Source organism: Ornithinimicrobium ciconiae, assembly GCF_007197575.1.
In the GTDB taxonomy this organism is placed as follows: Bacteria; Actinomycetota; Actinomycetes; order Actinomycetales; family Dermatophilaceae; genus Ornithinicoccus; species Ornithinicoccus ciconiae.
Genome location: NZ_CP041616.1, coordinates 3,087,396 through 3,313,377, shown reverse-complemented (window position 1 = coordinate 3,313,377; position 225,982 = coordinate 3,087,396). Strand labels below are relative to the sequence as shown.

Annotated in this window: 222 protein-coding genes, 6 tRNA genes and 2 pseudogenes (2 of these 230 only partly in view); 106 read left to right on the top strand and 124 right to left on the bottom strand. The window is 68.8% G+C overall.

Annotated elements, in window-relative coordinates; genetic code table 11:
* On the bottom strand, positions 1–722 hold the 5' portion of the coding sequence (locus FNH13_RS15315; RefSeq protein WP_143784220.1) for a transketolase. 187 nt of this gene lie to the left of the window's left edge; only the first 722 of its 909 coding nucleotides appear in the window; its start codon is at positions 720–722; its stop codon lies beyond the left edge, outside the window.
* Positions 723–899: 177 nt separating this feature from the next.
* On the opposite strand from FNH13_RS15315, the gene FNH13_RS15310 reads away from it, so the two are divergent.
* The 3 genes from FNH13_RS15310 (at position 900) to FNH13_RS15300 (ending at position 4,029) form a co-directional block, all read left to right on the top strand.
* Complete coding sequence (locus FNH13_RS15310) at positions 900–2,849, top strand: bifunctional aldolase/short-chain dehydrogenase (RefSeq protein ID WP_143784219.1); 1,950 nt, start codon at positions 900–902, stop codon at positions 2,847–2,849.
* A 139-nt stretch (positions 2,850–2,988) separates the two neighbouring features.
* Complete coding sequence (locus FNH13_RS15305; RefSeq protein ID WP_143784218.1) at positions 2,989–3,423, top strand: helix-turn-helix domain-containing protein; 435 nt, start codon at positions 2,989–2,991, stop codon at positions 3,421–3,423.
* 21 nt (positions 3,424–3,444) lie between these two features.
* The gene (locus tag FNH13_RS15300) at positions 3,445–4,029 is read left to right on the top strand and encodes a PIN domain-containing protein (protein ID WP_202878800.1); all 585 of its coding nucleotides are present in this window, start codon (positions 3,445–3,447) and stop codon (positions 4,027–4,029) included.
* On the opposite strand, the gene FNH13_RS15295 is transcribed toward FNH13_RS15300, so the two are convergent.
* The 9 genes from FNH13_RS15295 to FNH13_RS15255 form a co-directional block, all read right to left on the bottom strand.
* The gene (locus FNH13_RS15295) at positions 3,989–5,569 is read right to left on the bottom strand and encodes a hypothetical protein (RefSeq protein WP_143784217.1); all 1,581 of its coding nucleotides are present in this window, start codon (positions 5,567–5,569) and stop codon (positions 3,989–3,991) included. The two genes, FNH13_RS15300 and FNH13_RS15295, sit on opposite strands and share 41 nt — an antisense overlap.
* The gene (locus tag FNH13_RS15290) at positions 5,527–6,015 is read right to left on the bottom strand and encodes a 2OG-Fe(II) oxygenase (protein ID WP_143784216.1); all 489 of its coding nucleotides are present in this window, start codon (positions 6,013–6,015) and stop codon (positions 5,527–5,529) included. The genes FNH13_RS15295 and FNH13_RS15290 overlap by 43 nt, the downstream gene beginning before the upstream one ends.
* 62 nt (positions 6,016–6,077) lie before the next feature.
* Positions 6,078–6,317 (bottom strand): hypothetical protein, encoded by a 240-nt coding sequence (locus FNH13_RS15285; RefSeq protein ID WP_143784215.1) that lies wholly within the window; start codon positions 6,315–6,317, stop codon positions 6,078–6,080.
* 75 nt (positions 6,318–6,392) lie between these two features.
* On the bottom strand, positions 6,393–7,901 hold the full coding sequence (locus FNH13_RS15280) for a PucR family transcriptional regulator (protein ID WP_143784214.1): 1,509 nt from the start codon (positions 7,899–7,901) through the stop codon (positions 6,393–6,395).
* A complete protein-coding gene (locus tag FNH13_RS15275; RefSeq protein WP_143784213.1) occupies positions 7,898–8,938 on the bottom strand; it encodes a DUF917 domain-containing protein in 1,041 nt (346 codons plus the stop codon). Before FNH13_RS15275 ends, FNH13_RS15280 begins: the two co-directional genes overlap by 4 nt.
* Before the next feature lie 9 nt (positions 8,939–8,947).
* Complete coding sequence (locus FNH13_RS15270) at positions 8,948–10,072, bottom strand: DUF917 domain-containing protein (RefSeq protein WP_143784212.1); 1,125 nt, start codon at positions 10,070–10,072, stop codon at positions 8,948–8,950.
* A complete protein-coding gene (locus tag FNH13_RS15265) occupies positions 10,069–11,166 on the bottom strand; it encodes a DUF917 domain-containing protein (protein WP_143784211.1) in 1,098 nt (365 codons plus the stop codon). The genes FNH13_RS15270 and FNH13_RS15265 overlap by 4 nt, the downstream gene beginning before the upstream one ends.
* A 1-nt stretch (position 11,167) precedes the next feature.
* Positions 11,168–12,715, bottom strand: coding sequence for a hydantoinase/oxoprolinase N-terminal domain-containing protein (locus FNH13_RS15260; RefSeq protein WP_143784210.1), 1,548 nt, complete (start codon positions 12,713–12,715; stop codon positions 11,168–11,170).
* 29 nt (positions 12,716–12,744) lie between these two features.
* Positions 12,745–14,076 (bottom strand): purine-cytosine permease family protein, encoded by a 1,332-nt coding sequence (locus tag FNH13_RS15255; RefSeq protein WP_143784209.1) that lies wholly within the window; start codon positions 14,074–14,076, stop codon positions 12,745–12,747.
* A 156-nt stretch (positions 14,077–14,232) separates the two neighbouring features.
* On the opposite strand from FNH13_RS15255, the gene FNH13_RS15250 reads away from it, so the two are divergent.
* On the top strand, positions 14,233–15,123 hold the full coding sequence (locus tag FNH13_RS15250) for an ROK family protein (RefSeq protein WP_165700144.1): 891 nt from the start codon (positions 14,233–14,235) through the stop codon (positions 15,121–15,123).
* A 77-nt stretch (positions 15,124–15,200) separates the two neighbouring features.
* Here the strand turns inward: FNH13_RS15250 and FNH13_RS15245 are convergent, their stop codons facing one another.
* The 5 genes and pseudogenes from FNH13_RS15245 to FNH13_RS15225 all read right to left on the bottom strand — a co-directional run bounded on the left by FNH13_RS15245 (position 15,201) and on the right by FNH13_RS15225 (position 20,479).
* Positions 15,201–16,115, bottom strand: a complete 915-nt coding sequence (locus FNH13_RS15245) for a ribokinase (protein ID WP_143784207.1) — start codon at positions 16,113–16,115, stop codon at positions 15,201–15,203.
* 16 nt (positions 16,116–16,131) lie between these two features.
* Positions 16,132–17,102, bottom strand: a pseudogene (gene uriH, locus FNH13_RS15240) (uridine-preferring nucleoside hydrolase UriH).
* A complete protein-coding gene (gene uriT, locus FNH13_RS15235) occupies positions 17,095–18,564 on the bottom strand; it encodes a uridine transporter UriT (RefSeq protein ID WP_143784206.1) in 1,470 nt (489 codons plus the stop codon). The pseudogene uriH and the gene uriT overlap by 8 nt, the downstream one beginning before the upstream one ends.
* A 75-nt stretch (positions 18,565–18,639) precedes the next feature.
* Positions 18,640–19,551, bottom strand: coding sequence for a carbohydrate kinase family protein (locus FNH13_RS15230; RefSeq protein WP_143784205.1), 912 nt, complete (start codon positions 19,549–19,551; stop codon positions 18,640–18,642).
* Between the two features lies 1 nt (position 19,552).
* Entirely contained in the window at positions 19,553–20,479 is a 927-nt protein-coding gene (locus FNH13_RS15225; RefSeq protein WP_143784204.1) for a pseudouridine-5'-phosphate glycosidase, read from the bottom strand.
* Between the two features lie 98 nt (positions 20,480–20,577).
* On the opposite strand from FNH13_RS15225, the gene FNH13_RS15220 reads away from it, so the two are divergent.
* Positions 20,578–21,507 (top strand): LysR family transcriptional regulator, encoded by a 930-nt coding sequence (locus tag FNH13_RS15220; protein WP_143784203.1) that lies wholly within the window; start codon positions 20,578–20,580, stop codon positions 21,505–21,507.
* A 42-nt stretch (positions 21,508–21,549) separates the two neighbouring features.
* Here FNH13_RS15220 and FNH13_RS15215 read toward each other — a convergent pair whose 3' ends face one another.
* Together FNH13_RS15215 and FNH13_RS15210 are read right to left on the bottom strand one after the other, a co-directional pair.
* A complete protein-coding gene (locus FNH13_RS15215; protein ID WP_143784202.1) occupies positions 21,550–22,119 on the bottom strand; it encodes an LLM class flavin-dependent oxidoreductase in 570 nt (189 codons plus the stop codon).
* Positions 22,120–22,207: 88 nt separating this feature from the next.
* Positions 22,208–22,819, bottom strand: a complete 612-nt coding sequence (locus tag FNH13_RS15210) for a TetR/AcrR family transcriptional regulator (protein ID WP_143784201.1) — start codon at positions 22,817–22,819, stop codon at positions 22,208–22,210.
* Positions 22,820–22,933: 114 nt separating this feature from the next.
* Here FNH13_RS15210 and FNH13_RS15205 point away from each other — a divergent pair, with 114 nt between their 5' ends.
* The 4 genes and pseudogenes from FNH13_RS15205 to FNH13_RS15190 form a co-directional block, all read left to right on the top strand.
* A complete protein-coding gene (locus tag FNH13_RS15205; protein WP_143784200.1) occupies positions 22,934–24,115 on the top strand; it encodes an acyl-CoA dehydrogenase family protein in 1,182 nt (393 codons plus the stop codon).
* Positions 24,116–24,248: 133 nt separating this feature from the next.
* Positions 24,249–24,656: a hypothetical protein gene (locus tag FNH13_RS15200; RefSeq protein WP_143784199.1), complete on the top strand. Its 408-nt coding sequence runs from the start codon at positions 24,249–24,251 to the stop codon at positions 24,654–24,656.
* Between the two features lie 505 nt (positions 24,657–25,161).
* Positions 25,162–26,451, top strand: coding sequence for a CHAP domain-containing protein (locus tag FNH13_RS15195; protein ID WP_165700143.1), 1,290 nt, complete (start codon positions 25,162–25,164; stop codon positions 26,449–26,451).
* 420 nt (positions 26,452–26,871) lie between these two features.
* A pseudogene (locus FNH13_RS15190) lies at positions 26,872–27,033 on the top strand (acyl-CoA dehydrogenase family protein); the annotation flags it as partial.
* Between the two features lie 71 nt (positions 27,034–27,104).
* Here FNH13_RS15190 and FNH13_RS15185 read toward each other — a convergent pair.
* The 4 genes from FNH13_RS15185 to FNH13_RS15170 form a co-directional block, all read right to left on the bottom strand.
* Entirely contained in the window at positions 27,105–28,262 is a 1,158-nt protein-coding gene (locus FNH13_RS15185; protein WP_143784197.1) for a CaiB/BaiF CoA transferase family protein, read from the bottom strand.
* Entirely contained in the window at positions 28,259–28,606 is a 348-nt protein-coding gene (locus FNH13_RS15180) for a DUF4387 domain-containing protein (RefSeq protein ID WP_143784196.1), read from the bottom strand. Before FNH13_RS15180 ends, FNH13_RS15185 begins: the two co-directional genes overlap by 4 nt.
* Before the next feature lie 22 nt (positions 28,607–28,628).
* On the bottom strand, positions 28,629–30,017 hold the full coding sequence (locus FNH13_RS15175) for an acyclic terpene utilization AtuA family protein (protein WP_143784195.1): 1,389 nt from the start codon (positions 30,015–30,017) through the stop codon (positions 28,629–28,631).
* 68 nt (positions 30,018–30,085) lie between these two features.
* Complete coding sequence (locus FNH13_RS15170) at positions 30,086–30,856, bottom strand: GntR family transcriptional regulator (protein ID WP_143784194.1); 771 nt, start codon at positions 30,854–30,856, stop codon at positions 30,086–30,088.
* 206 nt (positions 30,857–31,062) lie between these two features.
* On the opposite strand from FNH13_RS15170, the gene FNH13_RS19340 reads away from it, so the two are divergent.
* From FNH13_RS19340 to FNH13_RS15140, 6 genes are all read left to right on the top strand, one after another.
* Positions 31,063–32,052 carry an ABC transporter ATP-binding protein gene (locus tag FNH13_RS19340; protein ID WP_202878799.1) on the top strand — a complete coding sequence of 330 codons (990 nt, stop codon included), beginning with the start codon at positions 31,063–31,065 and terminating at the stop codon, positions 32,050–32,052.
* Positions 32,049–32,867 carry an ATP-binding cassette domain-containing protein gene (locus tag FNH13_RS19335; RefSeq protein ID WP_143784192.1) on the top strand — a complete coding sequence of 273 codons (819 nt, stop codon included), beginning with the start codon at positions 32,049–32,051 and terminating at the stop codon, positions 32,865–32,867. The genes FNH13_RS19340 and FNH13_RS19335 overlap by 4 nt, the downstream gene beginning before the upstream one ends.
* 7 nt (positions 32,868–32,874) lie before the next feature.
* Positions 32,875–34,443 carry an ABC transporter substrate-binding protein gene (locus tag FNH13_RS15155; protein WP_143784191.1) on the top strand — a complete coding sequence of 523 codons (1,569 nt, stop codon included), beginning with the start codon at positions 32,875–32,877 and terminating at the stop codon, positions 34,441–34,443.
* Positions 34,444–34,505: 62 nt separating this feature from the next.
* The gene (locus tag FNH13_RS15150) at positions 34,506–35,525 is read left to right on the top strand and encodes an ABC transporter permease (RefSeq protein ID WP_143784190.1); all 1,020 of its coding nucleotides are present in this window, start codon (positions 34,506–34,508) and stop codon (positions 35,523–35,525) included.
* Positions 35,522–36,388, top strand: coding sequence for an ABC transporter permease (locus tag FNH13_RS15145; protein WP_202878798.1), 867 nt, complete (start codon positions 35,522–35,524; stop codon positions 36,386–36,388). The genes FNH13_RS15150 and FNH13_RS15145 overlap by 4 nt, the downstream gene beginning before the upstream one ends.
* 47 nt (positions 36,389–36,435) lie before the next feature.
* Entirely contained in the window at positions 36,436–37,557 is a 1,122-nt protein-coding gene (locus FNH13_RS15140) for a C45 family autoproteolytic acyltransferase/hydolase (protein WP_143784189.1), read from the top strand.
* 57 nt (positions 37,558–37,614) lie between these two features.
* Here the strand turns inward: FNH13_RS15140 and FNH13_RS15135 are convergent, their stop codons facing one another.
* Entirely contained in the window at positions 37,615–38,214 is a 600-nt protein-coding gene (locus FNH13_RS15135; RefSeq protein ID WP_143784188.1) for a hypothetical protein, read from the bottom strand.
* 217 nt (positions 38,215–38,431) lie between these two features.
* Here FNH13_RS15135 and FNH13_RS15130 point away from each other — a divergent pair, with 217 nt between their 5' ends.
* Together FNH13_RS15130 and FNH13_RS15125 are read left to right on the top strand one after the other, a co-directional pair.
* On the top strand, positions 38,432–39,361 hold the full coding sequence (locus FNH13_RS15130) for a hypothetical protein (RefSeq protein ID WP_143784187.1): 930 nt from the start codon (positions 38,432–38,434) through the stop codon (positions 39,359–39,361).
* 114 nt (positions 39,362–39,475) lie between these two features.
* On the top strand, positions 39,476–39,826 hold the full coding sequence (locus tag FNH13_RS15125) for a hypothetical protein (RefSeq protein ID WP_143784186.1): 351 nt from the start codon (positions 39,476–39,478) through the stop codon (positions 39,824–39,826).
* A 107-nt stretch (positions 39,827–39,933) separates the two neighbouring features.
* Here FNH13_RS15125 and FNH13_RS15120 read toward each other — a convergent pair whose 3' ends face one another.
* The 4 genes from FNH13_RS15120 to FNH13_RS15105 form a co-directional block, all read right to left on the bottom strand.
* Positions 39,934–41,181 (bottom strand): ComEC/Rec2 family competence protein, encoded by a 1,248-nt coding sequence (locus FNH13_RS15120; RefSeq protein ID WP_143784185.1) that lies wholly within the window; start codon positions 41,179–41,181, stop codon positions 39,934–39,936.
* 2 nt (positions 41,182–41,183) lie between these two features.
* On the bottom strand, positions 41,184–43,127 hold the full coding sequence (locus tag FNH13_RS15115; RefSeq protein ID WP_143784184.1) for a M14 family metallopeptidase: 1,944 nt from the start codon (positions 43,125–43,127) through the stop codon (positions 41,184–41,186).
* Between the two features lie 221 nt (positions 43,128–43,348).
* Positions 43,349–44,263, bottom strand: coding sequence for a ribokinase (locus FNH13_RS15110; protein WP_143784183.1), 915 nt, complete (start codon positions 44,261–44,263; stop codon positions 43,349–43,351).
* Positions 44,264–44,323: 60 nt separating this feature from the next.
* Complete coding sequence (locus tag FNH13_RS15105) at positions 44,324–45,514, bottom strand: hypothetical protein (protein ID WP_143784182.1); 1,191 nt, start codon at positions 45,512–45,514, stop codon at positions 44,324–44,326.
* A gap of 114 nt (positions 45,515–45,628) precedes the next feature.
* On the opposite strand from FNH13_RS15105, the gene FNH13_RS15100 reads away from it, so the two are divergent.
* Together FNH13_RS15100 and FNH13_RS15095 are read left to right on the top strand one after the other, a co-directional pair.
* Entirely contained in the window at positions 45,629–46,570 is a 942-nt protein-coding gene (locus tag FNH13_RS15100) for an MBL fold metallo-hydrolase (protein WP_202878797.1), read from the top strand.
* Positions 46,571–46,655: 85 nt separating this feature from the next.
* Positions 46,656–48,557: an FAD-dependent monooxygenase gene (locus FNH13_RS15095; protein WP_143784181.1), complete on the top strand. Its 1,902-nt coding sequence runs from the start codon at positions 46,656–46,658 to the stop codon at positions 48,555–48,557.
* A gap of 14 nt (positions 48,558–48,571) precedes the next feature.
* On the opposite strand, the gene FNH13_RS15090 is transcribed toward FNH13_RS15095, so the two are convergent.
* From FNH13_RS15090 to FNH13_RS15060, 7 genes are all read right to left on the bottom strand, one after another.
* On the bottom strand, positions 48,572–49,375 hold the full coding sequence (locus FNH13_RS15090) for an HpcH/HpaI aldolase family protein (protein WP_143784180.1): 804 nt from the start codon (positions 49,373–49,375) through the stop codon (positions 48,572–48,574).
* Positions 49,360–50,145 carry a 2-oxo-hept-4-ene-1,7-dioate hydratase gene (hpaH, locus tag FNH13_RS15085; protein WP_143784179.1) on the bottom strand — a complete coding sequence of 262 codons (786 nt, stop codon included), beginning with the start codon at positions 50,143–50,145 and terminating at the stop codon, positions 49,360–49,362. Before hpaH ends, FNH13_RS15090 begins: the two co-directional genes overlap by 16 nt.
* A gap of 140 nt (positions 50,146–50,285) precedes the next feature.
* A complete protein-coding gene (gene hpaD / locus FNH13_RS15080; protein ID WP_143784178.1) occupies positions 50,286–51,428 on the bottom strand; it encodes a 3,4-dihydroxyphenylacetate 2,3-dioxygenase in 1,143 nt (380 codons plus the stop codon).
* Between the two features lies 1 nt (position 51,429).
* Positions 51,430–52,953 (bottom strand): 5-carboxymethyl-2-hydroxymuconate semialdehyde dehydrogenase, encoded by a 1,524-nt coding sequence (gene hpaE, locus FNH13_RS15075; RefSeq protein WP_143784177.1) that lies wholly within the window; start codon positions 52,951–52,953, stop codon positions 51,430–51,432.
* Entirely contained in the window at positions 52,950–53,660 is a 711-nt protein-coding gene (locus tag FNH13_RS15070; protein WP_143784176.1) for a GntR family transcriptional regulator, read from the bottom strand. The genes hpaE and FNH13_RS15070 overlap by 4 nt, the downstream gene beginning before the upstream one ends.
* A gap of 10 nt (positions 53,661–53,670) precedes the next feature.
* A complete protein-coding gene (locus FNH13_RS15065; RefSeq protein WP_143784175.1) occupies positions 53,671–55,278 on the bottom strand; it encodes a fumarylacetoacetate hydrolase family protein in 1,608 nt (535 codons plus the stop codon).
* Positions 55,279–55,336: 58 nt separating this feature from the next.
* Positions 55,337–56,590 (bottom strand): glucose-1-phosphate adenylyltransferase family protein, encoded by a 1,254-nt coding sequence (locus tag FNH13_RS15060; protein ID WP_202878796.1) that lies wholly within the window; start codon positions 56,588–56,590, stop codon positions 55,337–55,339.
* An 80-nt stretch (positions 56,591–56,670) separates the two neighbouring features.
* On the opposite strand from FNH13_RS15060, the gene rph reads away from it, so the two are divergent.
* The 3 genes from rph to FNH13_RS15045 all read left to right on the top strand — a co-directional run bounded on the left by rph (position 56,671) and on the right by FNH13_RS15045 (position 58,745).
* Entirely contained in the window at positions 56,671–57,480 is an 810-nt protein-coding gene (rph, locus tag FNH13_RS15055; protein WP_143784174.1) for a ribonuclease PH, read from the top strand.
* A gap of 93 nt (positions 57,481–57,573) precedes the next feature.
* Positions 57,574–58,212: an RdgB/HAM1 family non-canonical purine NTP pyrophosphatase gene (rdgB, locus tag FNH13_RS15050; protein ID WP_143784173.1), complete on the top strand. Its 639-nt coding sequence runs from the start codon at positions 57,574–57,576 to the stop codon at positions 58,210–58,212.
* A 110-nt stretch (positions 58,213–58,322) separates the two neighbouring features.
* Entirely contained in the window at positions 58,323–58,745 is a 423-nt protein-coding gene (locus FNH13_RS15045) for a CBS domain-containing protein (protein WP_143784172.1), read from the top strand.
* Positions 58,746–58,834: 89 nt separating this feature from the next.
* Here the strand turns inward: FNH13_RS15045 and FNH13_RS15040 are convergent, their stop codons facing one another.
* The 3 genes from FNH13_RS15040 to FNH13_RS15030 form a co-directional block, all read right to left on the bottom strand.
* Entirely contained in the window at positions 58,835–59,263 is a 429-nt protein-coding gene (locus FNH13_RS15040; RefSeq protein ID WP_143784171.1) for a helix-turn-helix domain-containing protein, read from the bottom strand.
* A complete protein-coding gene (locus tag FNH13_RS15035) occupies positions 59,260–59,961 on the bottom strand; it encodes a hypothetical protein (RefSeq protein WP_165700142.1) in 702 nt (233 codons plus the stop codon). Before FNH13_RS15035 ends, FNH13_RS15040 begins: the two co-directional genes overlap by 4 nt.
* A gap of 103 nt (positions 59,962–60,064) precedes the next feature.
* Positions 60,065–60,340 carry a hypothetical protein gene (locus FNH13_RS15030; protein ID WP_143784170.1) on the bottom strand — a complete coding sequence of 92 codons (276 nt, stop codon included), beginning with the start codon at positions 60,338–60,340 and terminating at the stop codon, positions 60,065–60,067.
* Positions 60,341–60,450: 110 nt separating this feature from the next.
* On the opposite strand from FNH13_RS15030, the gene FNH13_RS15025 reads away from it, so the two are divergent.
* Positions 60,451–61,404 carry an NAD(P)-dependent alcohol dehydrogenase gene (locus FNH13_RS15025; RefSeq protein WP_143784169.1) on the top strand — a complete coding sequence of 318 codons (954 nt, stop codon included), beginning with the start codon at positions 60,451–60,453 and terminating at the stop codon, positions 61,402–61,404.
* Between the two features lie 33 nt (positions 61,405–61,437).
* Here the strand turns inward: FNH13_RS15025 and FNH13_RS15020 are convergent, their stop codons facing one another.
* Both FNH13_RS15020 and FNH13_RS15015 read right to left on the bottom strand, forming a co-directional pair.
* Positions 61,438–62,511 carry a DUF2330 domain-containing protein gene (locus FNH13_RS15020; RefSeq protein WP_165700141.1) on the bottom strand — a complete coding sequence of 358 codons (1,074 nt, stop codon included), beginning with the start codon at positions 62,509–62,511 and terminating at the stop codon, positions 61,438–61,440.
* A 70-nt stretch (positions 62,512–62,581) separates the two neighbouring features.
* A complete protein-coding gene (locus FNH13_RS15015; RefSeq protein ID WP_165700140.1) occupies positions 62,582–63,721 on the bottom strand; it encodes a DUF4352 domain-containing protein in 1,140 nt (379 codons plus the stop codon).
* A gap of 251 nt (positions 63,722–63,972) precedes the next feature.
* Between FNH13_RS15015 and FNH13_RS19765 the strand changes: the two genes are divergently transcribed.
* From FNH13_RS19765 to FNH13_RS14985, 7 genes are all read left to right on the top strand, one after another.
* Positions 63,973–64,107 (top strand): hypothetical protein, encoded by a 135-nt coding sequence (locus tag FNH13_RS19765; RefSeq protein ID WP_267873003.1) that lies wholly within the window; start codon positions 63,973–63,975, stop codon positions 64,105–64,107.
* On the top strand, positions 64,091–65,263 hold the full coding sequence (locus FNH13_RS15010) for a N(5)-(carboxyethyl)ornithine synthase (RefSeq protein ID WP_165700139.1): 1,173 nt from the start codon (positions 64,091–64,093) through the stop codon (positions 65,261–65,263). Before FNH13_RS19765 ends, FNH13_RS15010 begins: the two co-directional genes overlap by 17 nt.
* A gap of 272 nt (positions 65,264–65,535) precedes the next feature.
* On the top strand, positions 65,536–66,609 hold the full coding sequence (gene thrC, locus FNH13_RS15005) for a threonine synthase (RefSeq protein ID WP_143784166.1): 1,074 nt from the start codon (positions 65,536–65,538) through the stop codon (positions 66,607–66,609).
* Positions 66,609–67,553 (top strand): homoserine kinase, encoded by a 945-nt coding sequence (locus FNH13_RS15000; protein WP_143784165.1) that lies wholly within the window; start codon positions 66,609–66,611, stop codon positions 67,551–67,553. The genes thrC and FNH13_RS15000 overlap by 1 nt, the downstream gene beginning before the upstream one ends.
* Positions 67,554–67,687: 134 nt before the next feature.
* On the top strand, positions 67,688–68,455 hold the full coding sequence (locus FNH13_RS14995) for a TetR family transcriptional regulator (protein WP_165700138.1): 768 nt from the start codon (positions 67,688–67,690) through the stop codon (positions 68,453–68,455).
* Entirely contained in the window at positions 68,452–69,381 is a 930-nt protein-coding gene (locus FNH13_RS14990; protein ID WP_143784163.1) for an ABC transporter ATP-binding protein, read from the top strand. The genes FNH13_RS14995 and FNH13_RS14990 overlap by 4 nt, the downstream gene beginning before the upstream one ends.
* The gene (locus tag FNH13_RS14985) at positions 69,378–71,030 is read left to right on the top strand and encodes an ABC transporter permease (protein ID WP_143784162.1); all 1,653 of its coding nucleotides are present in this window, start codon (positions 69,378–69,380) and stop codon (positions 71,028–71,030) included. Before FNH13_RS14990 ends, FNH13_RS14985 begins: the two co-directional genes overlap by 4 nt.
* Positions 71,031–71,083: 53 nt before the next feature.
* Here FNH13_RS14985 and FNH13_RS14980 read toward each other — a convergent pair whose 3' ends face one another.
* The 6 genes from FNH13_RS14980 to FNH13_RS14955 form a co-directional block, all read right to left on the bottom strand.
* A complete protein-coding gene (locus FNH13_RS14980) occupies positions 71,084–74,473 on the bottom strand; it encodes a DEAD/DEAH box helicase (RefSeq protein ID WP_143784161.1) in 3,390 nt (1,129 codons plus the stop codon).
* Positions 74,474–74,593: 120 nt separating this feature from the next.
* Complete coding sequence (locus FNH13_RS14975; RefSeq protein ID WP_143784160.1) at positions 74,594–75,457, bottom strand: SDR family NAD(P)-dependent oxidoreductase; 864 nt, start codon at positions 75,455–75,457, stop codon at positions 74,594–74,596.
* Entirely contained in the window at positions 75,454–77,565 is a 2,112-nt protein-coding gene (locus FNH13_RS14970) for a dehydrogenase (protein WP_143784159.1), read from the bottom strand. Before FNH13_RS14970 ends, FNH13_RS14975 begins: the two co-directional genes overlap by 4 nt.
* On the bottom strand, positions 77,558–79,042 hold the full coding sequence (locus tag FNH13_RS14965) for a wax ester/triacylglycerol synthase domain-containing protein (protein WP_143784158.1): 1,485 nt from the start codon (positions 79,040–79,042) through the stop codon (positions 77,558–77,560). The genes FNH13_RS14970 and FNH13_RS14965 overlap by 8 nt, the downstream gene beginning before the upstream one ends.
* 94 nt (positions 79,043–79,136) lie before the next feature.
* Entirely contained in the window at positions 79,137–80,090 is a 954-nt protein-coding gene (locus FNH13_RS14960; protein WP_143784157.1) for an Lsr2 family DNA-binding protein, read from the bottom strand.
* Between the two features lie 64 nt (positions 80,091–80,154).
* On the bottom strand, positions 80,155–81,939 hold the full coding sequence (locus FNH13_RS14955; protein ID WP_143784156.1) for a gamma-glutamyltransferase family protein: 1,785 nt from the start codon (positions 81,937–81,939) through the stop codon (positions 80,155–80,157).
* Between the two features lie 288 nt (positions 81,940–82,227).
* On the opposite strand from FNH13_RS14955, the gene FNH13_RS14950 reads away from it, so the two are divergent.
* A complete protein-coding gene (locus FNH13_RS14950; RefSeq protein WP_165700137.1) occupies positions 82,228–83,091 on the top strand; it encodes a hypothetical protein in 864 nt (287 codons plus the stop codon).
* A gap of 58 nt (positions 83,092–83,149) precedes the next feature.
* Here FNH13_RS14950 and FNH13_RS14945 read toward each other — a convergent pair whose 3' ends face one another.
* Entirely contained in the window at positions 83,150–83,518 is a 369-nt protein-coding gene (locus FNH13_RS14945) for a GntR family transcriptional regulator (RefSeq protein WP_143784154.1), read from the bottom strand.
* On the bottom strand, positions 83,518–84,453 hold the full coding sequence (locus tag FNH13_RS14940) for a hypothetical protein (RefSeq protein WP_143784153.1): 936 nt from the start codon (positions 84,451–84,453) through the stop codon (positions 83,518–83,520). The genes FNH13_RS14945 and FNH13_RS14940 overlap by 1 nt, the downstream gene beginning before the upstream one ends.
* A 211-nt stretch (positions 84,454–84,664) precedes the next feature.
* Between FNH13_RS14940 and FNH13_RS14935 the strand changes: the two genes are divergently transcribed.
* The 7 genes from FNH13_RS14935 to FNH13_RS14905 all read left to right on the top strand — a co-directional run bounded on the left by FNH13_RS14935 (position 84,665) and on the right by FNH13_RS14905 (position 92,802).
* On the top strand, positions 84,665–86,092 hold the full coding sequence (locus tag FNH13_RS14935) for a DUF3375 domain-containing protein (RefSeq protein WP_143784152.1): 1,428 nt from the start codon (positions 84,665–84,667) through the stop codon (positions 86,090–86,092).
* A complete protein-coding gene (locus tag FNH13_RS14930; RefSeq protein WP_202878795.1) occupies positions 86,089–86,679 on the top strand; it encodes a DUF4194 domain-containing protein in 591 nt (196 codons plus the stop codon). The genes FNH13_RS14935 and FNH13_RS14930 overlap by 4 nt, the downstream gene beginning before the upstream one ends.
* Positions 86,680–86,699: 20 nt before the next feature.
* Entirely contained in the window at positions 86,700–90,122 is a 3,423-nt protein-coding gene (locus FNH13_RS14925) for an ATP-binding protein (protein WP_143784151.1), read from the top strand.
* A gap of 35 nt (positions 90,123–90,157) precedes the next feature.
* Complete coding sequence (locus FNH13_RS14920; RefSeq protein ID WP_202878794.1) at positions 90,158–91,315, top strand: Wadjet anti-phage system protein JetD domain-containing protein; 1,158 nt, start codon at positions 90,158–90,160, stop codon at positions 91,313–91,315.
* Between the two features lie 168 nt (positions 91,316–91,483).
* Positions 91,484–91,741: a type II toxin-antitoxin system Phd/YefM family antitoxin gene (locus FNH13_RS14915; protein WP_143784149.1), complete on the top strand. Its 258-nt coding sequence runs from the start codon at positions 91,484–91,486 to the stop codon at positions 91,739–91,741.
* Between the two features lie 4 nt (positions 91,742–91,745).
* Complete coding sequence (locus FNH13_RS14910) at positions 91,746–92,003, top strand: Txe/YoeB family addiction module toxin (protein WP_143784148.1); 258 nt, start codon at positions 91,746–91,748, stop codon at positions 92,001–92,003.
* A gap of 172 nt (positions 92,004–92,175) precedes the next feature.
* The gene (locus tag FNH13_RS14905; RefSeq protein ID WP_143784147.1) at positions 92,176–92,802 is read left to right on the top strand and encodes a YceI family protein; all 627 of its coding nucleotides are present in this window, start codon (positions 92,176–92,178) and stop codon (positions 92,800–92,802) included.
* 350 nt (positions 92,803–93,152) lie between these two features.
* On the opposite strand, the gene FNH13_RS14900 is transcribed toward FNH13_RS14905, so the two are convergent.
* The 3 genes from FNH13_RS14900 to FNH13_RS14890 all read right to left on the bottom strand — a co-directional run bounded on the left by FNH13_RS14900 (position 93,153) and on the right by FNH13_RS14890 (position 94,256).
* Positions 93,153–93,419 (bottom strand): HepT-like ribonuclease domain-containing protein, encoded by a 267-nt coding sequence (locus FNH13_RS14900; RefSeq protein ID WP_228266434.1) that lies wholly within the window; start codon positions 93,417–93,419, stop codon positions 93,153–93,155.
* Between the two features lie 253 nt (positions 93,420–93,672).
* Positions 93,673–94,062 carry a type II toxin-antitoxin system death-on-curing family toxin gene (locus FNH13_RS14895; protein WP_143784145.1) on the bottom strand — a complete coding sequence of 130 codons (390 nt, stop codon included), beginning with the start codon at positions 94,060–94,062 and terminating at the stop codon, positions 93,673–93,675.
* Positions 94,059–94,256, bottom strand: coding sequence for a ribbon-helix-helix protein, CopG family (locus FNH13_RS14890; protein ID WP_143784144.1), 198 nt, complete (start codon positions 94,254–94,256; stop codon positions 94,059–94,061). Before FNH13_RS14890 ends, FNH13_RS14895 begins: the two co-directional genes overlap by 4 nt.
* 288 nt (positions 94,257–94,544) lie before the next feature.
* On the opposite strand from FNH13_RS14890, the gene FNH13_RS14885 reads away from it, so the two are divergent.
* Positions 94,545–94,994, top strand: coding sequence for a hypothetical protein (locus FNH13_RS14885; RefSeq protein ID WP_143784143.1), 450 nt, complete (start codon positions 94,545–94,547; stop codon positions 94,992–94,994).
* A gap of 260 nt (positions 94,995–95,254) precedes the next feature.
* Here FNH13_RS14885 and FNH13_RS14880 read toward each other — a convergent pair whose 3' ends face one another.
* On the bottom strand, positions 95,255–95,827 hold the full coding sequence (locus FNH13_RS14880; RefSeq protein WP_143785163.1) for a DUF6036 family nucleotidyltransferase: 573 nt from the start codon (positions 95,825–95,827) through the stop codon (positions 95,255–95,257).
* Positions 95,827–96,345 carry a helix-turn-helix domain-containing protein gene (locus FNH13_RS14875; RefSeq protein WP_228266433.1) on the bottom strand — a complete coding sequence of 173 codons (519 nt, stop codon included), beginning with the start codon at positions 96,343–96,345 and terminating at the stop codon, positions 95,827–95,829. The genes FNH13_RS14880 and FNH13_RS14875 overlap by 1 nt, the downstream gene beginning before the upstream one ends.
* Positions 96,346–97,084: 739 nt before the next feature.
* Between FNH13_RS14875 and FNH13_RS14870 the strand changes: the two genes are divergently transcribed.
* The 3 genes from FNH13_RS14870 (at position 97,085) to FNH13_RS14860 (ending at position 98,639) form a co-directional block, all read left to right on the top strand.
* Positions 97,085–97,471, top strand: a complete 387-nt coding sequence (locus tag FNH13_RS14870) for a hypothetical protein (RefSeq protein ID WP_143784141.1) — start codon at positions 97,085–97,087, stop codon at positions 97,469–97,471.
* Between the two features lie 241 nt (positions 97,472–97,712).
* Entirely contained in the window at positions 97,713–97,988 is a 276-nt protein-coding gene (locus FNH13_RS14865; RefSeq protein WP_143784140.1) for a hypothetical protein, read from the top strand.
* Positions 97,989–98,177: 189 nt separating this feature from the next.
* A complete protein-coding gene (locus tag FNH13_RS14860) occupies positions 98,178–98,639 on the top strand; it encodes an AAA family ATPase (RefSeq protein ID WP_143784139.1) in 462 nt (153 codons plus the stop codon).
* Positions 98,640–98,728: 89 nt separating this feature from the next.
* On the opposite strand, the gene FNH13_RS14855 is transcribed toward FNH13_RS14860, so the two are convergent.
* Both FNH13_RS14855 and FNH13_RS14850 read right to left on the bottom strand, forming a co-directional pair.
* Positions 98,729–99,214, bottom strand: coding sequence for a GNAT family N-acetyltransferase (locus FNH13_RS14855; protein WP_143784138.1), 486 nt, complete (start codon positions 99,212–99,214; stop codon positions 98,729–98,731).
* A gap of 142 nt (positions 99,215–99,356) precedes the next feature.
* On the bottom strand, positions 99,357–99,638 hold the full coding sequence (locus tag FNH13_RS14850) for a hypothetical protein (RefSeq protein WP_143784137.1): 282 nt from the start codon (positions 99,636–99,638) through the stop codon (positions 99,357–99,359).
* Positions 99,639–99,705: 67 nt separating this feature from the next.
* Between FNH13_RS14850 and FNH13_RS14845 the strand changes: the two genes are divergently transcribed.
* Positions 99,706–100,122 carry a hypothetical protein gene (locus tag FNH13_RS14845; protein ID WP_143784136.1) on the top strand — a complete coding sequence of 139 codons (417 nt, stop codon included), beginning with the start codon at positions 99,706–99,708 and terminating at the stop codon, positions 100,120–100,122.
* Positions 100,123–100,213: 91 nt separating this feature from the next.
* Here FNH13_RS14845 and FNH13_RS20000 read toward each other — a convergent pair whose 3' ends face one another.
* The 3 genes from FNH13_RS20000 to FNH13_RS14830 all read right to left on the bottom strand — a co-directional run bounded on the left by FNH13_RS20000 (position 100,214) and on the right by FNH13_RS14830 (position 102,654).
* On the bottom strand, positions 100,214–100,594 hold the full coding sequence (locus tag FNH13_RS20000; protein ID WP_143784135.1) for a VanZ family protein: 381 nt from the start codon (positions 100,592–100,594) through the stop codon (positions 100,214–100,216).
* A 235-nt stretch (positions 100,595–100,829) separates the two neighbouring features.
* On the bottom strand, positions 100,830–101,678 hold the full coding sequence (locus FNH13_RS14835; RefSeq protein ID WP_143784134.1) for a TIGR02391 family protein: 849 nt from the start codon (positions 101,676–101,678) through the stop codon (positions 100,830–100,832).
* 574 nt (positions 101,679–102,252) lie between these two features.
* Positions 102,253–102,654, bottom strand: coding sequence for a hypothetical protein (locus FNH13_RS14830; RefSeq protein ID WP_143784133.1), 402 nt, complete (start codon positions 102,652–102,654; stop codon positions 102,253–102,255).
* 492 nt (positions 102,655–103,146) lie between these two features.
* On the opposite strand from FNH13_RS14830, the gene FNH13_RS14825 reads away from it, so the two are divergent.
* From FNH13_RS14825 to FNH13_RS14815, 3 genes are all read left to right on the top strand, one after another.
* On the top strand, positions 103,147–103,563 hold the full coding sequence (locus FNH13_RS14825; protein ID WP_143784132.1) for a hypothetical protein: 417 nt from the start codon (positions 103,147–103,149) through the stop codon (positions 103,561–103,563).
* Positions 103,564–103,747: 184 nt separating this feature from the next.
* Entirely contained in the window at positions 103,748–104,170 is a 423-nt protein-coding gene (locus tag FNH13_RS14820) for an ArsR/SmtB family transcription factor (RefSeq protein WP_143785162.1), read from the top strand.
* On the top strand, positions 104,167–106,158 hold the full coding sequence (locus tag FNH13_RS14815) for a heavy metal translocating P-type ATPase (protein ID WP_143784131.1): 1,992 nt from the start codon (positions 104,167–104,169) through the stop codon (positions 106,156–106,158). The genes FNH13_RS14820 and FNH13_RS14815 overlap by 4 nt, the downstream gene beginning before the upstream one ends.
* A 184-nt stretch (positions 106,159–106,342) precedes the next feature.
* Here the strand turns inward: FNH13_RS14815 and FNH13_RS14810 are convergent, their stop codons facing one another.
* Positions 106,343–106,927 carry a hypothetical protein gene (locus FNH13_RS14810; RefSeq protein ID WP_143784130.1) on the bottom strand — a complete coding sequence of 195 codons (585 nt, stop codon included), beginning with the start codon at positions 106,925–106,927 and terminating at the stop codon, positions 106,343–106,345.
* Between the two features lie 688 nt (positions 106,928–107,615).
* On the opposite strand from FNH13_RS14810, the gene FNH13_RS14805 reads away from it, so the two are divergent.
* Positions 107,616–108,413 (top strand): hypothetical protein, encoded by a 798-nt coding sequence (locus FNH13_RS14805; protein ID WP_143784129.1) that lies wholly within the window; start codon positions 107,616–107,618, stop codon positions 108,411–108,413.
* A gap of 296 nt (positions 108,414–108,709) precedes the next feature.
* Positions 108,710–108,925, top strand: a complete 216-nt coding sequence (locus FNH13_RS14800; protein ID WP_143784128.1) for a hypothetical protein — start codon at positions 108,710–108,712, stop codon at positions 108,923–108,925.
* Between the two features lie 50 nt (positions 108,926–108,975).
* On the opposite strand, the gene FNH13_RS14795 is transcribed toward FNH13_RS14800, so the two are convergent.
* The 12 genes from FNH13_RS14795 to FNH13_RS14740 all read right to left on the bottom strand — a co-directional run bounded on the left by FNH13_RS14795 (position 108,976) and on the right by FNH13_RS14740 (position 121,402).
* Positions 108,976–109,227, bottom strand: a complete 252-nt coding sequence (locus FNH13_RS14795) for a hypothetical protein (protein WP_143784127.1) — start codon at positions 109,225–109,227, stop codon at positions 108,976–108,978.
* A 78-nt stretch (positions 109,228–109,305) separates the two neighbouring features.
* Positions 109,306–109,788 carry a nucleotidyltransferase domain-containing protein gene (locus FNH13_RS14790; protein WP_029202545.1) on the bottom strand — a complete coding sequence of 161 codons (483 nt, stop codon included), beginning with the start codon at positions 109,786–109,788 and terminating at the stop codon, positions 109,306–109,308.
* Positions 109,789–109,936: 148 nt separating this feature from the next.
* Positions 109,937–110,146, bottom strand: a complete 210-nt coding sequence (locus FNH13_RS14785; RefSeq protein WP_228266432.1) for a hypothetical protein — start codon at positions 110,144–110,146, stop codon at positions 109,937–109,939.
* Between the two features lie 310 nt (positions 110,147–110,456).
* Positions 110,457–111,539: a hypothetical protein gene (locus tag FNH13_RS14780; RefSeq protein WP_143784125.1), complete on the bottom strand. Its 1,083-nt coding sequence runs from the start codon at positions 111,537–111,539 to the stop codon at positions 110,457–110,459.
* Complete coding sequence (locus tag FNH13_RS14775) at positions 111,536–112,063, bottom strand: SigE family RNA polymerase sigma factor (protein ID WP_143784124.1); 528 nt, start codon at positions 112,061–112,063, stop codon at positions 111,536–111,538. Before FNH13_RS14775 ends, FNH13_RS14780 begins: the two co-directional genes overlap by 4 nt.
* A gap of 478 nt (positions 112,064–112,541) precedes the next feature.
* Complete coding sequence (locus tag FNH13_RS14770) at positions 112,542–113,888, bottom strand: aminotransferase class III-fold pyridoxal phosphate-dependent enzyme (RefSeq protein ID WP_143784123.1); 1,347 nt, start codon at positions 113,886–113,888, stop codon at positions 112,542–112,544.
* A gap of 29 nt (positions 113,889–113,917) precedes the next feature.
* The gene (locus FNH13_RS14765) at positions 113,918–115,120 is read right to left on the bottom strand and encodes a M20 metallopeptidase family protein (protein WP_143784122.1); all 1,203 of its coding nucleotides are present in this window, start codon (positions 115,118–115,120) and stop codon (positions 113,918–113,920) included.
* Positions 115,117–116,241: an amidohydrolase family protein gene (locus FNH13_RS14760; protein ID WP_143784121.1), complete on the bottom strand. Its 1,125-nt coding sequence runs from the start codon at positions 116,239–116,241 to the stop codon at positions 115,117–115,119. Before FNH13_RS14760 ends, FNH13_RS14765 begins: the two co-directional genes overlap by 4 nt.
* Positions 116,225–117,520: a glutamine synthetase family protein gene (locus FNH13_RS14755; protein ID WP_143784120.1), complete on the bottom strand. Its 1,296-nt coding sequence runs from the start codon at positions 117,518–117,520 to the stop codon at positions 116,225–116,227. Before FNH13_RS14755 ends, FNH13_RS14760 begins: the two co-directional genes overlap by 17 nt.
* 49 nt (positions 117,521–117,569) lie before the next feature.
* A complete protein-coding gene (locus tag FNH13_RS14750; RefSeq protein ID WP_143784119.1) occupies positions 117,570–119,036 on the bottom strand; it encodes an APC family permease in 1,467 nt (488 codons plus the stop codon).
* Positions 119,037–119,126: 90 nt separating this feature from the next.
* Positions 119,127–120,032 (bottom strand): MurR/RpiR family transcriptional regulator, encoded by a 906-nt coding sequence (locus FNH13_RS14745; RefSeq protein WP_143784118.1) that lies wholly within the window; start codon positions 120,030–120,032, stop codon positions 119,127–119,129.
* 77 nt (positions 120,033–120,109) lie between these two features.
* On the bottom strand, positions 120,110–121,402 hold the full coding sequence (locus FNH13_RS14740; RefSeq protein ID WP_143784117.1) for an Nramp family divalent metal transporter: 1,293 nt from the start codon (positions 121,400–121,402) through the stop codon (positions 120,110–120,112).
* A gap of 162 nt (positions 121,403–121,564) precedes the next feature.
* Here FNH13_RS14740 and FNH13_RS14735 point away from each other — a divergent pair, with 162 nt between their 5' ends.
* The 3 genes from FNH13_RS14735 to FNH13_RS14725 all read left to right on the top strand — a co-directional run bounded on the left by FNH13_RS14735 (position 121,565) and on the right by FNH13_RS14725 (position 123,876).
* Positions 121,565–122,191, top strand: coding sequence for a LysE family translocator (locus tag FNH13_RS14735; RefSeq protein WP_143784116.1), 627 nt, complete (start codon positions 121,565–121,567; stop codon positions 122,189–122,191).
* Between the two features lie 174 nt (positions 122,192–122,365).
* Positions 122,366–122,794: a hypothetical protein gene (locus FNH13_RS14730; RefSeq protein WP_143784115.1), complete on the top strand. Its 429-nt coding sequence runs from the start codon at positions 122,366–122,368 to the stop codon at positions 122,792–122,794.
* Entirely contained in the window at positions 122,728–123,876 is a 1,149-nt protein-coding gene (locus FNH13_RS14725) for an HNH endonuclease signature motif containing protein (RefSeq protein ID WP_165700136.1), read from the top strand. Before FNH13_RS14730 ends, FNH13_RS14725 begins: the two co-directional genes overlap by 67 nt.
* Before the next feature lie 124 nt (positions 123,877–124,000).
* On the opposite strand, the gene FNH13_RS14720 is transcribed toward FNH13_RS14725, so the two are convergent.
* Positions 124,001–124,639: a hypothetical protein gene (locus tag FNH13_RS14720; protein WP_143784113.1), complete on the bottom strand. Its 639-nt coding sequence runs from the start codon at positions 124,637–124,639 to the stop codon at positions 124,001–124,003.
* A gap of 59 nt (positions 124,640–124,698) precedes the next feature.
* Between FNH13_RS14720 and FNH13_RS14715 the strand changes: the two genes are divergently transcribed.
* Positions 124,699–125,163, top strand: a complete 465-nt coding sequence (locus tag FNH13_RS14715; RefSeq protein ID WP_143784112.1) for an OsmC family protein — start codon at positions 124,699–124,701, stop codon at positions 125,161–125,163.
* A gap of 5 nt (positions 125,164–125,168) precedes the next feature.
* On the opposite strand, the gene FNH13_RS14710 is transcribed toward FNH13_RS14715, so the two are convergent.
* Together FNH13_RS14710 and bcp are read right to left on the bottom strand one after the other, a co-directional pair.
* Positions 125,169–125,250, bottom strand: a tRNA-Leu gene (locus FNH13_RS14710).
* A gap of 75 nt (positions 125,251–125,325) precedes the next feature.
* The gene (bcp, locus tag FNH13_RS14705) at positions 125,326–125,796 is read right to left on the bottom strand and encodes a thioredoxin-dependent thiol peroxidase (RefSeq protein WP_143784111.1); all 471 of its coding nucleotides are present in this window, start codon (positions 125,794–125,796) and stop codon (positions 125,326–125,328) included.
* A gap of 77 nt (positions 125,797–125,873) precedes the next feature.
* On the opposite strand from bcp, the gene FNH13_RS14700 reads away from it, so the two are divergent.
* Together FNH13_RS14700 and corA are read left to right on the top strand one after the other, a co-directional pair.
* A complete protein-coding gene (locus FNH13_RS14700; protein WP_143784110.1) occupies positions 125,874–126,155 on the top strand; it encodes a DUF3618 domain-containing protein in 282 nt (93 codons plus the stop codon).
* Complete coding sequence (corA, locus tag FNH13_RS14695) at positions 126,106–127,137, top strand: magnesium/cobalt transporter CorA (protein ID WP_321169201.1); 1,032 nt, start codon at positions 126,106–126,108, stop codon at positions 127,135–127,137. The genes FNH13_RS14700 and corA overlap by 50 nt, the downstream gene beginning before the upstream one ends.
* 4 nt (positions 127,138–127,141) lie before the next feature.
* Here corA and argS read toward each other — a convergent pair whose 3' ends face one another.
* A complete protein-coding gene (gene argS, locus FNH13_RS14690) occupies positions 127,142–128,875 on the bottom strand; it encodes an arginine--tRNA ligase (protein ID WP_143784108.1) in 1,734 nt (577 codons plus the stop codon).
* Positions 128,876–128,930: 55 nt separating this feature from the next.
* Between argS and FNH13_RS14685 the strand changes: the two genes are divergently transcribed.
* Genes FNH13_RS14685 through FNH13_RS14665 form a run of 5 tightly spaced genes read left to right on the top strand, consistent with a single transcriptional unit; the run spans position 128,931 to position 131,766 of the window.
* Entirely contained in the window at positions 128,931–129,344 is a 414-nt protein-coding gene (locus tag FNH13_RS14685; RefSeq protein WP_228266431.1) for a helix-turn-helix domain-containing protein, read from the top strand.
* Positions 129,345–129,372: 28 nt separating this feature from the next.
* Positions 129,373–129,822 (top strand): VOC family protein, encoded by a 450-nt coding sequence (locus tag FNH13_RS14680; protein WP_143784106.1) that lies wholly within the window; start codon positions 129,373–129,375, stop codon positions 129,820–129,822.
* A 49-nt stretch (positions 129,823–129,871) separates the two neighbouring features.
* Positions 129,872–130,612, top strand: coding sequence for a hypothetical protein (locus FNH13_RS19330; protein ID WP_202878793.1), 741 nt, complete (start codon positions 129,872–129,874; stop codon positions 130,610–130,612).
* Between the two features lie 53 nt (positions 130,613–130,665).
* On the top strand, positions 130,666–131,406 hold the full coding sequence (locus tag FNH13_RS14670) for a class I SAM-dependent DNA methyltransferase (RefSeq protein ID WP_143784105.1): 741 nt from the start codon (positions 130,666–130,668) through the stop codon (positions 131,404–131,406).
* 45 nt (positions 131,407–131,451) lie between these two features.
* Entirely contained in the window at positions 131,452–131,766 is a 315-nt protein-coding gene (locus tag FNH13_RS14665; protein WP_143784104.1) for a hypothetical protein, read from the top strand.
* A 2-nt stretch (positions 131,767–131,768) separates the two neighbouring features.
* Here the strand turns inward: FNH13_RS14665 and FNH13_RS14660 are convergent, their stop codons facing one another.
* From FNH13_RS14660 to tdh, 5 genes are all read right to left on the bottom strand, one after another.
* Positions 131,769–132,989 (bottom strand): MFS transporter, encoded by a 1,221-nt coding sequence (locus FNH13_RS14660; protein WP_143784103.1) that lies wholly within the window; start codon positions 132,987–132,989, stop codon positions 131,769–131,771.
* Positions 132,986–133,528 (bottom strand): sugar O-acetyltransferase, encoded by a 543-nt coding sequence (locus FNH13_RS14655; RefSeq protein ID WP_143785161.1) that lies wholly within the window; start codon positions 133,526–133,528, stop codon positions 132,986–132,988. Before FNH13_RS14655 ends, FNH13_RS14660 begins: the two co-directional genes overlap by 4 nt.
* Positions 133,529–133,582: 54 nt before the next feature.
* Entirely contained in the window at positions 133,583–134,392 is an 810-nt protein-coding gene (locus FNH13_RS14650) for an SGNH/GDSL hydrolase family protein (RefSeq protein ID WP_143784102.1), read from the bottom strand.
* Positions 134,393–134,553: 161 nt separating this feature from the next.
* Positions 134,554–135,744 carry a glycine C-acetyltransferase gene (locus FNH13_RS14645; RefSeq protein WP_143784101.1) on the bottom strand — a complete coding sequence of 397 codons (1,191 nt, stop codon included), beginning with the start codon at positions 135,742–135,744 and terminating at the stop codon, positions 134,554–134,556.
* A 6-nt stretch (positions 135,745–135,750) separates the two neighbouring features.
* On the bottom strand, positions 135,751–136,806 hold the full coding sequence (gene tdh / locus FNH13_RS14640; protein ID WP_143784100.1) for an L-threonine 3-dehydrogenase: 1,056 nt from the start codon (positions 136,804–136,806) through the stop codon (positions 135,751–135,753).
* A gap of 113 nt (positions 136,807–136,919) precedes the next feature.
* Between tdh and FNH13_RS14635 the strand changes: the two genes are divergently transcribed.
* Positions 136,920–136,995, top strand: a tRNA-Lys gene (locus FNH13_RS14635).
* A gap of 246 nt (positions 136,996–137,241) precedes the next feature.
* Positions 137,242–138,213 (top strand): YihY/virulence factor BrkB family protein, encoded by a 972-nt coding sequence (locus FNH13_RS14630; RefSeq protein ID WP_165700135.1) that lies wholly within the window; start codon positions 137,242–137,244, stop codon positions 138,211–138,213.
* 99 nt (positions 138,214–138,312) lie between these two features.
* On the opposite strand, the gene FNH13_RS14625 is transcribed toward FNH13_RS14630, so the two are convergent.
* From FNH13_RS14625 to FNH13_RS14595, 7 genes are all read right to left on the bottom strand, one after another.
* Positions 138,313–139,548: a cation:proton antiporter gene (locus FNH13_RS14625; RefSeq protein ID WP_143784098.1), complete on the bottom strand. Its 1,236-nt coding sequence runs from the start codon at positions 139,546–139,548 to the stop codon at positions 138,313–138,315.
* A gap of 104 nt (positions 139,549–139,652) precedes the next feature.
* Positions 139,653–140,123 carry a two pore domain potassium channel family protein gene (locus tag FNH13_RS14620; RefSeq protein WP_165700134.1) on the bottom strand — a complete coding sequence of 157 codons (471 nt, stop codon included), beginning with the start codon at positions 140,121–140,123 and terminating at the stop codon, positions 139,653–139,655.
* Positions 140,124–140,131: 8 nt separating this feature from the next.
* The gene (locus FNH13_RS14615; RefSeq protein WP_165700133.1) at positions 140,132–140,893 is read right to left on the bottom strand and encodes an AI-2E family transporter; all 762 of its coding nucleotides are present in this window, start codon (positions 140,891–140,893) and stop codon (positions 140,132–140,134) included.
* A 317-nt stretch (positions 140,894–141,210) separates the two neighbouring features.
* A complete protein-coding gene (locus FNH13_RS14610) occupies positions 141,211–142,335 on the bottom strand; it encodes a chloride channel protein (RefSeq protein WP_407669983.1) in 1,125 nt (374 codons plus the stop codon).
* 2 nt (positions 142,336–142,337) lie between these two features.
* Positions 142,338–142,538 carry a hypothetical protein gene (locus tag FNH13_RS14605; protein WP_143784094.1) on the bottom strand — a complete coding sequence of 67 codons (201 nt, stop codon included), beginning with the start codon at positions 142,536–142,538 and terminating at the stop codon, positions 142,338–142,340.
* Between the two features lie 31 nt (positions 142,539–142,569).
* Entirely contained in the window at positions 142,570–142,962 is a 393-nt protein-coding gene (locus FNH13_RS14600) for an SHOCT domain-containing protein (RefSeq protein WP_165700131.1), read from the bottom strand.
* 121 nt (positions 142,963–143,083) lie between these two features.
* Positions 143,084–143,344: a hypothetical protein gene (locus FNH13_RS14595; RefSeq protein ID WP_143784092.1), complete on the bottom strand. Its 261-nt coding sequence runs from the start codon at positions 143,342–143,344 to the stop codon at positions 143,084–143,086.
* Positions 143,345–143,485: 141 nt separating this feature from the next.
* Between FNH13_RS14595 and FNH13_RS14590 the strand changes: the two genes are divergently transcribed.
* Entirely contained in the window at positions 143,486–143,947 is a 462-nt protein-coding gene (locus FNH13_RS14590) for a DUF2231 domain-containing protein (RefSeq protein WP_143784091.1), read from the top strand.
* Between the two features lie 86 nt (positions 143,948–144,033).
* On the opposite strand, the gene FNH13_RS14585 is transcribed toward FNH13_RS14590, so the two are convergent.
* Together FNH13_RS14585 and orn are read right to left on the bottom strand one after the other, a co-directional pair.
* Positions 144,034–144,106 (bottom strand) — tRNA-His (locus tag FNH13_RS14585).
* 155 nt (positions 144,107–144,261) lie between these two features.
* Positions 144,262–144,891, bottom strand: a complete 630-nt coding sequence (gene orn, locus FNH13_RS14580; protein WP_228266428.1) for an oligoribonuclease — start codon at positions 144,889–144,891, stop codon at positions 144,262–144,264.
* Positions 144,892–144,931: 40 nt separating this feature from the next.
* Between orn and FNH13_RS14575 the strand changes: the two genes are divergently transcribed.
* A complete protein-coding gene (locus FNH13_RS14575; RefSeq protein ID WP_165700130.1) occupies positions 144,932–146,251 on the top strand; it encodes a PrsW family intramembrane metalloprotease in 1,320 nt (439 codons plus the stop codon).
* A gap of 68 nt (positions 146,252–146,319) precedes the next feature.
* Here the strand turns inward: FNH13_RS14575 and tyrA are convergent, their stop codons facing one another.
* The gene (gene tyrA, locus FNH13_RS14570; protein WP_143784088.1) at positions 146,320–147,465 is read right to left on the bottom strand and encodes a bifunctional chorismate mutase/prephenate dehydrogenase; all 1,146 of its coding nucleotides are present in this window, start codon (positions 147,463–147,465) and stop codon (positions 146,320–146,322) included.
* Positions 147,466–147,574: 109 nt separating this feature from the next.
* Between tyrA and FNH13_RS14565 the strand changes: the two genes are divergently transcribed.
* The 6 genes from FNH13_RS14565 (at position 147,575) to FNH13_RS14540 (ending at position 154,733) form a co-directional block, all read left to right on the top strand.
* Positions 147,575–147,647 (top strand) — tRNA-Arg (locus FNH13_RS14565).
* 111 nt (positions 147,648–147,758) lie between these two features.
* Entirely contained in the window at positions 147,759–149,465 is a 1,707-nt protein-coding gene (locus FNH13_RS14560; protein WP_407669903.1) for a dynamin family protein, read from the top strand.
* Positions 149,462–151,087, top strand: a complete 1,626-nt coding sequence (locus FNH13_RS14555) for a GTPase (RefSeq protein ID WP_143784087.1) — start codon at positions 149,462–149,464, stop codon at positions 151,085–151,087. Before FNH13_RS14560 ends, FNH13_RS14555 begins: the two co-directional genes overlap by 4 nt.
* A gap of 325 nt (positions 151,088–151,412) precedes the next feature.
* Complete coding sequence (locus FNH13_RS14550; RefSeq protein WP_143784086.1) at positions 151,413–151,940, top strand: single-stranded DNA-binding protein; 528 nt, start codon at positions 151,413–151,415, stop codon at positions 151,938–151,940.
* 109 nt (positions 151,941–152,049) lie between these two features.
* Positions 152,050–153,732: an energy-dependent translational throttle protein EttA gene (gene ettA, locus FNH13_RS14545; RefSeq protein WP_143784085.1), complete on the top strand. Its 1,683-nt coding sequence runs from the start codon at positions 152,050–152,052 to the stop codon at positions 153,730–153,732.
* A gap of 116 nt (positions 153,733–153,848) precedes the next feature.
* The gene (locus FNH13_RS14540; RefSeq protein WP_202878792.1) at positions 153,849–154,733 is read left to right on the top strand and encodes a pseudouridine synthase; all 885 of its coding nucleotides are present in this window, start codon (positions 153,849–153,851) and stop codon (positions 154,731–154,733) included.
* On the opposite strand, the gene FNH13_RS14535 is transcribed toward FNH13_RS14540, so the two are convergent.
* Positions 154,727–155,965, bottom strand: coding sequence for an arginine deiminase (locus FNH13_RS14535; RefSeq protein WP_143784083.1), 1,239 nt, complete (start codon positions 155,963–155,965; stop codon positions 154,727–154,729). The genes FNH13_RS14540 and FNH13_RS14535 overlap by 7 nt on opposite strands.
* A gap of 213 nt (positions 155,966–156,178) precedes the next feature.
* On the opposite strand from FNH13_RS14535, the gene FNH13_RS14530 reads away from it, so the two are divergent.
* From FNH13_RS14530 to FNH13_RS14515, 4 genes are all read left to right on the top strand, one after another.
* Positions 156,179–157,363: a zinc-dependent alcohol dehydrogenase gene (locus FNH13_RS14530; RefSeq protein ID WP_143784082.1), complete on the top strand. Its 1,185-nt coding sequence runs from the start codon at positions 156,179–156,181 to the stop codon at positions 157,361–157,363.
* Positions 157,360–158,034, top strand: a complete 675-nt coding sequence (locus FNH13_RS14525) for a phosphodiesterase (protein ID WP_143784081.1) — start codon at positions 157,360–157,362, stop codon at positions 158,032–158,034. The genes FNH13_RS14530 and FNH13_RS14525 overlap by 4 nt, the downstream gene beginning before the upstream one ends.
* Positions 158,031–158,561 (top strand): pyridoxamine 5'-phosphate oxidase family protein, encoded by a 531-nt coding sequence (locus tag FNH13_RS14520; RefSeq protein ID WP_143784080.1) that lies wholly within the window; start codon positions 158,031–158,033, stop codon positions 158,559–158,561. The genes FNH13_RS14525 and FNH13_RS14520 overlap by 4 nt, the downstream gene beginning before the upstream one ends.
* Positions 158,562–158,625: 64 nt before the next feature.
* The gene (locus FNH13_RS14515) at positions 158,626–159,528 is read left to right on the top strand and encodes an LLM class F420-dependent oxidoreductase (RefSeq protein ID WP_143784079.1); all 903 of its coding nucleotides are present in this window, start codon (positions 158,626–158,628) and stop codon (positions 159,526–159,528) included.
* A 46-nt stretch (positions 159,529–159,574) separates the two neighbouring features.
* Here the strand turns inward: FNH13_RS14515 and FNH13_RS14510 are convergent, their stop codons facing one another.
* On the bottom strand, positions 159,575–160,513 hold the full coding sequence (locus FNH13_RS14510; protein WP_228266427.1) for an acyl-CoA thioesterase: 939 nt from the start codon (positions 160,511–160,513) through the stop codon (positions 159,575–159,577).
* 48 nt (positions 160,514–160,561) lie between these two features.
* On the opposite strand from FNH13_RS14510, the gene FNH13_RS14505 reads away from it, so the two are divergent.
* Both FNH13_RS14505 and FNH13_RS14500 read left to right on the top strand, forming a co-directional pair.
* Positions 160,562–161,041 carry an acyl-CoA thioesterase gene (locus tag FNH13_RS14505; protein ID WP_143784077.1) on the top strand — a complete coding sequence of 160 codons (480 nt, stop codon included), beginning with the start codon at positions 160,562–160,564 and terminating at the stop codon, positions 161,039–161,041.
* Positions 161,031–161,726 carry a hypothetical protein gene (locus tag FNH13_RS14500; protein ID WP_228266426.1) on the top strand — a complete coding sequence of 232 codons (696 nt, stop codon included), beginning with the start codon at positions 161,031–161,033 and terminating at the stop codon, positions 161,724–161,726. Before FNH13_RS14505 ends, FNH13_RS14500 begins: the two co-directional genes overlap by 11 nt.
* A gap of 106 nt (positions 161,727–161,832) precedes the next feature.
* Here FNH13_RS14500 and FNH13_RS14495 read toward each other — a convergent pair whose 3' ends face one another.
* The gene (locus tag FNH13_RS14495) at positions 161,833–162,432 is read right to left on the bottom strand and encodes an ArsR/SmtB family transcription factor (RefSeq protein ID WP_228266425.1); all 600 of its coding nucleotides are present in this window, start codon (positions 162,430–162,432) and stop codon (positions 161,833–161,835) included.
* 154 nt (positions 162,433–162,586) lie between these two features.
* On the opposite strand from FNH13_RS14495, the gene FNH13_RS14490 reads away from it, so the two are divergent.
* A complete protein-coding gene (locus tag FNH13_RS14490) occupies positions 162,587–163,891 on the top strand; it encodes a hemolysin family protein (protein ID WP_143784076.1) in 1,305 nt (434 codons plus the stop codon).
* Between the two features lie 12 nt (positions 163,892–163,903).
* Here FNH13_RS14490 and FNH13_RS14485 read toward each other — a convergent pair whose 3' ends face one another.
* From FNH13_RS14485 to FNH13_RS14475, 3 genes are read right to left on the bottom strand one after another with little or no spacing between them, the layout of a single operon-like run.
* Entirely contained in the window at positions 163,904–165,676 is a 1,773-nt protein-coding gene (locus FNH13_RS14485; RefSeq protein WP_143784075.1) for a glycoside hydrolase family 13 protein, read from the bottom strand.
* A 60-nt stretch (positions 165,677–165,736) separates the two neighbouring features.
* Positions 165,737–166,555 (bottom strand): ABC transporter permease, encoded by an 819-nt coding sequence (locus FNH13_RS14480; RefSeq protein WP_143784074.1) that lies wholly within the window; start codon positions 166,553–166,555, stop codon positions 165,737–165,739.
* Complete coding sequence (locus FNH13_RS14475; RefSeq protein ID WP_228266423.1) at positions 166,552–167,469, bottom strand: ATP-binding cassette domain-containing protein; 918 nt, start codon at positions 167,467–167,469, stop codon at positions 166,552–166,554. Before FNH13_RS14475 ends, FNH13_RS14480 begins: the two co-directional genes overlap by 4 nt.
* Before the next feature lie 95 nt (positions 167,470–167,564).
* On the opposite strand from FNH13_RS14475, the gene FNH13_RS14470 reads away from it, so the two are divergent.
* The gene (locus FNH13_RS14470) at positions 167,565–168,323 is read left to right on the top strand and encodes a TetR/AcrR family transcriptional regulator (protein ID WP_143784072.1); all 759 of its coding nucleotides are present in this window, start codon (positions 167,565–167,567) and stop codon (positions 168,321–168,323) included.
* A gap of 32 nt (positions 168,324–168,355) precedes the next feature.
* Here the strand turns inward: FNH13_RS14470 and FNH13_RS14465 are convergent, their stop codons facing one another.
* From FNH13_RS14465 to FNH13_RS14420, 10 genes are all read right to left on the bottom strand, one after another.
* Positions 168,356–169,555: a DUF2786 domain-containing protein gene (locus FNH13_RS14465; RefSeq protein WP_143784071.1), complete on the bottom strand. Its 1,200-nt coding sequence runs from the start codon at positions 169,553–169,555 to the stop codon at positions 168,356–168,358.
* 108 nt (positions 169,556–169,663) lie between these two features.
* Positions 169,664–170,236, bottom strand: coding sequence for a GNAT family N-acetyltransferase (locus FNH13_RS14460; protein ID WP_202878791.1), 573 nt, complete (start codon positions 170,234–170,236; stop codon positions 169,664–169,666).
* Between the two features lie 78 nt (positions 170,237–170,314).
* Entirely contained in the window at positions 170,315–172,249 is a 1,935-nt protein-coding gene (locus tag FNH13_RS14455; protein WP_143784070.1) for a hypothetical protein, read from the bottom strand.
* Positions 172,246–172,839: a SigE family RNA polymerase sigma factor gene (locus FNH13_RS14450; protein ID WP_143784069.1), complete on the bottom strand. Its 594-nt coding sequence runs from the start codon at positions 172,837–172,839 to the stop codon at positions 172,246–172,248. The genes FNH13_RS14455 and FNH13_RS14450 overlap by 4 nt, the downstream gene beginning before the upstream one ends.
* The gene (locus FNH13_RS14445) at positions 172,811–173,815 is read right to left on the bottom strand and encodes an alpha/beta fold hydrolase (RefSeq protein ID WP_228266422.1); all 1,005 of its coding nucleotides are present in this window, start codon (positions 173,813–173,815) and stop codon (positions 172,811–172,813) included. Before FNH13_RS14445 ends, FNH13_RS14450 begins: the two co-directional genes overlap by 29 nt.
* Positions 173,816–173,904: 89 nt before the next feature.
* Positions 173,905–174,306, bottom strand: coding sequence for a globin (locus tag FNH13_RS14440; protein WP_143784067.1), 402 nt, complete (start codon positions 174,304–174,306; stop codon positions 173,905–173,907).
* 63 nt (positions 174,307–174,369) lie between these two features.
* The gene (locus FNH13_RS14435; RefSeq protein WP_202878790.1) at positions 174,370–175,062 is read right to left on the bottom strand and encodes a DUF6226 family protein; all 693 of its coding nucleotides are present in this window, start codon (positions 175,060–175,062) and stop codon (positions 174,370–174,372) included.
* A gap of 31 nt (positions 175,063–175,093) precedes the next feature.
* Positions 175,094–176,311 (bottom strand): MFS transporter, encoded by a 1,218-nt coding sequence (locus FNH13_RS14430; protein WP_143784066.1) that lies wholly within the window; start codon positions 176,309–176,311, stop codon positions 175,094–175,096.
* A complete protein-coding gene (locus FNH13_RS14425) occupies positions 176,308–176,880 on the bottom strand; it encodes an ArsR/SmtB family transcription factor (protein ID WP_202878789.1) in 573 nt (190 codons plus the stop codon). The genes FNH13_RS14430 and FNH13_RS14425 overlap by 4 nt, the downstream gene beginning before the upstream one ends.
* A gap of 155 nt (positions 176,881–177,035) precedes the next feature.
* Complete coding sequence (locus FNH13_RS14420; protein ID WP_321169200.1) at positions 177,036–177,905, bottom strand: mechanosensitive ion channel family protein; 870 nt, start codon at positions 177,903–177,905, stop codon at positions 177,036–177,038.
* Between the two features lie 107 nt (positions 177,906–178,012).
* On the opposite strand from FNH13_RS14420, the gene malQ reads away from it, so the two are divergent.
* Positions 178,013–180,166: a 4-alpha-glucanotransferase gene (gene malQ / locus FNH13_RS14415; protein ID WP_143784063.1), complete on the top strand. Its 2,154-nt coding sequence runs from the start codon at positions 178,013–178,015 to the stop codon at positions 180,164–180,166.
* A gap of 173 nt (positions 180,167–180,339) precedes the next feature.
* On the opposite strand, the gene pepN is transcribed toward malQ, so the two are convergent.
* A complete protein-coding gene (pepN, locus tag FNH13_RS14410) occupies positions 180,340–182,931 on the bottom strand; it encodes an aminopeptidase N (RefSeq protein ID WP_143784062.1) in 2,592 nt (863 codons plus the stop codon).
* Positions 182,932–183,000: 69 nt separating this feature from the next.
* Between pepN and FNH13_RS14405 the strand changes: the two genes are divergently transcribed.
* Entirely contained in the window at positions 183,001–183,642 is a 642-nt protein-coding gene (locus FNH13_RS14405) for a mycothiol-dependent nitroreductase Rv2466c family protein (protein WP_143784061.1), read from the top strand.
* Between the two features lie 10 nt (positions 183,643–183,652).
* Positions 183,653–184,123, top strand: coding sequence for a ribose-5-phosphate isomerase (locus FNH13_RS14400; protein WP_143784060.1), 471 nt, complete (start codon positions 183,653–183,655; stop codon positions 184,121–184,123).
* A 77-nt stretch (positions 184,124–184,200) separates the two neighbouring features.
* On the opposite strand, the gene FNH13_RS14395 is transcribed toward FNH13_RS14400, so the two are convergent.
* The 3 genes from FNH13_RS14395 to FNH13_RS14385 all read right to left on the bottom strand — a co-directional run bounded on the left by FNH13_RS14395 (position 184,201) and on the right by FNH13_RS14385 (position 185,718).
* The gene (locus FNH13_RS14395; RefSeq protein ID WP_143784059.1) at positions 184,201–184,512 is read right to left on the bottom strand and encodes an antitoxin; all 312 of its coding nucleotides are present in this window, start codon (positions 184,510–184,512) and stop codon (positions 184,201–184,203) included.
* Between the two features lie 200 nt (positions 184,513–184,712).
* On the bottom strand, positions 184,713–184,967 hold the full coding sequence (locus FNH13_RS14390) for an antitoxin (protein ID WP_143784058.1): 255 nt from the start codon (positions 184,965–184,967) through the stop codon (positions 184,713–184,715).
* A 106-nt stretch (positions 184,968–185,073) separates the two neighbouring features.
* Positions 185,074–185,718 carry an SIMPL domain-containing protein gene (locus tag FNH13_RS14385; protein ID WP_143784057.1) on the bottom strand — a complete coding sequence of 215 codons (645 nt, stop codon included), beginning with the start codon at positions 185,716–185,718 and terminating at the stop codon, positions 185,074–185,076.
* Between the two features lie 138 nt (positions 185,719–185,856).
* Here FNH13_RS14385 and FNH13_RS14380 point away from each other — a divergent pair, with 138 nt between their 5' ends.
* Entirely contained in the window at positions 185,857–186,390 is a 534-nt protein-coding gene (locus FNH13_RS14380; RefSeq protein WP_143784056.1) for a peptidase, read from the top strand.
* A 63-nt stretch (positions 186,391–186,453) separates the two neighbouring features.
* On the opposite strand, the gene FNH13_RS14375 is transcribed toward FNH13_RS14380, so the two are convergent.
* Positions 186,454–186,527 (bottom strand) — tRNA-Gly (locus FNH13_RS14375).
* A gap of 91 nt (positions 186,528–186,618) precedes the next feature.
* Here FNH13_RS14375 and FNH13_RS14370 point away from each other — a divergent pair.
* From FNH13_RS14370 to FNH13_RS14350, 4 genes are all read left to right on the top strand, one after another.
* Positions 186,619–186,692: transfer RNA gene (locus tag FNH13_RS14370), tRNA-Pro, on the top strand.
* Positions 186,693–186,846: 154 nt separating this feature from the next.
* The gene (gene tig, locus FNH13_RS14365; RefSeq protein ID WP_165700129.1) at positions 186,847–188,307 is read left to right on the top strand and encodes a trigger factor; all 1,461 of its coding nucleotides are present in this window, start codon (positions 186,847–186,849) and stop codon (positions 188,305–188,307) included.
* A 181-nt stretch (positions 188,308–188,488) separates the two neighbouring features.
* Complete coding sequence (locus FNH13_RS14355; protein ID WP_143785155.1) at positions 188,489–189,106, top strand: ATP-dependent Clp protease proteolytic subunit; 618 nt, start codon at positions 188,489–188,491, stop codon at positions 189,104–189,106.
* Positions 189,107–189,138: 32 nt separating this feature from the next.
* Positions 189,139–189,801: an ATP-dependent Clp protease proteolytic subunit gene (locus FNH13_RS14350; protein WP_143784054.1), complete on the top strand. Its 663-nt coding sequence runs from the start codon at positions 189,139–189,141 to the stop codon at positions 189,799–189,801.
* Positions 189,802–189,848: 47 nt separating this feature from the next.
* Here the strand turns inward: FNH13_RS14350 and FNH13_RS14345 are convergent, their stop codons facing one another.
* Positions 189,849–190,175 (bottom strand): TetR-like C-terminal domain-containing protein, encoded by a 327-nt coding sequence (locus FNH13_RS14345; protein ID WP_228266421.1) that lies wholly within the window; start codon positions 190,173–190,175, stop codon positions 189,849–189,851.
* Complete coding sequence (locus tag FNH13_RS14340; RefSeq protein WP_228266420.1) at positions 190,084–190,482, bottom strand: TetR/AcrR family transcriptional regulator; 399 nt, start codon at positions 190,480–190,482, stop codon at positions 190,084–190,086. The genes FNH13_RS14345 and FNH13_RS14340 overlap by 92 nt, the downstream gene beginning before the upstream one ends.
* Between FNH13_RS14340 and FNH13_RS19610 the strand changes: the two genes are divergently transcribed.
* The 6 genes from FNH13_RS19610 to clpX all read left to right on the top strand — a co-directional run bounded on the left by FNH13_RS19610 (position 190,366) and on the right by clpX (position 195,655).
* Positions 190,366–190,707, top strand: coding sequence for a hypothetical protein (locus FNH13_RS19610; protein WP_228266419.1), 342 nt, complete (start codon positions 190,366–190,368; stop codon positions 190,705–190,707). The two genes, FNH13_RS14340 and FNH13_RS19610, sit on opposite strands and share 117 nt — an antisense overlap.
* A 278-nt stretch (positions 190,708–190,985) precedes the next feature.
* On the top strand, positions 190,986–191,957 hold the full coding sequence (locus FNH13_RS14330) for a transporter substrate-binding domain-containing protein (protein ID WP_143784050.1): 972 nt from the start codon (positions 190,986–190,988) through the stop codon (positions 191,955–191,957).
* Positions 191,958–191,968: 11 nt separating this feature from the next.
* Positions 191,969–192,775 carry an amino acid ABC transporter permease gene (locus tag FNH13_RS14325; RefSeq protein ID WP_143784049.1) on the top strand — a complete coding sequence of 269 codons (807 nt, stop codon included), beginning with the start codon at positions 191,969–191,971 and terminating at the stop codon, positions 192,773–192,775.
* The gene (locus tag FNH13_RS14320) at positions 192,775–193,413 is read left to right on the top strand and encodes an amino acid ABC transporter permease (RefSeq protein WP_143784048.1); all 639 of its coding nucleotides are present in this window, start codon (positions 192,775–192,777) and stop codon (positions 193,411–193,413) included. The genes FNH13_RS14325 and FNH13_RS14320 overlap by 1 nt, the downstream gene beginning before the upstream one ends.
* Entirely contained in the window at positions 193,403–194,215 is an 813-nt protein-coding gene (gene ehuA / locus FNH13_RS14315) for an ectoine/hydroxyectoine ABC transporter ATP-binding protein EhuA (protein ID WP_143784047.1), read from the top strand. Before FNH13_RS14320 ends, ehuA begins: the two co-directional genes overlap by 11 nt.
* A 168-nt stretch (positions 194,216–194,383) precedes the next feature.
* Positions 194,384–195,655 carry an ATP-dependent Clp protease ATP-binding subunit ClpX gene (gene clpX / locus FNH13_RS14310; RefSeq protein WP_143784046.1) on the top strand — a complete coding sequence of 424 codons (1,272 nt, stop codon included), beginning with the start codon at positions 194,384–194,386 and terminating at the stop codon, positions 195,653–195,655.
* 111 nt (positions 195,656–195,766) lie between these two features.
* Here clpX and FNH13_RS14305 read toward each other — a convergent pair whose 3' ends face one another.
* The 7 genes from FNH13_RS14305 to valS form a co-directional block, all read right to left on the bottom strand.
* Positions 195,767–196,321, bottom strand: a complete 555-nt coding sequence (locus FNH13_RS14305) for a hypothetical protein (protein WP_143784045.1) — start codon at positions 196,319–196,321, stop codon at positions 195,767–195,769.
* Between the two features lie 154 nt (positions 196,322–196,475).
* On the bottom strand, positions 196,476–197,027 hold the full coding sequence (locus FNH13_RS14300) for a hypothetical protein (RefSeq protein ID WP_143784044.1): 552 nt from the start codon (positions 197,025–197,027) through the stop codon (positions 196,476–196,478).
* Positions 197,024–198,355 (bottom strand): DUF58 domain-containing protein, encoded by a 1,332-nt coding sequence (locus FNH13_RS14295; RefSeq protein WP_143784043.1) that lies wholly within the window; start codon positions 198,353–198,355, stop codon positions 197,024–197,026. The genes FNH13_RS14300 and FNH13_RS14295 overlap by 4 nt, the downstream gene beginning before the upstream one ends.
* Positions 198,352–199,401, bottom strand: a complete 1,050-nt coding sequence (locus tag FNH13_RS14290; RefSeq protein ID WP_143784042.1) for an AAA family ATPase — start codon at positions 199,399–199,401, stop codon at positions 198,352–198,354. Before FNH13_RS14290 ends, FNH13_RS14295 begins: the two co-directional genes overlap by 4 nt.
* Positions 199,398–199,931 (bottom strand): hypothetical protein, encoded by a 534-nt coding sequence (locus FNH13_RS14285; RefSeq protein WP_143784041.1) that lies wholly within the window; start codon positions 199,929–199,931, stop codon positions 199,398–199,400. Before FNH13_RS14285 ends, FNH13_RS14290 begins: the two co-directional genes overlap by 4 nt.
* A gap of 17 nt (positions 199,932–199,948) precedes the next feature.
* Complete coding sequence (locus FNH13_RS14280) at positions 199,949–200,725, bottom strand: DUF4129 domain-containing protein (RefSeq protein WP_143784040.1); 777 nt, start codon at positions 200,723–200,725, stop codon at positions 199,949–199,951.
* 221 nt (positions 200,726–200,946) lie between these two features.
* A complete protein-coding gene (gene valS, locus FNH13_RS14275) occupies positions 200,947–203,658 on the bottom strand; it encodes a valine--tRNA ligase (protein WP_143784039.1) in 2,712 nt (903 codons plus the stop codon).
* A 127-nt stretch (positions 203,659–203,785) separates the two neighbouring features.
* On the opposite strand from valS, the gene FNH13_RS14270 reads away from it, so the two are divergent.
* Entirely contained in the window at positions 203,786–205,333 is a 1,548-nt protein-coding gene (locus tag FNH13_RS14270) for an alanine/glycine:cation symporter family protein (protein WP_143784038.1), read from the top strand.
* Positions 205,334–205,434: 101 nt separating this feature from the next.
* Here the strand turns inward: FNH13_RS14270 and FNH13_RS14265 are convergent, their stop codons facing one another.
* Positions 205,435–205,785 (bottom strand): YciI family protein, encoded by a 351-nt coding sequence (locus FNH13_RS14265; RefSeq protein WP_143784037.1) that lies wholly within the window; start codon positions 205,783–205,785, stop codon positions 205,435–205,437.
* A 181-nt stretch (positions 205,786–205,966) separates the two neighbouring features.
* Here FNH13_RS14265 and FNH13_RS14260 point away from each other — a divergent pair, with 181 nt between their 5' ends.
* Positions 205,967–206,641: a GntR family transcriptional regulator gene (locus FNH13_RS14260; protein WP_165700127.1), complete on the top strand. Its 675-nt coding sequence runs from the start codon at positions 205,967–205,969 to the stop codon at positions 206,639–206,641.
* Positions 206,642–206,684: 43 nt separating this feature from the next.
* On the opposite strand, the gene FNH13_RS14255 is transcribed toward FNH13_RS14260, so the two are convergent.
* Positions 206,685–207,692, bottom strand: coding sequence for an NADP-dependent oxidoreductase (locus tag FNH13_RS14255; RefSeq protein WP_143784035.1), 1,008 nt, complete (start codon positions 207,690–207,692; stop codon positions 206,685–206,687).
* 186 nt (positions 207,693–207,878) lie between these two features.
* On the opposite strand from FNH13_RS14255, the gene FNH13_RS19325 reads away from it, so the two are divergent.
* The 7 genes from FNH13_RS19325 to FNH13_RS14225 all read left to right on the top strand — a co-directional run bounded on the left by FNH13_RS19325 (position 207,879) and on the right by FNH13_RS14225 (position 213,212).
* Entirely contained in the window at positions 207,879–208,322 is a 444-nt protein-coding gene (locus tag FNH13_RS19325) for a VOC family protein (protein ID WP_202878788.1), read from the top strand.
* Positions 208,323–208,328: 6 nt separating this feature from the next.
* Positions 208,329–208,577, top strand: a complete 249-nt coding sequence (locus FNH13_RS19320) for a hypothetical protein (RefSeq protein ID WP_202878787.1) — start codon at positions 208,329–208,331, stop codon at positions 208,575–208,577.
* Positions 208,578–208,626: 49 nt separating this feature from the next.
* Complete coding sequence (locus FNH13_RS14245; protein WP_143784034.1) at positions 208,627–209,490, top strand: fumarylacetoacetate hydrolase family protein; 864 nt, start codon at positions 208,627–208,629, stop codon at positions 209,488–209,490.
* Between the two features lie 147 nt (positions 209,491–209,637).
* Positions 209,638–210,573, top strand: coding sequence for a BKACE family enzyme (locus FNH13_RS14240; RefSeq protein WP_143784033.1), 936 nt, complete (start codon positions 209,638–209,640; stop codon positions 210,571–210,573).
* Between the two features lie 57 nt (positions 210,574–210,630).
* Positions 210,631–212,220, top strand: coding sequence for a bifunctional 3-(3-hydroxy-phenyl)propionate/3-hydroxycinnamic acid hydroxylase MhpA (mhpA, locus tag FNH13_RS14235; RefSeq protein ID WP_143784032.1), 1,590 nt, complete (start codon positions 210,631–210,633; stop codon positions 212,218–212,220).
* Between the two features lie 2 nt (positions 212,221–212,222).
* Positions 212,223–212,645 carry a nuclear transport factor 2 family protein gene (locus FNH13_RS14230; protein ID WP_165700126.1) on the top strand — a complete coding sequence of 141 codons (423 nt, stop codon included), beginning with the start codon at positions 212,223–212,225 and terminating at the stop codon, positions 212,643–212,645.
* Positions 212,646–212,780: 135 nt separating this feature from the next.
* A complete protein-coding gene (locus FNH13_RS14225) occupies positions 212,781–213,212 on the top strand; it encodes an MBL fold metallo-hydrolase (protein WP_143784030.1) in 432 nt (143 codons plus the stop codon).
* Between the two features lie 329 nt (positions 213,213–213,541).
* Here the strand turns inward: FNH13_RS14225 and FNH13_RS14220 are convergent, their stop codons facing one another.
* Both FNH13_RS14220 and FNH13_RS19130 read right to left on the bottom strand, forming a co-directional pair.
* The gene (locus FNH13_RS14220; protein ID WP_143784029.1) at positions 213,542–214,885 is read right to left on the bottom strand and encodes an FAD-binding oxidoreductase; all 1,344 of its coding nucleotides are present in this window, start codon (positions 214,883–214,885) and stop codon (positions 213,542–213,544) included.
* A 400-nt stretch (positions 214,886–215,285) separates the two neighbouring features.
* Positions 215,286–215,447, bottom strand: coding sequence for a hypothetical protein (locus tag FNH13_RS19130; protein ID WP_165700125.1), 162 nt, complete (start codon positions 215,445–215,447; stop codon positions 215,286–215,288).
* Positions 215,448–216,040: 593 nt separating this feature from the next.
* Here FNH13_RS19130 and ileS point away from each other — a divergent pair.
* The 4 genes from ileS to FNH13_RS14200 are packed head-to-tail and all read left to right on the top strand — an operon-like array spanning position 216,041 to position 222,262.
* Positions 216,041–219,442 (top strand): isoleucine--tRNA ligase, encoded by a 3,402-nt coding sequence (gene ileS, locus FNH13_RS14215; protein ID WP_143784028.1) that lies wholly within the window; start codon positions 216,041–216,043, stop codon positions 219,440–219,442.
* Positions 219,439–220,869, top strand: coding sequence for a bifunctional folylpolyglutamate synthase/dihydrofolate synthase (locus FNH13_RS14210; RefSeq protein ID WP_143784027.1), 1,431 nt, complete (start codon positions 219,439–219,441; stop codon positions 220,867–220,869). Before ileS ends, FNH13_RS14210 begins: the two co-directional genes overlap by 4 nt.
* Positions 220,866–221,432, top strand: a complete 567-nt coding sequence (locus tag FNH13_RS14205) for a DUF4233 domain-containing protein (protein ID WP_143784026.1) — start codon at positions 220,866–220,868, stop codon at positions 221,430–221,432. The genes FNH13_RS14210 and FNH13_RS14205 overlap by 4 nt, the downstream gene beginning before the upstream one ends.
* A complete protein-coding gene (locus FNH13_RS14200) occupies positions 221,432–222,262 on the top strand; it encodes an undecaprenyl-diphosphate phosphatase (protein ID WP_143784025.1) in 831 nt (276 codons plus the stop codon). Before FNH13_RS14205 ends, FNH13_RS14200 begins: the two co-directional genes overlap by 1 nt.
* 25 nt (positions 222,263–222,287) lie before the next feature.
* Here the strand turns inward: FNH13_RS14200 and FNH13_RS14195 are convergent, their stop codons facing one another.
* Entirely contained in the window at positions 222,288–222,713 is a 426-nt protein-coding gene (locus FNH13_RS14195) for an MmcQ/YjbR family DNA-binding protein (RefSeq protein ID WP_143784024.1), read from the bottom strand.
* Positions 222,714–222,895: 182 nt separating this feature from the next.
* On the opposite strand from FNH13_RS14195, the gene ndk reads away from it, so the two are divergent.
* Positions 222,896–223,327, top strand: a complete 432-nt coding sequence (ndk, locus tag FNH13_RS14190) for a nucleoside-diphosphate kinase (protein WP_228266418.1) — start codon at positions 222,896–222,898, stop codon at positions 223,325–223,327.
* Between the two features lie 15 nt (positions 223,328–223,342).
* On the opposite strand, the gene FNH13_RS14185 is transcribed toward ndk, so the two are convergent.
* Positions 223,343–225,409 carry an MDR family MFS transporter gene (locus FNH13_RS14185; RefSeq protein ID WP_143784022.1) on the bottom strand — a complete coding sequence of 689 codons (2,067 nt, stop codon included), beginning with the start codon at positions 225,407–225,409 and terminating at the stop codon, positions 223,343–223,345.
* Positions 225,410–225,601: 192 nt separating this feature from the next.
* Between FNH13_RS14185 and FNH13_RS14180 the strand changes: the two genes are divergently transcribed.
* A protein-coding gene (locus tag FNH13_RS14180; protein ID WP_143784021.1) for a 6-phosphofructokinase crosses the window boundary here: on the top strand, positions 225,602–225,982 show its 5' end (the start). The gene runs 768 nt beyond the window's last position; 381 of the gene's 1,149 nt are visible here — the first part of the coding sequence; its start codon is at positions 225,602–225,604; its stop codon lies off the right edge, out of view.

Genomic DNA, 225,982 nt, shown 5'->3' with positions numbered 1-225,982 from the left:
GCCGTGAGGTCATGGCCGTCGACCACATCGACGCTCGCGCCGAAGGCCCGCAACCGGTCTGCGAGCGGCTCGATGCGCATCACGTCCTCCATCGGGCCGTCGCACTGGGCCTGGTTGACGTCGACGATCACCCGCACCCCGGTCACCTGGTGGTGGGCCAGGGCCTGCACGGCCTCCCAGGTCTGCCCCTCTTGGAACTCGCCGTCGGACAGGAAGACCCAGGTGCGGCCGGTGTGGCCCTTGAGTTTGCGGGCCAGCGCGATCCCGCCGGCCTGCGACAGCGCCTGGGACAGGGACCCCGTGGTGGTCTCGAAGCCGGGGGAGTGCTCGGCGCCGATCATCTCGACCGTGCTGCCGTCGGCGTTGAACTGCTCCAGGGCGTGCTCGGCCAGGCGGCCGGTCTCGATGAGGGCGGCATAGACCACGAGCGCGTAGTGCGCCGGGGAGACGATGAACCGGTCCGCCTCGGGGGAGGGCGGGCCGTGCACGACCGCACCGGTCACGGACTGTATGCCGGGGGCTGGGACCTGAGTGAAGGCCGGGGGCTCGTAGGGCGCATCGACCTGCGCCAGCCTGATCGCGCCGCCGTAGCAGGCAGCGAGGAGCTCGGCGGCCGAGCACGCCTGGCTCATGTAGCCCCCGTTGTTCCTGATGCTGTGCTCAAGCACCCTGCGGCGGATGCCGTGGGCGATCTGCGCCATCCGATCGAGGTCTGGCTCCATTGCACTCACTCCTTGACGTGCGGGCGCTCGCGTGCGCGGCCGGCCGGGATGTCTGACAACTCCGGACGCAGCCTACGTGGTGATGGTCGTGCTCCGGAAGGGGTCAGGTGGAGGTTCTCGATGCTAGGTTGTCAGACAACTGGCTCACTGTGACGACCTGTGTAGGAGTGCTGTCCGATGGAAAACCGGCTGAGTCCCCACGCGCTGGAGCTGCTCGACGACCTGGTGGAGTCCTCCCGCGCCCTGGGTGCCGACCCCTCGCTCGTGCTGCACGGCGGCGGCAACACGTCGGTGAAGGCAACCTGGCGCGACGTCACCGGTGACGAGCTCGAGGTGCTGTTCATCAAGGGCAGCGGCCATGACCTGGCCACCATCGGGCGTGACGGCTTCGCTCCGCTGCGCCTCGAGCGCCTCCGCCAGTTGCTGCCGCCGGTGAAGATGGGCGACGTGGAGCTCGGCAACGAGTTGCGTGCAGCCTCCTTCGATGCCTCCGCGCCGAACCCGTCCGTCGAGACGCTGGTGCACGCGCTGGTGCCGCACGCGGCGGTGCTGCACTCGCACGCCGACGCCATCCTGGCCGTCACCAACACCGAGGGCGGCAAGGCCAGGACCGAAGCGCTCTACGGCGACAAGGTCGTCATCGTCGACTACGTCATGCCCGGCCCCGACCTGGGCGAGGCGTGCTTCGCCGCCTGGGCCGAGCAGGCCCACGAGGGGACCGAGGGCATCGTGGTGCTGAACCACGGGCTGTTCGCGGTGGGTGACACGCCCAGCGAGGCGCTGGCCCGGCACGAGGAGATGATCGCCGAGGCCCGCGAGCTGCTCGGCGAGGTGCCGGAGCGCACGGCCCACGCGATGCAGGACGCGGTGGACGTCGTGGCGCTCGCGGAGCTGCGCGCCCGGATCAGCGCAGCCGCCGGCAAGCCTCTGGTGGCGCGGCACCGCGCCGACGCCCAGGTCAGCGCCTTCCTCACCGACCCGGTGCTGCGCGAGTCGACGCAGCAGGGACCGATGACGCCCGACCACGTGCTCTACACCAAGCGCACTCCACTGCGGGGCAGGGACGTTGCGGGGTTCGCCTCGGCATACCGGGACTATTTCGCTGCCCACAAGGACCGGCGCGGTGTCGAGCTCACCATGCTGGACCCGGCGCCGCGGATCGTGCTGGACGACGAGCTGGGCATGCTCTCGTTCGGGCGGACCGCCAAGGAGGCGGGCATCGCCGAGGACATCTACTCGCACACGCTGGACACGATCGAGCTGGCGCAGGGGCAGGGCGGCTATGTGGCGCTGCCGGCCGGTGACATCTTCGACCTGGAGTACTGGGTGATGGAGCAGCTGAAACTGCAGCGCGCCGGGAAGCCGCGGCCGCTGGAAGGCCAGGTCGCCGTGGTGACCGGCGCCGCCTCGGGCATCGGGCGGGCGTGCGCTCAGGAGCTGATGGCCGCCGGCGCGGCGGTCGCCGGCTGGGACCTCGCGGACGGGACCGCGGACACCTTCACCGACCCAGCCTGGCTGGGACTGACGGTGGACGTGACCGACGAGGAGCAGGTCCGCACGGCGCTCGCCGGCACGGTCGAGCGGTTCGGTGGCGTGGACATCGTCGTGGTGTCCGCCGGGATCTTCCCGCAGAGCCAGGACATCGCCGACCTGACCGCGGACCAGTGGCGCAAGACGATGGCGGTCAACGTGGACGCCGTGGCGACGCTGTTCACCGCCGTGCACCCACTGCTGCGGCTCGCGCCGTCCGGTGGTCGCGTGGCGGTCGTGGCCTCCAAGAACGTGCCCGCTCCCGGCAAGGGCGCCGCTGCCTACTCGACGTCGAAGGCCGCCCTGACCCAGCTCTGCCGGGTGGCGGCGCTGGAGTGGGCCCCGGACGGGATCCGGGTCAACCTGGTGCACCCCGACGCCGTCTTCGACACCGGGCTGTGGACCCCGGAGCTGCTGGCCAGCCGGGCCGAGCACTACGGGATGTCCGTCGAGGACTACAAGCGCCGCAACCTGCTGCGCACCGAGGTGACCAGCGCCGACGTCGCCCGCGGCGTGCGCGCCCTGGTGGACGAGACCTTCGCGCGCACGACCGGCGCGCAGGTCGCCGTCGACGGCGGCAGCGAGCGCACCGTCTGACCCGCGCGCACCAGCCCACCCACCGGACGCCGCGCTGCGAACCGCTGAGGTTGGTGGCCCACTGGACAGAGCTACTTGCAGATATAAGTGAAGACGTTCTACACTTGCATCTGAAGCAACCTGTGGAGGTGAACGAGTCATGAGCTCGACCATGCTGAATGGCGACCGTGTGCTGACCAGTGGGCACGAGGCTGCTCTCGCTGAAGACGCCGTCGCTGCGTTGCGGGGGCCGTCGGGTTCGTTGAGCATCGAGTGTGGCGATGGGAAGCGCGAGCCGCTTCCTCCTGAGCTGGGACGGATTCTCCAGCATGTGCTCGATGTCATGTCCACGGGAGGAACTGTGACGATCTCGGCGATCCCAGAGGAGCTCACCACGACAACGGCTGCCTCGATCCTGCACATGTCTCGTCCGACTCTGATGGCGCTCATCCGAGACGGTGACCTTCCTGCTCACAAGGTGGGATCACACCACCGGCTCAAGTCTTCCGATGTGTTTGCTTTCCGCAAAGCCCGTCGTGAGCGGGAGCGGGCAGCGTTTGAGGCACTGAGGGAAATGGATGACAGCGACGTCTGACGTCTCGGTTAGTCTCCCGGCATGGGAGGGCTACCGGTAATGCGCGTCCTGGTCGACGCCAACGTGTTCTATTCGAGAACTGTGCGGGATTGGCTCGGCCTCATGTACACCACGCCCGAGGTCGAGCCGTTCCTCGTGTGCTGGACCGAGGACATCATGGCGGAACTCTTGTATCACCTGCGCAAGAACCACCCTGGGTGGAATGGTGGTCGGATCGTCGCCGTTCGGGACCAGATCTGTGGCACGTTCGAAGCCGGGCGCGTTCGCGACTACGCAGGAACGAACGAAAGTGTGCGGGATCCCGGTGACGCACACGTTGCTGCTGCGGCAATTGCCTGCGGTGCCGACATGTTGCTGACGTTCGATGTGGATGACTTCGTCAGTTCCGATGAACTTCCGTATGAAGTGTGGACGCCGGATGACTTCTTCGTGCTCGTCAACGAGTCATCACCGAGCTTGATCGCGAGTTGTGTGGAGAAGCAGATCCAGTATTGGAGCCGCAAGCGGGAAGACGTTGACTTGGTCGAAATGTTGCAGCGTGCTCACTGCCCCAAGTTCGCCGATGTCATTCTGGGACACCTGCGTGACATCGCCCACCAGCGGTAACGCTCACTCTGGAGCGGTGCATGCTCACGCCTGGTGGGCACCTTTCTCGATAAGCCGGCGAACTATGGCGGCTCTTCCCGGCGCGGTGTCGCGCGGCCTGCTCGCGGGAGAAGAGTTCGTCGGTCTTCGTCAGGACGAGTGTGTAGGGCCGTCCCCTGCGACGCGTGAGGTGTCGCACCGGCAGGGTGGCCTCGTCGATCCAGTGGTGCACCGACTGGCGACGCGGTGCCGCCAACGGCCACTCCAGAGTGCGCTGTGTTGCCGAGGCGAGGAATCTGGCGAGTTTGTCCGCGTCCTCCCCACCGGTGCTGGTCCAAGGGATCGACCAGTCATCCGACTCCCGCTGGGGGCGGGCGAGGACCTCGGTGAGCAAGTCGTGCAGGTGCGTGAAGAGCGCGCGCATCGCCGTGTTCGACGGAGGCTCGTGCGAGCGGACGGCCGACACCAGCAGCGGCAGGACGCGGTCGCCCGCCGCCTTCAGGTGCCCGACGACTGCCGTGCCCCTCTGTTGGTCGACGACAGCGAGGACTGCCGCCACCGCTGGGCCGAGAAGATCGAGATCCTTGTCTCGCTGAGCCACCCGCCTGTCCTGCAGAGCAGAGTCGACCGCAGCCACGGCCCACTCGGACATCCACAAACCAAGCCAGCTGACCACCTGGCGGCCATCGACGGACGCGAGCTCACGGCATACCGCTCGCAGGTGGGTCTCGACCCAGGTGCGGCGATCTTCGCGGATCAGCCGGAAACCCCCGTCCAACTGTGCGCGCAGGGCGGTCCACCACTGGCTGGGATAGATCATGGCCAACTCAGCGAGCTGCGCGGCGTGCTCGACATCCAGCATGTGCACGTCGAAGGGCGACAGCACCGCCAGCGCCCGCTCGCCGTCCTCGATTCCCGCCGCCACCAGGAGGGCGGGGGTGAGCAGAGCCGCCGGCGCGGTGCGTCCCCAAGCCGACGCGAGCCCGTCCGCCTCGCGGCGTGCCCGCTCCTGCTCACCCTTGGCCAGCGAGGCCAGGATTGCCTCCAGCGCCCACCCCGGGCTGGCCTCGGCGCGAACAGCGAAGCCCTGATGCGACGGCCAGATGACCAGGGCGGCCCGGCGATACCACCGGTCCACGGTGTTGCCGTAGTTGCCCATGTACCCCTCGAACTCGGAGGCATAGGGCGTGAGGTCGTTGGACGGGGTGACCGCGACGACCTCGTCCCCGCCGAGCGGCAGGGTGACTTCGCCAGTGTTGCCCGGGTCGGCCCACCAGGTCAACGCGACGCTGTTGTCAAGGAGCGAGGTCACGTCGTGGACGTCCTGGTCAGGCTCGTCGTAGTCGTCCTCGTCCTCGTCGTCATAACCCCCAGCCCAGCTCTCATAGGAGTCGAACCCGGCCTCCCACGTCTCCTGGATCTCGGTCTGGGCCAGGATGGCCTCACAGTCGGCGGCCTTGGCCGCGGCGATCAGCAACCCCGCCCGCCGCGCATCCTCGCCCTTGAGCTTGCCGGCGCTCAGTCCGCGGCGGCTGTATTCGTGGTCGAGCAGGAAGGCCAAGCGGTGGGTGTCTCGCTCTTGTCGGAGTATGGCGAGGTGATGGCGGTGCTGAAGTGTGCCCGCAGCAGCGCCGTTGCCTGCTCCACCGGACCGTCGAGCGTGACGTCCGAGACGCCCTCTTGCAGGACGTTGAAGGTCAGCGTGATCCGGTGACCGGTGCGCACCGGCAACACCTCGTGGTGGCGGTCTGGATAGAACACCACGAGAGACAGCTCCTCGCGGGACGCGGCATACTCCTGGGCTCCATCCCGACCGTGGACGACGAGCTCGCCGCCGGTGTGCTTGGAGGGGAGCGCAAGCACCAGCGTGGCCACCATGTCGTCGTGCCTCTCCGAGTCCTGGTGCGCGGCGAAGAACTGGCCCTTGCCATAGACCAGCATCGAGTGCAGCTCGACCCGCAGGCGCGTCGGATGCTGTATGCCGATCGCGGCACCCAGGTGCGCCAAAGCACCTTCGAGGTTGGCTCGCAGCGGTCGCCTCCGAGGGTGACCTGCTCGGGTGTGATCTCTCAGGTGTCGCACACCGATGGGTCGTGCAGGGTCTGCTCGCCCTTGCCGAAGCGCGCGGGTCGAGCCATGGCCACGAGCTTCTTGATGTCTACCGGGCGGACCGGTAGGTGGAACTCGCCGACGCCATCCACCCGGAGGTCGAGCACCAAAGCCGGGATCTGCACCGTGGCACTGTCGGATGTGGTCGCCGCGCTGCCGGCGAGCAGTTGCGCCAAGCGGTCCTTTGCGGTGTGGTCCACCTTTGGGTCACCGTCCTGCGATGGGGTCATTTTCGGCCTCGGTCATGGGTGTCAGCAGGTTGTCAACAGAGCCGGTCAGTCCACACCATGTCGCTCCACGGCTCGGGTGGCGAGCTGCAATGCCAGGCGGGTCTCGGGGTCTTTCAGGTCGGCTCCGAGCAGGGTCTGGATCCGGCGCATCCGCGTGGTCACGGTGTTGCGGTGCAGACCGAGCCGGTGGCCCGTCGCGACGATGGAGGACTCCTCGTCCAGATAGACGGCCAGCGTCTCGCGCTCGTGCTCACTCAGCGGTGACAGCAGCGAGCTGGCCGCCCGAGCGAGGGTGTCACCGGTGGTTCCGGCCAGGAGCAGCTGGCCGAGGCCGAGACGATCAACGTGCACGAACCAGCCGGCCCGTTCACGGTCACTGGCCAGCCGGGCGGCATCTCGCGCTTCGCCGAGGGTGACGGTCAGCCCGAGCGGCCCCTGCTGGACCGACCCGACACCGGTGGCGACGCGGAAGCTGGCCAGGGCCGCCTGGTGCAACTCGAGCAGGTCCTGGGCGACTCGGGAGACCTGGTGGGGTGTGGGCGCGTCGGTGAAGCTGACCCAGCCGGTGACGCCGCCGCCGCGGGTGGTCGCGCGGGAGTCCAGTGGAATGGTGGCCAGGTGGGCGTTGACCACCTGCAGGAGTTCGAACGGGTCGAGACGGCCTCGGCCGAGCACGCGGAACCCGATGTGGTGGCCGCTGGTCCGCCAACCCCGGGCGCGCATCCGGCGCTCGGTCTCGGCGTCTGCGGCACCTCCTGCCTCGAGGAAGTCACCGAGCAGGCCCGAGGAACGGGACACCTCGCTGACGGCCTCGACCTCGTCCACCAGCAGGCGTGCCGCGACCATCGGCATGACCATCTCCACGGCGGTGGACAGCGCGGTGCGCTGGGCCCTACCGGTGTCCCGGCTGTGCAGCACGATCCGCAGGTCCGTGCGGCTGCGGCTCTGCACCGGCACGGACGCCGCGAACCCGTCCCCGGTGACGGCCACGTCGAGCCAAGCGCTGAACGTCATGCTGGTCAGCAGCGACTCTGGGAGCGGCTCCCCGGCCGTGCTCAGCACCCCGTCAGTGCCCACGAGTGCGATGCCGTGACCCACGTTGGCCGCCACGTTGTGCAGGAGGTCCTCCATGCCGACGGCCTGGTACTCGATGGACTGGGCGACCCTGCGCACCACCGACAGTGCCAGCACGTTGGGTGCCTCGACCAGCTCCCAGGCGGCTCGGGCAGTGCGGATGGGCTGCTGGGCCAGCAGCACCACGAGGTCAAGGGTGCGGGCCAAGGGCTCGATCGAGGTGGTGAGGGCGCCGGACACGATCAGACCGGTGAAGCCCCGGTCCCGCACGCGCCGCAACAGGGCATCGACCTGCCAGGACGCGGTCGGCATCGGGGAGAGCAGGATCGCCAGGGCCTGGTCGACCTGAGCGGGGAGGTCCCCCTCGCGGCTCTCGACCACGGTGGTGGACCAACTGCGCTCTCCTCCTGCCAGCACGACCAGGCCGCCCGTGCCAGGGTGCTCTTGGAGGCTGGTGAGGCTCAGCCCTGGCTGGCTCATAGGCGCCATGCGGACAGGCCCTCCAGACCCCAGTGGGCGGGACCGGCGACGGCAGCCCGCCGCGCGTCCTGCCACCACCAGGGCGACGCGGGCAAGGTCAGCACAATGAGGTCCCGCGCCAGGGTGCACTCGTGCACCTGCAGCGGTGCGCGGGTCGTCGCGTCGAGGGTGACCACCAGCGTCGGAGAAGTGGCGACCACCTCGCCGTTGAGCAGGGCAGCGATGTGCTCCGACCGGGACACCAGGCGCAGCACGTCGCCGTCAGACGTGCGCAGCTGCGCTGAGGTCACGTCGGCCCGGCGCGGCTCCTGCCGCACCTCCATCACGCGACCCACTCCCAGCAGCCGGCCCCCCAACTCTGCAGCCAGCGCGGCCGGGCCCCGGTCGACGGCTGCGGTGAGAGAGCGCCCCAGCGTCAGCGCGCGGGCCGTGCTGCCCCTGATGGCGTGGGTGGCCAGGTCGCCCACGGTGAAGCCGCCGATGACCAGGCCGGCCCAGCCGCCGTGCGACTCCAGGGCGGAGCGCAGCACCCGCTCGACGTCCGAAGGGCGGGCGCCGTGCAGGAGAGCCACGCCGCCGGAGCCGGTCGGGACGCACGCCACGAGGCCCGGCACCTGGTCGATGAGCAGCGACAGCTGGTCCAGGCCGGGCAGGGCGCGGCCCATGCAGTCGGCGTCGACCACCTGGTGGGTGTCGGCCAGGTGCAGCGCGGTGAGGGCGTTGAGGCCGGCCGCCTCCAGGGTGCACACCGCGGTGGCTGGCGAGCCCAACCAGCGCCCCACGGCGGCGATCGCCTCGGCGAACGACGCCTCGTCGGGCAGCCGTTCCTCCAGCAGCAGGGTCGAGCCGACATAGCTGACCGCGATGCACGGGGTCGCCGGGTCCAGCTCCGTCACGTCGTGGACGGTCACCGGCCAGGACGTGCCTCGCTGCGCCATGATCAGTCCCACGTGGGGAGAGCCGCCTCCTCCGGATCCGAGCACGGCTCCGCCCAGCGCCAGGGCGGGCAGGTCGGCTCGGTCCAGGAGCAGGGGCACCCCGCCAGACTAGTTCGCGTTGGTCGCGATCTCCGGTGCCGGCACGAGGTCCTCCACGGGCACGAACTCCTCGGTCAGTCCGAAGGCGGTCGGGCCGAAGGCTGCCAGCGCGTCGGGGGTGCGCATCAGGTCGGGGGTGGAGATGCCCAGCACCCGCACCCGCTGGCCGTAGCGCAGGCCCTCGGTGGTGATCGGCTCGGCCGACTCGCTCTCGGTGACACAGATCAGGTCCGGGACGATGGCCACCAGCTCGCCGTTGCGCAGGGCGATCAGGTTCTCGTTCTGGAACCGGATCTCCAGCTGCTCATCGCCGCCGCCGACGGGGGCGATGCGGGCGACGCCCTTGGCGAAGCCCTCGGTCGTGCGTCGGTCGACGTCGACGACCTTGCCCTCGAAGAGCGTGCGCACGTGGCAGTAGAGCGTGCTGGCCAGCGTGTCCTGGATCGCCTCGAACGGGGACCGGTGCTCCTCGCGCGCCTCTCGGATGGCCCGGCCCAGGGCCAGCGCCATCGACAGGGTCCGGGGCACCGCGGTGCGCCGGACGTCGGCGCCGGTCATGGCGTACTCCGCTATGTGGCCGACGCCGCCGAGGCGGATGGTGACGGCGCGGGCCAGCCACTCCATCTGCCGGTCGTCGTCGCCGGTGTCGATGATGACGCGCTCGCCGCGCTCGCCGGCCAGGGCGAGAGGGGAGCCGTGCACGCCGTAGACGGCGAAGGTCTCCATGGACAGCTCGGGGAAGGCGCGGCCCATGCCGTCGGCGTCCACGACCGGCAGGCCGGTCTCCGCGGCCACGATCAGCGGGATCATCGAGTTGATGCCGCCGCACTCGATCGGCATCGTCGCGTCGGCCCGACGGTCCAGGTGCTCCTCCAGTATGCGCAGGGCTAGGGTGGGCTCGGTGCCGGCCGGGATCTTCTCCACCATGACTGTGGGAGCACCCATCTGTGCCGTGGGGATGACGAAGAGATCGTCGGCCAGTTCGTCGGGGTCCAGGACAGTGATCGAGCCGTCGCCCAGCACCCGCTCTACGAGCATCTTGCCGATGTAGGGGTCGCCCCCGCCGCCGGTGCCGAGCAGTGTCGCGCCCCGCGCGAGGTCGGCCAGGTCCTCCCGGGTGATCTGCCAGGTCATGTCACATCCTCCTCTGTCGGGTGATCGGGTGAGCCGTCGAACCGGTGACCTGGCACGGCATACCCGAAGTAGGCCGGCCCGACCATCTGCAGGGCCTGCGCGGTGTGCCACCGCGGGTCCGAGGGTGCCGCGATGATCCGGACCCGTTGCCCGTAGTGCAGACCCTCGGTGGTGATCGGTTCGCCGGAGTCGTGCTCGAGGACCATGATCAGGTCCGGTGTCGTGGCCAGCACCGTGGCGCCGCTCTGGGCCACCAGGTGCTCGTTCTGGAAGGAGAGCTCGAGGGTCTCGTTCGTGCCCTCGATCCGGGACCGCCCACGGGCGAAGCCGGCGGTCGTGGAGCGCTGGACGTCGACGACCTTGCCCGCGAACAGCTCGCGGCCGCCGAGCACGTCGACCACCGAGGCGACCGGGTCCTGGTTGGCTCCCCGCGACTCCGTGATGGCCCGCCCGACCTGCACCGCCCGGGTCACGGAGTCCTCCACCATGGTGGTGCGCGCCTGCGCGCCGCGCTGTGGGAACAGCGCGATCATGATCGTGCACCCCATCTCGACGCAGGCGACCCGGGCGATGCGCTCGGCCCAGCTGTTGTCGACGGTCTGGAGCACCCCGACGTTGCCCTTCTCGTCGGCGAACGATACCGGCGAGGCAGCGATGCCGGAGAGGGTGGGCAGCACCATCTGCAGCTCCGGGAAGGCCCGTCCCATGGCGTCGGCATCCACCAGTGGCAGCCCGAGGGCCGCCGCTGCGGCCACCGGGAGGGTGGAGTTGACGCCTCCGATCTCAGCACAGACGATGTGGGTGATCGGCCCGTCGGGCAGGGCCGTCTCGACGGCACGCACGGCCGCTCTGACCTCGTCCAGGCTGGGCAGCTTCTCGACCATCACGGTTGGTGCGCCCATCATCGCCACCATGACGACCATCGCGTTATCGGGGAGCTTGTTCAGGGGCACGACGTCAACCGGGCCGTGGGCGATGATCGCCTGCTCGGCGAGCAGGGCACCCACATGCGGGTCGCCGCCTCCACCCGTGCCGAGCACGGCGGCACCCCGCGCGAGGTCGCGGACGTCGTCAGCGGTAAGGGTCCACGACATCTCAGGCCCCCATGTCCAGGTCTCCGACTGCCTTGACCCGGATGCGCGTGGCGTTGCCGGGCAGGTAGGGAATCGGCACCTCGTCGAAGTCGACGATCTGCACGCTCGAGGGGCTCGCCCCGGCCGCGATGGCCTTGTCCACGGCCTCCTGACGGGCCTCGTCGAGGATCGCGTCGCGGCGCGAGGGCTCCACCGCGAAGACCTTGTCGATCTCGCCGCCGACCTGCGCGATAGAGGCACCGATCGCGTTGGCCACGGCGTAGTTCTCGGGGCGGTGGATGGCGCCGAAAATGGGGATCTCGTCGGGCAGCAGGATCGAACCGCCGCCGACGGCCACGACGGGGATCGGCTCGGCGGACGTGCGCATCCGGTCGACCGCCTCGGCGATACGTCTCGCGAGGCCGCTGAGGGCGCGGTCCACCAGAGCCGGGTCGACATCGGCAACAAGCGAGCGGTCGCCGATGTCGGCGCGGCCCGCGGCCACCGCGAGGTCGGTCGCGGTCAGCTGTGACCCGCCGAACACCCGGGCCTGTGAGGTCAGCTGGTAGCCCACCGACTCGGGGCCGACCACGGCGGTGTCGCTGGCCACGTGGCTGCCACCGCCGATGCCGATGGACAGGACGTCGGGCATGCGGAAGTTGGTGCGGATGCCCGCGACCCGCACCTCGGTGGTGTTCTCTCGGGGGAAGCCGTTGACCAGCAGACCGATGTCGCTGGTGGTGCCGCCGATGTCGATGACCGCGCACGACTCCAGGCCGCTGGTCGCTGCGGCGCCGCGCATGGAGTTCGTCGGCCCCGAGGCGAAGGTGGCGACCGGGTACCGGCGGACGTACTCCTCGTCCATCAGCGTGCCGTCGTTCTGGCTGAGGAAGATCGGGGCGTCGATCCCGTGGGCGCGCACGGCGGCGTGGAGCCCGTCGACGATGTTGGTGGCCATCTCGCGCAGCGCGGCGTTGATGATGGTGGCGTTCTCACGCTCCAGCAGGCCGATCCGGCCGATCTCGTGCGAGAGCGAGATCGCCACGTCCGGGCCCAGCTCCGCACTGATGATCCCGGCGGCCTCGACCTCCAGATCGTGGTTGACGGGGCTGAAGACCGAGGAGATCGCGACCGACCGTATGCCGTGGCTCGCCATGTCTGCGGCGTGCCGGCGCAGCTCGTCGTGGTCGATGGGGGAGATGGGCCGCCCGTCGAACTCGTAGCCGCCGTGGGCCAGGTAGGCCCGGCCCTGGATGGCCGCGCTCAGCCGCTCCGGCCAGTCCACCAGGGGCGGAAGCGCCCGGGTGGCGGGGAGGCCGAGTCGAAGAGCTGCCGTGGGGGCGAGCCTGCGGGCCTCGACCAGGCCGTTGATGAAGTGCGTCGTGCCGATCATGACCGCCTTGACGGTCGACCCCTCGAACTGGCGTTGCTCGCGCAGCCGCTCGATCGCGCTGATGATGCCGCTGGTGACATCGTCGCTGGTGGCCTGCTTGACGGTGGCCAGCACCTGGGTGCCCTCCATCAGCACCGCGTCCGTGTTGGTGCCTCCGACATCGATTCCGATGTGCATGGTCTGTCTCCTCGGGTCTGTGGTCAGGGTCAGTTCGGCTGGGGTGCGAGGTCGGAGGTCTGTGGTGACCGGGTCCGGGCCACGCCCACTCCACGGACCAGACCAAGGCGCCCCGCCACGACATACAGCACGAACGACAGGACCAGCGAGGTGATGCTCGGGATCCCCCAGTCGAGGAAGTAGCCGACCAGTGAGGAGACCAGCCAGATCACCAGGGTGGCCGGGACGACGCGGGGCGCGGTCTCGGGCAGGGTCACGGTGGCCCGGGTGGCGTCCAGCTCGCCCCGCCAGGTCTTCACGACGAAGTACTCCGCGATCATGATGCCCGCGATGGGCGGGAAGGCCGCCCCCAGCACGATGAGGAACTCCGTGAAGTGCCCCAGGATCCCCACCGCGGCCAGGACCGAGCCGACGACGCCGAGCACGATAGTGGTGGTCACCCGGTGCAGGTCGCGACCGAAGGCCGTAGAGATGAAGTTCACCAGGCCCAGGGCGGAGGAGTAGAGGTTCCAGTCGTTGATCTTGAGGGTGCCGGTAACGACGATCAGCAGACCCACTAGCCCGACCGAGGAGGTGATGATGGCCACGATGTTGCCGGTCCCCGCTGCGTGGGCCAGCAGCACGCCTGCCAGGCCGATGACGAACTCGCCGAGGGTGACACCGACGACCGTCTGCTTGACGACGTCCTTGGCGGAGCGGTTGAAGCGGGTCATGTCGGCCGTGATGATGGCCCCGACGATGAGCCCACCGGCGACGATGGCGGTGCCGGCAGATAGGGAGAGGGGTTCACCGGGCGGCGGTGAGGTCAGGAGGTCGCCGATGCTGTGGCGGCTGAGTTCGGTGATGATCGACCAGCCGACCAGCACCAGGAAGAGCGGGACGGTGACATTGGCCAGCCACTGCATGCCGCCGAACCCGAACGCGACGATGGCCGTCACGGCGAGCCCGAACAGCAGGCACCAGGCCCAGATCGGCATGACCCCGGGCAGGAGCGAGTCGAGGGACTCCGCGGAGATGGCCGACTGGATGCCGAACCAACCGATCAGGCTGATGCCGATCGCGAGCCCGACCAGCGACGCGCCGACCTCACCGAAGCCCGTCCAGCGGGCCAGCAGTGCAGTGTTGAGGCCCTCCCTCTGACCCACGATGCCGACGATGCACATGATTACCTCGAGGATGAGGGACCCGAACAGGAACGCGAGGACCGCGTTGCCAAAGGTCATCCCGTAGCCGAGGGTGGCCCCGAGCAGGAACTGGGAGAGGGCACTGACCTGCCCGAACCGCTGCACGGCGATCCCGAACCAGTGACGCTGTGCCGCTGGGGCGACCCTGGACAGGGCGAAGTCGTCTGCATGAGCCATCGTGGCGTTCCTTCCGGAGGGGTTGACCTACGAAACGTACGGCGGCCTGGTTGGCGGGACAATAGGCGAGGTGCTGAAATTCATGGGCCTGAGTGGGCACATTGCCCTGATGGTCGAGGACGACACGCGAGAGCAGGGATAGACGGCGACGGCGCGGTGCGGGAGCAAGGTGCAGACCGGCACGTCGCCGTCGCGGCCGGTGACCTCACCGGCAGGGTGCTGGCCGAGGAGCGGGTGGCGTGCGAGCCGGACGGCTACGCCTCGGACCTGGCCCTGGCGTCCTCGATCTGGGAACGGATCAACCCCGGCGTCGGGCCGCTGCGCCACGTCGGCCTTGGCCTGCCCGCGCCCGTGGTCAACAACGTCGTCAGGTCTGCAGCGATCTTCCCGGGCTGGGAGGGCGTGGACGCCGCCGAGGCGACTGCGGAGGTCTTCGATGCCCCCGCCCAGGTCGAGAACGATGCCAACCTGGGCGCCCTGGCCGAGCACCGGGAGGGTCAGGCCCGCGGGCACAGCGCGGCGGTGTTCGTCAAGATCGCCAGTGGCGTCGGCGCCGGGATCATCATCAACAACGAGCTGTTCCACGGGGTCGACGGCACGGCCGGAGAGATCGGCCACCTCACGGTGGACGAGCAGGGGCCGATGTGTCGCTGCGGCAGCCGCGGGTGCCTGGAGACCTACACCTCCAGCGAGCACCTGCTACGCCTGCTGGGCTCCCAGCTGCCCGGGGCCACGTTCCGCGAGGTTGTCGTGGCCGCGGGGGAGGGCAACCTCGCCGCACGGCGGGTGATCGAGGATGCCGGGCTGCGCCTTGGTTGGGCCCTGGCGACCGTCCTCAACCTGCTCAACCCGGGCGTCGTCATCCTCGGCGGGGCGGCCGCCCAGGCCGGTGACCTGCTGCTCGAACCGACCCGTTCCGGGCTGCGCCGGCACGCCCTCGACTCCGTCGCCGAGACGCCGATCGTGGCCAGTGAGCTGGGTGGCCGGGCCGGCCTGGTCGGTGCGGTGCACCTCGCGGCCGAGCGCACCGACCTGGTGACCTCGTAGGCGGGGGTGTCGCCGGAGCACGTGAGCCAGCGAGAGACTCATGGCACGCATGGGTGGCCGGGGATGCCGAGAGCGACTTACGGCAGCTCGGCGTCCGCCTGCGGGTATGACGGCTGCGCACCCGGGTGCTGCACGGCATAGGCCCCGACGCGCACCGCATGCCGGACGGCCGCCACCAGGTCGTCACCCTCGATCAGCCGGGCGGCGAGCGCGCCGGTGAAGGCGTCACCGGCGCCGGTGCTGTCCACGGCACTGACGCGGGGGCTCGGCACACGGGTCACCTCGTCGGGACCCGCCGCCACGACCGCACCCTCGGCGCCGAGGGTGATCACCACCGACGCTGTCCCGGCCCCGCAGAGGGCCTGGGCCGTCGCCGCGGGATCGTCGCCCTGCGACGTCAGCCCGAGCTCGTCCGCGGCCAGCTCGGCCTCGTGCTCGTTGAGCACCAGCGGGTCGGCAGCGGTCAGCACGTCGTGGTCCAGCGCCATCCACGGCGCGACGTTGAGCACCACGCGGCGGCCGGCCTCCCGGGCTGCCCGGACGGCGGCCTCCGTGGTCTCCCGCGGCACCTCGCCCTGCATCAGCAGCAGGTCGCCCGCGCCCATCTGGCCGACCGCGGCGGTCGCCTGCTCGACGCTGACCTGGGCGTTGGCTCCCGGGACGACCACGATGGTGTTCTCCCCGGCCTCGGAGACGGTGATGATGGCCAGCCCGGTCGGGGAGTCCGGCGCCGTGACCACGGAGCCGAGGTCGACCCCCGCCTCACGCAGGCCGGCGAGCGCGAGCTGCGCGTCGGGGTCCTCGCCCACGGCGCCGACGAAGGTGACGTCGGCGCCCTGCAGCGCGGCGGCCAGGGCCTGGTTAGCGCCCTTGCCGCCCGCCGAGCGCTGCCCGCCCCGACCGATCAGCGTCTCGCCCGGGGAGGGGTGGCGCGGGACCGTGGCGAAGAGGTCGACATTGGCCGAGCCGATGACCAGCAGTCGCGCACCCATCGGTCCTCCTCGTGCCTCACGTGCCCTGCTTCTCCGGTGCGTCCTGCTCACTCAGCACCCTGATCGCCTCGACCACCAGCGCCCAGAAGGCGGCGTGGTCCAAGGTGGTCGCGACCTGGTGCCGACAGTCCTCGGCGGCGGGGCTGCGGAAGTCCGCGACCGTCATACCGACGGTGTGCTCACCACGCAGCTCCACGGTGAGCGGCACCTTCTGGGTCGCCACGATAGCCGGGTCGATGAGGTAGGCGATCGTGCAGGCGTCGTGGACCGGCGGGTCGATGAAGCCCTGGTGCTCCCGGTAGGCCTTGCGGAAGAAGGCCATCAGCCCGAGGAAGAACTCGCCCAGCGGCGAGTCGATGGCCCGCACCTGCTCCTCCACCTCCGGGGTGGCCAGTGCCTGGTGGGTCAGGTCGAGCCCGACCATGGTGAGCGGCCACGCCTCGTCGAAGACGATGTGCGCCGCCTCGGGGTCGACCCAGATGTTGAACTCGGCGACCGCCGTCCAGTGCCCTCGTGGTAGCCACCGCCCATCACGACCACCTCGCGCGCCCGCTCCACAATGCGCGGCTCGAGCCGGGCGGCCAGCGCCACGTTGGTCAGCGGCCCGGTGGCCACCAGGGTGACCGTGCCGGGCTCGGCCGCCATCACCGTGTCGACGATGAAGCGCACCCCGTGCAGGTCCTCCACCGGCCGCGTCGGCTCGGGCAGCTCGACGCCGTCCAGGCCCGAGTCGCCGTGGATGTCCGGGGCGATCTCCACGCGACGGACCAGCGGGCGGGCCGCGCCGGCATACACCGGCACGTCGTCGCGGCCGCAGGCCACGAGCACGCTCTGGGCGTTGCGGGTGATCTTCTCCAGCGTCTGGTTGCCGCCGACCGTGGTGATGCCGAGCAGCTCGATGGCCGGGTTGGCCAGCGCGAGCATCATGGCGACGGCATCGTCGTGGCCGGGGTCGCAATCGAGGATGATCTGGCGTGGTTCAGACATGGTCCTGCTCCTGACTGGTGGTGAGGGGGTCGGACTCCGGGGCGTGGCCGGTCACCACGTCGTCGTCCTGGGGGTGCGGGATGAGGGTGGACATCCCGAGGGCCAGCAGCAGGAGCACAGCACCGGCGAGTATGCCGAAGCGATAGCCCGCGGCCGCGTCCAGCTGGTTGGTGAAATAGGTGTTGATGGCGAAGAGGAGGGCGAAGCTCAGCCCGGCGCCCAGGTTGAAGGCACCGGAGTTCATGCCCGGCAGGTAGCCCTGGTTGTCCTTGGGGCTAAGCACGATGCCCAGGCCGTTGAGCATGATGTTGCAGACTCCGGCGTAGGTGACACCGATGAAGACCGAGACGGTCAGCAGCACCAGCGGGGTCGGGTTGGTGGTGAGGAAGGCCGCGGCGACGAGGCCGACGGTGGTCAGCACCAGGCCGCCCTGCAGCACCCACTTGTAGCCGAAGCGCGCCGCCAGCTGCCCTGCGATCGGGCCCATGATCAGGCCGGCGAGGGCATAGGGGGTCAGCGTCCACCAGGACACCTCTCCGGCGGAGATGTTGCCCAGGGCCGGGTCCTGCGCGAGGTTGGGGATCAGGCCGTTCATCACGGCGAAGACACCGGTCATCGTCAGCAGGGTCGTGGACAGCAGCGCCCAGGTGCGGCGCTCCTTTAGGTAGGTGGTGGTCACCAGCGGGTCCGGGACCCGGGTCTCGATCTGCCAGAAGACCACGAACGAGACGGCCGCCAGCACGAACAGGCCCAGCACCAGGAGCCAGTTGGCGTCGGCCAGCTTGCCGGCCTCGTCGAGGGCGAAGTAGAGCGAGCCGAGCACGACGACCAGGGCGCCCACGCCCTTCCAGTCCATCTTGGTGCCCTGCGAGCTGCGTGACTCGATGGTGCCCGCGGCGATCGCGAAGACGGCCAGGACGGCGATCAGGGCCATCACCCAGAAGACCGAGCGGAAGCCGAAGTTCTCGGCGAGCCAGCCGCCGAGCAGGGCGTCGACGCCGGCGATGCCGCCGTTGACGGCGGTGAGGATGGCCATGAGCTTGGCGTAGCGACGGGGGTCGGGCACCTGCACGCGCAGCATGATCAGTGCCATGGGCACGATCGGGCCGGAGATGCCTTGGACGACCCGCCCCAGACCGAGCACGCCGACGTTGGGCGCGAGGGCGGCGATGACGCTGCCCAGGGCCGTGAGCAGCAGCATGCCGATCATGAGTCGCTTGCGACCGATGAGGTCACCCCAGCGTGGCAGGAAGAGGGAGAACAGGGCGGCGGAGGCGAAGAAGGCGGTCTGGGACAGGCCGATCTGCGCGGAGGTGGTGTTGAGCTCGCGCTCCATGGTGGCCAGCACCGGGGAGAGCATCGAGGCGTTGAGCTGGAAGGCAAAGATGGCCGCGAGCAAGGCGGCGACGAGGGCGGGGATGCTCCCGGTCGTCCTGCGTGGCGACGATGACACAGTGGACATGCGGTTCTCCTGAGGCGCGGATTTCAGGGTCGCCGACAGGGCCGGAGCCGCGCGGGCTCCGGCTGTCGGGTGGGATCAGGCCGGGTCGAGCAGGGAGGGGGCTTCGTCCCCCTCGGACGCGCCGGCGTGCGCCAGCACGCGACGGGCGAGCGCGTGGGCTGCCTCGACGGCGGCGACCAGGTCCGGCTCGGGGCCGGGGTCGTGCAGTATGGCGGTGAGGAACCCTGCGTTGAAGGCGTCACCTGCGCCGGTGAGGTCGCGCACGACCTCGGCCGGCACGACCGGGACGGTGGCCAGGACGTCGCAGCCGCGCATCACGCGGGTTGAGTCCTTGCCGGCTCGGGCCAGCAGCAAGCCGTCGAGGCGCTCGAGCAGCGGGCCGGGGCCGTCCTCGGTGGCCAGGCCGAGCATCGCGGTCTCGTCCTGGTTGGCCGAGATGTAGTCCGGCTCGAGCTCGACCATCAGGTCCACGAAGGCGTCCTGGCCGTAGAGGTCGATCATGCCCGTCGAGGACACGTCGAAGGAGAGCTGGCCGCCGGCAGCCTTGACGGTCCGGGCGGCCTCGATGACGCTGGAGGCGGTGGGCTCGTTCTGCAGGGAGTAGCCGGTGATGTGCAGGATCCGCAGATCCTCCAGCCACGCGGGGTCGACCGGCTCGAGCATCCCCGAGGCGCCGCGGGAGGGGAACATGTTGCGCTCCCCGCCCTCGTCGATGAGGACGACGATCATGCCGGTGTCCCCGCGCCGCTGCAGTTGCACGTCGACGCCGTGGCCGGCGAGCTCGCGCTCGACGACGTGACCGCCGAGGTCGTCACCGACGCACCCGATGAAGCGGGTGGGGTAGCGGTGAGCGGCGAAGGCCGCGACGTTGGCGGCAGAGCCGCCCCTCGTCATACTGATCTGCGACTTGGTGTCCGTGGCCGGTCGGACCTCTTCCTCGGTCCACACCACAACGTCCTGGACGACGTCGCCTATGACGCCGAGCATGTCACTTGCTCCCGTTGCTGGCTTCCAGCGCGACGGCGATCTCAGCAGCCACGCGGGCGTTATTGCGGTAGAGGGCGACGTTGGCGTTGAGGCTGGCGTCACCGGTGGCCTGGCGGATGAACTCCAGCAGGAACGGGGTGACCTGCTGGCCCTTGACGCCCTGCTCCTCCAAGGCGGCCCAGGCCTGCTCGACCACGCCGTCCAGCAGGCTAGGGTCGAGCTGCTCGTCAACGGGGACCGGGTTGCCGACCAGCAGTGCGGTGGCCAGCTCCATCTGCCGCTGGGCGTGGTAGATGGTCGCGGCGTCCGCGGCGGACTCGATGCGGTGCGAGACGGTGAAGCCGGACTCGGCGACGTAGAAGCCGGGGTAGGCATTGGTCTGGTAGCCGACGATCGGCACGCTGAGGCTCTCGAAGCGCTCGAGCGTGGCGTGGATGTTGAGGACTGCCTTGGCGCCGGAGCTGACCAGGACGATCGGGTTCTGGGCCAGCGCGAGCAGGTCGGCTGACTCATCGAAGTTGGTCTCGGCGCCGTGGTGCACGCCGCCCAGGCCGCCGGTGGCGAAGACCTTGATGCCGGAGCGGTGGGCCAGGAAGGAGGTGGCCGCGATGGTGGTGCCGGCATTCTTGCGGTTCACCGCGCCGATGGCCAGCTCACGGATGCTCGACTTGATCACGTCGTCGTCGTTGCTCAGCTCGACGACCTGGTCCTTGGTCAGCCCGACAGTAGGGACGCCGCCGACCACACCGATCGTGGCGGGCACGGCACCGGCGTCGCGGACGATCTGCTCGGCCTCCTCCGCCACCTCGATGTTGCGCGGCCGGGGCAGGCCGTGGGTGAAGATGGTCGACTCCAGGGCGACCACCGGGCGACCGTCGTTGACGGCCTCGATGACCTCGGGTGCGACGGTGATGAAGCCGGTGCTCATGTGTCCTCCTTGACGTGGGTGTTGCTCTTTCTTCCACGGTAGGAGTGGCAGGAGGGTGGAACCAGACCCACTTCCAGATCGTGTCATAGAGTCTATCTATGAGGGTTCCGGTGGACTTCTCGCTGCGGCAGCTGCGGGTTTTCCGCGCCCTCGCGCTGACCGAGCACTTCGGGCGCGCGGCCGAGCTGCTGGACCTGTCGCAGCCCACGGTGAGTGCCGACATACGATCCCTGGAGCGCGCGCTGCGGCTCCAGCTCTTCGTGCGCTCCCGGGCGGGCACTGCGCTCACCGACGAGGGGGCGGCGCTGCTGCCGCTGGCGGAGCGGATCCTGACCGACGCAGGGGAGTTCGCCGAGCAGGCCGAGAGACTCGGCCAGAACTCCCACACGGTGCGCCTGGCGGCCACGCCCAGCCTGATCAACCACCTCGTGCCCGCCCTGCTGCAGGAGCTGGACGACCGGCCGGCGCGGGTGCAGGTGGAGGTCGTCGAGGTGGCCACCGGTGAGGTAGAGCGGACCCTGGCCGCGGGGGAGGCGGACCTCGGGGTGGGGCACTTCGTGGAGCACTCCGGGCACACCCGCCAGGCGCGCATCGCGCGGGACGAGGTGTGCGTGCTCACCGCCCACGGCGACCTCGACCCGACGGAGCCGGTCGACCTGTCCGCCCTGGCCGACCGTCGGTTGCTGATCTGGCCGCGGCGCCAGCACGACGACTACTTCGACCACCTGGTGCAGGCCTGCCGCGAGCGGGGCCTCGACCCGGAGATCATCGAGTCCGCCGGCGCGGTGTCGGGGGCACAGTCCTACCAACTGCGCAACGGCACGGCCTTCTCCCTGGTCCCGTTTGACTTCGCCCGCGAGGCCTCCGCGACGCTGTCCTATGCGCCGCTGGACCCGCCTCTGTTCATCCCGCTGCAGGCCATATGGCGGCTGCCGGTCGCCAACGGGGTGGGCGAGGTGGTCTCGACCCTGCGGGACGTCCGGCGCGGCCGGGCGGCCGCGCGGTCTGGTCGCTCAGCGAGGCGTTGAGGTCGGCCACGGACTGGTCGCCGCTGCAGTCGTTGCGGATCATCACCAGGGTGGTGGACCGCGCCGGATCGCGGTGAGGTTCTCCTCAACAGACTGCTGCGCTGAGATCACGCCGGTGGCCAGCCAGGTGATGCCGAGCTCGCGGTAGCGGTCGACGCGCTCGGCCGTGGTGGCGGTGCCGTCCACGTGGAGGAAGATGTCGTCGGGCTCGTCCGCGAGCTCTCGGTAGTAGGTGACCAGATCGTGGAGGTCCTGTCCCTCCGGGTCCGGGTCGACGACCGGCATCAGGCCGTCCCACCTGGCGCCACGTCGCACCGGTTTGCGGTTGGGCCAGAACCCGGCCACGAGGATGGGGATATGCGGGCGCTGCGCGGGGGTGGGCAGCAGGGCGACGTCGTCGACGTCGTAGAACTCCCCGTGGAAGGTGACCCGCTCACCGCTCCAGAAGCGCGAGATCAGCTCCAGTGCCTCGTCGTAGCGACGGCTCACCCGCCGGGCGTCCCACTCCTCACCGAACAGGTCATACTCCGCGCGCCGGCCCAGCCCGACACCGAGGATCACGCGGCCGTGGGACAGCTGGTCCAGCGTGGCCAGGTCGCGCGCGATGAGCACGTCCCACGGGAAGACGCCGTCCCACCCGGACTCCTCGGCGCAGACGGCCTACTCGACCACCCTCCGTCTAGGTCGCCGCACCGTCCAACTAGGGCCCGGGACGCAGGCCCTGGACCAGCGAGGTGATGCAGAGCTCGAACGCGTCATGGTCGATGCGGGCAGCCTCGGCGCGCAGGCGGTGCGCCTGGTCAAGGTGAGGGAAGCGTCCGTCATACAGAGCAGGGTCGTCGGAGAACCCCGCCGCGAACGGTGTGACGGCCGCACCGATGACCACGAACTTCACCGCGCCAGAGATCTCGGTGGCCCGCCGCGGTCGCCAGCCGGTGCTGACGAGCCCGGCATGGACGCGGTCGGCCATCGCCAGGAACTGTTCCCGGTGCTGGGCGCCGGACGCGACCAGTGGCGCCACGGCCGGGTGGGCGGCCAGGGCGGCTCGGTAGGACCGGGCCCAGCGGAGCAGTCCCTCCTCCCAACCCTGGTCGAAGCCGCTCGTGTCCACGTCGGCGATGACCAGGTCGACGACGTCGTCCAGGACCTGCTCGCGCGTGGCGTAGTGCGAGTACAGCGACGGGGCACTCACCCCGAGTGAGCCGGCCAGGCGGCGCATCGAGAACCTCTCCAGTCCGTCGGTGTCGATCAGCGCCAGCGCGGCATCGCGGATCCGCTGCCGGCTCAGCAGAGGGGTGGCGGGTCTGGCCATGGTCGGCTCCTGACGGGGCGGGCGGGCCGCTCGGCCCCTGGCAGACAGCACCTTACAGTGTTAGGCTGCTACCTAACACTGTTAGACTCGTCAAGCCTCGATGGAGAACCCGCCATGGCCCAGCCCAAGCCCGCCACCCACCCGCTCGCCCTGTTCGGCACCGACCTGCTCATCTCCGAGGAGGACCGCGCGATCCGCGACACCGTGCGCCGCTTCGTCGAGGACCGCATCCGGCCCGAGATCGCCGACTGGTATGAGGCCGGGACCGTGCCGGTGCGTGAGCTCGCCCCCGAGCTCGGCAGGCTCGGAGTGCTGGGGATGCACCTGGAGGGCTACGGCTGCGCCGGCACCAGCGCCACGGCATACGGCCTGGCGTGCCTGGAGCTGGAGGCGGGCGACTCCGGTCTGCGGTCCCTGGTCAGCGTGCAGGGCTCCCTGGCAATGTTTGCGATCTGGCAGCACGGCTCCGAGGAGCAGAAGCAGGAGTGGCTGCCGCGGATGGCGGCCGGCGAGGCCATCGGATGCTTCGGTCTCACCGAGCCCGACTTCGGGTCCAACCCGGCGGGGATGCGCACCCGCGCCACCCGCTCGGGCGACGACTGGGTCCTGACCGGCAACAAGATGTGGATCACCAACGGCTCGGTCGCCGACGTGGCCGTGGTGTGGGCCCAGACCGAGGACGGCGTCCGCGGCTTCGTCGTCCCTACCGACACACCCGGCTTCTCCGCCCCCGAGATCACCAAGAAGCTCTCGCTGCGCGCCTCGATCACCAGCGAGCTCGTCCTGGACAACGTCCGGCTGCCCGCCTCGGCGATGCTGCCCGGGGCCAAGGGCCTCTCCGGTCCGCTGTCCTGCCTCAACGAGGCCCGCTTCGGCATCATCTTCGGCTCGCTGGGCGCCGCCCGTGACTGCCTGGAGACCGCGATCCAGTATGCCGGGGAGCGCGAGATCTTCGACAAGCCCCTGTCGGCCTACCAGCTCACCCAGGCCAAGCTGGCCGACATGACCCTCGAGCTCGGCAAGGGCATGCTCCTGGCACTGCACCTGGGACGACTCAAGGACGAGGGCAAGCTGTCCTCCGACCAGGTGAGCCTGGGCAAGCTCAACAACGTCCGCGAGGCCATCGCCATCGCCCGCGAGACGCGCTCCATCCTCGGTGCCGCCGGCATCACGCTGGAGTATCCCGTCCTGCGCCACGCCAACAACCTGGAGTCGGTGCTGACCTACGAGGGGACCTCGGAGGTCCACCAGCTCGTCATCGGTCAGGCGCTCACCGGCCAGGCCGCCTTCCGCTGACCGACCGCACACGAGACCGGCGCCCAGGTGATCCTGGGCGCCGGTCTTCGTTGCTGAGCCTGCGTGGACTACTCGTCCAGCCAGTGCGCGTCCTGGTGCGCGCCGTGGCGGCGGGATCAGGGGAGTTCTGCCCGTGGTGCACTGGCGGTGCCACCGAGCCCGTGGTCACGGCGACCGCGGGCTCGGTGTCTGGCAGGCGGTCCTCGCGGCTGGAGTCACCTTCGCGGACGAGACCGACCACGGCTGGGACCGCACCCCCGAGCTGGACCGACTCGCCGACGGCACCGCCGGGCTGATCTTCTTGGCGATCACCGTCGTCGCGCTCGTCCTGGCGGCGCGTCCGGTGCAAAGGACTGGTCTGCTGGGCTGGCTCCGCGCCGCGCTCACCGTGACCGGAGTTCTTCTCCTGAGGGCGGCCGGCGGAGTCTTCGAGGCCCGCAGGAGGACGACGTGTTCAGCCTGGCCTACCTCGGTCTGCTGTGGGCTGTCGGTGATCTGCTGGCCGGTCGCCGGCGTCACGGATGGCGCGGGCTGGCGATGATTGTACTTGTGGGTGCGGTCTATACCGGTGCGGCCTCAGGGTGGCTCGCGCTGACCTGACCGACCAGGTGCGCGGTACCCGTGAGGACGATCGGTTTGTCGTGAGGTTGATCGAGACAGGCCGTGGTCACACCGGTGAGCGCCACAACGTAGGCGCATGCATCTTCACGTTCCTCTCGTGTTGATCCACTGTGGGTCGTTCGTGCGCGACGTAAGGGCGACAACGCTGCTCTAACCTTGCGCGTGACACCGACTTGACGCCACCCGTGCTTCTCTGAAATGACTTTAGACCTGGTCATGCTGGCTGCGCGTGCCGAGCCCTTGTCATGCTTTTCTCCAGACCAAGCAGACGAGAGGGAAACCCAGTGGCAAGAAGAACAAATCCGACAGTGACCAGACGTGCGGTTCTCGGTGGGGCGCTTGCTGCGCCGATGTTGGCCCTCGCGACCGCTACCTGGGGGGCTGGTACAGGGGATGACTACCCAGCAGACCTCAAGAATAAGCCGATGAACACGGTGATCGATCCGTGGGCCTTCTACAACAGGAACTGCACATCCTTCGCCGCGTGGCGCCTCAACCAGCAGGGGGGTCGCACCAAGGCGCCGTGGTCCTTCCTTAATAACATGGTGGGTCCCAACGGAAAGTCGGTCCACTTTGGCAATGCCATCGAGTGGAAGGCAGCGGCACAGAAGGGTGGCTGGAAGGTCGACAGCACACCTGCTGTGGGAGCGGTGGCGTGGTGGGGAGCCGAGGTGGGCGCCTACGGTCACGTTGCAATCGTCACAAAAGTGAATGGGGACGGGAGCGCCCTCGTCGAGGAATACAACTACGGTTTTGCTGGCACATACCGCAAAGACCGGGTCGTCCGTGCGTCGAGCTATCTTCACGTCAAGGACGAGGTGACGCTGAAGAACTTTGAGTCAGCACCCACACCTTCTGTGAGCGGGTCATTCGTCGTCGACTCGACGATCACCGCTGTTCCTGGGACATGGAAGCCAACCGCAACCTTGAAGTATCAGTGGAAGCGTGACGGCGCGAATATCAGCGGGGCGACCAAGCAGAACTACAAGCTTGCGCAGTCGGACATAGGCAAGAAGGTCTCTGTGTCGGTCACCGGCAGCCGAAGTGGCTACAAGACCACCACGAAGACGTCCGCAGCCAAGGTTGTTACCGCGGCTACCCTTCCTGGTCCGCACCCGGTTCCAACGATCTCTGGCAGTGCAAAGCACGGCAGCACTCTGACGGCGCAGCCAGGCGCTTGGGCGGTCGGGGTGTCCCTGAAGTACCAGTGGAAGCGCGGTGGATCCACGATCAGCGGCGCGACAGCCAAGACCTACAAACTCGTGGAAGCAGACATCGGGAAGCGACTGACCGTGACGGTGACTGGCTCCAAGTTGGGGCACAAGAGTGTCGCCAAGACATCCGCTGCGACCGCGGTCATCGCCTCACCGCTCGGGAGCACGCTCAAGACGGGGAAGAGACTGACGAGTAACCAGGCGCTCTACTCCAGCAACGGCAACTACCGCCTGCGTCAGCAGACCGACGGCAACCTGGTGCTCACAAACCTGTCGAGTAAGAAGCCGATCTGGGCCACGAACAAGTTCGCATCTGGCATGACTACCCGGATGCAGACCGATGGCAACCTTGTGCAGTACAACGCCAGCAACAAGGCTGTGTGGGCGAGCAATACCAACGGGAAGAAGGCGAACCGCCTGGTTGTGCAGAACGACGGGAACGTCGTGCTCTACACCGCCGCTAATAAGGCTGTGTGGGCGACCAACACCGTGGGTAAGTAAGTTCCCCAACGCCGTCCTCGAGCGCCGTCCCCGCTGCAACTATCGTCGGCGCTCGAGGCGGTGGTCCGACGGGGCACCGCGACGCTAGGGCCAAGAACGCAGCCCGCGGACAAGGTCAGATACCCAGCTCGAACGTGTCGTGTTCGATACGGTCGGCTCTGCGCTCTCCCTGCGTGCCTGGTCCAGGTGCGCGAAGCGTCCCGCATTGGTCGAAGCCACTGGTGCCCACGTCGGCGATGACCAGGTTGACCACGGCGCCGCGGATCGGCTCCCGGCTCAGCAGGGGAGTCGAGGGTCTGGCCATGCTCGGCTTCGGGGTCCCCGCTTCGATGGAGAACCCGCCATGGCTCAGTCCAAGTTGCCCACCCACCCGCTCGCCCTATTGGCACCGACTTCACCTCTGAGGAGGACCGCGCGATCCGCGAGACGCGCACCATCCTCGGTGCCGCCGGCATCACCCTGGAGTATCCGGTCCTGCGCCACGCCAACAACCTGGAGTCGGTGCTGACCTACGAGGGAACCTCCGAGGTCCACCAGCTCGTCATCGGTCAGGTGCTCACCGGTCAGGCTGCCTTCCGCTGACCTGCCGCACACGAGACCGGCGCCCAGGGGATCCTGGGCGCCGGTCTTCGTCTGTTCGTGGTCTGCGTGGACTACTCGTCCAGCCAGTGCGCGTCCTGGTGCTCACCCAGGTCAGGCGGCGGGGCGACATAACGCGCAGGGGAGCGCGACAGGGAGATCGGGTTGGCGACCTGACGGCTCTCCCGTCCCTGGCCCCCCACCGGCACCACGGGACGCAGGCCCAGCTCCTCGGCCAGCCCCAGTGCCTCCCCGATGGTCTGGACCGGACCGGCCGGCACCCCCGCTGCCCGCAGGGCCTCACTCCAGTCCGCGGCGGATCGGGTGGACAGGAGCGACTCGAGCGTGCCGCGCAGCTCCTCCCGGTGCGCCACCCGTTCGCTGTTGCTGCGGAAGCGTTCGTCCTCGATGAGGTGCGGAGCCCCGAGGGTGTCTGCGAGGCGGTGAAACTGGCGGTCGTTGCCGACGGCCAGGACGATCTCGCCCTCCCCGGTCGCGAAGGTCTCATAGGGCGCGATCGAGGGATGGGCGTTGCCCGTGCGCTGCGGTGAGACCCCGGTGGCCGCTGCGGCCGAGGACTGGTTGACCAGGCCGGACAGGATCGAGGAGAACAGGTTGACCTCGACGCGCTGCCCCCGGCCGGACCGGGTCCGCTCCAGCAGGGCGGCCTGCATGCCGGCGAGCGCGTGCAGACCGGTCACCACGTCCACGAGTGCCACGCCGACCTTGCTGGCCGGACCCTCGACCGGTCCGGTGACGCTCATCAGGCCACCCATGGCCTGGACGAGCAGGTCATAGCCCGGCATGGCGGCTCCGAGCCCACTGCCGAAGCCGGTGATGGCGCAGGTGATGACCCGCGGGTTCGCCGCCGCCAGGGACTCGTGGTCCAGCCCGAAACGCTCCATCACCCCGGGGCGGAAGTTGTCCACGACGACGTCAGCAGTCGTGGCCAGGTGCCGGGCGCGGGCCAGGTCCTCCGGGTCGGTCAGGTCCAGCACGACCGAGCGCTTGTTGCGGTTCGCCGCGGCGAAGTAGGTCGGTCGACCGGAGTCGTCAACGGGAGGCGACCAGCGCCGGGTGTCGTCGCCGGCCGGTGGCTCGATCTTGATGACGTCCGCCCCCAGGTCGGCCATGAGCATGGTCGCGTAGGGACCGGCCAGGACGCGGGAGAAATCGGCGACCCGTATGCCGGCGAGCGCGCCGGCATACGGGTCGTGGGGGTCCTCGGTCACGCTGACTGCGGACCGCTGGTCGGGACCGGGACCGGGACCGAGAGCAGCGGCGGGTACTGCTGGCACCCGAAGACGTCGCGCTCGCCCGGGCCGCCGCTGGAGGCCAGGCGCTTCAGGGTGAACTTGATCGCGAACGCGGGGTCAAACTCGACGAAGTCGGTGATCCGGTCGTCACTGATGCCGAAGAGCTCCCCGACGGTCTGTCGCGTCACCGCCTGGCTCTGGCGGACGTGGTCGTAGGTGTCCTGGTCGGCAAAGATGATGTCGAACGTGATGCGGTCCGTGCCGGCGTTCTTGCTGCGGACGGTCTTGGCCAGCTCGCCGAGCGTCGTGTGTTCGGTCATGGTGATCTCCTTGGAAGTGGTCTCAGGCCTGAGGCTGCAGGACAGTGGCGCTGACGTCAACGACGTGCAGGTCGAACAGCGACATTGGGTCGTCCACGGGGACGATGTGGTTCATCGTCCAGCGATAGGACGCGCTGGCCGGCAGGACCTCGTCGGTGAGGAAGGCCGCGGTGCCGGCGGTGCCCTTCACCTCGGGGAGGCGGGCGTAGAACAACTGGCGCGTGGCATAGAGGGTGACAGCCTCGGCCAGCTCAGCGGTCTCGGCGACACCCTCGATGGCGATGCCGAGCTCGTGGCTGGTGATCTCCTTGACCGGCTCGAGGTCACCCATCACGCCATTCTTGCCATAGACGGTGAAGGACAGGTGGTAGTCGACGTCGTTGAACTCGTCGGCGACCTGCCCCTTCGACAGCTCGATCACCTTGTCGATGTTGGCGATCGTGTAGGGGTCGCGGATGCCGGCGAAGCCCAGGTACTTCTCACCGACCCAGCCAGAACCCTCGATCTTGACCGTCACCTTGCCCTCGACAGGCACCACACGTTGGCCCGTCACCCGGGTGGTCCGCTCGTCGAACTGCTCATAGACACAGTCGGTCATGTCCAGCATGCCGCCCGCGAAGTACTCGAAGTAGGGGGTGGACCGCTCATACATGGCGTGGCCCGCGACGCTGGCGACGGTGCAGCGCTGCCAGGGGGCCATCGCGGTGACCTTGACGTCGTCGTGGGTGATCGTGGCGATCACCGACTCCTTGGCGCCGTAGGGCTCCGCACAGAAGGAGGCGCACTCCAGGACCTTGCCGGCGTAGTAGGCGTGGTTCTCGGGGAAGCCCTCGAAGATCGCCGGGGCGGCGAAGACTGCACAGTCGCTCGCACGTCCACCGATGATCACATCGGCACCCAGCTCGAGGGCCTTGATGAAGGGATGGACCCCAGCCACCGCGACGGAGCGGGTGGTGGCGTCGATGTCCTCCAGCGTCAGCGCGTCCCGGTCGTCCAGACCCGCGATGGTCACGCCGGAGTTGTGGAGGTCTCGCAGGGTGGAGGTCTCCACCTCGGAGTAGAAGTAGGCGATCTTGAAGGGCGGCAGCTGGTGCTCGGCCGCCAGCTCCTTGATCATCCGGACGAAGAGGTCGACCCGGCTGTTGCTGCCGCAGTCGCCGGCGGAGCCGATGAGCATCGGCACGTCCTGCTCGCGGGCGGCGAGCAGCATCAGCTCGAGGTCGTGGCGCTGCCAGCGCTCCATGCTGACGGAGCGGTCGGCCCCGAGGGCCGTGGCCCCGATGTCGTCACTGCCGGAGTCGGCGCAGTAGTAGTCCGGACGTGTTTCGACGGCGAGGCGAAAGCTCTCCTCCTTGGTGGGAGCGAAACCGAGGTGCCCGTTGGGGCTGACGATGCGTAGCTGTTCCTTCACGGAACGACTCCTGACGGAAGCGTGGTCTGGTGGTTATAACCAGATATACCAACAATTCCGTCGCCGGGTCAAGAGCCGAGCCCGTTCGAGACCGAGAGGCGGCGCTTCACCGCAAACTTGTAGCGGTCTGCGCGGTAGTAGGCCCGGCGGAACTCCAGCGGTCCCTGGTCGTCGGACGCGACCGACTCGATCGCCAGGATCGCGACGCCGTCCGGCACCTCCAGGCGCTTGACCAGATCGGGCGTGGCCAGCACCGCGTCGATCGTCTGGCTCAGCATCGTCGGAACGCGGTCGACCGATGCGTGCCCATAGAGGTCGAGCGTGGAGAAGGCGCGGCCCTCGGCCTTCATCTCGTGGGCCAGTCGCGTCATCTCCCGGCCCAGGGTTGGGGCGAAGTAACTGTCGTAGTAGACGACCGGGGTGGAGTCGCCGCGACCCAGCAGGCGCAGGTAGTGCACCGGTGTTGCCGGGTCGGTCCGAAGGGTCCCGGCCAGGGTTAAGTCGCTGATCAGGGTGCCTGAGCCGAGAATCTCGGTGCTGGCCACGTAGTCCTGTGCGGCGAGGGTGTGCTCGAAGCTGCGCACTGCCGACAGGTCCTGCTCCACGCGCTCGTGCGAGCCCACGAAGGTGCCGACTCCACGCCGCTGCTCGACCAGTCCCTCGGCCGCTGCGAGACGGACCGCGTGCCGCACCGTGATGCGGCTGACGCCCAACAGGTCGGCCAGCTGCCGCTCGGAGGGGACCTGCTGGCCGCGGGCCCACTCGCCGTCTTTGATGCGGCGCCGGATCTCGGCGAGCACCTGGTGATAGAGCGGACTCGTGTTTGTGGGAGTCGCCATGGCCCCGTCCTCAGTGTCGATGGTCGCCCCGCGTTGTGTGGTCGGCGTCACACGGGCGCTGGTGAGGTCCACAGCATAGGGGAGGGCTGGTCCTGAGGGGCGGATCTGGGAGAAACCCTTGTAACGGCGGGAGAGCTTTGCTACTTTAGCGCCACCCGGTTATACCCAGAATGATACCGGGCGGCCCACTCCATCGAGGAGGATTCGTGGACCAAGTGATCCCAGGCAGGGCGGAGGGCGCTTCGACTCCGCTGCTGCAGGTGCGTGATCTCACCGTGCGGCTGGGACCGGTCGCTGCCGTCAGCGGCCTGTCCTTCGACGTCCACCGCGGTGAGTTCCTCGGGATCGTGGGGGAGTCCGGGTCAGGCAAGAGCGTGACAGCCAAGGCCATCCTGGGCCTGCTTCCCAAGAGCGCGGAGATCTCCGGCAGCGTGCGGCTCGAGGGCGAGGAGCTGCTCGGTGCCTCGAGCGAGACCATGCGCCGGATCCGCGGTGACCGGATCGGGTTGGTCTTCCAGGACGCTCTCGCCGCGCTGGACCCGGTCTACACGATCGGGGACCAGCTGGTCGAGGCGCTCCGGGCCCACAACGACGTGTCCAAAAAGGTCGCTCGCAAGCGGGCCGCGGACCTGCTGGGTGAGGTGGGCATCCCCAAGCCGGTCGAGCGACTGGACTCCTATCCGCACCAGCTGTCCGGTGGGCAGCGGCAGCGCATCATCATCGCCGCCGCGCTGATCGCCGAGCCCGACCTGATCATCGCCGACGAGCCGACGACCGCCCTGGACGTCACAGTGCAGAAGCAGGTCCTGGACCTGCTGGCCGAGGTCTGCCAGCGACGCGAGGCTGCCGTCATGCTGGTCACCCACGACCTGGGTGTGGTCGCGCAGACCTGTGACCGGGTGGCCACCTTCTATGGCGGACTCCTCGTCGAGGAGGCTGACGTCTTCACCCTCTTCGACAACCCGCGCCACCCCTACACCCGCGCCCTGCTGCGCTCGGTGCCGCGGCTCGGGGAGGACTCCCCGTTCGAGGCCATCCCCGGCTCGCCGGCCCAGATCTACATCAGCCTCACCGCCTGCCCCTTCGCGCCTCGGTGCGAGCACGCCCAGCCGGTGTGCACCGCAGGTGTCCCCCCTGAGTTCTGGGAGGGCACCCACCGGCACCGGTGTGTCGTCGCGGGAAGGGGAGAGCTATGACACCCAAGCTGCGGGTGCAGGACCTGGTCAAGACGTTCACGTCCGGCAGGGCGCTGCTCGGCACCGCCGAGCGGTCCGTGGCGGTCGACGGGATCTCCTTCGACGTCACGACGGGCTCCTCGTTCGGGATCGTGGGCGAGTCCGGCTCCGGCAAGTCGACCACCGCCCGGATCGTCGCCTCCCTGCTCGACGCGGACGCGGGAAGCGTCCAACTGGATGGGCGCGAGATGCTCAGCCTGGGCAGGAGAGACCTCCTGGCGGTCCGACGCACGGTGCAGATGGTCTTTCAGGACCCATTTGCCTCCCTCAACCCCCGGTGGAAGGTCGGCAACCTGGTCGGCGAGGGCCTGCGGATCCATCACCGCATGAGCCGAGAGGCGCACCGTGCCCGGGTGCAGGAGCTGCTCGAGATGTGCGGGCTGCCCGCGAGCGCGGCAACCCGGTTCCCGCACGAGTTCTCCGGTGGCCAGCGACAGCGCATCGGCATCGCCCGGGCGCTCGCGGTCGAGCCGGACGTGCTGATCCTGGACGAGCCGGTGTCAGCGCTCGACGTGTCCATCCAGGCACAGATCCTCACCCTGCTCACGCGGCTGCAGTCCGAGCTGGGACTGACCTTTCTCTTCATCGCCCACGACCTCGCCATCGTCGAACGCTTCTGCGACGACGTGGCGGTCATGCAGAACGGGCGGATCGTCGAGCAGGGCAACCCGGTCGAGCTGTATCGCGACCCCCAGCACCACTACACGAAGACTCTTTTGGGCGCTATTCCCATCCCCGACCCCCGGCGCCGGGACAACAACTCACCTCGGAGGTGACCGCACGATGAAGAACTCACGGCACTCACAGATGCGATGGCTGGCACTGGTGCCCCTCGCCGGTCTGGTACTCACCGCCTGCTCTGGCGGCGGCGACACCTACGGCGACGGGGACGGCGACGGCGCAGCGGATGGAGGCGACAGCACCGCCCCGGCCGCCTCCTCCAGCCAGCTGGTGATCGCGCAGAGCTCGGACATCTTGACGATGGACCCGCACATGCACCGCAACCGGCCCACCCAGAACGTCATCCACACGGTCTTTGAGTCACTCGTCAACCAAGACACCGACCTCAAGCCGGTCCCCGAGCTCGCGACGGAGTGGGAGCAGGTGGACGACCTGACGTGGCGCTTCCACCTCCGAGAGGGCGTCACCTTCCACAACGGGGAAGCCTTCGACGCCGAGGACGTGAAGTTCAGCATCGAGCGGATCCTGGACCCGGAGCAGGCGTCCCCCAGGGCCTCCATGCTCGCGGTCATCGACAGCGTCGAGGTCGAGGACGAGCACACCGTCCTCATCACGACCACGGACCCGGCGCCCACGCTGCTGTCCGGGCTGGCCGTCAACGAGATCGTCCCCTCGGAGTACACGGCCGAGGTCGGCGACGAGGAGTTCGCCGCAGCCCCGGTCGGCACCGGCCCGTTCACCTTCGACAGCTGGTCACCGAACGAGGCCGTGAACCTCAGCGCCAACGAGGACTACTGGGACGGTGCACCCGGGGTCGGCACCTTGATCTTCCGACCCATCCCCGAGGTCTCCTCCCGGATGGCGGCCCTGCAGTCCGGCGACGTGCAGATCGCTGCGGAGATCCCGCCGGACCTCACCGGGGAGCTCGGTGGGGGCACGGAGGCGGTCAGCGTGCCCGGCACCCGGGTCTTCTTCCTGGCGATGAACGTGACCAAGGCCCCGTTCGACCAGAAGGACGTGCGGGTCGCCGCCAACCAGGCGGTCGACAAGCAGACCCTCGTTGACGCTCTCTATGAGGGACGTGCCCGAGTGCTCAACCAGCCGGCGTTCCCGGAGATGATCGGCTACTCCGACGACGTCCAGGGCATTGACTTCGATGCCGAGGCCGCGGCCCAGGTCCTGGGCTCGACCACCGAGACCGTGCAGATCGACTCCACCGAAGCCACCCGCACCCTCGCCGAGGCGGTGGCCGGCCAGTTGCAGGCTGCTGGCCTCAACGCCGAGGTGAACGTCCTGGAGGACCAGGCGTTCACGGACCAGGTCGAGTCAGGTGCCAGCACGGCATACCTCTCCTCCTGGGGTGTGGCCGAGGGTGACGCGGACGTCATCATGGCCCGTCACTTCTGGAGCCCCTCGCGTGAGGATGCCTTCTACACCGGCTACACCAACGACGAGCTGGACGTGCTGATCAGCGACGCGCGCTCCACCGTCGACCAGGCAGAGCGCGAGGACCTCTATGCGCAGGCCATGCAGATCGTCATGGACGACGTGCCGTGGGTCCCGCTGCTGAACCCGGAGGAGATCTATGGCGTCTCGACCCAGGTGCAGGGTTGGGAGCCGTCACCCATCGGCCGGTTCAACGTCGCTGACGTGACGTTGGGCTCGCGCTGACCCTGTAGCAGTCCAGCACCAGACCAGCCCCGGCTGGGCTGGCCCGACACCGAGGGAGCTCCATGCTTGCCTTCATCGTGCGACGACTCTGGCAGACCGTCCTCGTCCTCTTTGGCGTCTCGATCATCACCTTCTCGCTGATCCACCTCACCCCTGGTGATGCCGTGGACGTGATGTTTGCCGGTGAGAACGTCAGCGCCGACCAGCGCGAGGTCTACCGTCAGCAGTTGGGGCTCGACCAGCCGTTGATTCAGCAGTACTTCAACTACATGGCTGGTGCGGTGCAGGGCGACCTTGGCACCTCGGTCCGCCGGGGCACCCCGGTGGCGGGCATCATCGCCTCCACCGTGCCGGCGACCGTCGAGCTGACGTTCGCGGCGCTAGTGGTGGCCATCGTCATCGCCGTCCCGGTCGCAGTCGTGTCTGCCCTCCGCCAGGGCAGCCTCTGGGACCGGGGCGGCAGTGTCTTGGCATTGTTCGGGATCTCGATGCCGAGCTTCTGGCTGGGCATCATGCTGATCCTGATCTTCTCGGTCGGGTTCCATTGGTTCCCGGCCAGCGGACGGATCGCGGCCGGGAGCGGGATGTCGCAGATCACGGGGTTCGTCCTGGTGGACGCGGTGCTCCAGGGCAACTGGGAGGGCATCAAGTCGGGTCTGCTGCACCTTGCTCTGCCAGCCATCACCCTGGGCACCGCGATCACGGCAACCCTGTCGCGGGTCCTGCGGTCCGGTCTGCTCGAGGTGAAGGGGCAGGACTATGTGGACGCGCTGCGGGCCCGCGGACTGCGCTTCGCCACCGTCCTGCGCCACATGCTGCGCAACGCGCTGCCGGCGACAGTCATCGTCATGGGCGTGCGCATCGGATCCCTCCTGGGCGGCGCCATCGTCGTCGAGGTCGTCTTCGGCTGGCCCGGCCTGGGCCGCCTCGTTGTTGACGCGATCCAGAACCGCGACTTCCCCCTGGTCCAGGGCGCGGTCCTGGTGCTCGCCGTGCTCTTCGTGCTGGTCAACCTCATCACGGACATCGTGCAGGCCTGGCTTGATCCGCGCATCAAACTGACGGGAGGTGGTTCACGATGAACGGCATCCAGAAGCTGTATCGGTTCTTCGGCAGCTCCACGTTCACCATGGTGGCGTTGGCGGTGCTCGTCACCTTCGTGATCGTCGGGGTGCTCGCCCCGTGGATATCCCCGTACGACCCCAACGCCCAGAACCTGGCCAACAGGTTGCAGCCGCCGCTGTCCGAGGGCCACCTGCTGGGCACCGACGGCCTGGGCAGGGACGTGCTCTCACGCCTGATCCACGGCAGCCGGATCTCGCTGATCGTCGGCTTCAGCGCCGTGCTGCTGTCCGCCGTCTTTGGAGTCATCGTCGGACTCGTCAGCGGCTATGTGGGTGGCTGGGTGGACAGTCTGCTCATGCGCATCGTCGACGCGTGGCTGGCCTTCCCGTTCCTGCTGCTGGCGATCGCCATCGTCGCGGTCCTCGGACGCGGCATCGACAACATCGTCATCGCCCTGGTCATCACCGGCTGGGTGCTCTATGCCCGCCTGGTCCGGGGGGAGACCCTGTCGCTGCGTGAGCGGGAGTTTGTGCTCTCTGCGCGCGGGCTGGGGGCCAGCCCCATGGCGATCATGATGAAGCACATCCTGCCCAACTGCCTGGCGCCCATCATGGTGGTCGCGACCCTGGAGGTCGGCGTGGTCATCGTGACCGAGGCGTCGTTGTCCTTCCTGGGCCTGGGTGCCTCGGCCTCGGAGCCGAGCTGGGGCGGCATGCTGGCCGACGGACGCGCCTATCTCACGCGCGCCTGGTGGTTGGCCACCCTGCCCGGCCTCGCCATCTTTGTCATCGTCCTGGCGGTCAACGTGCTGGGCGACGCACTCCGTGACGCGCTCGACCCGCGTCACGAGAAGATCCGCTCCGAGGAGATTCCCGCCTGATCGGGTCGCCGCCGCCACGAGTTCACGAGCAGAGGGAGAGGTCCAGGATGAAGCCGTTGATCATCGACATCGAGGGCGCCGGTCGGGAGGTCGGACGACAGCACGCCCAGGGCGCGATCGGCCTGCGCGAGGAGGTCGCCGCGTGGGTCGGGTCCGCTGTTGAGGCCCACCCGCTGAGTAGTGCGACGGTGCGAGGTCGGTTGGATGAGGTCGTCCGTTCCTGGGAGCAGCTCACGCCGGCAACGCTGGACCAGGTCGCCGGCATGGCCGAGGTCTATGACCTGTCCGTCGATGACCTGCTCGTGGCTGTGCTCGGCACCTACCTTCGCAGCCGAGATCGGGCGCACGGACCGGCAGAGGGGTGCACCACCTTCGCCACCACGGGTGAGTCGCCGCTGCTGGTCAAGAACCGGGACAACGATGGCGCTTATCTCCATCTGCAGACCGTGCTGCGCGTCCGGCCACCTCAGGGACACCCGTGGTTGGCGCTGTCCACTGCCGGAGCACCTGGGGTCCACTCGTCCGGGATGAACGATGTCGGCCTGTGCGTGGTGGACACCCACGTCCCCTCCAGCGATGTCGGACCCGGCGTGCCACGGTTCTCCTCGATGATGCACCTGCTCGAGCAGTGCTCGACGACTGGCGAGGCTGTCGACTATCTGCTCGCCACGCCCCAGATGGGCCTGGGCAACCTCACCTTGCTGGACGCCCAGGGGGCGGCTGCAGTGGTGGAGTGTGGCTACAACAGCACCGTGGTGGCCATGGCGACCGGTGGTCCGGACGAGTCCCCGACCGGTGGTCCGGATGAGTCCCCGGCGGGTGGTGTGCTGGCCACCAACCACCACATCACGCCGGTGCTCGCCGGCTGCCTGCTGGAGCCGCCAGAGGGCACACCAGCGGCCAATTCACGGGCCAGGCGCGACGTCGTCGAGACGTTCCTGACCTGCCCTGGCGCCACCACGGACCTGGCCGCCGTGAAGGAGCTCGTCGCCTCCCACGTCGGTGACGACGGCACGGGGAACGCCCCTGGCTCGGTGTGTCAGCACGGCCCGGATCTGAAGTCCGAGACGATCGCCACGACGATCTATGACCCTGTGGGCCGTCACCTTGACCTCTGCCTCGGCCGTCCCTGCACCGACCCCTACGTGCGGATCGCTGTCACGGGCTGAGTCCCAACGCACGACCCGGCGCCGACGTGGGGGACGTGAGTGCCTGCGGCGAGAGGCTCACTCCTGGGCCAGGTACTCCCGCCGATAGGCCTGAGCGGCGAGGGCCAGCTCGTCATACTCGTCGGGAGCGTGCCCCTGGCTCTGCCGGATCAGCCATCGTGTCTCGCACAGCAACTCGAGCCCGCCCTCGCTGAAGGAGCCAGTTTGGTCATCGAAGGCGAGCCCGCGGTTGACCCAGCCCAGCGCCCGTAGTAGCTCGTCGTGGTCGCGCCACAGGTCGCCCATGAACGCATAGGTGCTCGGGCTGTGGGGTCGGCTGCGCCGCAGGTCGCCGTCGAGCGCCAGCGCCTCGTCGTTGCGGTCCTGCTTGAGATAGAGGGAGATCAGGTGGCACCTAGGGTCCAGTTCCGCGCCGCCAGACTCGTGGGTGGCAAGAGCACGGTTGAGGCACTCCTCGGCCGCCTCGTCGTCCTTGAGCATCGCGAAGCGCTCGCCAGCCAGGGTCAGCAAGTGACCGGTCGTCAGCTCGCTGTCGGGGTGGGGACTCTCGGCCCAGGTGCGCAACTGCTCGGCCAGCTCCCGCTGGGCCTGACGGGAGGACCCGGCGTGGTCAAGGTCCAGCGTCATGTAGTCGTCCATGCTGAGTGGTTCCTGCATGGGGACGAGCCTAGGCGTCGCGGGGTGAGCGCTCCGCGGTGGCCTCGGGGGTGGGGCGCCACGGAGCAGGCCAAGCGATCAGGCACGTGTTGGTGCGCGTGTGGGCAGAAGCCTTGTCGTTGCTGAGGGAGCAGACAGATACTGAGTGGACACTCAGACCCTGGGTTCGGTGCAGTGCCGGGCGCCACGGCCATGAAGCCGCGACGAGGAGTCTTCCGTGTCCTTCGAGGAACCGATCCACGCAGTGAGTGATCGACTCCCGCGGCGCGTGAACAACGCCACTCCAGAGCGCCGAACGGCGACCGCATCAGAGGCACTCGCAGATTCGGGTGACCGGCTGCCATCCTGGGTGACGAGGCAGGACGTGTCTCACCTGCAACACGCGGTGGGGAACCGGGCGGTCAGTGGGCTGATCATGCAGCGAGAGGTTCTTCCTGGCCGGCGAAAGCGACGCAGGAAGGCCGAGGACGACGAGCTGGCCGAGATGGACAGAGCAAACGCGGACTGGGAAGCGGAACGAGACGAAGAGGAGGTCGACCCAACCGTCAATCCCTTTGCGGCGCTCGCCGGACTCGAATCTGATATTGAGCCAGCGCGGGTCACTCCTCGGAAAGCGGTACGTGAGCCCGAAAAGCCGAAGGGGCCGACGCTCGAGATGTTTCAGGCCGCCGGAGACAGCGTCCCACAACTGCAAGCTATCGCGTTCGGCGACATTCCAGCAGATGTGGCGAAGGAGATGCGGCGCCAGTGGCGTATGGCGTGGGGCAAGGTGGGAGGTCGGAAGTTCACCACCGTGGACGAACTCAAGCGGGCGGCGGAGAAATCGCTGGGTGTGAGGCAAGACGCGGAGGAGAGCCAGTCCATCTATAGCGGAAGCGGTGGTGCACTGAACGTTAGGGCCCTCAAGGGAATTGGCTCCAAGAAAGCCCAAAAGGAAAGGGCGGAATTTGACGCTGGCACGGGCGCCACGTGGCACATCCACTACGGTGAACACGTGAAGTACGGATCTATGGGTGAAACCCGGATTAATTTCGGAGGGAAGACGAAGGCAGCCGTCCTCCAAGAGCTTAAGGAGAGGGCCGCACCCGTCGCAGACAAGTCTAACTTGCAACAGTGCAGAACCTGGATCAACAAGAACCTGAGGTGAACCCTCTTGGCCGAGCTCCGGATTGGCAGATCTTCGAGGAGCAGGCCTGCGTGTCGGCATACTGACTCCCCGCTCGGTGTGCGTGGTCGGCTCCGGCACGGCACGCTGGAGGGCATGGCCACCTATGGCGTCAACAAGGCAGGGGTCGCGCGGTGCCGTGAGCTGATCGCGGCGCGGCAGTACGTCCTGGACAGTGAATGGAACGAGGTGCAGCCCGACGCGGAGGCACAGAACGCCTACCTCGAGCGGCACACCTGGCAGGAGTATGCCGGCTGGCACCTTGGTCTCACCGAGGGCGCGGGAGAGGAGACGAAGGCACGCTATGCCTTCGGGTACGGCGACTTCCGGCGGGTGCACCGCTCCGCGTTGATCGCCTGTGTCTTCCGGGCCGCCCAGTGGCGTCACAAGGAGGTTGAGCTGGCCGCACACGACTTGTTACAGGAGCTGGACCGCACGAGTGGTTGAGGCAGGGCGGCGGTCCTGCTTGAGATAGAGGGATCAGGTGGCATCTGGGGGTTCAGTTCCGTGCCGCCAGACTCGACTCCGTGGCGGCTTCTAGGGGTCTGAGAACGCTAGAGGTAACTGACACCGGCTTCTGTCCAGCGTGAGGCCTCACGCTCCGTCACGACGACCACATGGTTGCCGTTCGAGGACACCTCCATGAGGACCTTGCGGCCCGGGTGCCCATAGGTGTTGTAGGTGCCGACGCTCGCCGAACACACCGGCCGATGATCACCGAAAGCGGCCAGCAGGCTGGGGTGGCAGTCACTGTCTGAGCCGTGGTGGGGCAGCGCGAGACTGCCGACGCGGGCGAGACGCGCACCGAAGTGCTTCACGGCTTCTTGGCAGCGTGTCACTCCCATGGACTGGTCGCCCGTGCCGAGCCAGCCTGGGTGGATGCCCCACGCGCAGAGTTCGCCGCGCTCGACCACGGGCCGGGTTCGGTGAGTGCGGCCGCGTGAGCGCACCTCGGTCGCCGGGCCGCTGTAGACCAGAAGGCTCGTGAGGTTCACGTCCGGATAGGTCTTGCTGTAGGCCGCCTCCAACTCCTGCTCGTGTTGTGTCACGAGATCACGGACGCCCGTTGGGTCGTCGAGTTGGGTGTCGAGGGCGGCACGGCTGATGCCCAGCTCCTTGGCAAGCGCGTCCAGGAAGGCGTCCTTCTTGCGCAGGGCAAACGTCGTGGCCATGGTGTCCCACTCCCAGAGCGGGACTGTGGTGTGCCCATCGGAGCCCTCCAGGACCGAGCGTGTGCCCGGTCGGAGTTCCACATCGTTGGAGAGGTCTTCTGACGCAGTGCCGGGCGGGGGGTCTTCAGGCACCGGCGGGTCGAACTGTCCCTCGGTCGGATCCTCGTCCGGGTCCGCAAGGGATGGCTCGACCCCAATGATCTCGACGCCGTCCGCGATGTCGCGGATCGCGGAGGCGGGATCGGCGATGACGTCTCGATACCAGTCGGTGATCTCCAGCGCTGTTGCTAGGGCTTGGGCGAAGACCAGGAGACGCTCGGCGATGGGCACGAGGGGGATCACAGCCGTCTCGAGATGGGCCCCCTGGAGCAGAGAGGGGAGTCCGTTGATGTGGTCGGCGTGGTAGTGCGAGACAAAGAGCAGGTCGATCTCATCCCCGTGTCGCTCTCGGAAAACCGCGATCTCGCGCGTGAGTGAGTCAGGGATCCTGCCGGTCAACTGCCCGGGGGCCAACGCCCCACAGTCGTAGACATAGAGCACTCGCCGATCACCGACCTGGACGTCGCCAGAGTGGAAGAATCCCTGGCCCCCAGCCCACTGGGTGCGTGTGTAATGAACTGCTGTCGCCACGATTAGAGAATCCCAGCGAGCACGCCTGCCAACTTCTCCCGGGCTGCCAACGTCCCGCGGATGCCATAGGACGGATAGATCACCAGCGGCTCGGCCTTGGTGGCTCGGGCGTCCTGCACGAGCAGGTTGCCGGTGGAGCCGAGGTCCTCACAGGTGCCATCGGCATACAGGCAGGTGGGATAGCCGGCCGAGGTGAGAGCGGAGTCGAGGGTCTCGGCCAAGTCGGTCGGCGGCACGGTGCCGGAGGTGAGGGGGACCTCGTTGCCGTCGCGAGTGGCGCCGAGCACCTGCAGGGAGGTCTCGCCCTTGTCGACGGCCTGCATCGCGACCCGACGCAGCGCGCTCTCCGAGGCGGTCGTCGGGTTGGCGGGCTCATAGGTGTCGGCGTCTGCGCGGTTGGCGGTCCGGTGCGCCCCCGCGACCAGCAGGTTCTGGGCGTCGTCAGCAGCGAAGAACTGTGCGGCGAGCCGCTCGGAGAAGGTTGCTGACACCGGATAGGCCGCGATCACCGTGGTCGCGGACGAGGCGTCAGGGGAGTGGACGAAGAAACCCCACCCACGCGCATACCGCCCGGTGCCGTCGGGGTCCTCGGCCAGAGCGAGGTGCTCCCGCCCGGTTCCCGGGTCCGTCACGCGCAGCACGCTGTAGTCGTAGGGCGCGACCAGGTCTGCTGCGTCGACAACCTTGCCCTTGTCCAGCAGGTCGAACGCGTTGCCCAGGTCGCACGCCTGCTCGGTTGTCGGCCTGTCGTAGGCATCGCTCCCGGTGGCGACCACCCGGGTCGCGTGGGTCGTCACCAGGTCATAGACGCTCTCGTCGACGTCCAGCACCTCGCCGGTGCCGCGGACACCGTGGCTGGCAGGGCAGGACCGGGGCAGCTTGGGCTGCTCGGGCCCGACCTGGAGTCCCTGCTCGGGGATGGCGTCGGCCAGCACCGGGTCGACGTCGTGCACCGAGCCGTCTGCCACCGCGGTCGTCACCGTCATCAGCGCGTCATAGGCCTCGTTGATCCGCGGCTGCAGGTCCCGCACCCCACCGTCGGAGCGCTGCTCGAAGAGCACGGTCGCTGCGCCGTGCCAGCCATAAGCATTGCGGGCGGTCAGCAGGTCGCCGGAGCCGAGCGGATACTGGGAGACCACCCCGCGCGGGTCAGCCTCGACCGAGTCGGCCATCAGCACCGACACCTGCTTGGCATAGGCCACAGCTGCCTCACGCTCGGGGGTGAGGTCCTCGGAGTTGATGACCGGCCAGGCGATGCTCGCCGTGATCGGAGCCTCGTCGCCATCGACATAACTGAGCTGCCCGTGCAGGTCCAGCACCAGCTCCGGCTGCACCTGGTCAAAGACCTCACGCACCGCCACCGTCTCGGGTGCGGGCACGTCCTGGGTCGGGATGCGCGGGTCGTGCCAACGGTTGGGGTCGATGCCTCGTCCCGGCGTGCAGTCGCGGATCTCGGGGTCGCACTCGGGGTCGACGTTCTGCCGCCAACTGCGGGCCGCCCCGTCCGGGTTGACCCGCGGCATGACCCAGATCGTCAGCTCGTCACGGATCGTGCGCAGTGCCGGGCTGTTACCTGTGGCGAGCGTGTGCAGATAGTCCAGCGCTGCCTCACTGCCGTGCGGCTCGTTGCCGTGCTGCTGCGCGATCACCAGCACGGTCCGTGGTCCGTGGCCGACACCAGCGAGCCACACGCTCCGACCCTCGTTGGACGTGCCGGCGTGCTCCAGCTGGACGCCGTGCCGGTCACGCAGCCTGATCAGCTCCTTGACCATGTCCTCGTATGACGTGAGGCCCGTGGTCGGGACCCCGTCAGTCGCGTTGGTGGTCGCCACCGAGGCCGGTGGTGAGGCAGTCGCCGACGGGACCGGAGCACCGGCCCCCCAGGCGACCAGCCCCCACAAGAGGGTGAGGACAACGAGCAGTGTGGGACGGGCGCGCAGCGGCATGGCAGGTCACTTCCAGGTGGACGTCGGCGTCGCTGGTCATCTTGGCACGCCACGCGATGTCAGGAGAGTCGTGATCTCAGACCAGTCCAGCAGTCGGTCTCGTCCCTGCGAGCCCCTAACATTCCCTATCAGTGGGACATATCTTCCATGTATGCGAACTCCGGGACCTGCGCTATCGGACAGCTTGGCTTCTTCTGACCCGACTGGGCACCTGACCCAGGTCAGGGCAGCTCAGCGTCCAGCTCCGGGTAGGACGGCTGAGCACCCTGGTGCTGCACGGCAAAGGCGCCGACCCGGACGGCGTGGCCGACGGCTGTCGTCAGGTCGTCACCCTCGAGGAGGCGTGCCGCCAGTGCGCCGGTGAAGGCGTCACCGGCGCCCGTGCTGTCGATAGCGGTCACCGTGGGGCTCGGCACCTGGGTGGTGGGCGAGTCCTGCGAGGCAGCGACGGCACCCTCGGCACCCAGCGTGATCACCACAGAGGGCGTCCCCGCGACGCGCAGGGCCGTGGCCGCAGCCTCCGGGCTGTCACCGTCCGGGGAGAGCCCGAGCTCGGCGAGCGCCAGTTGAGCCTCGTGCTCGTTGAGCACCAGGGGATCGGCGGCGGTCAGCACGTCGTGGTCGAGTGCCATCCACGGCGCGACGTTGAGCACGACGCGCCGGTCGGCGTCCCGGGCTGCGCGTGCGGCGGCCTCCATGGTCGCGCGCGGGACCTCGCCCTGCATGAGCAGCAGGTCGCCCTCGCCCATGCCGGCGACGGCGGTCGTGGCCGCCTCGACCCCGACGTGGGCGTTGGCTCCGGGGATGACCACGATCGTGTTCTCCCCGTCCTGCGAGACGGTGATGATCGCCAGCCCGGTCGGGGACTCCGGGACGGTGACAACAGAGTCCAGATCGACACCGGCCGCGCGCATCCCGGCCAGGGCGAGCTCGGCGTCTGCGTCCTCACCGACCGCTCCGACGAAGGTCACGTCTGCTCCCTGCAGGGCGGCGGCCAGGGCCTGGTTGGCTCCCTTGCCGCCCGCGGCGCGCTGCCCGCCGGTGCCCAGCAGCGTCTCGCCGGGGGAGGGGTGGCGCGGCACCGTCGCGAGCAGGTCGACATTGGTCGAGCCGATGACCAGCAGCCGTGCCCCCATCAGCCCTCCTTAGTGTTCGTGTCCGCAGTGCCGTGCCCACTGTGCCTCAGTGCTCGCGGCTCAGTCCCAGAGCTCGGTGAAGGTGTCCGTCCGCGGACCCGTGAACTGCACACCAGCCCGGGACACCGAGAATCCTGCGCCCGAGTCGGTCCGGCTGCAGTGCATGCCGTCCTCCGCGCTGCGGCAGCGCACGGCGTCCAGCGCGAGCGTCGTCCCGTAGGGAACGGCGGCCGTCGCGCGCTCCTGTCCACCCAACTCCGACACGGCGGGCTCCCACCCGGTGTCCTCAAACCAGGATGTGTACGACGTCGAGACCTCGGGAAACACGAAGGCGCCGCCCGTGCAGATCCACCCTGTCTCCGCGCCCGCGCCGACGGCCAGGAGTGAGGTGTGCTCGCAGTGGTCGTCGGGCACCTGGCTGGTGTCCATCTCCGGCGGGAAGTAGCACGCCGCCCAGCCTCCGTTGGCGCCGTTCATCGTGCAGTCGATAGAACCGCTGGGGGACGTGAAGTGCACCTCGTCGTAGGAGGACACGTCCAGCGCGTTGCCGGAGCCGGCCGCGTCACCGGAGCCGTTGCTCGCCGCCTCCTCGCCCTCGTGGAGCTGCAGGGTCTCACCGTCCCGGGTCCACAGTAGGCTTCCCGCCTCACCGACATTGCAGGACCCAAACTCCAGGCTCAGCTCGTCGCCCCCGTCCCAGGTTGTGCCGGTCGTGCACACGTGCACCTGGAGGGCGAAGCCGGTCATCGAGGAGACTTCCGCTTCGGCCACGGCGACTCCTGACCCGTGGTCCAGCGTGAAGATGCCCGCGTTGACAAAGAGCGGGAAGCCCTCGCTGTCCGAGCTCGTCGACACCATCGCCACCCGGTGGGGGTTGGTGGGATCGACTTTCACGTCCACGATGACGGTCGTCTCTGCCACCCCATCAGTGAAGCTCAGGTCCTCCAGGTCAGAGCCGGAGTAGGCCCGCATCCGGTAGGTCGTGTTCTCCCAGTCCGTCTGTGCGGTGGGCTGCGCCTCGGTGGTTGCTGCGACCTCATCCTCGGCGGCCGACTCGTCCTCGGGCGGCTCGGGCGCGGCCGTCGCCGTGGTGGCCTCGTGATCGGCCACTGCCTCGGTGGCGGTCCCGACGGGGTCGGAGCGGCGGGCCTCTGGACCCGGTGAACTGTCCGGGTCGCCCCCACCGCAGGCCGTCAGCGAGGCAGCGCCCAGGACCAGCACCAGCAGAAAACGCCTGACACTCACGATCATGCGGCGGACAGTAGCAGCCGTATGTCGCGCTCGCGGTGGCTCGCGTCGAGGGCAAGAAAGTCCCTTGCGCTGCGGTTTGCGCGGCCCGCATACTGACTCATACACCGCCGGAGAGTGAGTGACGCCGTGCCGGACTTCAGTCAGGGACCGATCACCCCGGACCTGGCCGTGGAGTGGATCCACGGCTCACGGTCGAAGCAGCCCAACGCAGATCCGCCGCTGCAGGTGCACCACTGCGACGAGCACACCATCATCCTGCGACAGAGCATGAGCGTCAGCTTTGAGGCGCCCTTCCTGTTCCTGCTCTTTGGCAACGAGCGCGCTCTGCTGCTGGACACCGGCGCCACGCAGGAGCCGGCCGACTTCCCGTTGCGCGACACCGTCGACGCGCTGATCGCCGCCTGGCTGGCCGACCACCCCCAGGACGACTACGAACTGATGGTTGCGCACAGCCACTCGCACGGGGACCACATCGCTGGGGACGAGCAGTTCACCGACCGACCGCACACCACGGTGGTCGGCACGGAACTGGAGGAGGTCCAGGCGTTCTTCGGTTTCACCGAGTGGCCGACCCAGGTCGTCACCCTCGACCTGGGCGGGCGGGTGCTCGAGCTGACCGGCACCCCGGGTCATCACCCCACCTCCGTGGCGGTCTTCGACCCCTGGACCGGCTTCCTGCTCACCGGGGACACGGTCTATCCGGGGCGGCTCTATGCCGCCGACAGGGCGCGGTTCGGGACCAGCGTGGAGCACCTGGTGCAGTTCGCCGAGGCGCGCCCGGTCAGCCACGTGATGGGTGCCCACATCGAGATGTCCCGCACCCCCAGGCGGGACTACCCGATGGGCGCGACCTATCAGCCCGACGAGCCGCCCCTGCAGATGAGCATGGACCAACTGCGCGCGGTCCGTGATGCCGCCCGGTCGGCCGCCAAGCCCGGTCTGCACGTGCACGACGACTTCATCATCGCCAGCGGCATGGGCCCCCGGACCGTGGTGCCCTTGCTGCTGCGGGCCTACGCGCAGCGGGCTCGCGCATTGCTGCCACATCGTATTTGATCGAGTCCGGTCGAAGATAAGGTGAACCACGTCCGTTCACCGACGCAGACCTCGACGACGATGTCCGAGGGAGGACCCGATCACGATGCAGTTCCACCACCATGGCTATGTCTCCGGCGACCCGCGGGTCCTGCCCGCAGCCGGCACCGGCATCGACCGGCCCGTCGAGCTCCCCGCCGAGGTCGACGTGCTCGTCGTGGGCAGCGGACCGGCCGGCATGTTGCTCGCGGCCCAGATGTCGCACTTCCCCCACCTCACCACGCGGGTGATCGAGCGCCGCTCCGGGCGGCTGACGCACGGGCAGGCCGACGGCATCCAGCCGCGCAGCGTGGAGACCTTCCAGGCGTTCGGCTTCGCGGAGGAGATCATCGCCGAGGCCTACAACATCGGCTGGATGAACTTCTGGGGCCCGGACCCCGACAACCCGCAGGACATCATCCGCACCGCGCGGACCGCGGACTATGCCCAGGACATCGGCGAGTTCCCGCATCTGATCGTCAACCAGGCCCGGGTCCTGGACTACTTCGCCCAGGCAGCCGTGCGGGCCCCCGGCCGGATCACGCCGGACTACGGCTGGGAGTTCGTCGACCTGCAGGTCACCGAGGGCGAGCACCCCGTCCAGGTCACCTTGCGTCGGACCGCGGACGACGCGGCGGGCAGCGACGCCGCCGTCACCGGCGAGGAGCGTGTCATCGCCGCCAAGTATGTCGTGGGGTGCGATGGTGCGCGCAGCAGGGTGCGCGACTCGATCGGCTGCGCCCACGTCGGCGACATCGCCAAGCACGCCTGGGGCGTGATGGACGTGCTGGTCAACACCGACTTCCCGGACTGGCGGATCAAGTGCGCGATCAACGCCGAGGCGGGCAACATCCTGCACATTCCCCGCGAGGGCGGCTACCTGGCTCGGATGTATATCGACCTCGGCGCAGTCCCCGAGGACGACAACCACCGGGTGCGCCAGACCCCGCTGGAGGCGGTGGTCACCAAGGCCAACGAGATCCTGCACCCCTACTCCATCGACGTCAAGGAGGTGGGCTGGCACAGCGTCTATGAGGTGGGGCACCGGGTCACCGACCGGTTCGACGACGTGCCGGTCGGCGAGCACCGCGCCCCGCGGGTCTTCCTCACCGGCGACGCCTGCCACACGCACAGCGCCAAGGCAGGCCAGGGGATGAACGTCTCCATGCAGGACGGCTTCAACATCGGCTGGAAGCTCGGCGCCGTGCTCTCGGGGCTGAGTGATGCGTCGCTGCTGAGCACCTACACCGCGGAGCGCCGGCCGGTGGCCCAGCAACTCATCGACTTCGACCGGGAGTGGTCGTCCCTGATGGCCCGCAAGCCCGAGGAGATCGAGGACCCCACCGAGCTGGCGACCTATTACCTCGGCACCGCCGAGTTCCCCTCCGGCTTCATGACGCAGTATGCCCCCTCGATGATCGTCGGCACCGACGAGCACCAGGGCCTGGCCGAGGGATTCCCGATCGGCAAGCGCTTCAAGTCGGCCCAGGTCGTGCTGGCCGGCGACGGCAACACCCTGCACCTGGGTCACCACGCGAGCGCTGACGGTCGCTGGCGCATCTATGCCTTCGCCGACGCGCGCGCTGCCGGAGAAGCCTCGGCCCTGACCGACTGGGCACAGTGGCTGGCGACCTCGCCGCAGTCACCCGTGCTGCGGCATACCCCCGCCGGTGCTGACATGGACGCCGTCTTTGACGTCAAGGTGGTCTATCAGCAGGGCTTCGAGCAGGTCGAGCTCGCCCGGGTGCCGGGCACGTTCCGTCCGCAGACCGGACCGCTCGGGCTGACCGACTGGGAGAAGGTCTTTGCCGCCCTCCCCGCGTCGGACATCTTCGAGGAGCGGGGGATCTCGCGCGACGGCGCCGTCGTCGTGGTGCGCCCGGACCAGTATGTCGCGCACGTCCTGCCGCTGACGGCCACCGACGAGCTCAGCGCCTTCTTCGCCCAGCACATGCTCGCCCAGCGCTGAGCGGTCGGGAAGTCCTAGTAGGAGTCCCGCTCGAGCTGTCCACCGGCAGGCACCCAGCGCTGGGCGAGGGCCTCTGAACCGCGCGCCAGCAGCGCCACGTCCGCCCCCACGAGGATGAACCGGGCCCCGGCGTCGAGATAGTCCTGGGCGACCTGCGGGTCGAAGGCGTTGACCCCGACGTGCTTGCCCGCGCCACGGACGGCCTCGAAGGTGCGCAGCACGGCGGCGACCACGTCCGGGTGGGCCTGCTGACCCAGCAGTCCCATGCTGGCGGACAGGTCAGACGGGCCGACGAACACCGCGTCCACCCCGTCGACGCCGGCGATCTGCTCGGCGGCCTCCACCCCCGCCATCGTCTCGATCTGCACGACCAGGGACACGTGCTCGTCGGCGTCCTGCAGATAACCGTCGACCCGGTTCCAGCGTGCCGACCGGGCCAGGGCCGAGCCGACACCACGGCGTCCACGGGGCGGATAGCGCATCGCCTCGACCGCGGCCCGGGCCTCCTCGACGGAGGAGACCATCGGCACCAGCAGGGTCTGCGCGCCCAGGTCCAGCACCTGCTTGATGACCACCGGGTCGTTGGTCGGGACCCGCACCACCGACGTCACGGGATAGGCCGCGATCGCCTGGAGCTGGGTCAGCACCGACTCCAGGCCGTTGGGGGAGTGCTCCATGTCGACCAGCACCCAGTCCAGCCCGGCCCCGGCGCAGATCTCCGCGACGAGCGGGGAGCCGGAGCAGACCCACATCCCCGCCAACGGCCGGTCGGTGGCGCGGTGCAGGTGCTCGCGCAGCGTCATCACACGAACCGGCATGAGATCGTCCCCAGATCGTTGAAGTCCGCCAGGATGGAGTCGCCGGGCTCGACCCACATCGGCCGGGTGAAGGACCCGGCCAGCACGATGTCACCGGCGTGTAGCTGGTCGTCGTGGGAGGCGAGTTTGCGGGCCAGCCAGGCCACCCCGGTGGCGGGGTGGTTGAGCACCGCGGCGGCCACTCCGGTCTCCTCGATCGTCTCGTTGCGATAGAGCAGCGCCGAGACCCAGCGCAGGTCCACGTCGTGCGGGCGGACCGGGTTGCCGCCATAGACCATCCCGCCCATCGCCGCGTTGTCGCTGATCGTGTCGACGATGGTGCGCCCCTCCATCTCGATCCGGGAGGAGAGGATCTCCAGGGCGGGCACGACATACTCCGTGGCGCGCAGCACGTCGAAGACGCTCACGTCCGCCCCGGCGAGGTCGTCGGAGAGCACGAAGGCCAGCTCGACCTCGATCCGCACGTTGGAGAACTGCTGGTGCTCGATCACCGAGCCGTTCTCAAAGACCATGTCGTCAAAGATCGCGCCATAGTCCGGCTCGCTGATGCCGGTCGCGGCCTGCATGACCTTGCTGGTCAGGCCGATCTTGCGGCCGACGAGCCGGCGCCCCGCGGACTCGCCACGACGACGCCACTGCGCCTGCACGGCATACGAGTCCTCGATCGTCATCTCCGGGTGACGTGCCGTCAGCCGCGGGACCATGGTGCAGTCCCGCTCGGCCTGGGCCAGCTCGTCGGCGATCGCAGCGATCTGCTCTGGTGACAACATCGCGGTCCTTCTCCTCTGGTGGTGCGTCGATCCCGGCTGGGCACGCTTCTGGTGGTGCGTCGATCCCGGCTGGGCACGCTTCTGGTGGTGGGGGCACGGAAATAGCCGTCGCACTGACCCGATAAGCGTGCCCAGGTTGGTCAGAGCTGGTGGCCGAGCTTGTACTCGCCCTGCTTCCAGCTGGGCATGTCGTGGTCCTTGCCCTCGTGACCCTCGCGGGTGTAGGAGAAGCCGTCGGCGCCGATCGTGACCTCCAGCTCGGAGTCGTCGGTGCGCGAGGTCAGCGGCTGGGGGTTGCCGTCGAGGTCCAGGACGAGGGAGGCCTCGGTGTACCACGAGGGCACCACCGGGTTGCCCCACCAGTCGCGGCGCTGGTTGTCGTGCACGTCCCAGCTGACCAGCGGGTTGTCCGGATCACCGGTGTAGTAGTCCTGCGTGTAGATCTCGACCCGGTGCCCGTCCGGGTCGCGCAGATAGAGGTAGAAGGCGTTGGAGACGCCGTGGCGTCCCGGGCCGCGCTCGATGTGGTTGGACAGCCGCAGCGCACCGAGCTTGTCGCAGATCGCGATGATGTTGTGCTTCTCGTGGGTGGCGAAGGCCACGTGGTGCATCCGGGGCCCGTCGCCGCCGGTCATCGCGGTGTCGTGGACCGTCGGCTTGCGACGCATCCACGCGGCATACACCGTGCCCTCGGCGTCGCGGATGTCCTCGGTCACCCGGAAGCCGAGGTCCTCGACATAGCCGATCGCGCGCGGCACGTCCGGGGTGACCTGGTTGAAGTGGTCCAGGCGGACCAAGGCTCCTGGGATGTGCAGGTCGTAGCGCCAGGCCAGCCGCTCCACGTGCTTGACGTCGTAGAAGAACTCGTAGGGGAAGCCGAGCGGGTCCTCCACCCGCACCGAGTCCCCATAGCCCTTGCTGAAGCCCTCGGGGCGACGCTCCACCCGGCAGCCGAGCTCGGTGTAGAAGGCCACCGCCCGGTCCAGGTCCTCGGGGCTGCGCACCCGGTAGGAGAACGCGGCCACCGCAGCCACCGGTCCCTGGCGCAGGACCAGGTTGTGGTGGATGAACTCCTCGAAGGAGCGCAGATAGACCGTCTGCTCGTCCTCCTCGGTGATCACCAGACCGAGCACGTCGTGGTAGAACGCCCGGGAGGCCGCGAGGTCGGTGACCACGAGCTCCATCGAGGCGCACCGCAGGATGTCCGGCGGGGGTGCGGTCGGGGTCGGGATCGCGTTGGCCGGGCGCGCGGGGCTGGGCTCCGGCTGTGCGGGGGTGGTCATGTCAGCGTCCTTCCTGCTTGCCGAAGGTGGGGTTGTGCACTGTGCCGAGCGTGATGTGCACGGCCTGCTGGTCGGTGTAGAAGTCGATGGAGCGGTAACCGCCCTCGTGCCCCAGGCCAGAGGCCTTGACGCCGCCGAACGGGGTGCGCAGGTCACGCACGTTGTTGGAGTTGAGCCACACCATGCCCGCCTCGATGGCCTGGGAGAAGTTGTGGGCCCGCTTGAGGTCGTTGGTCCACAGGTAGGCGGCGAGGCCGTACTTGACGCCGTTGGCGAGCTCGAGGGCCTCCTCGTCGGTGTCGAACGGGGTGATCGCCACCACGGGACCGAAGATCTCCTCCTGGAAGATGCGGGCGTCGGCGGCGACGTCGGCGAAGACCGTGGGGGAGACGAAGTTGCCGGACTCGAAACCCTCGGGGCGGCCGCCGCCGGCGACCAGACGCCCCTCGGTCTTGCCGATCTCGATATAGCTCATCACCTTGTCGAAGTGCTCGGGGTGGACCAGGGCTCCGACCTCGGTGGTCTCCTCGTGGGGATAGCCGACCCGCACCCGGGCGGCCTGCGCGGCATACTTCTCGACGAATTCGTCATAGACGGAGCGCTCGACCAGGATCCGGGAGCCAGCGGTGCAACGCTCGCCGTTGAGGGAGAAGACGCCGAAGATCGTGGCGTCGACGGCCGCGTCGAGGTCGGCGTCGGCGAAGACGATGGCCGGGCTCTTGCCGCCCAGCTCCATCGACAGACCCTTGAGGAAGGGAGCCGCGTTGGCGAAGATGAGCGCGCCGGTGCTGGACTCACCGGTGAACGAGATCAGCGGCACGTCGGGGTGCTTGACCAGGGCGTCGCCGGCGTCCTCCCCGAAGCCGTTGACCAGGTTGAAGACGCCCTGAGGCAGTCCGGCCTCCTCGAAGATGCCGGCCCACAGCGAGGCCGACAGCGGGGTGAACTCCGCCGGCTTGAGCACCACGGTGTTGCCGGTGGCCAGGGCGGGGCCGAGCTTCCAGGACTCGAGCATGAAGGGGGTGTTCCAGGGGGTGATCAGCCCGGCCACCCCGATCGGTTTGCGGTTGACGTAGTTGATCTGCCGACCGGGCACCTTGTAGGTGTCATCGGACTGGGCGACGATCAGGTCGGCGAAGAACCGGAAGTTCTCGGCTGCGCGCCGGGCCTGCCCGAGAGCCTGGGAGATCGGCAGGCCGGAGTCGTAGGACTCCAGCTGTGCCAGGCGCTGGTCCTGGGACTCGACGAGGTCGGCGATCCGGTGCAGGATGCGGGAGCGCTCGCGCGGCAGCATGCGGGGCCACGGCCCCTCGCGGAAGGCGCGCTGGGCCGCCTCGACCGCGAGGTCGATGTCTGCCTTCTTGCCGGCGGCGGCCTGGACGTAGGTCTGGTTGGTGACCGGGTCGAGGACGTCGAAGGTGGTGCCGTCGACGGAGTCGACGAACTGCCCGTCGATGTAGTGCTGGATCCGTTCTGGCAGGTCGGCGGGTGCGCGGTGCTCGGTCACGGGGCTCAGGTCGGTCATCGGGAATCTCCAGTGTGCGTCAGGGCGTCAAACAGTTCTGGGCTGGTCTCAGGGTGCTCGATGGACAGATAGGCGTGCAGGGTGCCCATCCGGTGACGGCGGGCGGCGTCCTCGATCTGGACGGCAGGGGCCGAGGTCTCGATCAGCTGGATGATCTCCTCGTGCTCCAGGGCCGAGTCGGTGGCCCGCTGGGGGACAAAGCTAAAGGTTGAGTCCCGCAGATAGCTCAGCTTGGCCCACTCCGCCTCGACGAGCTCGAGCAGTCGCGGGTTGGGGCACCGGTGGATCAGGATGGCGTGCAGCTGGCGGTTGAGCGCAGTGAACTCGTGCGGGTCGCGGACCGCGAGCTCCTCGGTCAGCTGGTCGTTGATCTGGCGTGCCCTGGTGAGGTCCTCCGGCGTGGTCGTCCCGGCCGACAATGCTGTGGCGGCTGCCTCAAGGAGGCCGAGGGTCTGCATCGTGTCGCCATATTCCGACGGCTCGATCATCGCCACGCGCGCGCCCACATTGCGCTCGAAGGTCACCAGGCCCTCTGCCTCGAGCTGGCGGATGGCCTCCCGCACCGGCACCACGGACATCTCGAGTTGCTCGGCGATCGATCCCAGCACGAGCCGGTAACCGGGAGCGAACTCGTGTGCCAGGATCCGTTCGCGGATCCAGGCCAGGGCGCGCTGCGACTTGCTGAGCGACTCGGTGTCGGGCGTCATCGTCGTGGCCTCAGCTCGGGCTGCCGGGCTGTTCGGTGTTGGGCTTCTCGTTGTTGGCCTGCTTGGTGTCCCGCTGCTCGGTGTTGGCCTGCTCGGTGTTGGCCTGCTCGGTGTTGGCCTGCTCGGTGTTGGCCTGCTCGGTCTCGTAGCGCTCGCGCCACTCCTTGTTCATCGGGAAGAGACCATCGAGGCGCTCACCCTCGGCGATCCGCTCCGCGACCCAGGCGTCCTCCCGCTCCTTGGCCAGGGCTGCGTCGACGATCTCCTCGACGATGGTCGGCGGGATCACGATGGCACCGTCGGTGTCGGCCACGATGATGTCACCGGGCTGGACCGTGGCGCCGCCACAGCTGATCGTGAGGTCGTGGTCCCAGGGGACGTGTCGGCGGCCGAGCACGGCCGGGTGGGGGCGTGCGCCGTAGACAGGGATGCCGACCGCGGCCACGGCGTCGTAGTCGCGCACGGCACCGTCGGTGATGATCCCGGCCGCGCCGTTGGCCCTGGCCCGGATGGCCAGGACGTCCCCGAGTGTCCCGGCGCCGGTCTCTCCCCGGGCCTCGATGACGATGACTTCGCCCTCGCCGACCGCGTCGAATACCCGCTTCTGGGCGTTGTAGCCACCGCCGTGACTCGTGAACAGGTCTTCGCGGTTGGGCACGAAGCGCAGGGTCTTGGCTGTGCCGATGATCTTGCCGGAGCCGGGCAGCGGCCTGGGGCCGTCGATCGAGACGTTGTTGAGTCCGCGCCCGCGCAGCAGCTGGGACATGGTGGCGACCGGGCACTGCTCGAGTTTGGCGCGCAGATCCGGGGTGAGCACGGACGCGTGAGCACTTGTGCTCTGGCCTGAGTCGTCCGCGAGGCCAGCTGCTTCTGCCGAACCCCAGGCGGCGATGCGCTGGTCGTCGTCCACCGCGGGCAGGGAGCCCAGGGCCTCGTCGTAGCCGCCGCCCTGTGCCGCGGCCACCGAAGTTTGCAGGCGTCCAGAGCTCTGCCCCGTCGGGGCATCGACCTCGACCTCGACGAGGTCGCCCGGTGCCACCACGGAGGAGCCAGCTGGGGTGCCGGCCAGGATCACGTCGCCGGTCTCGAGGGTGAAGTGCTGTGACAGGTCGGCCACGAGCTGGGCCAGCGGGAAGATCAGTCTGGAGGTGTTGTCGTCCTGGACGAGCGAGCCGTTGACCCAGGTGCGCAGCCGCAGGTCGGTGGGATCGACCTCGCGGGCGTTGATCAGCTGGGCACCGATGGGGGTGTAACCGTCCCCACCCTTGGACCGCACGTTGGAGCCCTTGTCGTTGGCGCGCAGGTCATAGAGGCCAAAGTCGTTGGACGCGGTCACCCACTCGACGTGGGTCCAGGCCTCGTCCAGTCCGACCCGTCGGGCGGGGGTGCCGATTACCAGCGCGATCTCGCCCTCGAACGCGAGAAGCTCGGTGCCCACCGGCCGGACGATCGCGGCGCCGGAGGGAGCCACAGAACTGGAGGGCTTGAAGAAGTAGGAGGGCGCTGCGGGTCGACGCCCGCGCTGGTCGGCACGTGAGGCATAACTCAGGTGCACCGCGATGATCTTGCCTGGCCGAGTGGGGAGTCCGGCGAACCGGGGATCTGCTGAGGTGCTCATGAGCCTCCTTGCCCTGGGCGACGCCCAAATCGTATATTATTTGAGGAGTGCTGGCAACCTAGTCGGCCGTGGCTCCGGGGTCGAGCCGGGCGCCGGCGCTCAGGGTCGCACCCCGGCTGACCTGGGAGTCCTTGCCGACGAGGGTGATGGCCTCGTCGGTCAGCCGCGTGCCGGTGGGGGCGGCACCCACGACCGCGTCCCGCCCGATCCGCACTCCGGTGTCGATGATCGCCGTGCGCACCACGGCCCCAGCCTCGACGAGCGTCTCACCGAACAGCACGCTGTCCTCGATGACGGCCCCGGCCTGGACCTCGACGTCGGGTCCGAGAACCGAGCGGTGGACCTGGCCGCGCACCCTGGCGCCGGGGGAGACCATGGCGTCGCGGACCACTGCCGCCTCCCCGAACCAGGCCGCCGGGGCGTCGGTGGCCCCTGACCGGATGGGACGGTCGGCGTGCTGGAAGACATCCACCCGACCGGCCAACAGGTCGCGGTGCGCCTGCAGATAAGCCTCGGGCCGGCCGAGGTCCTTCCAATATCCCGGTAGCGGCTCGGCATACACCTGGCCGCGCTCGATCAGGGCGGGCAGCAGGTGCTCGGCAAAGTCACCCAGCCCCGTGTCGTCCCCGTCGCTGTCGTCGATCGTCTGCAACTGGTGGTGCAGCCGCTCCAGCTCACTCACCAGCACGTCCGGGTCATAGAGGAAGATCTCCGAGGCGACCGTGCCGCTGCTGGTCGACGACGGCTTGGGGTCCACGCCGCGCACCCGCCCATCGGGCGCCGCGTGCACCACCACCTGGTGGGTGGCCTCCTGCACCCCGACCTCGGCGGTGAGCAGGGTGCACTCGGCCCCACGCTCGAGGTGCCGGGCGATGACCGGGCGTAGGTCGAGGTTGAACAGGTGATCGGCGGACAGGACGAGCAGGACGTCCGCGCCGAAGGTCCTGATGTCGTCCCGCACCCGATACAGCCCGTCGGCGTTGCCGCGGCTGAAGCCCTCCTCGTCTGGCGAACCCGACCCTTCCTCCGGAGTCAGCCGCCGGAAGCCCCCGCGGGAGCGGTCCAGGTCCCAGGGGCGGCCGCCGGCCAGATAGGTGTCCAAGGAGCTGGACTGGAACTGCACGCTGACCCACACGTCCGAGATGCCGCTCGCGGCGAGCACCGAGAGCGGGAAGTCGATCAGTCGATAGGTGCCCGCCACCGGCATGGCCGGCTTGGCCCGCTCCTGGGTGAGCACCTCCATCCGGCTGCCCGCCCCGCCGGCCTGCACCACGGCCAGGGTGCGCAGGGTCGCGGGCAGGGTTTCGGACACCTGCCGATGCTAGTGCCGGGGAGCAGCGCCGACCAGTGGGGCGGGAGTCCGGTGGGCTTTCCGGCGCCTATCCTGGGAGCATGACGAACGCAGCGGACGGACCCCGCCACGACGGACGCCAACCCGACCAGCTCCGGGAGATCCGGATCACCCGCGGCTGGCTGGACCACGCCGAGGGCAGTGTGCTGATCGAGTTCGGCAAGACGCGGGTGCTCTGCGTCGCCTCATTTAGTGAGGGAGTGCCGCGCTGGCGCAAGGGCAGCGGGCTGGGATGGGCGACCGCGGAGTATGCAATGCTGCCGCGCGCCACGCACACCCGCAGCGACCGCGAGTCGGTCAAGGGCCGGATCGGCGGACGCACTCACGAGATCTCCCGGTTGATCGGCCGCAGCCTGCGCGCGGTGATCGACCTCGGCGAGCTGGGGGAAAACACCATTCAGCTCGACTGTGACGTGCTGCAGGCCGACGGCGGCACCCGCACCGCCGCGATCACCGGGGCGTATGTCGCCCTGGTCGACGCCGTGGAGCGGGGCCGTGCCCTGGGGCTGATCAAGGAGGGCGCCGAACCCCTCACCGGCTCGGTCGCCGCCGTGAGCGTCGGCGTCGTCAACGGGGAGCCGGTGCTGGACCTGGACTATGTGGAGGACTCCAGCGCCGACACCGACATGAACGTCGTGATGACCGGCGACGGGCGCTTCATCGAGGTGCAGGGCACCGCCGAGGGGGTGCCCTTCGAGCGCGAGCTGCTGGAGGCTCTGTTGGATCAGGCAGCCGAGGGCTGTGCCGAGCTCACGGCTCGTCAGGCTGCGTCCCTGGGCGGGGACGACATCGGGGGCGTCGATGCCCGCGAGGCCGGGATCGACGAGGACCAGGGCCCACCGACCCGGTGAGCGTGCGGTCGACAGCCGCACCGAGCGCACGGTGTTGCGCTCCCAGAGGTGACCGAGCGCACCGGTGGTGACCGGTCGACATACTCTGGCCTCATGACTGAGGGATCCAGCCAGCGGACCGACAACCGCATCGTCCTGGCCACCCGCAACGCGCACAAGGTCGAGGAGTTGCGCGACATCCTGGCCGACGTGCTCGCACAGACCGGCCGCGAGTTGGTGGCGGTCACCGATTTCCCGGATGTGGAGGATGTCGTCGAGTCGGGCGTGACCTTCGCCGCGAACGCGACCCTCAAGGCCGAGGCGGTCTCTGCCGCCACCGGCCTGCCGGCGCTGGCTGACGACTCCGGACTGGCGGTCGACGTGCTCGGCGGGAGCCCGGGTGTGTTCTCTGCTCGCTGGTCCGGCGTGGGGGGAGCCGACAAGGACCGCGCCAATAACGAGCTCCTGCTGGCCCAGTTGGGGGATGTGCCCGACGAGCACCGCGCAGCCGGGTTTGTCTGTGCCGCAGCGCTGTCGGTGCGTGGGCAGGAGACGATCGTGCGCGAGGGGAGGGTGCGAGGTGTGCTCGGCCACGAGCTGCGCGGGACCAACGGCTTTGGATATGACCCCCTGCTGGTGATGCCCGACGGGCGCACGCTCGCGGAGCACTCTGCGGAGGAGAAGCACGCCATCAGCCACCGTGGAGAGGCGTTCCGGGCGCTCGCCCAGGACATCGTGAGCGCCCTGGGCTGAGCGGGCGCAGACGCATTGCGTCCGGGCGGAACGCCGAAATCACGCTGAACCTCGGACGGACAGCGGAGTCGGACACTGGTGGCGCAGCACAGGGCGCGGTAACGTCACATATGCGCGTCTCTGACATCCTCCGCAAAAAGGGCGACTCGGTCGTCACCCTGCCCTCCAGCACCACTGTGGCTGAGCTCTTGGAGGCTCTCGACGACCACCACATCGGCGCCGTCGTCGTGGTCGATGACGGCGCGGTCGTGGGGATCGTCTCCGAGCGTGACGTGATCCGCCATCTGCACGCCGGGCGGGACCAGTCCAGCGGCCTGTCGGAGATCATGACCCGGGAGGTGCACTCCGTGACGACCCGGGACGATCTCAACGAGCTCGCGGCCACCATGACGGAACGGCGCATCCGACATCTCCCGGTCATCGACGACGGCGCCCTCAAGGGCATCATCTCGATCGGCGACGTGGTCAAGGCCCGGCTCGTCGCACTCGAGGCCGAGCGCGACCATCTGGAGGGCTACCTGCGCCGCTCCTAGTGATCAGGCTCGGACCTGGCGTTAGGTGTTGAGGACCAGGGCCAGCAGTCCGAGGGTCGGGCGGCCGTTCCGCGTCGGCTAGGAGCCCGTCATAGACCCGCCGACACGCGCGCCATGCGCACGAGCAGCGCTGCCGACGGGGTGACCTTGCCGGTGCGATAGGTCGACAGCCGCGGCCGCGACGTGCCGATCGCCCGGGCGAACTGCTCCAGTGTCAGGCCGGAGGCACGCACCAGCTCGCGCACCTGCTCGGCGACCTGTGCGCGCTCAGCCTCCTCTGCTGCCGCGCGTGCTGCGGTGATCCGCCTCCGGAAGAGGCCGACGACACCCGGCTCTTCGGCATACTCCAGATAGTCCTCGACCTGGCGCGCCACGGGCCCCCACGGGTCTTGGCCGATCTCGCGGGTCAGCACGGCCCAGTCCCCGATGGTCCCTCGCTCGATCGCCGTCGTGATGGCCTCGTAGGGCCAGTCGCGCACCTCAGCGGGCACGTCGACGTTGCGGAATCGCACGGTCACAGGTCCCCCTCGGACAGCCGCAACAACTCGTCGGCGAGCGCGCGGCTAGCGCTGACGACCTCGGTCCAGTCCTGCCACCGCTGACTCAGGCCCTTGTATGCCGTCAGCTGGCTGATCACCCGGTGGTCCCGGGGGGCGGGCTCGGCGAGGCGCTGCACGAGGATCGTGAGGACGGAGTCAGCCTGCTCGGACCGGTCGAGGTAGTAGCTGTCAATCTGCTGAAGAACGGCACCGGCAGCCTCGAGGCCGAGCCGCTCAGTCAGTGCCACCACATCGAGATAGTCGCGGACCTGGTTGCGCTGGACCACGAGATAGGCCTTGACGCGCAGGATCTCCTCGAGAGTCGGGACGCGCAGCCTCCCGGCGTCCGGGATCTCGACCTCGGTCACCTCCAACGGTCGAGTTCGCCGCAGCTGTCGCAGGCCCGCCTCGATGCCGCCGAGTGAGCCCATGATCGTCCACGGCGGACGGCTGGCACGAGTGCTGGTCGCCCACCCCTCGGTCGCCTCGACGGCCTCGAGCACCTGCTCGTATCTCTCCTCGAGATCAGTGAGCACGTGGTCGTGGTCGAAGGAGTCACGGTGCCCGGCATAGAAGGCGGCCGCGCTCCCGCCAACCAGGACGGCCTCGGGCACGACCTCCTGCAGCCGCGCAGCAGACGCGAGCACTTGAGCCAGAAGCGGGGTCAGCGAACCCATGGGCAAAGTGTATCGGAAATGATACGTCTGATGGAACTGGACGATAGCTTAACCGCCACCACTGGGATCACCCTCCCCGAGTAGCGTGCGCACCATGGCCAGGTCAACCTCCGAGGCTGACCTGCTCGGGGGTGATCTCCCAGGTGTCGCGCACCGACGGGTCGTGCAGGGTCTGCTCACCCTTGCCGAAGTGCGCTGGTCGGGCCACGGCGACGAGCTTCTTGACGTCGGCTGGCCGGGCCGGCAGGCGGACCTCTCCGACGCCGTCCACCCCGAGCTGGAGGGCGGTGGCGGTGATCTGCACGGTGGCACTGTCGGACGTGGCCGCCCCGCTGTCGGTGAGCAATCGCGTCAAGCGGTCCCTTGCCGTCTGCGCCATCTGCACTCCTCCAGATCGTGGGCGGTCCTCGATCTGCGTGGAACGGTATCGAATCCCTGCGATGCTGACTGCAGCGTCCCCCGATCGAGCACCGGATGGAGACAGCCACGATGAGAGCCGCTGTGTATGACGAGTACGGGCTTCCGGACGTCGTGCGGGTCGAGGAGCTGCCCGAGCCGGAACCGGGGGAGGGGCAGGTCGTCGTGGAGGTGGCCGCCACCTCGATCAACCTGTCCGACTGGGAGTGCCTGCGCGGTCGGCCCCTCTATGCGCGGATCGGTGGGCTGCGCACTCCAGCGCAGCGGACGCTCGGCTCGGACATCGCCGGACGGGTGGCGGCGGTCGGTCTAGGCGTCACCGGGTTCGCCGTGGGCGACGAGGTCTATGGCGACAATCTGGCGCTCAAGGGCGGTTTCGCCGAGTTCGCCGTGGCGCCGGCGTCAGCCCTGGCCCACAAGCCCGAGGCGTTGAGCTTTGTCCAGGCCTCCGCGCTCCCTCAGGCGGCGGCGATCGCCACCCAGGGCACCACGCGTGTTCAGTCCGGACAGCGAGTGCTCATCAACGGCGCAGGTGGTGGCAGCGGGTCGTTCGCCATCCAACTCGCCAAACAGGCCGGGGCACACGTGACCGGTGTCGACAACGCCCGCAAACTGGACTTCATGCGCTCCCTCGGCGCCGACGAGGCGGTCGACTACGAGCAGGAGGACTTCAGCAGGCTCCCGTCCTTCGACCACGTGCTGGACCTCGTGGCGCACCGCTCGGTCTTCGCCTACCGGCGGGCGTTGGCCCCGCGAGGTCGCTATCGCTGCGTGGGCGGCTCGGTCCCCACGCTGCTGCGCGTGCTCACCGTCGGTGCCCTGGTCGGCGCCCTGTCCGGACGCAGCATCGGTGTGCTCGAAGTGAAGGAGGGGCCAGAGCACTTCCAGCCGCTCGCCGAGCAGTGTGCCGCTGGCGCGGTGCAGATCCACATCGACCGCACCTTCGGTCTCGACGACATCGCCGCAGCACTCACCCACGTCGGTGCGGGGCGCGCACTCGGCAAGGTCGTCGTCTGCCCCCGGTGAGGGCGGTGGCTCCGATGGCATCGGCGCGGGTCTTCAGTTGGTCGCGGACCGGCGGCGGAGGACGATCAGCACCACGAGCCCGCCGAGCAGGACGACCAGCCCGCCGCCGCCGAGCGTGGCCTGCTGCGGGGACATCAGGTAGGTGTCGACGTAGGTGACCCGCTGGAAAGGCTCGTTGTCGGCGGCCGAGGCGAAGCGGAAGTCGGAGACGATGCTGGCCTCGGGGTTGCCGAAGTACTGGTCGATGGCGGTGACGTAGGGCGCCCGCTCCAGCAGCGCCTGCAGGGCGGGGGAGTCGACGTGGGTTGGGTCGGGCTCGCCGGCGAAGATGAGCCGGGCCGAGGTGCCGTTCGCGGCCGTGTCGTCGGTCCGCTCCACCTTGTGCTCGGCCACGACGTAGGTCCTGGTGTCCTGTGGCCACGCGGCGGCCGACGACATCCGCATCGGATAGACGAACTCGTCGCTGTCGAAGCTCACGGTCAGCGGCGGCAGGTCGCCGTTGAGGGTCTTGCCCTCCAGAGTCAGTTTCACGGCAACGAAAGCCCAGCGCTCGTCGATGTAGGGCTCGATCACCTCGGCGAGGGCGTCCTTCATGACATAACCGTGCTCGTCGAGCCAGTCGGTGAGGGCCCCGGGGTCATCAGCCGTGAGGACGGTGGCCTCCAGCGGGCCCAGGTCGGTGACGCTGAGGACCTGCACCCGGCTGCCCTCGACGCTGCCCGGGGGCTCGGCACCGCCGGCCGCACTGTCGAGGTCGTCCCCGATGAGGTGGCGGCGCTCCTCGACGCGGGGCTGGCTGATCTCGGCGAGGTCGTCGAACATCTCCTCCTCGCCCAGCTCGACCTCGGCCGGGTTCGGCGTCGGCAGCAGCAGTCCAGCCTCGGTGGCGTTCCCCCGTGCGCCGAGCTGCAGGTGGATGGTCTGCCGGTCACCGTCGTGGTGCAGCACCACAACCTCGCGGTCGACCGACGTTCCGTTCCCGCCGTCGGGGGAGACCATGCCCCCGCACGCGCAGGCCATCGCCGACGGCGCCGACAGCGTGATCGCGGCAGCCGCCACCCCCGCTGCTGCCGCCCGTGCCCACCAGGTGCTCGTTCGTGTCCCCATGTCTGCCTCCCGTGCACAGGATATGGCGGTCAGACGCCGGTGGGCGCCACTCGGCTCCCTGGGGCGTGGACTACTTCTGCGACTCCCAGACGGTGCGACTGTCGCTGTTGAAGGAGAGGAAGTCATCCACGCGGATCCGGGGAGCATCGAGTGCCTCCACCGGCACATCGAAGCAGACGTCGAAGTCGGCCGTGCCGCCGGTGGTGAGCGTGGGGACATCCATCACGGAGTTGGGGGTGACGCCCCAGCAGCTGCTCGAGTCATAGATCCGGGCGTCTGAGCCGGCGAGCTCGACGTTCAGGTCGAGCCAGGGGTCACCCTCGTCGTCACCGGTGTAGGTGACCTCCATGGAGACCAGCACGTACTGCCCCTCCGGGTCGTCGTTGAACTCATTGGCCTGCTGCACCACATCGTTGGCGTCGAGCAGCACGTCGCTCACCGCGACCGTGTAGTCACCGACCTCTGCCTCCGTGCCGAGGGGAAGGGCATCAGCGCCTCCCGCGGCCGGGGGCGGTGTGTCGTCCTCAGGGTCCTCCGTCTGCGTGCCCTCCCGGGACGGGTCCCAGATCACCCGGGTGTCGGAGAACGAGAAGGACTCCTCGACCCGGACCCGGGGGTCCTCGAGTGCCTCCACCGGCACGTCGAAGCAGACGTCGAAGTCGGCCGTGCCGCCGGTGGTGAGCGTGGGGACATCCATCAGGGAGTTGGGGGTGACGGCCCAGCAGCTGCTCGAGTCATAGATCCGGGCGTCTGAGCCGGCGAGCTCGACGTTCAGGTCGAGCCAAGGATTGCCCTCATCGTCACCGGTGTAGGTGACCTCCATGGAGACCAGCACGTACTGCCCCTCCGGGTCGTCGTTGAACTCGTTGGCCTGCTGCACAACATCGTTGGCATCGAGCAGCACCTCCGTCACGGCGACCTTGTAGTCACCGACCTGCGCAGTGTCCCCCAGGCCCAGCTCACCCGAGACCTCCTCTGGAGCCTCCTCGTCCTCCGGCTCGTCTTCTGGGGCGTCGCCCTCAGCCTCGGCACCGGTCGTCTCCTCGTCAGAGACCTCCTCCACCTCGACCGTCGCCGTGGAATCCGATGTCTCCCCGTCGGTGGCTGCCTCGGCCCGGGCGTCGGGAGTCACCACCTCCGGGGCCTGCGACCCACAGGCCGAGAGCACGAGGACGGAAGTGGCGGCGACTGCGAGGAGCGAAGCGCGCATCGGGACACCTCTTTCGATCAAGGGGTCAGGTTTGCCGTGAGCAGGGGAAACCTTGACTTGGTGAAGGCATGCTAGTCCACCGCTGGGAGGTGTCGGCGGCACTGATAGCGCCTGCCCAACACCGCACATCGCACGGGTGAGCGCCCTTGACTGACCCCCCGCAGGAGAGCACGCGTGGACCCTCGTCTGCCAGGCAGGGCGTATGGTCAAGGTAGCGGGACCCTTCGGGTCTCCCAATAAAGGGGCTTCACATGTCCGACAAGTCACCACGCAACTCGCTGTCCAAGAAGTCCGGCAATTCCATCAAGGAAAAGCGGGCCGAGAAGAGGGCCAAGGAAACCGAGTCGACCGGGATCGAGACTGCGCTGCATGGCAAAAAGCGCTGAGCCCAGCCCGCTGCTCACCCTCGGAGTGATGGCTCACTCCCGCAAGGAGAACGAGCACCGTCTCCCGATCCACCCCGAGCACGTCCACCAGATCCCCGCGGAGCTGGCGGCCCAGATCTTTGTCGAGGAGGGCTACGGCCTGCCGTTCGGTGTCTCGGACGAGACGCTGGCCGGCGCTCTCGGCGGGGTCCGCACCCGCGCCGAGCTCATCGCCGAGTGCGACGTGATCCTGTTGCCCAAGGTGCAGGCCGAGGACCTCGCGGAGCTGCGCGACGGGCAGATCGTCTGGGGGTGGCCGCACTGTGTCCAGGACCAGGTGCTGACCCAGGAGGCGATCGACCGTCGGTTGACGCTCATCGCGTTCGAGGCGATGAACCACTGGGCTCGCGACGGCAGTTTCCTGCTCCACGTGTTCCACCTCAACAACGAGCTGGCCGGTTATAGCTCGGTGCTGCATGCTCTCGCCCTGGCGGGCACGACGGGCACCTACGGTCGCAAGTTGCGTGCGGTCGTGATCGGGTTTGGTGCGACGGCCCGTGGTGCGGTGACAGCCCTGAGCGCGCAGGGGATCGACGACGTCCGGGTGCTCACGGCCCGCAAGGTCGCCGCCGTCGCGTCACCAATCCACTCGGTGCAGATCGTGCACCTCGACCACGATGACGACGACCCGACGCAGACGCGGGTCGTGACGAACGAGGGCCGGATCCCGCTGTCGACCTATCTGGCCGACAACGACATCGTCGTCAACTGTGTCCTGCAGGACACGGCCGCGCCGTGGACGTTCCTGCACGAGCAGGACCTCGGCGCGTTCCGGCCGGGCAGCCTTATCGTCGACGTCTCGTGCGATGAGGGCATGGGGTTCAGCTGGGCCCGGCCGACCTCGTTCGAGGACCCGACGTTCGTCGTGGGCGACAACATCACCTACTACGCCGTCGACCACACACCGTCCTATCTCTGGCAGTCGGCAACGTGGGTCAACAGCGAGGCGCTGCTGCCGCACCTGCGCACCGTGCTGTCTGGGCCGCAGGGGTGGGCAGCCGAGACGACGATCGACCGGGCCATCGAGATCCAGGACGGCGTGATCCGCAACCCCGACATCCTCGCGTTCCAGGGCCGCGAAGCGGCCTACCCGCACACGGTCAGACCGCGCACCTAGATCGGGAGTCCAGTCGGTGACCTGCTCGAGCGGGTCCACTGCCGTGACCTCGATGACGCCCATGCCGGTGCGCATCATGGTGCCGTCTCGTCAGGGGCCTGCCGCCTGTCGCCTGTCGGCGAGCCATTCCCATCCGGCAGAAATGTTCCTGCGGGAGCAGGCGGCATACGACACCTTCTCCATGACCTTCGTCGCCGGCGCCTCGCCAGCCCCCGGTATCCTCGGCGAGACTCTGCCAACCCGGCTGACGGCATATCCCCGAAAGGTCCTCCATGGCACACCAGTGGCGCGGCGTCATCGCCGAGTATGCCGACCGACTGCCCGCGTCGATCACGGGCACCGTCGTCACGCTGCGCGAGGGCGGGACGCCCCTGATCCCGGCCGAGCACCTCTCGGAGCGGGTGGGCGCGCAGGTGCACCTGAAGTATGAGGGGCTCAATCCCACCGGCTCGTTCAAGGACCGCGGGATGACGGCCGCGATCTCCGAGGCGGCCGGGCGCGGCGCCAAGGCTGTGATCTGCGCGAGCACCGGCAACACGAGCGCGTCGGCGGCGGCCTACGCCGCCAAGGCCGGTATGACGTGCGGCGTGCTGGTCCCCGACGGCAAGATCGCGATGGGCAAGCTCTCGCAGGCGATCGCGCACGGTGCGACGCTGCTGCAGGTGGACGGCAACTTCGACGACTGCCTGACCCTGGCGCGCAAGCTGGCCGAGGCCTATCCGGTCGAGCTGGTCAACTCGGTCAACCCGGCGCGCATCGAGGGGCAGAAGACGGCCGCCTTCGAGGTGGTGGACGCACTCGGCGACGCCCCCGACATCCACTGCCTCCCGGTGGGCAATGCCGGCAACATCACCGCCTACTGGAAGGGCTATGGCGAGTATGCCGCCGACGGCTCGGCCTCCCACCGCCCGACGATGTGGGGCTTCCAGGCCGCCGGTGCCGCCCCGATCGTGCTGGGCCACCCGATCGACGAGCCGGAGACCATCGCGACGGCGATCCGGATCGGCAACCCGGCCAGCTGGGAGCAGGCCGAGGCCGCCCGCGATGAGTCCGGCGGCATCATCGACAAGGTCAGTGACGAGGAGATCCTGGTCGCGCACCGGCTGCTGTCCGCGCGGGAGGGCGTCTTTGTCGAGCCGGCCTCGGCTGCCTCGGTCGCGGGACTGCTGAAGATGGCCCAGGCCGGTCTGGTCCCGCTCGACTCGACCGTCGTGTGCACCGTCACCGGGCACGGGCTGAAGGACCCGCAGTGGGCGCTGCGCACGCTCGACGGCTCCGAGATCGAGCCGTCCCGTGTGTCGGTCGACGCGGTCACCGCAGCCCGAGCGCTGGGTCTCGACGACTGATGCTGGAGGCGGGAGACCGGGTCGCGGTCAGCGTCCCGGCGAGCTCAGCAAATCTCGGACCAGGCTTCGACGCCGTCGGCCTGGGGCTGGAGCTGCGCGATGCGTATGCCGTGCGCGTCACCTCCACTCCCGGTCTGGTCGTCCGGCTGGAGGGGGAGGGTGCCGACGAGCTGCCCACCGATGAGACCCATCTGGTCGCGCGGGCGCTGCGCACGGCGCTGGAGGTCTGCGGAGTCGACTGGCTTGAGGGCTTGGGCGAGCAGCGGCTGGGGTTGGAGCTGGAGTGCCGCAACACGATCCCCATGTCGGCCGGTCTGGGGTCGTCGGCGGCAGCGCTGGTGGGTGGGCTCGGGCTGGGCTTTGCGCTGGTCCGGGGTGGGCTGCTCACGGAGGATGACCTGTTGCTGGTCAACACCCACGCTGGCATCGCCGAGGGACACCCGGACAACTCCTCGGCCTCGGTGTATGGCGGGATGACCGTCTCGTGGATGCCCTCACCCACCACGGTCCGCACCGCGCAGCTCTGCGTGCACGAGGGCATCGAGCCGCTCGCGCTGCTGCCCGCCTCGACCCGGCTCTCCACGAGCACCGCCCGGGGGGTGCTGCCACCGGTGGTCTCCCGCGCCGACGCCATCGGGCAGGCCGCCAAGGCGGCGCTGCTGACCCACGCCATGACGACCGACCCCTCGCTGCTGCTGGACGCCACCGAGGATCGGCTCCACCAGGAGCAGCGACGTGGTGTCTATCCGGAGTCGATGGGTGTGGTCGATGAGCTGCGCTCACTCGGGCACGCCGCGGTGATCTCCGGTGCGGGTCCGGCTGTGCTGGTGCTCGCCCGCGCCGAGGTGGCTGACGCCGTCGTCACCGAGGTGCGCTCGTGGGGGAGGACCTGGCGGGTGCTGCGGCCTGGCGTTGCCGCCGAGGGCGTGCGGGTCGAGCGCTGACCTTCCAGCAGCGAGGGTCGAGCGCTGAGCTCGCCCGCGTGGCAGTGGCCTCCCGCAGCTTGACTGACCGCATGGTCAGTCGTAGCGTGGCATCCTGACTGAACAGTCAGTCAGTCATTGGCAGGAGGTGCGGCGTGGACTCATCCGAGCGGTCCGAACCGACGGAAAGCGACAGCCGTAGCGGTGCGGAGCGGATCATCGAGGCGGCCATCGACCTCTTCGGCCGGGGTGGCGAGCACGGCACCAGCCTGCGTGCGATCGCGCAGCAGGCCGGGGTCTCCCAGGCGCTGGTGGTGCACCACTTCGGCTCCAAGCAGGGACTGCTCAGGGCGTGCGACCATCACGTGGCGACGGTGACCAAGGCCAACAAGGAGACGACGTTGGCCGGCGGGCCGCAGCTGGACCCGTTCCAGACCTTGCGGCAGCTCGAGCGGAGCCAGCCCCTGCTGCGCTACCTGGCGCGGGCGCTGACGGAGGGCGGCGAGCGCACCCATGATCTTGTGGACGAGTTCGTGGCCGACGCTCAGGACTACATGCGGCACGCCGAGGAGGCCGGCTACGTCAAGCCCAGTGCCACACCCCGTGAACGGACCATCGTGCTGGTGATCTGGTCGATGGGTGCACTGGCCATGCACGAGCACGTCCGCCGCCTGCTCGGCGTTGACTTCCTGGCCGATGACGCGCCACCGGAGAGCCTTGGCCCCTATCTGCGTCCCCTGCTGGAGCTCTTCACGCAGGGGCTCATGCAGGAGGGGGCCTTCGACCAGATGGCCGAGATGTTCGAGGTGCCCGAGTCGATCGCTCACGGGTCCGCCCCAGACCATGAGCACCCAGAGCAGCAGCAGTCAGGCAGTGAAACCCCGAGCACACGAGCACAGAGAGGGAAGGGTGAGTCAGCGTGAGCGAGACATCGGTGATCTCCATCCAGGGCCTCGTCAAGACGTTCGGCAGCACGCGAGCGCTTGACGGACTGGACCTGCAGGTGGAGCAGGGCGAGGTGCACGGCTTCCTCGGGCCCAACGGCGCGGGCAAGTCGACCGCCATACGGGTCCTGCTGGGCCTGCTGCGCGGTGACGGCGGATCGGTCCGGCTCTTTGACGGCGACCCGTGGGAGGACGCGGTGCGACTGCACCGCCGACTGGCCTACGTGCCCGGTGACGTCGAGCTGTGGCCCAACCTGACCGGCGGCGAGGCGATCGACCTGCTGGCCCGGTTGCGGGGCAGTGCGGACCGCGGTCGTCGCGACGAGCTGTGTGAGCGCTTCGACCTGGACCCGACCAAGAAGGCCCGCACCTACTCCAAGGGCAACCGACAGAAGGTCGCACTGATCTCCGCGCTGACCTCTGACGTCGACCTGCTGCTGCTCGATGAGCCCACCGCGGGTCTCGACCCGCTCATGGAGGTCGTCTTCCAACAGACCATCCGCGAGGCCAAGGCCGCCGGGCGCACCGTGCTGCTGTCCAGCCACATCCTGGCGCAGGTCGAGGTGCTCGCCGACCGGATCTCGATCATCCGCCAGGGCAAGATCGTGGAGACCGGCTCCCTGGCAGGCCTGCGGCACATGACCCGCACGACGGTGGTCGTCGACACGGACCACCCCGCCGACGCGCTGGCTCGCCTCGACGGCGTGCACGAGCTGACGGTGCGCGAGGACGGTCAGGTCAGCTTCCAGGTCGACGGCGACCGCGTCAGCGAGCTGGTCCGGGCGATGGCACCGCTGGGCGTCCGGGCCCTGGTCGCGCATCCGCCCACCCTCGAGCAGCTCCTCATGCGACACTACGGCGACGAGCTGGAGGCGGCGTCGCCAGAGAAGGCCGGTGTGTCATGACGGCGCTGGATGCCGCACCCACGCGGGGACGGAGCGGCGCGCGCTCCATCGGTCCTGTGACGGGGACCGGCACACTGGTCCGGTTCCACCTGCGACGGGACCGGATCAAGCTCCCGGCCTGGGTGGGTGGGCTCGGGCTGTTCGTGATCTACATCGGCAGCGCCTTGCCCCAGATCGCGCCGACCGAGGACGACCTGGTCACCATCGTGCCGCTGTTCAACCAACCGGTGGGCCGGATGTTCACCAGCCCCGCCTTCGGGATGGACGCGCCCACCTACGACCGCTTCTTCGCGGCCGGTTATGCGCCCTACCTCTACGTCCTGGCGGCGCTGATGAGCATCATGCTGGTCACCCGACACACCCGGGCGGAGGAGCAGACCGGTCGCTCCGAGCTGGTCCGGGCCAATGTCACCGGACGGTATGCCGAGCTGGCCGCCGCCCTGATCGCCGCCCTGATCGCCAACGCCCTGGCCGCCGTCGTGGTGGCCGGACTGGCGATAGCCGTCGGCATCGCCCCCACCGGGTCGGTGCTGGTCGGGCTGGGCACCGGACTGACCGGGCTGGCCTTCGCCGGCGTCGCCGCGGTGACCGTGCAGCTCAGCGAGTACTCCCGAGCGGCCGCCGGGATGGCCGGCGCGGTGCTGGGCGCCAGTTTCGTGCTGCGGGCACTGGGCGACATGGCGGCGGTCGGCGGGACCGCCCTGTCCTGGGTGTCTCCGCTGGGCTGGCCAGCGCAGACCGCGCCCTTCGTGCACGACCGGTGGGCGCCGCTCCTGCTGTCCCTCGCACTGACGGCAGTGGCGGTGGCAGCGGCCTTCGTGCTGCAGGGGCGGCGCGACTTCGGCGCCAGCCTGATGGCCACCCGTCCGGGTCCGGCCGAGGCCACCCGGTCCCTGGGCACCCCGCTCGGACTCGCCGCCCGGCTGCAACGTGGCGGGTTCCTGGGCTGGGGCGTGGGGATCGTCCTGCTCGGCGTCGTGGACGGGGCGTTCACCCAGGCGCTGGTCGATGCCGGCGAGGACATGCCACCGGTCTTGCGGGAGGTGTTCGGGACCGAGGGCCTGGTCGACGGCTACGTCGCCTTCCTCGGGATCTTCGTCGCCGTGATGGTCGCCGCCTACACGGTCTTCGCGATGCAGACCTACCTGGCCGAGGAGGGGCGGGGCCGCCTCGACCTGGTGCTTGCCACCCCGGTGAGCCGGGCTGTCAGTCTGGCCACGCACGCCGTGGCCGTGGCGGTCGGGGCGGTCATCATCTCCCTGGTCACCGGGCTCCTCACCGGCGTCGCGGCCGCCGCAGTCACCGGCGACGGGACCCTCGTGGGTGCCATCCTGGCCTCGCACGCGGGTCACCTCCCGGGGATCCTGCTCGTGCTCGGCGTCTGTGTCGCCCTGTGTGGCTGGGCCCCCCGCCTCGTGGCGCCGGTGGGCTGGGCTCTGGTCGCGCTGGTCTTCGTGGCGCAGTTGTTCGGCGAGCTGCTGAACCTGCCCGCCTGGTTCGTGGGTCTCTCACCGTTCACCCACTTGGCGGAGATCCCCCTCGAGCCCTTTGCCCCAGTGGCCTTCCTGGTGATCACGGTCATCGCGGTGGCCTTCGCCGTGGTCGGGCTGGCCGGCATCCGGTCGCGGCAGATCAACGTCTCCCGCTGACCGGCAGGACCCGTGCCAGGACAGTCACTCGTCAACCATCCAGCCGCCAACTGTCACCCCTCAAGCAGCCCGCGGATGTCGTCCGCCGACAGGGGTGCGCTCATCAGCCCGCCCTCGTCGACGACCTTGGCGAACAGGTCGCGCTTCTTCTCCTGGAGTGCGACGACCTTCTCCTCGATCGTGTCCTGTGCCACGAGGCGGTAGACCATGACCGTGCGGTCCTGGCCGATGCGGTGGGTACGGTCCACGGCCTGGGCCTCGACGGCCGGGTTCCACCACGGGTCGAGGACGAAGACGTAGTCGGCCTCGACCAGCGTCAGCCCCGAGCCGCCGGCTTTGAGGCTGATCAGGAACACCGGGTCGTCACCGTCGGTGAACTCCGCCACCCGGCGCGGACGGTCCCGGGTTCGGCCGTCCAGGTAGACGTGGCCGATCCCCTCGGCGACCAGGCGCTCGCGGACGATCTTGAGGAACCGGGTGAACTGGCTGAACACCAGGCACCGGTGCCCTTCGGCAGCGACCTCCACCAGTTGCTCGATGAGGACGTCGACCTTGCTGGGCCGCGCCGACTCCGGGGCATCTGGCACCACCAGGTGCACGTCGAGGCTCAGCTGACGCAGCTTGGTCAGGGCGCTGAGGATCGCGATGCGGTTGCGGTCCACGTCGCCCAGCAGCCCGAGGATGCGTTGCCGCTCGCGCTGCAGGTGGGTGTCGTAGATGCGCCGGTGGGCGTTGTTCAGCGTGACCGGCAGCACCTGCTCGATCTTGGGAGGCAGGTCGGTGGCCACCGCCTCCTTGGTGCGGCGCAGCATCAGTGGCCGGACCCGGCGCCGGAGGGTGCCCAGCAGCTCAGGGGAGCTGCCGGACTCGATCGGCTTGCGATAGATCTCGCCGAAGCGCTGCGGTGAGGAGAACAGTCCCGGCGCCGAGATCGACAGCAGCGACCACAGGTCCATCAGGGAGTTCTCCAGCGGGGTGCCGGTCACCGCGAACTTCACCGGTGCCCGCAGGCTGCGAGCCGCCTGGTAGGTGCGCGACCGGTGGTTCTTCACCGCCTGCGCCTCGTCCAGCACCACCGCGCTCCACGTCAGCGGGGTCAGGTGCTGCTCGTCGATGCGCATGAGGGCGTAGGAGGTGACCACGATGTGCGCCCCGGCGATCGTGTCGGCCAGTGGCCGTTCGCAGCGCCGCACCGTCTCGGTCAGCGCCACGACCCGCAGCCCAGGCGTGAACCGCTCGGCCTCCCGCACCCACGCCCCGACCACACTCGTCGGCGCGACGACGAGCATCGGTCGCTCAGCACTGAGCAGCCCCTGCTCGTGGGCTCGCTGGGCCGCGGCAAGCACCTGGACCGTCTTGCCCAGACCCATGTCGTCGGCCAGGATCCCGCCGAGCTCGTGCTCCCACAGGAACGACAGCCACTGGTAGCCGTCACGCTGATAGTCGCGCAGTGACGCGGTCAGCCCGGCCGGCGGCTCGGGGTGCGGCAGCTCCTCCAGCGCCAGCAGGTCACCGACCGTGCGCTGCCACCGCTCGCTCTGCTCGGCGACCACCCCGAGGCTGACCAGCTCCTCCCACAGCCCGGCCTGGAAGCGGTTGATCCGCAGGCTCTCGCCCCGGTCCTCGTCCTGCAGCGCGCGGGCCTCCTCCACGAGCCGGCGCAACGTGTGCAGCTCGGGCATGTCGAGGCAGAACCACGTCCCGTCCGGCAGCAGGAGCTGCTCCTCGCCCCGGGTCAGCGCCGTCAGCAGGGCGGACAGCGGCACCGGCTGTCCGCCCACGGAGACCTTGATGCCCAGGTCGAACCAGTCCTGCGTGTCCGGACTGACCTCTCGTATGCCGTCCGCCCCCGCCAGCAGGTCGTCCTCGTCGAGATCCCTGGTCGAGAACTCCACCAGCGGCGCCTCGTCCGCCTCGGTGTAGACGAGCGGCTCGCCGATGAGCGTGACGTCGATGTCGTCCCGTTCCTGCAGCTCGGGCAGCACGTCGCGGACGAACTGCACCGTGGCCCAGCCCCACAGCACCGGGTCGATCACCACCCCGAGCCGGCTCTTGCCCGGCAGCGGGACACGCAGCCCAGGCGCCTCGTCGAGCACATCGAGACTGGCGAGCAGCTCCTCCTCGCCCCCGACGTCGCGCACGACACGGCTTACGTTCTCGGTGCCACGAAGCAGGGGAACGGTGTGGACCTGCTGCCCCACGGCATACCTGAAGGACCAGGACAGCTTGGTGACGTGGTTGTCCAGGAAGCGCACCTCCAGTCCCAGCCGTGGCGGCCCGATCTCCGGGAGCTCGACGCTGCCGTCGGAGGAGCGCAGCGTCGCCTGCTGACGCAGGGCGGGGTAGTAGTGGGTGAGGAATCGCTCGGCATCCGCCTCGGGAATCGCCAGCTCACGGGCGTTGAGCAACGTGGTGATGGCAGGGGTGAGCGGACGGGCCAGGGCAGCCAGGTGCAGCTCGGCGCGCTCCTTGGCCACCAGCCCGTGGGCCGGATTGCCGAGCAGCTCCAGCCCGGCGGCCCCGGGCAGGTCCACGACCGGGCGGACCAGGAGCTGCCCGCCGGCGCCGCGGGTCACGTCGAGGACGAACTCCACCGGCTCGGACCGCAGGTGCACACGCTCCTTGCCCTGATAGCCCGTGACCAGCGCGACGCCGGACCGCTCGACATCCCGGAGCAGCGGCCACAGGGCGGGCCCGAGAGCGTCGGCCCCGATGGTCTCGGCGAGCCGCTGCCACTGCGGAGCACGTGCCTGGTGTGCCCGCATCAGCGCGACGAGTGCGCTCCGTTGCCGCGGGTCGTTCCGGCGGCCGTGGTCGGCATACTGCAGGTCGGGCCAGGACAGGCCGGTCTTGATCCAGGCGCCGGAGGCTCCCCGGATCATTGGGCGCATCGCCAGGCGCAGCTCGTCACTGCCGAACCGGGTGGTGGTGCGGCTCGCCTCGAGGTGCAGCGCCAGCGGGGCGGTCGTCGTCTGGGTGGCCGACGACGGCTGGACTTCGGCGACGACCGGCGCGAGGAGGTCCTCCCAGCTGGGTGCCGGGGCCGCACGGGTGGGCAGGGGCACGACCGTGCCCGTCCCATGGGCTGCCGGTGGTCCTGGTGGTCCGCTCGCCACGGTCTGTGCCTCGAGGATGGTGGCCGCTGCGTGCTTGCAGGCCTCGCCCACGGGGCAGGTGCACTCGGTCGCGATGTCATCGGGGATGGCGGGGTCCGCCTCGAACGGGTCCCAGGCCACCGCCGCGCGGTAGGGATGTGTGCCCTGGACGAGGGCGGTCAGCTCGTTGTCCACCACGCGCAACGCGTGGACCCGGCCCTGGCGCTGGTAAGCGCGCCCACGGCTCAGGGTCGTCGCCCCGAAGATCTCCGCCAGGTCCTCACCGCTGAGCTCCAGCACCCAGGCGGGCGCGACGAAGGGTGTGCGGTCACGCGGGTTCTGGCTCATCCGCACCTCTCCTGGCCTCGGTCACTGCAAGAGTAGGTCGCGGTGCTGACACTGCGAGGAGGGCCTGTGGACGACGGGGAACCCGGTGGGGGAGGCCAACCGGCCGCGCGCGGGCCGGTCTCAGCTGGTCCGGCCCTGAGGAGGCCCAGCGGTCTGGCGGTCGTCGCGACCCGTGAAGTCCTCCATCGTGCGGTAGACGCCGATGACGTGGTCGGCGATGAAGTCACGCACTCCGGTCGGCAGGACGCCCTTGAGCATCTCGCTGAGCATCACGGTCTTCGGCAGCACCACGAAGGGGCTGCCCGACAGCATTCCCTTCCAGGCCTCCTCGACGACCTCGGCAGGGTCCAGGATGGGCAGCAGGGGTGCGGACTTCGCGCCGTCGAACATGCCGGTGTTGACGTAGTAGGGGCAGACGGTCGTCACCCTGACGTGGTCGGCGCCGGCCTGCTTGAGCTCCAGACGGACGGAGTCGGACCAGCCGATCACGGCCCACTTGGACGCGGCATACACCGACATCCGGGGGTTGGGCGTGAAGCCGGCCGCCGAGGCGAGGTTGAGCATCCTGGTCTCCCCGGGGGCACCGAGCATCGAGGGGAGGAAGGCGTGCGCGACATACATCGGCGCGAGGGTGTTGACGTCGATGGTGGCGCGGGTGTCCCGCTCGGGGTCGCTCTCCCAGAAGTAGGAGTTGCCGCGCACGATGCCGGCGTTGTTGACCAGGATCTCGACCGGACCGTGCTCCTCAAGGACAGCGGCGGCGGTCACCGCGATCCCCTCACGGTCGGCCAGGTCCACGACGTAGCCGACGACCTCGACCGGTCCGCCCTGGAGGTCCGCGAGGGTCTCGTTGAGCACATCCTCCTGGACGTCCCAGAGCACGACCGTGGCGGCCTCCTCGGCGATCGCCCGCTCGGCGAACAGCCGGCCCAACCCCATCGCCCCGCCGGTGATCAGGACCTTCTTGCCGCGGACGGACCTCATGACTGCTCCTCGATCGTGGCTGCTGGTGCGGACTGGTCGGTGGGTGCCGGGTTGCCGCGGGTGGCTGGTGCGTCGGTCCGGGCAGCGAGCGCCGCCTCCCGCACCCGCGCAAAGTCCTCGTCCGTGTAGGGGCCGTTCACCCCGGAGATGGCCGCCAGCTGCATGCCGTGCTTGAGGCCCAGCCGGTAGATCTCCTTGACCTTCTCCCACTCGATGTGCCGACCGACCGTGAAGTTCTCATAGCGACCCTCCAGCGCCAGGACGATGGTCTCGGCAAGGCAGGCGTAGGCGACGCCCTCGGGCAGGCCGATGTCCCTCATCCGGGGACTGCCGGGGAGCTCGACCTCGCCGGACTCGATGACCAGGACGTCGGGCCGCCGGGCCACGTCCTCCGCGGACAGGTCGAGGGGACGGGCGACGTCGGTGATGACCGCGCCGGGCTTCACCTGCATGATGTCGAGCACCTTGTGCCCGGCCGCCGACGTCGCGGTCACGATCACATCCATCTCGGGCAGCGCGGCCGCCGGGCTGGTCGCGACGCGCACCCTCGCACGTGGGTTCTCCCGCTCGATGTCCGCCTTGAGGGCGAGCAGCTTGGCCGTCTCGGGGGAGACCAGCCACAGCTCGTCCGCGGCCAGGGCGAGCAGCCTTGCGCACACCGAGCCGATGGCACCCGACGCGCCGACCACCATCGCCTTGCCGTGGATGGAGCCGTCCTCGTCCACCTCGGCGATCCCGAGCCTGCGGATCGCGGCGTGGGCCGCCCACAGTGCACCGGAGGCGGAGTAGGAGTTGCCGGTCGTGACCGGCAGCGCCGCCCGCTTGGCCACCGTCACGCCGGCGTCGCCGACGACCTTGGTGAAGGCACCCAGTCCCATGATCTGCGCGCCCAGCTTCCGCGACATCTCGGCCGCCTCGAGCAGGCGGGAGTAGGTGAACTCCGGCGGGTGCGCGAGCATCTCCCTCGGGGTGCCGCCGACCGTGATGAGCCAGCCCTCGGCCTCGTCGCCGGTGTCCGAGACGATGCCGGTGACGTGGCTGTAGATGAACGGTGGGGCGTAGGCGACGGCCTTCTCGACCAGCTGGCTCATGCCGGGCACCTTCATGACGGCACCGAGCGGCTCGACGTTCTTGAAGTACTCCGTCGACAGCGGGTGGATCACGAAGGAGAACCGGCTCTTGCGCCGCTGCCCGTTCGGCCAGAGCAGCCGCGGCCGGAGGCCAGCTCTCTCGATGAACTGTGCCAGCGCGTCGGTGGTGACCTCCGCCCCGGCGGGCAGCGTGGCCGCCACCATCGCCTCGTAGGTTGCGGGGACCACGACGAAGTCGAAGGGCTGGGGCGTCACATCGACCACGAGGTCCGCACCGAGCCGGGCGAGGGTCTCCAGCCGGTCCTCGGACACCGCGCTGGTGATGACGGCCTTGCCCTTCAGCTCCGGCAGGCCGAAGCGCATCAGCTCCGAGAAAGAGCCGACGATGACATCGGCATTCGTGGCCGCGTGGTGGGCGAGCCGGTCGGCCCCCCAGCCGGCGGGTTTGCCCACGGCCTCCTTGAGCAGCCCCGGTGTCCAGTTCCACGCCAGCTCGGTCAGCCCCGAGGCCGTCGCGGCGACTGGGTTTGTCTTGAAGCTCCCGGGCAGCTTGAGCTCCGCGCGCGGTCGCTCGAAGACGATGTTGTCGGTGAACTCGCGCAGCACGGCGATCGTGCGCTCCCTGGTCGTCGTCCCGACCACGACCACCCTGGCGTTGGAGAAGTAGCCCGGCATCTCGGTCTGGACCTGCCGGATCGCCCACTCCTGGAAGACGTCGCCCAGCAGCGAGTCGTCCTGCACGGGCACCCGTGTGGTGGTGCCCTTGACCTTCCTGAAGTCCTCGATGCCGCCGGTGAAGTGGCCGGCCGCCTTGGCCTCCCGGACACCGCTGACGGCAATGGCGTCAGCGGTCAGCGACCAGCTCCAGACCTGCGCCTCGGCCTTCTTCGCGTCTCCGCTGGTGCCGACGCGGATCAGGCGGAACGGGACGCCGTCGAGCTCGACGTGCTCGTCGTAGTCCCACTCCTCTCCCTGGAACGAGACGTTGACGATGACCTTGGCGGCGGGGTCAGACATCGGCTTCCTTGTGCGAGAGGGCGAGCTGCTCGAGGTGACCCTCGACGAGCTGGGCCAGGTGGAGGGGATCGGGGATCATGCGGGCGTCGGTGGCGACCCCGACGCTGATCTTGTCGGCATAGCTGAACAGGCAGATCCCGACAGGCTGGTCACCGGAGGTCGGCACCCAGCCGAGGATCGAGCGGACCGGAGCCCCGGCAAGGGTCATCGGCACCCGCGGGCCGGGGACGTTGCTCAGCTGACCGATGGCCTTGCCCGCGAAGAAGTCGGTCAGCCCTCGAGCCACCCTCAGCGGCGACTCGGCGATGACCCGCTGGACCCCGAGGGCGGCGAGCGGCTCGGCCGAGTTCTTCACCCGGGTGGTCTTGAGGTGGATGTCGGCAAGCAGCTCCGCGTGATCGGTGATGCCCAGTGGCATCGGCATCATCACCACGACAAACTTGTTGCCCAGCGTGGGAGGCAGGTCGCTGTCGAGGGGCTGCATCGAGACCGGCATCAGCCACGACAGGCTCGTGACGTCGGTGACGTGCCGCTCGGCGAGGTAGTCGGTGAGGGCCAGGGAGACCGCGCCCAGCAGAACGTCGTTGAGGGTGCAGCCGTAGGCCTTGCTGGCCCGGCGGATCCCCTCGAGTGGCAGGGACTCCACCCACGCGACCGACTTCTGGACGCCCGGCCTGCCGGACCAGACGCCGGCCCGACTGCCGTCGGAGAGCAGCATCCGGCCGATCTCCCGCCACGAGTTGGAGATCTCGTTGTCGGGGGAGGTCGGCTCGGTGACCGCGTCGATGAGTCGGACCGGGTGACGGACCAGCGCGAGGGCGTCACTGATGTGGCCGACCAGTCGCAGCGGGTTGGTGGTCGTGACCAGTGTCATGGCGGCCCGCGCAACGGACTGGGTGACCCCTGCGGCGAAGTCCACGGAGTCGCCCACGGAGCTGCCGACGACGTGCAGGACCTGCTCCAGCGGGTGCTGGTGCTCGCGGTCGGCCTTGCGGCCGACGGCGCTGGGCGTGGAACCCTCCGCCGGGTCGCACAGGCTGATGAGCAGCTGGACCAGTCGGATGCCGTCGGCCAGGCCGTGGTGGAAGCGGGCCAGCACATAGCCCTCCGACCCGCCCGGAGGGCCGGTCACGAGCTGGGCCTCCCAGAGCGGGCGCCGGCGGTCGAACGGGACGGAGAACAGACCCGAGAGGTAGGTCCGGAAGGACTCCTCACCGATGTCGTCGAGGACGACCTGCCGCACGTGACGGGTGATGTCGAAGTCCTGGTCGTCCTCCCAGTGCCACTCGCCATCGAGGATGACCGGCACCTGCGAGAGACGGCGGAACTTGCGGACCGCACGCTCCATGATGACCTCGGTCAGGGCCGACAGGTCCGGCACCTTGTCGAAAACCATGAACGCATGCACGTGCATCAGGTTGTTAGGACGGTCCATGAGCAGCCAGGTGAGGTCTTCGGGTGCAATGGGCCGCGGCATTGGTCGCTCCCGGGACGAATCAGACGGCGGACAGGGTGGCTGCTCACGGGCGTTATGCCTGATCAGCGTGCTTTCATCCTATCCCGGGGAAGACTCACCGGCTCCGCCGGGCGAACGCGTCCAGCACCTCGGCACTGATCCGGCCACGGGTGGACACCGTGAGTCCCTGGGTCCGCGCCCACTCCCGGATCTGCGCGCTGCTCGCGGCTGCGGCCGAGGGCAGTTCGGTGGCCTCGATCTCTACGTGGGTCTCTTCACCGTGGTGCACGAGGGCGGCGGCCAGGAAGCGGTAGGTCCACTCCTGCGCCAGCGCCCGCGTCTCACAGAACACGATCGGCACCGTGGGAAAGCGGGCGTGGCACTCGCCGAGGGAGTCGGCGACCACGGCCGGGCGCACCCGGTCGAGCTTGAAGACCGAGGAGTACCTGTCCTCAACCACCACCGCGGCCGACGGCAGCGCCGCCAGGTCGGCCAGCACATAGCGCATCCTCCCGCTGGTCAGCGTGGCCACGAGATCCTGCAGCGACTTGCGCTCCACCGAGGCCAGCACCCGCTCACCGTCCATGACGCCGTAGTCCCCGGCCCGCAGCGCTCGCCGCACGGTGGTCGCCTGCTGGTGCTCGAACTTCCAGGCATAGCGCTCGTGGCTGTCCACGACGATCTCCAGCCCGGCAACACCGGAGCCGCGGGCGGTCGGGATCGCCACGGCCGGCCGGGCCTGCTTGGTGGTCCGCGCGGTCTGCCAGAAGATCGCCTCGCGACCGCCGCGGATCCGGGTCAGCACGAACTGTGAGCGGTTCTCCCGACCTCGGTCCAGCACCAGGTCAATGCTCGCGCCGCGCCGCACACAGGACCTGACCGGCACCTGCTCGAGGACGTCCGGGTCGCGCGGCCACCCGACGGCACGGTGGCAGTAGACCTTGCCGGTCCGCGGCCAGGTCTCCTTGGCCTTGAGCACGATGCCGTCGGGCCCCCAGGGGATCCGCAGCAGATAGGGCAGCGTCGTGCCCTCCTCCGGGTTGCGGGCGATCACGAAGTCGTCCGGCATGGGATCAGCGTATGCCGGACGCGCGCCGGCGTCGTGAGCCACCGGTGCGCGTCGGGCGGTCTCTCTAGGGGTCGCGCCCGATCGCGGCGCTGTCCCAGGCGCCGGTCCGCCGGCCGTCGACTGCCCCGACCAGGACGCCGGCACCGTGGTCGAGCTCCAGTGCCTGGACCGACCCAAACAGGTTCCAGGACAGGGGGACCGGCTCCACGGCATACCCCATCTCGGTGAGCTCGTCGGTGGTGGCGGAGGGCAGGTCCTCAACGCGCAGCACCCCGTCGTCGAGGTGGGTGCGCGGAGCATCGACGGCCGCCTGCAGGTCTATGTCGTGCAGGGCCCAGCGGGAGATGACCGCAGCCTGGATGTCGGGGATCCGCATGCCGCCGGGGGAGCCGGTGACCAGCACCGGGCGCTGCTGGTCATCGAGCAGGACCGCCGGGGTCATATAGCTGATCGGGCGCTTGCCGGCCTCGGGGTCGTTGGCGTCGGTGCGCCCCGTGCTGGCGAACCGGATCAGGTGGTCGTTGAGGAAGAACCCGCCCACCTCCTGCCCGGAGCCCCAGAAGTTGGTGATCGTGTTGGTCATCGACACGGCCAGGCCGTCGCGGTCCACCACGCTGAGGTGGGTGGTGTTGCCGGCTGCGGGCCGACCAGCCGGTGCGCCCGGTGACAGGTCCGCTGCCGGGCCGGCCACGCCGACGGCCTCGGACTCTGCCAGGGCTGCGTTGAGGTCGGGGTCGGTCAGTTCCTCGACGGGGACGTCCACGAAGTTCGGGTCACCGACCACCGTCTCGATCGAGTCATCCGCCACCAGCCAGGCGTCGGCCAGGATGTCGAGGTATGCCGCCGAGCCCGGCTCCACCTCGCCCGCCCCGGCCGCCTCGGCAACCTGCAGGAGCTGAATGAGCCCCACCCCGGACAGAGCCGGTGCGGCAGCGAGGATCTCGTAGTCGCCCACCGGTCCGCGCGGTGGCTCGCGCACGTCGACCGCGTAGTCCGCCAGCGCCTCGGCATCGATGCCGTCGACCTCGGCGAGGGTGGCTGCGAGGTCGCCCTCGTAGAAGGTGCGTGGATCCTTGGCGATGTCGCGCAGGGTCTGGCCCAGCTCGGGCTGGAAGAGCACGTCACCCTCCAGGAGCGGCTCGCCGTTGGGAGTCTGGAAGTGCGGCAGCCCCGCGGTCGCGGCCTGACCGGCCTCGGTGCGCAACTCCTGGGCGACCCACCAGGACACCGGCACCCCGTCCTCGGCCTGCTCGATCGCCGGCTTGATCAGGTCACGCCACGGCAGCTGCCCGTGCTCGGCGTGCAGCAGCGCCATCCCGGCAACAAAGCCGGGCACGCCGGTCCCGCTGTCCGGCACCTCGCCGGAGGACTGGACGACCTCGCGGTAGTCATAGGCCAGCGGTTCTGCCGGTGCGCCGGGTGCCGTGCTGCCCGGCATCGGCACGACCAGGGCTGCGCCGCCACCACCTGGGCCGGAGGTCAGGGGCTCGACGACAGCGGAGGAGAAGGCCACCGCGATCGCGGCGTCCACCGCGTTGCCGCCGTCCCTGAGGATCTCCATGCCCGCCTCGACCGCCCTGGGATGGCCGGCCGCGACACCGTAGTCCCCGAAGGAGACCTCAGGCGCAGCTGTGGTCTCGGTGGCGTCGGGTGGTGCTGCGGTGGTCTCGGTCTGCTCGCCTGATGTCGGCTCGGGTGTCGGCGACGCCGACGCGGTGGTCGGTGCGGCGCTCGTGGCCGTCGGGTTCGTGCTGGTCTCGGCGGGGTCGTCCGTGCCACCCGTGCAGCCTGTCAGGGCCAGCAGGGCAGCAGCGAGTGCCGTCCCCACACTCCGGCGCATCGTGGACATCGACACCTCCCGGACCCAGCCTGACCGGTCACCGGCGTCTGTTGAGCACGGCGCGCCGTGAGTGGTGCCGGATCACGGACCGAGGTCGGTCACACGGCAGTGCCCTTGTGGGTCTTCGCGAGGTCGCGCGACGTAGTCGCGACGTGACGTCACTAGGTTGGCGCCGCCAGTATCGACGACGGGTGGTGCTCTTCCATGACTCGGTCAGGGGTTGCAATGTCCCAACGTGCCACGAGCTGGCTCATCGGCGTGGGGTGCCTGATCCTCCTGTCGTCCTGTGCCCAGGCGGTGCCCAACGAGCCGCAGCGTCGCTCGGACGGCGCGCCCGCTGCCAGCGCCGTCCACGCCGAGGAGCCGTCCGCAGGCGAGAGGCCTCTGACGGCAGCGAGCGACTTGTGCGATCTCATCGACCTCGACGTGTTGCGACAAGCCATCGCAGTGCCCAGCGACACTCAACTCACCCTCGACAGTGGACGCACGCCCGAGGAGGGCAGCATCGTCACCTGTGCTTTCGACGACCATGACAACCCACGAAGTCTGTACGCGGAGGTTTCCTTCAGGCTGCATGATTCTGATGCGGCTGCTGCAGAGCACTTCTCTGCTGAGACCTCGAATGGCGGAGACTGTTTGGCCGCCGAGAGTGTCTTTCTGGATGACTGCGAGGCCGGGTCTGGCCACCGGGGAATACTTACGTTCCATGAGCGCTGGAGCGTCGCGACGAGGTGGAGGGTGGCTGACCTCAGAAACCTTGACGCTTCCACCGTCGCCTCGCTGGACCTGGCACAGTCCCTTCAGTCTGCGATGAGCACGGCCAACCTCGATGCGCTGGACTCCTCGACGTCACAGGTCGGCCTTGATGCTTATGCCGACGTCATCACCGCCAACGTTCGTTTGAGCAACGAGCCGGTTGTCGGAGTGCGCATTGTTGTTTCTGGTGAGGGCTTCACTGCGGAGACCATCACCAACTATCGCGGGCAGGTCAGGATCGGGGTTCCCACCAGGGACCCATACGAGGTTTGGGTGGACGAGGACACGCTGCCCGACGGTGTTGAGGTTGAGAGTGACAACCCGCTCACGGTCGCCTACGGCTCACAGTTCTTCGCTCCAGCGAACTTCTTCTTCGGCGAGGACCTCCGCGGGTTATCAGACTGACGCACGAGCCACAACAACTCTGCGGGCCCAGCGCCTGTCTGGCGGCCTTGAGCCGGGATCAGGTTCCTAGCGCCTGGCGCACCAGGGCGAGTGCCTCGGCCGGGGCGAGCCCGAGGGAGCGGGTCGCCTCGGCATACCGCATTGCAGCGGCGCGTGCGGAGGCGACGGCGGGGGCAGTCTTGCCGGCGGTGACGGTGGACTTCACGAAGGTGCCGGCCCGTCCGCGCCCCTCGAGCACCCCGTCGGCCTCGAGCTCGCGATAGGCCCGCGCGACGGTGTTGGGAGCGATGCCGAGGTCTCCGGCGAGGCGGCGCACAGTGGGCAGGCGGTCGCCCGGCGTGAGTGTGCCGTCAGCGACCTGGGTGAGGATCTGGTCGTGGAGCTGGGCGAACGGCGGCTCTGCGGACGCGGGGTCGATGCGAAGCATCAGGAGTGCACTCCCGCAGCGTGGGTGCGCGGCGGCTGCCCGCCCCACAGGCGGTCCTGGAACTGAGCCATCTCGTTCCAGCGGCCGTGCCGGGCGATCAGGACCGCCACGGCGCTCACCAGGAGCACGACCGGCACGAGATAGCCGGCAACGAGCAGCCACAGACTCCACTGCGGACCGACCTCCCCGGCAGCGATGGCCGCCGCTGACGCCGCGTCGTCGAGGATGCCGCCGCAGACGATCAGGGCAAAGAGGGCCACCAGGGGTGTGGTCACGGAGAGTGAGTTCAGCGTCTGGGCCCGGACTGCGTCCTGCCAGTACAGCTCGACCTCGTCGCGAGCCGGCTGCGGTGCGTCAAGGACGCGACGGGTAGCGAGCCAGGAGAACACGAGGAGCACCGGGAGGGTCGCGGTGAGCAGGGGAACCGGGCTGTGCCAGATGGTCGCCGCGTCGAACCACACGGACCGGGTGAGCAGCAGGGTCACGATCAGGGAGAGCAGGCCGATGGCGGCAAAGATCTGTCCGACGACCAGGACCTGGCGCGGGACGTAGTCGCTGAGGCTGGGGGAGGTGGCGCGGGCCGTGCGCGGCCCGTCAGCCGGAGCGCCCGGCCACCGGATGTCGGCCAGCGCCAGTCCGGCGGCGCCAGCCACGAACATGACCGACAGGACGAAGAACCCGCCCGCGGCCTCGTTGGCACCGTCCCAGATCCAGCCGAGCAGGAGCGTGAGCAGCCCGGCGACCAGGATGCCGACTCCCGCTGACCTGGCACGACGGGTGATGCGCATCTCTAGGTCTGCCTGCTGCTGGGCGGGCACGGTGGCAGCGGCCGTGGCCGCGAGCCGGTCGCGCAGGTGTGCGCGATAGGTCGCGCTCAGGGGCAGCAGCACAGCCAAGGCACCCATGAGGAGTATGACGGTCGCGTCGCGGAGCATCAGATCAAGCCCTTCTCTTTGTGTTGCCACAAACGTAACGGAGCCTCGGCTTTGTGTCAACACAATGGATCATCGCAGGGTGCGGATTGAACTATGTGCACGTCGAGTCCGTGAAGACGCATCCGGTCCACCGGATGATGCCGGTTCTGTCGGCGGTGCTCCGTAGGCTGTCCTGGACGGCGAGAGCGCGGACACGCAACGGACGGCAGGCATGGAGCACGACGAGATTGAGGCGCTGCGGGAGGGCACTCCGGCGTGGCGGCTGCTGCGGGCTGGCAATGCCGCCCTCGTCCTCTCTTTCCTTGGGCGCTACTTCGTCGAGGACAACCACGGTGCGGTGAGCTCGACCGAGCTGGCGGCAGCGCTCGATGACCAGCTGCACGCCCTCAACCTGGCCGCCCCCGACAGCCCCCGCTACCCGCGATCCGCAGCCGACTACCTGCAGGACTGGGCAGCCACCGAGAGCGGGTGGCTGCGCCGGTTCTATCCGAGCGGCTCCGACGAGGTGCACTACGAGGCGACCAGCGACCTGGAGAAGGCCTATGCCTGGGTGACTGGCCTGCGAGCCCGCTCCTTCGTGGGCACCGCCTCCCGGCTGGAGACCGTCTTTGCCCTGCTGCGCCAGATCGTGCGCGGCTCCGAGAGCGACCCGCAGGCCCGGCTCGACGAGCTGCAGCGTCGCCGCGCAGTGCTCGACGCCGAGATCGAGCGCGCCGAGGCGGGGGAGGTGGCGGTGCTCGACGCGACGGCCCTGCGGGAGCGCTATCAGCAGTTCGCCGGCACCGCCCGCGAGCTACTGTCCGACTTCCGTGAGGTGGAGGAGAACTTCCGCTCCCTCGACCGCGGTGCCCGCGAGCAGATCGCGTCCTGGGAGGGCAGCAAGGGTGAGCTGCTCGCCGACCTGGTCGGCAATCGCGCCGACATCACAGCGTCCGACCAGGGCCGCAGCTTCCAGGCTTTCTATGACCTGTTGCTGTCCGAGACCCGTCAGGACGAGCTGTCCGAGCTGCTGACCCGGGTCCAGTCGCTCGGCGAGCTCGACCCTGACCGGCGGATGCGCACCATCCACCACGACTGGTCCGACGCGGCTGAGCGCACGCAGCGCACCGTCCGGCAGATCTCCGAGCAGCTGCGCCGCTTCCTGGACGACCAGATCTGGCTGGAAAATCGCCGCGTCCTCGATCTCGTGCGTGCCGTGGAGGCTGCAGCCCTGGCCCTGCGTGACAGCCCTCCACCTGTCGGGCTGGATGTCGACGTCCCCGGTGTCGAGATCGCGCTCCCGCTCGAGCGACCGCTCTATGACGCGCGCCCGGCCGCCGAGGTCGACAGTCTGCTGGACCCGGACGCCGAGGCCGACGTCGACATCTCCGTCCTGTTCGGCCAGACCTTCGTCGACCAGGCACGCCTCGCCGAGCAGATCCGCTCGATCGTGCCGCCAGCGAGCACCGTGTTGCTGGACGACATCGTGAACTTCTATCCGATCGAGCAGGGCGCCGCGGAGATCGTGGGCTATCTCGCGCTGACCGACGACGACCTGGAGGTGATCATGGACGAGAGCCAGGAAAGCATCATCGAGTATGCCGACAGCACCGGTCCGCGCCGCGCTCGCCTTCCCCGAGTGAGCGTGAGGCGACGGTGAGGACACCTCAGGAGCAGGCAGTCGCCCACACGGGCATCCGCCTGATGCGCGGCGTGGTCTATCGCGAGGTCGACGAGGACGGCTGGACCCTGCTCGAGCGCCATGCCGCCCCGGTGCGGGACCACTTCAGCACCATCGGAGTGCAGGTGGTCATCGACGACGTCGAGGGCTACGCCTATCTGCGCAACGCCGACGAGGACGACACCGAGGAGCCACTGCCCCGGCTCGTGCGCCGCCGCAGCCTCACCTACAACGTCAGCCTCCTGCTTGTCCTGCTGCGCAAGCGGCTCGTGGAGTTCGAGGCATCCGGGGGCGAGGGCAAACTGGTGTTGACCAGGGACCAGGTCGTCGACATACTCCGTCTGTTCCTGCCCGACTCCAGCAACGAGGCGCGGGTGATCGACCAGGTGGACACCACCATCCGCAAGGCCGCCGAGCTGGGCTTCCTGCGCCAGCTGCCCCGCCAGCCCGGGCACTGGGAGGTGCGGCGCATCCTCAAGGCCTATGTCGATGCCCAGACCCTGGGCGATTTCGCCGGCAAGCTGACTGAGTATGCCGGCGCGCACCCGGGCGGCGACGATGGCTGATCTGCACCCGGGAGGCGACGATGACTGACGCCTTGTTCTCGACGGTGGAGGTCGCCTCGAGCGGCCGGGCCGGCTACCGCCTGCACCACCTGGAGGTGTTCAACTGGGGCACCTTCGACAAGCGCGTCTGGCGGATCACCGCCGACGGCGACACCACACTGCTGACCGGCGACATCGGCAGCGGCAAGTCCACCCTGGTCGACGCGATGACCACCCTGCTGCTGCCCGCCCACCGCATCTCCTACAACAAGGCAGCCGGGGCCGAGGCGCGCGAGCGGACCCTCCGCAGTTATGTCGAGGGCCACTACAAGTCCGAGCGGGTCGAGGCCACCGGTGCATCCCGGGCCATCGGTCTGCGCGACAACCGCTCCTACTCGGTCATCCTCGGCGTCTTCGTCAACGACGGTCACGACGAGACGATCACCCTCGCTCAGGTCTTTCAGCAGCGGGACTCCGCCGGCCAGCCCTACCGCTTCTATGTCACCGCAGGTCGCGAGCTGCGCATCGAGCCCGACTTCGTCGACTTCGGCAGTTCCCTAAACGACCTGCGCCGCCGGCTGCGTGACGGCGGGGTGGACCTGCACGACGACTTCCCGAGATATGCCGAGCGCGTCCGGCGGCTGCTCGGCATCCGGTCGGCACAGGCGATGGAGCTGTTCCACCAGACGGTGTCGATGAAGTCGGTCGGCAACCTCAACGAGTTCGTCCGCAACCACATGCTCGAGCCGGTCGACGCCGCTCAGCGGGTCTCCGACACCGTCGGCCACTTCGAGGACCTCACCAAGGCGCACGACGCGGTCAAGCGCGCTCGCGAGCAACTGGAGGCCCTCGAGCCACTGGTCGCCACGAGCATGAGGTATGACCAGGCCCTCGCCCGGCGAGAGGAGGCCGAGTCGCACCGCGAGGCGGTCCGGCTCTTCATCGCTGAGCGGCGCATCGACCTGCTCGGTGCCGAGATCGACGCCAACACCCGGGAGCGCGACACGCTGACCGGGCAGGCCACGGCGGTCAGGGAACGCCAGTTGGTGCTCGGGCGGGCCAAGGACGACCTCATCGAGGCCCGTGCCCGCGCAGGCGGCAACCGGGTCGCCGAGCTGGAGCGCTCCATCGCCCTCGCCCGCACCGAGGCCACCTCGCGCAAGGATCGCTGGGGTCGCTTCGACACGGCGGTCCGTGCCGCGGAGTTCGACCCGATCCACGACGGCGCCGCGTTCACCGCGACCCTGGCGCGAGTCGAGGAACTCACCGCAGAGCTGACCACCCGCAGGGAGGGGCTCGACGACGAGCGGGCAACCCTGCATGCCCAGAGAGCCGACCTGCTCAGGGACGCCGAGCGGGTCCGCACGGAGCTCATCAGCCTGGCCGGACGCACCACCAACCTGCCCAGCAGCCAGCTCGACGTGCGCGCGGAGCTCTGCGCGGGGCTCGGGCTGGAGGAGGCCGATCTGCCGTTCGCCGGCGAGCTCCTCGACGTGCGCGAGGAGTTTGGTCGGTGGCGCGGTGCCGCCGAGCGGGTGTTGCGCGGGTTCGCGCTGTCGCTGCTCGTGCCGCAACAGCACTACGACGCCGTCACCGCCTGGGTCGACGCCCACCGCCTCACCCACCGCCGCAGCGACGGCCGCGTGGCCGGCACCCGCCTCGTCTATGAGCGGGTGCCCGCACGGCGGGTCCGGCTGCAGCACGCCGACACCCCAGGGATTCTGCTGCTCGCCGACACCATCGAGACCGCGGACGGACCCTTCCACGACTATCTGCGGGACCAGCTCAGCCGCCGCGGCGACCACCGTTGCGTCGAGACGCTGGAGGAGTTCCGCCAGGAGCACCGCGCCGTCACCCTGCAGGGACAGGTGCGCTCCGGCGACCGCCACGAGAAGGACGACCGCTCCCACGTCGACGACCCGCGCAACTGGGTGCTCGGTTGGGCCAACGAGCGCAAGGTCACCGCACTCACCGACCAGCTGATCGGCCTCCAGCACCAGATCGAGCCACTCGACGAGCGGCTCACCGGGATCACGTCGGAGGCGGGCGACATCGCAGCCCGCCTCGGTGGGCTCAGCCAGTTGTCGGCATACGGCTCCTGGGAGGAGCTCGACTGGGCCGGGGCGCAGGCGAGGGCGGAGCACGACGAGCGGGAACGGGCCCGGCTCGTCTCCGGGTCCTCCGAGCTCGCCGAGATCACCCGGCGGCTGGAGGACAACGACCGGCAGGCCACGTCGCTCGCCGAGGAACTGGCCGGGCTCACCGGTCGGATCAGTGTTCGGGAGGACCGGATCGACCGGGCGCAGACCGCCCGAGCGCGTGACGAGACCTTTCTGAGCACCCAGGGTGACGAGGTCCTCGCCCGGGCGCGCACGGCATACGCAGCACTCGAGGAGCGACTGGGAGCGGATCTGCCCCAGGACGCCGACTCGTGCGCCCCGGCCCAGGAGGCGCTGACCAGCGACCTGCAGACCCTGATCGACCGGATCGGGCGGGAGATCGGTGGCTACACGCAGAGCCTGTTGCACTACATGAGTGAGGTGCGCCGGCGCTGGCCCGAGGCGACGACCGAGATGGACGCCAGCGTGGAGGCGCGCGCTGACTACCTGGCCTTTCACGAGCGGGTGTCCCTCGATGACCTGCCGAAGTTCGAGGACGAGTTCAAGCGTCAGCTCAACACAAACACGATCCGCGAGCTGGCCCAGTTCAACAGTTGGCTGCGTCGACAGTCTGAGGAGATCCACGGCCGCGTCGACCGGATCAACGAGGCGCTCGGGGCGATCCCCTACAACGAGGGTCGCTTCATCCGGTTGGAGAGCGAGCGGACGATCAACACCGAGATCCAGGCGTTTCGCACCGACCTGCGTCGAGCGACCGACGACACGATCGGCGCGGATGGGGATCAGTACTCCGAGCAGCGCTTCCTCGATGTGGAGCGGCTCATCGAGCGGTTCCGCGGACGCGAGGGGCACACCGACTCGGACCGGGCGTGGACGCGACGGGTGACCGATGTGCGCAACTGGTTCACCTTCTCGGCCTCCGAGCGGGACCGAGAGACCGACGAGGAGTGGGAGCACTACCGCGACTCCGATGGCAAGTCCGGAGGTCAGAAGGAGAAACTGGCCTACACGATCCTGGCGGCCTCGCTGGCCTATCAGTTCGGGCTGGAGTGGGGTGCCGAACGCTCGCGGGACTTCCGGTTCGCCGTGATCGACGAGGCCTTCGGGCGCGGGTCAGATGTGTCCACCCGATATGCGCTCGACCTGTTCGCCAAGCTCGGTCTGCAGCTGCTCATCGTGACGCCACTGCAGAAGGTGCACGTCATCGAGCCCTATGTGAAGGCCATCGGGTTCGTCGACAACCCAACCGGGAGCTACTCGCGGTTGCAGACGCTGACCATCGAGGAGTTTCAGGAGGTCCGCGCCCAGCACGCGGTGGGGTCGCTGGCCGGGGCCGGCGGATGACACGGTCGGGGTCTGCCAGATTGTCGCGATCCACGGTGTCTGCGTGGTCCACGGTGGCCGACATCCGGGCCGTGGTGCGGCGACGGTGGGACGACGGCACGCTGCTGCGGGCCCACGCGGCGGGGGAGTCGTTCCCGGTGGTGCAGGTGCCCCTGCGGCGTCCTCGCGCCTCGCAGATCGGTGATGACCTGGGTGCGGTCCGAGACTGGGTCGCCGCGATCGACGCCGGCTCGCGGGGTGGCGCGCACTTCGCGGTGGTGCTGGAGACGGTTGGTGGCAGGGTCATCGGTCGCAATGAGTTGCCCAGTCGTGCCGTCGTGGCTGACTTTGCGCCGGCGTGGGCGCTGCTGGGGGTGTCAGGTGAGGTGCGGGAGCTCGACCGGATCCTGACGGTGGTGGCCGACGAGCCGGTCCTGCGGGAGTGGGTTGCGGCGAACCCGCTGAAGGCGCTGGCTGTGGGGCCGTCCTGGGACGGGGTGCTGGGGTCCTACCGTTGGCTCGGCGCTGCGCGAGACAGCGGACGCTATCTGCGGGAGGTCGATGCGCCGGGTGTGGACACCAAGTTCATCGACCAGCACCGCGCCCTGCTGGCGCGGCTGCTCGGTGTCCCGGCGAGCTCGGCCGGATTTGTGACTGCGCTCGGCCTGCGCGGCAAGCCGGAGCTGGTGCGGCTGCGGGTCCATCCGTCAGTGGGTCTTGCCGATGGCTTCTCCGAGCTCGGGCTGCGGGTGGAGGAGCTGGCCGCAGCCGACGTGCGGGTGCGGACCGCGATCATCGTTGAGAACGAGATCAGCTATCTGAGCGTGCCCGTCCCAGCTGGCGGTGTCGTGGTGTGGGGCAAGGGATTCGAGGTCGACAGGGCTGGCTCCCTCCCGTGGTTGCGCGAGGCGGAGGTCTATTACTGGGGTGATCTGGACACCCACGGCTTCGCGATCCTGAGCCGGCTGCGGGCCTGGCTGCCGCACGCGGAGTCGGTGCTGATGGACCGGCAGACCCTGCTGCAGCACCGGGATCGATGGGGCACTGAGCCGACGCCGACGTCCGCGCGGCTGCAGCGGTTGACGCCTGATGAGGAGGTGCTCTACTCCGACCTCGTGTCCGACCGGTTCGGTGAGCGCGTTCGGCTTGAACAGGAACGGATCGACTGGGCCTGGGTCGAGGGTCGGTTGTCGCGGGTTGTGGTCAACAACTGAGTGCTCGAGAGCACGCCGCAGCACGTCGGTTTCGAGCACGGCGCTCATCTTCGCGATCCCGACAACATCACCCGCTACGTGATGTGTGCGTCTCCGTGACGGCGTGGACATGACCCTCTTGGCAGCCCACCCGAAGAGCGTACAGTTCTCTGTACAGAGAGGATATGCATGAAGACTATGAGTTACACCGAGTCGCGAGCACGTTACGCAGAAGTGCTGGACGGCGTCACCAACGACCGTGAAGAGGTCGTCATCACGCGCGCCGGCCACGAGCCGGTCGTCATCGTCTCTCTGGCGGACTACGAGTCGCTACGTGAGACGGCCTACCTCATGCGCTCACCCGCCAACGCCCGTCGGCTGCTGGACGCCATGGAGCGGCTGGAGGCTGGCCGGGGGCGGTCGCGCGAGCTGGTCGAGACGGACTGACCGAGTGCTGCTGGTCTGGGACGAGAACGCCTGGGAGGACTGCCTTTGGTGGCAGGCGCAGGACCGCACAGTGCTCAAACGCATCAACCTGCTCCTGAAGGACATCCAACGCAACGGCAACGAGGGGATCGGCAAGCCTGAGGCGCTGGAACACGACTTTGCCGGCTACTGGTCGCGCCGCATCACCGACGAGCATCGGCTCGTGTACAAGATCGCTGGGGCCGAGGTCCGAGTCGCCGCCTGCCGCTACCACTACGGATAAGCACCCATACGCAGCTACTAGACACTTCCGGTAGGGCCGGCGTCCGGCCAGCCTCGGTCCAGGCGCCCGGCAGGATGCTCCCAGCAGTCACACGCAAGTCATACTTGACATGACAACTAATTCCTGTCATTGTATTGATTGAAGGAACAACCACTCGACGCAAGGACACAAAATGGGCCTGTTCAACCGCTCCACGAAGACCACCACCCCCGAGGCTGCGACCGTCGTCTCTGAGCCAAGCACGAGCTTCGTCTCGGACCTCGCCGGCGACTACGTGCTCGACCCGAGCCACACCCGCCTCGGCTTCTCGGCCCGGCACGCGATGGTCACGAAGGTTCGCGGCAACTTCGAGGACTTCGAGGGAACGGCCCACGTCGATACCACGACCCCTGCCAACTCCAAGGTCGATGTGACTATCCAGGCGGCGTCCGTCACCACGGGCAACCAGCAGCGCGATGGCCACATCAAGACCCCCGACTTCTTCGACATCGAGAACCACCCGACGATCAGCTTCACCTCCACCAACGTGAAGCGCGACGGTTCCGAGTGGGCCATCACTGGGGACCTCACGATCAACGGTGTCACCAAGCCCGTCACAATCGACTTCGAGGAGACCGGATCGGCGAAGGACCCTTACGGCAACACCTGCATCGGGTTCGAGGGCGCCACGACGATCGACCGCACCGACTGGAACCTAAACTTCAACGCGACGCTCGAGACTGGCGGCGTCCTTGTGGGCGAGAAGGTCAAGCTCGAGTTCGACATCTCGGCGATCGCCCAGGCCCCGGCCGTCGCCTGATCTCATCTGCCGGCAGTAGCACTGCTCTGAAGGGCGTGGACCCAGAGGTCCACGCCCTTCAATCGCGCTGGTGCCCGGGATTGGCACCCAGCGCCTCGCGAATGACTCGCCGGGAAACCTCTACCGACACTTCGGATCAACCAACTTCCCGGACCCGCACCTACGCGCTACCTGCGCCACGGCCCGGCCACCTCGTCAACGCGCAGGAGCCGTCAAGGTGCAGCACCCCACCGGGCGAACGACCTTGACGGCGACAAGTGCCGGCGCACACTGAAGGGAGCCGGAAGGGCGCGTGTTGGGGATCTCCGACTCGCGGGGGATCCGGGCGTCTGCGTCGCCTGCCGCCGGGTTCAGATGTCGCGTAGGCGCTCGGCCAACGGCGCGAGTTGGTGATCGCGGAGGTCAAGAATCAGGTCAGGGTTTACGCGGAAGTATTCGTGAACGACGATGTTGCGCAAGCCTGCGATCGCCGCCCACGGGACATCGGGCATTCGATCTCGTGTCTCGCTCGGCAGGGAGCGGACCGCCTCACCGATGACGGCGAGATTGCGCAGGACAGCGTCATAGGCCATCGGGGCGAACTCATCCGACTGCAGTTGAGGTTTGAGTCCAGGCAACGCTGGACCGCCTGGAGGATGTCGGCGAACCGTTCTTGTTCAGATCGGGTCTGGTTTGCGTCTGACTTCGCGATAGAGACTGGCGTGTCTATCAGACAACATCCGACGGGTCCTCCAGCCCTCACAGGAGGATCAGGTCATGTCCGAGAACGAGTCCACTTCGGCGCCACGGAAGCGTCGGGTGTTAGCGAGCGCGACGAGGCTCTGAAACCTCCGACCCTACGCCGACCCAACACCGCGTCCGGTCGCGGCGCTATGACGCGGCTCCGATTCGCGCTTCGAGCCAGTCCGCGATCTGCGGAACGTCCAGTCCGCCGGCGGCCGCCCCGAGCATCATCTGCTCCGCCTCGTCGACGGTGTAGGTCAGATCGCGGCCATTGAGGAGGCAGAAGACTCGAGCGGCCGACCAGGCAAGGCGTTTGTTGCCGTCCACCAGGGCGTGATTGCGGACCAGGGAATGCAGCAGCGCCGCGACCTTGTCCTCGAACGCCGGGTAGGCGTCGTCGCCGAACACGGTGGTCATCGGCCGGGCGGCAGCCGCGGCAAGCAGACCCGGGTCCCTCACCGCGACGTCGTCGAGCACCCCGGATGCGATCTCCAGAAGGTCCTCGACCGAGAGGTAGTCCAGCTCCTCGGCGCTCACCGACTCAGTCGCTCGAGCAGCTCGCTGTCCTCGCTGCGGACTCGGTCGATCGCGGCCCTCAGTCGCTGGGGACGCTCTGAGACGTACTGAGCGATCGCGGCCCGAGCGACCTCCTGCATGGAACGCCCTTCCTGCTCGGCCTTCTTGCGCAGGGCTTCGCTCTCAGCGTCGGTCAGCCTCAGGTTCATCGCCATATCTGAATGGTACCGCAGCGGTACCATGACGCTCAGGAACTGTGCGACGTCAGGTTCAGGGGCCCCGCTTCGCGGCGGTAGGACGCACCTCCGGAACGGGCGACGGGCGGCATGTGAGTCCACTTATGCATGATTGTGGTGCTTGTGGTTCTACTCCATCGAGCTGGATACTGTGCCATGACTATCACTGATGGTGGAGCGAGCAGCGTGGTGCTTGATCCAGGGGGCCAGGCTGACTCGCGATCGTCCTTGAGTCGCTGGAGGCAATCCAAGAGGGCAGTCGTTGGGGTGCTGCTCGGAGCTGTGGTACTCGGGACCGGATGGTGGTGGTCGCACCCAAATGTTTATGGCGACGTCGGTGACGAGTTCGGTGCGCGCCCGGAAGCGCTCATGTCGGTGTACGTGGCCATGGTGGAGGAGCCAGACCTCGGGCGCGTCACAATCATCAACGCCGAACCTCGCGTGCATGTCTTTGGCGGCGAGGCGCAGGCTGACGTCCTGCTGTGCAACGCAGCTCGGATTGGCATCGTTTACGGCGACGACGTGGAGAGTCAGTGCTTTCCACCGGGTCAGCAGCGAGATGACGCCAGTTGGGACCAGGTGGTACTCAAGGTCACTCCGCTGGGGGCTGGCACGGTAGTAGTGGTCGACGGGATCGACCTGACGTACAAAACCCAGTTTCAAAGAGGGTCAGAACACACTGGCTCGACTGGCGCCATCGTGTTCCCGAACGAATAGGCAGATGCCGGGCGGCCTCCTACCTCCGTCGCCGCCAAGACACCTACGCGGCAGAGTAGAGGCGCTCAGCCAGAAACGATGTCTAGCTCGAAGCCCTCTACGTTCTCAATGAGCAGGTTCCGGACCGACCGGACATCGGCAGACGATCGAGATCCCCGAACTCGGGTAGTCCGTAGTGGGCGGATCGCGGCGAATTGACGCGCCTTCGGAGCTTCCAGCGTGGCGTGTGAGGGGGCTGGAACTGCTGACCTCTAGGTCGCTCACTCACGACCCTGGAGGGAGGTAAGCCAGCGGTGAGCTGACGACGCGGCTTTTGCGTGGTCCGGGTCGAGGGTGGCGAGCCGGCCCAGGATGACACGGGTGTCGACGAGGTCGGCACGGACAAGAGCGGCAACGAAGTTGCGGTCTTTCTCGCGCAGGGCGCAAAGCTTGGCCACACACAGATCTTCCTTGTCCAGGCACCATCCCGTGAACTGCGGATCGCCCCCTGGGGCAGCGGTGTTCGCATTAGTGACGGGCACCAAGCGGTCACGCCATCCGGGCGGGAGAACCGATGTCTGCAGGTCGACCCCGTCGATGCTGAATCCGTGCAGATCCTCGAAGGGTGAGAACTCTCCTGCTACGCCCTCGATGAGATCGGCGAGGCGAGCGGTCTCGTCGTTGTCTGCGGCGATGGGCAGAATGTCGACCTCCATCGACATGGTCGCTGCCGCGGGGAGTTCCCCCTCTACGATTGAACCCAGGATCGCTTGCGAGCCGACGACGATGACGTCCGGGTGACCGATGATCTGACATGCCGTCCGGATGGCGTGTTCGAGTTGATCCCGGCGCATCAACCCACCTGCGCCAGCACCTCGGAGCGCTCCTGCTCTGACAGCAGCCCACGCATGGGAGAGACCTCACGCATCTCGATGGAGTCCCGATCGAGACCCGTCGACACGCGCTTGAGGCCGGGGAGGTCCCTAGTGTCGACCAGAACCTGCCAGCGATGCAGGTTCCGCTCATGCGGTTCCCCGGTCACTCCCCTGCGCAAGCGCGACAGATTGCCCTGGATAACCGGCTCCAACACGTCCAGGGTGTCGCGCGTCAGACGCGAGGAGATCCTCCGGTGCAGCAGCCACGACCGGCGCTCCGAGCGAGTGAGCTCAGGCTCGACAACGCTGCGGACAACCTCCAACCGTCGCCCCATGCAGGACAGCAGGCGATCAAGCTGCTCGTCGCTCAGATCGACACGTCCGGACAGGAACTGACTGATGCTTGGCTGATGAACCCCGCTCAGCCTGGACAACTCGCTCTGGCCGGTGCCCGTCTCACGCATCACCAGCTCCAACACGTTCCCGCGGTCACTCATGCCCCCTACTATAGCAAATCTTGCTATAGTAGGGGAACGGATGGTGAGCCCGGTCAGCACGAGGGGACATGACCCCATCCTGACGCACAGGGACCATCCGAATGCCTCTAGGCTCGCAGCATGAAGCCAGCCCCTCGGCAGGTAGCCGAAACCGTGACTCAGATCCTCCGGTCAGCCTGGCCGCAGGGTCTCGATGAGGGACTCCTATGGCTGGACGCGATGGCAATCCAGACCGACACGGCCACGGAGACACCCCGGAGACGATCCTCTCGTTCCTGGCATATGGCCTCTATGCCCACGTGGGGTACGGCGAGAGCGGGTTGGGGCACTTACCAGGACCGGTTCGCCGACGTTTTCTGGTTCCTCTGGGACGACGAAAGCTCCGAGCGCGTCCTTCACGCGGCGACCGAACTGGCTGACCATCTCGCCGACGCCCTCGGTGAACCGACAGAGACCACAGAACCGACACCACTGAGCGGAGGGACCTGGTGGTGGCAACTGGAAGGACACAGCATCGAGATGTATGCCTACACCGACGCCCGAACGCCCGATGGCCACCCGACAGGGCCGCCCTGCGTGCAGCTGTCCGTCGACCTGCGAGAGGTGTCAGATCCTCGCGAAGCCGAAGCGCGTCGGTTGCAAGGAGCGCCGGGGTTTGGATAGTGCCGTCAAGCGCGACCTGCGGCAAAGTAGTGCGTCTCCCAGCCATCCCGCGGACGTCGGCGTGCCAAGATGAGTGATGGTCGATACGAGCAGCTGGGGAGTCGCCGTTGCCGCCAGGGCTGGTGCTTTGGCCGTGCTGCTTGGCCTCGCGGGCTGCAGTTTGGACGCCGGCGATCCTGAGCCCCAACTGACGTCCGCACCCGACACCGCGGTAATCAATGCCGCCTACGGTGCTCCCGACTCGCGACAGCTTGAGCTCGCAGTCAATTCCTGCAATCGCGATCCGCAGGCGGAGGTCGAGGAGTCAGGCTCTGATATCCGCGTCACCATATCGCTGGCGGGCGTCGACTCTGGCCTCGACTGCCAGGATTCGGTCAAGGTCGAGCTCGGTTCGCCACTCGACGGGCGCCGCGTCATTGACGCCGTCAACGGCCAGCCGGTGCCGGTTCAACCAGCCGAGTAGCAAGCGACATGCGGCAAAGGCGGATGCCTGCCGAGAGGGAGGCCTACCCCTGTGATGCTCGTCGTTGAACGTGGTCTCGACGGGCGGGTCAATCGGTCTGCGGGACGCGGGCCTGCATGACGGTGTTCTTCAGACGCATCTTGCGACCGTAGCTCCGCGACAACCAGAGGCCTGGCAGTATGACCCTGTTGAGCGCCGCGAGGCGCCGCTTTGCTCGTCTGCCGAAAAGTTAGGAGCACCATTGCTGGCACTGGCTGTCTTGTCGGGGTTCGCCACTGGCCTTTTCGCCGGCTTTGGGCTGCAGCAGGTGCTGGGGCAACTCGGACGGTCGGGGTTCGTCCTGGACGGCGGCGATCAGGGGTGGAATGCCGGTGCGCTCATCATCGTGGTGGCGGCCGTGGTCGTCTTGGTCGTTCCGACTCTGCGTCGGGCCGGCGCCGGTTTCGTCCTGGGTCTGGTGCTGGGTGGCCTGGCTCAGCTGGTGTTCTTCCTGTGGTTGTTCTCATCCCTTCGTTGACCACGAGACAGGGTTCGCCACGGGGCAGTGTCCATTCGGTGATGGCTAACCGGCGCGCCAGATACGGTGAACACCACCATTTTCTGAGCGGCAGAGAAGTGCTCCGCGAAACCCCCGAGCCACGCGGGACCGACCGACCGGCGGCATGACAGTACGTCCCGACTGCTGAACGGTCCTATGGTCGGGACCATGCCTCGAGTCGTCTTCATGTGTGGTCCCGCCGGCTCCGGCAAGTCGACGGTGGCGCGTCGCTTGGAGGCCGGCGGGATGACGCGGCTTTCTTACGACCAGGAGGCGTGGAATCGCGGACTACGAGACATGCCGTTGTCTGACGAGGCCCACGAGCAGATCAGCGCCGACCTGCGTCAGCGCCTGATCCAACTCCTCGACCGTGGGCAAAACGTCGTTCTGGACTTCTCGTTCTGGTCCCGGTCGATGCGCGAGGAATGGCGTCGGCTCGTGGCCGAGTACGGCGTCATTGCGGAGACCATCTATATGGCGACTGATAAGCAAACCTGTCTGAACCGCTTGCGAGCCAGAGCTCGCGCGCACGAGGACGACTTCATCATCACCCACAGCATCGCAACTGAGTACTTCGATCACTTCGAGCCACCCACTGACGACGAAGGGCCCCTGACCGTGCAGCGGTGAACTTAACTCCCACGTAGTCCGTCCGCGCGCGTTCAACGCGGCAGAGTAGTGCGCTCGCGAACGCTCGAAGTCCGGGGCCGGCAGTCCCCTCAGGTGGCCCACGTGGTCCGGCGCCAGACGACCGCGGCGTTGGGGTCGCCGCTCCGAGACGGTTCAACGCTCACGACGGTCCAGCCCTCTCGTTCGTAGAACTTGGCGGCCTCGGTGTTCCCGGCGAAGTGCTCGACAAGGACGTGGTCGGTCACCCTTCGGAGGGGTTCGATGGCTTGCTGCAGTAGATCTGCCCCTATGGACTGCCCGCGAAACTCAGGCGCCAGATACAGCTTCCATACGACGTGGTCTTCGCCCAGAACACCGATCTGCACCACTCCTATGATCTTCTCGCCCTCGACTGCGACATGGACGCGACTGGCTTCGACGGCCGGCTTCATCCGCTCCGTCGTCCACCACTGCAGTTGTGCTCGTGCGCCTTCATGGCCGAGGATCGGAGCGTAGTGAGCAGGGACGACGTCGAGCGCGAATCGCTCGATGGCGGAGAGGTCGTCAAGGCGGGCCAGGCGAATAGTTACAGGCATACCTCAAGGTATGACGGGTGGGCGCCCTCGGTGTCGGGAGCTGCTGTCTGGACCACAGCCGACGAGTGACCCCCGACGGATTTCAGCACGAAGCAGGCGTCCGACCTGCGGCAGATGAGTGTGTACCGGCGGGGCGTCATCGTCATCGCGGTTTGGGCGCGGCCCGCTGCCACCAGTCTCTGGGCGGGTCCTCACGGACGAAGCGGGCGGTGATCTCGACGTTCCCGAGGTTGCAGAACTTCCACAGTTCCTTCGCGGCTCGGGAGTACCGAAAGAGAACCTGATCCACGTCGAAGGCGTCAATTTCACCAGCGCGGAACTTGTCAATCACTTCCCCGACATGCGCGACCAGGCCGGACAACTCCGCCTCGTGATAAGCGGCGACGTCCTCCCGGGCCTTTCGCTGTTCCGACTTGCTGGACACTCTCGGAAGGCTACCCGCGGACCGGCCAGACTTGTGCGGCGAGGAAGATTCATGGTTGCCTCCGCCGATGCGTGTCTTCTCCGTCGACGAGCGCGACAGTTCCTGGGAGCTACCCGCACCGCGCTTCCGCGTGTACCTGCACGGCAGCGAGAGGGATGCGACATACGGCTGGACTGCTACGTACGACATCCTCGACGCCGATGTCCTCCAGGCCATCGACTGGGCCCAACGCCAAGCGGGTGACCAACGCACCTACGCCGTGGCCCTGGTGTACGACGATGCCACACATGAGCGCCTCAACCCAGGTCATGGGCGTGGACTCGTCTGGCTCCTGGGCCGGGACGGGAACGACATCCCCCACGATGAGCCTGCCCTGGCTGCGGCTCAGCAGCGGATGCTGAGGCGCAGGCACGATCCGGTGCGCGTTCCTGAGGCGGACCGGGCACCAGCCGACCTCGAAGTCGGCGACCCACCCACGCCCTGATCCCGTACACATCGCGGGATACCAGTGTCCCGCGGAAGGACCTCAAGCCAGTTCTAAAGAGCCCGACCGGCGGCAAAGTCGGATGGTTGCTTCACAATCTCCGACGGAGGGTTCGTACCCCAGCAGCGATCAGTAGGGCCACAACGGCGCCTGTCCAGTTGCTCACGAGGTCACCCGACTGACATGAACGACCAAGGGCGGGCAACAGGTACTGGACCAACTCGATGACCGGCGGAGTCAGGCACGCAAGACCGACACCAATGAAGAAGCTGCGCCCGGGCAACGCCGTGGTGGCAAGTCCCAATGCGAAGAAAACCCAAACGTTTAGGGCGTCATGGTTCAGCGTGAACAGCCGGCTCGGTTGGATTGGTGTCCAGTCACGTAGCGCACACGAGCCGCTGTCTGCGTAGCTGCCGCTCGGGGTAACGGTGATCAGAAGGATGCCTACCAAACGCTGAGGAACACGGTCCATCCGGCAACGCCGCGCTTACCGCTACGCAGGGAGAGCGCGACAACAGAAGCGCCCGCGACCGCGGCAAAAGCCCCGGCGATGAGGGCCCATGTTGGCAGCGACCGCGCATAGACCCCGAGCATGCAGTAAGACTCTCACCACGGACTCTTGTGCACCGACACCAACACCCCTTGTCGAAGCGGCATGACACGCGCCCAGCGGCAGAAGCCGATGTTCCGAAGCCGTCGACCAGGGTCTACTCCACCCGATCGATTTCGCAGGTGTCGAGCAGGCGAGCGAGGTAGCTGTAGGCGGCCAGGCGTTCCATGGCTTCTTGCTCGCTGAGCTCGTCTCGTGTGTGCGTGGTCACGTTCCGAACGGTCAGGTTGAGCCCCGTCGCCAGCCCGTTCAGCGACTTGGCGAGAGGTTCTAGACCTCCCCGCATGCTCTTCGTCGTCTTGTCTTCCAAATCTCCCGGCCAGCGCAATTTTGGCCGGCCAGGCTCGGCTTCCCCGCTGGACAGGGTCTGCTGCCAGAACGGAGTGTCATCAATGTCGTTGCGCCCTAGCCGTTCTTTCCAATGCACCGTGAGGGCCTCTGCCGCTTCCCTGACAGCAACGCGGTATTGGTGAGAGGTCCAATGCGCTGCTGCCCCGGCCCACACCACGGGATGCATGAGTGCGGGTGAGAAGGCGGGAACGTCGGTAGTCGCCGCGGCCTCAGCGTCGGTAATGAGCGCTGCGAGACGGCCGCGAACGGTGGCAGCAACGGTGCGCACCTCCCTGGGGGTGAGCAGCGCCTTCGGGTTGCGCATCATCGACCAGTTGGCGATCGGGTCGATCACCCCGATTCCTTGGACCGCTATGTAGGAGCCAGTGACGCTGACCGCGCTCGATGCGGGACCAGCAGCCTCAGCGACGGCCAACTCCAGCTTGCGCACCTTCGCCTCATCTTCGCCGTCTTTCGTCCAGACCGTCGGGAAGAGACCGCGCGAGGAAAGGTGATCTGTTTCGACTTGGGTGTCCATCCAAGTCTCAAACGCGCTCTCGAAGTCGATCACACACGCGTTCAGCCTCTTGAGGTAGTCCACGGAGTAGTTGGCCATCGCGCCAGTCTGCCGTCTTCGCCCGACAGACCCGCCCGCCGACGACGGCACAGTCGGTGGAGGTGCCGAACGCGGCAGCAGAGTGCGCACGCCGTGGAAGGATGGAGGCGTGACTGGACGCAGGATGACACTGCTGGCTCTGCTGCTGACGTCCATGGTGTCCCTTGTCGGGCTGGCGTGGAGTTCCTTTCGTCTGTATTTCGCGGTCAGCTGCGTCGTCAGCCTTGGGCTGGCCGTCGCGCTTCTCGTTAGGGATAAGCAACCACCGCGCGATCGGGTGACTGATGGTTACGACCCTTGTCCCCGGTGTGGATCCTTAGCGGTCGAGCGTGCGGCAGACGAAATTCGCTACATCCCCTCGCCGGCTGGGGACATGGTGCGTCACTACGTGCGGTGCTCGGACTGCGGAGACGAGTTCGAAAGCAGGGTCGGAGGCGGCGGGTTCTGATGCAGGGCGGGCGAGCGGTCCGCCCGCAGCCGCGCTCCGCGGCAAAGTCGGACGCGCCGCAGGCTCGCGTTATCCGTGAGGCAGGAGCGCGCTCATCAGTCGCGCGCCCTGGGGTAACGACGACGACTACAGGGCGAGGAGGAAGCTGACCGGGTTGATGTCGAGCACGAGCAGCAGCGCGCTGCCGGCCGCGACGGCGCCGACCAAGGCAGTCATGACCCCTACCGTGATCGGGTGCCAGCGCTGGGCTCGCGTCCTGTTGGCCAGGCACACCATGGCGAACGCGACCGCCACGTTGACCGTCACCCCGACAAGGAAGGCGCTGACGTAGTTGTCGAATCCCGGGGCGACGACTTCCGCCTGTGGTCGCAGTACCTCAAAGGTGCCGTAAGTCAGTGCGTGCATGATGAGCAGTCCCCATGTGAGCAGCCCTAAAACTGTCGTCGTCAGGACGACGAACCCCAAGGTCCACCACACCGGGGCCAGACTCCGGCGCGGATCGGCCGAAGCAGACGGCACCGCACGCACCCGCTGCAGTGTAGGGCCCTGCCGTTGATTGCGTTGACACCCGGACCGCTACATACAACACGTTGCGGCAGTACAGGACGAGTGCCCCAAGCCCCGCCTCTACGTACGCTGGGGAGTCAACCGCGCACCGTCTTGGGGGGAAGGAGTCGAGTGATGATCACCATCGGCGAGAAGGTGGTGGCCCGTGGACGCTTAGTCGAGCGGGATGATCACGAGATCTGCTTGGGGTTCTGGGGAGGGGGAGAGTGGCCGTGGCCTGACGGCGTCCGTGTACCGCGTGAGTATCCGGCGGTTCAGCTTCTGGCTAGCGCTGCGCCGGACCTCCTCCCGCTTCGAGGCAGAAACGTCGAGGTGCGAGGGCGGTGGGACGCAGAGGGACGGATCCGAGTGGACCAAGCGAGCCCAGCGGAAAGGTCGACCCCGAGTACCCCCACACCGCTCTCTGACCGAGCAGAGACTGGTGCTAGGCCTGCCCGGAAGCGCAGCGAGCGGATGGCCGCTGTCGAGGATCCGCTGTTCCGGTCTGGAGATTTACTCTGGCGTTTCCTCGCCCACGACGGGCAGGTTCGTGGTGCGGTGATCAGGCAGCGCGGCAGCGACCCGAAGCCTTTCGATGAGCTCCTTCAGGTCTACGCCCAAGAACGCCCTGGCGTTCCCGTCACGGTGCACGAGAGCCGTCACACGTGGCAGGAGTTGGAAGATGCCCAAGCCGCGCTGGTCGGCTTACCCGACCACCAGAAGGCGTCTGTCGGAATGGGTCTGAACCAGGATGGCACGGACGTGCGTTTGACCGTGGGTCTCCTGTACCCCACCGAAGAAATCTTGGCCACCTTGAACGACCTACCGGAAGGGATCGTCCATGTGAACTACCTCGTACGGCCGGTGCGCGGGGTACCTGAGCCCGCCTGACACCATGCGGCAGATGAGTGCATGCCGAGCAGCCCGCAAGCGCTCCGGCGGTGGGCCCGGTGGCGACGTATGGCTAACGGGCGGGAGTTGAACCGTGACTGCTATGTGGCGAGGTCTGCTGGGCCAGAACAATGAGGGGTGCCGGCACCGACCCCGCAAGGTGCGCTATTATCGCCGGATGACGATGACATCGGACGGCATGAGCGTGCCGGCGGCGCCTGCAGGGAGTGACGGGCTGGTGGTGGCGGCGGCGCTGTTCCACGGCCTGTCGGACCCTTCCCGGCTGGCGATCCTGCAGCACCTGACCCTGGGCGAGCACCGCGTCCGGGACCTCACAGAGCATCTGGGGCTGGCGCAGTCGACGGTGAGCGCGCACCTGGCGTGCCTGCGCGACTGCGGCCTGGTCGTGTCCCGGCCAGAAGGCCGCGCCTCGATGTTCTCGCTGACCAGTGCGCCCGAGTTGCTGGGCGTCCTCGACGCCGCGGAGCGGCTGCTCGCCTCCTCGGGGTACGCGGTGGCCCTGTGCCCGAACTACGGCGTCGGGACCGAAGGCAATCCCGCCCCGGACCAGCTGCGAACCCACGCCGGGCAGGAGGAGGGGGTGTGAGCGGCCAGGAGACCCCGCAGCGGGAAGTCCTCGTGGACGCGTGCGGGTGCGAGATCGCCCCGCCGCCTCCCACCGGCGGTGGTGAGGTCGAGGAGCCGGTCACCCGGCTCTGGCAGGTGCGCGAGGTACAGCTGGGTCTGCTCTCCGGTGCATTCCTGGGGGCCGGGTTCCTCGCCGGGCTCGCGGGTTGGGCGATCGCGGAGCTGGTGCTGGCTGCCGCGGCGCTGCTGGTGGGCGGGTCCACGTTCGTCCCGGGTGCGCTGCGACGACTGGCGCGCGGCAAGCTGGGTGTCGGCCTGCTGATGACGATCGGCGCCGTCGGGGCGACCCTGCTGGGGCAGGTGGAGGAGGCCGCCGCGCTGGCGTTCCTGTTCTCCCTCAGCGAGGGCCTGGAGGAGTACTCCCTGGCCCGGACCCGGCACGGCCTGCGGGCCCTGCTGGACCTGGTGCCCAAGGAGGCGACCGTGCTGCGCGGCGGCCGCGAGCTCCTGGTCGACCCCGGACAGCTGGTGATCGGGGACGTCATGGTGGTCCGGCCGGGGGAGCGGCTGGCGACCGACGGGAGGGTGCGTACCGGCCGCAGCAGCCTGGACACCTCGGCGATCACCGGCGAGTCCATGCCGGTGGAGACCGGACCTGGTCAGGACGTCTTCGCCGGGTCGATCAACGGCACCGGCGCCCTCGAGGTCGAGGTCACCTCCACCGCGCAGGACAACTCCCTGGCCCGCATCGTGCACGTGGTGGAGGCCGAGCAGTCCCGCCGCGGCGCCACCCAGCGGCTGGCCGACCGGGTCGCCGGCCCGCTGGTGCCCGGCATCCTGGTCGCCGCAGTCTTGACGGTCCTGCTCGGGGCCCTGCTGGGTGACCCCTCGGTCTGGGTGCACCGCGCCCTGGTCATGGTCGTGGCGGCCTCTCCCTGCGCCCTGGCGATCTCCGTGCCGGTCACCGCGGTCGCCTCGATCGGCGCGGCCAGCCGCCGCGGGATCCTGGTCAAGGGCGGCGCCGCGATGGAGGCCCTAGGCAGGGTGCGCACCGTCGCCCTGGACAAGACCGGCACGCTGACCCGCAACCGGCCGGCCGTGATCGACGTCGCCACCGCACCGGGCCACGACCAAGGCCAGGTGCTGGCGTGGGCGGCCGCGCTGGAGGCCCGCAGCGAGCACCCGCTCGCCGCCGCCATCCTGGCCGCCACCGACCAGGTCCCCGCCGCCCAGGACGTGGAGGCGGTCGTCGGCGCCGGGCTGGTCGGCACCGTCGACGGCGCGCGGGTCCGGTTGGGCCGGCCCACCTGGATCGAGCCCGGTCACCTCTCCTCGGCCGTGACCGGTATGCAACAGGCCGGCGCGACCGCGGTCGTGGTCGAGGTCGACGGCCACCCGGTCGGCGCCATCGCCGTCCGGGACGAGCTGCGGCCGGAGGCGACCGAGGTCATCTCCCGGTTCCGCGACCACGGCTACACCGTGGCCATGCTCACCGGCGACAACCAGGTCACCGCCGCGGCCCTGGGCGAACAGGCCGGCATCGAGCAGGTGCACGCCGACCTGCGCCCCGAGGACAAGTCCACGGTAGTCACCGGGCTGCGCGCCCACGGACCCACCGCCATGGTCGGCGACGGCGTCAACGACGCTCCCGCGCTGGCCACCGCAGACGTCGGCGTCGCGATGGGCGCCATGGGCACCGACGTCGCGATCGAGACCGCCGACGTCGCCCTCATGGGTGATGACCTGCGCCTGCTGCCGTTCGCGTTCGACCACGCCCGCCGCACCCGGGCCATCATGCTGCAGAACGTCGTGCTGTCCCTGGCCCTGATCGCGGTCCTGATCCCGCTGGCCCTCTTCGGCGTCCTCGGCCTGGCAGCCGTCGTACTCATCCACGAGCTGGCCGAGGTCCTCGTCATCGCCAACGGGGTTCGGGCCGGACGCGCCAGGCACTTGCCCCACCTTGACAAGGTCCACGACCACGCCCGCCCACTGAAGGCCCGGGTGTAAGAACAGCACGCGGCCACCCCACCAACCGCCGCGGAAACCTGGACCTTCGAGACACCGACCGGAGCGGCAATGTCGGACGCGCCGCAGGCTAGCGTCCTCAGTGCGGCAGTAGCGTGCGGCCACGCTCCATGCGGCATGAGAGTGCAGTGAGTCAGCATCCCCACCGCAGCTTATGGATTTCCTGTCATCGGTTCTCGAGGTAGTCGCGCTGGGCCTTTTCCGTCGCGGCTTTGAACGCCGCGAACGCGGCGGCGATCAAGAGGGTCACGCCGCCGATCATGGTCACCATCAAGGCCACGATAGTTGCGGTGTTCGGGTCGTCACCCGCGGCGCCGCGGATCGCCTGAGAAGCCAAGGCGAGTAACATGCCGCTCACTCCGAGGGGAACGGCAGAAGACCGACGCCGGGCAGGACCGTCGCCTGCCTCGTGCGGTTCAGCGGCGTCTTCGTCGCCAAGACGGGCGCGGGTGCGCCACCCCAGCCACGCGCTGGCCGCGAACGCCACTCCCGCAAGCAGCAGCAGGACGGCTACGGCGCCCTGGCCTCGGACGAACCAGGTGGCGATACAACTTGACGCCGAAAGGAATACATCGCCCCACCGGATGAAAGGAGACGCCATCCACCGCTGCGCCTGCTCCCCGACATCGGTGTCAGCTTTGTGGGCAAACCGCCCGGAAGCCACTCGTACCCGCAGGGCCAGTGTCCCGAGCGCAACGAATAGCCAGACCGCGGACGTGATGATCACCGGCGTCACGTTCCTTTCTTCCATCCTCGGACCACCGTTCTCCACCCATGCAGGGTCCAGAAATTCTCTCACTGCCCGGGTGCGACTGCCAGAGAACCGGCAATGGCCGCTACCGCGTCGGGCACTTCCGACATCGCGACCTACCGCGACAGGACCCAGCCGCAACCAGCGTGCGTCCCACGCCCCACGCCCCACGCCCCATGCGGCAATAGCGTGCGGACACGCTCCATGCGGCATGGTCGGACGCTACGCGTCCGCAGTGCGGCAGATGAGGGCGTCCCGAGGGGTGCGCCGGGCGTCCCTCTTGGTCTAGCCTGTGCGTTGTCGCGACCTCGGTGGGTGTGACCCGTGCGGGCAGAAACGTCGACCTTCAGCGAAAGGACGAAGACATGTCGCGATCTTCCTCCACCTTTTCGTTTGTGGTTCCCTCTTGGGCGCTGATCCCTAGGGTTCCTTCCTGTACCTCTCCGACCTGTGTCCCGGGCTTTGCGACCTGGTCGAGTTGGGGATCCGGGTCGGAGGGTGACCTCCGTGCCGAAGTTGTTCACCGGGACAGCACGGTCGACGGCGAGCAGCGGTTCACCGGGCGCGTGCAGGCGGGGTTCCCACGGTGTCCGCCACGAGGCCGAATGGTCGCCCGCGACGGCTGTCCGCACACCGATCCTGGCCTCGGCGTCTGGCAGCTGAGCACCGGTCCCGATCCGCTCGGAGGATGAACGGCATGCACCCCAACCTGCTCCGGCTGGATGACCTCGCCGTGCACGTGGCCACCGACCCGCATGTCCAGGCGGTCCTGGGCCTGGGCTCGGCCGGGGTCCAGACGCACCGGTTCGACGACCACTCCGACATCGACTTCTTCCTCATCACCGACACCATTGACACCAAGGACCGGTACCTGCAGGACACCAGCTGGCTTCAGGGTTTCGGTGGCCAGGTCGCCTTCAGCTTCGTCAACGACCCGAACGGGAGAAAGGCGCTCCTGGCCGACGGGCTGTTCCTGGAGTATGCGATCTTCACCCCGGAGCAGCTCGCCGCCCTGCCGGTCACCGGGGCGCGTGTGGTTTGGTCACGTGGACGGGTGGACCCGCTCGCCCTCGGGGCGGCCTTGCCGGCCGCCACCGCGATGGACACCGTGGACTTCCACCTCAACGAGGCCCTGACCAACCTCTACGTCGGTCTGCACCGCGAGCTGCGGGGTGAGCACCTGGCCGCCACGCGGTTCATCCAGGTATACGCCGTCGACCGCGTCCTGGCGCTGGTGCGGCTCGACCCCGCCACGGAGCTGGACCACCCGGACCCCTTCGAGGCGACCCGCCGCATCGAGAATGCCTCTCTACCCGGAGGTCTCCCGCTGCACCAGATGATCCGCGGCTACACGGACAACCTCAACGCCGCACGAGCAGTCCTGGCATGGCTCACCACTCACCACGACACCGCCCCCGCCATCGTCGCAGCGATCCGTGAACTGACCACGACGCTCGAAACCCGGAGCCAGACCGACAACGCATAGTGCCACCTGCGGCATGGTCGGACGCTACGCGTTCACAGCGGCAATTGCGGATACTTTGTCTCGCCGTCTGACTCCGGCGCAGGGACCGGGTGTCATACTCGGGCATGCGTGGTCGAGCCCTCACCGGATGTCGATTCGTTGCGATTGTGGCCACCTGCTCCTGCATGCTGACGGCGTGCGGGGTGTCGCGCGAGAGCGGGCAGGGGACGGGGCCCGGCACGTCCACCACCTCGAGCCCGGCAGTTGAAGGACTGGTGTGTGCCGGAAACACTATGGACGCGCAGTTCGATTACGTAATGAGCGACCCGGCCTTCGGCCACGCTACGGCCGAGGATGCCATCGCCCGGGATGCCTCCGGTGAGCGGCTCCCTGAGGGCCGAGACGTCGAAGTGGCCCCGACACTGTGGCACCGGTTGGATGACGATGGACGAGTAGTCGTCGAGTTCCGCGTCGGGCTCGGCCCCGAAGGTGAGTACTATCTCGACGGCTACACCCGGTGCTCGGATTCTTAACGTACGCGCCACCAGCGTGCGTCCCGCGCTCCGTGCGGCAGAAGAGTGCGTCAGGCGGCTGCTTGGTCCGGGGTGCGACGGTTCTTGCGGAGCCACCTGAACAGATGGAGCAGCGACTGGTGGATCGCAACTCCGACCACGGTGTTCAAGGCGGCGAGGCCAGCCGCTCCGAAGATCTCAATGGGGGACTCGACGATGTTGTCGAGCCACAGAAGCAGGGGCCAGCCCACCGTTCCGACCGCGAGGCAGGTCTTCCACCAGCGGCCGAAGACCAACCCAAACAGCAGCATCGTGGGAATCATCGGTCCCTCCTCGGGCTCTCACCGTATGCCCTGCGCGCCGGTCCCGGCCAGGATGCGACCAGCGGCAGAACAGGATGCCTACAGCTCGTCGAGTACGGCAAGGTCGTGGAGGTCTACGGCACGCATGGGATAGCCCCTTCGAAGCTCGCGGGCTCGCCCGGCACTGGCCACGACGACCGCTTGGCCGTCGATTAGGCCGGTAACTCTCTGCTCAGAAGGGTGGAGGTACACCTCGCCGTCCAGACCTTGCTGGACTCCGTTGCCGGCCGGGTCCAAGCGCATTGCATGGACGTCTACTTGCCCTGAGTGACTCGATAGCTGCACGCGGACTGGTCGCCAATCCTCGGTGACCCGATAGCCGCGGGAGGTGAGCCAGGCCATGAACTCGGCCTCGTGATCTTCGTCGATGAACACGTCGAGATCTTGGTGGGAGCGAGTCTGTCGTCCGACCAACGCATCGACACCCCATCCGCCGTTGACCTGATAGACCACCCCGTTGGCGTGAAGCCAGGCGACGATCTGCACCACCTCGGCGGCGGTCATCCGGGAGGAGTTCTTCATAGGAGAAGTCTCCCTTCCCGTGTACCAGGGTCCGTACGACCCGCGGCAGATCCGGATGGATCTTGCGCGTTGCGATGCGCCCGTTGGCCGGCTCGTGGAGCGCAGAAGTTCTCTGTGGGTCCCTTGCCGGTGGAGAGGGCCAGACCGGTCAGCCCGCCTGGAAGGGCCGTCTCAGGTTCTCGACTCGCTCGACCCGCCCGCGCGCAGCGTCGTATGCCTCGTCGAGCCCCTGGCAGAGCAGGGCGACAAGGTCTGGCACGTCGTCGGCTGCGAGCCGAAAAGTGTTGACGCAGACGTTGTCCCGCCAGAGGGAGACAACGACGACCTGCCGCTCCTGGTGCCAAGTCGCGCGAAGCACACGGCCATCTCCGCGGAGGTCCGAGAAGACCGTCCCGGCGCTGGGCGTGCGCTGCAGGGCCATGTGTCACTATGACGCCCCGCACGAGGATCCACAAGGGCTGTCCTGCCTCTGCCCCGGGCTTCAAGGATTACCTGAGCTGGCCGGGGGGCGAATTCAGTGATGCCGTCGCCGACACGTGTGCTCGCTCGGCGGCATGAGCGTGCCATCGCGAAGAGTTGGCTCACTGCAGCAGTGCGTTGCGATGATTGTTGACCATTCGGCATTCGCCTGGTCGCCTCAGAATCGGCGACTGATCTGAAACGCGCGTTTACGGCTCGGGCATTGGTTCTCTCGCGCCGTCCGTGTCGACCCAGGTGATCTCGGACCCGCTGGGAGCGGATATCCAAGCGAAGCGTCCGTCGGCCTCGTGCGGTTCGGCATAGCGGATCTCCGCGCCGACGACTGGGTCTCCGTCTGGCGTCGTCACCTCGACGTCGTGATCGGTGCTGGGTAGGTAGGCCACGACCTGTCGGTCCTCGTCCTTGACGAACTCGACGGAAAGCCAGGATCCGAGATCGCCCTGCATGTTCGCCTGCTCGTCACCGAACCAGATTCTCCAGATGCCGTCGCGACCCTGTGCGATCAACGGCTCGGTTTCCTCTGACGCAGCGTCGAAGTCTGCGGTGTCCAGCACCTGGAGCCAGACGACGTTCTCGCCGTCGCCATTCCGCCAGGACATCCCGACGGTCTCCATTCCAGGGTCGCTGAACTCGGGGGACACATACGCGTCCAACTTGGTATCTGGGAGGGTCTGTCGCTGGACGTCGTCGGTGCCGACTGCCGTCAGCACCCGCACGTGCGTCGCCTCAGTGGCTACGACACCGAACAGCACCTCTCCCGCCGGGGTCCGCGCCGTGTTGGGCCTGACGGACCTCCCCTCGCGGAGGACCTGGAGCGTCTCGGCGTCCACTTCCACGCTCTTACCGATCGTGCTGAGCTCGCCGTCAGCGCCGCGGGTCACGTAGGTCACCTGCGCCGCCTCGCCCCGGCACGGGTCGAGGGCGATCACCGCCGTGGTCCCGGTCGCCGACCCCGACAGGGGCAACTCGGTAGATGAAACCTGGTCCAGGTTGATCCGGGTCCCGTCCGGTCCGCTGATGATGCCTTCGCAGGCCTGCGTCCAGGGGGCGGCCGGTAGCACGGCTATCGGCCCCGCGGTGCTGCCAGTAGCCCACAGAGTGGCCGCCGCGACGGCTGCCACTGACACCGTGGTGAGCGTACCCATGCGGATCTGGCGGCGTCGGTGGGTCCGGTGCACCGTGCTCAGCACATCATCCGCGTTCAGCCTGAGCGCCAGCGGTGACTCCACCGTACGCAGCGAACGTGCCAGATCGTCCTCGTCGGTGATCATCGGACCGTCTCCTTGGTGTGTGCGTAGTGCTTCCTCAGGTTGGCCAGCCCGCGCGCGGACGTGCTCTTGACCGCGCCGAGGCTGATCCCCAGCTCCTGGGCGACCGTCGCCTCGGACAGGTCGCAGTAATGACGCAGGACGACCACCCGTCGTTGCTGCGGGGGCAGTGCTGCGAGCGCGTCGATCAAATCCTGCTGCGCGGCGATGTGGTCAGCGAGGGCGGCGCGTGGCCGGCCCGGATCGACCCCGTCCTGCTCTTGCCCCGAGTGCGGGTCCACCAGGACTTCCCGGTGCCGCTTGCGCCAGGTGTCGTTGCGGTGGTTGACCATGACCGTGCGGGTGTAGGGCATGGCGAGCCCGGGACGGACGCGAGACCACGCGGCATACGTTTTGGTCAAGGAGGCCTGGACGAGCTCTTTGGCGTCCTCGACGTCGCCGGTGAGGAACCAGGCGATGCGGAGCAACTCGGGCGTAGCCGTCCGCACGAACACGCTGAACTCGTCGTCACGCTCTCGCTTGCGCACTGACCTCCACCTCCCTGTCCCATCCTTCAGCACACCTACGCAGTACCCCGCGCAAAGGTTGCGTCAGCCGCACAACTCGGTCTCGCGCGGGTGACTAGCACTGGCTACGAGAATGGCGTCCCAGGCGACCGGGGCAACTGGCAACCCCCGCAACAGGACCAGCCCGAGACCATCGGTACTGAGTTCGGTGCCATCGGCGGACCACGAATGCAGACAATCAAGTCAGCTTGCAGCCATCAGTCCGCAGGCTGTCGGACAACGTCCGCTCATCGGCAGTACAGCGATGTCACGACCCCCGCGCGCGTGAGTGAACTTCCAAGTGCGGCGAGTCCAAGTTCGGTAGCCCATTCTGGGCGGAATGCAGCGCGCGCTCGGATACCTCCGACGTCTGCCTTCGACGTGAGTCGTAGCCCGAGACTCGATGGTCGGGTCAGCGAAATGCTCGACTCCCGGGCCGCCCACGGCACCGCGTGGCCCCTCACCAGCCGGTGAAGGCAGCGACGTCGGCGTCGGACACTTCGCCGCTGACCGCCGCGTCGAGTGCTGCCACCAACCGCTCTAGGCCCGTCTGCAACTCGTCGGGGGTGATGGTGAGCGGCGGGGTGATCTCGATGACGTTGCCGCGCACGGGATAGGCCACGACGCCGCGCTGCCAGCCGGCGAGGACGGTCTTGGCCACGAGGTCGTCGGCGGGTTCCTGGCTGCCTGGATGCACCAGCTCCAGCCCCAGCGACAGACCACGGCCCCGGATCTGTCCGACCCAGGCAGCGCCCGCAGCGTCGCTCGAAGCATAGGTCTCCAGGGTTGTTGCAGCGACGTCGCCCTGGGCAGCAGCGGACGTGGCCAGGGTGCCGTCCGCCAGCAGATCGAGCACCGCCAGGGCAGCCGCGCAGCTGACCGGGTTGCCGATGGTGGTCATGAGTGCGGAGGCGGCCGGCTCGTCCAGGGCGGGGGCGGGGCCGACCAGCGCCGAGATCGGCAGCCCGTTGCCGAGCACCTTGCCGAGCGTCACCAGGTCCGGGACCACATCCTCGACCTGGTGGGCCAGGAAGTGGCCGGTGCGTCCCAGCCCGACCTTCACCTCGTCGACGATCAGCAACGTCCCGTGCTGCTGGGTGGCCTCCCGCAACCTGGCGAGAAAGCCCTCCGGTGGCACCAGCACCCCGCCGTCGGACTGGATTGGCTCGACGATGACCGCCGCGACCTGGCCGTCGGCCAGCACCCCCTCGACCCGCTTGAGTGTGTTTGCCAGCAGGGTGTCGGCGTCGCCCTGCCACGGACGGTAGAGGTCCGGATAGGGCACCAGTGTCAGGTCCGCGTCCGCAGTCGTCCCCGCGGCGATGTGGATGCCGGAGACGGACTGGCTGCCACCAAGGCCACCGTGATAGCCGCCCTCAAAGGCCACAATCCCGGGACGACCGGTGGCGTGCCGGGCCGCTCGCAGGGCCACGTCGTTGGCGTCGGTGCCGGCGTGACCCAGATAGGCCCGGCGATCAGCCACCGGTGCCACAACCTCGACCCGCTCACACAGCGCACGGGCCAAGCGCACGGCGTCAGGGTGCGTGCCGGACAGCACCGACCCGCCGGGGGCCCGGCGCAGTGCCAGCTCCGCCGCGGCCACCACCGCCGGGTGAGCGTGACCCATGCCGGTCGCGGTCCACGACGCGCTCAGGTCGATGACCTCGCGACCCTCCGGAGTCGTCAGGACGCTGCCTGATCCCGAGGCGACCACCTGGGGAAAGAAGCGGAGTCGTTCGACCCCGGCCACGGAGGCGAGGTCCGCGGCATACCACTGCTCGTCGGTCCAGGTCGGTGTCGGATCCATCGGTCTCTCTCCTCATCGAGTATGTCGGGTCACGGCGTGGTCGGAGGCTGCCGGTGGTGCAGTTCCACGGCCGCGAGGTAGCCGGCCACCAAGGCTCGGGCGACATCGCCGACCGCCTCATCAACGGGCAGGAAGCGGGGATGGTGCAACGGCGTTGGGTCCTCCTGATGGCCGGCGACCCGGACGCCGACAAAGCACATCACGGAGGGCACCAGCTCTCCGAAGAAGGAGAAGTCGTCGGCGCCCAGCGAGCGCATCGGCTCCGTCGGTTCAACACCGGTGTGCTCCAGCCACGCATCGACCCGGTCGACCAGGTCCGGGTCGTTATAGAGCACCGGTTCGCCCGCGGTGATCCGCACCTCGGCGTGCACCCCATAGGCCATCGCCTGGTGCTCGGCCAGCCGGCGCACCTGACGGGGCAGCGCCTCGCGGTCCCGGGCATCGGTGGTGCGCATGGTGGCCAGCAGCCGGGCCTGCGAGGGGAGCACGTTGGCGCTGGGCTCGCCTGCCTGCACGTGGCCGACGGAGACCGTGGCCGGGCGCATGGGGGAGACAGTGTGCCGCACCACCTCCGGCAGCCCCAGCACGATGTGCCCCAGCGCCGCCACGGGGTCGGCGGCGTGCTCGGGATAGGCCCCGTGGCCACCGTCACCGGTCAGCACGATCTCGATCTCGTCGGCAGCCGCGTTGACGACACCGGCCCCGGTGGCGACCTGCCCGGGAGGCACGCCAGGGTGCACGTGCGCGCCGATTGCGGCGCTCACCTGCTCGTCCGTGATCAGGCCGGACCCGATGACGTCGAGCGCACCGGAGGGATAACTCTCCTCTCGCGGCTGCAGCACCGCGAGCAGCCCGAGCGGCAGGTCCAGTCCGGCCGCGGCACGCACCACCGCGACGAGAGCAGCCAGGTGCACGTCATGACCACAGGCATGCATCCGCCCGGTGGGCGAGGCGAAGGCGACGCCCGTAGCCTCGGTGACCGGCAGGGCGTCCAGCTCGGCCCGCAGCAGCACGCTGGGTCCGTCGCTGGGTCCGGTCCGGACGAACCGTCCCGTCTCGGCGATCCGCTGCATTGGGATGCCCAGGGCGGCCTCGACCTGCAGGGAGGTCGGCTCCTCCTGCCCGGACAGGTGAGGATCGGCGTGAAGCCGGCGGCGCACCTCCAGGGCCCCCTCCAGCTCCGTGTCGAGCGCGGCGAACCAGCTGCGGTGCAGCTCGGTCAGGTCGCTCATCCGTAGACCCGGCGGGCGTTCTCGCTGCACACCAGCCGAGCGATGCGCTCCTGCTCCGCGACCGGCCACCCGTCGGCCGCGGCCCAGCGGTCCAGTGCCTCACCCAGGCCGCGGCGGAAGAGCACCGCGCCCAGGTGGAACAGCTCGGAGGCACCGAACGCGTCCGAGGAGAACAGCGCCTTGTGGAAGGGGGTCAGCTCCAACGATTCGGCGATCACCTGCGCTGACTGGGCGCCGGTGTAGTTCACGGCCAGCCCCACGTCGCAGTAGATGTGCTCGAAGACGTGGGCGAGATAGCCAGCCTCACGGTGGAACGGATAGCAGTGCAGCAGAAGGAAACGCGCACCGCTGCCACGGGCCTTGCGGAACAGGTCGGTCAGCAGCAGAGGGTTGGTGCGGTGCAGGTCGACGTGCGGGTCGCCATACCCGACATGCAGTTGCACGGGCACCGACCGGTTGATGGCCTCCCACCAGCCCGCCCGGATCACCACTGGGTCGGTGAGGCGCAGTGACCTGCCCGGCGGGGAGTCGGCCAGCCAACGCTCGACGGCGCGGGTGACCTCCTCGCCGGTCGGTGGCGTGGGGTCCAGCTCAAAACCGCCGCGGTATGCCGCCACGGACTTCACGCCGACCGCCGTGGTCAGCGCGTGGTCCAGCCGGGCGCGGAAGGCCTCGAGGAAGTCAGCTGGCTCGTGCTCGGCCGCCACCTGCTCGGCGAGGAACTCCAGGCGGACCACCTCCGCGGACCGGGCGGCACCGCGCTCGCCCATCTGGGCCGGGCTGAGGATGTCGCCGGGCCGGTAGCCGGTCTCGAGAACATAGTCGGTGATCCCCGAGGCGCGCAGCAGTCTCTGGTTAACCTCGTAAGCCCCGAGCTCCGTGCGCCTGTCCAGATAGTCCTCGGGCGAAGCGAAGGCGGGCAAGTCCAGCACCGGCGGGCAGTGCGCCCGGAGGGAGAGGCCCAGCTGGGTGTCGAAGTGGGTCGTCCCCGGTGGGGCGGGGACGTCGGACTCGGTGATCAGGTCCTCGAACTCGGCCCGGTCCAGGTCGGACTCGACCACGCCGTGACAGTGGTGATCGACCAGGTCCAGGCCGGTCAGCCACTCAGTAGATGTCGGCATACCAGTTGCACTTCTCCTCATCGCTCATGTCCGCCACCGCGGTCAGCTCGACCCGCTTGACCGCGAGATAGGTCTGCACCAGGTCCTCGCCCAACCACTCGCGGACGTCGGTGTCGGCCTCGAAGGCCTCCAGGGCCTCGCCCAGGTCGCCCGGCAGCTGCGTGATCTGGGAGGCCTCGGGGTCGCCGATGACGACCTCGGCGGGCTCCAGCCCCTGACGCAGTCCCTCCATGCCGGCGCGCAGCACGACCGCCAGCAGCAGCCACGGGTTGGCACCGATGTCGCCGGCGCGGAACTCGAAGTGCAGCTGCGGCTCCGGGTCCTGGCCCCCGATCTCGACCGTGGGGCAGATGCGCAGCAGCGCCTCGCGGTTCTCCACCCCGAGGAAGACGCCGGCCGAGGACCAGTTGTGGGGCTTGAGCCGGTCGTAGGAGATGGTCAGCGGCGCATAGATCGCGGCCAGCGAGGGGGCGTACTTCAGGATGCCGGCGGCGAAGCGACCCCCGAGCTCAGAGAGACGACCAGGTGCCTCGGGGTCCCACAGCGGGTTGCTGCCGTCGGCCGACTGGAGGCTGAAGTGGATGTGGACCCCGGCGCCGGTGCCGCCCGGTGCGGTCATCGGCGTGAAGGTCGCGCGCCGACCGAAGGTGGCAAAGACATCACGCACCATGTCGCGCAGCAGCAGGGCCCGGTCAGCGGCGGCGACCGGGGCGGACCGCTCAATGACGATCTCGTACTGGTGCTGGCCGTACTCCGGGAGCCAGTTCTCCGGCTCCAGCCCGCTGGACTTCATCGCGGTCACCAGGTGGGAGCCGATCGGCTCGGCCGAACGGAAGTTGCGCCAGGAGAAGGGGTGGTGCGCGGTGGAGCCGTCCCGGTCGGCGAACTCGTGCTCGAAGGCAACCTGGGAGGAGAGACCGAACTCCTCCTGGAGTGCTGCGACCGTGTCGCGCAGGATCGTGCGGGTGCAGCACGACCAGGGGGTGCCGTCGGTGTGGACCACGTTGGCGATCGCGACGGTGAGATCCGGCTTGCCGGGGACGCCACGGATCTGGTGCACGGCGTCCGGGTCGGGCAGCAGGCGCAGGTCGCCGCTGGAGTCGAAGGGGATGCCCTCGACGATGTGACCGTCCACACCGATGCCGAAGTTGGCCGGGACCCACCCGGTCGAGGTTCCTTCCGTCATATCGGCACTGGGCACCAGGCGGCCCTTGGTGATCCCGGTCAGGTCGCTCGTGGCGACAAAGGTGAGCGGCTCCAGGTCGGGCTGCTGGCTCATCGGTCCTCCTTTGTGATGAGCTTGCGGCCTCGCAAGCTCGTGTCCTCGCTCATCCGAGATCCTCCTGGGCGATGCGTGAACCGATCCTCTCAGCCAGCCGCGGAAAGGCAATGATGACGCCGAGGCCGAGCAGGCACCAGGCGCCCGCGATCCACGGGAAGTAGGTGTAGGGAGCCTCCTGCCCCTCGACCTGCACGATGTAGACGTAGGCCAGGAAGGTCAGCCCGAGAGCGGGAATCACAGCCTCCCAGGCGCGGATGGGGGAGCCGGGGCGGAAGGTGTGCCGGATGACGCCGATCGAGGCCATGCCGTAGGCGACGACCATGCACAGCGTGGCGATGGTGGCGAACCAGTAGTAGACCTCGACCGGGCCACCGCCGATGGCTGCCAGGAAGAGCATGAGGACGATCGCCAGACCGATGACCAGGTAGGTCGCGGTGCTGGGGGCGCCGGTGGAGTTGGTGCGGGCCAGGGCGGGCGGGCCGAAACCGTCGCGGGCCATGGCGAAGACGAGCCTGGCGGCGGCCGCGGAGCAGCTGAGCAGCGAGGCGAAGGCCACACAGAAGGCGATGATCGAGATCACCACGGCAAACCAGGCGCCGATATAGGTGGAGCTGAGCTGGGTGAGGGTGGAACTGGCGTTGGCGAAGGCGTCCTGGCCGGCCTGGTCGGTGCCGAAGCCGACCGACTGAGCAAACATCACGACGGTGTAGATCACACCGGCCAGCACGACCGCCAGCGTCAGCGCGATGGGGATGGTGTGCTTGGGGTCCTTGGTCTCCTCGCCCAAGGTGGTGCCGGACTCGAAGCCGGCCCAGGACAGGAAGCCGAAGACCGCTGCCGTCATGATCGCGTTCCAGGAGGCGTCGCCGGGCAGCAGCGTGCCGAAGTCGAGGCCGGTGCTGACCGGAGCGTTGCCGCTGCCGACGCGGGTGATGATGACGAAGGCGAGGGCCAGCATGGTGAGGATGCCGACCATGCCGATGCCCAGCAGGACGCGGGTGACGGTCTTGGACTCGCGCAGGTTGAGCGCCAGGGCGCCCAGCGCGGCGATCAGCCCGACGATCAACCACCCCCACGTCGGCACGCTGACACCGAGCTCGGTGAGCATCGCGTCGAAGAAGACGGCGCAGGCGCCGACGATGCAGGCGGAGAAGAAGAGATAGGTGCCCAGCAGGGCGAAGCCGCCGAAGAAGCCCGCCCGGGGGCCGAGGGTGGCGCCGGCCAGGGCGTAGACACTCCCGGCGTGGGTGAAGTAGCGGGTGAGTCTGACGAAGGCGTAGGCCACCGCCATGGTGCCCGCGAAGGCGACGATGAAGGTGAACGGGACGGCCTTGCCGACCAGGCCCGCGACGCCGATGCCGTTGAGCGACATCGCCATGACCGGACCCATGAAGCCGACGGAGAGGGCGGTGACCTCCCAGACGCGCAGATTGCGGTGCAGCCCTGCTCCGGAGGGTTGCTCGGACGCTGTGGTGGACCCGGAACTGCCGGTCTCATGCGGTGTGCTCGCCATGACGCACCATGAAACAGGCGATTCAGATCACTGTCAACGACTTGGTCCTGGAATCTCTGTTTCAGGGCGGCGGGCGCGTTCGTCGGGAGCCTAGCCAGAGGGTGGTGGCAGGGGAGACGGGTTCTCAGGGCTCAGGTCGTCGCGCACCGTCTCCATCCGCTCGACCCTGGCACGGCCGTCCTCGGCACGGGTGTCCATCACTGCGGTGATGAGGGTCTCGACGAGGGCGAGGCCGGGGACGAGCGAGTCGAAGGCGGAGGGAGACTCCACACGGCTGGTCAGCACGACCTCGGCGACGTCGGCCGCCGGTGAGAGCCAGGGGTCGGTCAGCAGCAGGACCCGGGCACCGGCTGCGGACATGGCTCGCGCCAGCCGGACCGTGGACGGGTCGTAGCGGCGATAGTCGAAGACGACCACCAGGTCCTGACGGCCTGCGTCGGCCACCAGGGAGGTCCTGGAGAACTCGTCCGGGGGCACCGTGCCCACGTTGCCGCGCAGCAGCTGGAGGTGGGAGGTGAGATAGCTGGCCAGCACATGGCTGAACCTGCCGCCGATGATGTGGACGGTGAGGGACTCGTCGCAGAGCCTGTCCACGGCCGCGGCGAACTCACTGGCGGGCAGGTCCTCAAAGGAGGTGCGCACGAGGGCGGCGTGCTTCTCCGCAGCGAACGGGATGAACTCCTCCCCGGCCGGCATCTGATCCAGCAAGGGGTACTGCCGCAGCGGCGAGCCCATCTGGGCGTGCACCTCGTTCATCAGCGCTCGCTGCAGCTGCGGATACCCCGCGAAACCGAGACGGCCGACGAAGCGCACGACGGTGGGCGCGCTGACCCCCGCCCGGGTGGCCAGCTCCGCAGCGGTCTCCAGGCCGGCGACCGGGTAGGCCGACAACAGGGCGCGACCCACCTTGCGTTCGCCAGCGCTCAACTCACCCAGCCGATCCCGGGTCAGCTGAGCGACGGTGACGGACGTCCCGCTGCGCTGGTCCTCGTGCATAGTGGAGTGAGGCTAGCCGGGGGACAGCGGTGACGGAAGCGTGCCGCGGAGGGGACCACTCGGCATACGGCTCGGTCTCACCCGATGACGTCGCCGATGGTGTTCCAGAGCTGGTTGACGCCCAGGACGATGAAGATCACCGCAGTCAGGGCCAGGGCGATGTTGGTGTGCAACCGGTTGGCCCACTCCTTGGGGACCCGCCGACCGTTGAGCAGGCCCAGCAGCGTGACTGCCAGGAAGGGCATGAAGAGTGATCCGAGCACGCCGTAGGCGAGGATCAGCCCGATCGGCCGCTCCAGGAAGAGCATGATCATCGGCGGGAAGGTCAGCCAGACCAGATACCACTTGAAGTACTTGCCGCCGATGCGGGTGTCAGGGTGCCCGGACTCCAGTCCACGCATGTTGCCCCAGAAGTCGGCGAACATCAGTGACACGCCATTCCAGACACCGATGATGGAGGAGAAGGCAGCGGCCCAGAACCCGACGAGGAAGGCCGTGCCGATGAAGGTGCCGTAGCGGTCGTTGAGCACATCGGCGAGCTCGACCAGCCCCTCGTCACCGGCGCTGAGGGCCACTCCGGCGGCCTGGACGACCTCGACACCGACGATGAGCATCGAGAGCACGAAGATGCCGGTGAGGACGTAGGCCATCGTGTTGTCGATGCGCATGACCCGCATCCACTTGGGGGTGTACCAGCCCTTCTCCCGCAGCCAGTAGCCATAGGCGGCCAGGGTGATGGTGCCACCGACGCCGCCGGCCAGGGCCAGGGTGTAGATCAGCCCGCCCTCCGGGATCATCGGCACCAGCCCCTTGATCATCTCCGGGAAGTTTGGTGCGGCGATCACGGCCAGCATGACGATGGTGACGAACATCAGACCCACCAGAGCCGCGGTGATCTTCTCGAAGGTCGCATAGTGGTTGAGCCAGACCATGACGAAGCCGGCCAGCCCCATGAGGACCGCCCAGATCTTGAGGTCGACGGCGGGGAACAACGCAGCGAGGGGCAGGGCGGTCGAACTCATCGCGGATGCGCCGTAGACGAAGCCCCAGATGATGATGTAGGGGCCGAAGTACCACGTCGTCCACCGCCCCAGAGTGCGCCAGCCCTCGAAGATCGTGTAGCCGGTCGCCAGGGTGTAACGCCCTGCGCCCTCCACGAGGATGATCTTGAGGATCACGCCGAGGATGACCGCCCAGAGCAGGGCGTAGCCGTAGCGCGACCCCGCGGTCAGGGTGGCCACCATGTCGGCGGCCCCCACGCCGGTGGCCGCGACGACCAGGCCCGGCCCGACGATCTTCCAGCGCGCTGGCGTCCCCGAGTCGTCATCCAACCGTTCGCCGTGACCCGCCTTGACACCGTCGTCTGACATGACACCCTCCCGCCGGGCGGGTCGGACCGCCTCGACTGCGCTCGTGCTCCAAACACCCTGGCACACCGAAGAGGTCTGTGCGCGTCCTTGACGGCGGGGTCTTGGCACTCGGTGAGGCGACCACGCGGCAGGGGCGAGGAATCGGGCCCCTAGTCTCACCCTGTGGATGTCGTGCTGGTCGGTCTCGCGCTGGGTGCAGCGGCTGGGATCAGCCCCGGGCCGTTGCTCGTCCTGGTGGTCACCTCTGCGCTGCGTGGTGGATGGCTGGCGGGGGTCATGGCAGCCTGCGCTCCGCTGCTCTCCGATGTGGTCGTCGTCGCGGGCACCCTCGTGGTGCTGAGCCAGCTGTCCGAGCAGGCCATCGGCTGGCTGGCGCTGGTGGGTGCCGTCTTTGTCGCCTGGACCGGGTGGAGCACGATCCGCGACTCACGGCACGCCGTGCTCGAGACCGGGGCCGCCGCGCAGCGGGCAGAGGCCTGGCAGGCGCTCTGGCGAGCGGCAGTGGTCAACGTGCTCAGCCCCCACCCGTGGGTGTTCTGGGCCACGGTGCTCGGGCCGCTCGCGCTGACGACGTGGCGCTCCTCGTCGGCGCAGGCCATCACTCTCGTGGCCGCCTTCTATGTCGCGATCGTCGGAGCGAAGGTGGTCATCGCCATCGTGGTCGCCAGGGGGCGTCACCTGCTGTCGGACCGCGTCTATCGGTGGGCGCTCGCCGTGGCCGGCGCGCTGTTGGTGGTCGCCGCGGTCGTGCTCGCGGTCGAGTTCTGGCCTGTCGCGTTCAGCGGATAGCCGCGCAAGAGTCTGGACGGTTGATGCTGGCCCTATTGTCGGTCGTCGACTGTCCGATCCGTCTGGCGCGATTGGGTGGTGGTCGACTGTCCGATCCGTCAGGCGTGTGCCGTTTGGGATGTTGTGGGCGTGTTGGGGTTGCGACCGTCAGTGATGATTAGTACACTTGTTCGCATGAAGGGGAGAGGCGGCGGGCCGCAGGTCGGGGAGAGTGTTCTCCTGGGTCAGCGCCGCGCGCCGGACTGGCGCACCTTCGACCTGGACTGCGTGTCGGGCGCTGGTGACGTCGGGCCCGGTGCAGTTGGTCCGGGGGAGGGCCTGGAGGAGGTGGCCCGGGTGTGGGAGGGGCAGTTCTGGACCGAGTTGGGGGCGGTTTCGGACACCGAGGGTGCGGAGTATGCCGCGTTGGTCGCCGACGTCGAGGAGGCGTTGGCGGGGCTGGGTCAGGAGGCTGATCCTGCCCAGGATCTGGTGGGTGGGTTGGAGGTTGCGGGTCGGGGCCTGCAGCGGGCCGGGCAGTGGGGGCCGAGGGGTTGGTGGCGGTCTTTGAGTCCGAGCTGGTGGCGGGGTTGGAAGCGGCCGGGCGGGTCCGTAACCAGGTGATCGGGCAGGTCGTGGCCCTGGCCCGGGAGTGTTGGGAGCGGGGGTTGCACAACCAGGTGGGGATGTCGTTGCCGACCTGGTTGCGGGTGCGTTGCCAGTGGTTGTCGAAGCAGGAGGCCTGCCATATCCTGGACGTGGTCCGTGCCGGTGAGTGCGACTGGGGGGCCGCCTTGGCGTTAGCGGTCGTGCAGGGGCGCACGGGGGTGGATCGGGGCGCGTTGGTGGCCCGCACGATGCGCCGGTTGGTGCCGTGCCTGACCCCCGAGCAGGCGCAGGACTATGCGGGTATCGCTACGGACGCGGCGATCGACCCGCAGATCAGCGACGCGGACCTTCAGGTGGTGTGCAAGAAGTTGTTGATCGACCTGCTGGACGAAAAGCCCCGGGAGGAGACCAAGGACACCGCGCAGGCCCTGCGGACGGTGTCACGCCGCGCCCTGGGCAGGGGCATGACCCGCTTCACCGTCGACGCCCCGGAGGTGGAGGCGGCACTGATCGATGGGGTGTTGAACGGGCCGTTGGCGGCACCGGTGCCGGACAAGACCGCCCTGGATGAGGGTGGGGGTTTGGACCTGCGCAGCCCCGGGCAGCGGAAGTTCGACGCGTTGCTGATGGTGCTCAACCGTGGGATGTCCAACCCCGGTGCCCCGCCGTCCTCGGGACGTGCGTCGGTGATGGTCACGGTCACAGCAGACCCGGACACGGGCAAACCTGCCGGGGCGGCGTTGTCCAACACCGGTGCGGTGCTGGACGCGGCGCAGGCCGGACGGTTGGCGTGCATCGGGGACCTGACCCCGATCGTGCTCGGTGAGCACGGCGAACCCCTGAGCCTGGGACGCACGGTGCGGCTAGCGACGCCGGGACAATTCAAAGCACTGATGGTCCGCGACAGGCACTGCACCTACCCCGGCTGCGATGTGCCCGGGACCTGGTGCGACGCGCACCACATCATCTGGTGGTGCCGCGGTGGTGGCACCGACATCGCCTTCCTGGTCCTGCTCTGTCCGCGACACCACACCCTCGTACACGACAAGGACCTGATAGCCACCGTCGCCGGATCCATCGTGACCTGGCACGTGTGACCACCCTGCCCCGCGCCCGACCCTCCGCGGCCGGGCACACAGCCATGTCCGCCGACGCTCTCCTGCGGCTCAGAGGCCTCCGCTGAGCTCAGGCCGGAGCGCTGGACTCAGCATCTCGGCGGGGTCATAGACCGGAGGGCAGGACCAGTCCGGCCTCGATCAAGGCACCTCGCACCCGCTCACGTGTGTTTGCCTCGCGGAGGCTGCCATGGTTCAGGGCGGAGGCGATCGGCGCGGGCAATCGATGAGCCAGCCAGGACAGGGCACTGATCTGGTCGCGCAGACTCAACGGAGTGCTGTCCTCGCCGAGGACACCGTGCACCGACGCATACACCTCCGCACCGGCGACTGACACGTCACCCTGCCGGCACGACATGTCGTCGGGTAGCGGGATCCGCCGATAGTTGGGCTCGGTGGCGTCCAGGGTGGCCAGCTGCGCCGTGTCGAACCACGCCACGACCGCTTCGTGCGCCCCTTCGCTGCGGAAGGGGGCAGCTGCGATGTAGCCCCGCGCGCTGACATGTGCGGAGTGGCCCACTGCCAGCCCCTCGACCTGGACCACGGCGAGAGGCACGCCGGTGCTCAGCAGCGGGCCGAGCTTGTGTCGCAGCACAGCGGGGGAGGCGTTGGACCCGACTGCCACAACCGGGACCCGCCCCTCGAGATCATCAACGCAGGCCTCCGGCACGAATGCGTCGCCCCGGAGCAGCCCGGCGCGCAGGGGCTCGGCCCACGGGTACTCACTGGGGTGCAGCGTCTCCATCGGTCCTCCAGCCCCCGAGTATGCCGTTGAGGGCGAGCCAGTGGTGGGACAGTTGCTGTATGGCGACGCACACCTATGAGATCGAGGTCATCTGGACGGGGGACCGGGGGAGCGGCACCTCCGGCTATCGCGACTATGGCCGGGACGTGCTGGCCTCGAGCGTGGGTCGCCCTGAGCTCGAGCTCTCAGCTGACAAGCCCTTCCGCGGAGACCCAGCGCGCTGGAACCCCGAGCTGTTGCTCGTGGCAGCTCTCAGCGAGTGCCACCTGCTCTCGTTCCTGCACATCGCGGTGACCCACGGAGTAACGGTGGTCGGATACCGGGACCAGCCGGTGGGAACCATGGAGCAGGACGGCATCGGCGGCCACTTCACGAGGGTGTTGCTGCGGCCGACGGTGACGATCGCCGATCCTGCTCACGTCGCGCTGGTGCCGCACCTGCACCACGAGGCCAACCAGGCGTGCTTTATCGCCAGCTCGGTGAACTTCCCGGTGGACCACGAGCCCACGACACTGGTGCGTTGAGAGAGTGCGCTCGGCGGGACTTGAACCCGCACACCCGAAGGCACAGGAACCTAAATCCTGCGTGTCTGCCAATTCCACCACGAGCGCTTGCGCCCCGATGCTAGTGCCCCGTCGAGGACGAAACGCAGCCAGTTCCGGTTCGGGGCGACGAGGCAGCGCAGCTCAGAGGCTGACGCCCAGTGCCTTGGCCAGCATGGCGACGTGGCCGGTCGCCTTGACGTTGTACTTCGCGAGTTCCACGGCGCCCTCCTCGTCGACCACGATGGTCGAGCGGATGACACCGGTCACGGTCTTGCCATAGAGCTTCTTCTCGCCGAAGGCGCCGTATGCCGTGAGCACCGCCTTGTCCTCGTCGGCCAGCACGGGGAAGGTGAGCGACTCCTTGTCGGTGAACTTCGTCAACTTCTCCGGGGAGTCGGGGGAGATCCCGACCACGGCATACCCATGGCCCTGCAGCACCGCGAGGTTGTCGCGGAAGTCGCAGGCCTGCTTGGTGCAACCGGGCGTCATCGCGGCCGGGTAGAAGTAGATGATCAGCTTGCGGCCGGCATAGTCGCTGAGCGACACCTGCTTGCCGTCGGCGTCGGGAAGGGTCCAGGCGGGGGCCTGCTGGCCCGGCTCGAGGCGGGTCATAGCGTCTCCTGAGGTCGTGGGTCGAGTTCTGCGTTATCGTCTCAGGCGACGTAGTCACCAGGGAAAGGCGTGCACAGATGGCCGACAGCAAGCCGCGGACTCGCTCTCAGAAGGAGATCGAGGCGGAGCTCACCGCGACTCGTGAGCGACTGGCCCGCACCGTGGATCAGTTGACCTTCCGAGCCTCGCCCCAGGAAATCAAGCGTCGTCAGGTGGAGGCGCTCAAGCTCCGTGCCAACCGGGCAGCCTTCACCGAGACCGGTGAGCCGCGCTATGACCGGCTCGCGACGGGGCTGGCGATCGTCGCCGGTGTCGCGATCGCACTGGGTCTGGCCCGCCGGGTCTTCTACAAGGGGTGACCCACTGATCGTCGACCGGGCGGTCTATCGCAAGGGCATCCGCCACGAGTGCGGCGACCTCAGCGACGACCTTGCCGCCATCCGCGCCTCGGAGGGCAGTGATTTCCTCTGGATCGGGCTCAAGGACCCGACCGATGCCGAGTTCGCCGACGTCGACCAGGAGTTGGGGCTGCACCCGCTCGCCGTGGAGGACGCGGTCTCCGGTCGGCAGCGGGTCAAGGTCGAGGGCTATGGCTCGACGATCTTCGCCGCGCTCAAGACGCTGGCCTATGTCGAGGAGACCTCCGACATCGAGACCGGCGAGATCATGATCTTTGTCGGCGATGGCTTCGTGGTCACCGTCCGCCGTGGTGACGTGGCGCCCCTGACCCCCGTGCGCCGCATCCTGGAGGCCAGCCCCGAACGGCTCGCCGAGCAGGGACCAGACGGTGTGCTGCATGCCGTCCTGGACGCGGTGGTTGACACCTATCTGGAGATCGACCTCGAGGTCGCTGCTGACCTGGACGAGATCGAGGAGTCCGTCTTCGGCAGCAACGACACGGCGCACTCCGGGGCGATCTATCGGCTCAAGCGTGAGGTTCTGGAGTTCCGTCGGGCCGCCGCCCCGCTCACTCCTGCGGTGGCCTGGCTCTCCAGCGCGGAGGGGCCGATCGAGTCCGGCGAGCTGCAGCTGCGCTTCCGTGACGTCGGCGACCACCTGCTGCGGGTCACCGACCACATCGAGACCTATGACCGGCTGCTCGGCGACATCTTCAACGCCCATCTGGCTCAGATCTCGATCCAGCAGAACAACGACATGCGCAAGATCTCGGCCTGGGTGGCAATGGCGGCGGTGCCGACGATGGTCGCCGGCGTCTATGGCATGAACTTCGAGGACATGCCCGAGCTGCACTGGAGCTTTGGCTATCCCCTGGTCGTGGCGCTGATGGCCCTGGCCTGCATCTTCCTCTATCGCGCGTTCCGGCGGTCGGGCTGGCTCTGAGCCCTCACATCACCTCAGGGGACTCGATGCCCAGCAGATCGAGACCGGTCACCAGCACATCCAGGGTGAGCGCGCACAGCGCCAGCCGCGACTGCCGAACCGCAGGGTCCGCGGCCTTGAGCACCGGGCAGTGCTCATAGAAGGCCGAGAAGGACTGCGCCAGCTGGAAGAGATATCCGCACAGCCGGTGCGGCTCGAGGCTCTCCCCGACCTGTGCGACCACCTCGCCGAACTCGATGAGCTCTAGGGCGAGGGCGCGTTCGGCTGCCTCGCTGACCACGATCTGGCTCGTGCGACTCTGCTCCGGCCCGGCGTCGGCGGCGCGGAAGATCGACCGCACGCGCGCGGCGGCATACTGCAGGTAGGGACCGGTGTTTCCGGTCAGCGAGGTCATCCGACCCAGGTCGAAGACGTACTCGCTGTCGTGCGCGACGGACAGGTCGGCGTACTTGACCGCACCGATGCCGATCTGCGGGGCGATGACCGCGCGGGTCTCCTCCGGCAGGTCGGGCCGGGCCTCGTCGATGACAGCGCGCGCGGTGGCGACGGACTCGTCCAGCAGCGCCATGAGCCGCAGCGGCGCGCCCGAGCGGGTGCGCAGGATCTTGCGATCCGGCCCGAGCACGTTGCCGATCTGGACGTGGACCACCTCGACCGACTCCGGCAGCCAGCCAGCCTTGCGCGCGGTGGCCCACACCATGTTGAGGTGCAGCGACTGAGGGGCGCCCACGACATACAGGATGCGGTCCGCGCCGAGGTGCTCCACCCGGTGACGGACCGTGGCGAGGTCGGTGGTGCCATAGCCATAACCACCGTCGGACTTGCGGATGATCAGCGGCACGGGCTTGCCCTCGCGACCGGTGTAACCGTCGAGGAAGACGCACAGCGCGCCATCGCTCATCGTGGCGATCCCGGCGGCCTCCAGCTCGTCACAGATCGCTGCGAGCTCGTCGTTGTAGGTGGACTCACCCGCCAGGTCGGCATCGGTCAGGGTCACGCCCAGCGCGCCGTAGATCCGGTTGAAGTAGCGCTTGGACAGCTCGACCAGCTCGGTCCACAGGCGCAGCGTGTCCGCGTCCCCGGCCTGGAGCGACACCACCCGGGTGCGGGAGCGGGTGGCGAACTCCTCGTCAGAGTCGAAGCGGGCCCGGGCGCCCTGGTAGAAGGCGTTGGGGTCGCTCTCCAGCAGGCGCGCCTCGTCGCTGTCCTCGCCCACCGCCAGGAGGTGCTCGATCAGCATGCCGAAGGGGGTGCCCCAGTCGCCGATGTGGTTCTGCCGCACGACGTGGTGTCCCAGGTGCTCCAGGGTGCGGGCCAGCGCGTCCCCCACCACGGTGGTGCGCAGATGACCGACGTGCATCTCCTTGGCCACGTTGGGTGCGGAGTAGTCGATCGGGATCTGCTGGGCCGGCTGCACGGGCACACCGTGCCGGTCGTCGGCAGCCATCGCGCTGACCCGGTCGTTGATCCAGCCGTCGGCCAGCGTGAGGTTGATGAAGCCGGGTCCGCTGATCTCGACCTGCCCGAAGACGCCGTCGGTGGGCAGGTGCTCGACGATCTGGGCGGCGACCTCGCGGGGCGGCTTGCCCACGCGCTTGGCCAGGGCCAACGCCGCGTTGACCTGGATGTCGGCGAACTGACTCGGGCGCAGCACCGGATCCGCCCCGGCGTGCTCCGGGCCGAGCGCTGCCTCGATCGCGGAGGAGACCAGGGGGAAGAGTTCGGACTGCAAGGACATGGGCCCAGCCTACGGTGAGCGGGCCGGGTGTCCGGCGCTCCGTCATACTGTCCGGGTGGAGCGGGAGGACCTGATCAGGTTGCGCCGGGTGCGCGACCTGATCGACCGGGAGTATGCCGAACCGCTCGACGTTCCTCGCCTCGCCCGCGAGGCCCTCATGTCGGTGGGGCACTTCCAGCGCTCCTTCAAGGAGGCGTTCGGGGAGACGCCCTACTCCTGGCTGATGACGCGCCGGGTCGAGCGGGCGATGGCCCTGCTCCGGTTCGGTGACCAGAGCGTCACCGACGTCTGCATGGCCGTCGGCTTCACCTCGCTCGGCTCGTTCAGTGCCCGGTTCACCGAGTTGGTGGGGGAGAGCCCGAGCGCCTACCGGGCCCGCAGTCACGACCAGCTGGTCGGTATCCCCGGGTGCTTCGTCAAGCACGCCACCCGGCCGGTGCGGCGCCGATCAGGATCGGAGAAGCGCTAAGACCCCGAGCAGTCGTAACGTTGCAGACATGAGCGAAAACACCCTCACCTCACCCATCCTCAACAGCTGTTTCGTGATCGTCGACGACGTCGACGCCGCGCTGGCGTTCTATCGCGACGCCCTGGGCCTGGAGGTGCGCCAGGACGTCTCCCAGGGCGACTTTCGCTGGCTCACCTTCACCCCGCCGGGTCAGCCTGAGATCGAGATCGTCATCCAGGACTACCAGGCCTTTGGTGTGCCGATGAGCGAGGAGGACAAGTCCGCTGTGGCCGACCTGATGGCCAAGGGGGTGCTCTCCGCCCTGGTCTTTGAGGTGCGCGACGTGGATGCGCTCTTCGCGAAGGTGGAGAGCACCGGCGCCGAGGTGCTGCAGGAGCCGGCCGACCAGTTCTATGGGGTGCGTGACTGCGCGTTCCGTGACCCGGCCGGCAACATGATGCGCTTTAAGGCCCCGCTCGCCGAGAACGCCGGGGCCTGACGTGTGAGCCTGCTGTCGCCCGTGCTGAGACCGCGCTACGGTGGCGTCCATGTCCAACGTCGCTGGTCCCCTGCCCGGTCGCGGTAAGCGCAAGGGAGGGGCGGTCACCTTCTGGATCGGGGTGGTCCTTGGCCTCGGCTCCCTAGCGCTCGCGATCATCACCGGTCTCGCCTCCTTCAATGCGATCAGCACTGCCGTCGAGGAGGCCCTACCGATCGATGGCGAGAGGACGGTCTCGTTGCAGGCCGGCGACGAGCGCACGATCTATCAGGTCGAGCAGGGCAGCGAGAACGCGCGCTGCACGGTGACCGGACCCGACGGGGAGGAGCTCAACCTCAGTCGCACCACAGAGATCGAGGGGACCAGCGGCGACACGACCTACGTCAACGTCGGCAACTTCACGGCTGAGCAGGCGGGGGAGCACACGGTGGCCTGCGAGGGGCCGAGGACGCTCGTGGGCCCGGCCCTGAATGTGGCCGGCACGATCGGCGGCATCTTCGGGGTCCTGGCGGGCATCGGCGGCATGATCCTGGGTGGCGTCCTGGCGATCATCGGGGCGATCATCTGGTTTATCGGTCGGGGCGAGAGCAAGCGGGCGCTGACCGCTGGCCCGCCCGGCGGTTACGGCGGTTACCCCCAGGGTGGCGGCTATCAGCAGGGTGGCTATCAGCAGGGCGGTTACCCCCAGGGTGGCGGCTATCAGCAGGGTGGTGACCAGCAGGGTGGCTACCAGCAGGGTGGCTACCAGGGAGGCCCTCCGCCCCCGCCCCCACCACCGTCCGGACAGTAGCCCTCCGCGATAACCCGTCGCGCTTCGCCGATCACGCGGATACCGTCGCCGCCATGCCTGATGCTGAGTTCGATGACCCGCGCCTCGCCCCGCTCTACGACGTCCTCGACCCCGACCGCAGCGACCTGGACACCTACCTGGCTGTCGCGGAGGAGGTCGGTGCCCGATCGGTGCTGGACGTCGGGTGCGGGACCGGCACCTTCGGCATACTGCTGGCGCAGCGCGGGATCGAGGTGACGGGGGTCGACCCGGCAGGTGCCAGCCTGGGCGTGGCCCGGGGCAAGGAGTATGCCGATCGGGTCACCTGGGTGCACGGTGACGCCACTGCGCTGGGCTCGCTGCAGGTTGACCTCGCGACGATGACCGCGAACGTCGCGCAGGTCTTCCTCACGGACGAGGCCTGGGCGGAGACGCTCGCGGCGATCCACGCGGCACTGCGCCCGGGTGGGCACCTGGCGTTCGAGAGCCGGGTCCCTGAGAACAGGGGCTGGGAGCGGTGGACCCCCGAGGCGACCCGGGCCACCACCGACGTGCCGGGCCTTGGGCCGCTGACCGAATGGATGGAGATCACCGCCGTGCGGGAGGACCCGCTCCTGGTCAGTTTCACCGCGCACAACGAGTTCCCTGACGGACAGGACGTCATCTCCACTTCGACGCTGCGCTTCCGCTCCCGGGAGGAGCTGGAAACCTCGTTGGCGGCTGCGGGCTTCGAGGACGTCGTGGTGGGCGACTTGCCGTATGCGCCGGGCCGCGGCTGGCTGGTGCGAGCCCGGCGACCCTTGTCCACAGGGTGAGCGACGGGTCTGGCGGACCCCATGCGATGCCCTTAGAGTCAAGGGGTGACGATTTCGGGGAGTATCGAGCAGAAGGTCCGCCAGCTGGACAACGACGTGCACGCGCTCTACGAGTTGATCCACAAGATCAGCACGACGCAGGGGCGGCACACCAATCGACTTGCCGAGATCACAGAGGACCTCGCTGCGATCAGGACCAGCATCTCTGGGCACGATGCCCGGTTTGAGTCGATCGACGGCAGGTTCGACGCGCTCGAGGGCAAACTTGACGTCCACGATGCCCGGTTTGAGTCGATGGAGGGCAAGCTCGACGCGCTCGAGGGCAAGCTCGACCGCGTGCTGGACCTGCTGGAGCGCTGAACTCAGGCTGTCAGTTCGTCGTCCACCCGGGTCGGGTGTGCAACCCGCAGGCCGGCCAGGGTCAGCACGACGCCGCTGAGCATGAGCATGATCAGCACCACGGTCCAGGTCCCGGTGGCCTCATAGATCAGACCCACCAGGAACGGACCCAGCGCCGCCAACATGTATCCGGTGGGCTGCACGAACCCGGAGAGCCGCGCCGTGACCTGCGGGTCACGGGTGCGTGCGGTGATCAGGGCGATCGCGGTCGGGAACGCAAAACCGGATATCCCCAGGATGATCGCCCAGAGCCACGGCACTGCGGACGGAGCCAGCAACAGTCCGCCGTTGCCGATGACGAGGAGCACACCGAAGGCATACATCCACGACGTCAGCGAGGGGGAGCGCGCGATGACCGTGGGCATCATCAGTGCGCCGATCAGGGTCAGTGCCGTGAGCAGGGACATGAGGACCCCCGCATAGCCCGCGGACAGGCCCGCGTCCCGATAGATCTGGGGCAGCCAGCCAAACTGGACGTAGGCGTTCATCGACTGGATGCCGAAGACCACGGTGAGGGCCACCGCCGTCGGAGAGCGCCAGATCTGCCCGACCGCGCTCGCCGATCGCGCAGACCCGCGTCCTCCCGGAGTCGCCCGCTCCCGGACGGCGATGACCGCCCACGGTGCGACTGCCACGAGGGCGAGCAGACCCCACACCCCGAGGGCGGCGCGCCAGCCCAGGTCGAAGTTCGCGCTGATTGGGGCGACCAGCGCTGCCCCCATGGCGCCGCCGAGAGTGAGGCCGGCGCTGTAGAGCGTCATCAGCCGGACGTCACGCGGCTGCCGCTTGATCCAGGCCGGCACGAGCACATTGCCGATGGCGGCACCGCCCAGGGCCAGGCCGGTGAAGACCAGGAAGAGCACGGTGCTGTCGATCATCGACCTGGCGAGCAGGCCGATGCACAAGGTGAGCAGACCGAGCACGATGCCGGTCGTCATACCGACCCGTCGCGCCAGGCCCACGGCCAGGGCACCGACCAGACCGAAGGCCAACCCTGGCAGGGCCGTCACGGAACCGGCGACCGTGGTGCTCATCCCCAGGCCCTGCGTGACCTCCTCCAGGATCGGGCCGACCGAGGACGCGACCGGGCGTAGGTTGACAGCGATCAGGATGGTCGCGACCAGCGCGAAGCCTGTGCCGACGGCACGCGAGCCGGGAGAGGCCGACTCAGGCGGTGGGGTCACTCCGCATCGAGCTGTCTGACGACGCGTGCCGGGTTGCCCACCAGGACCACGTTGGCGGGCACGTCCTTGGTGACGACCGATCCCGCACCGACCACTGAGTTGTCGCCGATCGTGACTCCGGGCAGCACGATGGCTCCGCCGCCGATCCAGACGTTGTCGCCGATGGTGATCGGAGAGGCCGACTCGAGCCCGTCACGGCGCGGGGTCGGCTCCAGCGGGTGCCACGGGGTGAGCAGCTGGACATGGGTGGCGATCTGGCAGTGGCGGCCGATGGTGATCGGTGCGACGTCGAGCGCGGTCAGACCGAAGTTGATGAAGGTGCCCTTGCCGATGGTCACGTTGGTGCCGTAGTCGACATAGAGCGGTGGCCGCACCTCGACGCCCTCGCCGAGTGAGCCGATCAGCTCCTGGAGGATGGGCCGGGCGGCGTCGCGGTCCTCCAGATAGGTCGTGCCATAGTCGGCCGCGAGCTCGATGCCGCGCCGTCCCTCGGCGGCGATGCGCGGGTCGTCGGCGATATAGAGGTCACCGGCGACCATGCGCTCGTAGTTGCTGCGGTCGTCCCCCGCGAAGTAGTCCGTCACCTAGCCAGGTTAGCCGCGCAGGTCCCTGGGGTTGATCGCGGAGGTCAGAGCCGGGGCATAGCCCGAGCGGTAGCCGTCCGCGTTCGGGTGGAACGCACCTCCTGTGGGCGCGATGGCGCCGTGGAGCCACGGGTCGTCGGCGTTGACGCCGTGGCCGTCGAACCGCTTCGTCACGTCCACGAACTGGAAGCCGTGCTGCTGGGCGACATCGGCGATGGTCGCGTTGAGCAGGTCGGCGGCGTCGTTGGCGGCCTGCTGCTCCACGACGGACATCAGGGCCTGGGTCCCCGGCACCGTGTAGTCCCCGAACTCCGGGGAGTACAGGCGGGCATAGCCGGTGACGGCGACGTGAGCGTGCGGTGCTGCCGCCCGCACGTCGGTGTATGCCGTGTCCAGCGTGGCGGGGAGAGTGCTCCGGATCTGCGCCTCCACCGCCGTGATCTGGAGCAGGCACAGGGGGTCGTCCGCGGCCAGACAGATCAGCACGGTCTGTCCCCAGGGGATGTCGTTGCCGCCGATGGTCAGCGTGACCAGGTCGGTGTTCTCGTCCAGGGCGTCGAGCTGGGACTGCAGGCTGTTGCCGCCCGGCCCGGCGGTCGCACCGGGCACAGCGGCGAAGTCCTCGAGGCTGATGCGCATCCGGCCGTCCAGGAGGTCCGGATAGGCCGCACCATCCGGCGCGCCCGACCCGGCGGCATACGAGTCGCCGATTGCGTCATAGGTGAACGACGGTGGCGCTGCCGTGGCGGTCGCCGAGAGCGGGAGTAGCAGGCCAACGGCCGCTGCCAGGCAGGTCATGGTTCGGGCGGTGGGTGTCATGCCTAGCCAGCGTAGCCCTCCTCGTGTCTCCCCGTAGGCACTGCGCCAGCCCCTCACTCCGCTGGGAGAGCACGTCTTACAGCCTCGTTTGTATCTTGGAGCCTGTTGCAACCAGCTCCAAGATACGGTTCCGGCTCTAAGACGTGGGTGGCTCAGCCGACCTAGTCCCGGGCTGTCACGAAAGCGGCCACGCAGGTGCGGACGTCGTCCGCCGAGTGCGCCGCGGACAGCTGCACGCGGATGCGCGCCTGGCCCCGGGGCACCACGGGATAGGAGAAGGCGATCACATAGACGCCCTGGTCGAGCATGACGTCGGCGATCTCGCTGGCCTTGCGTGCGCCGTCCTCACCGGGGAACATCACCGGCACGATCGGGTGCTCGCCGGGCAGCAGGTCGAAGCCTGCCTCGGTCATCAGCGACCGGAACAGCTCGGCGTTGGCGCGCAACTGGGCGCGCGGCTCGTGGGAGTCGCGGGCGATCTCCAGTGCCTTGGCCGATCCGGCCACCACCGACGGCGCCACCGCGTTGGAGAACAGATAGGGCCGCGCCCGCTGCTTGAGCAGGTCGACGATCTCCTGGTGCGCGGCGACGAAGCCTCCGCTGCCGCCGCCGAGGGCCTTGCCCAACGTGCCGGTCACGATGTCGATGCGGTCCAGGACGCCACAGGCCTCGTGGGAGCCGCGCCCGCCCTCGCCGATGAAGCCGGTGGCGTGGGAGTCGTCGACCATGACCATCGCGCCGAACTCGTCGGCCAGGTCGCAGATCTCCTTCAGTGGCGCCAGATAGCCGTCCATCGAGAAGGCACCGTCGGTGACGATGACCGTGCGGCGTGCGTCTGTTGACGCCTCGAGCTGGGCGCGCAGGTCGGCCATGTCCCGGTTCTTGTAACGGAAGCGCTGGGCCTTGGACAGGCGCACCCCGTCGATGATCGAGGCGTGGTTGAGCTCGTCGGAGATGATCGCGTCCTCGGGGCCGAACAGCACCTCGAAGATGCCGCCGTTGGCGTCGAAGCAGGACGGGAACAAGATCGCGTCCTGCGTGCCCACAAAGTCGGCGATGGCGCGCTCGAGGTCGGTGTGCTGGGACTGGGTGCCACAGATGAAGCGCACCGACGCCATCCCGAAGCCCCACTCGTCCAGCGCCGTGTGCGCGGCGGCCACGACGTCGGGGTGGTCGGCCAGCCCGAGATAGTTGTTGGCGCAGAAGTTGAGCGCCTCGGCCCTCAGGTCGTCCTTCGTCCTGGTGGTGATGTGCGAGGACTGCGGTGAGGTGAGCTCCCGCTCGACCTTGAACAGTCCCGCGTCCCGGATCTCCTGCAGCTCGCCTGCCAGGGCGTCCTTCACGGCATACATCGTCTGTCAGCTCCAATCCATGATGACTTTGCCCACCTCGCCCGACCGGGCGGCGGCAAAGGCGTCCTGCCACTGCTCGGCGGGGAAACGGTGGGTGATGACTGAGCGGATGCGCTCACGCAGCTCCTGGGAGGTCTGCAGCATGAACGTCATCCGATACCACGTGTCATACATCTCACGACCATAGATGCCCTTGATCGTGATCATCCGGGTGATGACCGGCCCCCAGTCGATGGCGAACGGCTCCTTGGGCAGACCCAGCATGGCGATCTTGGCGCCGTGGGTCGCGTTCTCGATCATCTCGGCCAGGGCGCTGGGGAAGCCGGACATCTCCAGGCCGACGTCGAAGCCCTCGGCCATGCCCAGCTCGGCCTGCACCGGGCGGACCCGATCGCGCGCGACGTTGACGACGCGGTCTGCCCCGGCAGCCGTGGCCAGCTCCAGGCGATAGTCGGAGACGTCGGTGACCACGATGTAGCGCGCGCCGATGTGTCGCGCGATCGCCGTGGCCATGACCCCGATCGGCCCGGCCCCGGTGATCAGCACGTCGTCCCCGGACATCGGGAAGCTCAGCGCGGTGTGCACGGCGTTGCCCAGCGGGTCGAAGACGGCGCCGAGCTCCGGGTCGATGTCGTCGGGCTGCTCCCACACATTGCTGGCTGGGATCACGACATAGTCGGCGAAGGCGCCGTCACGGTTGACGCCGAGGCTGGAGGTCTGCACGCACATCTGCTGGCGACCAGCACGGCAGTTGCGGCAGCGCCCGCAGATGACGTGGCCCTCGGCGGAGACCCGCATGCCGACCCGCAGGTCATACTTGCCGTCGCCCGTGGCCACGCCCGGACCGATCTCGACGATCTCGCCATAGAACTCGTGGCCGATCGTCAAGGGTGGCTGCAGCATGCTTGCGGACCACTCGTCCCACGACTCGATGTGCAGGTCGGTCCCGCACAGGCCGGCACGGAGCACGCGGATCTTGACCTCGCCGGGGCCCGGCTCTGGCTCGGGCACGTCGACGAGCTCGAGCCCGGGACCGGCCGTGGTCTTCACGAGTGCACGCATGGGGACCATCTTGCAGCACCACCCGCGTCCGCCCGAGCGGTGCCACCGCCTCCGATGCTGCTGCCCACACGATTTCGGCCCGAGCGGGTCCCGGTGCTATATTTCTGCGTCGCGCGCCTATAGCTCAATTGGCAGAGCAGCTGACTCTTAATCAGCGGGTTCGGGGTTCGAGTCCCTGTGGGCGCACCATTGTGAGGTCCCCAGTCCGGAGTTGTCCGGCTGGGGACTTTCCGTATGCCGTCCCGCACGTCCGCCAGCACCGAGCCGCTGCGCCCCGTCCCAGGTGGGGCCGGACTGAGTCGCAGGTCCTCGGCACACCTAGGTCGGCGCCGGAGGGCAGCCGGGACGAACCTTTGGCACACTAGCGGCGGACATCTGACGCGCTACGGAGGGGATGGACGACTCGTGACTGCCGAGGAAAAGACGGGCTCGAGGGTGAGCTTGAAGGCTGTCTTCAAGCGCACCGTGGCGGAGTTCAGCGACGACGGAGCCACTGACCTGGCGGCCGCGCTGACCTACTACGGCGTGCTCTCGATCTTCCCGGCCATCCTGGCGCTGACCTCGCTGCTCGGTGTCTTCGGGCAGGGGCCGGACACCACCAAGGCACTCCTGGATGTCGCACTCGACCTGGGTGCGTCCCAGGAGCAGCTCGAGCCGATCGAGGCCTACATCAACTCCCTGCAGGGCAGCGGCGGAGCGGGGATCGCCCTGTTCATCGGTCTGGCCGGAGCCCTGTGGGCCGCCTCCAACTATGTCAACGCCTTCTCTCGAGCGATGAACACGATCTTCGACGTGCGGGAGGGACGGCCGGTCTGGAAGCTGCGCCCGGTGATGCTGCTGATCACCCTGGTGGTGCTGCTGCTCGTGGTCCTCGTCGCGCTGTCCCTGGCACTGTCCGGTGGCATTGCGCAGGCCGTCTTCGGGGTCATCGGTCTGGGCGACGTGGCGATCCGGGTCTGGGGGATCGCCAAGTGGCCGGTCCTGTTCGTCATCGTGGTCGGCATCATCGCGCTGCTCTACTGGGGCACCCCCAACCTGAAGCGCAAGTTCCGCTGGTTCAGCCCCGGGGCGCTCGTGGCGATCGTGGTGATGGTGGTCGCGGTCGCCGGCTACGGCTTCTACGTCGCCAACTTCGGCAATTACTCCGCGACCTATGGTGCGATGGCCGGCGCCATCCTGATGCTGCTCCTGCTGTGGGTGATCAACGTCGCCCTGCTGTTCGGTGCCGAGTTCGACGCCGAGTTCGAGCGCGGGCGTCAGCTGCGTGCCGGTCTGCCCGCCGAGGAGGACCTACAGCTGCCGCCGCGCGATGACCGCCAGCTGATCAAGAAGGCCGAGAAGCAGCACGAGCTCGTGGAGGAGAACCGGCGCATCCGCCTCGAGGCGGGCCAGGACAACAAGCCGTGATCCAGGGCTGACCCTCCGTCGGAGGAGAGCGACCCCGCCTTGACGACCGAAGTGGCGCTCGCTCGGAGTCCAAGGCCACGAGCAGCCGGGATCGGACCGTTAGTGGCGCAGCTCTCCGGCCCGGGCGGTCTCTCCGACGTCAGTGAGTGCCGACCGGAGGAAGAACGGCCCAATGGCCTCGTTGAGCACGACCGTGCCGATCACGACGGTGGCGAGCGTTGCCCCAAATGCGGGGAACTCTTCGGCGACCGTGGCCGCCAGAGCCAGGGCGATCCCGGCCTGGGGCACGAACGCCTTCCAGGCCACCCTCCGCACCTGCTCGCTCTCGCCAGCCAGGGTCATCGCCGCGCGGGAACCCACCCACAGACCCCCGCCACGGACGACCCACAACAGCACTGCCGGGATCGCGGCCGCCAGCAAGGCATCGAGGTGCAGCCCCAGGCCGGTCAGGGTGAAGAACACCACATAGACCGGCGGTGCCAGGGTCTCGAGCAGGGTGGCAAAGCGTGCCTCCGACGAGGTGTTAGCCACCAACACCCCAGCGATCATGGCGACCAGGAGGGCTTCCACCTCGGCGTGCACACCCAGCCGATCCTCGGCCCAGTTCACGCCCAGGACGGCGAGCCAGACGCTGGCCACTGAGGAGACGACGATGAGCACAGCGCCCAGTCGAAAGGTCTCGGTCTGCCGGACGACCAGGATCAGGAGACCGCCCACGACCGCTCCGGCCACCACGGAGAGCAGCAGGCCCGCGAGGACGCCAGCCACGAGCTCGCCCACGGATGCACCCTCACCGAGCAGGGCGTTCGCGCCGGTCAGGGCAACGGAGAAGGCCACGACAACCACCACGTCCATCACGACGGTGGCGCCCAGCACGAGACGCGTGAAGGGACCGGCCGCGTGAGACTCGGAGATGACCGCGATGGCCTCCGGTGGGGACAGCGCGAGCATGATGGTCCCGGTGAGCAGGGCCGCGGAGACCATCACTCCCGTGCTCTGGTCTCGCAGCACGAACGCGACGACCCCGGACGTGAGCACCGGCACCATGATGCTCATGCCGAGGACCTGCAGACCGATCGTGCGCACCTGCGGACGGATCGCCGGCCAGACCAGGTGGCTGCCGGCGACGAAGCCGATCACACCGAGTGCCACAGAGGACACTGCGGGGAAGGCCACATCCGCCGCCTCGTTCGCCGTCGAGATCAGCAGTCCCGCGAGTGCGCCGACGGCCAGATAGACGGGGAGACGCGGGACGTGTCGCCGGGCCAGGAGCTCGCCGGCCAGGTAGGCCACCACGCAGATCGCTGCCAGGACCGCGAATCGTGCCACATCCATCCTGGCCTCCAGGTCGCCCGCACGGTGCACCGCACCGATGTCTGGACATCATGTCCACGGGTGGTGCCACGAGGGACTCACCCGTGGCGGGTGAAACCCAACTGTCAGAAACTCGGTGGCCGGAACCTGGCGTGTGCCGCGAGGGAGGCGATGACGACGATGGTGAAGACGATCAGTCCACACACCACGGCGCGGGCCACCTGCCCCTGCGCGTGCACGTCCCCGTAGCCCACCGTCGTCATCGTGCTCAGGGTGAAGTAGAGCGCGTCCGTGCGGGTGCTGAGGCCCGCCACCTGGCCGGGGGCCAGCACGTTGAGCAGATAGAAGGTGAGCGAGAACGACAGGATGACCAGTACCAACAGCATCGTGAGCACCCCCGTGGCGCGGCCCGGTTGGCCGGCGCGCACCCGATGGAGCTCAAGCGCCATCATCCAGGCCAGTATGCCGAGCCCGCCACCGGTCACCAGCAAACTGATCGCGAGCCGGAGGACCGAGGCGTCCCGGTCCAGCGGGAGGGCGTAGTAGGCCACGAGGACTCCCGTGAACCCCCAGGCCGGGCGGAACCAGGCCCGCACCCCAGGGCTCATCCGGAAGGCGTCGCCGGCGCCGGGCCGATCGGCTGACCACTGATCAACGGGAGCCGCCACCGGCCATCCGGGTCAGCGTCCACGAGCAACGCGCGGACGAGCAGGGTCATCGGCACGGCCAGGAGCGCTCCCAGCGGACCGAGCACCCACGTCCAGAACACGAGTGACAGAAGGGTCAGGGTGGTCGAGAGCCCCACGGCGTTGCCGACGTAACGCGGCTGGATGATCGACTGGATCACGACGTTCGCGACGGAGTAAAGCACGATGACCCAGAGCATCAGGGCCGGTCCCCCCTCCAGCAAGCCAACCAGCGCGGGCGGCACCACGCCGATGACGAACCCGATGTTGGGGACGAAGTTCGTGACGAACGCCAGCACGCCCCACACGAAGGCTCCTGGCACGCCCAGCGCCCAGAGCAGCACCGCGTCGAACACCGCGACGATCAGGCCGAACGCGGCGGAGACCCCGAGGTAGCTGCGCGTGCCCCGAGCGAACGTGCCCAACGCGTCCACCAGGTGCGGGCGGTGCTCGCGCGCCTGGGTCGCCAGGGTGGAAGCGTGTGCTGAGTCGAACGCGAGGAAGACCAGCAGCGTCACGACGATCAGGTCGGAGAGCACCGAGAGGAGGCCGGACAAAAAGAGGGTGACGGTGTCCAGGACGCGGCTGACGTCCAGTGACGGCACGCCATGGGCAGACTCGGGGACGGCAAGTCCCAGACGCACGAGCCGGTCGCCCAGGCCGGCAACCAACGCGTCCAACTCGGCGGCATAGGTCGGGATGAGGGCTGTGGCTGACCCACGGACGCGACCAGCGCCAGAGTCAGCACGAGGATCAGACTGTAGGCCGCCACCAGCACGGCCACAGACGCCGCCCACACCGGGAACCGTCGTTCCAGGACCGCCCGGAGGGGGTGAAAGAGGATGCTGAGGATCAGGGCGAGCATCAGCAGGCCGAGGAGCGCGCTCGTTGACCTGAGGCCAGCGACCACAATCACCACGCACGCGGTGTTGAGCAACAACTGGGTGGTCCGGGTCTGGCTCCCGGGCAACATGTGCGACCGCGGGTGCCGCGCGTCTCACGGCGCGGCCCCGCTCGTCACCGGCGCGGACTCCGCGGGCAACGAAGCGTGACGCAGCCTGCCCGACAGCGTCTCCTGCACCACCAGCGCGACCACCACGGACAGGATCACCACCGGCATCTGTGTGCTCGCGGCATCGCCCAGCAACAGCACAACCAGCACCACGCTGGTGACCGGCATCCCGGTCACCGCCATCCCGGCCGCCATCCCGATGGCGAGGGCCGACAGGGGAGTGAGACCGGGCAGGACGGATGCGGCGAGCGCGCCGCCCGCCGCTCCGAGGACGATCGCAGGGAAGACGGGCCCGCCTCGGAAGGTGCCCAGACAGACGGCATACGCGATGCCCTTGCACAGAACCAGGGCGAGGAGCGTGCCTGCTGGCCATGCGCCGCCGTCACTCGCGATCAGCGGGAGGGTCGCTTGCCCGGACAGGGCGACCTCCGCTGGGGACCGGTCACTGACCAGTGCATAGATGCAGGCCGAGAGGCCGGCAACGAGACCGGCGCCGACCGTCGTGACCAGGAGCCGCGATGGGGCGAGCTGGGACACACGCCGCCCCACGGCATACATCAGCGCTGTCCCGAGGGCCACCGCGCACGCCAGCGGGACGGTCCAGACCACGTCCCAGAGGGCGAGCCGGACCGGGACCAGTTCGGGGATGGCCAGTGCACCGATCTCAAGGCCCGACCACCGTCCCAGCCCCGTGAAGAGCAGACCGCCGACGCCGCTCGACAGCAGGCATGGCAGCACCACAAACATCAACTGGGGCCGGGCCAGTCCCAGCACCTCCAGGAAGATCACCGCCGCCACGAGCGGATTGCCGAAGATCGCCGAGATCGCCGCTGCCGATCCAGCCGCCGCGAGGATCGTCGCACTGCTCGGATCGGTTGACCGTCGCGTGCGGCGGATGGCGAGCAGGGCAAGCCCGCTGCCGATCGCGATCAGTGGTGCCTCGGGCCCCACCACGGCGCCGCCGACCAGGCTGGCAACCGCCGCGATCACGACACCGGGCACCTCCACTGGACGGGTCGCCCCCGCGCCCACCCCTTCCACCGGCGGGTGGCCGGCCCGGCCTGGCAGGTGTCTGACCGCAAGGGCGACGACACCCCCAGCGACCCCGATCGTCAGGATCGGCCACCAGGCGGGTGGCCCCTCGTAGCCCAGGAGCTAGGCAGGTCGTGCCAGACCAGGTGCTCCAGCTCGTGCACCACGACTAGGAAAACGAAGGCGACCAGCGAGAGCGGGATGCCCAGCAGCCCCGCCATCAGGAGCAGGGTGAGGTAGCCGCGCCGGTCCGGTCCGACGGGGGCCTCCTGTCCGGTCACGGACGTGTCGGGCCCTGGCCAGGTCGCGGTGTCACGTCAACACCTTGACCTTTGCCTGCTCGTACTCGCTCGGGGTGATGAGGCCGTTGGCACGCAGGTCAGCCAGCTCCCGCAGCTCGTCTGACACGCTGGCACCGCCCCCTCCGGCCGCCTCCTTGACGAAGGCTCGCATGCTCTCCCGCTGCTCGTGCTGGGCCACGAGCGTGCGCTCGTTCATCGAGTTGCCGCGGGCGAAGATGTAGCAGATGGCACCCAGCCACGGGATCAGCACGATGAAGATCGTCCACATCGCCTTGGCCCCGCCGTTGAGCTCACGGTCGCGGAAGATGTCCCCGAGAATGGCGATGATCATCCAGATCCACGCCATCAGGAGCGTGAACCAGAACATCGAAACAATGACGTCCCACAGTCCGAAGTCCTCCATCAGCTGCATCTCCTAGGCTTTCGTGACGGACCCGGGTGGCTCGTCTGCGGACAGCCTGTCGCCCATGGCGCGCCGGCCACTTCCCCCGCGAGGGGTGAAGCGCCAGCGCTCGCCGAGTTCGTCACGATGTCTCAGCTCCCGGGGCGGTGCGCCGGACCCAGGCGCCGTAGGCGGCGCTGAACGGTGGCGCGGTGAGGCCGTGCGCCAGGACGCTCAGAAGGACGGTCGCGGCGGTCGTCGCGACGACGGTGGCGGCACCGGGTTGGCCGTTCAGCGCATCGTTCGCGATGAGCGCGAAGACCACCGATGGCAGGCCGCGGGGCCCGAACCATCCGACGAACGCCAGGGTCGGCCGACGCAGACCCGAACCCGTCTGCTCCACCCATCGGCTCTGTGAGTCACCCTTCAGGGGTGAGGGCACACCGATCGGCGGGGGGCTCGGGCTGGTGGAGCGGAGCCCGGCGTCCAAGTTGTGGGCCCGTTTCGGTGGCACAGTGTGTTCAACACAACCGAGGGAGTCCCCGTGTTCGACACGATCAACGGTCTGCCGGTCCATCCCCTCGTCGTGCACGGTGTCGTGGTGCTGTTGCCGTTGGCAGTCATCGGCACTCTGGCCCTCGCTGTCAGACCTGCGTGGCGCAGACCTTATGGCCCCCTCGTCCTGGGCATCACCGCTGTCGCCACGGCGCTGATCCCGGTAGCGACCGCCAGTGGTGACGCCCTGGAGGACCGGGTCGGCTCACCGGGGGTCCATGAGGACCTGGGCGAGCAGCTCCTGTGGTTCGCCGTGCCGCTGCTGGTCCTCAACCTTGCTCTCGCGGTGCTGACACGCTGGCCCGCCTCTGCCACCACCCGTCCGGGGTCGCGCCGGCTGGTCACGGTCGTCGCGGTGCTGAGCGTCGTCGCCGCGCTCGCCGCAGGTGTGCAGGTCTATCGGGTCGGCGACTCCGGCGCTCAATCGGTCTGGGGCTCCACGACGGGCTAGGCCAGCTCGACCGGCCAGACCTCCTGGACCGGCTCGCCCCATGACAAAAGCGCCCCGAGCCAGATTCTGGCTCGGGGCGCTGCCGGGGTGAGTGACGGGACTTGAACCCGCGACATCCGCGACCACAACGCGGCGCTCTACCTGCTGAGCTACACCCACCATGTCACCCCGTCACGCCGGGAGGCGTTCGGGCAACGGCGACCATGATACCTGTTCCAGGCGGTGGCTCCGAACCGAGCCACCGACTCCCACCCGGGCACCGGCTGACCGGTGCCAGCAGGGCCGATCGGCACCCGGCATACGGGCCTGATCGGTCAGGTGTCGTGGTCGGCGGCCACCGTGGTGGCGAGCTCCTTCAGCGCGGCCGACTCCAGCCCGGGCTGGGCCTGGAAGACCGCCTGACGGTAGTAGCGCAGCTCGGTGATCGAGTCGCGGATGTCGCCGAGGGCACGGTGCCCACCGGTCTTGGCGGGGGCGGCGAAATAGGCGCGGGGAAACCAGCGACGGGACAGCTCCTTGATGGAGGAGACGTCGATGATCCGGTAGTGCAGGTGCGACTCCAGCTCGGGCATGTCGCGAGCCAGGAAGGCACGGTCGGTGCTGACGGTGTTGCCGCCGAGCGGGGCCTTGCGTGACTCGGGGACCCAGTGGCGCACGTAGTCCAGCACCTGTGTCTGTGCGTCCTCGACGGTGGTGCCCTCGGCGAGCCGGTCGAGCAGGCCGGAGTCGGTGTGCATCTGCCGGACGAAGTCGCCCATCTGGGTCAGGGCGGCCTCCGGCGGACGGATCACCAACTCGACGCCCTCACCAAGCACGTTGAGCTCGAAGTCTGTCACCAGCGCGGCCACCTCAACCAGGGCGTCGTGGACGATGTCAAGGCCGGTCATCTCGCAGTCGATCCAGACGATCCGGTCAGCCTGGGCCTTGGTGATGGTCTCTGTCACAGGTCCCACACTACCCAGCGGCCGGGGTAGCGTGACCGCCATGTCGCACCAGCCGTATCAATCGACCGGCAGCGCCGTCGGGGGACCGCCTCATGCTCCGCTGCCACCGTCCGGCCCGGGCTGGGCGCCGAGTGGGGCGTCGCAGCCGCCACCCGGGCCGGGATGGGCGCCGCACGGACCGTATGCCGGTGTGGGGGAGCCCGCCAACACCACCCCTCGGCGGACCCTGCGCCGCGTCGTCCTCACCGGCGTCGCGGTCACCCTGTTTGCGTTGTGCGGTCTGTTCATGGCGATCCTGGTCGCCGAGAGCACGGGGGCCACGGCGGCGCTGCTGGGGGTGCTGACCGGCTCGATCGCCCTCGGCATCGTCGTGCCGGTGCTGCTGTGGGTGGACCGCCTTGAGGCTGAGCCCGCCCGGATCATGTGGTTCGCCTTCCTGTGGGGCGCGCTGGTCAGCACGGCCGGGGCGCTGATCCTCAACGAGGTCGGGATGGCCTTCTTCGCCGGCCTGGAGCTCGACCCGCTCTTCACCGGCGCTGTGCTCGTTGCGCCGCTGGTCGAGGAAGCCCTGAAGTGCCTCGGAGTGCTGGTGATCTTCCTGGTCGCCCGCCGTGAGTTCAATGGCCTGGTGGACGGAATCGTCTATGCCGGGATGGTCGCGGTCGGCTTCGCTTTCGTGGAGAACATCATCTATCTGGGCGGTGCCTACAGCGAGCTCGGCACCCCGGGCCTGCTGGGGATCTTCGTGATGCGGGTGCTGGTCAGTCCTTTCGCGCACCCGATGTTCACCGTCGCCTTCGGCATCGCGCTGGGCCTGATCACCCACCGGCGGCAGTGGCGCTTCGCCTTCGTGCCAGTGCTCGGCTATGTCGTGGCGGTCTTCCTGCACTTCCTGTGGAACTTCGCGGCGGTGAGCACGATGGACGGTTTCCTGGTGGCCTACGTGCTGGTGCAGGTGCCGTTGTTTATCGGCTTCGTCCTGCTGCTGGTCCTCTCCCGCCGCTCCGAGACCCGGATGCTGCGCACCCACCTGACTGGCTATGGCCTCAACGGGTGGTTCACCCCGGCCGAGGTCGCCATGCTGGTCTCGCCCCGCGAGCGGCGTCGTGCCCGCGCCTGGGCCAAGGGCGTGGGCGGCTCCCGCGCCGAGGCGGCCATGGAGGCCTTCCAGGACGAGGCGAGCGAGCTGGCGATCGCCCGGCAGCACCTGGAGCGGGGCGACTCGGACCCGGTCTGGCAGCTGCGCGAGCGGGCCCTGCTGCAGACGGTCCAGGCCCGGCGCGTGACCTTTGCGCCGCCCCGTCCGATGCAGGCGTATGCCGCGCAGCCCCGGATCGTCCCGGTGCCGCACAAGCTCTAGGACCCGCGGAACCTACGAAACCTCTCTCAAAAGACGCGATCCGCCGACGCAACCCCTCCAAAAATGGGTCAGCGCTGGGCGTCGGCGTGGGCCAGCAGGGTGCGGCTCTCCGCCATGAACCTCTCGGCAGAGGGACCGAACCAGGCGCCGATCTCGCGGAACCGGGCGATAAACGCCTCCCGATCGCCTGCGCGCAGGATCTCCAGCGCCTCGGCGAACCGCTCGTGATAGCGGTCGAGCAGCTCGAGGTGGTCGGGGGAGGAGAGGATGATGTCGGCATAGAGTTCGGGGTCCTGGGCGAACAGCCGGCCGATCATGATCAGCTCCAGGCGATAGATCGGTGAGGAGAGCGCGAGCAGCTCATCGAGGGAACGGTCCTCGCGGATCAGGTGCAGACCGTAGGCGAACGTCGAGAAGTGCCGCTGGGCCTGGATCAGGCCCATCGCGTGGTCGTGGTCCTGCGCGCTGACCTCGTGCAGACGCGCCCCCCAGAGTCGGATCTGCTCCAGCAGCCAGGTGCTGGCGTCGGGGTGACGGCCGGGGACGTAGGCGATCACCTGCTTGGCGAGGTTGTCCACGTCGGGGGCGAACATCGGGTGCAGCCCGAGCACCGGACCCTCATGCACCTGCAGCATCGCCTCCATCGGGGCCAGCTTGGTGGAGGTTAGGTCGACCAGGAGGCAGTCCGCGGGCAGGGGTGGGAGCTGGTGGATCACCGAGACGGTGTCGTGGATCGGGACGCTGACCAGCACCATCCCGACACCGTCAAAGAGCTGCTGGCTGTTGTCCCAGTCGTCCCGGTCCAGCTCGCGCACCTCATAACCGGACAACCGCAGCATCCGCCCGAACAGCTGCCCCATCTGCCCCGCACCACCGACGATGACGATGGGACCCAGGTCGGGGGACTGCCGCGTGAAACCGAGGTTCTTCTCGTGGGCATAGGCCTCACGCATGCAGCGGCGCAGCACATCCTCGATGAGGTCCGGTGGCAGGCCACGTCGCTCGGCCTCGGTCCGGCGGGCGGCGATCATCGTGCGCTCCCGCTCGGGGGCGTAGATGGGCAGCCCGTGCTGTCCCTTGAGCTCCCCGACCTCGGCGACGAGCTCGAGGCGTCGCGCCAACAGGTCCATGACCTGCTTGTCCACAGCGTCGATCTGGTCGCGCAGCTCGGCGAGAGGTGCCTCAGGGCCGGCCGAGGGGTGGGGCTGCTCCATGTGCTGAGAGTAGTCGCGTCCGCCTGCGCCGTGGCGCCCGCCTCAGGACGTCCACCGCCGCGTGGGGCGCATCTAGACTGGGCACCGGTCCGCTCCGCTGGCGACCGCTGCCCCCGTAGCTCAATGGATAGAGCAACGGCCTTCTAATCCGTAGGTTGCAGGTTCGAGTCCTGCCGGGGGCGCACCGGGAAAGCGTGCCGTGCCACGCAGCTCGCAGACGGCGAAACGCACCAGTTCCCGCTGTCACGGCGGTTCCGTTTGGCCGAACGCCGCGCACACGGCAATCTTAGGTCGTGACTGTCACGGACTCCGGAGGGGCTCTGCTGCGCGCTGTCGAGCACATGCGCGGTGCGGCGGAGCGGGTCCGCCTGCCCTTCGACCTGCCCGGCGTGGACGAGGCCCGGCGCGGACAGGGCGATCTGGTCAAGCAGCTCGACGACTATGTGCTGCCCCGCCTCCGTTCCCTCGACGCGCCACTGCTGTGCGTCGTGGGTGGCTCGACGGGTGCCGGCAAGTCGACCCTGGTCAACAGCCTGGTCGGGGAGACGGTGACCCGCGCCGGCGTGCTGCGTCCCACCACTCGGGCCTCGGTGCTGGTGCACCACCCCGCTGACAAAAAGTGGTTCAGCGGTGACCGCATCCTGCCCAGCCTGTCCCGGGTCACCGGCTCCGTGACCGACGAGGACGACCCCGCCTCGGTGCGCCTGACCCCCTCGGCGATGCTCCCGGCGGGCCTGGGCCTGCTCGACGCGCCCGACATCGACTCGGTCGTCACCTCCAACCGGGACCTGGCCCGCCAGCTGCTGGCGGCGGCCGACCTGTGGCTCTTCGTGACCACGGCCGCACGGTATGCCGACGCCGTCCCCTGGGAGCTGCTGCGCGAGGCGGCCGAGCGCGGCACGAGCGTGGCGATCGTGCTGGACCGGGTGCCCCCGGAGGCCATGGAGGACATCCGTCTGCACCTGGCCGAGATGCTGCGCGAGCAGGGACTGTCCAAGTCCCCGATCTTCACCATCGCCGAGTCACCCCTCGGCGCGGATGGGATGCTCCCGGCCCGAGACACCGAGCGGCTGCGCGGCTGGCTGCACACCCTGGCAGGGGACGCCAAGGCCCGTTCGGTGGTCATCCGGCGCACCCTCGAGGGGGCGCTGGGCTCCCTGGGCGACCGCGCCGATGCTCTCGCCGAGGCCGGTCAGGCCCAGGTCGAGGCCCGGGAGGCCCTGCGCAAGGCGGCGCACACGGCATACCAGGAAGCGGCCCAGGGCGTCGAGGACGGGATGGAGGACGGCACCCTGCTGCGCGGTGAGGTGCTCGCCCGCTGGCAGGAACTGGTCGGCACCGGTGAGTTCCTACGCCAGGTCGAGGCAGGCATCAGCCGACTGCGGGACCGGCTGACGTCCTTCTTCACCGGCAAGAGCGTCTCCACAGAGCACCTGGGGGAGGCGATCCAGACCGGTGCCGCCGCGCTGGTCACCTCGCACGCCCAGCTGGCCGCGGCCAGCGCCGCCCGCACCTGGAAGGGCTCTGGTGGCGGCGCGGCCCTGGTCGTCGACCATCCGGAGCTGGCCAAGGCGGGTCCCGACATCGAGTCCCGCGTGGAGCGGATGATCCGTGACTGGCAGGGCGAGGTCCTCGACCTGGTCCGCACCGAGGCCGGACAGAAGCGCACGACGGCGCGCTATCTCGCCTTCGGCGTCAACGCCCTCGCGGTGATGTTGATGCTGGTGGTCTTCGCCTCCACAGCCGGACTGACCGGGGTCGAGGTCGGCATCGCCGGGGGTTCGGCGGTCCTGGCGCAACGACTGCTGGAAGCCATCTTCGGCGACCAGGCGGTGCGCGAGCTCGCGGCCAAGGCGCGCCGGAGCCTGCTGGCGCGGGTGAGCGAGCTGTATGACGAGGAGCGAGCCCGCTACGAGGCTGTCCTGGACGAGGTGGAGCTGGCCCCGGCAGGTGTGCGTGACCTGACCGCCGCGGCCCAGCAGGTGGAGGAGAGCCGATGAGCCGCCGCAGGTCCGGCAGCCGCGAGGAGTCGTTGCTCTGGCGCACCGATCAGTTGGATGACGCGCTGGAGCAGGGCGGGGAGGAGCTGGACCCGCAGCGCTCCGGGGCCGCCGTGGCGCTGGTCTCCAAGGTCCGGGAGCGGTGGGAGCTCAAGGGTGGACGCACCGTCGTGGCCCTCGCGGGGGCCACCGGCTCGGGCAAGTCCACGCTCTTCAATGCCCTTGTCGGAGAGGAAGTCTCCCTCATCGGGGCGCGCCGTCCGACGACCTCCAGGGCCACGGCGGCGATCTGGGGCGGGGCGGAGGATCCCAGTGAGCTGCTGAGCTGGTTGGGCATCGATGCCCGCCACCACGTCTCGGATCAGGACGACGCTCTCGACGGGCTGATCCTGGTGGACCTGCCCGACTTCGACTCCACGGCCCAGGCCCACCGGGTCGAGGCGGACCGCATCCTGGAGCGCTCCGACGTTTTCGTCTGGGTCACCGACCCGCAGAAGTATGCCGACGCACGCCTGCACAACGAGTATCTGGCACCACTGCAGGACCACGAGACCGTGATGCTGGTGGTCCTCAACCAGGTCGACCGGATCCAGGACGAGGGTGCGGTCGAGGAGGTCAAGGAGGACCTGCGCACGCTGGTCGCAGCTGACGGCGCGGGTGACTTCGAGGTCATCGGCACCTCCGCGCGGATGCGCACCGGGCTCGACGACCTCCGGGCCGCGATCGGCGAGGTGGTCCAGCGGCGCAACGCTGCCGAGCAACGTCTCGTCGGTGACGTCAAGGGCACCGCGCGTGACCTGCTGCAGGACGTGGGGGACGAGGAGCCCGGGCTGGATCCCCAGGCTGACCGCGCGCTCGTCACGGCGCTGAACCAGGCGGCCGGGGTGCCGGTGGTGCTCGACGCCGTGCAGCGTGACTATCTGCGGCAGGCCGGAGACCACGTCGGGTGGCCGTTCACCCGGTGGGTGTCCGCGCTGCGTCCCGACCCGCTCAAGCGGTTGCGGCTGGGGGACAACCCGGCCGCGATCACCGCGACCGATGTCAAGACGGCACTGGGCCGTTCCTCGCTGCCCCCGCCCAGCCCGGCCGCGCGCTCCGGGGTGGACCTGGCCACCCGGCAGGTGGGGGAGGCTGCCGGTGCCGGGCTGCCCCCGCGGTGGGCTGACGCGGTCGCCCACGCGGCGACCCCGTACACCGGTGAGCTGGCCGACTCCCTGGACCAGGCCGTCATGAATACCCCGCTGCGAGCCCGCAACCCGCTGTGGTGGCAGGCGGTGAACATCCTGCAGTGGCTGCTGGCCCTGCTGGCGATCGGCGGTCTGGCCTGGCTCGTCGTGCTCGGCGCCTTCGGGTTCCTGCAGATGCCGCAGGAGGTCCCGACCTGGGGGCCGTTGCCGATCCCGGTGCTGATGCTCGGCGGTGGTGTCCTCCTGGGCTTGTTCGTGGCGCTTGTCTCCCGCGCCCTGGCTCGGGTCGGTGCCCGACGCCGCCGTGATGCGATCGAGAAGCGACTGGCCGGCTCGGTGGCGGAGGTCGCCCGCGAGCACGTGAGCGTGCCGGTCAAGGCGGTGCTTGAGCGTCACAAGCAGACGCGTCAGCAGCTCCAGGCTGCCGCACGCTGACCCAATTTTGAGAGTGGTTTCGTAGGTCGAACCCGGCTTTTCCGCGTGGTTTCGTAGGTCGAAACCGGCTTTTCCGAGCGGTTTCGTAGGTCGAAACCGGCTTTTCCGAGCGGTTCCGTAATTCGAACCAGGCTCTCTTGACCGGGGGTATCGTCCGCGCACCCCGCCAGGCTCTGGCAGGGATATCGGCGCACGGCTGTCCACAGTCTGGCGCGGGGCAGTCCCTTGTCCACAGAATCTCCGACCCGTCTCCCCGTAGGCCGGGCAGCCCGGCACGGTGGTGGCACCCACAGATCCGTGGGACTGAGCCGAAGGGGAAGTTGAGATGACAGATTCACTCGTGACCGTGGCCGGCAACGTGACCGCCGAGCCGGTGGTCGGCACCACCAAGGGCGGCGATGTGTTCAGTAGTTTCCGGGTTGCCGTCAACCACGGCTACTTCGACCGGGAGCGGCAGGTGTGGCTGGAGACCGGCACCAGCTTCTACAAGGTCTCGGCCTTTCGTGCCCTGGCGGTCAACGCCTTCGAGTCGCTGAAGAAGGGCACCCCGGTGATCGTCCAGGGCAAGCTGCGGGTCGTGAACTGGACCAACGGTGACAAGCAGGGCACCGAGGCGCAGATCATGGCCACCGAGATCGGCCCCAACCTCAATTTCGGGCAGGCCGACTTTACGAGCGTGCGGCGTCCCCAGCTCAGTGGCACTGACCCGCTGGCCGACGAGAACGTGCGGGCGGCCCTCGACGGACCGCCGGCCGATGATGCGCCCTCCCTCCAGAGTGACCTCGCAGATGATGCCGAGGACGACTACGCCGAGGAGTCCACCGCTGACGAGCAGGTCCCCCTGAGCGCTTGAGATCCGGGGCCGGGCCGGTCGCGACACAGTGGGAGTCAGTGGTCGGGTCACTGGCGAGGGCAGGCCACCGATTCGGGCTGGACCGCCTCCGACGGATAGCCTGAGAGGCATGGCCGAATTCATCTACACCATGACGCGTGCCCGCAAGGCGGTCGGCGACAAGTTGATCCTCGACGACGTCACGATGTCCTTCTATCCCGGCGCCAAGATCGGCGTGGTCGGGCCCAACGGTGCTGGCAAGTCCACCATCCTGAAGATCATGGCGGGGATGGACCAGCCCTCCAACGGTGAGGCCCGGCTCTCGCCCGGCTACAGCGTCGGCATCCTGCTGCAGGAGCCGCCGCTCAACGAGGAGAAGACCGTCCTGGGCAACGTCCAGGAGGGCGTGGGTGAGATCCTGGCCAAGGTCGAGCGCTACAACGCGATCTCCGAGGAGATGGCAAACCCGGACGCCGACTTCGACGCGCTCATGACGGAGATGGGCCAGCTGCAGGAGGAGATCGACCACGCCGACGCCTGGGACCTGGATGCTCAGCTCGAGCAGGCGATGGACGCGCTGCGCTGCCCGCCCGGCGACGCCGACGTGACCGTGCTCTCCGGTGGTGAGCGCCGCCGGGTGGCGCTGTGCAAGCTGCTGCTGAGCAAGCCCGACCTGCTGCTGCTCGATGAGCCCACCAACCACCTGGACGCCGAGTCCGTGCAGTGGCTGGAGCAGCACCTCAAGGAGTACCCCGGCGCCGTCCTGGCCGTCACTCACGACCGGTACTTCCTGGACAACGTCGCCGAGTGGATCGCTGAGGTCGACCGTGGTCGGCTCATCGGCTACGAGGGCAACTACTCCACCTATCTGGAGAAGAAGCGCGAGCGGCTGGCCGTCCAGGGCAAGAAGGACGCCAAGCTGGCCAAGCGCCTCGAGAAGGAGTTGGAGTGGGTCCGCTCCAACGCCAAGGCGAGGCAGACCAAGAGCAAGGCCCGCCTGAGCCGCTACGAGGAGATGGCAGCTGAGGCGGAAAAGACCCGCAAGCTGGACTTCGAGGAGATCCAGATCCCGCCGGGTCCGCGCCTGGGGGCCCAGGTCATCGAGGTCAACGACCTCAAGAAGGGTTTCGGAGACCGCGTCCTCATCGACAACCTGTCCTTCACCCTGCCGCGCAACGGCATCGTCGGTGTCATCGGCCCCAACGGTGTCGGCAAGACCACGCTGTTCAAGACCATCGTGGGTCTCGAGGAGCCGGACGCGGGCACGGTCAAGGTCGGCGAGACGGTCAAGATCTCCTATGTCGACCAGTCGCGCGGCGGCATCGACCCGGAGAAGTCACTGTGGGAGGTAGTCTCCGACGGCAACGACTTCATCCAGGTCGGCCAGGTCGAGATCCCTTCGCGCGCCTACGTCAGCCAGTTCGGCTTCAAGGGTCCGGACCAGCAGAAGAAGGCCGGCATCCTCTCCGGTGGTGAGCGCAACCGCCTCAACCTGGCGCTGACCCTCAAGGAGGGCGGCAACCTGCTGCTCCTTGACGAGCCCACCAACGACCTGGACGTCGAGACCCTCGGCTCCCTGGAGAACGCGCTGCTCAACTTCCCGGGTTGTGCCGTGGTCATCAGCCACGACCGGTGGTTCCTGGACCGCGTCGCCACGCACCTGCTGGCCTATGAGGGCACGGAGGAGAACCCGTCGGCCTGGCACTGGTTCGAGGGCAACTTCGGTGCCTACGAGGAGAACAAGGTCGAGCGCCTCGGTGCCGACGCGGCGCGCCCGCACCGCGTCACCTACCGCAAGCTCACCCGCGACTGAGCGGACCGACCATGGACCCGCGGGTTCCCCACGGCGCTGCGCCGCGTGGGAGCCGGCGGGTTCGTCGTCCCGCCCCCCTTCCGCACCGCGACGGGGTCCCGCCAGCGCGGTTCAGTATGCCGATCGGCGGCCCATGGGGGACCGTCACCGAGTTCCTCCTCGAGCGCACTCGCGGGGCCGGCGAGGTGGTGCGGGCCCTGGACGGTGGTGAGGTCCGCCTGGGCGACGGCACCCGCGTCACTCGCGGCACGGCCTACGCCCCGGGTCAGTGGGTCTATCTGCACCGTGATCCGCCGGCGGAGGTCTCGGTGCCCGGTGAGCTCAGCGTGCTGCACGAGGACGAGCGGATCCTGGTCGTCGACAAGCCGCACTTCCTGGCGACCATGCCGCGCGGCCGGCACGTGCGGGAGACCGTGCTGGCGCGGCTGCGTCGGCAGCCGGGCTGGGAGCAGGTCCAGCCCGCGCACCGGCTGGACCGCCTCACCGCGGGAGTGCTGCTGCTGACCAAGGACCCTGCGCTGCGCGGCACCTACCAGGAGCTGTTCGCCACGCGAGCGGTGGACAAGACCTATCTGGCCGTCGTCCGGCTCGGGGAGTGCGTGACGCTGCCCGCGGTGGCGCGTTCTCGCATCGAGAAGCAGCGCGGGCAGCTGCAGGCGCTCGAGGTGTCCGGTGAGCCCAACGCCGTGACGCACGTCGAGGTGCTGGAACGGGCCGACGGACTGGCCCTGGTCCGGCTGCGACCGGAGACCGGGCGCACGCACCAGCTGCGGGTCCACCTCTCCCGGCTCGGGGCACCGATCGTGGGTGACCCGCTCTATCCAGAGGTCCTGGACACGGCGCCCGGCGACTTCAGCCAGCCGCTGCAGCTGCTGGCGGCGGAGCTGGCGTTCACCGACCCGGTGACGGGCCTGGACCTGCGGTTCGTCTCGAGGCAGCGCCTGGAGCGGGCTGGTGCGTGGCGCGCTGGTGCATGGTGGGCCGGGTCGAAGGGTCAATAGTCCACCGGGTCGCGGGAGATCGGGCAGGTCATGCAGTGGCCGCCGCCACGGCCACGGCCGAGCTCGGCACCCCGGATCGGGATGACCTCGATGCCCTCAGCGCGCAGCAGTTCGTTGGTGTAGGTGTTGCGGTCGTAGGTGAAGACCACCCCGGGTTCGACGGCCACCGCGTTGTTGCCGCTGTCCCACTGCTGGCGCTCCCCGGCATACCAACCACCGCCGGGCTCGACCGCCCGCAGGGAGGGCAGGCCGAGCGCGTTGGCCACAACGTCGATGAAGGAGTCGGACTCCTTGGTGACCTCCAGGCCGCCGTCGTCGGCGGGACGCAGAGAGAAGGTCTTGATGCCGTCGACGATGTCGGGATAGTAGGTCACGACATCGCGGTCGGCGAAGGTGAAGACGGTGTCCAGGTGCATGGCAGCCCGCAGCTTCGGCATGCCGGCGACGACGACCCGGGTGGCGGCCTCGGCCTCGAAGAGCTTCGCGGCGACCTGCGTGATCCCCTGACGTGAGGTGCGTTCGCTCATCCCGATCAGCACGGCACCGTTGCCGATCGGCATGACGTCGCCACCCTCGATCGTGGACAGTCCCCAGTCCTGCTCCGGGTCGCCCCACCACACGGTGCTGCCGGTGTAGCCGGGGTGGAACTCGTAGACCGCCTTCATCAGCAGCGTCTCGTCGTGCCGGGCGGGCCAGTAGAGCGGGTTGAGGGTCAGCCCGCCATAGATCCAGCAGGTGGTGTCCCGGGTGTAGATGGTGTTGGGCAGCGGTGGCATGACATATTCGGTCACCCCGCCCGAGTCACGCACCAGGGCCAGGTGGGCCGAACGGAACTCCTGGGGCATCTCCCGGGTGGCGAGCCCGCCGATGAGGAACTCGGTCAGCGTCGTGGCGTCCAGGGTGTCCAGGTAGGCACGGGTGTCGTCGATCAGACCGAGCCCGACGTCGTTGACCGTCAGTTTGCGGTCCATCAGCCAGTCACGCGCCCCGGGGACGGCCAGCGTCTCGATCAGCAGCTCGTGCAGCTCGACGACCTCCACGCCGCGGGAGCGCAGGTTGTCCACGAAGTCCTGGTGGTCGCGCCGAGCGCTCTCCACCCAGAGCACGTCGTCGAACAGGAGGTCGTCACTGGTGCTCGGCGTGAGCCGTTCGTGGCTCAGCCCGGGACGGCAGACCAGCACCTTGTTGAGCTTGCCGACCTCGGAGTGGACACCGTGGGTGGGGAGCGACATCAACGTTCCTTCCTGCGTGCGTGACTGGGGCTGGGACCAGATCGGGACCGAACCGGTCGCCAGCAGCACGATACCGACGATGGCGAAAGCGAGGATGACGACAAAGGTGACTAGACCCGAGCGGCAACGAGTTCTGCGGGCTAACCGAGGCGTGAGGCCGGCCGGTTCCTCGCCGCCGTGCGGCACTCCAGCCGCGGACTTAGCGTGGGATGCATGAGAGCACTCACCTGGCAGGGCCTGCAGGACGTCAGCGTCCAGGACGTTCCTGACCCGGCGATCGAGAAGCCGACCGACGCTGTCGTGCGCGTCACCTCGACGGCGATCTGCGGCTCGGACCTGCACCTCTACAACGTGCTGGCGGCCTATCTCGAGCCAGGAGACGTCCTGGGCCACGAGTTCATGGGCATCGTCGAGGAGGTCGGCCCGGGGCTGGAGCACCTGTCCGTCGGGGACCGGGTCGTCGTGCCCTTCACGATCTGCTGCGGCTCGTGCTTCATGTGCACTCGCCAGCTGTACTCCCAGTGCGAGACCACGCAGAACCGGGACACCGGCAAGGGGGCCAGCCTGTTCGGCTACACCAGCCTCTATGGCTCGGTGCCGGGTGGGCAGGCCGAGCTGGTGCGGGTCCCGCACGCCGACTTCGGGCCGGTGAAGATCACCTCGGACCTGCCCGACGAGCGCTTCCTCTATCTCTCCGACATCCTGCCCACGGCGTGGCAGGCGGTCGTCTATGCCGACGTCGAGGAGGGTGGCACCCTTGCCGTCCTGGGCCTCGGGCCGGTGGGCCAGCTGTGCGTGCGTGTGGCCCGTCAGATGGGGGTGCAGCGAGTCATCGGGGTGGACCGTGTTCCCGAGCGACTTGAGCTGGCCCGTCGCCACGGCGCGGAGGTCGTGGACCAGTCCCAGGTCAAGGACGTCGCCGCGACCCTGCACGAGATGACGGATGGCCGCGGGCCCGACAGCGTGGTCGACGCCGTCGGCATGGAGGCGCACGGCAGCCCGGTCCTGGGAGCCGCGGTCGCCGCGGTCAAGCGACTGCCTAAGCCACTGGCGCGCAAGGCGATCGAGACCGCTGGGGTGGACCGGCTCGCGGCACTGCACACGGCCATCGAGGCGGTCCGCCGCGGCGGCACGATCTCCGTCAGCGGGGTCTATGGCGGCATGGCCGACCCGATGCCGATGATGCAGCTCTTTGACAAGCAGGTCCAGCTGCGGATGGGCCAGTGCAATGTCAGGCGCTGGACCGACGAACTCTATGACCTGGTCAGCGGCACGGCCGACATCTTTGACCTCGAGGACCTGGCCACGCACCGCGTGCCGCTGGAGCAGGCACCGGAGATGTATCAGACCTTCAACGACAAGGCCGATGGCTGCCTCAAGGTCATCCTCAGCCCGTGACCGTCGCAGAGGCGGTCGGTCGGGCCGGAGGGATGACGCTCGCCGGACTCTTTGGGGTCCTGGCCCGGCTGCGAGGATCCCGCGCACTGCACCCCGTTGGGGTGTGTGGCACGGCCGACCTCCGGACGTCGCCGGACGGGGAGAGCGGGGTGCGGCTCCTCGACGATCCGGGTCCGCACCCGTGCCTGGTCCGCTGGTCGCGCGCGACCGGCCGCCGTGGCGAGGGCTACGACATCGAAGGGCTGGCATTGCGGGTGTGGGGCGCCGCCGCGGGTGACCTGCTGTTCGCCTCCACCGGCACTGGCGTGGTCGGTCGGCACGTCCTGACCCTGCGACGCCTGCGCGACCACGGCCCGGTCACGACGCTCCTGCCGCTCAGCACCCGGAGCGGACCACTCCTGCTGCGCCTCGACCCGGTCGAGGCGCCGGGCGCGGGCGGCCCGCCCACGGCATACCGGCTGTTGGTCTCGGCTCCCGGGCGGCCCTGGCACGAGCGAGGGCGACTCACGGTCACCTGGACCGACGGGGACTGCACCCGGCGACACAACCCCGTCGGGCACCCGCCTGCCGGCGCGTGGACGCACCCCTTGTGGGCGCGCCTGCGCGGACCGTCCTATGCCGCGTCCCAACAGGTCGCGGCAGATCCCATCACAACGGAGGAGATCCCATGACCGAGCACCATGACACCCACCCCGACGACCCGGTGACGATCAGTGACGCCCCCGAGGACGTCGCCACGGTCCACGACCTCATCGATGGCATGGACGTGGCCATGCTGACGACCCTCGACGCGACCTCCCCAGGGCGGCTCACCAGCCGGCCGTTGTCAACGCAGCGGGCGGAGGAGGACGGTGACGTGCTCTTCCTCGTCCGGGGCCGCAGCCCGGTGGTGCGGGACATCGAGGCCCACCCCCAGGTCAACGTGGCCTATGCCTCGGCGAAGGCCTGGGTGTCCCTGGCGGGGACAGCGACGGTGGTGCGGGACCGGGCGCTGGTGGAGCAGTTGTGGAGCAAGGGGGCGAGCGCGTTCATGGAGGGTGGACCGGAAAACCCGGACAACGTGGTGCTGCGCGTCACCGGGGACACGGCGGAGTTCTGGGGCGGCGACTCGCTCCTTGGGACTGCGGTCAGCACCCTCAAGGCCATGACCGGGCGCGAGGGCGAGGACGCCGGCCCGACCGTGGTGGAACTGCCCTGACCCACCGCTGCGCCGCCGTCCGGGTGGGCGGCGGCCCCGGGGCCCGATCCAGCAGACTAGGGACATGAGACTCGGTCTGCAGGTGTCCTACTGGTCCTGGCCCGGGGCGCCGGCCACGATCGGCCCGACCTTCACGCGCATGGCGCAGGAGGCCGAGCAGGCGGGGCTGGCCAGCCTGTGGGTGATGGACCACTTCTTCCAGATCCCCGCCATCGGTCCGCCGGAGAGCGAGATGCTCGAGGCCTACACGACCCTGGGATTCGCGGCCGGGGTCACCTCCTCGATCGAGCTCGGCGCGATGGTGACGGGAGTGACCTACCGGCACCCCGGCATACTCGCCAAGACCGTCTCCACCCTGGACGTGCTCTCCGGGGGACGGGCGTGGCTGGGGATCGGCGCGGGCTGGTTTGAGGAGGAGCACCGCGGTCTCGGCGTCCCCTTCCCGCCGGTGGCGGAGCGCTTCGAGCGGCTCGAGGAGACGCTGCAGATCGTGCGGCAGATGTGGGACGGCGACGAGACGCCGTATGCCGGCACGCACCACCACCTGGAGCGGCCGCTGAACTCGCCGCAGCCCGTGCGACGACCGCCGGTGCTGATCGGTGGCGGTGGGGAGCGCAAGACGTTGCGGCTGGTCGCGCAGTATGCCGACGCCTGCAACCTGTTCGACTACTCCGGTCCGGGGGTGCTGGAGGGCAAGTTCGACGTGCTCGCGCGGCACTGCGCGGACATCGGCCGCGACCCGCGCGACATAGAGCACACCGTCCTGACCCGGATCGCGCTCACCCGGAACGGGGGCGAGACGATGGGCTCCGGTGAGACCTCCCTCAGCGTCACCCAGGCCGTCGACAAGCTTGGCGCGCTCGCCGAGATCGGCACGGACACCGTGCTGCTGGGCATGGCCAACGACGCGGAGCCGGGGGTCTTTGACCTGGTGGCCGAGCTGGTGGAGCAGGCTGCCTCGTTGTAGGGCAGCCGGAGAGTCGTGATCGTCGCTGTGCGGACAGCGCCAGCGGTCAGGACTCCTTGACCCGGACCATGCCCTCCTGGCCGACCGTGGCGAGCAGCGTGCCGTCCTCGGCGAACATGTGCCCTATGCCGAGGCCGCGACCGCCCTGCGCGGAGGGAGCCTCCTGGGTGTAGAGCACCCACTCATCGACCCGCGCCGGGCGGTGGAACCACATGCCGTGGTCCAGGCTCGCCACGCGCAGGCGAGGGTCGCCCCAGGCGAGCCCGTGGCGTCGCAGCACCGGCTCGAGCAGGCTGTAGTCAGAGGCGTAGGCCAGCACCGCGGCGTGCACGTGCGGGTTGTCCGGCACCTCGCCGGGCAGCCGCATCCACACCGACTGGCGCTCCACGGGGTCGATCGCGCTGCCGGGCAGGAGCTGCGGGTCGACGTGGCGCAGCTCCACCGCCCGGGCCGCGGCGTGCTGAGCCAGCGGGTGGTCGATCTGGCGCAGGATCTCCGCGTCCGGTGGCAGCTCGTCCGGGGCGGGCACCTGCGGCATGGGGATCTGGTGGTCCAGTCCGGGCGCGAGCTCCTGGAAGGAGGTGATCATCGACATCAGGATCCGTCCGTCCTGCACGGCATGGACCCGCCGCGCCGAGAACGACCCGCCGTCGCGCATCCGGTCCACCAGGAAGCGGATCGGCTCCTTGTCGTCGCCGGGGCGCAGGAAGTAGCCGTGCAGCGAGTGGATGTGGCGCGGACCGTCCCCGTCGTCCAGGTCGACGGTGCGGCCGGCCGCGACGACGCACTGGGCCAGCACCTGACCGCCAAAAACACGTCCGTGCGGCATCACCTGGCTGCGCCCGACATACACCTCACCCTCGCTGTCGCGCAGGTCCTCCACGACGCCCTCGGTCGAGGCGACGCGCACCGTGGTCCTGCCCTCGAAGCTCAGGTCGAGGACATCGAGGAGATTGGCTAGCTGGTCTTCCGGCGTCGGGCTCACGCGGGCACTGTAGTCCACGCCGCGCACCCGCCCTGCGAGGATGGCCCCATGGCTCAACCCGCGATCTCCATCCCGCCCTCTGCCGCCACCGTCGAGGTGACCAGCCGATGGTCCGACATGGATGCCTATGGTCATGTGAACAACGTGCAGTATCTGCGCTATCTGGAGGAAGCCCGAGTCCACGCCTTCAACGCCTGGTTCGGGCAGGAGCGCTCGATGCTGGAGGACGGCGTGCTCGTCGTCCGGCACGAGATCGACTATCTGGCACCGATGACCTTTAACTATCAGCCCGCGCTGGTCAGCACCTGGTGCTCGCGGGTCAGCGGCGCCAGTTTTGACATCGCGTATGTCGTGGGGCAGCGCGGCACGGACGTCACCTTCGCGCTGGCCGAGACAACCTTGGTCACCTATGACCTCACGGCGGGCCGACCTCGACGCATGGCCCCGCACGAGAAGGCGGCGATGGAGTCGGTCATGGGCGAGCCCCTGGCGCTGCGCAGCCACAAGGAGCGTCGTCGTGGCCGCTGAGACTGACGCCCTCGGTGGGGGCACCGGCGGCAGCGACCGTCTCACCCTGGAATTTCCCGACGTCGAGAGCCTGCAGGACCTGGGCACCTTCGCCGGTCGGGCGCGCACGCTGATGGAGCAGGGCTCGATGCGCTTGCAGGCCCACGGCTCGGTCCTGGCCGCCTGGGTCTGTGTCCTCCCCGGGCGCGGCCTGGTCGGGCAGGGGGTGGTGCTGGGCCTGCGCACCATGCCGCTCGCCTCGGTCCACGGCGCCCCGGGTCTGGACGTGACCGTTCCGCTGTCGGCCATCGGTGACCGGATGGCCCGCCGTACCAGCACCGGCGACATCGGGACCCTGCTGCCGGTGCCGCCGATGCAGGTCAGCGAGCCGTGGACGGCACTGACCCCCGCCCGGTCGGGGTGGGAGCAGGTCGGCGCTGTCCCGGCCGATGAGCTGCTGGAGGTGGCGCGCGACGGGATCGCCGAGATCAGTGAGGGCGCACCCACCGGGTCCGGCGCCCTGGCCGTGACTGCCCTGCGCGAGCGGGTCTGGGGGCGCAGCATCACCGACGGTGGGCTGCGCGCGGGAGTCGGCCTGGCGGCCTACGGGCTGGGCTTTGCCCGCCCCGGCAGCACTGTCGACATCTTCCGGGCCGGCCCCTGGACCCGGGCCACCACACCGGTCGGTCACATCCTCACCCGCTAACCCATTTTGAGAGAGGTTTGGTAGGCGGAAAACCCATTTTGAGAGGGGTTTGGTAGGTGCCGAACCTCGTACGGGGAGGTGTGGAACGCGCTGAGGCGGTTCGATCCTAGGGATTCCGACGCGGGGTCGACGTGTCCGGGTGCATCGCGATGAAGATCGAGTGCGGTGCCTCCGGGTTGCGTGGCCGCTCGTGGAACTCGTTGACCAGGGCCCACAGGCGCTCCTTGAACTCCGTGAGGTCCGAGCCGTTGATGCGCAGCCTGGCGAGGTCGCGCTGCTCCGGGGGCACGCTGGCAATCTCGGAGAGAAAGGCCTCGATCGTGGAGCCGGCCAATGCCTGGGGGGCCTCGAGATGCCAGGCCTTGCCGGTGGCGCGATAGGGGATCTCACGTGCTCCACGCGGGCCGCGGCGCACCGGTTCGGCGCGCAGGAATCCGACCTCAAGGAGGGTGCGCACGTGATGGAGGACTGAGGCGGGGTTACGCTCCAGTGCCTCCGCGATCTCCTTGTTGGTCAGCGCCTCGTCGAGTGTCAGCCGCAGGATGCGCAGGCGCAGGCTGGAGGCCAGGGCCTTGGCCTCGGCGTCGGTGGCGACGCGCCCCTCGTAGCGTGATGCCGTGGCGGGCAGGTCAGCACCAGCCCCGGCCGCGACAGGACCGGGGTCGCGGTCACCGTCGTGAGCCTCCGGTGCGTTCTCGCCCATCATGGGCCGAGTCTACTGATCACCCCATGCGATTGACGCTTCCGTCTGCGCTCACGGGCTGTGGGATCGGGCGAGGCGCGGTGTGGGATCGGGCGAGGTGCTTGGTGGATCGTCCGAGGTGCTGTGAGGGGCAGCGTGTGGCAGGTAGCGTCGTCCCGTGGACTCGCAAACTTTGGTCAACCTCGGGCTCGTCCTGGTCTTCGTCCTGATCGGTGGGGTCTTCGCCGGCACGGAGATGGCGATCGTCACCCTGCGGGACAGCCAGGTGCGCAAGATTGAGGCGAGCGGCGCGCGGGGTGAGCGTATCGGGGAGCTGGTGCGCAACCCCAACCAGTTCCTTTCTGCCGTGCAGATCGGGGTGACGGTCGCGGGCTTCTTCTCCTCGGCATACGGCGGCTCGACGATCGCCCCCGACCTGGTGCCGATCCTGCTCGGGTGGGGAGTGCCCGACGGCATCGCCGACACCGTGGCGCTGATCGTGATGACTCTGCTCATCGCCTATCTGAGCCTGGTCTTCGGCGAACTGGTGCCCAAGCGGCTCGCGATGCAGCGCTCTGCCACCTTCACCAGGCTCCTGGCTCCGCCGCTGGGGGTGTTCGCCAAGATCGTGCGCCCGGTGATCTGGCTGCTGTCGGTGTCCACCAACTTCGTGGTCCGGCTCCTCGGTGGCGACCCGCACGCCAAGAGCGAGGAGATGAGCACCGAGGAGGTCCGCGAGATTATCGAGGGCCACCAGGGGCTGCGGCCCTACAGTCGGGCGATCCTCACGGATGTCTTCCGGGCCCACGAGCGCAACCTGGACCGGGTGATGCGCCCGCGCCCTGACGTGCAGTTCCTCGAGGGGGACGCCACGGTCGCCGAGGTGCGCTCGGCGGTGGTCGACTCCGCCCACTCCCGCTTCCCGGTCACCGGCCGCTCGGTCGACGACATCCTGGGCTTCGTGCACATCCGCGACATCCTGGGCATCCCGATGGAGGAGTGGTCCACCCGGATCGCCGATCTGACCCGCCCGATCGTGCCGCTGCCGGGCAGCATCCACGTGCTGCCCGCGATGAGTCGGCTGCGGGACGAGAAGCAGCAGATCGCGCTGGTGGTCGACGAGTACGGCGGCACCGACGGGATCGTCACCATGGAGGACCTCATCGAGGAGGTGGTCGGGGAGATCTACGACGAGTATGACGCCGGGACCGACCCCGAGGACGCCACCCTGCGACGCGGGGAGTCCCTCGATGTCGACGGCTCCCTCAATATCGAGGAGTTCGAGGACCTCACCGGCGTCGAGTCCAGCAGCGAGAACTATGACACCGTCGGCGGGCTCGTCCTGGAGCGCCTCGGGCGGCTCGCCGAGACCGGCGACACCGTCGAGCACGAGGGCCTGCGTATCGAGGTGCTCGCCCTCGACGGCATGCGCATCGAGCGGGTGCGGGTCACCTCGATCGGACCGGGCAAGCCGGCCGAGTGAGACCGGGTCGGGTCAGCTGATGCGCAGCCAGACCGTGGTGTCGGTGGGGACCGTCGGGTCGGCCAGGCGCGAGCTGGCCACCAGGACCTCTGCGCCCTCGGGGAGGGTCACCGGCTCGGCGCCGAGGTTGGTGATCACGTGCACCCCGGCACCGTCCTGGTCGGTGATCCGGAAGGCCACGACGTCTGCGCCCAGGCTCTCGTCCCAGTCCAGCTCGCCGACACCCAGGTCGAGGTCGCGGCGGATGGTCAGCAGGGTCCGGTAGAGCTCGAGGGAGGACCCGTCCACGCCGACCTGCCGGTCGACCGCGAGAGCCCCGTAGATCTCCGGTTGCGGCAGCCACGTCTGCTCGCCCGGGCCGAAGCCGTAGGTGCTGGCGCCGGCCTCCCAGGGCATCGGCACCCGGCACCCGTCCCGGCCGCGCTCGCGGTGCTCGGTGTGCTCCCAGGTCGGGTCCTGGCGCAGGTGATCCGGCAGAGCGGTGTGGTCGGGCAGACCGAGCTCCTCGCCCTGGTAGACGTAGGCCGAGCCGGGCAGGGCCAGCATCAGGGCCGTGGCGGCACGGGCACGCCGCGAGCCGAGGACGGCATTGGGCTGGGCGTCACCGGTGCCGATGCCGTTGGGGCGGGGCGCACCGACCGGCAGGCCCAGCCGGCTGGCGTGCCGCACCACGTCGTGGTTGGAGAGCACCCAGGTGCTCGGGGCCCCCACGAGGTCGGCGGCGTCGATGGAGCTGGTGATGATCTCGCGCAGGTCGGCGGCGCGCCAGGGCGCCTCCAGGAAGGCGAAGTTGAAGGCCTGGTGCATCTCGTCGGGGCGCACGTAGGCGGCGGCGCGCTCGACCGGCTCGACCCACGCCTCGGCACACAGGATGCGGTCCCTGGCCGGGTCGCCCTCGGGGTTGTAGCTGTCCAGCAGGGCGCGCCACTGGCGGTAGACGTCGTGGACCCCGTCCTGGTCCCACATCGGGGCGCGGGCAGACTGCTCGTCTCCGTCGCTAGCTGACTCTTTGTCGGCCGACTCCTCATGGCTGCCGAGCATGCCGGTGCGCTCGAACCAGTCCGGCAGCCCCTCGGCCTTGATCAGCCCGTGGGCGACGTCGACGCGGAAGCCGTCGACACCACGGTCCAGCCAGAACCGCAGCACGTCCAGGAACATCTCGCTGACCTCGGGGTTCTCCCAGTTCAGGTCCGGCTGGGAGGTGTCGAAGATGTGGAGATACCACTGGCCCGGGGTTCCGTCGGCCTCGATGACCCGGGTCCAGGCGGGGCCGCCGAAGACGGACAGCCAGTTGTTGGGCGGCTCGGAGCCGTCGCTGCCCTTGCCCTCGGCAAACATGTAGCGCGCCCGCTCGGGGGAGCCCGGCGCAGCGGCCAGCGCGGCCTGGAACCACTCGTGCTCGCTGGAGGTGTGGTTGGGCACCAGGTCCACGATCACCCGCAGGCCCAGGTCGTGGGCTGCGGCGATGAGGGTGTCGGCGTCGTCGAGGGTGCCGAACATTGGGTCGATGTCGCGGTAGTCGGACACGTCGTAGCCCGCGTCATTCATCGGGGAGGCGTAGAACGGCGACAGCCAGATGGCGTCCACGCCCAGGTCTGCCAGGTAGGGCAGCCGGGCGGTGATGCCAGGCAGGTCGCCGATGCCGTCCCCGTTGGCGTCCGCCCAGGAGCGCGGGTAGATCTGGTAGATCACGGCGTGACGCCACCAGGGGGCGTCGTGGGACTCGGCAGGGTGCAAAGGGTGCGGTGCGGGGGAGGTCACGGGACACCATTGTGGGTGACCCATGACCACCGGGGAAATCCGCCGTCCGGGTGCCCCGGCATACTGCCGTGGCCGGCGCCGACCTTAGCGGGCGACGCGCCGGGGGAACAGGTAGGCCGTCAGCACCGCGGACACCGCGATGATCCCGACGCACCAGGCGATGGCGACCAGCGCGTCCGTGCCGGGGGAGGCTCCGGCGAAGAGCGCTCGCGTCGCCTCGATGACCGGGGTGATTGGCTGGTGCGCCGCGAATCCCTGCAGCCAGCCCGGCATCGTCGCGACGGGTACGAACGCGCTGGAGACGTAGGGCAGGAAGAGCAGCACGAAGCCGTAGCCGTTGGCCGCCTCGGGGGAGTGGGCGACCAGCCCGAGCATCGCGAAGACCGCGGTGATCGTCAGGATGTACAGCGAGAGCAGGGCGACGGCGCCGACCCAGTGCAGGGGCCCGGCCTCGGGTCGGAAACCGATCAGGACCGCGACGAGCAGCACGACCCCGGTGGCGAACAGGTTGCGCGCCAGGCTCGCGGCCACGTGCCCGACGAGCACCGTGGCGCTGGGCACGGGCATGGTGCGGAGGCGGTTGATCGTGCCGGTCGTCATGTCCTGGCTGACGCCGACGGCGGTCGAGGCGGCCCCGAAACCGGCGCAGGTCAGCACGATGCCGGGCACGACGTAGTCCAGGTAGTCCCCGCCGGTCGCGATCGCGCCGCCGAAGACGTAGGTGAACATCAGCATGAGCATCACCGGAAGCACGACCGCCATCAGGAGCGCCTCCACGTCGCGCAGGCTGTGCCGGGTGGCGCGTCCGACGAAGACGGCGGAGGCGGAGAGTATGCCGGAGCCCGGGCTGGGCGGGCGTGTTGCGCTGGGCGCGGGTCGGGCGGGCAGGGTCTGCGTGGTCATCGGGTGGTCTCCAGGATCTGGTCGGTCTGCGTCGTGTCCTCGCCCTCGCCGGTGGCCCTGGTGGCCGGCTGACCGGTGAGCTGCAGGAAGGCGTCGTCCAGGGTGGGGCGGTGCAGCTCCAGGCGCAGGGTCGGGTCGGCCGCGGCGAGATCGCCGCTGACCCGTGCCAGGTCGGCCGCGGTGCCGTCCGTGGGCACCTCGCGCACCACGGTGCCGGTGCCGTCCAGCGCTCGGACCCACTCGCTGCCGACCAGGCCCTTGAGGTGCGCGGCGCTGCCCAGGGCCACGATCCGCACCTGGTCCAGCACGGCGATCTGGTCGGCCAGCTGGTCGGCCTCCTCGAGGTACTGCGTGGTGAGGAAGACGTTGGTGCCCTCCGATGCGAGCGTGCGGATCTGCTCCCACAGGGCGAGGCGGCTGCGGGTGTCCAGGCCGGTCGTCGGCTCGTCGAGGAAGAGCACCTCGGGCGGCCAGATCAGGCTGACGGCCAGGTCGAGCCGGCGGCGCATGCCTCCGGAGTAGGTGCGGACGGCACGGTCCGCGGCCTGCTCGAGGTCGAACCGGGCGAGCAGCTCGTCCGTGCGGCGCCGCGCGTCCCGGCGTCCCAGGCCCAGGAGGCGGGCCATCATCACCAGGTTCTCCCGACCGGTGAGGACCTCGTCGACCGCGGCGAACTGTCCGGTGACGCTGATCCGGTGCCGGATCTGCCGGGCGTCGGTCCGGGTGTCCATCCCCAGCACCGTGACGCGTCCCTCGTCATGGGGGACCAGCGTGGTCAGGATGTTGACGAGCGTGGTCTTGCCAGCGCCGTTGGGTCCGAGAAGTGCGTGGACCCCTGGTCCGAGCGAGAGGTCAAGTCCGCGCAGCACCTCCGTCGTCCCATAGGACTTGCGGACGCCGGACGCCTCGATCACGGGCCTGTGTGTGATGTTTCTTTCTGCATATGACATAAACTGAGTATGACATACACAGCGTGTGACATACACAGTTAATCGACTAGACTGGTGCGATGGCTGGTGAGAAGACGGATAGTGGTGTGCCACGAGTGGTGGCCATCGCGTGGGGCGCGCACGCGGTGCCGCAGCGGGGACCGAGCCGGGGGCTGAGTCACGAGAAGATCGTGCGACGGGCCATCGAGATCGCCGACGAGCATGGGTTGGGCGCGGTGACCATGCAGCGCGTGGCCGAGTCCCTGGGTTTCACCACGATGTCGCTCTATCGGTATGTCGCGAACAAGGAGGAGCTGCTCCTGCTCATGTGCGGCGCTGACTGGCTCCTGCCGGCGCGCCAGGAGAGCGGGGAGGACTGGCGGGAGAATCTGCGCCACTGGGTCGCGGAGCTGCAGAGCATGTATCGCCAGCACCCCTGGCTGCTCGAGATCCAACGAGGGCCGGTGGCGGTGCTCCTCCCCGGCCCCATGGAGGTCGTTGACCGTGGGATGGAGGCGGTGCGTGCGCTGGAGCTGAGTGAGCAGGAGATCATCAGTCTCGTCCTGGTCGTCAGTTCCTATGTCAGCAGCTTCTCAGGCCTGGAGCACGACCTCGCCGACCAGGAGGACCTGGAGTTCGGCCCAGAGGCGATGGCAGAGCTCGGTGAGGTGATCACGGCAGCGCGGCTGCCCTATGCAGCTCCCTTCTTTCTCGCCGGCAACTACGCCGGTGGACCGGTGCTCGAGGAAGAGTCGGGCGTGGACACGGAGTATGAGTTCGGGTTGGAGCTGCTGATCGAAGGGCTCGCGGCCCGGCAGGCAGCCCGCAGCGGGAACTAGTCTCACGCCCGGCAGGCAGCCCGCAGCGGGAACTAGTCTCCGGGCCGCCCGATCCGCCCCGGCGCACCCAGGTCGGCGCGGTCGGCCGCGGACGTGCCGGACATCCAGCCCTCCTGATCGAAGGAGGCCCTGGTGCGGGACTTCTGCAGACGGGGGAAGCGCTCGGCGACGGCCTCGTCCACCGCCTGGTCGCTCTCGGCCAGCGCCCGCACGAGCGCCGTGCGGTCGCTCTGCGCCTGCCGGGTGCGGGCGTCCCCGTCCCCCGTGACTCCGACGTCCAGGTGCCCGGTGTGGCCGGTCTCCTCCTCGCTCTCGTCCTGCGCTTCCTGGGCAGCTGTCTGCAGCCGCTCGCCGATCCGCACGGCGAAGGCGGTCAGGAAGCTGTTGCGGAACGAGCGGGTGCGGCTCTGCCCGGTCCAGTTCTGCCGGGACCCCTGGGCGGTCATGGCCAAGGTCGCCTGGACCATGAGCGAGGTGAACAGCAGCTCCACGGCCCGCAGGTCGGTCGGGAAGCCCACCACCGTGCTGAAGCCCAGGCCCTTCTGCCAGACGGCCTTGCAGCGGTTGGCGAGCGCGATGGTGGCGATGAGCTGGAAGCGGGCCGACTCATAGGGTCGGTCCACGCCGAGGCGGGTCGCCGCAGGACCGTCGCCGCGGCCGACGTCCTGGTCGAGCATGGCCCGGTCGATGCTGTGCCGGGTCATCAGTTTCTGAGCCGCCGCGGTGAATGTCTCGGCCTCGGCCGGAAAGGTCGTGGCCTCCGCCTTGGCCAGCATCATCCGGACCTTGGTCAGGAGGCGTTCGTCGACGTCTGCCCCGGGCGCCGCGGAAGGGGTGGCGCGGCCCGGTCGCGCGCTGAGCCGCTCGATGGGCGGGAGCACCTGGAGGGTCATCTCCAGGGTGGCCACAGCGCTGGCGACCGCGCCCCAGCCGTCCTTGACGCGCGCCGCGCGGGCGGCCACCGGGTCCTCGTCCGGACGCCACCAGACGGCCGCGCCGATCTCCGTCAGCTGGGCGTGCCACCGGGCGTCCACCGTCACGGGTGAATAGCCAGCCAGGTTGGCCGCCACCAGGTCACCCAGCAGGCTCGTCACCACCGGCTCGCCACCCCGGACGGCGACGCGGTGCAGGTCCGCAGGCTCCCAGCCCCGGTCCCACACCTGCTCGATCAACTGCCCCAACCTGGCCCCCAGGTCTCCGGTGCGGTGCGCCCCGGCGGTCGTTGCCGACATACGCTCTCCTCCCTCGCCCACCCCGCCACCCCGGCGACGCGGACTCCACCGTGGCACGGATCGCCGACAGTCCGCGGCGGGCCTGTGGACAAGCCGGGACGGCGTGGGTCAGAGCACGCGCTCGAAGAGATGGAACTGGCTCAGGTCGGTGCCCTCGTAGTGCAGCGTGTGCACGCCCAGGTCCCGGAACCCGTGGCCGGCATACAGGCGGCGCGCGGGGAGGTTGTCGACATAGGTGTCCAGCCGGACGGCTCGACACCCTTGCTCCCGAGCCAGTTCGAGTGCACCGCTCACCAGGAACCCGGCAACTCCTTGACGCAGGAAGAGCGGACTGACGCCCAGGACGTGGATCACCAGCACCTGCTGCGCAGAGGCCTCGATCGTCCAGGAGGCGTCCTGGTAGGCGGCGGGGGCGTCGTGGTTGAGGACCACCACGCCGGCGACCCGCTCGGTGCCCGGGTCTGCACCGGGGGTGACGGCGAGGTGCAGCTCGCCGGCCTCGGCCCACTGCTCGACCTCGGCGGCGGTGGGACGGTTCTCGGAGTGCCAGTGGGGGTAGTCCACCGTCGCCGCGAGGTGCTCGATGATCTGACGGTAGGCGTCCTGGGCTGCTGCGACGTCCTCACGTCCCGCTCGTCGGAAGCGCAGGGTCACGCCCTGGGTCTCACGGTGCCTGTCCACGCGGGGCACTGTACCCAGCGTGCACCACCGCACCAGCGCGGCCCGGGCCGGCGAGAGCCGGGCCGGGCCGCTGCCGGTTCACTCCTCGATCACGAACTCGTAGAACGTCAGGTCGACCTCGGCGCCCTCCTGTGCCTCGACCTGGACCGTCACCGTCGGGTTGTCACGGTCGGCGTGACCGGCCGGTGCGCGGTCAAAGCGCAGCTCGGTGCCGAAGTCGCCGGTCGTCCAGCCCGAGAGCCAGCCGTCCCGCAGCAGCGGGTAGGCCGGCCACAGTCGGCCGTCGAGTGCCTGCTCGACCGGCACGCCGTCGATCTCGAGCTTGACCCGTGCCGGCCCGGAGGTCGCGACCCAGATGCTCAGGTCCGTGCTGGACGGCACCGTGACCTCGCCCCGCCCCGTCGAGTCCAGGTCGTCGCTGCTGACGGTGGCCACCTCGTGGTAGACGGCGGTGGGCATGGTGGAGTGCAGCAGGTCCGCAGGGCGGGCGCCGTCGACCGGCTGCTCACCGAGCACGACACCGAAGCCCCCGTCGCCGGTGAGCGGCGTCCCCGACTCGGTGAACGGGTAGCCCTCCCAGTCCTGGGGCAGATAGGCACCGAGGTGCATCGGACTGGACCCCGCGGAGACCCTGACCTCGACGGGAGCATCGGACGCGAGCTCTGGCGCCTGAACCGCCAGCACCCAGCCGCCCGTGTCGTGACACTGCGTCACCCGGGTCCCGATCGTGACCTCGATCCCGGGCAGGCGCTCCGTGCAGGCCGGCACCCAGAGCACCTGCGAGGGGTCGACAGCATCGAGCTCGATCAGGTGTGTCGCCCCATCCGCCGGGACCTCGCTGGCCGACACCAGGCGCAGGCCGTAGGCATACTCCGGGAGCTGCTCCGTCGGACCGATCTCGCGCACGTCGGCGATCTCGCTGCCCTCGGGCAGGTCGATGCCGACCTGCCAGGCGTCGCGGGGGAAGGCCCCGAAGGCCACGATCTCGACCGCCTCACCCTCCGCGATCTGTATGCCGTGCGCCGCCAGCCCCGTCGGGCTCAGGTCGAACTCCCGGGTGCTGGTGCCGGCAGTCCAGGTGTGCCAGTAGCCGCCCCGCAGGTCGGGGTCGGCGTCCTGCCAGGGACCTGCAGCGGTGGGCTGCGTCAGCTGCTCACCGTCGTTGGTGATGACGGTGCCGTTGACCGCCACCAGCAGACGGCCGGGCTCACCAGCCCAGGTGGTCAGCGTGGTGCCGACCCGCGACTCGGCCCTGACGGCGGGCAGCATGACGCCCTCCTGGGTCAGCTCGGCCAACTCGGCCTGGTTGGTCCTCGGCGACGTCGGGTCCAGGACCACGTCGTGGCTCGGCGCCTCAGGGATGTCGGACTGGCCGGGGTAAGGATACTCGGAGGTGCTCGCTTCGCGGTAGAGGCCGATCACGACAGTGTCGCCCCGAGCGAGGTTGCTGGGTTGGGCGCCGTCAGGTCCAATCAGGTGGGCCCCGAGCCCCCCCTCAGTCATCGGCGGGGGGACCGCCACCGGCTCGGTCGGCGAGTTCCGCTCCACACCCGCGCAGGTGAGTGTGGGTCCCTCACCAGCTGGGTTGCCCAGGGGCATCCTCAACTCGCTCGCCACCTCCGGTGCCACATCGCACCAGGCCACCGCGAAGTTCTGCCCGTCTGCCTCCATGAAGGACATAACCCCGTAGTCCGCGCTCAACGTGACGGTCTCCACGAGCGCGAGCCCCTCGGCATACTCCGGGGGCGCCCCGTCGACAAGTTGCCAGGGGCCTGCCGGCTGGATGACGCTGGTCTCCTCCTCGGAGCCCAGCCCCTGGCTCAGCGCCCAGCCGCCACCGGCGACCAGGGCCACCGCGGCGGCGGCAGCGACCAGCCGCGACGTGCGCCCGCCGGCGCCGCGCTCGGCGGCGATGTTGTCCTGCACGCCCCGCAGCAGTTCGCCGGGGTCGGGTGCGTCGTGGTGGTGCGCGGTCTGCTCCAGAGACCGGCGCAGGTCAGAGATCGTGTTCATGACCCATCCCTCCCGGTGGTCGTCGACGATGCGTCCGCTGTCGCGGCGTCATCCAGGTGCTCGCTGATGCGCAGAGCCGCAAGGGCTTTGCTGTGCTGGGACTTGACCGTCCCGGTGCCGGTGCCCATCGCCTCGGCGATCTGGGCCTCACTCAGGTCGTGGTAGTAACGCAGGACGATCACCGCACGCTGGCGCGGCGGCAGGGCGCCGATCGCGTGGGTGAGCGTCTCCCGGTCGGTCACCACGTGGGCGGGGTCGGCCGGCGTGCTGCCCAGGCGATCGTGCACCGGCCCGTCTGGCAGCACCTCGCTCGGGTGCTCACCAGTCCACCGGCGGGACCGGTCGGTGAGGAACTGGTTGAGGATCACCTTGCGGGTGTAGGCCTCCGGCTCACCCTCGATGCGGTCCCAGTTGCGCCACACTCGGGTCAGGGCCGTCTGCACCAGGTCCTGCGCCGAGTGAGCGTCGCGGGTCAGCAGGACAGCGGTCCGGAACAGGGCCGCACTGCGGCCCATCACGAACTCGGTGAACCCTGGTGGTGGTGCCGGCGCGTTGCCAGCCCTACTGCCAGCCCTGTTGCGTCTGCTCATCGTTGCCTCCCTGCCCCCACGACCCGGTGGCTCCCCAGAAGGTTGCCTCAGGTGTGCCCCGGATCGCGGACAACTCGGCGGCGACCTCGTCGAGGAGTTGCTGGAAGCCGGGCTCCTCGACCGGGAAGTGGCCGCAGCCGACCAGGCGCACGGACCGTGTCGGCCCATCGAGCCGGGCCAGGAAGTCCTCGCTGAGCTCTGGAGGCGTCCACCGGTCCTCGTCCGGATGCAGGAGTATGACGGAAGGCTGGGTGATCTTCTCCGGTCCCGTGGCGTGGTCGGGTGCCTTGCGGGACAGGGCGGGTCGGGATTCCAGGAAGGTGCGGTACCAGCCCAGGGGCAGGGCGCCGCGACCGCCGCGGCGGTCGCGGAGCACCTCCGAAGAGAGTCCCGGTGAGTTGGAGATGGTGGCCATCGGCGTCAGCCAGCGGATCGGCAGCGGCAGGTGAGCGAGGGGGCCACGCGCCAGGCCCAGCAGTGGCAGGCCGACGCTCGCCAGCCACGGCCAGCGGACGATCCCGGAGCGCACCTCCGCGCGCGTGACGTCGAGCAGGCAGGTCGCGATCACCCGCTCGGCCAGACCGGTGGTGACGGCGGCGTCGAGGGCCAGCATCCCGCCCATGCTGGCGCCGACCAGGACGAGCGGGCGCTCGTCGTGCTCCCGCTCGACCAGGTCGACGAGCACCTGCTGCCAGTCCGGATATTGCACCGACCCTCGCCGCCCGGACACCTGCCGGCTGCGGCCATAGCCGGGCAGGTCGACCAGCGTGACCCGCGCGCCGAGCAGGCTCAGGTGGGCGGCAAACGGCCACATCGCAGCCGCGTTGCCGCCGGCGCCGTGCACCAGGAGCATCCGGACCGGAGCGTCGTCGGCTCCCACGTGCTCGACATTGAGGAGCCACTCGCCCCGACCGTCGCGGTCTCGCCAGGCCCAGTCCTCACGGACCCGGCGCACCGGCTGTGGGAGCGGGCGCACGTGCCGCTCATAACGATCGTCGCGTGCCCCACGCTCCGCCGAAGGCTCAGGTGCGGCGGTCGCGGGCCGGCCCCACGGCATACGAGATCTCAGTCGTCCTCCGCGTTGATCATGAAGTTGGCGGCGTGCGACATGTAGCCGCGCATCTGCTGGTCGTCGATCGGGTCCAGGTCGAGCGTGTCGATCGCGGCAAACATGTGCTTGAGCCACCGGTCGCGCTGCGTCGGCGTCACCTTGTAGTCGACGTGCCGCATCCGCAGCCGCGGGTGGCCGCGCGTCTCGGAGTAGGTCTTGGGGCCGCCCCAGTACTGCTCGAGGAAGAGCCGCAGCCGATCCTCCGCAGGGCCGAGGTCCTCCTCGGGATAGAGCTCACGCAGCGGCTCGTCCTGGGCGACACCGAGATAGAACTCGTGCACGAGCTTGACGAAGGTCTCGTGGCCGCCGACGCGGTCGTAGTAGGTCTCCTGTTGCTCCTGCTGTGCTTGGCTCACCCCTCCAGTGTCTCAGGGGGCCGGTCCGAGACAGGCATCCGCCCGGTCACGGGGGAGCAGGGCTCAGGTGGACACGAACCATGATTGACCCACGAACGAGCGCGTCCCGCGCGGCAGCCGCACGTCCTCGCCGGCGGCCAGCCGACGGCACAGGTCCATCAACGTGTCGTGGTCGAGCCCACGTCCCGTGCTCCGCGATGACCCGCCACCGGGGTGCCAGTCCGCCTGCCACCCGCGGCCGCGCAGCGTCACGAACGGACCGCCGACGACCGCCATCAGCGCTTCGTCGATCGCCCTCAGCAGATCCTGCGACCCGGTGTCGCAGGCATCGCACCCGCAGTCGGGGTGGAGCTCGAGCGAGACCGTCGGCTCGACGATCGCAAGGTGCAGCACTGCCAGCCCGGGTGAGTGGTCGGGTCCGCCGGTCACCTGTGCGTCCCGCTCCAGCAGGAGCAGCGGCAGCGTCCCCTCGCGCTCGCTGCTGATCCGGACCCCACGATCGAAGTCGCCCAGGTGACCATCGGTGTCCAGGGGACCCGGTGGCAGCCGCTCCACCTGCACGCCCGGCACCGCGCCCAGCACCTGCGTCCAGACCCGGGCGCGCTCGTGCACGATGCGATAGCGGGCGGGGTCGGTCACGCGGGAGTACTCCTCCTCGCCCGGGGCGTCCATGAACGGACGCGGGCTCGGCCAGGACGGCAGGTCGAGCATGGCCCAGCGAGCATCGACCTGCGCCTGGAGCTCCTCGACTCTCACTCGGTCACCGTATGCCGTGGGCCGGCGTCAGTCACTGGCTTACCTGGGTGCTCGTGCGCCGGGGCATCAGCAGGAGTGACACCAGGACGATGACGCCGGTGACCAGGACAAGCCAGCGGTAGTCGATGAACCCGAGAACGGCGGCGCCGGCGAGGGTGACCAGGGTCTGGGGCAGGTTGATCGCGATGGCGGTGGCTGAGCCGGTGCGACCCTGCAGACGCGGCGGGGTCAGGCGCTGACGCAGGGTGATGAACGAGACGATGGTCCAGGTCACCCCGAAGCCACCGATGGCCAGACCGGCGATCACCAGGGCGAGGCTGCTGGAGGCGATCGGCAGCAGTCCGAGGGCCAGCAGGAGCACGCCGATGCCGAAGACGCGTGGCTCACCCCAACGACCGATCACTGCCGCCGCGGTGAGGCCGCCCACGACCGCCCCGACTCCTTGCACGCTGATGAGCGGGCCCAACGCCTCGGGCGGCAGCCCCAGGCCCTGCTCGATCGCGGGGAAGACCGCGACGTTGACCAGCCCGGTGGCGCCGAAGGCGATCGCGACGACGATCGTCAGGCGCCCGAGGAGCGGGATCGAAGCCAGGTGGCGGAAGCCGGCAGTGAGTTCGATCCAGTAGGTGCCGCGCTGCTCGGCGGTCTCCGGCTCGGACTCGACGACCCGCATGGTGGCGAGCAGTCCGCCGGCGATGAGGAAGGCGCACGTGGTCAGGAGGACGACCGCGTGGGGCCCCCACACGGCATACAGGGCGGTGCCGAGAAGAGGCGAGATCAGGCGCAGGGCTTGGTCGATGGTCGACAGCAGTCCGTTGCCGGAGGCGAGCTCCTCGTCCGGCAGGAGGTCGCGGACCAGGCCGGTCTGGGCGGAGGCGGTGAGATAGGCGACGGTGGCGTAGAGCAGGACGACGGCGTAGATCCAGACGAGTTGGTCCCGGGAGTCGACGAACAGCAGGGTCGCAACGACAGCCGCGACGGCGATATTGGCGATCACCAGCAGCCACGTGCGGGAGTAGCGGTCGGCGATCTGGCCCAGGACGGGCGCGAGGAGGGCCGGGACGCCGAGCATCGCGAAGGTCAGGGCGGCCGCACTGTCGGAGCCGGTCAGGTCCTTGATCCAGACGGCGAGCATCAGATAGAGGGCGCTGTCGGCCAGGTTGGTGAAGACCCAGGCGGTGGTCAGTCGGCGGAATCCTGGATTGTGCAGGGCGGCGGGCGTGCGGGGCCGCGTGCCCGCTCTGCTCACGGCCGGTCCTGGGGGACCGGGTTGACGGCGGCGAACGTGCGCACCTGACGCGCTCCCTCGGGGCGCAGCGCAGGGTCGTCGGAACGGCCGGCGAAGCGCTCGTTGAGCCGGCGTAGGTCCTCGCTGTAGCGCGCGGTCTCCTCCGCGGTGGCCCAGAAGGAGCCGGAGGTGATCGTGCCGGCATTCATCCACTCATAGGTCTCGCTGGAGAGGTCGGCCAGATAGGCACGCACCCGCTCGGTCTCTCGCAGCACGTGCAGAGCGGCTACCTCGGCGACAGCCGTGACTGAGCTGGGCCGGCCGGCCTCCGGGCGCAGGTCGTAGCCGCCGGGGACCACCCGCCACGGCTTCTCGCGGCCGCGGCTCTCTGCGCGCTCGATGAAGCGGTACTTGGCGAGCATCCGCAGGTGGAAGGAGCAACTGGCCACCGACTCCCCGGTCTGCTCCGCGCACTGCGTCGCGGTCGCGTCCTGGACCGTGCCGAGATAGTCGAGCAGCTCCAGTCGCACGGGGTGCGCCAGCGCGCGGATGCGCTCCGGGTCGGTGGTGCGCAGATCGGACGGGGTCATGGCTTCAGTGTGCATCCTCAAGGACTCTTGCGCAAGATATCTTTAGGATGCACCCGACCGGGAGCGTGGGCGGTGATTTCGTCCGCGTATGCCGTCAGGAACCGGAGGTGGTCAGCTCACTGGCTCGTCGGCATACGGCGTGGGTGGGGCGGTCGTTAGGAACTCGGGCCGTAGGGCAGGGGTGGCAGCTTGACACCGGCGGTGTCAAACATCGCCTTCTCGCGCTCGCGGATCTCTCGGGCCACACCGAACTGCTCGCCTGGGAGGCACTTGGCGAAGACGCGGATCGTCATCGTGCCGCCGGTGATCGACTCGACGCCGGCAACGCTCGGCGGCTCGACCAGTTTGGGAGCCCACTGCTCATCGACCGCGACGCTCTGCAGGACCTCCTCGATCAGGGCGATCACGCGTCCGGGGTCCTCGGTGGCCGCGACCTGCAGGTCAATCGTCGACATCGCCCAACCATGGCTCTTGTTGCCAATCCGCACGATCTCCCCGTTGCGGATGAACCACACCACGCCGTTGGCGTCCCGCAGCCGGGTGACCCGCAGGGTGACCTCCTCCACGGTGCCGGTCGCCTCGCCGGTGTCGATGACGTCACCGACGCCGTACTGGTCCTCAATGATCATGAAGATCCCGGACAGGAAGTCCTTGACGAGGGACTGTGCGCCAAAGCCCAGGGCGACACCGCCGACCCCTGCACTGGCCAGCAGGGGGCCCAGCGGCAGACCCAGCAGGGCCATGATCGTCAGGATCGCGATCGTGGTGATGACGAAGGTCGCAATGCTCCGCAGCAGGGACCCCAGCGTCAGGGCCCGCTGCCGTCGGCGGGTGTCGAAACCGAGGAGCTTCTCCGCACCAGTGACCTTGTTGCTCTCGGCGCGCCGCACGGCGTTGTCGACGACGGTGCCGATGGCCCGGTGAGCCAGCCAGCGGGTGATCAACGCGATCAGGATCGTGACGAGGATGAGCAGGGGAGCACCCAGGAGCCAGGTGCCGAATTCGGACCAGGTGCTGAACGGCATACGGCCCATTGTCGCTCAGCACGCCCTGGCTGCTGGCAGACTGGCCGGTGCACGACCAACCCCGAGCAGCCCGGATGACGGGCCCGTCCGACCCGAGAGGCCGCACTGTGACATCTGCCCTTCCCGCCCCCCTGATCGAACTGGCGTCCGGGCACGGTGTCGCCACGGAGTTCTGGGACTGGCAGGGCAATCACCGCCAGGTCGAGGAGTCGACGATCCGGACGGTGCTGGGCGCCCTGGGGATCCCCGCACAGGATGACGATCAGGTCGCAGCCAGCCTGCGCGCCCGGCGCGAGGACCCGTGGCGCCGGGTGCTGCCGACGGTGACGGTCATCCGCTCCGGACGCTCACACCGGCTGCCGGTGCACCTGCCGGTCGGCACCGACTTCCGTGCCCGGGTCCGACTGGAGGACTCCGGTGTCCTGGACCTGGAGCACTCGCGCGGGGCGGTCAATCGAGAGGTCGACGGTGCCAAGATCAGTGAGCTCGAGGTGCTGTTGCCCGGCTCCCTGCCGTTGGGCTGGCACGCGGTGGAGCTCGTCGTCGGCGCCGGGGAGCGCAAGGGCAACGGGGACGCTCCCACGCACTCCATGCCACTGGTCGTCGCGCCCGAAAAGCTCGAGCTGCCGGAGTTCCTGCGCGGTGACGGTGACCAGGGGTGGGGGGTGATGACCCAGCTCTATGCGATGCGCTCGCGGCAGTCATGGGGCACCGGAGACCTCGCCGACCTGGCGGACCTGGGGGCCTGGGCCGCCGGGCTCGGCGCTGACTTCGTGCTGGTCAATCCGCTGCATGCGGCCGAGCCGCACCCGCCGATGGAGCCCTCGCCCTATCTGCCGACCACGCGACGGTTCGCCAACCCGATCTACATCAGGGTCGAGGACGTGCCCGAGGTCGCCTACCTGTCCGCGGCCGAGCGCCAGCTGGTGGAGTGGCACGCCGACGACGCCCAGCGGTTCCTGGACCTGGACTTCCTGGAGCGGGACGCGGTCTGGGCGGGCAAGCAGTCCGCGCTGCTGATGGTCTTTCGTCAGGGCCGGTCCGTGCGACGCGAGCGAGCCTTCCACGCCTTCATCGAGCGGGAGGGCCAGGGGCTGGTGGACTATGCGACCTGGGCGACCATCTTCGCGATCCACGGGCCGGACTGGCGTGAATGGCCGGAGGAACTGCGCGACCCGCGCAGCGAGGCGGTGGAGAAGCTGCGCCAGGACCGCAGTGAGCAGGTCGAGTTCCAGTGCTGGTTGCAGTGGGTCCTGGCCGACCAGCTGGCCGGGGTGCAGCGCGACCTGCGGGAGACCGGGATGCGGCTGGGCGTCATGCACGATCTTGCCGTCGGGGTGCACCCGCACGGGGCTGACACCTGGTCCCTGGGTGACGCGCTGGCCCGTGACGTGACCGTCGGCGCCCCGGCGGACCAGTACAACCAACTCGGCCAGAACTGGTCCCAGCCACCCTGGCGACCGGACAAGCTCGCCGAACTTGGCTACGCGCCATACCGGGACATGATCCGTGCCGCGCTGCGCGACGCCGGAGGCCTGCGGATCGACCACGTGATCGGGCTGTTCCGGCTCTGGTGGATCCCGGAGGGGACCCTGCCGCGGGAGGGCACCTATGTGCGCTACGACCATGAGGCGATGGTCGGCATCCTGATGCTCGAGGCGCACCGGGCGGGCGCGGTCGTGGTCGGTGAGGACCTCGGCACCGTCGAGCCGTGGGTGCGCGACTACCTGTCCGAGGCAGGCATCCTCGGCACCTCGATCCTGTGGTTCGAGAAGGACTACGACGGGGATGGGGGACTGCTGCCGCCGGAGAGCTATCGGGAGCTGTGCCTGGCCACCGTGACCACCCACGACCTGCCGCCGACCGCTGGCTACCTGCAGGGGGTGCACATCGACCTGCGGCACTCCCTGGGGCTGCTGAACCGGCCCCTGGAGGAGGAGAAGGCAGCCGATGAGGCAGATCGTGAGCAGGTGCTGGCCGACCTGCGCCGACGCGGGCTGCTGCGCGAGGGTGCCGGGGTCGCCGAGCAGGTCGAGGCGCTGCACCGCTTCCTGTCGTTCAGCCGCGCCAAGCTGCTCGGTGTCTCGGTCAGTGACCTGGCGCAGGACACCCGGGTCATCAACCAGCCCGGGACCGACGAGGAGTACCCGAACTGGCGGGTCCCACTCGCCGGCCCCGAGGGACGGCCGGTGATGCTCGAGGAGCTGTTCACCTGGCGCTCGGCGCGGCGGCTGGCGCGGACGGTCTCCCGCGAGGCCTGAGGGCGGACGGGAAACGGCCCCGCAACTCTGCGTGAGTTGCGGGGCCGTTGCCGTATGCCGAGGGGGGTTGCCTCGCCGGGTGGGCCTACGAAACCCCTCCGAAAAGGCGTGGGAGGCCTACGAAACCCCTCCAAAAAGGCGCGGGAGGCCTACGAAACCTCCCTATTTTTGGGTCAGGCCCCGTCGCGCTCCTGGGCCTTGAGGGCGCGGGCGACGGTGTCGCGGTTCTCCGCGACGGTGCGGCGCAGGCCGGACGGTGCCTCGGGGTTGGCGTCCAGCCACGCCGCGGTCGCATCCAGCAGGCGCTGGTCGGCCAGGGCGAGGGGATAGAAGCCGACCGCGATCGACTCGGCGATGTGGTGGGTGCGGGCCTCCCAGACCGAGGCGATGGCCTCGTGATAGCGCTCCACGTAGGGCGCCAGCAGCGCCGTGTCGTGCACCCGCCCGAAGCCGAGCGCCGTCGCGGCCAGCACCGCGTTGGGCAGCTCGTCGCTCTCGACGGACTCACGCCACGCGGTCGCCTTGGCCTCTGCGCTCGGACGGGACGCCAGCGCACGCGCGGCCTTCTCTCGGCCGGTGGCGGTGTCGTCGCGCTCCAGCTCGGCGTCGATCTCGGGCTGGTCGGCCGCACCGGCGGTGGCCAGCGCGGTGACCAGGGTCCAGCGGATGTCCTGGTCGACGGTCAGGCCCTCCAGCGACTCCGCGCCGCTCAGCAGCGCCTGCAGGAACGCCAGGGACTCCTCCGACTGGGCGAAGGAGGCCCATGCGGTCACCAGCTGCAGCTGGGCGTCTGAGCCCGCCTCTGCCGCCCGGGTCGCCTCGAGCAGCGAGGACTCGACCTCGGCCAGCAGCGCTGCGCGGTGCTCCGGTGCCGTATAGGTCAGGGCGGCCGTGCTCACCTGCTGGATCAGCACCCGCAGCAGGGTCGACTCGGTCTCGAAGGAGACGGCCTGCAACCCCAGCCGGACGTAGTCGGTCGCGGACATCTCCGCGTCGCGTGTCATGTCCCAGGCCGCAGCCAGGACCAGGGAGCGCGGCAGGGAGTCGGTCAGCGCGCGCGGGTTGGCCAGCGCGGTCGCCAGCGACGTGCCGTCGAGGCGGATCTTGGCGTAGGCCAGGTCGTCGTCGTTGACCAGCAGCAGGTCCGGCATCGGACGGCCGACCAGCTCCGGGACCTCGGTGGAGGCACCGTCGACGTCCAGCTCGATGCGGTGGGTGCGCACGAAGGCGTCGTCGATCAGGTCGTAGCACCCGACAGCCAGGCGGTGCGGACGCAGGGTCGGCCACTCTGGCGGTGCGGTCTGGGTGATCGAGGCCGCGGTGATCGTGCCGTCCTCGACGGTCACCACCGGGGTCAGCGTGTTGACGCCGGCGGTCTCCAGCCACAGCGTGCTCCACGAGGTCAGGTCACGCCCGGAGGTCGCCTCTAGCTCGGTCAGCAGGTCGGCGAGGGTGGTGTTGCCCCACGCGTGCTTGGCGAAGTAGGCCCGCAACCCGTCCCGGAAAGGTTCGCGTCCGACATAGGCCACCAGCTGCTTGAGCACCGAGGCGCCCTTGGCATAGGTGATGCCGTCGAAGTTGACCTCGACCGCGGCCAGGTCGACCATGTCGGCGGCGATCGGGTGGGTCGAGGAGAGCTGGTCCTGGCGGTAGGCCCAGCCCTTCTCGGCGGTCGCGAAGGTGGTCCACGCGTCGGTCCACTGGGTCGCCTCGGCCTGGCAGGTGGTGGAGGCCCACTCGGCGAAGGACTCGTTGAGCCACAGGTCGTCCCACCACTGCATGGTCACCAGGTCGCCGAACCACATGTGCGCCAGCTCGTGCAGGATCGTCAGGGCGCGGCGCTCGATGATCGACTCGGTGACCTTGCCGCGGAAGATGTAGGCCTCCACGATCGTCACGCACCCGGCGTTCTCCATCGCGCCCATGTTGTATTCGGGCGTGAAGATCTGGTCGTACTTGTCGAACGGGTAGGGCTGGTCGAACTCCTCCTCAAAGAAGGTGAAGCCGCGCTTGGTGGCGTCCATGATGTTGTCGGCGTCGAGATACTGCTCCATCGACCTGCGGCAGAAGACACCCAGCGGCACGGTCCCGTTGCGGGTGGCGACCTCGTCGCGCACCACGGCATACGGACCGGCGACCAGCGCGGTGATGTATGACGAGATCCTGGGTGTAGCGCCGAAGGTCCAGGTCGCGATGTCCCCGGCGGGGGCGTCGGTCGCGGCCGGGTCGCCCTGTCCCGCACCGGGCTTGCTGCTGGCTGAGACCGGCTCCGGGGTCGGCTGGTTGGAGATGACCTGCCAGTGCGCGGGGGCGGTCACCGTGAACTGGAAGGTCGCCTTGAGGTCGGGCTGCTCGAAGACCGCGAAGACGCGGCGGGAGTCCGGGACCTCGAACTGGGTGTAGAGGTAGACCTCACCGTCGGCCGGGTCCACGAAGCGGTGCAGACCCTCGCCGGTGTTCATGTAGGCACCGGTGGCGTCGACGGTCAGCGTGTTGCGGGCCGCCAGTCGGGGCAGCCGGATGCGTGAGTCGGCGAAGTGCTCCGCGGGGTCCAGCTGCTCGCCGTTGAGCACGATCGAGGTCACGGATGGTGCGATCAGGTCGATGAAGGTCTCCGCGCCCGCGGTGGCTCCGAACTCGACGGTGGTCACCGTGTGGAAGGTCTCCGGGCCGGTCGTGAGGTCCAGCGCCACGACATAGGAGTCGGTGGAGACGATCGCCGACCGCGCTGCGGCTTCGTCACGCGTGAGGTTCTTGCCGGGCATGCGGGTGCTCCTGTGCTGGTGCGTAGGGTCGGCGCGCTCAACGCCGCGAGGTGGTGCAACGATGGTGCCATGAGCAACGACGTGAGCGAGACACGGACTTCTGCCGAGATGTGGTTTGACCCCATCTGCCCCTGGGCGTGGATGACCTCCCGGTGGCTGATGGAGGTCGAGAAGGTCCGCCCCATCGACATCACCTGGTCTGTGATGAGCCTGTCTGTCCTCAATGAGGGACGCCATCTCGACGAGGGCTATCGCGAGCTGCTCGACCGCAGCTGGGGTCCGGTGCGCGTCATCATCGCGGCGACCAAGGACCTGTCCGAGGACGAGGCCAGCGTGCTGCGCAAGAAACTGTATGACGCGTTCGGGCAGCGTATTCACCTGGAGCACCGCGGCACCGAGCACATCGAGGAGATCATCGCCGAGGTGCTCGAGGAGGTCGGCCTGCCCGCCTCGCTCAAGGACGTCGCGGGCAGCACCGAGGTCGACGACCAGCTGCGGAGCAGCCACCAGCGGGCGATCGACCTGGTCAGCGACGACGTCGGCACCCCGGTCGTCTCCGTCAACGATGTCTCCTTCTTCGGTCCGGTCGTCACCCCGGCGCCCAAGGGGGAGGCCGCCGGCACGCTGTGGGACGGGTGCGTGCTGGTCGCCGGGACCCCGGGTTTCTATGAGATGAAGCGGACCCGGGACGCCAGCCCGGACTTCAGTTAGGAGCACAGAAGTGCGCATTCACATTGGTGGTGACCACGCGGCCTACGAGCTGCAGCGTGACCTGGTCACCTGGCTGGGCGAGGAGGGGCACGAGGTCATCGACCACGGGCCCGCCGGTTATGACGAGCTGGATGACTACCCGGTCTTCGTGCTGCGGGCTGCTGAAGCCGTCGCCGACGACCCGGACTCGCTGGGCATCGTGCTCGGCGGCTCCGGCAACGGGGAACAGATGGCCGCCAACAAGGTCACGGGGATCCGGGCGGCGCTGGCCTACAACGTCGAGCTGGCCCAGCTCTCCCGCGAGCACAACGACGCGCGGGTGCTGTCGATCGGGGCGCGGATGAACACGGTTGAGGAGGCGCACGAGATGGTGCGTGCCTTCGTCTCGACCGAGTTCAGCGGAGCCGACCGGCACCAGCGGCGGATCGACATGATGAGCGCCTACGAGGTGGACGGGACCCTGCCCGACCTCCCCGGCTAAGAGGAGCACGCCCACACCGCGCGAGGGCCCCAGGAAACCTCCTGGGGCCCTCGCCAGCGGTGGTCAGTTGCGTGCGCTCACTGCTTCTCAGGTGTCTGCGGGTCGGCCTTGGCGGCCGTGTCCCTAGCAGCGGTGTCCTGGGCCGTCGTGTCCGGCTGGGCGGCCGTGCCGAAGTCGTCCTGCTGGCCGTCGAGGCTGTCCAGCCCCTCCTTGACCTTCTCCTGGCCCTGGCCGATCTGGTCGGAGAACTTGCCCCCGGTCTTGTCGTCGATGAAGTCCCCGGCCTGCTGCACGCCCTGCTCGATCTTGTCGCTGTGCTGGTCAACAGCGTCGGCGATCTTGTCCTTGTTCTCGTCGAACGCGCCAGTGATCTTGTCCATGATCCCCATGTGTGATCCTCCCGTGCATCGATGCCGGCATCGGTTACCGACCAGTTGGATCAGTAAGTTCGCACACCGAGGGACGTTTTGTCGAGTCCGACCGCCCACCGACGCACGCGCATGTGCGCGCCCCAGCCGATCGAGAACATTACGGGCACAACAAAACCCCCGACCTCGGGGCCGGGGGCTTGCCTCAGGTGCTGACCGGGTCAGGCGGGATTCTCATCCTTGCCCTGGCCAGCCTCACCGGGCGACTTCTCGCCGCCGAGGCCGTCCACCGTGTCGCCGATCCGCTGCTGACCCTGGTCGACCTGATCGGCGTACTTGCCGCCGGTCTTGTCATCGACGACGTCGCCGCCCCGCTCGATGCCCTGGTCGATCTTGTCGCCGTGCTGCTCGGCTGCGTCTGCGAGCTTGTCCTTGTGCTCGTCAGCGGCGCCGGTCACCTTGTCCATGAACCCCATGAAGTCCTGCCTTCCTGTGTTCGCGTGCCGAGCTTCCCCGGCCTGACATCTCCACGGAAACACACCTCGGGGGACCTGTCGACCGCAGGCTCGTGCGCTCCGAGGCTCAGCTGAGCTCCCAGGTGACCGTGACCGACGCGGAGACCGCGTGCTCCCCGCCCTCGATCGGCATCGCGGCGTCGGCTGAGAAGGCCGCAGCCCGCGCCATCTTCGGCATCGGTCCGTGGCTGCTGGGTGCGTCGACCACGCTGCGCACCGTGCCGAGACCGCGCCCGGCCAGCGCGGCGAACTGCTCGGCGCGCTCGCGGGCGTCCGCGAAGGCCGCCTCCCGGGCTCGGGTCTGCAGGTCGGCGGGATCGGACACGCTCATCGACAGGCCGTCGATGCCCAGCGCGTCACCGGCCGCCTCGGACACCGTCGTCACCACCTGACCGGCGAGCTCGGTGCCACGCAGGGTGAGACGCAGCTGCTGCGATGCGCTGTAACCGACCACGGTGCGCCCCTCGCGATCGTGCCGGGTGTGCAGGCTCAGTCCCTGCGTGCGTGGCCCGGGGACGCCCTCGTCCCGGTGTTCGGCGGTGCGTTCCAGCACGGCACGGGTGGCCTCGGCGACCGCGGACAGAGCCGCCGCGGCACTGTCCTCCTCGGCCTGCAGTCGCAGGTCGAGCACGACCAGGTCGGGGGAGCCGACCGCCTGGCCGTGGCCGGTGACCTCGATGCTGTCCGTGGGCTGGGCGGTGGGCTTCGTCATGGCCAGATCGTATGCCGGGGTGGCCGGAGACGTGTCCCAATCGTTGTGCGAATGTCAGGCATGAAGCAGCAGGGACGTGGGAGGGTGAGGAGGACAGGTCCGCTGTCACGGGTCTGCCGGCACGATCAGGAGGCCCAAATGACACATCGTCAGCTCCCGCCGGTCGAGGTCGCGCCCCTACACGACGGCGGCTACCTCTCGGGATTTCTGCTGCTGGACCGGTGGCCGGAGGACGCGGTGGAGTGGGCCCGTTTCCTGGTGCTCGCGGTGCAGATGGCAGCCGTCCCGGGCATGCTCCCGCACGGCAGCACGGTCTATCGAGTGATCGAGGAGGTCCCGGAGGAGGGGCCGGAGCAGGCGATCGGTCTGGTGCTGGCCGAGGGCCAGCTACTCGGTGACCACCCGCTCGCGCCCGGCCAGTTCGCCGAGCACCTCCCACCTGCCCTGGCGGTGCTGCACCCTCCGGGAAGCACGCTGAGCTCGCTCCCGGAGTATGAGACGGCCTCGGGGTGCATCCTGCTGCCGGGCGTGCCGGACCTGGGGCTGGACCACCGCGCGGCCTGGGTCGAGGCGGACCGGGAGGGCACGATCACCCGGTTGGCCGCCAAGTCGTCGGTCGACCCGCAGGGTGATGCCGACACGGCTGCGCTGTCGCTGCTGCTGGTCGCCTGAGGCGTCGGGCGCGAGACGGATCGGTCTGGTGCGCTGGAGCTGGCGGCACGGCATACGGGCCAGTGGAGCGGGTGACGAGAATCGAACTCGCGTAGCCAGTTTGGAAGACTGGGGCTCTACCATTGAGCTACACCCGCGTGCGGCCCGGTGTGGACCAGGGCCAGCGAGGGACTACTGTACTGCCCACCCGTCCGGAGTCCGAAACGACACCGGGTTGCGGGTGGTGAACGGGGTATGGCGCAGCTTGGTAGCGCGTCCGCTTTGGGAGCGGAAGGCCGCCGGTTCGAATCCGGCTACCCCGACCCATTACCATGGGGCGATCTGTGGGTGTCCGGCTGCCCTGTTGCCGGTGCCGACTGCCATCAGCGTGCTGGTTCCACCGGCGCCACGGTGCGGTCCGGTGGAGCATCCGCGGATCCCCGATCATCAACGACCAGATTCTGGAGTGCCGCCACAGTGAAGAGTGCCGTCGAGACCCTGAGCCCGACCCGGGTGAAGCTGAGCGTGGAGGTCACCTCCACCGAGCTGCAGCCGCGGATGGACGCGGCCTACAAGACCATCGCGCAGCAGGTCAACATCCCGGGCTTCCGCCGCGGCAAGGTGCCGAACCGGATCATCGACCAGCGCTTTGGTCGTGGTGCCGTCGTGCAGGAGGCCGTCAACGACGCCATGGGTGAGTACTACGCCCAGGCGCTGGCCGAGCACAACGTCAAGCCGCTGGGCCAGCCCGAGGTCAACATGACCGAGCTGCCGATGGAGGACGGCCAGGAGCTGAAGTTCGAGGCGGAGGTCGACGTCGTCCCGGAGATCGAGCTGCCCGACTTCAGCACGATCACCGTCGAGGTCGACCCGATCGCCGTCGACGAGGCCGACGTGCAGACCCGTCTCGACAACCTCCGCGCCCGCTTTGGCACGCTGGTCGGTGTCGACCGCGCCGCGCAGGACGGTGACTTCACCTCGGTCGATATCACGGCCACCATCGACGGTGCGGAGATCGACACCGCCGAGGGCATCTCCTACGAGATCGGCTCCGGCACCATGCTGGCCGGGATGGACGAGGCCCTCATCGGTCACACCGCCGGCGAGACCGTGACCTTCACCGCGCCGCTGGCCGGTGGCGACAAGGCCGGGCAGGACGCCGAGGTCACCCTCGTGCTTCAGACGGTCAAGGAGCGTCAGCTCCCCGAGGTCGACGACGAGTTTGCCCAGCTCGCCTCCGAGTTCGACACCGTGGACGAGCTCATGGAGGACCTGCGCAAGCAGTCCGAGCAGGGCGCGAAGTTCGAGCAGGGCGTCCAGGCCCGCGACAAGGTCCTGGAGCAGATGCTCGAGCTCGTCGAGATCCCTGTGCCCGACTCCGTCGTCGAGTCCGAGGTGCACAGCCACCTGGAAGGTGAGGGTCGCCTCGAGGACGACGTACACCGCGCCGAGGTCACCGAGAGCACCCAGAAGGCCGTGCGCACCCAGCTGCTGCTGGACGCCCTCGTCGAGCGTGACGAGATCGAGGTCGGCCAGAACGAACTCGTCGAGTACCTGGTCATGACCGCCCAGCAGTACGGCATGAACCCCAACGAGTTCGCCCAGCAGCTGGACAGCCAGAACCAGGTCCCGGGCATGGTGGCCGAGGTCGGCCGTCGCAAGGCCCTGGCCGCCGTCCTGGAGAGCGTCACCGTCAAGGACACCGACGGCACCGTGATCGACCTCAACGAGATCGACCCGAGCGATGAGGACGAGGAGTCCGAGGGCTCGGCCGACAGCGCTGACTCGGTGGACAGCGTCGACAGTGTTGACTCCGTCGACTCGGTGGACAGCGTCGACTCGGTGGACAGCGTGGACTCGGTCGACTCGGTCGACAGCCCCGACGAGGACGAGGACGCCGACGAGGACACCGCCGACGAGGACACCGACAAGGCCTGATCGGCCCCAGCACACCGCCGACGCGGGTCACCGGAGCTTTCCGGTGGCCCGCGTTGTCGTTCCAGCAGGTGAGTTGCTGCGCTCAGGGCGAACATCCGTCATACAGGGGAGTGCCGCAGCGAATCCGGGCGTTAGGGTCACTGACGAAGGACGCGGCATGGCCGCGACCCCCAGCGATGAGATGGAGCAGACGGTGACCAACAACGAGATCGTCGCGGCCGGCGAGCGGCCGATGGCCGGACTGGACGACCAGATCTACAACCGCCTCCTGAAGGAGCGGATCATCTTCCTCGGCTCCGATGTCCGGGACGACAACGCCAACGCCATCTGTGCGCAGCTGCTGCTCCTGGCCGCCGAGGACCCGGGCAAGGACATCTGGCTCTACATCAACTCCCCGGGTGGATCGGTGAGTGCCGGCATGGCGATCTACGACACCATGCAGTGGGTCCCGTGCGACGTGGCCACCGTGGCGATGGGCCTGGCCGCCTCGATGGGGCAGTTCCTGCTCTCGGCCGGCACTCCGGGCAAGCGCTATGCCACCCCGCACGCAAAGGTGATGATGCACCAGCCGTCCGGCGGCATCGGTGGCACGGCCAGTGACATCAAGATCCAGGCCGAGCAGATGCTGCACACCAAGCGCGAGATGGCGGCGCTGATCGCCGAGCACACCGGGCAGTCCGTGGACCAGATCGAGGCCGACTCCGACCGCGACCGCTGGTTCACCGCCCAGCAGGCCAAGGAGTACGGCTTCGTGGACCACGTCTACGAGCGTTCCGACGACGCCGGTGCCAAGGCCTGAGCCGGATCACCAGAGACGAGAGAGAGCACACGATGACTCAGACCCCGTATGCCGGAGGCACGGCCTTTTCGGGCGGCGCCCCGTCGAGCCGCTATATCCTGCCGCAGTTCGAGGAGCGCACCTCCTACGGCACCAAGCGCCAGGATCCCTACACCAAGCTGTTCGAGGACCGCATCATCTTCCTGGGCATCCAGGTGGACGACGCCTCGGCCGGTGACATCATCGCCCAGCTGATCGTGCTGGAGAGTCAGGACCCGGACCGGGACATCCTGATGTACATCAACTCCCCGGGCGGCTCGTTCACCGCGCTGACGGCGATCTACGACACCATGCAGTACATCAAGCCCGACGTGCAGACCTTCGTGATCGGCCAGGCGGCCTCCGCCGCGGCGGTGCTGCTGGCTGCGGGCACCCCGGGCAAGCGGTTCGCCCTGCCCAACGCCCGGGTCCTGATCCACCAGCCGGCGCTGGCCGGTGGCGACTACGGCCAGGCCTCGGACATCGAGATCCAGGCCAACGAGGTGCTGCGCATGCGCTCCTGGCTCGAGGAGACCTGGGCCAAGCACTCGGGCAAGAGCCCGGAGGAGGTCCGCAAGGACATCGAGCGTGACAAGATCCTGACCGCGGCGCAGGCCAAGGAGTACGGCCTGATCGATGAGGTCCTGGAGTCTCGCAAGGCGTCAGCAGCTCTCTGAGCCACACAGGTCCGCGACGGCCCCGGTGCCCTGCACCGGGGCCGTTGTCATGCCCCGAGGTGGCGCAGCACCGAGCGGATCGACTCCGTCCGCTCCCCGGCGGTGCGGCCGGCCAGCAGGTTGCCGGACAGGGCCAGGGTCGCGTAGCCGTGCGTCAGGCTCCAGGCCGCGAGGGCGAGAGGGTTGGTCCGTGGGTCGCCGACCTGGTGCTGGCCCGAGAAGTCGGCCGCGCCCAGCATCAACGTCTCGGCCAGTCCGTCCAGGGCCAGCCGGAGAGCGGCGTCACCCTCGTCGACCAGGTCTGGGCGGAACATCACCTGGAAGTGGGCGGGGTGGGCCAGCACCCACTCGATGTAGGCGACGCCGGTCTCCAAGAATCCCTCCGGCCCGCTGCTGGTGCCAGGCTCCGGCCCGCTGCTGGCGCCAGGCTCCGGCCCGCCGCTGGCGCCAGGCTGCGACCCGCCGCTGCGCACAGCCTGCAGGGCGGGTCAGACTGGCGTAGCCATCACCGGCCAGTGCCGTCAGCAGCCCTCTCCGGTCGCCGAAGTGGTGTCGAAAGGCGGTGTGGCTGACCTCGGTGGCGCGCGCCAACCCACGGATGCTGAGCTGGTCGACGCCACCTTCCCCAAGAGCACGGTGCCGACCAACGAGTTGCAGAAGTCCTTCTTCCGGGCCGGGCACGCCCACGCCGGAGTCCTGGTGATCCTGGGCCTGGTGGCCAGCCTGTATGTCGACCTGACCGGACTGATTCTCCTCGCTGCGATCCTCATGCCGGCCGGCTTCTTCCTCTCGGTGATCGGCCGCGATCCGCGCCGACCCAATGGCTTTTCTGTGTTGATCTGGTGTGGCGCGGCCGCGCTGACCGTGGGTGTCACGGGTGCCGGCATCGGCCTGCTCACGGTGTGACGCGTCGCGCCCGGGTTGCAGTGTGGTAACAATTGACCGATTGTTGACAATCTCTTGGCTCCCGGGGAGCGGGTCGTTTCCGCAGGTCAGAGGGCTTGCGTGAGCGGTGCGAACCGATCAGGGGGTGGCGGGGCCCTCATGTCGGTAGTTGAGGTTGTCCCAGGTCTTCCCTACGTTGGGTTGCGATTCAGAAGTCCCCAAGGGGTGACGTCTCTTCCGGGTGCTCCCTGTGCGCCCGGTCGGTCGGCTGATGCCCGTCCAACCGAAAGGACCTATGTATGACCAGTTCACGGACCCGCCGCAGCGCAGTGGCGGTTGCGGCCGTCTCTGCCGGAGCGCTCGTCCTCGCCGGGTGCGGCGACGACTCCGGAGACGGCAACACCCTGGAGAACGCCCAGGAGGCAGGCACCATCAAGGTGGCCTATGCCGGTGAGATCCCGTACAGCTATGAGGACGATGGTGGCGAGCTCACCGGCGCGACCATCGCGATTGACGAGGCGATCTTCGCCGAGCTCGGCATCGACAACGTCGAGGGCCAGCTCGTCGAGTGGGATGCGCTGATCCCCGGCCTGACCAAGGGTGAGTACGACGCCGTCTCGGCCGGCATGTCCATCCTGCCGGACCGGTGCGCCCGCGGCGCCTTCGCGGAGCCGACCATCATGTACACCAGCACCCTGATGGTGCCCGAGGGCAACCCTGAGGGGCTGAGCGACTTCAGCAGCTTTGAGGGCAGTGACCTGACCCTGGCAGTGCAGTCCGGTGCGATCGAGCAGGGCTATGCCGACGACCTGGGCATCGGCAACACGGTGACCGTCAACTCGGCCCAGGACGGCATGGACGCCGTCGCCAATGGCCGCGCGGACGCCTTCTCGCTGACCAACATCACCCTGTCGATCATGGCGGAGGAGAACCCGGACGCCGGGGTCGAGACCACCGGTGGCTTTGTGGCTGAGGTCGACGGCTTGGCCCAGATCAGTGCCGGTTCGACGGTCTTCCGGCCCGAGGACACCGCCCTGCTCGAGGCCTACAACGAGGAACTGGCCAAGATCATCGGTGACGAGGAGCGTTTTCTGGAGCTCGTCGGTGAGTTCGGCTTCACCGACGCCGAGCGTCCGCCGGAGGGGCTGACCGCCCAGATGCTGTGCGACGGCGACCTGGAGGCCGCCAACGAGGCCGCCAACATGGGAGGTGGCTCGGACTCCGACGAGTCCACCGAGTCCGACGACTCCGCTGACTCCACCGACGGCTGAGCACCCTCACCGTGGGCGAGTTCTTCGCAGACCTCGCCACGGCCCTGCCGCGACTACTCGGAGATGGCCTCCAGGCCACTCTGATCTCGTTCGCCGGTGGGGCCGTGGTGATGGTCATCGTGGCGGTCGCGCTCGGGGTGGCCGGCCACCAGGGACCGAAGTGGCTGCAAGTCATTTCCCGGGTCACCGTGGAGTTCTTTCGCGGCACGTCCTTGGTGGTGCAGCTCTTCTTCATCTTCTACTTCATCCCGACCTTCACCGGCGTCGACCTGGGGTCGACCTGGACCGCGATCCTGGCGCTGGGCCTCAACTACGGTGCCTACGGTGCCGAGGTGGTGCGCGGGTCCCTCAACGCGGTGCCGGCCGGTCAGTGGGAGAGCACCACCGCGCTGTCCATGCCCTGGATGACCAAGATGCGCCGGGTGATCTGGCCACAGGCCTGGGCGTTGATGCTGCCAGGGTTCAACAACCTCATGGTCATGCTCATCAAGGGCACGGCCGTCGTCGGGCTGGTGCTGCTCAGTGACCTCACCTTCGAGGCCGAGCAGGTGCGTCGCCAGGTCGGCACGTGGCCGGCCTTCATCGCGGCCCTGATCATCTACTACGTGATCGCGCTGATCGTCTCGACGATCATGCGCGTCATGGAGTCCCGCGCCCAGCGTCGACTCGGACTAGGTGACTACGAGATCCGCAAGGCGCGCAAGGATGCTGCCAATGCGCTCTCCGGCGGGACTGCCGGAGGGGCAGCCGGTGGCGTCCTGACGCCGGACGCGGCCTCCCTGATCCCTGATCCCGGACGAGGGGAGCGTGACGCCTGATGTTCGACGTTGAGCTCTTTATCGAGGCGATCCCTACGCTGTTCGAACAGTTCATCAAGGTCACCCTGGTGGTCACGGTCCTCAGCTCACTGATGGCGGCCGCACTGGGCCTGATCTGGGCGATCGCTTTGCGTGAGCTGCCCAGGCCGCTGGCCGCTCCGGTGCGCTTCGTGCTGGACTTCATCCGGATGACCCCGCTGCCGGTGCACCTGCTGCTGGTCTTCTATGCCTTCAACTTCCTGAGTCCGATGACGGTGGGCGTGCTCGTGTTCGGCGTGCACTACTCGACCTATATGGCCGAGTCCTACCGCGCCGGCATCGAGTCGATCCGCAAGGGACAGTGGGAGGCAGCGACCGCGCTCTCGCTCCCGGCACACAGGACCTGGCGCGCCGTCATACTCCCGCAGGCGATCCGCAACACCATGCCCTCCCTGGGCAACTGGGCCATCGCCATGTTCAAGGACACCCCGTTCCTCATCTTCATCATGGTCCCGGAGATGGTGACCGCCGCGCGCGAGTTCGGCGGCCGCAACTTCTCCTACGTCGAGGCGATGTCCGTGGCCGGCCTGCTGTTCCTGCTGGCTAGCTATCCCACTGCTGTCCTGATGCGAAAGCTGGAGAAGAAACTTGCCTACTGACCAGAGCCCCTTCGGGGGCGACTTCGCGGCCGCCGGGGCCGTGCCCCGCATCCAGTTCCAGGACGTCGTCAAGAGGTTCGGCGAGACCACGGTGCTCAACAACCTCAACTTTGCCGTCGGGCGTGGTGAGCGGGTGACGCTCATCGGACCCTCCGGGTCGGGCAAGACGACGATCCTGCGGCTGCTGATGACCCTGGAGCACCTCACCGATGGATACATCTGGGTGGACGGTGACCCGCTCACGCACGCCAACCAGGACGGCAAGCGGGTGGAGCTGAAGCCCAAACAGGTCGCCCGGGTGCGCAAACGGATCGGCATGGTCTTTCAGCAGTTCAACCTGTTCCCCAACATGTCGGTCGTGGAGAACATCATCGAGGCCCCGATCCATGTGCTCGGGCACTCCAGTGACCAGGCACGACAGACCGCGCTGTCGCTGCTGGAGCGGGTGGGCCTGAGCCACCGCGCCGAAGCGCACCCCTCCGAGCTGTCGGGCGGCCAGCAGCAGCGCGTCGCGATCGCGCGGGCGCTCGCGATGGACCCGGAGATCCTGCTCCTCGACGAGGTCACCTCGGCGCTGGACCCCGAGCTGGTGGGTGATGTGCTGGCCGTCCTCAAGGACGTGGCAGCCAGCACCGACATCACGATGCTCATCGTCACCCACGAGATGCAGTTCGCCCAGGACGTCTCGGACCGGGTCATGATGTTCGACGCCGGGCGGGTCATCGAGGAGGGGCATCCGGACAAGATCTTCTCCGACCCCGAGAACGAGCGCACCCAGAAGTTCCTGCAGGCGGTGCTCTGACCGACGGCGGGGTCGCATGGCCTCGGGACGGTCGTTGCGCTGTCAGCGGAAGGTGCCCACAACTCAACACCCCGGAGCCGATATGAACTGCGCTCGGCAGCGGCAAAGGGGTAGCGTCATGCCAAGGCATCCTCCCCGGGTGCCGGTCGTCAATCGAAGGGATCTGCTGTGGCTCGCATGGGAGAGAGCAGCGACGTGCTGAAGTGCTCCTTCTGTGGGAAGAGCCAGAAGCAGGTCATCAAACTCATCGCCGGTCCGGGTGTCTACATCTGTGACGAGTGCATCGACCTGTGCAACGAGATCATGGAGGAGGAGCTGGCTGAGGCCGGTGACCTCGGTCTGGGCACCCTGCCCAAGCCGCGGGAGATCTTCGACTTCCTCGAGCAGTATGTCGTGGGGCAGGAGACCGCCAAGCGCGCGCTCGCGGTGGCTGTCTACAACCACTACAAGCGGGTGCAGGCCGGGCAGGGACGCAAGGGCGAGGACGCCGTCGAGATCTCCAAGTCCAACATCCTGCTCATCGGCCCCACCGGCTGTGGCAAGACCTACCTGGCCCAGACCCTGGCGCGGATGCTCAACGTCCCGTTCGCGATCGCGGACGCCACGGCGCTGACCGAGGCGGGATATGTCGGCGAGGACGTCGAGAACATCCTGCTCAAGCTCATCCAGTCGGCTGACTTCGACGTCAAGAAGGCCGAGAGCGGCATCATCTACATCGACGAGATCGACAAGATCTCGCGCAAGTCGGAGAACCCGTCCATCACGCGCGATGTGTCCGGCGAGGGTGTGCAGCAGGCGCTGCTGAAGATCCTGGAGGGGACCACAGCATCGGTCCCCCCGCAGGGCGGGCGCAAGCACCCGCACCAGGAGTTCATCCAGATCGACACCTCCAACGTGCTCTTCATCGTCGGGGGCGCGTTCGCCGGCCTGGAGAAGATCATCGAGTCGCGCGCAGGCAAGCAGGGCCTCGGCTTCGGGGCCGAGCTGCACTCGGCCAAGGACGCGGGGGAGCGCTATGAGGATGTCCTGCCCGAGGACCTGATGAAGTTCGGGCTGATCCCCGAGTTCATCGGTCGTCTCCCGGTCATCACCACGGTCTCCCCGCTGGACGGCGCGGCGTTGACCAACATCCTGACCGAGCCGCGCAACGCGCTCGTCAAGCAGTACCAGCGGATGTTTGAGATCGACGGCGTGGAACTGGACTTCACCGACGACGCGATCGCCGCGATCGCCGAGCAGGCCCTGTTGCGGGCCACCGGCGCGCGCGGTCTGCGGGCGATCCTCGAGGAGGTGCTGATGCCGGTGATGTTCGACGTGCCCAGCGAGGAGGACATCACCCGCGTCGAGGTCACCCGGGAGGTCGTCCTGGACAACGTCAATCCCACCATCGTCCGCAAGCAGGCCGGCCGCAAGCGCTCGCAGCGCAAGGAATCCGCCTGACCTGAGCGCTCTGCAAGGAGCCCGCCTGACCCAGGCGCTCCGCTAGGAGCCCGCCTGACCTAGGCGCTCCGCAACGATCTGCCTGACCCAGGTGCTCGCTCAGAGTCCGCCTCAGGCCTGTCCGAGCGTGGTGTCGGTGACCTGCGGGAGCTCCATCCCACGCAGTGCCGCGATCGCCGCCGGGCGGTCGACCGACAGACCCTCCAGGAAGGCCCTCGCGCCCTCGCCATAGCCGCGTCGGACGACCAGGTAGCAGGCCGTGAGGTGCTGGCGCCAGGGGACCAGCCGCTCGGCGGTCCACTCGAAGGCCGTGCCGCTGGGGTGTGACACCAGGTAGTCCAGGCAGATGTCGTCCTCGCGTCCCTCGTCCCAGACAGCCTGGTAGTTGACGATGGGGTCGATCTCATGGCGGGCCTCCAGAGAGCGGGCACGAGCCATCATCACCTCCCACGGTGGTGTCAGCGCGACCATCCGGATGGAGAACTGCCACGTGGAGGAGTCGAACTCCTGACCGGGCGGCAGATAGGTCTGCGTCATCACCCGCTCCACCTGGGGAAGCCAACCGAGCTGGGTGAACCCGCTCTCCCGCAGCTCGTGCGGGACGCCCTGGACCATGATGGGCCCGGGGACGCCCAGGTAGTCGGTGATCTGGGCCCGAGGCTCCACCCGGGCTGGTTCTGCCGGAGGACCCTGCTGCGACGATCGTCTGCGGAACATGTCGGTCCTTCGTCGGGGCGTTTCCGGGGGCGGCACCCCCGCGCGGGCCCGGAAAGTTGTTAGCCGCATCGTATCCGCGTGGCCCTGCCCACGCCGGACCGACTCAGGGCGAGCCGTCGCCCTGAGCGAGGGTGACCACCGCGTAGTAGGTGCCCAGTGCCAGGCCCAGGGCGAGCAGTCCGGCGAGCACCGCCACCAGGCCGCCGCCATAGCCGAGTGCCTCGTGCGTCCAGGCCACCAGGGACAGGAGCACGGTGGCGCCGGCCACCAGACCCAGGCGGACGGCATACTGGGCGAGGAGGGCCCGGGGCACGGTGGCGGGAGCGGGGAAGGCGCTGGTGAGCGCGCACGCGGTGTGCAGCACCATGAGGCACAGCCCTGCCGGCACGCACCATGGGTTGAACGGCTCTGGAACGCCCACCCACCACACGGCGAGACAGTAGAGCATCACCGCGGCGGGCAGGGCGGTGTGCGGGTTGAGGACACAGAGGGCACTCAGCAGGCTGAGCACGACCATGGCATAGACCGAGGACTCCCCGGCGATCAGCAGCACCACGGTGAAGCCCAGCAGCGACAGCACGATCATGAACCGCAGCGCGACCTGCTCGCGGCTCAACGAGCCGAGCTCGGTGACAAGCTCCTTCAGCGGGTTCATCGGGGTGCTCCGCTCCGGTGCCGGGAGAGGCTGCGCAGCACCTGGTCCAGACTGCCCGGACCGCGCCAGGTCACGACCGGCACCCCCTCGCCCCGGACCCTGCGCAGCTCGGCCTCCCGCTCCAGGAGCCGGATCCGCCAGCCGAGCTCGGCGATGTCATCCTGATCGCCCGGCGGACGCACGTCGTCGAGGAGGGCGTCGATGATCACGACCTGCAGGCCGCTGCGGTTGAGCAGGGCGGCCTGGGCCAGCGGCGCGGGGGCCACCAGTGCCGAGATCATCACGACCAGGGTCCCGGGACCAAGACCACGGCGTATGCGGCGCGGGTCCACCTCATCCTGGGGCTGGGCCTGGACCAGTGAGAGGACCTCGAGCAGCCGGTGGCTCTGCCGGCGGCCGGTCCCCGGGGGCAGGCTCAGCGGGGTCCGTGCGGACAGCACCTGCAGGCTGACCCGGTCGCCCTGGTGCAGGAAGTGCTCGCCGAGGGCCGCCGCGGCCCGCACCGTGTGGTCCAGCGAGCTGGCCAGCCCCTGCTCGGCGTCGGAGGTGCCCAGGTCATAGTGCGCGTCCACGATGATCGCGACGTGCGTGTCCTGGTCGGCATAGCTGGAGGTCACGTGCAGCTCCCCGGTGCGCAGGGAGCGTGCCCAGTGGATGCGCTTGAGCCGGTCACCCCACTGGAACTGCCGGATCGTGTTGAACTCACTGCCGTCACCGGGGTAGCGGGATCGGTGCTGGCCGACCAGCCCCTGCGGGTGTGGTGCTGGAGCCGAGGAGTCAAAGACGGCCGGGTCGGGCAGCGCCTTGAGGTTCTGGTGCTCGAGGGGCACCGGACCCCACCGGAACGCGCCCCAGGGGCTGGTCGCACCGACCAGGGCTGGTCCGATCCGTCGCAGTCCCCAGCGCATCGGCCTGACGCGGGTGACGACGTGCAGCTCGGGACGATCGTGGTCCGCGGTGGTGACGTGATGAGTCCGGGTGCCGGCCGCAGGATCCTTGGTGACATGGGGGCCGGTCGACAGGGCGGTGGAGATCAGCTCGGCGTGCTCGACCCGGGTGACCCCGACGACCGCCCGGCCCCACTGGCCTTCGTTCAGGTGGCGGGACGGCACCACCAGCCGTCCCTGCGGGACCGTGGCCGGGCGGGTCAGCACCGACCACAGCGCGATCAGCCCCAAGGGCGCGCCCATCACCAGCAGGTCGGGGCGCTGGGTGAGGATGGCCGCGAGCGCGGTCAGCGCAAAGACCAGCACGGCCCTGGCGTGGGCGTGCGTGATCGCCCACCGGTTGTCCGGGTGGGAGGCGTGAGCTGGCTGCTCCAGGGTCATGCGCCCAGTGCACCTCCGGGGTCGCGCGGTGCGGCGCTGCTCTGCGTGGCGCTGCTCTGCGTGGTGGCTGCCTGGCGTGCTGACGGGACCGGGATCTCGGCGAGGACCGCGTCCACGACGCCGTGACCACCGAGGTCGGACATCCAGAGCTCGGGCTTGATGGAGATGCGGTGGTCCAGCACCGCGTGGGCGACGGCCTTGATGTCCTCGGGGGTGATGTAGTCGCGTCCTGCGACCACGGCGTGCGCCCGTCCGGTGAGCATCAGCGCCAAGGATCCTCGAGGTGACGCGCCGACCTGCACCGCCCGGTGGCGGCGCGTCGCGGCGGCCAGCGCCACGCAGTAGCGACTGATGTCCTCCTCGACCGGCACGGTCTCGATGGCCACCTGCATCGCCAGGAGGCCTGCTGCGTCGGTGACCGCGCCCAGGTGCTGGTCCTCCTGCTGGCGGGAGACGCGGCGGCGCAGCACGTCATACTCCTCCTCCTCGGTCGGGTATCCGAAGGAGATGCGCATCAGGAAGCGGTCGAGCTGGGCCTCCGGGAGGGGGTAGGTGCCTTCGTACTCGACCGGGTTGGCGGTGGCGAGCACGTGGAAGGGCTGGGCCAGGGGGAAGGTCTCGCCCTCGACGGTGACCTGGTGCTCCTGCATCGCCTCCAGCAGCGCGGACTGGGTCTTAGGCGGCGTCCGGTTGATCTCGTCGGCCAGCAGCAGCCCGGTGAACAGCGGGCCCTTGCGGAACTCGAACTCCCCGGCCTTCTGGTCGTAGACGAACGCGCCGGTCAGGTCGGCCGGCAGCAGGTCCGGCGTGAACTGGGCGCGGGTGAACTCCAGTCCGAGGCTCTGGGCGAAGGACCGGGCGGCCAGGGTCTTGCCGAGCCCCGGGAAGTCCTCCAGCAGCACGTGACCGCGGGCCAGGATGCCGCACAGGACCAGGGTCAGCGCCTGGCGCTTGCCGACCACGGCGGTCTCGACCTGGTCCAGGACGGCGGCGGCCTGCTCGGAGACGTGGGAGACGCTGAGGCCGGGCTTGGTCGGGGTGCTCACAGTTCCTCGATTCGGTCGAGTGCTCGGTTGATGTCGCGCTTGCTGCGCTTGGCGGTGCCGCTCGGCGGCTTGGACAGATACTTGATGAGGTCGGGGTGCATGACCTGGCGGGCTGCCTCGGGGTCGGTGTCCAGGTCAATGGCGTGGATGGACTGGAGGCGTTCTGCCGCCAGGGCCCGGACGATGGGAAAGATCTCGTCGGTGCGGTCGTTGCGCTCGGTGGCGTCCCGCAGGTCGCGGCGCAGCCGGAGCATCCGGTAGTCCAGGGGAGCGGGGCGCACTGACTCCTGGCGCAGGGGGTTGAACCAGTAGGCCGCCTTCAGGCGCGGGCTCTCCTCGCTCATCACCCAGGTCAGCAGGGTGATGACCGCGCCGATCGCGAGTGCGATCACGATCGCCGTCGTCAGGTCATAGCGCAGGACGTTGATGTACCAGAGGATCCCGCCGACTACCGCCGTGGCCAGGAACGCCAGGACCGCGCGGCGTATCCGGGTCCACCGGGTGTGTGCCCGAAGGACTGTGACGCGCACGCCCCCGTCCTTGGCGATCACTGGTCGCCTCCGTGCCGGGGTGAGCGGGGTGGGGACGGTTGCTGCAATGGGGGCGTGGCACTCGTGGTTCCCTCAGCCTGGGTCTCCTCAGCCTCAGCCTGCTCGGCTCGGCGTGCGTTGCTGGCGCGGAGCTGGTCATGGATGCTGCTCACGACAGCGACGGCGCGGTCCCCGGTCTCGCGGCTGACCGGATGCCGCGAGAAGCGAGCCTCCCGGTAGAGCTCGGCCAGCTCCTGGGTCAGGTCCACGTCGACGTCCCAGGACCCGAGGAACCTGCGGGTGAACTCGGCGGCGGTCTCGGAGGGGTCGCGAGCCAGGCCGGACGCGGCGGCGTCCTCCAGGGCAACCCAGCAGCGCACCACGACATTGCGTGGCTCGCCCTCGGTCTGCGCCCGGTTGCGCGCCTCCTCGGAGGTGGCCTCCAGCAGCAGATCGAGATCGTCGCTGAGCTCGTCCTCCGCAGGGGCGTCGGACTGCTCCCAGTCACGGTTGAGCAACCACTGGATCACCCGGATGGCGATGACCAGCACGACGAGAGCGAAAAAGACCATCAACCAGTCGATGGCGTTGATGCCTGGCCCCAGGTCGGCGGGCCCGCTGGTGGTGGGCACCTGATCGCCAGCTGGCAGGGTCGTCGGCGGACGCGGCTCGCGCGTGCCCGCCTCGCCCGATGGTGCGGACAGGACCGGCGTGCCGGAGCTGCTGCCCCACAGCAGCAGGAGCAGGACGACAGCAGCGACAGCGGCTGCCGCGATCACCTTGCCCCGATGCATGTCCCGACCCTATGTTGGCCGACAGTTGATCACCCAACACCTCGCCGGGGCCTCCCGCATCCGCCGCCATCGTGCGCAGCGCCCGGGAGGTCAGGTCGGGACCGTCCGGCGGTGCTGCAGGCGCTGCGGTGCTGCAGGCGCTGAGCTGCGGTCAGGCGCTGCGCTGCTGCAGGCGCTGAGCTGCGGTCAGGCGCTGCGCTGCTGCAGGCGCTGCGCTGCGGTCAGGCAGACGGTGCGGCCTCGAACAGCGTCGTCCCGGACACCGAGAACGCCTCGGCGGTGGCGTAGTCGACCGCACCGACGACCTTGCCCGCCGAACGCAGGTCGGACTCGGCGTCGCGGACCAGCGCGAGGTCGGCCTCCGGGCCGTTCATCGTGGTGGCCGAGACCTCCGTGCGCATGCCGACCTTGGCCTCGGACTTGGCACGGCGGACCCCGGCCAGGGCCTGACCGACGACCTCCAGCATCCGCGGGTCACCGCCCTCGGCGCCGGCAGCCACCTCGTCGACCGTCGGCCACGCGGCGGTGTGCACCGAGTCGGTGTGCCACCAGGACCAGACCTCCTCCGTGGCAAAGGAGATGACCGGCGCGAGCAGGCGCAGGAGCACGTCGAGCGCGACCTGCAGCGCGGCGCGGGCGGACTCGACCTGGCCGCGGTCGAGTGACTCGTCGGACCCGTAGGCGCGCTCCTTGACCAGTTCGAGGTAGTCGTCGCAGAAGGTCCAGAAGAAGGACTCGGTGGCATCCAGGGCCTTGGAGTAGTCGTAGCCCTCGTAGGCCTCGGTGGCCGCCCCGATGACCGCTGCCAGCCCGGCGAGCATCGCCCGGTCCAGTGGCTCGGTGACCCGCCCAACCAGCACCGTGAGCTCCTCGGGCATCGGCGCGGGTGCGTCGTCGGCCAGCTCGTGCTGACTCATGCCGAGCGCGAACTTGCTCGCGTTGAGGATCTTGATGGCCAGCCGTCGACCGACCTTGATCTGCGCGGCGTCGTCAATGGTGTCCACGCCAGGACGGGCAGCTGCCGCCCAGTAGCGGACCGCATCGGTGCCATTGGCCTCCAGCATGCCCAGCGGCGTGGTGGCGTTGCCCTTCGACTTCGACATCTTCTTGCGGTCCGGGTCCAGGATCCAGCCGTTGACATAGGCGTCGGTCCACGGCACCGAGTCGTGCTCGAGGTGTGCCCGCACGACGGTCGCGAACAGCCAGGTCCTGATGATGTCGTGGCCCTGGGGACGCATGTCGAACGGGAAGACCTTGGCGAACAGCTCGCTGTCGTTGCCCAGCTCACCATCGGCCCGACCGCCCACCGGCCACCCGGCAGCGATCTGGGGGGACAGCGACGACGTCGCCCAGGTGTCCATGACGTCCGGGTCGCCGGTGAAGCCGTCGGGCTGGTCGCGCTGGTCCTGCGTGTAGCCCTCCGGCGCGTCGGACATCGGGTCGATCGGCAGGCGGGACTCGTCGGGGGTCAGCACCGTGTCGTAGTCGATCTCACCCTCGGCGTCGACGGCATACCAGACCGGAAACTGCACACCGAAGAAGCGCTGCCGGCTGACCAGCCAGTCCCCATTGAGTCCCTCGACCCAGTTCTTGTAGCGCGAGCGCATGAACGCGGGGTGGAAGTCGATCTGGTCACCCCGACCGATCAGGTCCTGACGCAGGTCAACGTCCTTGCCGCCGTTACGGATATACCACTGCCGACTCGTGACGATCTCCAGCGGCTTGTCACCCTTTTCAAAGAAGTTGGCCTTGCGCTGGGTGGCCTTCGGCTCTCCGTCCAGGTCGCCCGAGGCGCGCAGCGCCTCGACGACGGCCGCACGAGCACTGAAGGTGGTCTTGCCAGCCAGCTCGCCGGCATACAGCTCCTCGCCGGGGCCGCCGGCCAGCCACTGCGGGGTCTCACCCTGGAAGCGACCATTGCGGCCGATGACCGAGCGGGTCGGCAGGGACAGTTCGCGCCACCAGGTGACGTCGGTCAGGTCACCGAAGGTGCAGCACATCGCGATGCCGGCACCCTTGTCCATCTCGGCCATCGGGTGGGCCAGGACCGGGATCTCGACCCCGAACAGCGGCGAGCGGACCGTGGTCCCGAACAGTGCGGCATACCGCTCGTCGTCGGGGTGGGCGATTAGCGCGACCACCGACGGGATCAGCTCGGGTCGGGTGGTCTCGATGTAGGTCGGCCCATCAGCCCCGTGGAAGGCCACCCGGTGGTAGTGGCCCGGGTAGTCGCGGGCCTCGAGCTCGGCCTGGGCGACAGCGGTCTGGAAGGTGATGTCCCACAGGCCGGGGGCCTCGGACTGGTAGGCCTCGCCGCGCGCGAGGTTGCGCAGGAAGGCCTGCTGAGCGACGGCGCGGGAACGGTCGTCGATGGTGCGGTACTGCACATTCCAGTCCAGGCTCAGGCCCAGACGGCGGAAGGTGTCCTCGAAGGTCTTCTCATCCAGGACGGTGAGCTCCTCGCAGAGTTCGATGAAGTTGGCCCGACCGATCGGGACCTGGTTGGCCGCCTTGGACGACTTGGTGTCGCCACCCTGCTGGGGAGGGGTGAAGTCGGGGTCGTGCGGCAGGGTCGCGTCACCGCGCACGCCGTAATAGTTCTGGACGCGGCGCTCGGTGGGCAGGCCGTTGTCGTCCCAGCCGATGGGATAAAAGATGTGCTTGCCAGTCATCCGGTGATAGCGCGCCAGGCAGTCGGCCTGGGTGTAGCCGAAGACGTGACCGACGTGCAGGCTGCCGCTCGCGGTCGGCGGGGGAGTGTCGATCGCGAAGATCTGGGAACGATCAGCCGCCAGGGCGGCCTCCCGGTCGAACGCGTAGGTGTCCTGCTCGCGCCATACGGCTGCCCACTTCTCCTCCAGACCGTCGACGGACGGCTTGGCCGGCAGGGTCACCGGGGTCAGGTTGGTGGTGCGTGGGTCGTGAGAGGTCATGAGTGGCATTGTCCCATCCTCAACGGGCACGTCTGCACAGGGTTTCTCCCCGCCTGACCGGGTCATCCTTTGGCAAAGTCTGGCTCCAGCGGTTGCTGTCTGGCCTCAGCAGGAGTTCCCTTGCCTCATGGTTCACGTGCCCCAGATCCTGCTCCGATCCACCGAGGTCGAGAGCAGCGGTGTCCTCAGCGACATCGAAACGGCCGTGAACAGTGCCTTCAAGCCGCTGGCGGACTTCCTGACGGATGTCGTCTTCTTCACGATCCCCGGCTGGCCTGACGGTCCTCCCTTCGTCATCCTGTGGCTCATCGTGGGAGCGGCCTTCTGCACCATCTACTTCGGCTTCGTGCAGATCCGAGGGTGGCGGACAGCCTTTGACGTGGTCCGCGGCAAGTTCAGTTCGCCCGATGACCCGGGGGAGGTGACGCACTTCCAGGCGTTCGCCTCGGCGCTCTCGGGCACGGTGGGACTGGGCAATATCGCCGGTGTGGCGATCGCCGTCGCGATCGGCGGTCCGGGAGCAACGTTCTGGATGATCCTGGCGGGCCTGCTCGGGATGGCCACCAAGTTTGCCGAGTGCACGCTGGGGGTCATGTATCGGCAGATCAACGAGGACGGGACGGTCTCGGGTGGTCCCTTTAAATATCTGCCGGTGGCCTTCGCCCGCTTCGGACGACTGCCAGCCAGTGCCCTCACCGGGATCTATGCCGTGGCGATCCTGTTCTTCGGGGTCGCCGGGGGCAATATGTTCCAGGCCAACCAGACCTACATGCAGGCAGTCGAGGTCACCGGCAAGGCGGACAGCCCGCTCGCCGGGGACGGGGCGGGACTGATCTTCGGGCTCATCCTGGCCGCGCTGGTGGCCCTGGTCATCATCGGCGGCATCCGCTCCATCGCGCGGGTCACGGACAAGTTGGTCCCGGCCATGGCGATCCTCTACGTGGTGTGCTGCCTCACGGTCCTGGTCGTCAACGCCGGACACATCCCTTCGGCGATTACCGGGATCTTCGAGGGCGCCTTCAACCCCAGCGGCGTGGCCGGTGGTGTGGTCGGCGTGATGATCATCGGCATGCAGCGCGCGGCCTTCTCCAACGAGGCAGGTCTGGGCTCAGCGGCCATCGCGCACTCGGCGGTCAAGACCCGTCGCCCGGTCTCGGAGGGCTTCGTCGCGCTGCTCGAGCCGTTCGTGGACACCGTGATCATCTGCACCATGACCGCCCTGACGATCGTGGTGGCCGACACCGCGATCTATGCGCAGACCCGCGAGCAGGTCGCCGCGGGGGAGTCCCCGGAGGTCAACGGTGTGCTGCTGACCTCGGACGCCTTCGAGTCGGTCGTCTCCTGGTTTCCGCTGCTGCTGGCCATCGCCGTGGCGCTCTTCGCGTTCAGCACCCTGATCACCTGGTCCTACTACGGGCTCAAGGCCTGGGAGCACCTCTTTGGTCGCTCGCGGGTCTCCGAGATCATCTACAAGAGCGTGTTCTGCACCTTCACCGCGCTCGGGTGCGTGCTGACCCTCAAGCAGGTCGTCAACCTGGCCGACTCGGCCCTGTTCATCTGTGCGTTCGTCAACATCCTGGCGCTCTACATCCTGGTGCCCGTGATCAAGGTGGAGATGCGGCAGTACCTCGCCGACCGCAAGAGCGGCGAGCTGCTCAAGCTGGGGTCCGACTGACCTGTTTTTGGAGGGGTTTCGCAGGCTCCTCACGCATTTTTGGAGAGGTTTCGCAGGCTCCCCACGCATTTTGGCGAGGTTTGGTATGCCGCCAAGCGGGGTTACTCCGCCATCTTGCGGAACTCGATGAGCTCGCCGCGCGAGGAGAAGCGCTCGCAGATCGTCCGCAGGCCAGGCTCGTCGTCGCTGCGGATCAGGTAGAAGCCGACGATCTGTTCCACCGACTCGGTGAACGGACCGTCGGTGACCAGTGCCCCTCCCGTGCCATCAGGCCTCATGGAGGTGGCCTGGGCGGACGGCTCGAGCGGACCGACCGCCAGGATCTCGTGGCCGCCCTCGGCGAGGTCCTCGTGGAAGATGCCGTGCGAGCGCATGCCGTGCTCGTGGGCCTCTGGGGGGAGCTGGGCCCACTCAGCCTCGGGGGCGGGAAGCAGAATCAGGTAGCGGCTCATCTGGGGTGTCCTCTCGGCGTGCTGGCCGCGGGGTGCGACCTCACCACCATGACGTAGGGATCGGTCGCGAATCGACAGCGACGCCGGATGTCGGTGCGCCGAGGCCGCAGCGGTGGCTGGGGGTCGCGCCGCTGCGGCAATGAATCCAAGTCATGCGAAGATCTATGAGATAATCAAAAATGTGAAGAATACGAACGGTGTCGGAACGCTGACCGAGCAGGTGTATGCGGGGATCCGCTCCGACATCCTGTCTGGACGACACACCCCTGGATCGCCGCTCCGACTGAGCCCGCTGGCAAAGCAGTTCGATGTCAGCACTGCCGTCGTGCGTGAGGCGCTGATTCGCCTGGCGGAGCGGCACCTCCTCGTGCTCGCGCCCAACCAGGGCTTCCGCGTCGTCGAGATCTCCCGCCAGGACCTCGTGGACCTGACCCAGATGCGGATCCTGCTTGAGGGGCTGGCTCTGGAGCAGTCCATCGAACAGGGCGACATGGCCTGGGAGGCAGGAGTGGTGTCCACCCACCATGTCCTCGCCCGGACTCCATTCTTGAGCAAGGACAGTCCCGGCTCCACAGATGAGTGGGCCGTCGCGCACAACGACTTCCATGTGGCGCTGGGTGTTGGATGTGGCAACCGTCGCCTCGTCCAGCTGACCGATCTGCTGCGGGACAGCTCTGAGCTCTATCGACAGATGTCTGCGAAGGCTCCCGCGGAGGAGTCGCGCGACGTGGCGGCAGAGCACCGGGAGCTCATGGAGCTGACCGTCGCACGTCAGAGCAAGGAGGCGGTCGCGTCGCTGGCCAGGCACTTCCAGCGCACGACCGACCTCGTGCTCGAGCACGTCCTCGTCGACTAGAGACGTCCCGCGCCCTCGTCGGACTGAGGCTTCACGCGCATTCTCAGAGCTCCACGACGAGCTTGCCCGTGTTCGTCCCGGCATACAGCATCGCGATCGCGCCGGGAGCCGACTCGAGTCCGTCGAGGATGTGCTCCCGGTAGGTCAGGGCGCCAGAGCGCACCATCTCCGCGAGCTGTTCGACCGCCTCGGGGAGGGCGTCGAGGTGGTCGAAGGCAAGGAAGCCCTCGATGCGGGCGCGCTGGGTCAAGACGATCCGCTCCGTGCGCGGGCCCGTCGGCCACGGGTCCCACGAGGAGATGGCAGCGGTCCCGCACACCAGGACCGAGGAGTGGGTGGTCAGCCGCTGGAGCACGGCATCCGTGATCGGACCGGAGGTGTTGTCGAAGTAGTGGTCCACCCCGTCCGGGGTGGCCTGGGCCAGGTCGTTCACGAAGGTCTCGGAACGGTAGTCGAGCCCCACGTCGAACCCGTACTCGTCGACGCACCAGCGTGCCTTCTCCGGACCGCCGGCGATCCCGATGGTGCGGCAGCCCTCGGCGGCCGCGAGCTGACCCACCGCCGAGCCGACTGCTCCGGCGGCGCTGGACACCACCACCGTTGATCCCGGGCGGGGGCGGAGCACCCGGTGCACGCCCGCCCAGGCGGTCAGGCCGTTGAGGCCGAGCGCCCCGAGTGCCAACGAGCGGGGCAGATCGTCCTCGCGCACCCTGCGCCACACGGCATCCGGAGTGACGACGGCCAGCTCCTGCCAGCCGAACATGCCCATCACGATCTCCCCGGGGCGGAAGTCAGGGTGCTGGGAGGCGACGATCTCGCCGACGGCGAAGGAGCGCATGACCTCGCCGATCGCCACTGGCTCGGAGTAGTTGGCCGTGGCGCTCACCCAGCCGCGCATTGCGGGATCGACCGACAGGTGACTGTTGTGGACGAGGAGCTGTCCGTCGGCCAGGGCCGGGACATCTGCCTCCTCGATCGCGAAGTGCTCCGCCTGCGGGATTGCTGCAGGTCGCGCTCGTAGGACGACCTGTCTGCTGGTCTGTTTCGACATGAGACTCCCTCTCAGATAGATCTGTGAAACATCTCACCTATGCGAGATTTTCGCAAATCTCTTGACATGACGATCATCTACCCCATAGTCTGCAGTGCAGAGGCCCGGCGATGTTGCCCGGCCTGGCCCCCGCACGCGGAACGGAGAGATCCGAGGGTCCGCGCCTTTCACAGGAGAGAGTCCGACATGGCCGAGAAGTCGATGTACGCCACCAACGCCAAGCCGCGCCCCATCACGGTGCCCAAGCTGCATCACGCCACCTTCATGACCCTGGACATCGACCCCATGGTCAAGTGGTACGAGCAGGTCTGCGGGATGCAGCCGGTCTACTACGCCGAGCACGCCGCCTGGCTCACCAACGACGAGGCCAACCACCGCATCGCCCTGCTGCGACTGCCCGGCACCAAGGTGCCGGTCGACAAGCCGCACACCGCCGGTCTGCACCACACGGCCTTTGAGTACGACAACTTCGACCAGTGGCTGGACAACTACGTGCGGCTGCGCGAGCAGGGCATCGTCCCGCACGTCAACCTGCACCACGGCATGACGATGTCGATGTACTACGTGGACCCGGACGGCAACGGTGTGGAGATCCAGGTCGACGTCTGGGGTGACTGGCTGAAGTCCTAGGAGTGGATGTGGGCCTCCCAGGAGTTTGCCGCGGACCAGATCGGCCCGCAGTTCGACCCGGAGAAGCTCGTCGAGGCGCGCCGCTCGGGCATGTCGGTGGACGAGATCCAAAAGCGCACCTACGCCCGTGAGTTCCCGCCGGCGCAGGAGGCTGACGTCCGGTTCCCCGACGTCTGGGCCTCCCGTGTCGAGGCCGAGCCGGAGCTGGCTGGCGGGGTCGATGAGGGTGCCGAGGGCACCCTGCCGACCCACTGACCGGGCACGACCGAGACCTAAAACCTGACTACGAGAGAGACGAGAAACGATGAGACTGGCAAACCTGGCGGGCCGCGCGGTGCTTCTGCAGGACGGCAGGGCGCTGGACGTCGAGCGCGCCTCCGACGGCCGATTCGGCCCCGACCCGATGACCCCCTGGGCAGACTGGGCGGCCTTCACCGAGTGGGCCGCGGGTGTCGACTACGCCAACGCGGAAGGTTATGACGAGTCTGACCTGGGCGCGCCGATCCCCTTCCCGCGTCAGGTCTTCGCGATCGGCCTCAACTACAAGGACCACGCCGATGAGGCCGAGATGGCCTACCCGGAGAACATCGTCGTCTTCACCAAGTACCAGTCGTCCCTGGCCGGCCCCACCGCCGAGGTGAAGGTGCCGGGGGAGACCCTGGACTGGGAGGCTGAGCTCGTCGTCGTGGTCGGCGAGCAGATCCACGACGTGGACGAGGACGCGGCCCAGGCCGCCATCGCCGGCTACAGCGTCGGCCAGGACTTCAGCGAGCGCACCGTGCAGCGCCGTCCTCCGGCGCCGCAGTTCAGCCTCGGCAAGTCCTTCCCGGCGTTCGGCCCGTTCGGGCCAGCCGTGGTGACCCCGAACGAGATCGAGGATCCCGCGAACCTGTCCATCACCTGCGTGATCGAGGGGCCCACCGGGCTCGCCCAGTCGAATGGTGCCGGCGCCTGGACCGCGCAGGACGGCAACACCAAGGACATGATCTTCTCCTCGGCACGCATCCTGTCCGACCTGTCCAAGGTGGTCACCCTCTATCCGGGTGACATCGTCTTCACCGGCACCCCGGCCGGGGTCGGCATGCCCCAGGGGATCGCGCTGCAGCCCGGTGACGTCGTCACCACGACCATCGAGGGTCTCGGGGCCCTCCGCAACCCGATGGTCTGATCCACCCACCCGTCCCATCGGCCGGGCACTCGTCCACGGTGTCCAGTGGGCAGGGCCCGGCCGGGATAAACCCGAGAGCTCGGTCCACGACCGAGCACCCACGCCAAGGCGGCGCCGCCACCTTCGGCATACCAGCAGGAGGCAGTTGTGCGCCGAACCAGCAAGACGTTCATCACGTGCGCCGTGACCGGTTCCATCCATACCCCGACGATGTCGGACTACCTGCCCGTCACGCCGCAGGAGATCGGTGACCAGGCGATCGACGCGGCGCAGGCAGGTGCAGCGATCCTGCACCTGCACGCCCGTGACCCGCAGGACGGTCGTCCCAGCCCTGCCCCGGCAGTTTTTGAGCAGTTCCTGCCGCGGATCCACGAGCAGACCGACGCCATCATCAACATCACCACCGGTGGCAGCACCGCGATGACCGTCCAGGAGCGGCTGGCCGCCGCCCTGCGCTTCGAGCCGGAGCTCGCCTCCCTCAACATGGGCTCGATCAACTTCGTCTTCAGCGGGGCCGCTGCCAAGTTCGACACCTGGAAGCATGACTGGGAGAAGGACTACCTGCTGGGCAGCGAGGACCGGATCTTCGCCAACACCTTCCGCCAGATCGAGTACACCCTGCGTGAGCTCGGCGAGGAGCGCGGCACCCGCTTTGAGTTCGAGTGCTACGACGTCGGGCACCTCTACACCCTGGCCCACTTCGTCGACCGCGGACTGGTCAAGCCCCCCTTCATGGTCCAGTCGATCTTCGGGATCCTCGGCGGGATCGGCGCCGACCACGACAACCTCACCCACATGGTCACTGTGGCTGACCGACTCTTCGGTGACGACTACATCCTCTCCGCCTTCGCCGCCGGTCGGCACCAGATGGAGTTCGTGACCCACGCGGCACTCCTCGGCGGACAGGTCCGCGTGGGCCTCGAAGACAGCCTCTCGATCGCCCGCGGCGAGCGGGCCACGAGCAACGCGCAGCAGGTCGAGAAGGTCGCCGGCATCCTGCAGTCCCTGGGCCACGAGCTGGCCGGCCCCGACGAGGTGCGCGACATCCTCGCCCTCAAGGGCAAGTCCGCAGTCAAGATCTGAACATCACCCCCGCACCCCTAACCACCAGCACTCTGCTGAATCCTTGAGGAGATCCCCATGACCGAGCCTGTCGAGGTCGATGTCGTCGTTGTCGGGTACGGCCCTGTCGGGCAGTTCCTGAGCCTGCAGCTGGCCCGCAAGGGTTGGACCGTCGCCGCGGTCGAGCGCTGGCCCAGCTTCTATCCGCTGCCTCGTGCGGTGCACCTCGACGACGAGGTCGCGCGGCTGCTGCAGTGGGCGGGCATCCGACCGGACACCAACCCGGTGATCGAGCCTTATGACAACCACTACACCTGGCGCAACGCGGACATGGAGGACCTGCTCCGCATCGACTGGCGGGGGATGGGCCGGTCCGGATGGCCCAACGCCAACTTCTTCCACCAGCCCGACCTGGAGCGCGAGCTGCACAAGCTGGTCCAGGCTGAGGACAATGTCCAGGTCTTCCACGGCTGGCAGGTGGTGGACACGGCCGAGGACGCTGACGGCGTCACCCTCACCGCACACCAGATGCAGGAGTCGGCCACCCTGGACCCCAGCGTCACCAAGACCTTCCGCGGTCGGTATGTCGTGGGTGCGGACGGCGCGAACAGCTTCGTCCGCAGTCAGATGGGCGTGGGTGTCCAGGACCTTGGCTTCAAGTTCGACTGGCTGATCGTCGACGTCGTCCCGGACGAGCCGATGACCTTTGACCCGCCCGCGTGGCAGTGGTGCAACCCGACCAACCCCACGACCATCGTCCCGGGGGGTCCCGGCCGCCGCCGGTGGGAGTTCATGCGGATGCCCAGCGAGACCATCGAGGAGATGAACACCGAGGAGTACGCCTGGCGGCGGGTCTCCGAGTGGGGCCTGACTCCGGACAACGCCAAGCTGGAGAAGCACGCGGTCTACACCTTCCGGGCGCAGTGGGCCGACACCTGGCGCAAGGGTCGGATGGTGCTGGCCGGCGACGCCGCCCACCTCATGCCGCCGTTCGCCGGTCAGGGCATGTGTGCCGGGATCCGAGACGGAGCGAACCTGACCTGGCGCCTGGACCGGGTGCTCTCCGGTGCCTCGCCGGACTCGCTGCTGGACACCTACGGCACCGAGCGCACCACGCACGTGCGCTACTTCATCAACTTCTCGATGGGCCTGGGCAACGTCATCTGCATCTCTGACGCCGAGGCCGCAGCAGGACGGGACGCCGGGATGAGGGCGGCCCTGGAGGACCCGAGCCTGGCGCCCGAGCCGGAGGCCCCGCCGCACCTGGAGAACGGCGTCCTGGGCTTCCACCCCGCCACTGGCTACCTCACCCCGCAGGGTCGGGTGTCCGACGGCACCACCACTGCCCTCCTCGACGACGTGCGCGGCTATGGCTGGACGGTCCTGAGCACGCGGCCCGAGGTCGCTGACGCGATCAGCCCCGACATCAAGGCCTGGGCAGAGGAGAACAGTGTCAGGGTCCTCACGGTCGGGGCCGAGGGCCTGGACCTGCAGGACGTGGACGGCACCTACAAGGAGTGGTTCGCCGAGCTGGAGACCGAGGTCGCGGTGATCCGGCCGGACTTCTACCTCTATGACGCGGTCCCGCTCGCCGGCCTGGACCAGACCCTGAACCTGCTGCGGGAGCAGCTCGCCGGGGCAGCCAAGCCTGCGGCCGTGACCGGGTGACCGTGGCTGGTCACGCACCCGGTGGCGACTCGACCACCTGGCAGGCCGTTCACCGGGCGTTGTGCGACTACCTCGACGCCGTCGACGGTGGTGACTTCGACCGGCTGGCCGAGCTCATGGAGCACGCCACGGTGATCCTCCCCAGCGGCAGGATCACCGGTGGGCCGGCAATCCGTGAGGTGTACGAGCGGATCCAGCCGGTTCCCGACGAGGACGGCCGGCGCAGGACCAAACATCACCTGACCAACCTGGTCGTCTCCGAGCCGGGGGAGGACGGGTCGGTGGTCGCCGACGCGTACTACCTGGTGCTCGAGTCCGGACCCGACGGCCCCAGGGTCCAGAAGACCGGTCGGTTCCGAGACTGGCTGACCAGCCAGCAGGACGGCTGGGTCATCCAGGAGCACCGGGTGCTGCTGGACTTCTGAACCGGCACAACGCCATCGCGCCGCTGGCCGGACATCCGGGACCTGCTCCGGGTGCATGACATCGTGCTGCCGGACATCGGTGCGTCCGCTCCGGACAAACTCTTCCCGGCATGGACCCGTTCCTCGTCTTCGAGGATGACCGGGGTCAGGGTCACCGCCACCCTCGTGAAGCACCCGCCGGTGTTCCCTTCCTTCGGTTTTCGGTGTGAGACCGAGGACGGCTCGGTCGTCTTCTCCGGCGACACCACGGTCAGCGAGAACCTCATGCGTCTCGCCTCGGGGGCGGACGTCCTGGTGCACGAGGTCATCAACGTGGACGTTCTCGACGGTCTCGTGCCGCCGAAGATCATCGCCCACCTGCTCGAGTCGCACACCAACGTCGACGACGTTGGGGCCGTGGCGGAGTCTGCGGGCGTCGGCACGCTCGTCCTCAATCACCTGGTGCCCGGTGACCCGGCCGAGGTCAACGACGGCCAGTGGCGCCGTCGTGCCCAGCGTGGCTTCTCCGGCAAGGTTGTCGTCGGACGTGACCTGATGACGGTCGGGGTTGGCAAGCGTCGGCGCTGACGCGTCGGCGCCGAGCTGTCCCAGCCATGGTGCTCCCCGCACGTACGTGGTTTGGCCACGGCGAGCGATGCGGCTCCCGTCAGCACGGCGAGCGATGCGACCGGATGGGCGCCGTGAGATGTCCAGGCACACGCATCGCGCCCCTTTTGTCGCATGGCCTCCCGGCAGCGACCTCGGCAGGCGGTGGCATCACCTCAGGGGCACGTGGTCACGATGCGCGGTGGCGGGCCGCGCATGACGAACAACCACCGGCAACGGCTCTCGCCGGCCGACTCGGCGAGGCCAGAGGCAGGTGGTGACGTCGGCGGGGGTGGGTGAGGACCACCGCCTCAGCCGAAGACGCGGCCGGGATTCATGATGCCGAGCGGGTCGAAGAGCGCCTTGAGTGCCCGCTGGCGGGCGACCTCGGCCGCGCCCAGCTCCCGCTCCAGCCAGGGCGCCTTGAGTGTGCCCACTCCGTGCTCGCCGGTCAGGGTGCCACCGAGGGACCACGCCGCCTCCACGACCTCGCCGAAGGCTGCCTGGGCCGCCGCGACCTGTGCCGCGTCGTCCTGATCGAAGAAGAAGCAGGGGTGCAGGTTGCCGTCCCCGGCGTGGCCACTGCAGGTCGCCTCGAGGCCCTGTCGGGTGGCGATCTCGTGCACGGCACGGACGAGGTCGCCGAGCCGTCCGACCGGCACGCACACGTCCTCGATCAGCCGTGACCCGCGCGCCTCGAGGGCCGGGTTGAGCGCGCGGCGTCCCTCCATCAGCAGGTCCGCCTCGGCCCGGTCGTCGGCGACAGCCACGTCGGTGGCGCCCGCGGAGGTGAGGGCGTCGGCATACGCCATCACGTCCTCGTGGGCGTGACCGACCCGGTCGGACTGGACCAGCAGCACGCCCTCGGCGCCCGCGGGGAAGCCGTAGTCCCCGTAGTCCTGGATGGCCGCGACGCTCGGCCCGTCCAGCAGCTCGATCAGGCTGGGGGTGTGCCGCTGCTCGCGCAGGGCGGTGACGCCGGCGAGGGTGGCCTCCAGGGTGTCGAAGACGGCCAGCACGGTCAGCGGCGGGTCCGGGGCGGGGATCAACCGGAGCACGGCCTCGGTCACCACCCCGAGCGTGCCCTCCGATCCCACGAACAGCCCGGTCAGGTCATAGCCGGTGACGCCCTTGGCCGTCCGCCGCCCGGTGCGCATGACCTCGCCACCCGCGAGGACTACCTCCAGGCCGCGGACGTAGTCGGCCGTCACGCCATATTTCACGCAGCACAGCCCGCCGGCGTTCGTGGCGATGTTGCCGCCGATCGTGCAGGATCCGGAACTGGCCGGGTCTGGGGGATAGGCGAGGCCGTATGCCGTCAGCTGGCTCTTGAGGTCACCGTTGACTACACCGGGTCCCACGACCGCGATCCGTTCGACCGGGTCGACCTCCACCTGGTTGATCGCCTCCGTGTTGAGCACGATGCCGCCCTCGAGCGCGACAGCCGCCCCGGTTGTAGCTGTGCGGGCGCCTTGGGTGACGACGGGGGTCCGGTGCGCCGCGGCATACTGCAGGACCTCGACCACGTCTGCGCGGTCCCGCGCCCGCACCACTGTGAACGCCTCCGGCGCGACGGCACCGGGGCTATGGTCCACGCCGTAGGTGCGGGCCACGTCGGGGTCGGTGACGACCCGGTCCGGCAGGCTGCTGTCCATTGCGTCCACACCTCCACTACACACCACCTCGGTGGGGGGCACGAGGTCGGATCCGGTCTCAGCCTTCTGGCACCGTATTCCACTGTGCAGGGTTGCCGACGCAGCCGGCGAGTGTTGAGCTCTGGAAACTACCCTGTGGGTCCGTGTTCGGTGCCACGGGGATCTGGATCTGCCCGGTTGCGTTGTAGAGGTTAACCGGCGGGTGACTCAGAAGGATCGTGGTGACTCCATCGGCATCGACGACTGAGACCACGGTCCAGCCATTGAGGATCCACGCCGACTCAGGGGACAGTTCGAACTCACTGGAGTTGAATCTGAAGCTGATCTGGATGGGGCCGCTGGTCGTGGGTTGGCCAGGAGGGCAGTACGTCAGCTGCGTCGCGGCGCAGTCATACAGGGGTTAGCTCTGCAGTGTGCGGGGGTAGTCGGACGTGCCCACGTCGGACGTGGTCACCAGCCCCAGCACACCGACTGATCCACCGCTCGACTCGCGGAGCACCGCGTAGCAGGCATCGCTGGCGGCCATAGCCGGCGCGGCCTGAGCGATGACGACGGCAGGCACTGCCCAGGCCGCTCCCTTCGCAACCGAACGGCGCGTGAAGGTGGTGTTCTGGCCCGACATGAGGCGCCGCCACTCTGGGGTTGTTGACGACCGTGTGGTCGGCTCAAGTAAGGGTACCGGGTACGGGTACCGGCCGCCACACAGCCCCCTTGGTGTCTTGGCGCCACAGCCTTTCCGGCCCCGTGCATCGTCGTGGACACAGGGGTCGGCACCCTCGACGGCGCGTCCATCAGCACTCTTGAGCTCGAGAAGCGATGCGTTCCAGCGAGGTCACGCTCTAGCGAGCGTACGAGACCACGACGACGTTGTGTGGAAAACATGCGAGACCCCTATCTTTTTGCGGGTAGGATTGGGTGCAGGCGTCTGAGCCGTCATCAGCGGCGAGCCTCCGGAAGAACCGGCCCCACGGCATACTCCCCGTGGTGCCTCACTAGAACCGGACGGGTGGGCCCGACACAGCCTGAGGCCAGAGCGGTCGTATGCCGTGCGCTCCCCCGGAGCGGACGGGTGCGGCAAGCGAGGTGGTACCGCGGCGCCAGCGTCGTCCTCGTGCACGTAGTGGACGAGTTGGACGATGCACAGGAGAGCGCCGCATGACCTACCCCAAGGTCGACACCGCACACCAGGGGCTGACCCCCGCCCCCGACTTCCCGAGCCTCGAGCAGGCCGTCCTGGCCTACTGGGAGGAGAACGACACCTTCGTCAAGAGTGTCGAGCAGCGGGACGCGGGGGAGGGCGGGTCCAACGAGTTCGTCTTCAACGACGGCCCGCCCTTCGCCAACGGCCTGCCGCACTACGGCCACCTGCTGACCGGCTACGTCAAGGACGTCGTGCCGCGCTACCAGACGATGCGTGGTCGGCGCGTGGAGCGCCGTTTCGGCTGGGACACCCACGGGCTGCCCGCCGAGCTGGAGGCGATGAGCCAGCTGGGCATCAAGACCAAGGACGAGATCCTCGAGCTCGGCATCGAGGCGTTCAACGACGCGTGCCGCGCCTCCGTGCTGCAGTACACCGACGAGTGGCGCCAGTACGTCACCCGGCAAGCGCGCTGGGTCGACTTCGACAACGACTACAAGACGCTGAACCCGGAGTACATGGAGTCGGTGATCTGGGCGTTCAAGCAGCTCTACGACAAGGGGCTGGCCTACGAGGGCTTCCGGGTGCTGCCCTACTGCTGGAACGACCAGACCCCGCTGTCCAACCACGAGCTGCGGATGGACGAGGAGGTCTACCAGGTCCGCCGTGACCCCGCGGTGACGGTCGGGTTGCGGATCCTGCCCCAGGACGGGGCCGCGGAGGCAGCGCAGGAGGGTATGCCGTCAGCCGGGGGCGAGGACGTCCTCGCCGGCGCCCTCGCGCTGGTCTGGACGACGACACCGTGGACGCTGCCGTCCAACCTGGCGATCATGGTCGGCGAGGACATCGACTACGTGCTCGTCGAGAGCGACTACACGGGCCGGACCGAGCGCTACCTGCTCGCCGAGGCCCGCGTGCCGGCATACAAGAACGAGCTGGGGGAGGAGCCGACCGTTGTCGGGCGCTTCACCGGCGCGCAGCTGGCCGGCCGCTCCTACCTGCCGCCGTTCAGCTACTACGTCGGCTGGGAGCGGGCGCACCGCCTGGTCACCGCGGAGTTCGTCACCACCACGGATGGTTCCGGCCTGGTGCACACCGCCGGCGCCTTCGGTGAGGACGACAAGGTGGTCACCGACCGCGAGGGCATCGAGGCTGTCATGCCGGTCGGTGCGGACGGCGCCTTCACCGCGCCCGTCAACGAGTATGCCGGGATGCTGGTCTTCGATGCCAACGCCCCGATCCTCGACCACCTCAAGGCCGCCACCCGCGTCCAGGACCCGGCGCGTGCCGGCGAAGACCTGGACACCGGCTCGGTCACCGGGGGCACCGTCCTGCTGCGCCGCGAGGCCTATGACCACTCCTACCCGCACTGCTGGCGCTGCCGTGAGCCGCTGATCTACAAGGGTGTCTCGTCGTGGTTCGTCGAGGTGACGAAGTTCAAGGACACGATGCTGCGCACCAACGAGGACATCACCTGGGTGCCCGAGCACATCAAGCACGGTCAGTTCGGCAAGTGGCTGGCCAATGCCCGGGACTGGTCGATCAGCCGAAACCGCTTCTGGGGCAGCCCGATCCCGGTGTGGAAGTCTGACGACGAGGCTTACCCGCGACTCGACGTCTACGGCTCACTGGCCGAGATCGAGGCGGACTTCGGCACTCTGCCGCGCAACCGAGACGGCCAGGTCGACCTGCACCGGCCATTCGTCGACGAACTGACCCGGCCCAACCCGGACGATCCGACGGGCAAGTCCACCATGCGCCGGGTCGAGGACGTGCTGGACGTCTGGTTCGACTCCGGCTCGATGCCGTTCGCGCAGTGGCACTTCCCGTTCGACAACACCGAGTGGTTCGAGCAGCACTACCCGGCCGACTTCATCGTGGAGTACATCGGGCAGACCCGGGGCTGGTTCTACACCATGCACATCCTCGGTGCCGCGCTGTTCGACCGTCCCGCCTTCGAGACGTGCATCAGCCACGGCATCGTGCTCGGCAGCGACGGGCAGAAGATGTCCAAGTCGCTGCAGAACTACCCGGACGTGCGTGAGGTCTTCAACCGCGACGGCGCCGACGCGATGCGCTGGTTCCTGATGTCCAGCCCGATCCTGCGCGGTGGCAACCTGGTCGTCACCGAGCAGGGCATCCGCGACGGAGTCCGCCAGGTGCTCATCCCGCTGTGGAACGCGTGGTACTTCTTCGGTCTCTACGCCAACGCCTCCGGCCGTGAGGCGACCTGGTCGAGCGCCTCGACGCACGAGATGGACCGCTACATCCTGGCCAAGACCCGCGACTTCGTCACCCAGGTGCAGGAGGCGCAGGACGCCTTCCACATCGCCTCGGCCTGTGACGCGGTGCGCACCTTCGTGGACGTGCTCACCAACTGGTATATCCGTGGCTCGCGTGACCGGTTCTGGGCCGAGGACCAGGATGCCTTCAACACCCTCTACACCGTGCTGGAGGTGACCTGCCGGGTCGCCGCGCCGCTGCTGCCGCTGACCACCGAGGAGGTATGGCGCGGGCTCACCGGCGGTGAGTCGGTGCACCTGACCGACTGGCCCGACGCGGCGGACCTGCCGCAGGACGACGACCTCGTCGCGGCCATGGACACCGTGCGTGAGGTCTGCTCGGTGACCCTGGGGCTGCGCAAGGCCGAGAGCCTGCGGACGCGCCTGCCGCTGTCCACGCTGACCGTCGCCACAGCCCATCCGCAGGGACTGTCGGTGCTCACTGACATCGTGCGTCACGAGGTCAACGTGCGAGAGGTGGTGGTGCTGGATCTGGCAGAGGCGTCGGCCGCAGACTTTGGTGTGGAGCAGAGGCTGACGGTCAACGCGCGCGCGGCAGGGCCGCGTCTGGGCAAGGACGTGCAGACCGCGATCAAGGGCTCGAAGTCGGGTGACTGGTCGGTGGCCGACGACGGCACGGTCACCTCCGGCGGGCTCGCGCTCGTCCAGGGTGAGTACACCCTGGAAACGGTGGTGGCCGCGGGCGCCGACGGGACGTCGCAGTCGACCGCGATGCTGCGCGGACAGGGCGGTGGCTTCGTGGTGCTCAACACCGAGGTGACCGAGGACCTGGCCCGCGAGGGTCTGGCCCGCGACCTGGTGCGGGCGGTGCAGGGTGCCCGCAAGGACGCCGGTCTGCAGATCACCGACCGGATCAGCCTCACCGTGGTCGGGGACGACGATGTGTGGGAGGCCGCGACCCAGCACCAGAAGCTGGTGATGGACGAGACGCTCGCCGTGCAGTTCGGCGCGGCCGGTGCCGGCACCCCGCTGCCCAGCGGTCCGCGTCACAACCTCGGTGGCGGCACCGACCCGGACGGTGGCACCCAGCCCCGCATCACGTCATACACCACGTCCGCCCAGCTCGACGGTGGACGCACGGTGGAGCTGCTGATCACGAAGGTGGACGCGCGATGACCTCCTCAGACGAGACGCCGGGCGACCGGCGGCGCAGGCGCGAGGGTGCGGGCGGTCAGCCGGTCGACCCGCTGATCGCGGCGCGGATGGCGCAGGTGACCGAGGAGATCCTGGCCCGGTCACCGGAGAATGTCATCGAGCCCACCCTCGACCGCGTCGTGCAGGTCATGGATCTGCTCGGCCACCCGCAGCGCAACTTCCCGATGATCCACATCACCGGCACCAACGGCAAGACCTCCACGACCCGGATGGTCGAGCGGCTGCTGCGCGAGCTGGGCCTGACCACCGGACGGTTCACCAGCCCGCACCTGCACCACCTGCGGGAGCGGATCGCGATCGCCGGGGAGCCGGTCGATCCGGAGCGCTTCCTGGCGGCCTACGACGACGTCCTGCCCTATGTCCAGATGGTCGATGAGACCTCCCTGGCTGCGGGTGGCCCGCGGATCACCTACTTCGAGCTGCTCGTGATCATCGCCTATGCGGTCTTCTCGGACGCCCCGGTCGACGTCGCCGTCGTCGAGGTCGGGCTCGGTGGGGTGTGGGACGCCACCAACGTCGCCGACGGGCAGGTCGCGGTCGTGGCGCCCGTTGCTATCGACCACACCCGGCTGCTCGGTGACAACCTCATCGACATCGCCACAGAGAAGGCCGGCATCATCAAGTCCGACGCGATCGCCGTCCTCGGGGTCCAGGAGAACGAGGTCCTGCAGTTGCTGCTCGAGCGCTGCGACGAGGTCGGCGCCACCGCGCAGGTGGAGGGGCTGGCCTACGGCGTGCTCCAGCGGGAGGTCGCCGTGGGTGGTCAGCTGATGTCACTGCGCGGCCTGGCCGGTGACTACACCGACGTCTTCCTGCCGCTCTTCGGTGCCCACCAGGTGCACAACGCGGCGATGGCGGTCGCGGCCGTCGAGGGGTTCCTCGGCGGGGGCGAGCAGCCCCTGGATGCCGACGTGGTCCGGGCCGCGTTCGCAGACGTCAGCTCACCGGGACGGTTGGAGATCGTGCGGCGCAGCCCGACGGTCATCGTCGACGCGGCGCACAACCCGGCCGGCATCGCGGCGATGGCCGAGGCGATCCGCGAGTCCTTCACCTTCCACCGGCTCGTCGGAGTGGTCGCGGTGCTGCAGGAGAAGGACGCCTCCACCATGCTCGAGGTGCTCGAGCCGCTGCTGGACCACATCGTCGTCTCGCGCAGCACCTCTCCGCGCTCCATCCCCCCGGAGCGGCTCGGAGAGATGGCGGTCGAGCTGTTCGGCGAGGACCGCGTGACCGTCGTGCGGGACCTGCCCGATGCCCTCGATATCGCTAGCGGGATGGCCGACGGGGGCGGCATGACCGGCGCGGTCTTGGCCACCGGCTCGATCACCACCGTGGCGGACGTGCGGATGCTGCTGGGCGTGACGGGCGAGGGGAGCCAGTCCACGTGACCTGGCTGCACCATGTGCGACTCTCCGGTGTCCCGGAGAAGGCGACCCGCAGGCTGGCCTCTATCGTGCTCGGCGGTTTGTCCCTGGCCCTATTCTTCGGGGGGCTCGCCGGCCGACAGCTTGAGCTGTCCGCCGACGGTGACACCCAGCGGGCCAACCTGCTGCTCATCGGTGGCAGCGTCCTGGCGGTCCTGGCAATCGTGGCCGCCGGCTCCATGCGCCGACCGTGGGGTCTGACCCTGGGCTGGGTCGTGATGGGCCTGACGGCCCTGAGCACCCTAGCGCTCACCGCGATGGGGATCGTCGCGGTGATCTTCGGCGCGTTGTGGGTGCTCGCCCTGGTGCAGGGCCCCAGCATGGAGCAGATGACCCGCGACTGGATCGCCGAGCACGGCCCCCTTCATCCCGACGAGCAGCCGCAGGACAACGACCCAGCGCACGGTATGGCGGAAAATCACCCCACCGAGCACACAGATCAACAGAACGTCCGTCCTCGCGAGCAGCGAAACCACTCGGAGAATGCGGGTGACACCAACGAAACCACTACGAAAATGGGGGACTGATGGGGTATCTCGAGGCGATCGTCCTGGGGCTGGTCCAGGGGCTCACCGAGTTCCTGCCGATCAGCTCCAGCGCGCACCTCTCGATCGTCGGTCAGCTCTTCGGCACGGGTGACCCCGGCGCGGCCTTCACCGCGATCAGCCAGTTGGGCACCGAGGCCGCCGTCCTGGTGTTCTTCTTCCGGGACATCGTGCAGATCATCACGCAGTGGGCGCTGTCCCTGGTCGGCCGGGTGCCGCGCAACGACCCCGAGGCCCGCATGGGCTGGCTGGTCATCATCGGCTCGATCCCGATCGGGGTGCTGGGCTTCACGCTGCAGGACTACATCGAGACCGACCTGCGCAGCCTGTGGCTCACGGCCACGATGCTGCTGGTGTTTGCCCTGGTCATCTTTGCCGCGGACCGGTTTGCTTCGCGGGTGGCCCGCCCCAAGGGGCTGCGGGAGATCACCTGGCGGGACGGCATACTCTATGGACTCGCGCAGTCACTGGCCCTCATCCCCGGCGTCTCCCGCAGCGGCGGCACCATCGCGGCCGGTCTGTTCATGGGCTACAGCCGCGAGACCGCAGCGCGCTACAGCTTCTTGCTGGCGATCCCTGCGGTGCTCGGCTCGGGCTTCTATCAGGTGCTGAAGATCTCGGACAACACGGTGCCGCCGCAGTGGGGTCAGATCTGGGTCGCGACCGGCATCGCCTTCGTCGTCGCGCTCGCGGTCATCGCCTGGTTCATGCGTTACATCACCACGCACACGTTCACGCCGTTCGTGATCTATCGGATCGCGCTGGCACTGGTGCTGTTCGCGCTGCTGGGCACCGGCGTGCTCGTGGCCTGACCCCTCCGCCATGACCAGGGACTGGTCAGCGGTCGGCTCGTGCCTCCAGCTCCCGCACCAGGGTGACCGGCGCAGTGAGTCGGTAGGACATCTCGATCAGCTCGGCCACCTCGACCCAGTCCACCTCGTCCACGGCACCGATCAGGTGGAAGCTCAGCCCCAGCCAGCCCGACGGGCCGAAGTAGGCGGGCACGAAGAACCGCTCGTCGCCGATCAGGGCCTCCCGCTCAGACTCGTCGGGGAGGAAGAGGAGCGAGTGCCTCGCGACGGGTGCGTAGTGGTCGCCCTTGAGGGCGCCACCGAAGACCGCGAACACCTTGCGGGTGAAGAAGGTGGGGCTGCCGTGGGACCGCTTCTCCCCAGCACCGGGCAGTGCGAGGCAGAGCTCGCGCACCCGCACCAGGTGCGGGTCGTCGTCCTCGACCCGTGAGGGGTGGGGCGCGTCCGCCATACGCCCAGTATGTCGCGTGGTCACCGGCCGCCGCCAGCGTCACCCGGTCTTCCTGGTCGGGGTGACCGGTCTTCCTGGTCGGGGTGACCGGTCTTCCTGGTCGGGGTGAGTTGAACCACGGCGTGCGCCCGATGACAGGGGAGCAGGCGAGAGGGTGCGCTCGGTCGATTAGGGTGGGCGCCGTGAGTGAGCAGATCGAACGGTCCCTGGTCCTGGTCAAGCCCGACGGCTACCGTCGCGGTCTCAGCGGGGAGGTGCTGCGCCGCATCGAGGCCAAGGGCTACACGCTGGTCGCGCTGGCGGTGACCACACCGACCGCGGAGCAGCTGGCGACCCACTATGCCGAGCACGAGGGCAAGCCCTTCTATGAGCCGCTCGTGGAGTTCATGTCGTCAGGCCCGGTGACCGCTGCGGTCATCGAGGGCCACGGCTGCATCCCCGGGTTCCGCGCACTGGCTGGAGCCACCGACCCGACCGCCGCCCTGCCGGGCACCATCCGCGGCGACCTGGGGCGGGACTGGGGACTGAAGGTCCAGCAGAACATCGTGCACGGCTCGGACTCCCCGGAGTCGGCCGCCCGTGAGATCGGCATCTGGTTCCCCGAGCTGTCCTGACGGGGAGACGGGGGGTCAGTCCTCCGGCTCCGGGGCAAGGTCGACCAGCAGGGCTGTCGCCAGCTCGCTGGCCGCCTGACGGACCTGGCTGAGATCGACGGCTGTGTGCCGTTCGGCCACGGACGTCTCGATGCTCGAGAGCACCTCGGCGCGGCTGCGCTCCGCAGCCCGCACGGCGAGGTCCTGGCGCAGCTGCTCGCTCAGCAACCCACCCGCGGCACCAGCCCGCTGGCCCAGCGCGACGGCATACCGCTCGGCTTGCGCCACCTCCTGGTCGTCCGCACTGGTCAGCATCAGGGAGGCCTGCCGCAGCAGGGTCCGTCCGCGCTCCAGGTCACCCTCACCCAGCTCGGCCACGGCCCGGGTCAGGAACGGGCGGTCGTCCTGCCCGGCCAGTCGCGCCAGCAGTGCCAGCTCGATGCCCAGCACCCGCTCCCGGGTGCGGGCCCCGACATCGCCGTGGCGCAGGCTGGGCACGTAGTTCTCCGACGGGGCACTGTGCGCCATCGTGTCGAGATACTCCCGCTGGGCCTCGTCCGGGGTGTGCACCGTCTCGCGCAGCGGGATCGCCCGGATCCCCAGGGTCGCGAGGAAGACCACCACCATGATCGGCAGCCCCAGCAGGAAGACGTCGTGCAGCTGGTCGGACAGGCCAGCGCGGATGGCGGCAAGGACCTCCGGCGGCAGGCCCGCCATGGCCGCGGGGTCGAGTGCCGCACCGGCGTCGATCCCCTCGAGATCGCCAGCCTCATCGGCGAAGTCGGCCGGCAGGTGTGAGGCGATGGCCCCAGCCAGTCCGGCGGTCATCACCGACCCGAAGATCGCGATGCCGACCGTGTTGCCGACATTGCGGAAGAACTGCAGCGCCGCGGTGCCGACGCCCAGGGCCGAGCGGGGCACAGCGTTCTGCACCACGAGGGTGTACTGCTGCATGGCCAGGCCCAGCCCGGTGCCCATCACCGCGATGGCCGCCGTCAGCTCCCACTCCGAGGAGTCGACCCCCAGCCGGGTCAGCATCCACAACCCGAGCGCGATCACGACCACGCCGAGCAGCATGATCTCCTTGTAGCGCCCCGTCCTGGTGATCAGGAACCCGGCGACGATGCCGACCACGATCAGGCCCAGCATCATCGGCATCAGGATCAGCCCGGACTCGGTGGCGTTGACCCCGAGCACGCCCTGCGCAAAGACCGGCACATAGATGATCGCGCCGAACATGACCATCGCCATCCCGAACGCGGCGATGCTGGAGTAAGTGACGATGCCGTTGCGGAACATGCCCAGCGGCAGCAAGGGGTTCTGCGCGCGGGCCTCCACCAGGACGAAGAGCGCGAGCAGCACGGTCCCCACGGCGAACAGCCCCAGGATGACCGGGGAGTCCCACGAATAGGTTGAGCCCGCCCACGAGGTCGCCAGCAGGATGGCCACCAGGGCAGGGGTCAGGGTCATGATGCCCAGGACGTCGATCTTGCCCGGGGTGCCGGTGTGCTCCAGCTTGAGGAACCGGGCGATGATGAACACGCCGACGATCCCGACGGGTAGCGCCGCGAAGAACAGCCAGCGCCAGCCCCACGCGTCGGTGATGAACCCACCGGCGAGCGGCCCTGCCACCGAGGTGACGCCGAAGACGGCCCCCATCAGGCCCTGGTACTTGCCACGCTGCCGCGCCGGGATGATGTCCCCGATGATGGTCTGGGACAACGGCATCAGCGTGCCCATGCCCAGTCCCTGCACGGCACGGCCAGCGACCAGCGTCCAGAAGTTGGGGGCCAGCCCGGAGATGACCGAGCCGACCATGAAGATCACCAGCCCGCCGAGGTAGAACTCGCGCCGTCCGAACATGTCGGAGAGCTTGCCCACGATCGGCACGGCGATCGCTGAGACGAGCATGGCTGCGGTCGCCACCCAGCTGTAGTGCTCCATCCCACCGAGCTCGGCCACGATGCGCGGCATGGCCGGACCGACGATCGTCTGGCTGATCGAGGCGACGAACATCCCGAGCATCAGACCGATAAAGACCCGCCGGTGCTCGGGGGTCATGGTGTATGCCGTGGGACCGGTGAGTGGACTCGGTGCGGTCATCGTGAACCCTCCCGGGGACGTCGAGAGGTGCCGGTTGATGGCACGACCTGCATCGTACGTCTCGGCCTCGGACCACGCCCCGCCCACGCCTGCAGCCCTCCCCGCGGCCCCGACTCGCTGGGCTAGCCTGATCGCACCATTCTCGGCCCGGCCGACCCGGGCATGAGCTCGACTGGCAGGAAGTAGGTCACCGTGCGGATCGGCATACTCACCGGCGGGGGAGACGTCCCCGGACTGAACCCGTGCATCAAGGCGGTCGTCAACCGCGTGCACGAAGAGGGCCACGAGGTCGTCGGCGTCCGCCGCGGCTGGGGCGGGCTGCTCAACACCAACCCCGACGATCCCGGCTCGGTGGCGGCCAACCTGATCACTCTCGACCCCGGCGTGGTGCGCAAGGTGGACCGCAGTGGCGGCACCTTCCTGCACAGCTCGCGCACCAACCCCGGCAAGGTGAAGACCGCCGACGTGCCGGACTTCCTGGCCGGGTCGGTCAGCGGCGACGGACCGCACGACCTGACCGCGCACGCGCTCAAGGTCATCGAGCACGCCGGGATCGACGTGCTGATCCCGATC

Bases quoted from the DNA above. Each gene is read 5' to 3' on its own strand.
- FNH13_RS15310 (WP_143784219.1), top strand. From the start codon at position 900: ATGGAAAACCGGCTGAGTCCCCACGCGCTGGAGCTGCTCGACGACCTG.
- FNH13_RS15305 (WP_143784218.1), top strand. From the start codon at position 2,989: ATGAGCTCGACCATGCTGAATGGCGACCGTGTGCTGACCAGTGGGCAC.
- FNH13_RS15300 (WP_202878800.1), top strand. From the start codon at position 3,445: ATGGGAGGGCTACCGGTAATGCGCGTCCTGGTCGACGCCAACGTGTTC.
- FNH13_RS15280 (WP_143784214.1), bottom strand. From the start codon at position 7,901: ATGAGCCAGCCAGGGCTGAGCCTCACCAGCCTCCAAGAGCACCCTGGC.
- FNH13_RS15270 (WP_143784212.1), bottom strand. From the start codon at position 10,072: ATGACCTGGCAGATCACCCGGGAGGACCTGGCCGACCTCGCGCGGGGC.
- FNH13_RS15265 (WP_143784211.1), bottom strand. From the start codon at position 11,166: ATGTCGTGGACCCTTACCGCTGACGACGTCCGCGACCTCGCGCGGGGT.
- FNH13_RS15260 (WP_143784210.1), bottom strand. From the start codon at position 12,715: ATGCACATCGGAATCGATGTCGGAGGCACCAACACGGACGCGGTGCTG.
- FNH13_RS15255 (WP_143784209.1), bottom strand. From the start codon at position 14,076: ATGGCTCATGCAGACGACTTCGCCCTGTCCAGGGTCGCCCCAGCGGCA.
- FNH13_RS15245 (WP_143784207.1), bottom strand. From the start codon at position 16,115: ATGGGTGCGCGACTGCTGGTCATCGGCTCGGCCAATGTCGACCTCTTC.
- uriT (WP_143784206.1), bottom strand. From the start codon at position 18,564: ATGTCCACTGTGTCATCGTCGCCACGCAGGACGACCGGGAGCATCCCC.
- FNH13_RS15230 (WP_143784205.1), bottom strand. From the start codon at position 19,551: ATGCTCGGCGTCATAGGCGACGTCGTCCAGGACGTTGTGGTGTGGACC.
- FNH13_RS15225 (WP_143784204.1), bottom strand. From the start codon at position 20,479: ATGAGCACCGGCTTCATCACCGTCGCACCCGAGGTCATCGAGGCCGTC.
- FNH13_RS15220 (WP_143784203.1), top strand. From the start codon at position 20,578: ATGAGGGTTCCGGTGGACTTCTCGCTGCGGCAGCTGCGGGTTTTCCGC.
- FNH13_RS15210 (WP_143784201.1), bottom strand. From the start codon at position 22,819: ATGGCCAGACCCGCCACCCCTCTGCTGAGCCGGCAGCGGATCCGCGAT.
- FNH13_RS15205 (WP_143784200.1), top strand. From the start codon at position 22,934: ATGGCCCAGCCCAAGCCCGCCACCCACCCGCTCGCCCTGTTCGGCACC.
- FNH13_RS15195 (WP_165700143.1), top strand. From the start codon at position 25,162: ATGAACACGGTGATCGATCCGTGGGCCTTCTACAACAGGAACTGCACA.
- FNH13_RS15180 (WP_143784196.1), bottom strand. From the start codon at position 28,606: ATGACCGAACACACGACGCTCGGCGAGCTGGCCAAGACCGTCCGCAGC.
- FNH13_RS15170 (WP_143784194.1), bottom strand. From the start codon at position 30,856: ATGGCGACTCCCACAAACACGAGTCCGCTCTATCACCAGGTGCTCGCC.
- FNH13_RS19335 (WP_143784192.1), top strand. From the start codon at position 32,049: ATGACACCCAAGCTGCGGGTGCAGGACCTGGTCAAGACGTTCACGTCC.
- FNH13_RS15155 (WP_143784191.1), top strand. From the start codon at position 32,875: ATGAAGAACTCACGGCACTCACAGATGCGATGGCTGGCACTGGTGCCC.
- FNH13_RS15150 (WP_143784190.1), top strand. From the start codon at position 34,506: ATGCTTGCCTTCATCGTGCGACGACTCTGGCAGACCGTCCTCGTCCTC.
- FNH13_RS15145 (WP_202878798.1), top strand. From the start codon at position 35,522: ATGAACGGCATCCAGAAGCTGTATCGGTTCTTCGGCAGCTCCACGTTC.
- FNH13_RS15140 (WP_143784189.1), top strand. From the start codon at position 36,436: ATGAAGCCGTTGATCATCGACATCGAGGGCGCCGGTCGGGAGGTCGGA.
- FNH13_RS15135 (WP_143784188.1), bottom strand. From the start codon at position 38,214: ATGCAGGAACCACTCAGCATGGACGACTACATGACGCTGGACCTTGAC.
- FNH13_RS15125 (WP_143784186.1), top strand. From the start codon at position 39,476: ATGGCCACCTATGGCGTCAACAAGGCAGGGGTCGCGCGGTGCCGTGAG.
- FNH13_RS15115 (WP_143784184.1), bottom strand. From the start codon at position 43,127: ATGCCGCTGCGCGCCCGTCCCACACTGCTCGTTGTCCTCACCCTCTTG.
- FNH13_RS15110 (WP_143784183.1), bottom strand. From the start codon at position 44,263: ATGGGGGCACGGCTGCTGGTCATCGGCTCGACCAATGTCGACCTGCTC.
- FNH13_RS15105 (WP_143784182.1), bottom strand. From the start codon at position 45,514: ATGATCGTGAGTGTCAGGCGTTTTCTGCTGGTGCTGGTCCTGGGCGCT.
- FNH13_RS15095 (WP_143784181.1), top strand. From the start codon at position 46,656: ATGCAGTTCCACCACCATGGCTATGTCTCCGGCGACCCGCGGGTCCTG.
- FNH13_RS15090 (WP_143784180.1), bottom strand. From the start codon at position 49,375: ATGCCGGTTCGTGTGATGACGCTGCGCGAGCACCTGCACCGCGCCACC.
- hpaH (WP_143784179.1), bottom strand. From the start codon at position 50,145: ATGTTGTCACCAGAGCAGATCGCTGCGATCGCCGACGAGCTGGCCCAG.
- hpaD (WP_143784178.1), bottom strand. From the start codon at position 51,428: ATGACCACCCCCGCACAGCCGGAGCCCAGCCCCGCGCGCCCGGCCAAC.
- hpaE (WP_143784177.1), bottom strand. From the start codon at position 52,953: ATGACCGACCTGAGCCCCGTGACCGAGCACCGCGCACCCGCCGACCTG.
- FNH13_RS15070 (WP_143784176.1), bottom strand. From the start codon at position 53,660: ATGACGCCCGACACCGAGTCGCTCAGCAAGTCGCAGCGCGCCCTGGCC.
- FNH13_RS15065 (WP_143784175.1), bottom strand. From the start codon at position 55,278: ATGAGCACCTCAGCAGATCCCCGGTTCGCCGGACTCCCCACTCGGCCA.
- rph (WP_143784174.1), top strand. From the start codon at position 56,671: ATGACGAACGCAGCGGACGGACCCCGCCACGACGGACGCCAACCCGAC.
- rdgB (WP_143784173.1), top strand. From the start codon at position 57,574: ATGACTGAGGGATCCAGCCAGCGGACCGACAACCGCATCGTCCTGGCC.
- FNH13_RS15045 (WP_143784172.1), top strand. From the start codon at position 58,323: ATGCGCGTCTCTGACATCCTCCGCAAAAAGGGCGACTCGGTCGTCACC.
- FNH13_RS15035 (WP_165700142.1), bottom strand. From the start codon at position 59,961: ATGGGTTCGCTGACCCCGCTTCTGGCTCAAGTGCTCGCGTCTGCTGCG.
- FNH13_RS15030 (WP_143784170.1), bottom strand. From the start codon at position 60,340: ATGGCGCAGACGGCAAGGGACCGCTTGACGCGATTGCTCACCGACAGC.
- FNH13_RS15025 (WP_143784169.1), top strand. From the start codon at position 60,451: ATGAGAGCCGCTGTGTATGACGAGTACGGGCTTCCGGACGTCGTGCGG.
- FNH13_RS15020 (WP_165700141.1), bottom strand. From the start codon at position 62,511: ATGGGGACACGAACGAGCACCTGGTGGGCACGGGCGGCAGCAGCGGGG.
- FNH13_RS15015 (WP_165700140.1), bottom strand. From the start codon at position 63,721: ATGCGCGCTTCGCTCCTCGCAGTCGCCGCCACTTCCGTCCTCGTGCTC.
- FNH13_RS19765 (WP_267873003.1), top strand. From the start codon at position 63,973: ATGTCCGACAAGTCACCACGCAACTCGCTGTCCAAGAAGTCCGGCAAT.
- FNH13_RS15010 (WP_165700139.1), top strand. From the start codon at position 64,091: ATGGCAAAAAGCGCTGAGCCCAGCCCGCTGCTCACCCTCGGAGTGATG.
- thrC (WP_143784166.1), top strand. From the start codon at position 65,536: ATGGCACACCAGTGGCGCGGCGTCATCGCCGAGTATGCCGACCGACTG.
- FNH13_RS15000 (WP_143784165.1), top strand. From the start codon at position 66,609: ATGCTGGAGGCGGGAGACCGGGTCGCGGTCAGCGTCCCGGCGAGCTCA.
- FNH13_RS14985 (WP_143784162.1), top strand. From the start codon at position 69,378: ATGACGGCGCTGGATGCCGCACCCACGCGGGGACGGAGCGGCGCGCGC.
- FNH13_RS14980 (WP_143784161.1), bottom strand. From the start codon at position 74,473: ATGAGCCAGAACCCGCGTGACCGCACACCCTTCGTCGCGCCCGCCTGG.
- FNH13_RS14975 (WP_143784160.1), bottom strand. From the start codon at position 75,457: ATGAGGTCCGTCCGCGGCAAGAAGGTCCTGATCACCGGCGGGGCGATG.
- FNH13_RS14970 (WP_143784159.1), bottom strand. From the start codon at position 77,565: ATGTCTGACCCCGCCGCCAAGGTCATCGTCAACGTCTCGTTCCAGGGA.
- FNH13_RS14965 (WP_143784158.1), bottom strand. From the start codon at position 79,042: ATGCCGCGGCCCATTGCACCCGAAGACCTCACCTGGCTGCTCATGGAC.
- FNH13_RS14960 (WP_143784157.1), bottom strand. From the start codon at position 80,090: ATGCCGGACGACTTCGTGATCGCCCGCAACCCGGAGGAGGGCACGACG.
- FNH13_RS14955 (WP_143784156.1), bottom strand. From the start codon at position 81,939: ATGTCCACGATGCGCCGGAGTGTGGGGACGGCACTCGCTGCTGCCCTG.
- FNH13_RS14945 (WP_143784154.1), bottom strand. From the start codon at position 83,518: ATGCTTCGCATCGACCCCGCGTCCGCAGAGCCGCCGTTCGCCCAGCTC.
- FNH13_RS14940 (WP_143784153.1), bottom strand. From the start codon at position 84,453: ATGCTCCGCGACGCGACCGTCATACTCCTCATGGGTGCCTTGGCTGTG.
- FNH13_RS14935 (WP_143784152.1), top strand. From the start codon at position 84,665: ATGGAGCACGACGAGATTGAGGCGCTGCGGGAGGGCACTCCGGCGTGG.
- FNH13_RS14925 (WP_143784151.1), top strand. From the start codon at position 86,700: ATGACTGACGCCTTGTTCTCGACGGTGGAGGTCGCCTCGAGCGGCCGG.
- FNH13_RS14915 (WP_143784149.1), top strand. From the start codon at position 91,484: ATGAAGACTATGAGTTACACCGAGTCGCGAGCACGTTACGCAGAAGTG.
- FNH13_RS14905 (WP_143784147.1), top strand. From the start codon at position 92,176: ATGGGCCTGTTCAACCGCTCCACGAAGACCACCACCCCCGAGGCTGCG.
- FNH13_RS14890 (WP_143784144.1), bottom strand. From the start codon at position 94,256: ATGGCGATGAACCTGAGGCTGACCGACGCTGAGAGCGAAGCCCTGCGC.
- FNH13_RS14880 (WP_143785163.1), bottom strand. From the start codon at position 95,827: ATGCGCCGGGATCAACTCGAACACGCCATCCGGACGGCATGTCAGATC.
- FNH13_RS14875 (WP_228266433.1), bottom strand. From the start codon at position 96,345: ATGAGTGACCGCGGGAACGTGTTGGAGCTGGTGATGCGTGAGACGGGC.
- FNH13_RS14870 (WP_143784141.1), top strand. From the start codon at position 97,085: ATGGTCGATACGAGCAGCTGGGGAGTCGCCGTTGCCGCCAGGGCTGGT.
- FNH13_RS14860 (WP_143784139.1), top strand. From the start codon at position 98,178: ATGCCTCGAGTCGTCTTCATGTGTGGTCCCGCCGGCTCCGGCAAGTCG.
- FNH13_RS14855 (WP_143784138.1), bottom strand. From the start codon at position 99,214: ATGCCTGTAACTATTCGCCTGGCCCGCCTTGACGACCTCTCCGCCATC.
- FNH13_RS14845 (WP_143784136.1), top strand. From the start codon at position 99,706: ATGCGTGTCTTCTCCGTCGACGAGCGCGACAGTTCCTGGGAGCTACCC.
- FNH13_RS20000 (WP_143784135.1), bottom strand. From the start codon at position 100,594: ATGGACCGTGTTCCTCAGCGTTTGGTAGGCATCCTTCTGATCACCGTT.
- FNH13_RS14835 (WP_143784134.1), bottom strand. From the start codon at position 101,678: ATGGCCAACTACTCCGTGGACTACCTCAAGAGGCTGAACGCGTGTGTG.
- FNH13_RS14825 (WP_143784132.1), top strand. From the start codon at position 103,147: ATGGCCGCTGTCGAGGATCCGCTGTTCCGGTCTGGAGATTTACTCTGG.
- FNH13_RS14820 (WP_143785162.1), top strand. From the start codon at position 103,748: ATGACATCGGACGGCATGAGCGTGCCGGCGGCGCCTGCAGGGAGTGAC.
- FNH13_RS14810 (WP_143784130.1), bottom strand. From the start codon at position 106,927: ATGGAAGAAAGGAACGTGACGCCGGTGATCATCACGTCCGCGGTCTGG.
- FNH13_RS14805 (WP_143784129.1), top strand. From the start codon at position 107,616: ATGAACGGCATGCACCCCAACCTGCTCCGGCTGGATGACCTCGCCGTG.
- FNH13_RS14800 (WP_143784128.1), top strand. From the start codon at position 108,710: ATGAGCGACCCGGCCTTCGGCCACGCTACGGCCGAGGATGCCATCGCC.
- FNH13_RS14795 (WP_143784127.1), bottom strand. From the start codon at position 109,227: ATGATTCCCACGATGCTGCTGTTTGGGTTGGTCTTCGGCCGCTGGTGG.
- FNH13_RS14790 (WP_029202545.1), bottom strand. From the start codon at position 109,788: ATGAAGAACTCCTCCCGGATGACCGCCGCCGAGGTGGTGCAGATCGTC.
- FNH13_RS14780 (WP_143784125.1), bottom strand. From the start codon at position 111,539: ATGATCACCGACGAGGACGATCTGGCACGTTCGCTGCGTACGGTGGAG.
- FNH13_RS14770 (WP_143784123.1), bottom strand. From the start codon at position 113,888: ATGGATCCGACACCGACCTGGACCGACGAGCAGTGGTATGCCGCGGAC.
- FNH13_RS14765 (WP_143784122.1), bottom strand. From the start codon at position 115,120: ATGAGCGACCTGACCGAGCTGCACCGCAGCTGGTTCGCCGCGCTCGAC.
- FNH13_RS14760 (WP_143784121.1), bottom strand. From the start codon at position 116,241: ATGCCGACATCTACTGAGTGGCTGACCGGCCTGGACCTGGTCGATCAC.
- FNH13_RS14755 (WP_143784120.1), bottom strand. From the start codon at position 117,520: ATGAGCCAGCAGCCCGACCTGGAGCCGCTCACCTTTGTCGCCACGAGC.
- FNH13_RS14750 (WP_143784119.1), bottom strand. From the start codon at position 119,036: ATGGCGAGCACACCGCATGAGACCGGCAGTTCCGGGTCCACCACAGCG.
- FNH13_RS14745 (WP_143784118.1), bottom strand. From the start codon at position 120,032: ATGCACGAGGACCAGCGCAGCGGGACGTCCGTCACCGTCGCTCAGCTG.
- FNH13_RS14740 (WP_143784117.1), bottom strand. From the start codon at position 121,402: ATGTCAGACGACGGTGTCAAGGCGGGTCACGGCGAACGGTTGGATGAC.
- FNH13_RS14730 (WP_143784115.1), top strand. From the start codon at position 122,366: ATGAAGGGGAGAGGCGGCGGGCCGCAGGTCGGGGAGAGTGTTCTCCTG.
- FNH13_RS14720 (WP_143784113.1), bottom strand. From the start codon at position 124,639: ATGGAGACGCTGCACCCCAGTGAGTACCCGTGGGCCGAGCCCCTGCGC.
- FNH13_RS14715 (WP_143784112.1), top strand. From the start codon at position 124,699: ATGGCGACGCACACCTATGAGATCGAGGTCATCTGGACGGGGGACCGG.
- bcp (WP_143784111.1), bottom strand. From the start codon at position 125,796: ATGACCCGCCTCGAGCCGGGCCAGCAGGCCCCCGCCTGGACCCTTCCC.
- FNH13_RS14700 (WP_143784110.1), top strand. From the start codon at position 125,874: ATGGCCGACAGCAAGCCGCGGACTCGCTCTCAGAAGGAGATCGAGGCG.
- argS (WP_143784108.1), bottom strand. From the start codon at position 128,875: ATGTCCTTGCAGTCCGAACTCTTCCCCCTGGTCTCCTCCGCGATCGAG.
- FNH13_RS14680 (WP_143784106.1), top strand. From the start codon at position 129,373: ATGAGCGAAAACACCCTCACCTCACCCATCCTCAACAGCTGTTTCGTG.
- FNH13_RS19330 (WP_202878793.1), top strand. From the start codon at position 129,872: ATGTCCAACGTCGCTGGTCCCCTGCCCGGTCGCGGTAAGCGCAAGGGA.
- FNH13_RS14670 (WP_143784105.1), top strand. From the start codon at position 130,666: ATGCCTGATGCTGAGTTCGATGACCCGCGCCTCGCCCCGCTCTACGAC.
- FNH13_RS14655 (WP_143785161.1), bottom strand. From the start codon at position 133,528: ATGGTCGCCGGTGACCTCTATATCGCCGACGACCCGCGCATCGCCGCC.
- FNH13_RS14650 (WP_143784102.1), bottom strand. From the start codon at position 134,392: ATGACACCCACCGCCCGAACCATGACCTGCCTGGCAGCGGCCGTTGGC.
- FNH13_RS14645 (WP_143784101.1), bottom strand. From the start codon at position 135,744: ATGTATGCCGTGAAGGACGCCCTGGCAGGCGAGCTGCAGGAGATCCGG.
- tdh (WP_143784100.1), bottom strand. From the start codon at position 136,806: ATGCGTGCACTCGTGAAGACCACGGCCGGTCCCGGGCTCGAGCTCGTC.
- FNH13_RS14625 (WP_143784098.1), bottom strand. From the start codon at position 139,548: ATGGATGTGGCACGATTCGCGGTCCTGGCAGCGATCTGCGTGGTGGCC.
- FNH13_RS14600 (WP_165700131.1), bottom strand. From the start codon at position 142,962: ATGGAGGACTTCGGACTGTGGGACGTCATTGTTTCGATGTTCTGGTTC.
- FNH13_RS14575 (WP_165700130.1), top strand. From the start codon at position 144,932: ATGTCGCACCAGCCGTATCAATCGACCGGCAGCGCCGTCGGGGGACCG.
- tyrA (WP_143784088.1), bottom strand. From the start codon at position 147,465: ATGGAGCAGCCCCACCCCTCGGCCGGCCCTGAGGCACCTCTCGCCGAG.
- FNH13_RS14555 (WP_143784087.1), top strand. From the start codon at position 149,462: ATGAGCCGCCGCAGGTCCGGCAGCCGCGAGGAGTCGTTGCTCTGGCGC.
- FNH13_RS14550 (WP_143784086.1), top strand. From the start codon at position 151,413: ATGACAGATTCACTCGTGACCGTGGCCGGCAACGTGACCGCCGAGCCG.
- ettA (WP_143784085.1), top strand. From the start codon at position 152,050: ATGGCCGAATTCATCTACACCATGACGCGTGCCCGCAAGGCGGTCGGC.
- FNH13_RS14540 (WP_202878792.1), top strand. From the start codon at position 153,849: ATGCCGATCGGCGGCCCATGGGGGACCGTCACCGAGTTCCTCCTCGAG.
- FNH13_RS14535 (WP_143784083.1), bottom strand. From the start codon at position 155,965: ATGTCGCTCCCCACCCACGGTGTCCACTCCGAGGTCGGCAAGCTCAAC.
- FNH13_RS14530 (WP_143784082.1), top strand. From the start codon at position 156,179: ATGAGAGCACTCACCTGGCAGGGCCTGCAGGACGTCAGCGTCCAGGAC.
- FNH13_RS14520 (WP_143784080.1), top strand. From the start codon at position 158,031: ATGACCGAGCACCATGACACCCACCCCGACGACCCGGTGACGATCAGT.
- FNH13_RS14515 (WP_143784079.1), top strand. From the start codon at position 158,626: ATGAGACTCGGTCTGCAGGTGTCCTACTGGTCCTGGCCCGGGGCGCCG.
- FNH13_RS14505 (WP_143784077.1), top strand. From the start codon at position 160,562: ATGGCTCAACCCGCGATCTCCATCCCGCCCTCTGCCGCCACCGTCGAG.
- FNH13_RS14495 (WP_228266425.1), bottom strand. From the start codon at position 162,432: ATGATGGGCGAGAACGCACCGGAGGCTCACGACGGTGACCGCGACCCC.
- FNH13_RS14485 (WP_143784075.1), bottom strand. From the start codon at position 165,676: ATGGGTCACCCACAATGGTGTCCCGTGACCTCCCCCGCACCGCACCCT.
- FNH13_RS14480 (WP_143784074.1), bottom strand. From the start codon at position 166,555: ATGACCACGCAGACCCTGCCCGCCCGACCCGCGCCCAGCGCAACACGC.
- FNH13_RS14470 (WP_143784072.1), top strand. From the start codon at position 167,565: ATGGCTGGTGAGAAGACGGATAGTGGTGTGCCACGAGTGGTGGCCATC.
- FNH13_RS14465 (WP_143784071.1), bottom strand. From the start codon at position 169,555: ATGTCGGCAACGACCGCCGGGGCGCACCGCACCGGAGACCTGGGGGCC.
- FNH13_RS14455 (WP_143784070.1), bottom strand. From the start codon at position 172,249: ATGAACACGATCTCTGACCTGCGCCGGTCTCTGGAGCAGACCGCGCAC.
- FNH13_RS14450 (WP_143784069.1), bottom strand. From the start codon at position 172,839: ATGAGCAGACGCAACAGGGCTGGCAGTAGGGCTGGCAACGCGCCGGCA.
- FNH13_RS14425 (WP_202878789.1), bottom strand. From the start codon at position 176,880: ATGACCCCGTCCGATCTGCGCACCACCGACCCGGAGCGCATCCGCGCG.
- FNH13_RS14420 (WP_321169200.1), bottom strand. From the start codon at position 177,905: ATGCCGTTCAGCACCTGGTCCGAATTCGGCACCTGGCTCCTGGGTGCT.
- pepN (WP_143784062.1), bottom strand. From the start codon at position 182,931: ATGCCCGGCAAGAACCTCACGCGTGACGAAGCCGCAGCGCGGTCGGCG.
- FNH13_RS14405 (WP_143784061.1), top strand. From the start codon at position 183,001: ATGAGCAACGACGTGAGCGAGACACGGACTTCTGCCGAGATGTGGTTT.
- FNH13_RS14395 (WP_143784059.1), bottom strand. From the start codon at position 184,512: ATGGGGATCATGGACAAGATCACTGGCGCGTTCGACGAGAACAAGGAC.
- FNH13_RS14390 (WP_143784058.1), bottom strand. From the start codon at position 184,967: ATGGGGTTCATGGACAAGGTGACCGGCGCCGCTGACGAGCACAAGGAC.
- FNH13_RS14385 (WP_143784057.1), bottom strand. From the start codon at position 185,718: ATGACGAAGCCCACCGCCCAGCCCACGGACAGCATCGAGGTCACCGGC.
- FNH13_RS14380 (WP_143784056.1), top strand. From the start codon at position 185,857: ATGACACATCGTCAGCTCCCGCCGGTCGAGGTCGCGCCCCTACACGAC.
- FNH13_RS14355 (WP_143785155.1), top strand. From the start codon at position 188,489: ATGGAGCAGACGGTGACCAACAACGAGATCGTCGCGGCCGGCGAGCGG.
- FNH13_RS14350 (WP_143784054.1), top strand. From the start codon at position 189,139: ATGACTCAGACCCCGTATGCCGGAGGCACGGCCTTTTCGGGCGGCGCC.
- FNH13_RS14330 (WP_143784050.1), top strand. From the start codon at position 190,986: ATGACCAGTTCACGGACCCGCCGCAGCGCAGTGGCGGTTGCGGCCGTC.
- FNH13_RS14320 (WP_143784048.1), top strand. From the start codon at position 192,775: ATGTTCGACGTTGAGCTCTTTATCGAGGCGATCCCTACGCTGTTCGAA.
- FNH13_RS14300 (WP_143784044.1), bottom strand. From the start codon at position 197,027: ATGAACCCGCTGAAGGAGCTTGTCACCGAGCTCGGCTCGTTGAGCCGC.
- FNH13_RS14295 (WP_143784043.1), bottom strand. From the start codon at position 198,355: ATGACCCTGGAGCAGCCAGCTCACGCCTCCCACCCGGACAACCGGTGG.
- FNH13_RS14280 (WP_143784040.1), bottom strand. From the start codon at position 200,725: ATGCATCGGGGCAAGGTGATCGCGGCAGCCGCTGTCGCTGCTGTCGTC.
- valS (WP_143784039.1), bottom strand. From the start codon at position 203,658: ATGACCTCTCACGACCCACGCACCACCAACCTGACCCCGGTGACCCTG.
- FNH13_RS14270 (WP_143784038.1), top strand. From the start codon at position 203,786: ATGGTTCACGTGCCCCAGATCCTGCTCCGATCCACCGAGGTCGAGAGC.
- FNH13_RS14265 (WP_143784037.1), bottom strand. From the start codon at position 205,785: ATGAGCCGCTACCTGATTCTGCTTCCCGCCCCCGAGGCTGAGTGGGCC.
- FNH13_RS14255 (WP_143784035.1), bottom strand. From the start codon at position 207,692: ATGTCGAAACAGACCAGCAGACAGGTCGTCCTACGAGCGCGACCTGCA.
- FNH13_RS19325 (WP_202878788.1), top strand. From the start codon at position 207,879: ATGGCCGAGAAGTCGATGTACGCCACCAACGCCAAGCCGCGCCCCATC.
- FNH13_RS19320 (WP_202878787.1), top strand. From the start codon at position 208,329: ATGTGGGCCTCCCAGGAGTTTGCCGCGGACCAGATCGGCCCGCAGTTC.
- FNH13_RS14245 (WP_143784034.1), top strand. From the start codon at position 208,627: ATGAGACTGGCAAACCTGGCGGGCCGCGCGGTGCTTCTGCAGGACGGC.
- mhpA (WP_143784032.1), top strand. From the start codon at position 210,631: ATGACCGAGCCTGTCGAGGTCGATGTCGTCGTTGTCGGGTACGGCCCT.
- FNH13_RS14225 (WP_143784030.1), top strand. From the start codon at position 212,781: ATGACCGGGGTCAGGGTCACCGCCACCCTCGTGAAGCACCCGCCGGTG.
- FNH13_RS14220 (WP_143784029.1), bottom strand. From the start codon at position 214,885: ATGGACAGCAGCCTGCCGGACCGGGTCGTCACCGACCCCGACGTGGCC.
- ileS (WP_143784028.1), top strand. From the start codon at position 216,041: ATGACCTACCCCAAGGTCGACACCGCACACCAGGGGCTGACCCCCGCC.
- FNH13_RS14210 (WP_143784027.1), top strand. From the start codon at position 219,439: ATGACCTCCTCAGACGAGACGCCGGGCGACCGGCGGCGCAGGCGCGAG.
- FNH13_RS14200 (WP_143784025.1), top strand. From the start codon at position 221,432: ATGGGGTATCTCGAGGCGATCGTCCTGGGGCTGGTCCAGGGGCTCACC.
- FNH13_RS14195 (WP_143784024.1), bottom strand. From the start codon at position 222,713: ATGGCGGACGCGCCCCACCCCTCACGGGTCGAGGACGACGACCCGCAC.
- FNH13_RS14185 (WP_143784022.1), bottom strand. From the start codon at position 225,409: ATGACCGCACCGAGTCCACTCACCGGTCCCACGGCATACACCATGACC.